Origin of the sequence: Vibrio sp. Vb0598 (genome assembly GCF_033338935.1) — a bacterium.
GTDB classification, from domain to species: Bacteria; Pseudomonadota; Gammaproteobacteria; order Enterobacterales; family Vibrionaceae; genus Vibrio; species Vibrio alginolyticus.
Map to the genome: position 1 here is coordinate 403,700 of NZ_JAWOTP010000001.1, position 176,987 is coordinate 580,686.

General features: G+C 44.4%; 135 protein-coding genes and 1 tRNA gene (1 of these 136 cut by a window edge). 97 read left to right on the plus strand and 39 right to left on the minus strand.

Annotated features, from left to right (window positions below; genetic code table 11):
* On the plus strand, positions 1 to 8,291 hold the 3' portion of the coding sequence (locus tag R7Q38_RS01875; RefSeq protein WP_411913397.1) for an Ig-like domain-containing protein. 1,153 nt of this gene lie to the left of the window's left edge; only the last 8,291 of its 9,444 coding nucleotides appear in the window; its start codon lies beyond the left edge, outside the window; its stop codon occupies positions 8,289 to 8,291.
* 514 nt (positions 8,292 to 8,805) lie between these two features.
* Here the strand turns inward: R7Q38_RS01875 and R7Q38_RS01880 are convergent.
* Complete coding sequence (locus tag R7Q38_RS01880) at positions 8,806 to 10,209, minus strand: PLP-dependent aminotransferase family protein (RefSeq protein WP_017821907.1); 1,404 nt, start codon at positions 10,207 to 10,209, stop codon at positions 8,806 to 8,808.
* A gap of 360 nt (positions 10,210 to 10,569) precedes the next feature.
* Here R7Q38_RS01880 and ampC point away from each other — a divergent pair, with 360 nt between their 5' ends.
* Together ampC and R7Q38_RS01890 are read left to right on the plus strand one after the other, a co-directional pair.
* Entirely contained in the window at positions 10,570 to 11,721 is a 1,152-nt protein-coding gene (ampC, locus tag R7Q38_RS01885) for a class C beta-lactamase (RefSeq protein ID WP_005373435.1), read from the plus strand.
* Positions 11,722 to 11,815: 94 nt separating this feature from the next.
* Positions 11,816 to 12,454 carry a CatB-related O-acetyltransferase gene (locus tag R7Q38_RS01890; RefSeq protein ID WP_005373432.1) on the plus strand — a complete coding sequence of 213 codons (639 nt, stop codon included), beginning with the start codon at positions 11,816 to 11,818 and terminating at the stop codon, positions 12,452 to 12,454.
* Between the two features lie 339 nt (positions 12,455 to 12,793).
* Here R7Q38_RS01890 and R7Q38_RS01895 read toward each other — a convergent pair whose 3' ends face one another.
* Positions 12,794 to 13,768, minus strand: a complete 975-nt coding sequence (locus tag R7Q38_RS01895; protein ID WP_025998710.1) for a peptidoglycan DD-metalloendopeptidase family protein — start codon at positions 13,766 to 13,768, stop codon at positions 12,794 to 12,796.
* A 253-nt stretch (positions 13,769 to 14,021) separates the two neighbouring features.
* Between R7Q38_RS01895 and R7Q38_RS01900 the strand changes: the two genes are divergently transcribed.
* The 4 genes from R7Q38_RS01900 to R7Q38_RS01915 all read left to right on the plus strand — a co-directional run bounded on the left by R7Q38_RS01900 (position 14,022) and on the right by R7Q38_RS01915 (position 32,880).
* On the plus strand, positions 14,022 to 24,563 hold the full coding sequence (locus R7Q38_RS01900; RefSeq protein WP_318113988.1) for a tandem large repeat: 10,542 nt from the start codon (positions 14,022 to 14,024) through the stop codon (positions 24,561 to 24,563).
* A 767-nt stretch (positions 24,564 to 25,330) separates the two neighbouring features.
* Positions 25,331 to 27,043, plus strand: a complete 1,713-nt coding sequence (locus R7Q38_RS01905; RefSeq protein ID WP_239939238.1) for a hypothetical protein — start codon at positions 25,331 to 25,333, stop codon at positions 27,041 to 27,043.
* A gap of 3 nt (positions 27,044 to 27,046) precedes the next feature.
* Positions 27,047 to 28,126, plus strand: coding sequence for a hypothetical protein (locus tag R7Q38_RS01910; RefSeq protein ID WP_033906402.1), 1,080 nt, complete (start codon positions 27,047 to 27,049; stop codon positions 28,124 to 28,126).
* Entirely contained in the window at positions 28,126 to 32,880 is a 4,755-nt protein-coding gene (locus R7Q38_RS01915; protein ID WP_239939237.1) for an OmpA family protein, read from the plus strand. The genes R7Q38_RS01910 and R7Q38_RS01915 overlap by 1 nt, the downstream gene beginning before the upstream one ends.
* 80 nt (positions 32,881 to 32,960) lie before the next feature.
* On the opposite strand, the gene R7Q38_RS01920 is transcribed toward R7Q38_RS01915, so the two are convergent.
* Positions 32,961 to 34,592: a sigma-54-dependent Fis family transcriptional regulator gene (locus R7Q38_RS01920; protein ID WP_033906404.1), complete on the minus strand. Its 1,632-nt coding sequence runs from the start codon at positions 34,590 to 34,592 to the stop codon at positions 32,961 to 32,963.
* Positions 34,579 to 37,257 (minus strand): type VI secretion system ATPase TssH, encoded by a 2,679-nt coding sequence (gene tssH / locus R7Q38_RS01925; protein ID WP_213893499.1) that lies wholly within the window; start codon positions 37,255 to 37,257, stop codon positions 34,579 to 34,581. Before tssH ends, R7Q38_RS01920 begins: the two co-directional genes overlap by 14 nt.
* Before the next feature lie 456 nt (positions 37,258 to 37,713).
* Here tssH and R7Q38_RS01930 point away from each other — a divergent pair, with 456 nt between their 5' ends.
* From R7Q38_RS01930 to tssG, 13 genes are all read left to right on the plus strand, one after another.
* Entirely contained in the window at positions 37,714 to 38,232 is a 519-nt protein-coding gene (locus tag R7Q38_RS01930) for an Hcp family type VI secretion system effector (RefSeq protein ID WP_005373415.1), read from the plus strand.
* 72 nt (positions 38,233 to 38,304) lie between these two features.
* Entirely contained in the window at positions 38,305 to 40,383 is a 2,079-nt protein-coding gene (gene tssI, locus R7Q38_RS01935) for a type VI secretion system tip protein VgrG (RefSeq protein WP_005373412.1), read from the plus strand.
* A gap of 2 nt (positions 40,384 to 40,385) precedes the next feature.
* A complete protein-coding gene (locus R7Q38_RS01940; RefSeq protein WP_025767908.1) occupies positions 40,386 to 40,868 on the plus strand; it encodes a hypothetical protein in 483 nt (160 codons plus the stop codon).
* A 94-nt stretch (positions 40,869 to 40,962) separates the two neighbouring features.
* Positions 40,963 to 42,288 (plus strand): hypothetical protein, encoded by a 1,326-nt coding sequence (locus tag R7Q38_RS01945; RefSeq protein ID WP_318113989.1) that lies wholly within the window; start codon positions 40,963 to 40,965, stop codon positions 42,286 to 42,288.
* Positions 42,269 to 43,261: a DUF2169 domain-containing protein gene (locus tag R7Q38_RS01950; protein ID WP_239939286.1), complete on the plus strand. Its 993-nt coding sequence runs from the start codon at positions 42,269 to 42,271 to the stop codon at positions 43,259 to 43,261. Before R7Q38_RS01945 ends, R7Q38_RS01950 begins: the two co-directional genes overlap by 20 nt.
* Positions 43,254 to 44,198, plus strand: a complete 945-nt coding sequence (locus tag R7Q38_RS01955) for a hypothetical protein (RefSeq protein ID WP_239939285.1) — start codon at positions 43,254 to 43,256, stop codon at positions 44,196 to 44,198. Before R7Q38_RS01950 ends, R7Q38_RS01955 begins: the two co-directional genes overlap by 8 nt.
* Positions 44,199 to 44,435: 237 nt before the next feature.
* Positions 44,436 to 46,436: a serine/threonine protein kinase gene (locus R7Q38_RS01960; protein WP_171345597.1), complete on the plus strand. Its 2,001-nt coding sequence runs from the start codon at positions 44,436 to 44,438 to the stop codon at positions 46,434 to 46,436.
* Positions 46,423 to 47,997 (plus strand): type VI secretion system protein TssA, encoded by a 1,575-nt coding sequence (gene tssA, locus R7Q38_RS01965; RefSeq protein ID WP_149192103.1) that lies wholly within the window; start codon positions 46,423 to 46,425, stop codon positions 47,995 to 47,997. The genes R7Q38_RS01960 and tssA overlap by 14 nt, the downstream gene beginning before the upstream one ends.
* Positions 47,998 to 48,023: 26 nt before the next feature.
* Positions 48,024 to 48,530 (plus strand): type VI secretion system contractile sheath small subunit, encoded by a 507-nt coding sequence (gene tssB, locus R7Q38_RS01970; RefSeq protein ID WP_005373381.1) that lies wholly within the window; start codon positions 48,024 to 48,026, stop codon positions 48,528 to 48,530.
* 8 nt (positions 48,531 to 48,538) lie between these two features.
* Entirely contained in the window at positions 48,539 to 50,014 is a 1,476-nt protein-coding gene (gene tssC, locus R7Q38_RS01975; protein WP_005373378.1) for a type VI secretion system contractile sheath large subunit, read from the plus strand.
* Between the two features lie 61 nt (positions 50,015 to 50,075).
* Positions 50,076 to 50,486 carry a type VI secretion system baseplate subunit TssE gene (gene tssE, locus R7Q38_RS01980; protein WP_005373376.1) on the plus strand — a complete coding sequence of 137 codons (411 nt, stop codon included), beginning with the start codon at positions 50,076 to 50,078 and terminating at the stop codon, positions 50,484 to 50,486.
* Between the two features lie 10 nt (positions 50,487 to 50,496).
* Entirely contained in the window at positions 50,497 to 52,245 is a 1,749-nt protein-coding gene (gene tssF / locus R7Q38_RS01985) for a type VI secretion system baseplate subunit TssF (protein ID WP_042523535.1), read from the plus strand.
* A complete protein-coding gene (gene tssG / locus R7Q38_RS01990; RefSeq protein WP_005373373.1) occupies positions 52,242 to 53,240 on the plus strand; it encodes a type VI secretion system baseplate subunit TssG in 999 nt (332 codons plus the stop codon). Before tssF ends, tssG begins: the two co-directional genes overlap by 4 nt.
* A 54-nt stretch (positions 53,241 to 53,294) precedes the next feature.
* Here the strand turns inward: tssG and R7Q38_RS01995 are convergent, their stop codons facing one another.
* Genes R7Q38_RS01995 through R7Q38_RS02005 form a run of 3 tightly spaced genes read right to left on the minus strand, consistent with a single transcriptional unit; the run spans position 53,295 to position 58,509 of the window.
* On the minus strand, positions 53,295 to 53,747 hold the full coding sequence (locus R7Q38_RS01995) for an Lrp/AsnC family transcriptional regulator (protein ID WP_005373369.1): 453 nt from the start codon (positions 53,745 to 53,747) through the stop codon (positions 53,295 to 53,297).
* Between the two features lie 31 nt (positions 53,748 to 53,778).
* Positions 53,779 to 57,168 carry a type VI secretion system membrane subunit TssM gene (tssM, locus tag R7Q38_RS02000; RefSeq protein ID WP_239939235.1) on the minus strand — a complete coding sequence of 1,130 codons (3,390 nt, stop codon included), beginning with the start codon at positions 57,166 to 57,168 and terminating at the stop codon, positions 53,779 to 53,781.
* A 27-nt stretch (positions 57,169 to 57,195) separates the two neighbouring features.
* On the minus strand, positions 57,196 to 58,509 hold the full coding sequence (locus R7Q38_RS02005; protein WP_053304695.1) for a type VI secretion system ImpA family N-terminal domain-containing protein: 1,314 nt from the start codon (positions 58,507 to 58,509) through the stop codon (positions 57,196 to 57,198).
* A 503-nt stretch (positions 58,510 to 59,012) separates the two neighbouring features.
* On the opposite strand from R7Q38_RS02005, the gene R7Q38_RS02010 reads away from it, so the two are divergent.
* From R7Q38_RS02010 to R7Q38_RS02055, 10 genes are all read left to right on the plus strand, one after another.
* Positions 59,013 to 59,612 carry a hypothetical protein gene (locus R7Q38_RS02010; RefSeq protein ID WP_005386114.1) on the plus strand — a complete coding sequence of 200 codons (600 nt, stop codon included), beginning with the start codon at positions 59,013 to 59,015 and terminating at the stop codon, positions 59,610 to 59,612.
* 9 nt (positions 59,613 to 59,621) lie between these two features.
* On the plus strand, positions 59,622 to 61,115 hold the full coding sequence (locus R7Q38_RS02015) for a type VI secretion system-associated FHA domain protein (protein WP_047101282.1): 1,494 nt from the start codon (positions 59,622 to 59,624) through the stop codon (positions 61,113 to 61,115).
* On the plus strand, positions 61,108 to 61,608 hold the full coding sequence (gene tssJ, locus R7Q38_RS02020) for a type VI secretion system lipoprotein TssJ (protein WP_005386118.1): 501 nt from the start codon (positions 61,108 to 61,110) through the stop codon (positions 61,606 to 61,608). Before R7Q38_RS02015 ends, tssJ begins: the two co-directional genes overlap by 8 nt.
* Positions 61,609 to 61,619: 11 nt before the next feature.
* A complete protein-coding gene (tssK, locus tag R7Q38_RS02025) occupies positions 61,620 to 62,945 on the plus strand; it encodes a type VI secretion system baseplate subunit TssK (protein WP_239939268.1) in 1,326 nt (441 codons plus the stop codon).
* Positions 62,942 to 63,733: a type IVB secretion system protein IcmH/DotU gene (icmH, locus tag R7Q38_RS02030; RefSeq protein ID WP_005386120.1), complete on the plus strand. Its 792-nt coding sequence runs from the start codon at positions 62,942 to 62,944 to the stop codon at positions 63,731 to 63,733. The genes tssK and icmH overlap by 4 nt, the downstream gene beginning before the upstream one ends.
* Positions 63,734 to 63,880: 147 nt before the next feature.
* Entirely contained in the window at positions 63,881 to 65,398 is a 1,518-nt protein-coding gene (locus tag R7Q38_RS02035; RefSeq protein ID WP_136976744.1) for a PAAR-like domain-containing protein, read from the plus strand.
* A gap of 2 nt (positions 65,399 to 65,400) precedes the next feature.
* Positions 65,401 to 66,147 carry an AHH domain-containing protein gene (locus R7Q38_RS02040; RefSeq protein WP_226083226.1) on the plus strand — a complete coding sequence of 249 codons (747 nt, stop codon included), beginning with the start codon at positions 65,401 to 65,403 and terminating at the stop codon, positions 66,145 to 66,147.
* Positions 66,148 to 66,154: 7 nt separating this feature from the next.
* On the plus strand, positions 66,155 to 66,721 hold the full coding sequence (locus R7Q38_RS02045; RefSeq protein ID WP_047008198.1) for an imm11 family protein: 567 nt from the start codon (positions 66,155 to 66,157) through the stop codon (positions 66,719 to 66,721).
* Between the two features lie 21 nt (positions 66,722 to 66,742).
* Positions 66,743 to 67,231 (plus strand): hypothetical protein, encoded by a 489-nt coding sequence (locus R7Q38_RS02050; protein WP_318113993.1) that lies wholly within the window; start codon positions 66,743 to 66,745, stop codon positions 67,229 to 67,231.
* Positions 67,232 to 67,332: 101 nt separating this feature from the next.
* Positions 67,333 to 67,743 carry a hypothetical protein gene (locus tag R7Q38_RS02055; protein ID WP_033906420.1) on the plus strand — a complete coding sequence of 137 codons (411 nt, stop codon included), beginning with the start codon at positions 67,333 to 67,335 and terminating at the stop codon, positions 67,741 to 67,743.
* 114 nt (positions 67,744 to 67,857) lie between these two features.
* On the opposite strand, the gene R7Q38_RS02060 is transcribed toward R7Q38_RS02055, so the two are convergent.
* Positions 67,858 to 68,994: a multidrug effflux MFS transporter gene (locus tag R7Q38_RS02060; protein WP_213895760.1), complete on the minus strand. Its 1,137-nt coding sequence runs from the start codon at positions 68,992 to 68,994 to the stop codon at positions 67,858 to 67,860.
* 99 nt (positions 68,995 to 69,093) lie between these two features.
* Between R7Q38_RS02060 and R7Q38_RS02065 the strand changes: the two genes are divergently transcribed.
* A complete protein-coding gene (locus tag R7Q38_RS02065; RefSeq protein ID WP_213895759.1) occupies positions 69,094 to 69,867 on the plus strand; it encodes an AraC family transcriptional regulator in 774 nt (257 codons plus the stop codon).
* Positions 69,868 to 69,957: 90 nt separating this feature from the next.
* Here the strand turns inward: R7Q38_RS02065 and R7Q38_RS02070 are convergent, their stop codons facing one another.
* Entirely contained in the window at positions 69,958 to 70,866 is a 909-nt protein-coding gene (locus R7Q38_RS02070; RefSeq protein WP_239938564.1) for a LysR family transcriptional regulator, read from the minus strand.
* A gap of 135 nt (positions 70,867 to 71,001) precedes the next feature.
* Between R7Q38_RS02070 and R7Q38_RS02075 the strand changes: the two genes are divergently transcribed.
* The 9 genes from R7Q38_RS02075 to mnhG all read left to right on the plus strand — a co-directional run bounded on the left by R7Q38_RS02075 (position 71,002) and on the right by mnhG (position 79,068).
* Positions 71,002 to 71,721 (plus strand): SDR family oxidoreductase, encoded by a 720-nt coding sequence (locus tag R7Q38_RS02075; protein WP_053307575.1) that lies wholly within the window; start codon positions 71,002 to 71,004, stop codon positions 71,719 to 71,721.
* 393 nt (positions 71,722 to 72,114) lie between these two features.
* Entirely contained in the window at positions 72,115 to 73,050 is a 936-nt protein-coding gene (locus R7Q38_RS02080; RefSeq protein WP_005373330.1) for a universal stress protein, read from the plus strand.
* Between the two features lie 109 nt (positions 73,051 to 73,159).
* Positions 73,160 to 73,351 (plus strand): hypothetical protein, encoded by a 192-nt coding sequence (locus R7Q38_RS02085; protein ID WP_167416120.1) that lies wholly within the window; start codon positions 73,160 to 73,162, stop codon positions 73,349 to 73,351.
* Positions 73,352 to 73,515: 164 nt separating this feature from the next.
* Positions 73,516 to 76,185 carry a hydrogen gas-evolving membrane-bound hydrogenase subunit E gene (gene mbhE / locus R7Q38_RS02090; protein ID WP_170896931.1) on the plus strand — a complete coding sequence of 890 codons (2,670 nt, stop codon included), beginning with the start codon at positions 73,516 to 73,518 and terminating at the stop codon, positions 76,183 to 76,185.
* A complete protein-coding gene (locus R7Q38_RS02095; RefSeq protein WP_017633704.1) occupies positions 76,185 to 76,538 on the plus strand; it encodes a Na+/H+ antiporter subunit C in 354 nt (117 codons plus the stop codon). Before mbhE ends, R7Q38_RS02095 begins: the two co-directional genes overlap by 1 nt.
* Positions 76,535 to 78,031, plus strand: coding sequence for a Na+/H+ antiporter subunit D (locus R7Q38_RS02100; protein ID WP_167416119.1), 1,497 nt, complete (start codon positions 76,535 to 76,537; stop codon positions 78,029 to 78,031). Before R7Q38_RS02095 ends, R7Q38_RS02100 begins: the two co-directional genes overlap by 4 nt.
* Positions 78,028 to 78,504, plus strand: a complete 477-nt coding sequence (locus R7Q38_RS02105) for a Na+/H+ antiporter subunit E (protein WP_104976188.1) — start codon at positions 78,028 to 78,030, stop codon at positions 78,502 to 78,504. Before R7Q38_RS02100 ends, R7Q38_RS02105 begins: the two co-directional genes overlap by 4 nt.
* Positions 78,497 to 78,775 (plus strand): cation:proton antiporter, encoded by a 279-nt coding sequence (locus tag R7Q38_RS02110; RefSeq protein ID WP_005373317.1) that lies wholly within the window; start codon positions 78,497 to 78,499, stop codon positions 78,773 to 78,775. The genes R7Q38_RS02105 and R7Q38_RS02110 overlap by 8 nt, the downstream gene beginning before the upstream one ends.
* Positions 78,775 to 79,068, plus strand: coding sequence for a monovalent cation/H(+) antiporter subunit G (gene mnhG, locus R7Q38_RS02115; RefSeq protein ID WP_005373314.1), 294 nt, complete (start codon positions 78,775 to 78,777; stop codon positions 79,066 to 79,068). The genes R7Q38_RS02110 and mnhG overlap by 1 nt, the downstream gene beginning before the upstream one ends.
* Before the next feature lie 19 nt (positions 79,069 to 79,087).
* Here the strand turns inward: mnhG and R7Q38_RS02120 are convergent, their stop codons facing one another.
* The gene (locus tag R7Q38_RS02120; protein ID WP_054730587.1) at positions 79,088 to 79,795 is read right to left on the minus strand and encodes a GntR family transcriptional regulator; all 708 of its coding nucleotides are present in this window, start codon (positions 79,793 to 79,795) and stop codon (positions 79,088 to 79,090) included.
* A gap of 180 nt (positions 79,796 to 79,975) precedes the next feature.
* Here R7Q38_RS02120 and R7Q38_RS02125 point away from each other — a divergent pair, with 180 nt between their 5' ends.
* Positions 79,976 to 81,304, plus strand: a complete 1,329-nt coding sequence (locus tag R7Q38_RS02125) for a 6-phospho-alpha-glucosidase (RefSeq protein ID WP_005373308.1) — start codon at positions 79,976 to 79,978, stop codon at positions 81,302 to 81,304.
* 55 nt (positions 81,305 to 81,359) lie between these two features.
* A complete protein-coding gene (locus tag R7Q38_RS02130; protein ID WP_238844330.1) occupies positions 81,360 to 82,910 on the plus strand; it encodes an alpha-glucoside-specific PTS transporter subunit IIBC in 1,551 nt (516 codons plus the stop codon).
* A 176-nt stretch (positions 82,911 to 83,086) separates the two neighbouring features.
* Here R7Q38_RS02130 and R7Q38_RS02135 read toward each other — a convergent pair whose 3' ends face one another.
* The 3 genes from R7Q38_RS02135 to R7Q38_RS02145 form a co-directional block, all read right to left on the minus strand.
* The gene (locus R7Q38_RS02135) at positions 83,087 to 85,114 is read right to left on the minus strand and encodes an acetoacetate--CoA ligase (protein WP_137282727.1); all 2,028 of its coding nucleotides are present in this window, start codon (positions 85,112 to 85,114) and stop codon (positions 83,087 to 83,089) included.
* Positions 85,115 to 85,200: 86 nt separating this feature from the next.
* Positions 85,201 to 86,127, minus strand: a complete 927-nt coding sequence (locus R7Q38_RS02140; RefSeq protein ID WP_137282726.1) for an electron transfer flavoprotein subunit alpha/FixB family protein — start codon at positions 86,125 to 86,127, stop codon at positions 85,201 to 85,203.
* Positions 86,124 to 86,876, minus strand: a complete 753-nt coding sequence (locus R7Q38_RS02145) for an electron transfer flavoprotein subunit beta/FixA family protein (protein WP_005386149.1) — start codon at positions 86,874 to 86,876, stop codon at positions 86,124 to 86,126. Before R7Q38_RS02145 ends, R7Q38_RS02140 begins: the two co-directional genes overlap by 4 nt.
* A 155-nt stretch (positions 86,877 to 87,031) precedes the next feature.
* On the opposite strand from R7Q38_RS02145, the gene R7Q38_RS02150 reads away from it, so the two are divergent.
* From R7Q38_RS02150 to R7Q38_RS02190, 9 genes are all read left to right on the plus strand, one after another.
* Positions 87,032 to 88,669: an electron transfer flavoprotein-ubiquinone oxidoreductase gene (locus R7Q38_RS02150; protein WP_239938565.1), complete on the plus strand. Its 1,638-nt coding sequence runs from the start codon at positions 87,032 to 87,034 to the stop codon at positions 88,667 to 88,669.
* Positions 88,670 to 88,911: 242 nt separating this feature from the next.
* Positions 88,912 to 89,712, plus strand: a complete 801-nt coding sequence (locus tag R7Q38_RS02155; RefSeq protein ID WP_005373297.1) for an ABC transporter ATP-binding protein — start codon at positions 88,912 to 88,914, stop codon at positions 89,710 to 89,712.
* Positions 89,712 to 91,664 (plus strand): long-chain fatty acid--CoA ligase, encoded by a 1,953-nt coding sequence (locus R7Q38_RS02160; RefSeq protein WP_005373296.1) that lies wholly within the window; start codon positions 89,712 to 89,714, stop codon positions 91,662 to 91,664. Before R7Q38_RS02155 ends, R7Q38_RS02160 begins: the two co-directional genes overlap by 1 nt.
* Positions 91,664 to 92,557, plus strand: a complete 894-nt coding sequence (locus R7Q38_RS02165; protein WP_005373295.1) for a branched-chain amino acid ABC transporter permease — start codon at positions 91,664 to 91,666, stop codon at positions 92,555 to 92,557. Before R7Q38_RS02160 ends, R7Q38_RS02165 begins: the two co-directional genes overlap by 1 nt.
* Positions 92,558 to 92,568: 11 nt before the next feature.
* On the plus strand, positions 92,569 to 93,636 hold the full coding sequence (locus tag R7Q38_RS02170; RefSeq protein WP_239938566.1) for a branched-chain amino acid ABC transporter permease: 1,068 nt from the start codon (positions 92,569 to 92,571) through the stop codon (positions 93,634 to 93,636).
* 45 nt (positions 93,637 to 93,681) lie between these two features.
* On the plus strand, positions 93,682 to 94,926 hold the full coding sequence (locus R7Q38_RS02175) for an ABC transporter substrate-binding protein (RefSeq protein WP_005373285.1): 1,245 nt from the start codon (positions 93,682 to 93,684) through the stop codon (positions 94,924 to 94,926).
* 80 nt (positions 94,927 to 95,006) lie between these two features.
* Entirely contained in the window at positions 95,007 to 95,828 is an 822-nt protein-coding gene (locus R7Q38_RS02180) for an ABC transporter ATP-binding protein (RefSeq protein ID WP_054574668.1), read from the plus strand.
* Between the two features lie 9 nt (positions 95,829 to 95,837).
* A complete protein-coding gene (locus R7Q38_RS02185; protein WP_170890151.1) occupies positions 95,838 to 97,040 on the plus strand; it encodes a phenylacetate--CoA ligase family protein in 1,203 nt (400 codons plus the stop codon).
* A 136-nt stretch (positions 97,041 to 97,176) separates the two neighbouring features.
* Positions 97,177 to 97,773: a methyltransferase domain-containing protein gene (locus R7Q38_RS02190; RefSeq protein ID WP_005382731.1), complete on the plus strand. Its 597-nt coding sequence runs from the start codon at positions 97,177 to 97,179 to the stop codon at positions 97,771 to 97,773.
* 288 nt (positions 97,774 to 98,061) lie between these two features.
* Here R7Q38_RS02190 and R7Q38_RS02195 read toward each other — a convergent pair whose 3' ends face one another.
* The 3 genes from R7Q38_RS02195 to budA are packed head-to-tail and all read right to left on the minus strand — an operon-like array spanning position 98,062 to position 101,335.
* A complete protein-coding gene (locus R7Q38_RS02195; protein ID WP_017820351.1) occupies positions 98,062 to 98,820 on the minus strand; it encodes an SDR family NAD(P)-dependent oxidoreductase in 759 nt (252 codons plus the stop codon).
* Positions 98,817 to 100,520, minus strand: coding sequence for an acetolactate synthase AlsS (gene alsS / locus R7Q38_RS02200; RefSeq protein WP_239938567.1), 1,704 nt, complete (start codon positions 100,518 to 100,520; stop codon positions 98,817 to 98,819). Before alsS ends, R7Q38_RS02195 begins: the two co-directional genes overlap by 4 nt.
* Before the next feature lie 29 nt (positions 100,521 to 100,549).
* On the minus strand, positions 100,550 to 101,335 hold the full coding sequence (gene budA / locus R7Q38_RS02205; protein ID WP_017633685.1) for an acetolactate decarboxylase: 786 nt from the start codon (positions 101,333 to 101,335) through the stop codon (positions 100,550 to 100,552).
* Positions 101,336 to 101,432: 97 nt separating this feature from the next.
* On the opposite strand from budA, the gene R7Q38_RS02210 reads away from it, so the two are divergent.
* The 4 genes from R7Q38_RS02210 to R7Q38_RS02225 all read left to right on the plus strand — a co-directional run bounded on the left by R7Q38_RS02210 (position 101,433) and on the right by R7Q38_RS02225 (position 104,280).
* Positions 101,433 to 102,314, plus strand: a complete 882-nt coding sequence (locus R7Q38_RS02210; RefSeq protein WP_213869871.1) for a LysR family transcriptional regulator — start codon at positions 101,433 to 101,435, stop codon at positions 102,312 to 102,314.
* A gap of 129 nt (positions 102,315 to 102,443) precedes the next feature.
* Positions 102,444 to 103,100: a hexitol phosphatase HxpB gene (gene hxpB / locus R7Q38_RS02215; RefSeq protein WP_042523570.1), complete on the plus strand. Its 657-nt coding sequence runs from the start codon at positions 102,444 to 102,446 to the stop codon at positions 103,098 to 103,100.
* 185 nt (positions 103,101 to 103,285) lie between these two features.
* A complete protein-coding gene (locus tag R7Q38_RS02220; protein WP_309474410.1) occupies positions 103,286 to 103,390 on the plus strand; it encodes a DUF6119 family protein in 105 nt (34 codons plus the stop codon).
* 134 nt (positions 103,391 to 103,524) lie between these two features.
* Positions 103,525 to 104,280, plus strand: a complete 756-nt coding sequence (locus R7Q38_RS02225) for a PhzF family phenazine biosynthesis protein (protein ID WP_005382695.1) — start codon at positions 103,525 to 103,527, stop codon at positions 104,278 to 104,280.
* Between the two features lie 70 nt (positions 104,281 to 104,350).
* On the opposite strand, the gene R7Q38_RS02230 is transcribed toward R7Q38_RS02225, so the two are convergent.
* The 3 genes from R7Q38_RS02230 to R7Q38_RS02240 are packed head-to-tail and all read right to left on the minus strand — an operon-like array spanning position 104,351 to position 106,900.
* Complete coding sequence (locus R7Q38_RS02230) at positions 104,351 to 104,479, minus strand: DUF2474 domain-containing protein (RefSeq protein ID WP_074190543.1); 129 nt, start codon at positions 104,477 to 104,479, stop codon at positions 104,351 to 104,353.
* Positions 104,480 to 104,499: 20 nt separating this feature from the next.
* Positions 104,500 to 105,507, minus strand: coding sequence for a cytochrome d ubiquinol oxidase subunit II (gene cydB / locus R7Q38_RS02235; RefSeq protein WP_005382693.1), 1,008 nt, complete (start codon positions 105,505 to 105,507; stop codon positions 104,500 to 104,502).
* A 28-nt stretch (positions 105,508 to 105,535) separates the two neighbouring features.
* On the minus strand, positions 105,536 to 106,900 hold the full coding sequence (locus tag R7Q38_RS02240) for a cytochrome ubiquinol oxidase subunit I (RefSeq protein ID WP_005382691.1): 1,365 nt from the start codon (positions 106,898 to 106,900) through the stop codon (positions 105,536 to 105,538).
* A 136-nt stretch (positions 106,901 to 107,036) separates the two neighbouring features.
* On the opposite strand from R7Q38_RS02240, the gene R7Q38_RS02245 reads away from it, so the two are divergent.
* Entirely contained in the window at positions 107,037 to 108,470 is a 1,434-nt protein-coding gene (locus tag R7Q38_RS02245) for a PLP-dependent aminotransferase family protein (RefSeq protein WP_275667445.1), read from the plus strand.
* A 9-nt stretch (positions 108,471 to 108,479) separates the two neighbouring features.
* Here R7Q38_RS02245 and R7Q38_RS02250 read toward each other — a convergent pair whose 3' ends face one another.
* The gene (locus tag R7Q38_RS02250) at positions 108,480 to 109,028 is read right to left on the minus strand and encodes a sugar O-acetyltransferase (RefSeq protein WP_031780775.1); all 549 of its coding nucleotides are present in this window, start codon (positions 109,026 to 109,028) and stop codon (positions 108,480 to 108,482) included.
* 334 nt (positions 109,029 to 109,362) lie between these two features.
* Between R7Q38_RS02250 and R7Q38_RS02255 the strand changes: the two genes are divergently transcribed.
* Positions 109,363 to 110,229: a mechanosensitive ion channel family protein gene (locus R7Q38_RS02255; protein WP_005373258.1), complete on the plus strand. Its 867-nt coding sequence runs from the start codon at positions 109,363 to 109,365 to the stop codon at positions 110,227 to 110,229.
* Positions 110,230 to 110,327: 98 nt separating this feature from the next.
* On the opposite strand, the gene R7Q38_RS02260 is transcribed toward R7Q38_RS02255, so the two are convergent.
* The 7 genes from R7Q38_RS02260 to R7Q38_RS02290 form a co-directional block, all read right to left on the minus strand.
* Positions 110,328 to 110,648: a DUF1840 domain-containing protein gene (locus R7Q38_RS02260; protein WP_005373256.1), complete on the minus strand. Its 321-nt coding sequence runs from the start codon at positions 110,646 to 110,648 to the stop codon at positions 110,328 to 110,330.
* 173 nt (positions 110,649 to 110,821) lie between these two features.
* Positions 110,822 to 111,724 carry a hydroxymethylglutaryl-CoA lyase gene (locus tag R7Q38_RS02265; protein ID WP_005382683.1) on the minus strand — a complete coding sequence of 301 codons (903 nt, stop codon included), beginning with the start codon at positions 111,722 to 111,724 and terminating at the stop codon, positions 110,822 to 110,824.
* The gene (locus R7Q38_RS02270) at positions 111,705 to 113,753 is read right to left on the minus strand and encodes an acetyl/propionyl/methylcrotonyl-CoA carboxylase subunit alpha (RefSeq protein WP_239938569.1); all 2,049 of its coding nucleotides are present in this window, start codon (positions 113,751 to 113,753) and stop codon (positions 111,705 to 111,707) included. The genes R7Q38_RS02265 and R7Q38_RS02270 overlap by 20 nt, the downstream gene beginning before the upstream one ends.
* Positions 113,746 to 114,528 carry an enoyl-CoA hydratase-related protein gene (locus R7Q38_RS02275; RefSeq protein WP_005382677.1) on the minus strand — a complete coding sequence of 261 codons (783 nt, stop codon included), beginning with the start codon at positions 114,526 to 114,528 and terminating at the stop codon, positions 113,746 to 113,748. Before R7Q38_RS02275 ends, R7Q38_RS02270 begins: the two co-directional genes overlap by 8 nt.
* 104 nt (positions 114,529 to 114,632) lie before the next feature.
* Positions 114,633 to 116,240 carry a carboxyl transferase domain-containing protein gene (locus R7Q38_RS02280; protein WP_005382675.1) on the minus strand — a complete coding sequence of 536 codons (1,608 nt, stop codon included), beginning with the start codon at positions 116,238 to 116,240 and terminating at the stop codon, positions 114,633 to 114,635.
* A 115-nt stretch (positions 116,241 to 116,355) separates the two neighbouring features.
* The gene (locus R7Q38_RS02285; RefSeq protein WP_239938570.1) at positions 116,356 to 117,525 is read right to left on the minus strand and encodes an isovaleryl-CoA dehydrogenase; all 1,170 of its coding nucleotides are present in this window, start codon (positions 117,523 to 117,525) and stop codon (positions 116,356 to 116,358) included.
* Between the two features lie 45 nt (positions 117,526 to 117,570).
* Entirely contained in the window at positions 117,571 to 117,957 is a 387-nt protein-coding gene (locus R7Q38_RS02290; protein ID WP_005373242.1) for a MerR family transcriptional regulator, read from the minus strand.
* A 209-nt stretch (positions 117,958 to 118,166) separates the two neighbouring features.
* Here R7Q38_RS02290 and R7Q38_RS02295 point away from each other — a divergent pair, with 209 nt between their 5' ends.
* The 14 genes from R7Q38_RS02295 to choV all read left to right on the plus strand — a co-directional run bounded on the left by R7Q38_RS02295 (position 118,167) and on the right by choV (position 135,947).
* Positions 118,167 to 119,345 carry a thiolase family protein gene (locus tag R7Q38_RS02295; protein ID WP_005382666.1) on the plus strand — a complete coding sequence of 393 codons (1,179 nt, stop codon included), beginning with the start codon at positions 118,167 to 118,169 and terminating at the stop codon, positions 119,343 to 119,345.
* Between the two features lie 70 nt (positions 119,346 to 119,415).
* On the plus strand, positions 119,416 to 120,909 hold the full coding sequence (locus tag R7Q38_RS02300; protein ID WP_213969771.1) for a CoA-acylating methylmalonate-semialdehyde dehydrogenase: 1,494 nt from the start codon (positions 119,416 to 119,418) through the stop codon (positions 120,907 to 120,909).
* A 93-nt stretch (positions 120,910 to 121,002) separates the two neighbouring features.
* Entirely contained in the window at positions 121,003 to 122,157 is a 1,155-nt protein-coding gene (locus R7Q38_RS02305; RefSeq protein WP_005373226.1) for an acyl-CoA dehydrogenase family protein, read from the plus strand.
* A 49-nt stretch (positions 122,158 to 122,206) separates the two neighbouring features.
* A complete protein-coding gene (locus R7Q38_RS02310; RefSeq protein ID WP_005382662.1) occupies positions 122,207 to 122,983 on the plus strand; it encodes an enoyl-CoA hydratase in 777 nt (258 codons plus the stop codon).
* A 10-nt stretch (positions 122,984 to 122,993) separates the two neighbouring features.
* Positions 122,994 to 124,124, plus strand: a complete 1,131-nt coding sequence (locus R7Q38_RS02315) for an enoyl-CoA hydratase/isomerase family protein (protein WP_239938571.1) — start codon at positions 122,994 to 122,996, stop codon at positions 124,122 to 124,124.
* Between the two features lie 19 nt (positions 124,125 to 124,143).
* Positions 124,144 to 125,040, plus strand: a complete 897-nt coding sequence (gene mmsB, locus R7Q38_RS02320) for a 3-hydroxyisobutyrate dehydrogenase (RefSeq protein ID WP_053349198.1) — start codon at positions 124,144 to 124,146, stop codon at positions 125,038 to 125,040.
* Positions 125,041 to 125,049: 9 nt separating this feature from the next.
* Positions 125,050 to 125,808: an SDR family oxidoreductase gene (locus tag R7Q38_RS02325; protein WP_151515661.1), complete on the plus strand. Its 759-nt coding sequence runs from the start codon at positions 125,050 to 125,052 to the stop codon at positions 125,806 to 125,808.
* Between the two features lie 462 nt (positions 125,809 to 126,270).
* Positions 126,271 to 128,292, plus strand: coding sequence for a tetratricopeptide repeat-containing diguanylate cyclase (locus R7Q38_RS02330; RefSeq protein ID WP_081008327.1), 2,022 nt, complete (start codon positions 126,271 to 126,273; stop codon positions 128,290 to 128,292).
* Positions 128,293 to 128,896: 604 nt separating this feature from the next.
* Positions 128,897 to 129,496 (plus strand): transcriptional regulator BetI, encoded by a 600-nt coding sequence (gene betI / locus R7Q38_RS02335; RefSeq protein WP_017820329.1) that lies wholly within the window; start codon positions 128,897 to 128,899, stop codon positions 129,494 to 129,496.
* A gap of 18 nt (positions 129,497 to 129,514) precedes the next feature.
* Positions 129,515 to 130,975 carry a betaine-aldehyde dehydrogenase gene (gene betB, locus R7Q38_RS02340; protein WP_047101361.1) on the plus strand — a complete coding sequence of 487 codons (1,461 nt, stop codon included), beginning with the start codon at positions 129,515 to 129,517 and terminating at the stop codon, positions 130,973 to 130,975.
* Positions 130,976 to 131,155: 180 nt separating this feature from the next.
* Complete coding sequence (betA, locus tag R7Q38_RS02345) at positions 131,156 to 132,871, plus strand: choline dehydrogenase (RefSeq protein WP_005373209.1); 1,716 nt, start codon at positions 131,156 to 131,158, stop codon at positions 132,869 to 132,871.
* A 36-nt stretch (positions 132,872 to 132,907) separates the two neighbouring features.
* Positions 132,908 to 133,846, plus strand: coding sequence for a choline ABC transporter substrate-binding protein (locus tag R7Q38_RS02350; protein WP_239939124.1), 939 nt, complete (start codon positions 132,908 to 132,910; stop codon positions 133,844 to 133,846).
* A 77-nt stretch (positions 133,847 to 133,923) separates the two neighbouring features.
* Positions 133,924 to 134,766 carry a choline ABC transporter permease subunit gene (gene choW / locus R7Q38_RS02355; RefSeq protein ID WP_005392552.1) on the plus strand — a complete coding sequence of 281 codons (843 nt, stop codon included), beginning with the start codon at positions 133,924 to 133,926 and terminating at the stop codon, positions 134,764 to 134,766.
* Positions 134,767 to 134,768: 2 nt separating this feature from the next.
* Positions 134,769 to 135,947, plus strand: coding sequence for a choline ABC transporter ATP-binding protein (choV, locus tag R7Q38_RS02360; protein WP_042523602.1), 1,179 nt, complete (start codon positions 134,769 to 134,771; stop codon positions 135,945 to 135,947).
* Between the two features lie 96 nt (positions 135,948 to 136,043).
* Here the strand turns inward: choV and R7Q38_RS02365 are convergent, their stop codons facing one another.
* Complete coding sequence (locus R7Q38_RS02365; protein WP_239939125.1) at positions 136,044 to 136,700, minus strand: NAD(P)H-dependent oxidoreductase; 657 nt, start codon at positions 136,698 to 136,700, stop codon at positions 136,044 to 136,046.
* 243 nt (positions 136,701 to 136,943) lie between these two features.
* Between R7Q38_RS02365 and R7Q38_RS02370 the strand changes: the two genes are divergently transcribed.
* The gene (locus R7Q38_RS02370) at positions 136,944 to 137,378 is read left to right on the plus strand and encodes a globin (protein ID WP_031780773.1); all 435 of its coding nucleotides are present in this window, start codon (positions 136,944 to 136,946) and stop codon (positions 137,376 to 137,378) included.
* A 41-nt stretch (positions 137,379 to 137,419) separates the two neighbouring features.
* Here the strand turns inward: R7Q38_RS02370 and R7Q38_RS02375 are convergent, their stop codons facing one another.
* Positions 137,420 to 138,202 (minus strand): slipin family protein, encoded by a 783-nt coding sequence (locus R7Q38_RS02375; protein WP_005373196.1) that lies wholly within the window; start codon positions 138,200 to 138,202, stop codon positions 137,420 to 137,422.
* A gap of 10 nt (positions 138,203 to 138,212) precedes the next feature.
* Positions 138,213 to 139,589 (minus strand): NfeD family protein, encoded by a 1,377-nt coding sequence (locus tag R7Q38_RS02380; RefSeq protein ID WP_042523608.1) that lies wholly within the window; start codon positions 139,587 to 139,589, stop codon positions 138,213 to 138,215.
* Between the two features lie 498 nt (positions 139,590 to 140,087).
* On the opposite strand from R7Q38_RS02380, the gene R7Q38_RS02385 reads away from it, so the two are divergent.
* The 3 genes from R7Q38_RS02385 to R7Q38_RS02395 all read left to right on the plus strand — a co-directional run bounded on the left by R7Q38_RS02385 (position 140,088) and on the right by R7Q38_RS02395 (position 143,973).
* The gene (locus R7Q38_RS02385) at positions 140,088 to 141,056 is read left to right on the plus strand and encodes a cytochrome-c peroxidase (RefSeq protein ID WP_017820324.1); all 969 of its coding nucleotides are present in this window, start codon (positions 140,088 to 140,090) and stop codon (positions 141,054 to 141,056) included.
* Positions 141,049 to 143,406, plus strand: a complete 2,358-nt coding sequence (locus R7Q38_RS02390; RefSeq protein ID WP_318114005.1) for an ATP-binding protein — start codon at positions 141,049 to 141,051, stop codon at positions 143,404 to 143,406. The genes R7Q38_RS02385 and R7Q38_RS02390 overlap by 8 nt, the downstream gene beginning before the upstream one ends.
* Positions 143,407 to 143,505: 99 nt before the next feature.
* Entirely contained in the window at positions 143,506 to 143,973 is a 468-nt protein-coding gene (locus tag R7Q38_RS02395) for an OsmC family protein (protein WP_206954255.1), read from the plus strand.
* Positions 143,974 to 144,049: 76 nt separating this feature from the next.
* Here R7Q38_RS02395 and gdhA read toward each other — a convergent pair whose 3' ends face one another.
* On the minus strand, positions 144,050 to 145,402 hold the full coding sequence (gene gdhA / locus R7Q38_RS02400) for an NADP-specific glutamate dehydrogenase (protein ID WP_005373174.1): 1,353 nt from the start codon (positions 145,400 to 145,402) through the stop codon (positions 144,050 to 144,052).
* A 305-nt stretch (positions 145,403 to 145,707) separates the two neighbouring features.
* Between gdhA and R7Q38_RS02405 the strand changes: the two genes are divergently transcribed.
* Together R7Q38_RS02405 and R7Q38_RS02410 are read left to right on the plus strand one after the other, a co-directional pair.
* Complete coding sequence (locus R7Q38_RS02405; protein ID WP_033906458.1) at positions 145,708 to 146,718, plus strand: DUF2804 domain-containing protein; 1,011 nt, start codon at positions 145,708 to 145,710, stop codon at positions 146,716 to 146,718.
* Positions 146,719 to 146,725: 7 nt separating this feature from the next.
* The gene (locus R7Q38_RS02410; RefSeq protein WP_005373167.1) at positions 146,726 to 147,583 is read left to right on the plus strand and encodes a sterol desaturase family protein; all 858 of its coding nucleotides are present in this window, start codon (positions 146,726 to 146,728) and stop codon (positions 147,581 to 147,583) included.
* A 16-nt stretch (positions 147,584 to 147,599) separates the two neighbouring features.
* Here the strand turns inward: R7Q38_RS02410 and R7Q38_RS02415 are convergent.
* A tRNA-Gly gene (locus R7Q38_RS02415) sits at positions 147,600 to 147,674 on the minus strand.
* Between the two features lie 371 nt (positions 147,675 to 148,045).
* Here R7Q38_RS02415 and R7Q38_RS02420 point away from each other — a divergent pair.
* The 3 genes from R7Q38_RS02420 to R7Q38_RS02430 all read left to right on the plus strand — a co-directional run bounded on the left by R7Q38_RS02420 (position 148,046) and on the right by R7Q38_RS02430 (position 149,820).
* Positions 148,046 to 148,564, plus strand: coding sequence for a DUF4136 domain-containing protein (locus tag R7Q38_RS02420; protein ID WP_053304498.1), 519 nt, complete (start codon positions 148,046 to 148,048; stop codon positions 148,562 to 148,564).
* Positions 148,565 to 148,708: 144 nt separating this feature from the next.
* On the plus strand, positions 148,709 to 149,089 hold the full coding sequence (locus R7Q38_RS02425; protein ID WP_239939126.1) for a hypothetical protein: 381 nt from the start codon (positions 148,709 to 148,711) through the stop codon (positions 149,087 to 149,089).
* Positions 149,090 to 149,139: 50 nt separating this feature from the next.
* The gene (locus tag R7Q38_RS02430) at positions 149,140 to 149,820 is read left to right on the plus strand and encodes a DedA family protein (protein ID WP_138940149.1); all 681 of its coding nucleotides are present in this window, start codon (positions 149,140 to 149,142) and stop codon (positions 149,818 to 149,820) included.
* A 125-nt stretch (positions 149,821 to 149,945) separates the two neighbouring features.
* On the opposite strand, the gene R7Q38_RS02435 is transcribed toward R7Q38_RS02430, so the two are convergent.
* From R7Q38_RS02435 to R7Q38_RS02445, 3 genes are all read right to left on the minus strand, one after another.
* A complete protein-coding gene (locus R7Q38_RS02435; RefSeq protein ID WP_005373158.1) occupies positions 149,946 to 150,269 on the minus strand; it encodes a hypothetical protein in 324 nt (107 codons plus the stop codon).
* Positions 150,270 to 150,355: 86 nt separating this feature from the next.
* Positions 150,356 to 150,814: a hypothetical protein gene (locus R7Q38_RS02440; RefSeq protein WP_239939127.1), complete on the minus strand. Its 459-nt coding sequence runs from the start codon at positions 150,812 to 150,814 to the stop codon at positions 150,356 to 150,358.
* Between the two features lie 328 nt (positions 150,815 to 151,142).
* A complete protein-coding gene (locus R7Q38_RS02445) occupies positions 151,143 to 151,784 on the minus strand; it encodes a murein L,D-transpeptidase catalytic domain family protein (RefSeq protein WP_005373154.1) in 642 nt (213 codons plus the stop codon).
* 847 nt (positions 151,785 to 152,631) lie between these two features.
* Between R7Q38_RS02445 and R7Q38_RS02450 the strand changes: the two genes are divergently transcribed.
* Positions 152,632 to 153,207, plus strand: a complete 576-nt coding sequence (locus R7Q38_RS02450; protein WP_239938729.1) for an imm11 family protein — start codon at positions 152,632 to 152,634, stop codon at positions 153,205 to 153,207.
* 139 nt (positions 153,208 to 153,346) lie between these two features.
* Here the strand turns inward: R7Q38_RS02450 and R7Q38_RS02455 are convergent, their stop codons facing one another.
* Entirely contained in the window at positions 153,347 to 155,707 is a 2,361-nt protein-coding gene (locus R7Q38_RS02455) for an EAL domain-containing protein (RefSeq protein WP_213904448.1), read from the minus strand.
* Positions 155,708 to 156,180: 473 nt separating this feature from the next.
* On the opposite strand from R7Q38_RS02455, the gene rbsD reads away from it, so the two are divergent.
* The 13 genes from rbsD to vctC all read left to right on the plus strand — a co-directional run bounded on the left by rbsD (position 156,181) and on the right by vctC (position 168,793).
* Positions 156,181 to 156,600, plus strand: coding sequence for a D-ribose pyranase (rbsD, locus tag R7Q38_RS02460; RefSeq protein ID WP_005382620.1), 420 nt, complete (start codon positions 156,181 to 156,183; stop codon positions 156,598 to 156,600).
* A 23-nt stretch (positions 156,601 to 156,623) separates the two neighbouring features.
* Complete coding sequence (rbsA, locus tag R7Q38_RS02465; protein ID WP_005373147.1) at positions 156,624 to 158,129, plus strand: ribose ABC transporter ATP-binding protein RbsA; 1,506 nt, start codon at positions 156,624 to 156,626, stop codon at positions 158,127 to 158,129.
* Positions 158,126 to 159,109, plus strand: coding sequence for a ribose ABC transporter permease (gene rbsC, locus R7Q38_RS02470; RefSeq protein ID WP_005382618.1), 984 nt, complete (start codon positions 158,126 to 158,128; stop codon positions 159,107 to 159,109). The genes rbsA and rbsC overlap by 4 nt, the downstream gene beginning before the upstream one ends.
* Positions 159,110 to 159,196: 87 nt before the next feature.
* Entirely contained in the window at positions 159,197 to 160,075 is an 879-nt protein-coding gene (gene rbsB / locus R7Q38_RS02475) for a ribose ABC transporter substrate-binding protein RbsB (protein ID WP_005373143.1), read from the plus strand.
* A gap of 223 nt (positions 160,076 to 160,298) precedes the next feature.
* Entirely contained in the window at positions 160,299 to 161,216 is a 918-nt protein-coding gene (rbsK, locus tag R7Q38_RS02480) for a ribokinase (RefSeq protein WP_017820311.1), read from the plus strand.
* 35 nt (positions 161,217 to 161,251) lie between these two features.
* Entirely contained in the window at positions 161,252 to 162,274 is a 1,023-nt protein-coding gene (locus R7Q38_RS02485; protein ID WP_239938727.1) for a substrate-binding domain-containing protein, read from the plus strand.
* 499 nt (positions 162,275 to 162,773) lie between these two features.
* Positions 162,774 to 163,505: a nicotinamide riboside transporter PnuC gene (gene pnuC, locus R7Q38_RS02490; RefSeq protein ID WP_239938725.1), complete on the plus strand. Its 732-nt coding sequence runs from the start codon at positions 162,774 to 162,776 to the stop codon at positions 163,503 to 163,505.
* Between the two features lie 10 nt (positions 163,506 to 163,515).
* The gene (locus tag R7Q38_RS02495) at positions 163,516 to 164,247 is read left to right on the plus strand and encodes a nucleoside phosphorylase (protein WP_017635382.1); all 732 of its coding nucleotides are present in this window, start codon (positions 163,516 to 163,518) and stop codon (positions 164,245 to 164,247) included.
* Between the two features lie 134 nt (positions 164,248 to 164,381).
* Entirely contained in the window at positions 164,382 to 165,062 is a 681-nt protein-coding gene (locus R7Q38_RS02500; RefSeq protein WP_239938723.1) for a Crp/Fnr family transcriptional regulator, read from the plus strand.
* Between the two features lie 163 nt (positions 165,063 to 165,225).
* On the plus strand, positions 165,226 to 166,134 hold the full coding sequence (locus R7Q38_RS02505) for a siderophore ABC transporter substrate-binding protein (RefSeq protein ID WP_005376635.1): 909 nt from the start codon (positions 165,226 to 165,228) through the stop codon (positions 166,132 to 166,134).
* 22 nt (positions 166,135 to 166,156) lie between these two features.
* Positions 166,157 to 167,092, plus strand: coding sequence for an iron chelate uptake ABC transporter permease subunit VctD (gene vctD, locus R7Q38_RS02510; RefSeq protein WP_017820306.1), 936 nt, complete (start codon positions 166,157 to 166,159; stop codon positions 167,090 to 167,092).
* Entirely contained in the window at positions 167,085 to 168,035 is a 951-nt protein-coding gene (vctG, locus tag R7Q38_RS02515) for an iron chelate uptake ABC transporter permease subunit VctG (RefSeq protein WP_005376631.1), read from the plus strand. The genes vctD and vctG overlap by 8 nt, the downstream gene beginning before the upstream one ends.
* Positions 168,036 to 168,037: 2 nt before the next feature.
* Positions 168,038 to 168,793, plus strand: coding sequence for an iron chelate ABC transporter ATP-binding protein VctC (gene vctC, locus R7Q38_RS02520; protein ID WP_025767868.1), 756 nt, complete (start codon positions 168,038 to 168,040; stop codon positions 168,791 to 168,793).
* 42 nt (positions 168,794 to 168,835) lie between these two features.
* Here the strand turns inward: vctC and cueR are convergent, their stop codons facing one another.
* Both cueR and R7Q38_RS02530 read right to left on the minus strand, forming a co-directional pair.
* A complete protein-coding gene (gene cueR, locus R7Q38_RS02525) occupies positions 168,836 to 169,222 on the minus strand; it encodes a Cu(I)-responsive transcriptional regulator (RefSeq protein WP_005376627.1) in 387 nt (128 codons plus the stop codon).
* Between the two features lie 87 nt (positions 169,223 to 169,309).
* Positions 169,310 to 170,278, minus strand: coding sequence for a helix-turn-helix domain-containing protein (locus R7Q38_RS02530; RefSeq protein WP_213866754.1), 969 nt, complete (start codon positions 170,276 to 170,278; stop codon positions 169,310 to 169,312).
* A 116-nt stretch (positions 170,279 to 170,394) separates the two neighbouring features.
* Here R7Q38_RS02530 and R7Q38_RS02535 point away from each other — a divergent pair, with 116 nt between their 5' ends.
* Both R7Q38_RS02535 and R7Q38_RS02540 read left to right on the plus strand, forming a co-directional pair.
* Positions 170,395 to 172,401, plus strand: coding sequence for a TonB-dependent siderophore receptor (locus tag R7Q38_RS02535; RefSeq protein WP_005382608.1), 2,007 nt, complete (start codon positions 170,395 to 170,397; stop codon positions 172,399 to 172,401).
* Positions 172,402 to 172,442: 41 nt separating this feature from the next.
* The gene (locus R7Q38_RS02540; protein ID WP_005376622.1) at positions 172,443 to 172,724 is read left to right on the plus strand and encodes a DUF2218 domain-containing protein; all 282 of its coding nucleotides are present in this window, start codon (positions 172,443 to 172,445) and stop codon (positions 172,722 to 172,724) included.
* A gap of 88 nt (positions 172,725 to 172,812) precedes the next feature.
* On the opposite strand, the gene R7Q38_RS02545 is transcribed toward R7Q38_RS02540, so the two are convergent.
* Entirely contained in the window at positions 172,813 to 173,064 is a 252-nt protein-coding gene (locus tag R7Q38_RS02545) for a YgjV family protein (RefSeq protein WP_005376619.1), read from the minus strand.
* 861 nt (positions 173,065 to 173,925) lie between these two features.
* Between R7Q38_RS02545 and R7Q38_RS02550 the strand changes: the two genes are divergently transcribed.
* The coding region (locus R7Q38_RS02550; RefSeq protein ID WP_318114008.1) for a retention module-containing protein at positions 173,926 to 176,987 on the plus strand (3,062 nt) is incomplete at its 3' end.

A 176,987-nucleotide genomic window follows, 5' to 3' on the forward strand; every position in this document is an offset into this window, starting at 1 on the left:
CACCATCCGTAGTGAGCATTACCACGCCGATTGAGGCTGACAGTATCGTCAACGCTGCAGAAGACAACGATGTGTTGATCGCTGGCTCCGGCGCGGAAGCAGGCAACAGCGTGACCGTGACTATCACAGACAATAACAGCTCTGTCAGTCGTACGGTGACGGCCGACAACTCAGGCAACTGGACGCTGAGCGGCAGCGAGCTGGATGTCAGTGGCCTGAACAATGGCACCCTGACGGTGTCTGCAACCCAAGCAGATATAGCAGGTAATATCTCCACCGCAGCTAGCCAGAGTGTTACCCTAGACAATGCAGCCCCATCAGCAGTGACCATCACCACGCCGATTGAAACCGATGGTATTGTCAATGCGGCAGAAGACAACGACGTACTGATTGCTGGCTCCGGCGCGGAAGTAGGCAACAGCGTGACCGTGACTATCACGGACAATAACAGTTCTGTCAGTCGTACGGTGACGGCCGATAACTCAGGCAACTGGACGTTGAGCGGCAGTGAGCTTGATGTAAGTGCGTTTAACAACGGCACCCTGACTGTGTCTGCAACCCAAGCAGATATAGCAGGTAATACTTCTACCGCAGCCACCCAGAGTATTACTCTGGACAATGCAGACCCATCTGCTGTAATCATCAATACGCCGATTGAAACTGATGGGGTCGTCAATGCGGCAGAAGACAACGACGTACTGATCGCTGGCTTCAGTGCGGAAGCAGGCAATAGCGTGACCGTGACTATCACGGACAATAACAGCTCTGTCAGCCGTACGGTGACGGCCGACAACTCAGGCAGCTGGACGTTGAGCGGCAGTGAGCTTGATGTCAGTGGCCTGAACAACGGCACACTCATAGTTGCTGTGACGCAATCGGATACGGCGGGTAATACCTCCAGAGTGACCACCCAGAGCATTACCTTAGATAACGCCGCACCATCAGCTGTGACCATCACTACACCGATTGAAACCGATGGTATTGTTAATGCAGTGGAAGATAACGATGTGTTGATTGCTGGCTCCGGCGCGGAAGCAGGCAACAGCGTGACCGTGACTATCACGGATAACAACAGCTCTGTCAGTCGTACGGTGACGACCGACAACTCAGGCAACTGGACGTTGAGCGGCAGCGAGCTGGATATCAGTGGCTTGAGCAATGGCACCCTGACGGTGTCTGCAACCCAAGCTGATATAGCAGGTAATATCTCCACCGTAGCCACCCAGAGCGTAACCCTAGATAACGCAGCGCCATCCGCTGTTACCATTTCCACGCCGATTGCAATCGACGGTATCGTCAATGCGGCAGAAGACAATGATGTGCTGATTGCTGGCTCCGGCGCGGAGGCTGGCAATAGTGTGACCGTGACCATCACGGACAATAACAACTCAGTCAGTCGTACGGTGACGGCCGGCAATACCGGGGCTTGGACGACTATTGGCAGTGAGTTTGATGTAAGTGCGTTTAACAACGGCACCCTGACGGTCGCGGCGAGCCAGAGCGATGCGGCGGGCAACACCTCCAGTATAGATAGCACAACAATTACGTTAGATAACGTGAGGCCAACTGTTTCTTTGAGCAGCTCAGACCTTGATTTGATCTCTGGCGAAACGGCGAGTATCACGTTCACCTTAAGTGAGTCCTCAAGTGACTTTACTGAGTCAGATGTCACCGTCACTGGCGGCAGTTTGTCTAACTTTGCGGGCAGCGGTGACAATTACACGGCCACCTTTACGCCGGATAGAGACAGTACAAGTACAGCGACGATTAACGTGGCGGCAGATTTCTTTACCGATGCTGCCGGGAATAGCAACACTGCTGCGTCTCAACTGTCTATAACCGTTGATAGTTTAGTGCCGAGTGTGACTATCTCCAGTGATAAATTGGCGCTGAAAGCGGACGAAACGGCGACCATTACCTTTACCTTAAGTGAAGCGTCGAGCGATTTTACCGAGGCGGATATCACGGTTAGTGGCGGTACTTTGTCTGGTTTTGCTGGCAGTGGTAGCAGCTACACTGCGACCTTTACACCAACGGAAGAGAGTGCGACGAGCGGTACTATTGAAGTTGCCACAGGTACATTTACCGATGCCTCTGGTAACACCAATAGTGCAGCTACACCACTTTCCATCAGCGTCGATACTGTGCTTCCAACCGTTAGTATCACTAGCTCCAGCGCTGCGTTGAAAGCGGGTGAAACGGCAACACTCACGTTTACCTTGAGTGAAGCCGCAACTGATTTTTCCGAAGCCGATGTGACCGTGGCTGGAGGAACTCTTTCTAACTTTGCGGGCAGTAGCGCCAGTTACACGGCTACCTTTACACCTGCAGAAGAAAGCACTGAGGATGCAACTATTGATGTTGCAGCCGAGAAATTTAGCGACGCAGCTGGCAACCTCAATACAGCAGCGACTCAGTTGTTGATCTCAGTGGATACGGGGATCCCGACTGGACATAGCATCAGCATTGATCAGGAGAGCATTAACAAAACCAACGAACAGGCGATGAGCTTTACCTTCGCAGCAGCTGAAGTGAACGCGATGTTCACTTATAGCGTGACCGACGGTACCACGACCATTGACGGCGCTAGTCAAACAATTTCTTCGGAGACCATGCAAGTAACGGGCATTGACGTCACTATTTTGCAAGAGGGGACGTTGACAGTAAGCGTGGTGGTAACCGATGCCGCAGGCAACGCATCTGATGCAGTGACGGATACTGTGACCAAACGCTACGATGTCGCGCCAACGGTAGTTGATGATAGCTTCTCGACTGAGGAAGATACGGCGAAACAATTTAGTCTGTTAGCCAACGATTCCGATGTTAATGATGACATGGTCGCTTCTTCTACAACGATTAAAACGCAACCAATTAAAGGTCAGGTGTCGATCAGCAACGGCGTTGTTACCTATACGCCAAATAATAATGAGACAGGCACAGATAGCTTTACCTATACCGTGAAAGATGCCCTGCTGCAGGAGTCGCAAGAGGCGACAGTGACCGTCACTATCATGGCTATAAATGATGCGCCAGTCGCTAAAGCGCTGACCATCAACACCGACGAAGATACCGCAAGCGCAGCAGTCAGCGCGCGTAGTCAAGCGGAGGATGTTGAAGATGGCATCCCAACGGGTGATTTATCGTTAGTTAGTTTGCCTCAAAAAGGACAAGTAGCCATTGATCAAACTGTAGGCACTTTTGTATATACGCCGAATCCGAATGAAAATGGTAGCGATAGCTTTACTTACACGATCGCAGACAGTGAAGGCGGCGTTTCTCTTGCGGCCACGGTCAGCGTCAATATCGGTTCCGTCAATGACTCACCAGTAGCGGAGGAAGACAGTTTTACTTTTGATGAAGATATCACATCGACACTCGATATTTTAAGTAACGACAGTGATATTGAAGATGGGTCATTCACCCCGAGTAGTATTACCCTGCAAGATCTTGGTCAAGGAGAGGGGGTATACAGTTTTGCCACGGTCAGTGTCAATGTCGATGGGACCTTAAAGATTGTGCCAACAGCGAACGTTAATGGTCAACATAGCTTTACCTACATGCTAACCGATAGTGGTCAAGCAGTCTCAGTGCCTGCAACCGTCACGCTCAATATTACGCCAGTGAATGATGCCCCCGTTGCTGTTGATAACAGTGCACAACTACTAGAGGGAGGCTCCTTCGAGGTCAATGTATTAGGCAATGATAGTGATGCCGATGTTGGAGACAGTTTTGAACTCACTAGTGTCACAGTCGTCGATACGCCAGCACATGGCAGTGTGAACGTGACGGCGTCAGGAGCGATTGTTTACAACCCCAATGAGAACTACTTCGGTGAAGATAGCTTCACCTATACGGTGGCAGACTTAGCAGGTGCTGTATCTAACGCCGCAACAGTGACCATGACAGTAACACCAGTCAACGACGCACCAATGGCGCAAGCACAGTCACAAACGCTTGATGAAGACAATAGTTTGGTGATCACGCTGGTTGGTTCAGATATTGATAACGATGATGACACTCTGCAGTATCTTATCACTGAGCAAGTCAGTCATGGCGTGCTAGAGCAGTTGACCAATAATAGTTGGCGCTATACACCAGAAGCGGACTTCAATGGCTCCGACTTCTTCTTGTTCAAGGTCAACGACGGTGATCTCGACTCGACAGAGGTTCGTGTCGATTTGACGGTTAATGCAGTCAACGATACACCAACCGCGACCGATATCAGTGCTACGGGAGAGGAAGAAATACCGCTGACCATTACTTTAAATGGTAACGATGCAGAAGGCTCATCTTTGAGCTATCAAATTGTAAAATCGCCAGTCAACGGTAATGTTACCGTCACAGGCAATCACGCGGTTTATACGGGTAACAGTAACTTCTTTGGTCAGGACAGTTTCACTTACAGCGTAAGTGACGGAGAACTTACCTCTGGAGTGGCGTTAGTGACCATCACGGTGAATAACGTTAATGACGCGCCAGTGATTACGGGTACCCCATCGGCGCAAGTTGATGAAGATAGTGTGTATCAGTTTGTGCCCGCGGCATTGGACAATGACCCAGCGGATACTCTGACCTACTTGATAGCTAACAAGCCACCTTGGGCTACATTTGACAAGACAACAGGAGCGCTTTCTGGCACGCCAAGTAACCGTTATGTGGGGACTTATCCAGGTATCGTGATTAGCGTATCCGATGGCTCTATTTCTTCCTCATTGTCAGCTTTTTCGATTACTGTGAATAACGTTAACGATGCACCCGTTATCTCTGGTTCACCAGCAACACAAGTGAATGAAGACAGCACCTATCTGTTCACGCCACAAGTGTCAGATGTTGACAGCCAAGCCTTCACCTTCAGTATCGTGAACAAGCCATCTTGGGCTAGCTTTGATGCATCAACAGGCACGCTTAGTGGTACACCAGATAATGGTGATGTTGGCAAATATCAGGGCATTGTTATCTCGGTTTCTGATGGTCTCACGACCACAATGCTCAATAGATTCAGTATTGTGGTTAACAATGTCAATGACGCGCCAGTGATCAGTGGCACTCCTGCTCTTACCGTCAACGAAGGCAGTACGTACCGCTTTGCGCTGCAGGCATCGGATGTTGATAGTAGTAGCTTGAGCTTTTCAATCCGCAATAAACCATCATGGGCAACCTTTGATAGAGCAACTGGGTTGCTAAGTGGTACGCCGGAAAATGAGCATGTTGGCAGCACCAATAATATTGTTATTAGTGTCTCAGACGGTGAGCTAAGCACATCTTTAGCAGCGTTTAGCATCACGGTAATCAACGTTAATGATGAGCCAGTGGCGGTTAATGATACCTATGTCTTTACCGAGAGTAACGATGGTAGCTACTTATTGGATGTACTCAGCAACGACAGCGATGTTGATCTAGATACATTACAACTGGAATGGGTTAAACCTACATCTGGAACGGCAACGATTGTGGGCAGTCAAATCCAATTGGTAACGACCTCAATTGGTACAGTGGCAGTGCAATACAGTGTGAAAGATGGTAACGGTGGAAAGGCCACCGCGAAAGTAATCGTGACAATTAAAAGTGCGAAATTGGACGCACCAACAATAGCCGCACCTTCAGATATCGAAGTGAACGCAACTTCGCTCTTTACTAAAGTTGCATTAGGCTCTGCTGTGGCACGAGATAGTACAGGCAAGCTATTACCTGTTTCATTGGTCGACAGCACGACCTTTTTCCGACCTGGAACTAATACGGTCTATTGGCGCACTCAAGACTCTGATGGAAACGTCGCTGAAGCTAGTCAAACGGTAACAGTGTATCCACTGATAAGTATCTCCAAAGATGCGCAAACCACGGAAGGCACCAATCATAGCGTATCGATACACCTTAACGGTCCTTCGCCGAGCTACCCAGTAATCATACCTTATACGGTTTCAGGAAGCACGGACAGTGATGACCACACGCTCACCTCTGGTGAAGTGGTGATACCTAGTGGTACCGAAGGCAAACTTTCGTTCGAACTACTTAATGATGGACAAAATGAGGGCGTTGAAACCTTAGTGATTGATCTGGACAGCACCCTTAATCTAGGTAGTAAGCGTCGTTACACCTTGACAATCTTTGAAGAGAATGTGGCTCCGAAGGTCACGGTAAGTGTATCTCAGGCGGGGGAGCAGCGGAGCCAAATTGAAAATGGTGTTGAACCGGTCACAATCACGAGCAGTGTTAGTGATGCCAATATGTCCGATATACACAGTTTCAGATGGAGTAGTGATAGCGATGTACTTAACCAAGCGATTGCGGGGCAGATGTACAGCGAAACATTGACTTTCTCTCCGCAATTACTGAGTTCAGCGATTTACAATTTGCAATTGACAGTTACTGACAATGGCACTCCACCATTATCAGTGACACGGAATGTCTATTTAGAAGTGGTACAAACATTGGCGGAGCTCGGGAGTGAAGACAGTGATGGCGACTTAATCCCGGATGATCAAGAAGGTCATAATGATAGTGATGGTGATGGTATCCCTGATTATCTTGATGCAATTTCTGACTGTAACGTAATTCAACAGGTTGTGTCAGAAAAAGATCGCTTCCTCATTGAGGGGCAGCCAGGTGTCTGTTTACGCAAAGGAATAACCATTCTGACTAACGCAACAGGAGGAGCTTTATTGCTGGATGAGGAGCTTCCTAAAGATATCAACATGAAGAGCATAGGGGGAATCTTTGATTTTGTAGTAACTAATTTGCCGCTGCCCGGCCAAAGCTATCAATTAGTTTTGCCTCAGCGTTTACCTGTTCCAGCAAATGCAGTGTACCGAAAGTATAACGCTGAACAGGGGTGGATAGACTTTATTGAGGATGCTCAAAACACGGTTTCTTCTAGTGCTGGCGAGGCTGGTTATTGTCCGCCACCAGGGCACAGTTCATGGTCACAGGGTCTGACTGAAGGTGACTGGTGTGTACAACTTACCATTGAAGACGGTGGTCCGAACGATGATGACGGATTGGCTAATGGCAGTGTCGTTGACCCTGGCGTCGTTGCCGCTCGTGTAAGCAATAATACACTCCCTCAAGCGATTGACGACAATGCGTTTGTTAGTCTCAATGGTACGGTGACGATCGATGTATTGAGCAATGATGCTGATGCTGATGGTGATGGTGATGGGCTGAAGGTAAGTCGCGCTTCTGTAGATATTGGTAGTGTTAGTGTGGTTGATAACAAACTAAGTTATGTCACTCAACCACAGTACTACGGGGAGGCTTTGATCACTTATAGCGTAACGGATGGTAATGGTGGAACGGGATCGGCGAAGGTGACGGTAAATGTGGTAAACAGTCAGAATCCGAATGCGGTGGACGATAATATTACCACCGATGATCGTACCCCTGTCACGGTTTATGTCCTTGCTAACGATACCGATCCGGATAACGACACATTGAAGTTGGTTTCAGTCCAAGCGCAGTATGGGCAGGCGGTCATGAATGCAGATCAGAGCGTGACCTATACCCCTACCTCAGGGGTTGAAGGCAATGATGTGTTGACATATATCATTCAGGATAGCCAAGGCCTGCAAGACGCGGGGAAAGTTATAGTGACCGTTAAGTTGGTAAGAGATGTAAAGGTTGAAAATACTTCAGCAGGATCATTGGGTGGCATGGTGTTGATGCTTTTGATTTTGTTAGGAGCCATGCAACGTTATGGAAGAAACAGTGCTCTAGCACTAATTGCTGTGTTTAGTTTTAGTAGTCAAGCGGGCTGGTATGTTGATGTTCAAATGGGGTTAAGCCATGCAGATGAGCGTGATGCTGTTAAAGGTGATAACGTAATCTCTACTGACAACACCGGGTTCTATCGCTCTGTCGGGTTGGGATATACTTTTTCTGATCAATGGTCTGGAACTATTCGTTATATTGATATGGGTGAAGGTAGTGCTACATTGCGTAGTGCTACTACTTCACCAGAAGACTATCACGCCAATGTCGCATCTATAGCCCCACTCCTTGTTAAGGGCATGGGCTTCGACATCGGTTATAAGTTCTGGCAATACAATTCATGGTCCGCAAAACTGAGTTTGGGGGGCTTGTTCTGGGATACCGATATTGAAAGTACGTATCAAGGCAGCAAGATAACGACGGAAGTGGATGGTTTTGATGGATATATTGGTGCAGAAGTTGGCTACAACCTCTCAGATAATTGGGAGATCGGTGTCCAAGGCGCTCGTTATTTTTTACATGAAAATGATGTTGATATAATTGCGCTACAACTTCGTTATTTTTTTGAGCCGTTAGCAGCGTATTAACTTATGGTTTGGTATTTTTCGATAATTTATATCCCAATTGCTCATGAAGCGGTATGGTAAATCACTGGAGATTAATGTCGTGATTGTGCTCTTTATTATGTAGGTCAATAGTCTATAACAAATCCTTAATTACCTTGAAGTCTTTTCTTCTTTAACATCTAGCGAAAGATAGTGTTTTGATAGAGTGTTAAACAGAACTTACGGTTCGATATTAGAAAAATAAGGTTCATTGAATGCTCGATGTGAACTTAACTTAAAAGAAGATGATTTACGCAATAGGGTTGTTGGTAGTGCTGCAAATGTCAGCGTGATACGTCGCTTTACTTTGAACCTAGTACGTTTACAGTCGAAGAAATATAGTGTTGGGGCTGAAGCCAAACCAAGCGTGTCAGAGCGACACAGTTCGTATTGAACCCTTATTGGGTTGAAAAGCGTTCCACGCTGGCTGTCGCCCTGATGCTGATAACTGCGACGATAAATTGATACCGAGCAAAACGATAATTTTATATCTGTTTTAATCCAATATTGATTGAATAATATCAAATGCTTTTTCTATTTTTTGGGTAGGAATAATGCCAAATCCAAATAAGAGGGCATTAGAATGATTGTTGATAGAAAAATGCGATGATGGGTAAACCGCTACATTTGATGAAGCAAATTTATTCATCATTTGTGTCGCGCATCCCGATACTTCAGCTGCTATATGCAATCCACCTTGGCTTGGAATACGTTGTAAGCAATCTATGTTGTCAATTAATTGAGTTAGCTTATTATACCTTTCGCTGTAGATTTTATTCATATTGAGTAAATGGTGAGAGAAATGACCGTCACGCATGAATTCGTCAAGTAGGATTTGAGACACTACAGATGTACTTCTTCCCAAGTGCCATAACATATTTGAAATTGGCTCTATTAAAGACTTTGGCGGAATCATATAGCCAATGCGTATGCCGGGAAATAGTATTTTAGAGAAACTGCCTATCATAACGACGCAGTCATTTTTGTCTTGTGACTTGAGAGCTTTCTTACTGGTATTGAGATAGTGATATTCCGAATCATAATCATCTTCGATAATGATTGCGTTATTAACTTCTGCCCATCTCAGCAGTTCTAACTTCCTGTCAGCTGAGTAGCTAAAGCCTAAAGGGAACTGATGACTAGGCGTTGTATAAATAATTTTGGCATTAGAAGCGATTGATTCAACGACAACACCTTGGTCGTCCATCGGCACGGAGCCTATTTGCGCGCCAAGTAATCGAGCTTGATTTCGAAAAACAGGATATCCTGGATCTTCCGTCGACACGAGATCCCCGGGAGAGAGTAATGTAAGGAGAGTCGTCATTATTGCCTGCTGGCACCCTTGAGTAATGATGATGTCTTCAGGGTCACAGATTACGCCTCTCGAGTGTCTCACATACTCGCAGATAGACTCTCGTAAACAAGCTAACCCTTGTAAATCACCGCCATGTGCAAACTCTGGAGTTAATGCATTGAGCCTACTCAGTCTTGAGTGTCGCCAAATATGCTTTGCTATTCTCTGATGATCAGGAACGCCTAAAGTGAAGTCATAGTCTAGATTCTTTGGTGCGATGATCTCTGGCTTCTTCGATGCGTTAGTGCCAAACACCCCTAGTTGGTAGTGTTTTATTGGTCTCTTATCTTGATTCACCGTTTGTTCTAGAGCATTACTTACGTACGTGCCAGATCCTGCCTTTTTTACTATCCACCCCTCGAACTGAAGTCGCTCATACACCGAAATGACAGTGTTTCTTGCTATGCCTAACTTTTTCGACAGCATGCGGGTTGACGGTAATCTCTCATTTGATCGTAATCTGCCTTCTAATATCCCTTGGTATATCTCGGAGTAAAGTTGTTGGCTGGTGACTTTTCCAGTTTCGAAGTGTAGTGAAAATGGCATCGTTTTCTCTGTAGACGTTGAAAAGTGGTTCTAAAGCGTTGTGAGGATGTGGATCTGTATATACCAAGTATATCTACCTAGTATACCGTTATCGTGATATGGAGAAAGCGTAATTGAGTACACTATTTCCCCATTTTGGAAACGGATGTTACTTACATTCGTATCTAACCGGCCTACCTATCAACGGTGATCAGGTTTAGACCTGTTTATATCGCACTAAAAATTTGAAGACACAGTGTTATTCATCGAGGGTTAACGATTGGAGTTCTTCAAGTCAGGATTACTTTTATATAAAAAGTTAAAAGCCTTGGAATAAACTAGAAATTAATTATAAGTTAAAATTAAAAAATTGAGGGTTCAATGAAGTTAAACAATGCCTTGCTGGCCATTTTATCGCTCACTTCTTTCGTCACGTTTGCGAAAACGGAGTTAACGGTTAGCAGTCAATTAAAGAGCGTAGTTGATGAATGCGCTAAAGGATTAATCAACGAATACGACATTCCGGGGTTGGCTGTTGCAGTAACGATTGATGGTAAACGTTATTTTTATAATTACGGTTTGGCTGACGTAAGTAAGGGGAGTTTAGTCACCAACGACACAATTTTTGAACTCGGCTCTATCAGTAAAACTTTTGCTGCTACTTTGACTGGGTACGCCCAAGAAAAAGGTAAGCTAGACATGGATGACAAGGTCAAAGATTATATTCCAGAATTAGAGAATAGTGCTCTGGGTAATACCAAGCTAGTTAATGTCGCCACCTACACTGCAGGTGGTCTACCATTGCAATTCCCTAGCGAAGTAACGAACGACGCTGAAATGATGCAGTACTACAAAACGTGGAAACCGGAGTACGAAGCCGGTACTAAGAGGAAGTACTCAAACCCTAGTATTGGTCTATTTGGCTACATCGGTGCCTTGAGTATGAAGTCAGACTATACGGAAATGATGGAAACCGTCATCCTGCCTGAGCTCGGTATGACCAATACCTTTGTCGATGTACCAAAGGATAAGCTTAACAACTATGCTTTTGGTTATAGTTCTGAGGGAAAACCCGTTAGAGTTAATCCAGGTATTCTTGATGCACAAGCCTATGGTATTAAATCAACAAGCTTAGATATGCTTCAATATATCGAAGCAAATATGGGTCAAGCGCAACTTAATACTGATATAGAAAATGCGCTAGAGAGAACTCATACTAAGTATTTTGATACCGACACGTTTACACAAGCCGTAGGATGGGAGGGTTATGATTACCCCGTTTCACTTTCGCAATTATTGAAGGGTAACTCCAGCGATGTAATTCTCAAAGCTAAACCGGTTCAAGCAAGTGTATCTGGTACTCTCGGTCGTGACGTTTGGTATAACAAAACGGGCTCAACAGGTGGCTTTGGGGCATATGTCGCGTATGTACCCTCTGAAAAAATAGGCATAGTGATTCTGGCGAATAAAAACTACCCTAATGCAGAAAGAGTAGAGGCTGCTTACCATATTATTAGCTCAGTGGTGAAGTAAATTTTAGTGGTAATAGGCACTACGTAATTATTAGAGCTTATTTAGATACATACTATCTACAGTGTTTTATTAGATAGTATTTATAGGAGTATTCATGAAAACTAAGCATTGGTCTAAGGTGACTTTGCTACATGAAGTTGTTACGAACCCAAATATAACGATTAAAGGTAAACATAGTTATTACAGTGATTGTTGGGACGCCGGTTTTGAAGAGTCTGTTGTAAGATATCTACAAGGCGATGAGTTCAGCCGAGATTGGGAACCAAAATGGAAGATTGATAAGTTACATATAGGTGACTTTGTCTGTATTGCAGCGGAAGTTGTCATTGTTATGGGGGGAAACAGTACACATAGAGCTGATTGGTTCTCCTTGTACCCATTTATGGACTTTATTGAAGAAGCGTACGTCGGGAAAGGAGATACTCATATTGGCGATGGCGCCTGGCTCGGTATGCGATCCATGATAATGCCGGGTGTGACTATCGGAGAAGGAGCAATCGTTGCGGCAAACAGTGTTGTGACGAAAGATGTTGAGCCTTACAGCATGGTTGCGGGGTCACCAGCTAAGCATGTCAAATATCGCTTTTCTCGAGAGACGATAGACGAACTGCTTGCTCTTAGGATATATGATTGGCCTGATAAGAAAATCGACAGCCTGAAGAGATTTTTATGTTCAGACGATTTAGAAGGGCTGAGAAAGGCAAGCGCTGAATATGATAGAAACCACTCATAATCGTGACAGCGTCACTGTTTAGAAAGTAAGAAAGAGGTATTGTTGGGCCTCTTTGTATTAGATATCTAGCCAATACAATGAGTAATCATTTTATTCTTTTATTGATCTTTTACGTGAACATGATAGGGCGCGTACCATTTGCGTTCAAGAACAAGAGGACAACGTGTTTGGTAAAGGGGAAACCGATGGAATATCGGGAAATTATAATCATTAAGAGCCGCATGTAGCGGCTCTTTTTGATCCTGAAATTGGTTAGTGGCGACAGACTACGAAGCGCTCAGAGGGTTACGAGGACTCGCTTCAGATAAATGAAGAAAGAGCGAATCGAAGTGGCTGTTGTTACCTATTTGACTGCTCATACCGTTGCCATTCCGCTGTTAACTCTGCTTTTTCTTTTCTCGCTGCAATCAGCATTTCTATATTTACGTCAGTGTTTGGGTGCCTTTGAATGTATCGCTCGTAATCAACCGGAACACCATTGATGTGCAGTTCAAGATGTAAATGCGGCCCTGTTGTTCTTCCTGTGTTACCCGTTTTCCCTATCACTTGTCCTCGGCTGATCTTCTCACCAACATGGACGTTGCGCTGAGATAAGTGTAGGTAGCGTGATACAGAGCCATTTGTGTGGCGGATATTAATATAGTTGCCCGCAAAACGGTTGTAGCGGGACTTTAAAACGATGCCATCAGCAATACTACGAATCGGTGTACCTACAGGTGTGGCATAATCAGTGCCTAAGTGCGGAGTCGTTATATTGGTCACTGGATGTGTTCGCTTTAAGTCATAGTCAGAGCTCACTCTGTAGTTTTTATCAAAGGGTGAAGAAAACATGAACTGATTATTTATCGACACACCATGCTCATCAAATACGTTACCGTGACCATCATTGATAATAAATAAATCAGTTTTACTGCCTAAATAGTAAAAAGAACTAATGTAAGTTTCATTTTTACTATTTAATTTAGTTCTTAATATAAAGTTATCACCTCTTTTAATAGAGTCAATAATATTAAACTTGCTTTTGATAAGTGCTAATAGCAAGTTGATCTCTTTTTGACTCACTCCTGATTTTAATAATGAAGCGACAAAAGAGTATTCAACAACACCGATAGTGATTTTTTGCCTACGAGTCTTCTTTTTAATTGATGGCTGCACATTCTCACTTTCGAATTCTAAAGGCTTGATGGTAGGTAGCCTATCCACAGGAGTGAGGAAGTAGTGAGAAAGCGATACGCTAATCAATATGATTAACGCAGTAGTGATAAGGGCTACGGTAGGAGCTTGCACACTCCTTTTTATTATTAAAATAGTCATTAGTTTTGTTGGTTTATCAATACTGACAGTTGTGCGTAGAGTATAATATTTTAAATAAAAACTAGCATTAAAGCATGAGTAATTCCTCTGTTTTAACTAAGTTAATAATTATAGGATGTAAAAATAATTTTAATAATTCAGTCAAAGTGACGGTTGGCTTGGTGTTTATGCCTATTTTGTTGGTGTTAATGTCACGTTGAGAAAATATTTTTCAATAATATAATCTCGGGAAAATATATTTTGCCAAATTACTATGTTCGCTAAAAATACGCTGAAATTAACATTAGGTCTTACGCTTACATCTCTTTTATTGAGTGCATGTGGTGGTGGTGATGGAGGAGACAACACACCTCCAGCTAGAAGCAAAGGAAGCATTTCCGGTATGGTGTTTGACGCCCCAGTCAATGGCGCCAAGATTGAGGTTTTCGAGTTCAAAAATGGAAACTTAGGTCGGAAGTTGGCTAACACGACGTCTGATGCCTTCGGAAACTATCTGCTAGAGTTTGAATCGTCGTCAATGCCTCTTTTTGTTGTTGCAAAAGAGGGGAGTTATACCGATCCGTTTACAAATGAAACGGTATCTGTGAGTAATGCGAAGACACTTAAATTTGAAGGTGTTGTGAACTTTAAAGAGGGGAGTGAGCAAAAGTTAATGCTTACTCCGCTGTCGAACTTGGCAGCAGGCTTGGCAAAGTACAAAATTTCTCAGGGGGCCACAGATGAAAGTGCCTTTTCAACTGCTTTGGATAGTATCAATAGCATGTATGGCTTTGACGTAAATGAGACCAAACCTATTGATATTACCAAAGGTGGGCAAAGCAGTTTTGCTAGTGCTGGGCATCAATACGGTGCTTTATTAACAGCATACTCGTCTTACTCTTACGATCTTATAAAAAAATACGGCAACAGCGATAACGTCTACACTTCGATGCACTTCGCTGACATCCAATATCGGGATGTTATTGCAGATGGTGTTCTTGATGGTCTTGAAGTGAGCAAGACTTCAGGAGCAGTGACTCCCCTCAGCTTTGGACAGAAAAAGATAAACAGCGACGTTTACACACGTGACTTATCTCAGCACGTTTTGATCGTGGTAAACGACCCAAGTATCAATATTTCTGGTACTGATGCTGCCGACTATGTCGACTTTAGTAAGAAGCTTAATGACTTAGGTACATATGGCAGTACAGATGGCGTCATTCCACCGCGAGATGGGACGGAGATTGATACCACAGCGCCTATCGTGACACGCATTGACCGTGATGTACTTGCAGGCACCGATAAAGTTGACCTAAAAATTGTTGATGATATCGGTGTAGAAGACGTATCCGCCTTTATTCAGTATCAGATTAATGGCTCGTGGTCTGGTGAATTTCAATGTAACGACATACAAGATTTTGGAAGCACATTCTGTTCGGTTGAATTTGATGATTTTGAAGTTGGCCTTCGAGAGACCAACGTTAAAGTTAACATTAATACCAAAGAGATCGATAGTGTAGATATGAACTCTGCCACAGGGCTCTCAAACGTAACAGCAGCACGGTTAGTCTTGTATACAGCGGATGTGCTGGGTAATGAGTTAATTCCAGGCAGCCATTCGGGTCTTCATATCAACTTTGAATGGGATAACGATGCGCCTGTTATCGATATTACATCGGCGAGTGCAATTAATAACCAACTTAAAGAATACGTTCTGAAAGGAGTTGTAAAAGAAAGCTCGCAAGAGATTAGTTCGGTCAGTATTTCATTTAAAGATGGCTTACATGAGGGCGTCACATGTTCTCCTGTCACTGTAGAGTCTGGAAATGCTTGTGAGTTTAGTAAGGCTTACCCAACTGATGAATTCCTATCTACGACGGTCTTTGAGGTTCGAGCGAAGGATAGCAAAGGGAATACGGGCGCTGCGCAGCATGCAGTAAGTCGTGACGATCAAGCGCCAGCACAGACGATAACCTATCCTGAAGGTACGTCAATGACGTACGTAAATGTGGGTTTAGATGGTGAACGAACCACTTACGATGGTATCTACTCTCAAGATACGTACACCCCAGACAATGTTCAAGCAAGCCGCGATTTCCTGAAGATTGACTATGCGTACGCAAGTTTAGGGATTCAGAACTCATTAAAAGGGATAGATTTTAGTAACTTCAACGCTAATTTATTGAAAGAGAATAAAATCCCTTATGTTCGTGTGAAAGTTTCAGACGTAAACACCGATACGGTTTTAGGCTCCAACGCTAATAAGCTTAAGCTCGTCGTCAAGTACTACGTAAGCCAAAACAACGATAACAACTACTCACTTCAGCAAGTTATTGACACAACCGCATCCGATGACGATTACATCGCAAAAATTCCGCACGAAACGCTGTTAGATAGCAATGGGCGAGTAGAGGATGTCATCTATTACATTCCTTTTGTAAGAGATATTTTGGGTGACAGCTTTAAATCGGTATCAGAAAACAGTAGTCAAAAGTTAGTCATTCAAACCGTCGATGAGTCTGATAACGAAAGCACTCCAAGAGAAGTATATTTTAGAAGTAGCTTTGACCTACCAACCATAAAAGTGGTGACACCATTTATTGGTGCGCGAGCTCAACTTGAAGGGTTGAGCCCAAGTGGTGAATTCACTTCACTTGCAAGTTGTACCACTATCCAGCAACTGGAAAGTGACCAGTCCATGGCTCTTGACGTAGCGAGCTGTGAAACCACAACTGACGTAGTGAATTATGATTTCATGCGTGTTCGTTTAATTGGTATCGAAGGCAGTGAGCCATACTATTACCAATGGAAAAGAGATCCAGGGACCAAGAAAGTAACGGTTGACTTAAACAAGGCCAATATTGGTGTGTATTTTAAGCTCAAAGGTTCTCAAACTTACTATATTACTGAACTATCGACATATCAGACTGGTTTGTTTGATTTCCAGTGGGATCAAGTGACAGCGGGAGAGAAAACTTCAGAACGTGCGATTCAAATTCTTGATGAGGTGCGCTACGCGTTATCAGGTACGAATAACAACTCATTCTTTGGGTTTGACCCAACGGTTGTGTCTTATGCAACCAATGAAATGCTTACGACTAAAGCGATTCCAGACAAGCCATCAAATGACTATCTACACCGATTCCTTGTTGAAGCAATTGATAGTATTGCCGAGAGAATGCCAAGAAATAACTCATTAGATTTTGCATCTGCTATTTACGATGATTTTAGCTACGATGGAAAAGCAAATGGTGTAGGGGCAGGAGGAAGTCAAGTTACGCTCGATTCTTACACGTTTGGCGCCGAAACTTACCGAAAAGATCTGGCGCAATCCTATTATGAAATCATGGCGAGCAAATACGGTATTGAGACCAATATCGCGCAGCTCTATGCTGATGATATTTCGATGGCTAATCCTGACTTAAATGGTAAGAACATTTTTGATACAGAGGGTAGCAGTATCGATACCTTGCCTCCGCAGCCAAAATTAACCATTGAAAGCGGTAGAGAGACGATGGTTGGTAATAGGCTTTATATCGCTGGCGAGGTTGTTTCTAAAATTGTCCTAGACGATCCTTCTGGTATTGTAGGAACCGACGCTCACGGCCCGAAGTTTAGCACGATGTGGTATCAAGCCAATGAGCCAAATATTGAAATACCACTGGACATCAACATCGTAGAAAACTCAGACAGCAGCAATGCTTATCGAAAAGAGTACTTCTTCACCCTTAACTCCCAGTCTAGTGAACTAAAAGATATTATAGAGTTTGCCGTGGAGACCAGTGCTATGGACCCACATGGCAATGCGTATGGTTACAATGGTAAATCTCCGTTTATAGAATCGGTGTTTATTGATAACGACTTCCCTAAGGCCAGTTACCTTCCACCCAATGATGTCGATGGTAAACCTGTAGAAAACGGTATTTATTTAAATGCGAACAATACTCATGAATTAACCTTCAACGTTGAGGATATTGTTGGTGATAAGCTTGCCTCGAGGGGCCTTGTTTTCTACCAGCAAACCGGTGAAAAAGTAACATACACACCAGAAAACTTTGCAAGTAACTCGAAAGACGCGTTTAAAGTCAAACTATGTACGGGCGAGATTTGTTCAAATCAAGGCTCTACGATTTATCCTGGTGATGGAGATTGGTTAGTTGTTGCAGCAGCAGAGGACAACTTAGGTAACTCCGTTTCAGAGTTAACTAGCACCGCTCCGAGATTCAATATTCGTATCGACTCTGAAGCTCCTATTGTAAAAAGTGAGCAGGTTCAAAGCCGTTTAGGTGGTAATAACCAATGGACACCTGTCATTGATTGGGGGACGTTAAGCTCTGGCAATAACGTAAAAATAGATTTGCGCCGCGGATCTGGTCAGGCTCTGACATTAGAAAGCTGTGACCCTCTAACAGAGGAGTGTGACGTACCATACCTAGTTGGTGAACAGCCTGACGTCAAAGTCCAACTGGTTTCAAAAGCATTTGATTACGATGAATGGAATGAGTTTTACGTCACTGCGACGGACAACGCTTACCCTGCCAATGTTAGTACAACAGGGAAATTTACCTTCCAAGTCGATAACAAAGGCCCTGAAATCATCCTAAACACGCCTTGGGTTGAAGACACATTGTCTAAAGAGAACTATGTCATAGGGCGTGAGTTCAATGTGCGATTTAAATCCGTAATAGACGATTCAGACCTTGAGCAAGTCTCGCTGTATCAAAGTGGTAAAGATTCGCCAATTAAGACAATTGTGCCAACGGATTCATCTAAAGAGTTTGTCATGTCTCTTATCAAGAGTGACACAGATAAAATAGACATTTCTGAAGATGAAAAAACAACGTCATTGTATGTAAAAGCAACCGATATTTATGGTTTTGAGTCTAGTTCTAACACGCACAAGGTTATTCTTGATCGTGATGGGCCAACATTAGGCTTAAGTGGTTTCAATGCGAATGACTACTACTTAGGTAACTATGTCTTTGACCTAACGGCGCTAGACCTAAATGCAAACGGTGATGTTTCAATTAATGGCGTAAATCGAGAAAGCCTAGAGTATTGGACGTTTAGCGATCTGGAACCATTACCTGGCTCTCCCGGTACAAAAATCAATGAGGATCTCAAAGTGAGCCTTGGTGATTTAGGTACGGGTACACACAAGGTTCGTTTAAAAGGGTCTGATGTTCGTGGCAACACAACCTTAACCAGTGATGAGCAAGATTTTACCGTCAAAGTGTACAACTCAATCCCGCAGGTGACGCTGGCGATGAGTTACACGGATGGAACGCCAATTACAAACAACACCATCTATCAAGATGGAAATATCGTACTGACGCTTGATATTGTTGATGATAGTGGCGTTGATCGAATTGACTCAACTTATAGATTCTCTGGAGAGCAAAACGGGACTAACTTTACGTTCTCAGAAACCGCAGATGGCACTTGGACTGCAACGTTGCTTTCTACACAAATTGCCAAAGATGGTAATTATGAACTTGATATCAAAGTTTATAACAAAGTTCGTTACCTTGATGAAAAAGACCGAAAGGTTGGAAAAGTAAACCAAACCTTTAGCGTACAGCGTGAAGGCGTGGTTCTAACAGTTGAAAGCCCGCTGGACTTCCAAAATTACTTATCTGATGGTGTTCTTGATGTCACCTTTACTACATTGAGTGCGGTCAAAGCCAAAACGTTAGAGTGTTGGGTTCGTGAAGAATACAACTCTCTAGATGCGCCACCAACTAATGAGCAACCAACTTCTGGTGTTATCAACGTATCGCAAGAACCTTACAGTTGTAGTGTCAATGTTGGGCAAAACATGACCAAAGCACCTGTTACTTTGATCACTAAAACCTTGGGTACAAATGGGCGTGAAACGATCAACAAGTTCAATTTCTCGATGGTGGATATTGATGCACCGACAGTCGTAGATGGTAACTCATACAGTTTTAAAGGAAGTGATGTTTGGTTTGATGAAGCTTTGAAGAAGAAGATGCTCACATTTGAGCTCTCTTTCAATGATGCTTTATCAGGCGTGAATACCGAAAGTTCAGATGAATATCCAAAGTTGGTTCGTAATCTTGGCAACAAAGCTTATACACCAACGACTTGTGCCAAAGGTGTTGGAAATATCAAGTGTACGTATTCTGAATCCTATGCCGATATTATTGATGGCCTGAGTACAACTCAAGAATACAAAATCAAGAACTTATCTGATTTAGCAGGAAACTTGACGCCAGAGCACGATCTACTGCTTGAATTACCTAAAGGTTCGGTAGTCGTTGAAATTACTGATCCGGTTGGAAACACAACCATTAATGGTCAGCAGCTTGTCGCCAAATTCAGAATTAAGCTGTATGAAAACTCTAGACTAGACAATGTGATGGCCAGGTTTGGAACGGAATCCTACAACTATAAAGATAATCCGGAGAAGTTTGCACAATTAGAGGTGTGTGCAGATGATCCAACCTACAAGTGTTCAACATTTACAAGTGAACTTCCTAGCGATGCGGATGGAAAAACGATCAGGACAACGATTACCGCAACGGATGTGTGGTCGAGAGTCGGTGAAGCGACCGTTGATATTAAAGTTGACAACACACCTCCAAGTGTTGGCGATGAGATTATCGTAACCGAATCGCCAACAAATCCTGATAATGTTCGTTTTCGTTTTGACATAACGGACACTGGTAGCAGCCTGGCAACAGTAAACTACTCGGTTTTAAACCCGAGTTATCAAGAAGAAAGAGTAGAGGATGGGAATGGTTCATCTACGTACTTTGAACTACCGAAATCTCAGTTAGAGGGGCGTGGTTCAATCACAGTAGACATCAAAGCGACAGATAGCGTCGGACTGTATTCTGATATCAGAAAAGTCATTGATATTAGTGTTCCTAAAGTCACAGTTGATTTCGATGGAATTACGAGTTTGCAGGGTGGGAAACTGTTTTTAACCAAGGCAAGCCAGCCGTTTACGGTATCTACGGTGGAAGGAGAAAGAGTGAAAGCTTCACAATATTCTGTGGAGCTTATTCCAAGCCTCGGTGATTCCTTGCGTTACTCAGGTGATGTTATCTCATCTAGTGGTAATGGAATGATGAACTTTGCCGTCGATAACCAAGGGTCATATACCCTTAAGGTGACGGTGACGGACTCAGTTGGAAGAGAGAATACAAGCTTTGAATTACTAGGCAAAAGTTATGATGGAAAGGTTATCGAATCTATTGTTGATTATGACGCTCCAAGTATTTCGGGCTTAAGTGCTAATCAAACCTCTAAGGTGCCGACAAACGATAAGTATCAACTAGAAATTAGTGCATACATTACAGATAAAAATTTAAATCTCGTCACGTCAAAAGCGGTGAGTGGTGGTAGCACAGTGGCTCCTCAAGCGATTACTGAGCCGACAACCGAAGCGGGGCCTTATGTCATAAGCTATTTGTTACCGAAAGGCGATCATACGATCACGTTGGCAGCAACAGACAAGGTGGAAAACAAGAGTGAAAGTTCTATTGACGCGCATGTGGAAGCGGCAACCGTTCCCGGGCTAAGTATCTCTACCGCCTCAAGCGCCCCTCTTTTTGGAGGCGAAGAGATTACGCTTGCGTTTAACTTTACAGAAGAAGTTACGAACTTTGATATCTCAGATGTCCATCTTGTCGCTAGTGATAGCGGTGCAACAGGAACGTTAAAACAAGATACGTGGTCCACTTCAGACAACGTTACCTGGACGGTTAATTACATCAGTCCAGAAAAGCAAGATAAAAACATAACAATACAGGTAGAGGATGATAGCTATCAAAGTACCAACACAATTCCTGGAAAAGGAAGCAGCTTAAGTATCGCGGTTGAAGGAACCTTACCAAAACTGACCAATGTGACATTTAACCCCGAGCATCAGAGCGTGGGGCAAAGCGTGAGTGTCTCGCTTGAGTTTGATAAAGAGCTCCAAGAGGCGACCGCTACGCTTGGCGGCAATCGCATTAGTTCTCTGTCAGCAACGGCAGATAAAAAGGTTTGGGTTGGTGATGTACAAGTTCCGAGCACCGCGCTGTTAAGTGTCGACTTGGTTGTTAGTCAGTTTAAAGATTTGACTGGCAACATAGGTGAGGATAACACCGCTCACGAATTGCCAATCACGCCAACCTTAGCTATTAAGCCAGTGGGCAGTGTGGATGAAACGCATGCCGCCACGCTACAATTCGAAGGCACGTCGACACGTTTTGATGGTCAGTCCCTGCGTCTTGAAGTGAAAGCACAAGGCAGCGTGACGGTACTAAAAAGCGGCAGTGCAACAGTACAAGCCGGTGGCACTTGGACCAGTGACGCGATGGATATGAGTCACCAAACCAATGGCACTTATACCGTTATGGTGACGGGGACGAACTCAGCGGGCATTGAAGTAAGTGAAAGTCAGAGCTTTACACTGGCGCAGTCTCTGCCAACGCTGACTAACGTGACGTTTACGCCTGAGCACCAAGCCATCGGCCAAAGCGTGACGGTAACGCTGGAATTCGATAAAGATCTGCAATCCGCCGCAGCGGAGTTGGGTGGCACGACGATCACCTCATTAATGGCAACCGCGGACCCAAGTGTTTGGACTGGTGATGTAGTGGTACCAAGCACGTCAGAGCTGAATGTGGGGTTGCTTGTTCGTGACTACCAAGACTTATCAGGGAATACCGGTAGTCAGAACACGGCTTACTCCATGCCGATCACGCCAACCTTAGCTATTACGCCAGTGGGCAGTGTGGATGAAACGCATGCCGCCACGCTACAATTCGAAGGTACGTCAACACGTTTTGATGGTCAGTCCTTGCGTCTTGACGTGAAAGCCCAAGGCAGCGCGACGGTATTGAAAAGCAGCAGTGCGACGGTACAAGCCGGTGGCACTTGGACCAGTGACGCGATGGATATGAGTCACCAAACCAACGGCACTTATACCGTGATTGTGACAGGGACGAACTCAGCGGGCATTGAAGTAAGTGAAAGTCAGAGCTTTACTCTCGCGCAGTCTCTGCCAACGCTGACTAACGTGACGTTTACGCCTGAGCACCAAGCCATCGGCCAAAGCGTGACGGTAACGCTGGAATTCGATAAAGATCTGCAATCCGCCGCAGCGGAGTTAGGTGGCACGACGATCACCTCGTTAGTGGCAACCGCGAACCCAAGTGTTTGGACTGGTGATGTGGTGGTACCAAGCACGTCAGAGCTCAATGTGGCGTTGCGGGTTAGTGACTACCAAGACTTATCAGGAAACACCGGTAGCCAGAACACGGCTTACTCCATGGCGATCACACCAACCTTAGCCATCACGCCGGTGGGCAGTGTGGATGAAACGCATGCCGCCACGCTACAATTCGAAGGTACGTCGACACGTTTTGACGGTCAGTCCCTGCGTCTTGAAGTGAAAGCCCAAGGCAGCGCGACGGTACTAAAAAGCGGCAGCGCGACAGTACAAGCCGGTGGCACTTGGACCAGTGACGCGATTGATATGAGTCACCAAACCAATGGCACTTATACCGCGATGGTGACGGGGACGAACTCAGCGGGCATTGAAGTGAGTGAAAGCCAGAGCTTTACACTGGCGCAGTCTCTGCCAACGCTGACTAACGTGACGTTTACGCCTGAGCACCAAGCCATCGGCCAAAGCGTGACGGTGACGCTGGAATTCGATAAAGATCTGCAATCCGCCGCAGCGGAGTTAGGTGGTACCACGATCACTTCATTAGTGGCAACCGCGGACCCAAGTGTTTGGACTGGTGATGTAGTGGTACCAGACTCGTCAGAGCTGAATGTGGCGTTACTAGTTCGTGACTACCAAGACTTATCAGGGAATACCGGTAGCCAGAACACGGCTTACTCCATGCCGATCACGCCGACCTTAGCTATTACGCCAGTGGGCAATGTGGATGAAACGCATGCCGCCACGCTACAATTCGAAGGCACGTCGACACGCTTTGACGGTCAGTCCCTGCGTCTTGAAGTGAAAGCACAAGGCAGCGTGACGGTACTAAAAAGCGGCAGTGCAACAGTACAAGCCGGTGGCACTTGGACCAGTGACGCGATTGATATGAGTCATCAAACCAATGGCACTTATACCGTGATTGTGACGGGGACGAACTCAGCGGGCATTGAAGTGAGTGAAAGCCAGAGCTTTACACTCGTGCAACCTCTGCCAACGCTGACTAACGTGACGTTTACGCCTGAGCACCAAGCCATCGGCCAAAGCGTGAAGGTAACGCTAGAATTCGATAAAGATCTGCAGTCCGCAGCGGCGGAGTTAGGTGGTACAACGATCACTTCATTAATGGCAACCGCGGACCCAAGTGTTTGGACTGGTGATGTGGTGGTACCAAGCACGTCAGAGCTCAATGTGGCGTTGCTTGTTCGTGACTACCAAGACTTATCAGGAAATACCGGTGGCCAGAGCACGGCTTACTCCATGCCAATTACACCGACAATACACCTAGACGTTATCAACGATGTTACTGGAGTGGAAAGCGTGACAGTAAGTGGTAGCAGTGAACGGTTTGAAGATGGTGAGTTCATAGATATTAAAGCAGTCGACGCTGATGGTACAGAAGCCACAGGCATGGCTACCGTGCTTTCAGACTCATGGACAACTGATTTAGATCTCTCAGGACTCAAGGAGGGTGTAGTGACGATTTATGTAAATGGTACCAACAAGCTTTCCGCCTCTGCGGAAGAGGCTCAAGCAACATTTAACTATGATCGTTTCGCAAGTACAGCCTCCTTAGGTGCTGTTTACAACCGATATTTTAGTGATAACAAAACTTTAAAAAATGCGGCATAAATAAAGCGAGCGTTTAGCTCGCTTTATTTCTTTGGGACTTTTTGTGATATTTATCAAAATAATTGCCTTTATTGATAAGTTACTCGAATTAATGAATCGTCTTAATACAAGGCTGAATAACTATAATAACTAGGCCAATGTTGCTTTTAGGTGTGTATGAAGTGATTGTGATGGTCGCTCGGCAGGTGCTGTGGTGAATGTGTCGCGTTGAAAATCTTTTTAAATATTATATATTTACGCTCGTTTCTATACTCTGAGTATAGTGTTCTGCATGAGGTCGATGGGTCATACCTCGCCTCTTTAACTCGCGATGAAGCAAATTTAATCCTAGCAAGCTTCAGAGCAGTTACTTTTGTGAGTGCGTAATGCGCTCACCTTTTTATTTAAACTTCCTCAGTAACAGTCAATTTGTTGTTTGTTGCTGAGGAGGGCACCTCATAAACTTCTGAATTTCCTCGTGCTTACCTGAAGCGCACGTTACTACGATTTTTGTTAACTTCAGTCCATAAATTAAATTTTTTTAGATAGTAAGATTTTACCATTTTGACAGAGTGGGTGATGTTACTGGCTTTTATTGTGGTTAAATCGCATGTTTTAATAGTAAAAATCACCATTTTTTTGGTGTTTTTGATTTCGGGCGATTTTTCTATCTCGTTGAAAATAAATGGCTAAGTAAGTAGGATACGCAGACCAAATCGTACTTGTAAGCCTTATCAGCTTAATTGTCACCGCAGCCATATTTACGATGTTGGTTGTGGAGAATTCAAATGCATTTAGTTTGCAAATTTATACCTAGCTCGAAGCTATCCTCCAACGAGCTATCTTATGTTCTTACACCGGACGAGTGTATAGGACAGCTTTCGCGTTTGCGAAATTCAGATGACATCCTTAGAAACCTCCCTAAAGAATTGGCGCAAAAGATTTCCATCTCTGCCAAAAAAACGACCAGCGCATTGCTAGCTGCTATAAGAATCGAATTGGGAAAAGGCAATTGGGTGTCATTATCTACCGTTGCACGTCGGTCGCTATTGACGGACTCTCAGCTGCAAAGCTTCCCTAGACTTAAATCACTCGTTGACTCTGTATCAGCTTCGAATGAAAGCAAAGCTTTTAAAGCAGGATACAAGCAGGTTACCGACGATGTTGCTTTAGTTCGTAGTTACACGCATGTCCCCTCTGAGCCAAGTCCAGATCAAAAAATTGTTGTCGAGTTTGCAGGACAGTGGTCTAGTAATGCGGCATGTTTGATGTTGGGAAAAACCGACGCTCAAAAAGAAAAAGTCACTATAGGCAAAGCTGATACAGAAAACAAACACCGCAGCCTCGCGACATTTAAAGATCTCGAAGCTGAGGGCAAAACGCTCTATATCAAAATCCCTTGTTCTGACCAGCCTCAGCCAATCTTGCTTAAACTCGCCGAAGACCTGCAACCCGTTGATAAAGAAACTCAAATGGATGAGTGGGATAACGTGTTGGTGCCTGTACTACCTATGCTAGAGGGCCCAAATGGACATGAGTTGGTTGCAGAAGGTTATTTCTATGTAATCTGGAATAACAAAGTTTGGCGAGAGGTTGAAGTTACACCAAAAGGCTACTTTGCTGATGTCGATTTAGAGTACTACAGAAATAATGATCCTGAATCCTCGATGAAAACACGACATGTCAACATTGATGGGGCCAACCTTGTACCAGACTACTATATTGGCGAAGAAGCATTTGAGATTTATCAATCCGGTCAGAAAGTGTATTCGGGACATCTAAGCCTTGATCAAGGTGCTAGGGTATTCCGCTTTGTAGATGAGGAAGTAGATGTTGTTTTTCCAGAATTAGATATTGATCCTATCACTGTTAAAACGGTGCTAAGCCCTTATAAAGCTGGCAAAGATGGTTTGCGTATTGCGCAAGGCGTTCCTCTACCGCATATTTGGGTGCCATATAAAGTCGCGGGAAAAGCACAAGAATGTTATATCCATTACTCCGAGTTGGCTTTGACAAACACGGAACTGTCTGAGCTAGAGAGTGATCCTGCTTCAATTGCTAAGTCTCTTTCAGAGTTGCAAATATACTCCTCATCCCAAAGCTTTAATAATGCGGGCGAGAATATTATTCCAGTTTCCGGTACCGCATCGACAGGCATCGGCAGTGGAGTCATCAACGAACACAAAGAGAGCAATATCGCGGGGCTTAAGTTGGCTCCAAGAGGCGCATTGCCTTCTATACGTTACCTTCACGAGCCTTTGACAGATCAGCCGGACGATTTCTTTGGGCTTCGTAACATAGAACAGGATTGGATTCACAAATCGTACTTTCGTTCAGCAATGAAAGATGACGATGGTTATATGACGCTTCGGTTCGCATTCCCGCCGGAAGAGGTCAAGAGCGTCGATATTGTTCGAGGTGTTCATTCGAGCCTCTCCACCGGTAGCCAACGTCTTGTCGTTGTAGAAGAAAATGTACCCATTTCAGAATTGCTAGGTTAAACCATGAAGAAAATACTATTACTGTTGCTTGCTGCTTTATCGATAGCGGGTTGTAAAGATGACGGCCGCACTTACATTGGTGAACACAACTATTACACCATGGAGCCAAGTGAGATCTTTAAATCTGACTCTGCGACATACCAACAACGTGACTTTCCTCGTTACTTTATCCATCGCGCCAAAGAATGGCCAAGGGAAGACTTAAATGACGCGAGCTCTTACGATTTGCCACGCGTTCAGTTTACTTGGGCCAACTTATCAAACGACTCAGGCTATGAGCCAGACCCTATGTATAATGAATACGAAGGACGAACCAAAATTTGGAGTATGAAGACTGATGGCACCGATTTACGTTTGGTGACCGATTTGCCATGGCTTGGCGATGGTGACATAACTGTTGATAAAACCAGTCGCTCGCCAAACAATCGTTACGTTGCAGTCGGTTTTGGTTTGACTAACTACCTTTTTGATATCAAAAACCAGAAGCTGATTAAGCTGCCACATGATATTGAAGGCCCTTCCGGATTTTTATGGGCGGAAGATAGCAGCTACGTTTATTACCGCACTGGTAAGGTTGGTCGTGTGGTTTATAAGTGGGATATTGCTAAAGGTGAGGCGGAAAAGACCGATCTTTACATCAGTGATACTGGCTTCATAAAGGACGGGAAAAGATATCAGGTAAATGATTTTGCTGCGCTTATTTACGATGCAAATACAAATCAAAAAGCAAAAGCAGTTTTTTGGGATAAGGACTTAGCGACGAATAAATCAAAAGCGGATTATAAAGCCATAAGTCCAGAAGGGGACATTGTCTGGGCGGCTAATCGCAACTATCACAATGTGTTTGTCGTCGACCTAGCGAAAGGTAAACAGATTAAGCGTGATGGGGCAATGCAATATGCCATCGGTTTAAATAATCGTTTTTCGCTAACAAATTACAACGCGATGCTGATGTCGGTGCAGAAAAACCATACTAAACAAGCGTGGAGCTGGTCTCCATTGGGTTATGGGCGCACGTTAGATCCTGCAATTGTGTATAACCTCTCCGCAAATCAAGGAAATTGGTTTAAGGAGGCGAACTAATGGCTTTTACGTTTGATAATGAAGTCTATCTGTTTGGAGCTTTCTTTAGTGCCGTAAAGAACGATGATGGTGTGGAAGTGTGGCCGGACTGGCATTCCCAGCCAGATCTCACTCAAGTAAATGAGCTAGAGGGTAAGATTCGTCCCATACCTTTGACTCCAGTGATGGTCAATGCCTTGTCGGGAGGTGAACCCGCACTGTGGGGCACCACCAGAGAGGGAAAATTGGTCGAGTTAGGTTTAGGCGAGCCACCACAAGCAACGGGTAAGCAACCTTTATCGGGAGAAAAGGTCGACTCTGAAAGTTCTGTACCGAGTGATGTCAACAATTACGAAGTACTCAAGTTGGGCAACCGACCGGAAGGGATCTGCAAAGGGAAAAGCTATGAATTAAGCTTTCCACCATTGCGTTTGTTGGCGCAGATGATTGCGCCGCTGAATGATCCAGAAAGTACTGGGGGCGCAAAAAATCTAGTAAGTCTTGCAGAAAACATTAAGCATTTTGCCCAGTACATTGATGATGGGACCAACAAAACAAACCAAACGGGTGTGAAGTTCCAACTTACTGAAATTGCAGTAAGCCAACTTGCTCCTGCCTATGCTGGTGGTGACCTTTCGCCAGAACAACAAAGTTACAATGATTGGTTAGAGCGTCAGAAAAAAAGAAACAAACCCCTGAAAGGTTTCGTTGTGCCAAGAACGCACAGTTGTGCAGTGTTGTTCACTGATAATCTTTATCGTGGCGCAGAAGTTTCGCTAGTTAGACCGGTTAAGCAGCTCAAAGCGGGCGATTTAGAGAGCGCCGCAGAAGAAGTGATTAATGTGAAGGTAGTCGATACCAACGTTGCAAGATGGGCAATTGAAGTTGGTGAAAAAAACGTTTTACCAAGTGCATTGTTTAACCTTGACCCTAGCCAAGTTGAAGATGGTTTTTATTTGTTGCGCATCCAATTTTGGGAAACTGAATGGAAAGCACTCGATGAAACACGTAAAAAGTTACCTGAAAGTGTGTTGAAGGCCAATGCCACAAAGCAGTTTATGAAACACCCTAAAACTGATGTGGAGCAGAATGTATATACTTATGAGCTGCATGAAAAGCTGACGTTTATCGAGACAGCGGGCATTGGCAAAATGGCGTGCGTGTGTGGTGACATGATCACCTTAGAGGAAGCGCTCATCCAACAATTTCCTAATCAGTTGCCATCTTATTCAGACTACGCGACAAAGGGGTTAACCTATCAAACTAAGCAAAAGCCGGGCGTCGCACCGTTATCTTTGCATGCTGCGATCAACAAAACCTACGAATCGTTGAGCAGTGATTTTCTCTCCATTGACGGTGCTAAGCTTTTTGGCCCACCTGCGGATATGGCGAAAACCATCGGGCAGGCGCTATGGGAAAACAGTGAATCAGGGGCTTTACCTCCATTTCTGATGAGTGGTATCGCGTTACATTCGGCACTTGCCGCCACCAGTGGTGTTAAAAAGAGCGTCAGCCTTGCAAAGGTTTTTGCGCGTAAAGAGCTAACGCTGAAACAAGCACAAGCGTTAGTGTTTAGAAAGCATGTAATCGATATTCCTTATATCAAACGTGCTTTTAAAGCGGCAGGCCCAGAGTCAAAAATCATGCGTGGCGTTGGACGTTTAAGCAGTGATTTTTTGAGCGGAACAAATCGCGCGCTACCAGCAATTGGAGTTATCGCAAGTGGCAAGGAAGCGTTAGAGCAATATTCGGCGTTCTCTGAACAAATTAAAAATGCGAAAGAAGCGCAAGAAACTTTAAGCAAATATGCTGAAAACTATCTTTCTTCTTTAACGTTTGTTCGTCGCTTTGATAATCCAGAACATTGGCAAAAAAAGGCAGAAGCGGTGCAGGAAGCGCTTGGTAAAGAAGGGAATGCTCAGATCTTTGTTGATGGTCAAGGGGTCGTTGTTCGAATGAACTTCAAGTTTAACTCTGCTGAGTTTGAGAACGAAGTTCAAGTACTGCATATCGACTATATAGAAGTATGTAAAAAATTATGCCAGCTTTTATCCAAAAACCCTGATTACCAAGTTGCCATTATTGGCCATGCAGGGCCAATAGGAACGCATGAAAATAACTTAAAAATTTCCAGATTGCGTGCGGATGTCGTTAAAGAGGCCATCCTTGCCAAAGCAAGCGAAAAAGAACGAGCGAATCTAGAATCAAGGTTGTGGATTGAATTTAAGGGTAAGTCACAACTGATTGATGATATCGAAGGTTATGCCGACGTTAACGACCGATCAGATACTGCTGATATCGCTGTGAACCGACGTGTAGAGGTTAGGTTGATCATCCCTGACTTTGCGGTTTCCCTACCACCGAGCCGCTCGGGAACGATGGCATTAAATCGCGCGCATCAAATTTGGGAAGGGCATCAGCTTGCGGCAAAGGAAGCTCAAGATAAGTTGATTATTGCTGCCGTTGATGCAATGGCAAGTGTCGCAATCTGGACGCCTGCCGCACCAGTGGCTGCCTATTATTTTGCCGGTAAAGTGGGTGCAGATCTTTTGGGCGCTGCAACTGATTTCTATGGCGACCTTTTTGGTGATGCGACGTTTAAGGAGATCAAAGCTCAGTACAACAACAAAAGCATGCTAAAGACACTCAGTAGCATCAACAAAGAGCTTATCTCTCTGTACAAAGGGATAAGTCAAGACCTTCAACCTCAGGTCATTGATGCTGTTGGCTTAGCTGACTTTCTCAAAAAACAGGCGAATCATGATGAATTGTTGAAGCGCTTTTTGTTGCGCTCTTATGCTTTGAATTCATTGATTGAGTTACTAACGCTTCTCCGCGCTAAGTGGAGCCTGACGGGTGACTTTGATGATTTCATTGAGGATTATCGAGTTGACGAGTTTATTCAGCTGTATGTCATGAGTGATAACTGGGAAATTCCAGTCGATGATGGTAATACACTGGCCCTGAACTGGGTAAACCGATTTAAAAAATCTGGTTTGTTCTCTAACTCAGATGCCAATAGCTCGTTACAATGGAGTTACGGTGAAAAAATAGGTGGTGCATTTAATACAGGATTCCCTGTACAGACACGTCTATTCTTGGACCGAAAATCAGATGAGTCCTTGCAAGAAAGTGCTTCTATCCGAGAAGGCCTAAAAGCATTTTGTCACGACTTCAACTTAGCTAAAGAAGAACTTGGCCGTGATGATATAGAGTTCAGCCGCTTGCTGGTTCAAGACGGTGAGAAATGGACGCCATATGTAGAGTGGGCATTTGCGCAGAATGGACGAAAGCTACGCCCACAAACTCGCGTGAAACTACAGGTGGTTTTAAAAGACAATGTCTCATCTAAGGCACTGTTTTTACAGGAGGTCGCTTATCGCGCAGCCGTTGTTGGCTTGGTTGGCTTGGACTCTCATGGGCCAACCTTTGATGTGTTGTTTACAAAAATGGATGCTTCTCAATTCGAAGACCCTGATAAAGCGATTCAAAAACACTTTGAGAGTAAAGGTGTCGAGGAGTTGTATGGTCTTGAATTTGAGCCAACATATGGCTTTGGTGAGTTTTTAATCCATGGAATCAAGCCGCTATGCCCAAATGTTAAAGTCATAGATGAGGTGAAAGCCTTCTTTACAGGTCAAAGCGTGTTTGAATATGTTCGAGACACTGGTGCTTTTGAACAGATGAAATATGTCTTCTCACTGGGAGGGCATGATTTACTAGCGGGTAAGTTAGAGGGCTTGGGTACATATAAAAACTACACTCTAGATATTACTGAAGTTAACTTTGGTATCGATGGTCAAAGCCCTGCACAAGAAGCGAAAAACTTTAACGGTCGAACATTGGAAAAGACGAAACTCACAGACACTGACTTTTTGATCGAAGAGTTTGTCATGAGTGAGTCTGCATCATCTCGAGACAGTACACCGAAGGTGATCGATGGCAACCTTATTATTTTGCCTGGTGTTGAAATTGACGGTGACCTTGCTTGGGGTGAAGGCAATGCGAATAAACTGATAAGCAACAAGTTTGATTGGTCGAAAGAGCAACGGTTCTCACTTTGTTTTGCGGTGTTGGGGGATGATCGTGCGAGTGACGACTACGATACAATGTTACTCAACGCCATTGAGTGTGGGGTGAAACTGCAGATCAAAGATGGTCCAGTTAAACATGATGTGATGCATTATGCCGGGGTAGTCAACATTCATTCTCGTCTTGTTACCGAGAAGTCAAATACTGGGTATAATGGAATAGAAACAAGAACCGTTTTTGATCTAGAGCTTGACGATAGCGGCGCGACTAAGCGTACAGGTCTGGAGCAAAGCGCCGTTCAATTTATTGATCAGAATGACGCGAATTTCTCCCGTTTATTAACTTCAAGCGAGAAAAAGTACCTTTATATCATTCGCTTTGAGTACTCTTATGTGTCGCCTACAGGCAAACTAGTTAATGGTTTAAGACCTTTTGGTGATGTTTTAGATGGTAATGATCTAAAACCTATCAAACTTGAGCTGGCTTCATTTGAACAAATGGATGTAAGTGAAGGTTATGAACTACCGAAGTTTGAGCTTCAAGTTCCTGCGGTGAAAGACTTCATGACGGGTAAGCCATGGATAGAAACGGTTGAAAAGGAAAATGCGACAAGTGAGGCGAATCACTTACACTGGAAAAACCTAGGGGTACAGAACGAGCAGAAAGGATATGTTGAGAATTGGATAACGAAACAAGCGTCTTCGCTCAATGCTCCGGAAATCGCTCTTTTACAGGCAAAGTAACATACAAAAAAACCGCCTTCGGGCGGTTTTTCTTTTCTTATGACTTCATGCTGAATTTAGAATTTTCTTTTTAAGCCCCATCAACCCGCTGCAGAAATGTCGTATTTCTTCATCTTATGGTTGAGAGTGCTCATTGGCAGCGCCAATTGCTCAGCGGCCTTCTTGGTGTGCCAATTACAGGCATTTAAGCAATCGATGATTACTGTACGCTCGTATTGGCTGACAACGTCCTTAAGGCTCTTTGAAACGTCTTCTAAATCCGCTTGTGCTTGCTGCTCGTAAGCAGGTTGCTCTGGGGTAGGTGAAGCTGCTTTCATGTCAATACTTGGTACATCTTCTGGGATTTGTTCGCCAAACTCAATGTGAGTAATGGTTTCAAAATCGGACAGTAGCACCGAGCGCTCAATGATGTTCTTAAGCTCACGCACGTTCCCTGGGTATTGGTAGGCAAGGAGCTGTTTACGTACGTTGGCACTTAACCCTGGCGCTTGCGGCAGACCTAGCGTGTTGGTTGTGTGTTGCACGAAATGTTCGGCAAGGGGAATAATGTCTGACTTGCGAGCTCTCAATGGTGGTAATGTAATAGGGAACACATTCAAACGATAGAACAAATCGGCACGGAATCCGCCATCTTTGATTTGCTGCATAAGATTACAGTGGGTTGCGGCGATAACGCGAACGTCCACCTCAATCTCTTTGCTGGTACCGATAGGGCGAACTTTGCGTTCTTGTAGTACACGCAGTAACTTTGCCTGCAGTAGCATTGGCATATCGCCAATTTCATCTAGGAAAAGCGTGCCGCCGTTGGCTGCTTCAAACAAACCGACTTTGTCTTTGTCTGCGCCCGTAAATGAACCTTTCTTATGCCCAAAAAGCTCAGATTCCAATAACTGCTCTGGAATAGCCGCACAGTTCTGAACGATCAAAGGCTGTTCTGAACGATTAGAGTTTTCGTGAATGTATTTCGCGATCACTTCTTTACCAGCGCCCGTTTCACCACGCAACAGAACGTCGACAGGAAGAGATAGCACCTTATCAAGACGATTCAAGACATTGAGCATTTCTTCGCTCTCTGCAATAGGACCTTGATAGGCTTTCTGGGTACGTTTTTTGAGCTGAGTGTTCTCGCGCACTAGGGCTTGATTGTCGGCATTGAGATTTTTTATTACTTGCCCGTATTGCTCTAACCACACAGCTTGGCGAATATTACTCGCGGCCATACGACAAAACTCAGTCAATGCAGCTTCATTGTCGATAACACTTAAATCGAGTAAGACTAACAGTCCAATGGTTTTGCTTTCGCTATCAATCAAAGGCCAAGCCAATAAGTTCTCGCTTTTTAATCCCAGTGTCTGCTCAGTTTGATAGATGCTTTCGCAGTCATAGCCGTTGTACTTATACAACTCGTTAATCAACACCACTTCACCATTACGAATGGCAAAGTTAAATGGGTCGTTCTCACTGGCTGAGTCTAACTGTAATGCTTCCCAAGGGTGGGAAACGATAGTTTTATCGTTATGGTGAGCGGTACTTGGAATCAACGCCTGCCCAGTCTGGTCCAAAACGTAAATGATGCCGTGCTTTGCGAGGGTCATTTGTCTCGCAGCGGTCAACACAGCATCCAACGTTTGGGTAAGCTGGCTGCGATCAGCCAAAGACTGACTGATCGCAAGTAGGGCGTTACTAAGTTCGCTATGGTTAGCTGAACGCATAGGTTAGTGTTCCTTGCTCATCGACAGACACTTCGATTTGCGTATGTGAATCATCCTTGTCATGCACTAATAGCTGAGTCGATAGTTGCGGCAGCAACTGACGGTTGATGACCGCGTCGATGTTACGCGCGCCCGTTTCAGCAAGGCGACAGTTACCTAGTACGAACTCAACCAAGCTTTCTTCGTAGCTCAGAGACAACTTGTGATGGCTCTGTAGACGCTGAGAAACTTTGTTCAGCTTGTGGTGAATAATTTCTGTCATTGCTTCATCAGACAGCGGAACAAATGGTAGTACTGACATACGTGCCAACAGCGCCGGCTTGAAGTGTTGGTTCAAAGTAGGGCGAATAGCTTCTGCGATGATGTTTGCATCGATGTCTTTGGATTGATGAACCAAAGATTCGATCTCATGCGTCGCAAGGTTACTGGTCATGATGATCAGCGTGTTCTTGAAGTCGATTGTGCGGCCTTCGCCGTCGTTCAGCGTGCCTTTGTCGAACACTTGGTAGAACAGGTTCAACACTTCAGGGTCGGCTTTTTCCACTTCATCAAGAAGAACAACAGAATATGGACGTTGACGAACCGCTTCTGTCAGCATGCCGCCTTCACCGTAACCTACGTAACCCGGAGGTGAACCGATTAGGCGAGATACCGTGTGCTTCTCTTGGAACTCAGACATGTTAATGGTCGTCATAAAGCGCTCACCACCAAACATTTGATCAGCGATCGCACGAGCCGTTTCGGTTTTACCCACGCCACTTGGGCCAACCAGCAGGAATACGCCTGTTGGTGCGTCTGGGTTACCTAGACCAGCTTTCGCAGTTTGAATGCCTTCAGACAGTGCATCGATAGCGTATTCTTGGCCTTTGATGCTTTGTGTTAGGCTTTCTTTCAGTTTTAGCGTGGTTTCTGCTTCGTCTTGAAGCATCTTACCCATTGGAATACCAGTCCAGTCCGAGATCACATGGCTGACTTCATCTGGGCCCACTTCAAAGTGAACCAGTGGGTTGCCATTGCGGATTACATCTAGCTGCTCTTGGCAGGCCGAAATTGCAATGCGAACGGCTTCTTCGTCCATTTCTGTATATGGAGAAACGTCTTGCTCTTGTTCTGAATCTTCGTCTGCAACAAGCTCTTCTTCATTTGTTTCGCCAAAGACCAGTTCATGTAAGCGAGAGCGTAGAGCAATCATCTCTTGGATCTGCTCTTTTTCTTTGTGCCATTGCGCTTCTTGTTCTGCTAGCTCTTCTTTCGTTGTTTCCATTGCCAGTTTTAGGTCTGGAATGTTAGCAAGGCTGTGCTTGTCGCCAGTTTGCTGCAGAGCATCACGCTCAAGTGCTTCAAGCTCGCGCTGTTGAGCTGCAAGTTCTTGTTGCAGAGTCTCAACAGAAGCAGGAATGGCATTAAGGCTGATGTTCACTCGAGCACACGCCGTATCTAGTACATCGATCGCTTTGTCTGGCAGTTGACGACCAGAGATGTAACGAGCAGAAAGTGCTGCCGCAGCAGTGATAGCATCGTCACGCACGTAAACGTTGTGTGACTTCTCGTATGCTGGGCGCAGACCACGAATGATCAATGCTGCTTGCTCAGGAGACGGTTCGTCGAGTTTCACCAATTGGAAACGACGTGCAAGGGCAGGATCTTTCTCGAAGTACTTCTTGTATTCCGACCATGTTGTTGCGGCGATGGTTTTCACTTCACCACGCGCTAGGGCTGGTTTTAGCAAGTTTGCCGCGTCGCTGCCGCCCGCTTGGTTACCACCGCCAACAAGGGTGTGTGCTTCATCGATGAAAAGAATGATAGGGGTTGGCGAGTTTTTCACTTCATCCAATACCGCGTTTAGGCGTTTTTCGAATTCACCTTTTACGCTTGCACCAGCTTGCAGAAGACCCATATCTAGCCCGTAAAGCTCAACACCTTTGAGGTTGTCTGGTACGTCACCTTGTACAATCTTAAGTGCCAAGCCTTCTACTACTGCGGTTTTACCAACGCCCGGTTCACCAACAGCAATAGGGTTGTTTTTACGGCGACGAGCAAGAATGTCCACGATTTGGCGGATTTCTTGGTCGCGGCAGAAAACAGGATCGATTTCGCCTTTGCGTGCTTTACCAGTGAAGTCTGTTGTGAACTTGCTCAGTGCTGAGCCATCCTCACGAGCTTGTGTTTTCTCTGAAGTAGCAACTTGCGCCTCAATAGATTGGCTTGTTAGCTCTGCAAAGTTACGCTTAAGGCTGTCAGGGTTTACCGATTCAAGGATAGAGGCGTAACCATGTTGGCCGTAACGGAGAGGGTTGCTAACAAGAGTAAGGAGTAGGGCACCAGAGCGGATTTGTGTTTCGGATAGATCTAAAGAAGAAACCAGCCAGCTTTCTTGTAACCATTCGATTAATAACGCAGAAAAAACAGGTTTGCTGCCATTTCCTTTGGCGTTGGTGTCGAGTGTGGATCGAACCGATTGTCTTAATAAGTTCTCAGAACAATCAAAATGACTTAATAAGACGTCAAAATCACTATTTGGCCTTTCTAATAGACTCAGTAAATAATGCTCAATTTGAACTTCGTTTGCTTTTTCAGAGACTGCAAGTGCAGCGGCGTCTTCTAATGCTACTTTTGCAATCGGGTGTAGACGCTGAATTAATGAAGAAAGGTTTATATTTATCATAGCCATTTTATTCTTTAGAGGAAAAGAGGTAGCGGCTATTATACTAAAAGTGATTGCGTTCTTTTTTTATCAAGATATTTTGACTATCGTTTGTTGGTTATTTTTAATGATTATTGTGACATTAATGTTTGTGGTTATTTTAATGGCGTTGTTATTCTAAATTAATTGATAGTAAAAGTGTCGGATTTATTAGTTTTAATGACTTTATTTACACAGTTTTATATGGTTATTTTCACTTTTTAAAGTTAGAACAATTTATTATTATCTTAATCCAACTTTTTGGTTTTTTATCCAATAAATTGTACTCAAGATATTAGTGAATAATGTCTTAATTTGTGTAAATTGTTGTTTTTATTGTATTTTTAAAGTTGGCACGGACTTTGATTATACCAAGTAGTCGCGGTGATAAGCGATTTGGTGATTTAAACAAAACAGATTTTAGAAAAGGAAATAGCGATGCCAACTCCAGCATATATGTCTATCCAAGGTGAGACTCAAGGCCATATTACTAAAGATACTTACTCTGCAGATTCAGTAGGTAACACATGGCAAGAAGCTCACGTTGATGAGTTCCTAGTACAAGAACTTGATCACGTGCTAACAGTTCCACGTGATCCACAAAGTGGTCAGCCAACTGGTCAACGTGTACACCGTCCACTTGTTGTAACTAAAGTTCAAGATCGCTCATCTCCACTACTATTCAACGCACTAGTATCTGGCGAAAAACTTCCTGAGTGTGTGATCCGCTTCTACCGCACTTCAGTTCAAGGTAAACAAGAGCACTACTACTCAATCAAATTGATTGATGCGCTACTTGTCGATATCCAAACTCGTATGAACCACTGTCAAGACGCAGCAACAGCTGACCGCGTGACAGAAGAAGTGCTTAAGTTCACTTACCGTGCGATCGAAGTAACTCACGAAAACTGTGGTACTGCGGGTAACGACGACTGGCGTGCTCCACGCGAAGCTTAATTGCTCGTCGCGTAAAGATTCAGGGCCAACGATTGTTGGCCCTAATTCGATTATTTGTATCAGGTAAAAGATATGGTGAATGACGTAGAATTTAAATTTGAAGTGCCTGGATGTGGGCATGAATTTCGGGTTGAGAGCTTTCATGTTCATGAAGAGTTATCTAAGCCTTTCCACATCAATCTCTCATTACTTTCACTTGATCCAGATATCTCGTTCGATGAGTTAATACGTAAAGCAGGAACATTGACACTTTACGGACAAGGTGTTGGGGCTGCGCGTGTGTTCAACGGCGTGGTGAATGAAGTTCGTTACTTAGGGACTGGGCGTCGTTTTTCTCGTTATCAATTAGTCTTGGTTCCTCAAGCTTGGTTCTTATCTCAGCGCCAAGATTGTCGTATTTTCCAGCAAAAGTCAGCGCAAGACATCATCACAGAAGTACTCGATGATGGGGCAGTCACCGATTACCGATTTGAAGTGTCGGGTACTTATCCTCCAAAAGAATACGTTCTGCAATACCGTGAGTCTGACTTGCACTTCGTGCAGCGTATGATGGCTGAACACGGTATGTGGTATTACTTTGACCATAGCGATTCAAATCATACGATGGTCATTGTCGACAGTAATGACGCGATTGCACCTTTGATAAGCTCGCCACTAAATGCTTCTTACATTGGGCCGATTGTTTATCATGCCGATGGTGGCGGTGTTGCCGATCGCGAACATATCTCTGATCTCGAGTTAGTTAACCGCGTTAGAACGGGACAGGTTACGTACACAGATTACAACTACGAACACCCTAAAATTCCACAAGAGATGACACAGGCTGGCGAGCTAGACCAAGATCTCAAGCAGTTTGATTATCCTGGACGATACGTCGACCCGCTGATGGGGCAGGTGAGAACCACGGAGTGGATGTCGGAACACATAGTCGATAATCAACAAGTGGAAGCAACGAGTGACGTAATGCGCTTAGCATCTGGTTACAGCTTTAACGTCAGTGACCACCCGCGTTCTGAGATTAACCGCGATTACCTCATGTTGTCTGTAATGCACACAGGTCAAGATCCGCAAGTGCATGAAGATGAAGCGAGTGGTATGCCAACCACTTACTACAACCAGTTCTCGTGTATTCCACGTGATGTGGTGTTTAAAGCGCCTAAACTAGCGGCACCAGTAGTGGATGGCCCTCAAACGGCGGTCGTTGTAGGACCAGAAGGTGAAGAGATTTACACCGACAAGCTTGGTCGAGTGAAAGTACAGTTCCATTGGGATCGCTACGGTGATAACAACGAGCATTCAAGCTGTTGGATTCGTGTAAGCCAATCCATGGCTGCGCCAACATGGGGCGCAGTTTATTTGCCGCGTATTGGCCACGAAGTCGTAGTAACTTTCCTTGAGGGGGATCCAGATCGTCCGTTAGTTACGGGCGCAGTTTACAACGGTTTGCATTTCCCACCGTACTCTTTGCCAGAAAACAAAACTCGTACCACGTTCCGCACGCAAACGCACAAAGGAACAGGTTACAACGAGTTGAGTTTTGAAGACGAAGCGAACCAAGAAGAAGTCTATATTCACGCTCAAAAAGACATGTCGACCAAGGTGCTCAACAACCGTTACCGTGATATCGGTCAAGATGAATTCTTGAAGGTTGCACGTCACCAAACGAATGAAGTTCATGGTGACCATAAAGAAACCATTCATGGGCATAAAACGACACAGGTAAACAGTACGTTTACCGAGACAGTCGAGCAAGACGTTACCGTTACATACAACGCGAACGAAGCCCAGTATGTGAAAAACAATTCTGACTTAGAAATTGGTGATAACCGTACGACTAAGATCGGTAAAAATGATGACTTAGATATTGGCGAAAACAGTAACCTTACTATCGGTGCGTCTAAGAGTTCAGATATTGGTGCGGATGATAACCAGACGGTTGGTGGCAACTTAACGGTATCAGTGAAAGGGAACACCGCTTATAAAGCTGATGGTGCAACGCAAATTATCAGTGGCGACAAGATTGTATTGAAAACGGGTGGTTCCTCTTTAGTGATGAACAGTGATGGTTCAATAAAGTTATCAGGCTCGGCTATTACGATCGAAGGCAGTGACAAAGTCGTCGTGAAAGGTGGCAACGTAGTGGTTAACTAACAATGGAAAAACAACCTCTTACAACAGAAGTAATATCAGAGCAGCAAGCCGAATCAACGGCTTGCTTTTCGCGTTTTGGAAGAATAGTGGCTATCAATGAGTCTACGGGCAGTGTGCGAGTTGATTTTGATGGTAACCCATTTAAGCAGCCACTCACTGCGAGACTAGGACGTGGCTTTCGTCGTTCTGAGCTGCAAATGGCTATCGATAATCGATTAAGTTGTCGAGTTGAATTTTTGAACGACGACTTAAGCTTGCCTCTTGTGACGGACATTTTCTTCTCCATTCTGGATGACTCTGACGAGTTTGTATTGCGAGCGAAGAAGATGGTTATCGAGACAGAACAAGAGTTGGTAGTCAAAAGTGGTGAGACAGAAACTCGCTATAGCGGGCGCGATGGACGAATTACCACTAAAGCGAAGTACGTCACTTCTCAAGCAGAAAAAGCACAAAAAATTCAAGGCGGAACGATCGCAATTAACTAATTACCTAGCATTAGCTAATTTACGTCGAGTTAGCTAATTACTTTGTATTAACTAATTGCAATCGCGTTATGGCACGCTAATAACGGATAACTAGATGCGACAAAGAATCGGTGTCGAGCACCTAAAGGCACCCATAACCAATCAAGAAGTCGAAGGCGCGTTAGCAAAAGCTGATCGCGCTGTGAATGACCTTTCCCAATTGCCAGTAACATGGCTGGATTTCTGTAATGAAAAGCTGTCCATTGCTTCTGAAAGTATCGGTTTTTTAATCAGGCAGCGAGTTCAAATTCACAAAAGGGGTTATCCAAGTCGTGAGTTGGCGTATCTCAAGCTGATTGAACGCCAAATTGAAGAACTGAAGCAGGTGTACTTGTCGTTTTATCGGTTAGCACCGGGGTTGATTCATCAATTAAGAAGCAAAGAGCCAGAAATCTACAGCTGGCTGATGCTACAAGGCGAGTTGGGCTCAGCGTTGGACAACCTTTTGTGCGGCTTGAGTTTACTCGAAGATATTGACGCTAAAACCGCAATGGTCATTGCCGTACAATCTCCGGTTGAATCTATGGATAGCACGCTTTCGGAGCTTATTGAGGGTAATGCGACATCCAGTGCGTTTTACTTTGAATGCTTACGTGTACGTCAAACATTAAGTGTTTCTCTCATCAAGCGCTGGCACAAAGCCAGCATCATTAGCTCTCATGTTGCTTTGCCACTGCTCGCTTTACAAGACGTGAAAGAGGGGATTGATTGGCTCAATGACAATGCAGGCAGCGAACAATATCTATTTGAACGTTTGATTACCAAACGTGACAGAGGCACTTGGTTCCGTCAGTGCTTTGGCATCGAACCAAATGGATTACCATCAGCGCAAGTGCTCACTTATGCCAAGTTACTTGAGTTAAAAGAGTTTGAGGCGTTTGATATCTCTTCTTCATTAGCACCTGTTGATTTTGCGCTGGGTGGTGATTGGAAACTGGTACCCCAAATCATCGAGCACTTGGAAAGTCTGGAGGAAGGTGAAGCTGAGGGTGAAATTTGGCTTCAAGCCTTGTATGTCGTCTACGGAAAGCTTCTTCCTCTGAATCCGCAAGATGTTGGTGTCGAGTATGAATGGGAAGAGATCGTCGATCTGCTCAATGAGTGGGTGGAAGATGAAAAATATATCCAAAATCTACCAAGCCGCTTGGGTTACGCATTGAGCTTCGAGTCTACGTTAGCTGCGATGCAAGATTCTAACGTTGATGTGCTGTTCCGCGACTGGCTATGGTGCCAAATCTGTATTCAATCCAGAGCCTACGTGCCTTGGGATATGGCAATGCCGATTCATCAACAAGACTGGAACTTTAACAATTTAAAGGCCGCACCTTCTGCGAGCGAACGATTCAACTTAAGGAATAGCAATGCAGTTATGGGATATTGAGGCGCACCCTGAGCTATCACTTAAAGGTCGTTTTCAACGTGACGAAAACGGCGATGAAGTGTGGGTTGTGGTCGCCAAACGCACATGGCAATTCGATGGTGTGGTTTGGCACGAATTAGGTGAAAGTGAAATCTTCGATGATCCCCAATATTTGGGCGAAGAAGGCTTCTCTGCGATGAAAGTTGACCACGAATTCGCGTATACCAAAGACAATACAGATGTACTTGTTTACGGTAAAGCGCGCAGTTACGCGAAAAAGCCAGTGACATACCAAGAGTGTCGCGTGTTGATTGATGGTCATATCGATAAGACTCTCGCTATTCACGGGGAACGCGTATGGGTTGAGCATGCTGGCAGTATCACGCTGAGCAATCCAGTCCCATTTATTGAAAAAGACATTGATTACACTTGCGCGGTAGGCGGTGATTTACGTAACCGAATAGGTGGTGGGGTTGCCGACTCCAACAAAGAATTGCTTGAACAGAAAGTACCCTCGATTTTTTATCCCCGAGAGGACTGGAGTGCCGCCGCGAAAAAACTACGCGTTGCGGGGTTCGGGCCAGTGCCTCCGTTCTTTGAGTCGCGCCAGAAGCTGGCCGGCACGTTCGATGACGATTGGATTGAGAATCGCAAGCCAATGTTGCCACTCGATTTTGATAAGCGGTTCTTCCAAAGCGCGCCTATTGATCAACAGTGCAAAGGCTTTCTTCGTGGGGGGGAGCGTTTGATGATGAGTGGTTTTTGTCATGATGACACGCTTTCATTTCGAATTCCTAAAGAAAAATACCGTGCGATCGCGACGTTCAAAGATCAAAGCTATCAAGCTGATATGGCGATCTACACCTTATTCGTTGATGCGGAAAAGAAGACTATATCAATCAGTTACACCGCTGCGTTTCCTTGTCAGGGCAAGGAGCATTTGTTGGTGTCGACATCCATCACTAAGTTGGAAGAGGTAAGCGAGCATGCATAATTCAACAGGCCGTTACGTGCTAGGGATGGAAGTGATGACGCCAACCGGTATGAATTTAGATATTGCTAGTGCAGTTTCGTATGCTGATTTAGGAAGATTCGACCAATGTGTAGGGGATGATGGTATCGAGCGTTTTACTTACGCCAAAATCGAATACACCAAAGAAAGTGAGCAGTTTGAGAAAACGTGTGAGTTAATCACCCACTTGCTTGATTCATTGTTAGCACAGTTACCACGTTCATTGAGACCAATACCTTTGCTTATAGCGGTGCCTGCGTCTGTTTCACTAGTAAAGGTGCAAGAATGGCTTGGTGAAAGTAACTATGCTGAATTTCTCTCTGTGGTGAATGCTGTTTATGCCAGTGGGCCCAGTTTCGTTCTCCAGGCCATGAAATCATTGGATAAATATGATGCTATGATGTGTATCAGTGTCGATTCCTTGGTGAGTTCGATGCAAACACTCATCGACGATGCGATGGTAATGAGTACCAATAATCCATGGGGCGTTATTCCGAGCGAGGGTGGGGCGGGTTTAATTCTTTGTCGAAAAAACACCGTAGAAACATTGAAACTTAAGCCTCAAGCGCAGCTTGGCTACATTGATACGGAATTAAACACTTCAGACCGAAGAGGCATGTTTCGACTTGTTCAACGTGCGAGTAAAAAGCTCGATTCATTTGGTGAAGTGTATTCCGATATGACGAACCTGCGCATGCATTCGGAAGATTACGGCTTTGCTCTGGGGGCGAAAGCAGAACGATTCACGAACCCAGAACAACCGCAGCTTATCAATGAGTTGTGGGGCACAATGGGTAGTTGTTCTTCTCTCGCTTTAATTGCCTTTGCGGTCAGAGAGCAGCACTTTAAGCAACCAACTACATTGTTAATGTTCGACTTTCATGGTGACAAAGGAGTTCTCCAATTACTGCAATGTTAGTGGGCACTCATCGATCAAATGGCAATGAAAATATACTCATATTATTAGGTTGAAGTTTGTAACACGAAAAAGCGTATAACTCATGCAGTGAAAGCGTAAGTAAAAAGGTCTAATAAGTTAGTAATAATAACTAAAATAATAGGCTTACTGTTTGTTTTAAATACCAACCTTGATACAAGTACGTTCAAGAAAATATTATTCAACTCTAATAATATTTATTCTATGAAAGAGTACTAAGTGTCTAATAATCAGAGTACAGCCAAAGGATATATCGATCAGTTGGTTGTTAAAGCTATTGAGAAAAAGAAACTGAATGAGCAAAGGCTAGCAGAAAAAAATAAGCCGAAGCTTGAGTACGTGCTTTTTTCACAGTTTGATGTATTAGACAAGCTTCCTTCTAAAAATGGTAAGACAACGGTTTACCATCTTGCAAAAAAAGGGCAGCCAGAGAAGCAAATCTGTTGCAAAGTTATCAATGATGACTCGCCAGAATTTGCGAGCAAAATGTTGATTAACGAAGCGAGCAGGCTGGAGCTTTCTCAACACCCTAGCGTGGCTAACTTTGTAAAAATCGGCAACGAATTCGAACGCCCATATTTGATGTACGAGTGGATCCAAGGTGAATCACTGGCAGAAAAAATGGAGCGTCATTCTTCTAAAGGCTTTCGCCACGACCACATCGCTTGGTTGGTGTATCAACTCGCTGGCGCTCTAGAGTTTATGCATACAAGAGGTATCTGCCATCTTGATATTAAACCATCTAACGTATTAGTGAGTGAAGGCGATTACGTTAAGCTCATTGATTTCGGCGCTGCTCGTTACATTGGAGAGACAGAACCTTACGCAGAAGCAAGCTTGAGCTACGCTTCCCCTCTTTATATAGAAACTGGCATCGCGGAACCGCAAGATGATGTTTACTCTCTCGCTTTGCTCGCTGGACACCTATTTTTAGGATCAATATTTGGTGATGCATGGAATAAGCAGTTAAAAGATCGAAAGCGTCCGGCTTTGATCCCGGCTCATATTTGGAAATTGCTGAAAGAAGTCATCAACAAACCAAGAGGGCATGGCTATACCGCTATTTCTTTTGCTCAACAGTTAGCGCGAATCGATACGCAATCAATTAGCTCAAATTCTAACGCACCAATTTTCAGTAGCTTGCGTAACGCGGACTTGCTGCTTACACACTGTAAGCCAAATGATAAAACGGCGTATGGTCGCTTTAAAATATTAGAGGCGAGCTTAGTGTTGAGTGTGCTGGCAACAGCAGGAAGTTATTTATATCAACAGAATAAAGATCAATTGGATGCCATTTTTTCCCGAGGTGTCACTACTGTAACTCACGTTATTACGCCCTCTGAAACGGCTTCTTTTTTGGCTCAGCCTCCATGGAAAATCAAAGAAGAACTGTCTCAAGCTACTCAGAGTATTGATATGACAGAAGCTTATCGAACAGCATATCAAGCTCAGCAGTTAAGCCTCTCGAGTTTATATGAAGAAAAACAGGCTCAGTTAACGTCGTATCAATCGTTAGCGGATGGCTTACCAATGGCATTAGTCGAATTACGTAAGGAGCTTGTCACCTTGCGAGAAACCCTTGTTCGTGACGGTGCCCTGTTTCCATATGCGGATGAGGCGTTGACTAAAGTGATGTCTGGGTTAAATGTCGCGTCTATCGATTCCATGAAAGTATCTTCCATAGCTGGCAGTCGAGATAAGCAGATTGCTCGCTTAATTTTAGATGGTGAAGCTAAGCTCGCAGAAAATGAAATGAAAGAGGCATGGCTGTTAAACCAGTCACAAGCCTATTTCTACAACCAAATCTTACCAAAGACTGTGATGGAAAATATTAATGACTCCATCGATAAACATGCAGAGGCCCACTTTTACACCAAAGCAATTGAAGAAGCTGAATTAGCCAAAGCCTACTTCGGTAATACGCCAGAACTAGACAAAAAAATAAAGGATTTAATCGTCGCAAGAAGCGAATTTATTTTGTTTAGCACCGTGATGGAGCAATCCGTTTACGACAAACAAAAGCTACATGAATCCCTTGCCGATTTAGAACGGAATGCACCAAGTAAATTTACAGAAATCACGAAAATTCTAGATAGCATGGCGTCGGATGCGATAGAGCAGAGCCATCGATTATCTAAGCCAGCAAATGGCGCAATTGCGGTAGCGCGTGCGTTGAGAGATTACTTGACTGAAGGAGACGTGAATTTTGTCCAACATTGATATCGATCGTCTGCTTAATCCTATTTCTGATGAATCTCCAGTGGGTAACGATGCCCGTTACGAGTTTTGCTATGAAATGATGGAATCCGAAGTGAAGAAATTCGGTTCCTTGTTTGGCGAAACAGTAGATTGGAGCGTAGTAAAAACGCACGCGACTGAAGTTCTAGAGCACCACAGTAAAGACTTAAAAGCCATTTGTTACCTCGTTCGCGCGCTAACAGAAGAGTTTGGTCTGCAAGGCTTTGAACAAGGTCTAAAGCTGCTTAGTGAGGCGTTAAGTCGCTTTGGCGTTGAATTGTATCCTTCCCGAAAGCGGGGTCGAGATGGCGCGGTCGAATGGTTGAACCATCAGTTTAAACTGGTCAGCAGCAAGTTAGCGGAAAGCGCTCAGTCATGGGATTTGGTATCAAACTGCATTTCGACTATTGAAGAAGTGCAGCGTCAATACGACGAGGTTTATCAAGACTCAGAAGCGGATTTCTTTGAGATTCGCACTCAACTCAATGTTTTATCTCAACAAGCGGCGGCTGATGAGCAGAGCGATGATGCAGTCGTTAACGTCGAACAAGCGGCGCCTGCACCAGCTACGCAGCCTGCTGCCGCAGAAACGCCAGCGCAGAGTGAAGTGCAAACCGCACCGGTGAAGGCGGTTCCGCCGGCCCCTAAACCTGCGCCAGTTAAGAAAGCGGTAGCAAAAGAAGTCGATGTCGATACGGACTTCTCTTCGCCGACGGCTTCTAAGCGCACCTTGAAGAAGGTTGCGGAAGTCATGCTTCATGCGAACCCAAGTGATCCGCTGGCTTACCGGATTTATCGTCATCTGACTTGGGATGACATTGATGGTCTACCCGACCACCAAAATAATCAAACGCCTTTGAGCTTGGCAGTGTCGTCCGATCAACAAGCAGAATACCGAGATAAAGCTGACCAAGAAAGCGACATCGACACCATTAAGCGTTTGGAGCGCACATTAACGGATGCGCCATTTTGGCTGACGGGCCATTACTTCGTGTATTCGATGCTTAATAACTTGGGCTTTGATGATGCAGCACTTGCTGTGAAACAAGAAGTGACGCGTTTTGTTGAATCGCTAGAGGGCATCGAGCACCTCTCATTTAAGAATTCTATACCATTTGCAGATGAAGCGACCTTGAGCTGGTTATCGACTCAAGATACTACTTCTTCGACTTCTCAACCCGTTGTTCAAACGGTTGTGATTTCGCAGGAAGACTCGCTGCCAATGGAGGATATCACTCTAGAAAATCTAGGGGAATGTGCCGCAGAGCTTGCCCGCAAACTTGAGCTGGATAGCTCGGGACGTGGGCAGTTCATGCTGTATTTACAATTGATAGCAGCTTACCAGTCTGTTGGATTATACCCGTTGTGTTTGCCGTATCTTGAGAAGGGGTGGGAAGTACAAAAAGCGTTTAATCTCGCGAGCTGGGAACCCCACTTATCGTCACAGTTAGAAGACCTAATTCGAAAAACACTCCATCGGTTATTTGGAAGCAAGGATCTTCTACCTGAGAAGTATGAAGAGTGGAAAGCAATTTACGACTAATTAAAGAGTTAGATAAGGAACGAATTATGTCACGTGACGGCTCGGTGGCTCCTAAAGAGCGAATTAATATCCGTTATGTTCCAGCAACTGGCGATACGCAAGAAGACGTAGAGCTGCCGCTAAGCATGATGGTAGTTGGCGACTTTACTGCGCGTGCAGATGAGACACCAATTGAAGAACGTACTCCAATTAACATTGACAAAGACAACTTTAACGAAGTGCTAGAGGGCATGTCTCCAAACGTTAAAGTCAACGTTGAAAACCGTCTTTCTGATGAAGAAGGCGGCCAGATTGGTGTTGATCTGACGTTCCAAAACATGAAGGACTTCTCTCCTGAAGCGATCGCGAAAAGTGTACCTGAACTAAACAGCCTACTTGAGCTTCGCGAAGCCTTGGTTGCACTTAAAGGTCCTCTAGGAAATGTTCCTGCGTTCCGTAAGAAGATCGCATCGGTTCTTCAAGATGAAGAAGCGAGAAAGAAACTGTTGGATGAACTAAGCATTGGCAACGACCAAGACGCGAAAGAAGAGTAAGGGATATCATGTCTGCAGAAGCACAAGCGCCAGAACAAGAAGCAGCCTTAGTTGAATCAGGCTCACTTCTGGATAGCATTCTTAACGAAACACGTTTAAAGCCAAGTGATGAAGGTTTTGACGTTGCAAAACGCGGCGTAGAAGCATTCATCAGTGAGCTACTAAGCAGTTCGAACACAGAGAAAGTCGACCAATCTCTGGTTGATCTGATGATCTCTGAAATCGACCAAAAATTGTCTAAGCAAGTTGATGCAATTCTTCACAACGAAGAAGTTCAAGCGATTGAATCAACGTGGCGTGGCCTTAAGTACCTGGTTGATCACACTGACTTCCGCGAGAACATTCAAATTGAACTGATCTCTGCGAAGAAAGACGAAGTTCTTGATGACTTCGAAGACGCTCCAGAGGTGGTGAAGTCTGGCCTGTACAAGCAAATCTACACACGTGAATACGGCCAGTTCGGTGGTAAACCTGTTGGCGCCGTCATTTGTGATTACGCTATGTCAGCTTCGTCGCCTGACATCAAATTGATGGAATACATGGCTAACGTAGGTGCAATGTCTCACGCACCATTCATCACGTCGGCATCGGCTAAATTCTTTGGTCTAGACAGCTACGAAGAGCTGCCAAACCTAAAAGATCTGAAGTCTGTATTCGAAGGTCCACAGTACGCGAAATGGCGTGGTCTGCGTGAGCACGAAGATGCGCGCTACCTAGGTCTATGTACGTCTCGCTTTATGCTACGTACACCTTACTCTGTTGAAGATAACCCAATCAAGGCGTTTGACTACGATGAGCAAGTAACAGACAGCCATGATAACTACCTATGGGGCAACTCAGCGTACGCGATGGCGTCTAAGATCAGTGAATCATTTGCTAAGTACCGTTGGTGTCCGAACATTATTGGTCCTCAAAGCGGTGGTACTGTACAAGATCTACCGGTTTACAACTTTGAAGCTATGGGTCAAATCGAGACTAAGATCCCAACCGAGATCCTGGTTTCTGACCGTCGTGAGTACGAGCTAGCGGAAGAAGGCTTCATTGCGCTAACCATGCGTAAAGGTTCTGACAATGCGGCGTTCTTCTCTGCAAACTCTGTTCAAAAACCAAAAGTGTTTGCGAACACGCCTGAAGGCAAACAAGCCGAGATGAACTACAAGCTAGGTACTCAGCTTCCTTACATGTTCATTATCAACCGTTTAGCGCACTACATAAAAGTGCTACAGCGTGAGCAAATTGGTTCTTGGAAAGAGCGTTCTGACCTAGAAATCGAATTGAACAAGTGGATTCGTCAATACGTTTCTGACCAAGAGAACCCGCCAGCGGAAGTTCGTGGTCGCCGCCCACTTCGCGCTGCGAAGGTTGAAGTATCAGACGTAGAAGGCGATCCAGGCTGGTACAAAGTATCGATGTCTGTACGTCCTCACTTCAAGTACATGGGCGCAAGCTTCGACTTGTCTCTAGTTGGTAAGCTAGACCAATAACCCATTACTGAAACCATCAAGCAGCCAGTGAAGACTGGCTGCTTTTTTCGTAGGATCGCATATGGAAAAAGGTTACCGTCTTTTAGAGCGGATCGAGCTAGGAGAACCAAAAAACTGCTACGAGAAAGTGGTGTCTCATAAGCATTTGATTGAATCCATTCACTCGCATCTCGCTGACTTGTTGAATACGCATTCCGGCAACGCAATGATCGACAATGAGTATGGTCTGCCAGATTTTAACGACGTACTTTCTAACAACACAAACCTCGTTCGCCATATTCAAAAAAACATCACGTCAACCATAGAACGCTTTGAGCCCCGACTGCTGAATGTCGAGGTTCATTACCGTGAAGACCACCATAATCCATTACAACTCGGCTTTGGTATTCGCGGCGAAGTTTCCCATAACGGCGGTAAAGTCCCAATGTCGATCGATGTCTACATGGGAACCGACGGCCAATTTAACGTTTAGTAGGTGCCACTTGAGTAACAGTAAATACTTTCAAGATGAACTCACGTATTTACGCGAGTCGGGTAGTGAGTTTGCCAAATATCATCCGAAGTTAACTCATTTTCTCTCTGAAGGAACTTTTGATCCAGATGTCGAACGATTGCTGGAGGGTTTTGCTTTTTTGACCGGACGCATCCGCGAAAAGATTGACGATGAACTTCCTGAGCTTACGCAATCTCTGATGACTTTGCTGTGGCCACATTACATGCGTTCGATCCCGTCTTTGTGCATTAGCGAACTAAAACCGCATACCGGAAGTGTTACTGAGAAAACCGTGGTGAAACGTGGTGCGGAAATGGCCAGCGAACAGGTAGAAGGCACGCAGTGTTTGTTCCGTACTTGTTATGACGTCAATCTATACCCAGTTACGATTACTAACATCGAACAAACTAACAGCCGCACCAGCTCGATGATTGATGTGACGTTATCGACGGAGCATGGCCTTGAGCTGTCTCGTATCGGTTTAGATACGTTGCGTTTGCACCTGCATGGTGAGATTCATATTACTCGCACTGTCTTCTTATGGCTGTTCCGTTATCTAGATTACGTCGAGTTGGATGTTGGTGGTGGCTACAAACATCGTTTAGGGCCAGAGTACGTTAAGCCAGTCGGGCATGAAGAGGACGAGGCGCTGCTGCCTTACAGCAAAAACTCCTTTGCAGGTTACCGCTTGCTACAAGAATTCTTCTCTTTGCCAGATAAGTTCATGTTCTTCGACATCAAGGGCTTAGAGTGGCTAAAAGGCATTCCGCAACGCAGCACGGTCAAAATCAAATTCCACTTTAAGCGTGCTTTGCCTTCAGAAGTGGTACTTAAAGATAAACACTTAAGGTTGCACTGCACACCTGCGGTTAACTTGTTTGAAAAAGACGGCGACCCAATCCGTTTAGAGCATCGACGAAACGAGTACAAGGTGCGTCCACAAAGTAACACTCAGGAGCATTACGAGGTTTATTCCATTGAGCAAGTGGAGAGCTGGAGTAAAGACGAGCGTCGCCGAAAACCACTGATTGAATTTGAATCGTTTGAGCACCAAATCAACCAGCGTGATAAGCGAGAGTTCTACAAATCCAAAGTGGGCGAGCGAGTAAGCGGAAGAGGGTTAGAGCGCTATATCTCATTCCATACTCACAATGGCGACATCGCGGATTTAGGGACTGAAACAGTATTGATGAAACTGCAATGCAGTAACGCGGACTTAGCGGAGCGCCTGTCAGTAGGAGACATCACGTACGCGACGCACAAATCGCCAACGTATGCGACGTTTAAAAACATTACTAAGCCAACACAGTCAGTAAGTCCTCAGGTTAATGGTGAGCTTCAATGGCAGTTGATTGCCAACATGTCGCTCAACTACTTGTCTTTGGCCAATATCGATGTGTTGAAAGTGTTGCTCTCGACTTATGATTTCCACTCTCGAGTCGATAGACAAGCCCACCGCGCGTCGATTCATCGACTTGATGGCATTATTTCTTCAGAGATGAAACCAATCGATCGCGTATTTCGTGGTGTATCTGTGCGTGGTAACCAATTCAAGCTCGTGACGGACTCTAAGTTCTTCGTAAATGAAGGCGATATGTTCCTTATGGCCACGGTATTGAATGAATTTATCCGTTTGTATTCGAGTGTGAACTCCTTTACCGAACTAGAGGTGTTCGATGAAGCGACGGGCGAGGTTTACAACTGGGCAAGCCTAATCGGGCAGCAGACGATACTATGATTAACACACTTTCTGATAAGTCGAATGAGTTTAGTTTCTACCAAGCAGTGTTGCTGTTAGAGAAACACTACCAGCTGGAGCCAAACTCAAACTTTGTTGCCGTGGGCGAGAACAAATACTTCCATCAAGAGCGAATTGAGTTCAGCGTGTCGCCAAACCTGTGCTTTCCAAAGAGTGATATGGATTTTATTACTCATATGGAAAGAAACGGACAGCAATATTCACGTATTGAGACGAACTTTCTTGGCTTGCATGGTTCAAGCTCGCCCCTACCTGCGTCTTACACTGAGAAACTCGTCGGTCGTGATCCCGATGATAACCCAGTGAAGGACTTCTTCGACTTTTTCCACAACCGCTATACAAGCTTACTGTATCGTGTTTGGAAGAAATACCGATATCACGTGCAGTACAAAAGCGGGGCGAGCGATGCGTTTTCTGGGCGCATACTGCATTTGGCTGGTCTGTCAAGCGTTATGCAAGATTGTGAAGTAGCGGAGTTAGATCGAGCGAAAGTTCTGTCTTACGTGAACCAGTTATCTACGCGTACACGCTCACCCAAGCTTATTTCCGGTATTGTTTCGCACTACTTTTCACTGCCGAATGTGCGAATCGAAGAATGGGTTTATAGACGCGTAGAAATCGCTGAAAGCCAGCGTAACAAACTCAACCGCTCCAATTGTGTATTGGGGCAAAGCTTACACTTGGGGCAAAGCATTGCGGATTTGAACGGCAAGTTTAACTTGTGTATCGACAACATTGATTTTGAAACGTTTAAGCAGTTTTCCTACGATGGTGAGTTACATAAGACGCTGGTGGGCTTGATGCGCTTTATTCTGCGTGACCCAATGTCGTGGGACCTAAAGTTGACAGTTAACCTAGACAGTATTCCAGAAAACAAACTGGGTAATGGAGAAGGGAACCAACTAGGTCAAACGTTCTGGCTAGGAAACCCAGGTGATAAAGACGCCAAAATTCGACTTATCGGAAGCATATAAGAAAGCCGCTCAACGAGCGGCCCTTTATGTTTTCCTCAAAGAGGTCAGAAAAGCTTAACGACTGATCGGCTGATGCAGTACAACGGTAGTATCAAGCCTTTGAATGCCGTTAAATGATTCAATTTCATTACAAAGATGATGAATAGACTGCAGGTCGGGCGCTTCAATTAGGGCAATAATATCAAAGTTGCCACCAACAACGCTCGTTAAGCGAACCTCAGGGATTTCTTTAAGTGCATTCGTTACATCATTCTTCTTACCCTTTTCACAAGAGATCAGTAGATAACTAGCGGCTTTTCGCCCTTCATTTTCTACACGAATCTGTGCGGTATAGCCTTTGATAATACCGGTCTTTTCTAAACGATTAATTCTTTCTGCTACTGCTGTTCGAGACAAACCAATGTTTCGGGATAGATTCGCAATCGACTCTCGCCCATTCGACAATAGACTTGAAAGTATTTTTCGATCTAATTTATCTAAACCTTGTAAAGTCATGTTTGAAATCATGTGTTCTGCCTATTTTGTTTTTATATTGTTATTAAATCGACTCTGGGAGCGTAAAGTTATACAGCTCAGCAAGAGTGAATGGGTTTTTCTGTGTCAACGGAGTGATGCGTAAGCTCAAGTCCCTCCCTGACACTTTTATGTCACTGACAAAGCTGCCGTTATGAGTGTTTGTCAAGGTCGAGTCACCTAGCAATCTGTATATCGCCCATTGACCACTCTTATTTAAAACGTGCTGTCTGCCTTCATCGGTTACATCCTGGAGTGTGATACTAATATTGAAGTCACCATTTTGCGGTGGCCATGCCATTTCACGAATGCGGCTTGGACCGTGGTAGTAACTTATATTGGTATCTGCAATTTTTAAGCTCGCTCTAATCGCACTAGAATCAAGATCGAGTACTCTTGCACTAAACGGAATATGAACGCGGTTAGTGCTTTTATTAATTAATGTGTCTCGAATAACGTTATAGTTACGCAGTTGCACTAACAGAGCCGGAGAGATTGGCATCGTCTCGCCATCCACCTGTTTTGGCGTCCATAAATTGGTATCGTAGAACGGTGCAAAATTTTTCTGAATAAATGTGTCTAACAAGCCACCTGAAGCAAACAGTAATTCAAAATCTTCAATTGAGATTTCCTCGGTCGCTGTTAGATCAAATGGGTATCGTCCTAGCCCTATCTCTTTAAACTTGGTGTAAATCTCGCTGTACCATTGGGTTTGAATGCCTTTAGCGGACTCTTTAATCATGACTGACCAGCTTTGTTGAACCACATCTAACAACCAGCTACGAACGGGTTCCGGTGATTTTTGGGCAATCTGTTTAAGTTTGATTAATGGGTCAGCTTCACTGCTGTTCATTCGATGCTGAGCTGCCGCTAGCGCCGCCATTTGCGGGTCAGGTGCATCAGCGATGTCTTTCATATATGTGCGAACACGGCTTAACGCTGTTACGGTCTCATCCCAAGGAGTAGGGGAGTTTGGTGTTTCACTGACCTGAAGTTGGTTTAATAAGTGAAAAGCTTGTTCAACACGTTTCATCAACAAGTAATCAGGCTTAACTACTTCCTCTACTGCGTCTGATGCGGAGTCTGCCGCTGCCACGAGTTTCGGGTCTAGCTTTGAAATCAGAGCATTTTTTTCACCAACGGGTGAAAATTGTGTGTTGGCATAGACCTGCTTCAGTACGGTTGTCATTGGTGAAGAAGGACCCGAGATTAAGTCTATCGCGTTCGTTAGATCGCCGACATTGTCATAGTTTTGGACTTTTAGTTCACTCAGCGCATTGCGCCAATTACTGATGTAGTCGTCAGTATATTTTTTACGTACTTCCTCTTTGAAGGCTTCTTGTTCATCACTAGTAGGAATAACGTGTTGTGACAGACCTAAAACCCAGTTGTCACTGATGACTTGTTGTGACATTAGGTCCACGCGTGGTCGATAAAAAGTACTAAAACCAGTGGAGGTATAGATCTTATCTACGATCAAGCGTTCACTATCGATTGGTGTGTTGAATACATTGCTAAACTCAAAACCCACAGCTCGTTGCAGATCTAGGGTTCCTAAATCAATCGAATTTGCTTCGTTTAAAATGCCTGCATAAACGAGATCAACATTCGAATTTGCTAGCAATGAGCGACGTGTTGCGCGAACAAGATCCATATTGATATCAATTGGATCAAACTGTGTGCGAAAGTAAGCGTCCAAATAGCGCATCGCCTGATTGACGACGTCACTTTGGTTGCTCAAATCGTTCATCATTTGGAGAGTTTGATGACGCAAAAAACGGATATCACGCTTTGTTGGATCGTTTAGCATTAGATACCCCTTCAATAGAGGTAAAGCGCGTGTAAAAGTGTTTTGATTTTGTGTCAGTTGTAGACGGTAACCTTTCTCAATGAGAGGTATCAACTGTTGAGCAACGTCCTTAAGTAATGCTTCGTAAGCGATGCGAGTGCTTTGATCCAAACGGCTAATGTTGAGTGGTAATATCTCTTCATCCAAAGCCTTAGAACCTTTAAGCCACGCCCCATAAGAAGGCTCTATTGCTTTCGTCGCCTTCGCTAAAAGCTCATCGAATCTTGCATCTTGCTCCACTTGTGATTTGTCATCGATACTCAAGAGTTGATTCATCACATGTAAGTTACTGTCTAATGTCGTGAAAAAGAAGTAACTGCCCCCAGTAAGCAGGATAATAGAGCCGAGTATTGCCAAACGGCTTTGTCTCTGAATTAGACGAAGATACGTCTTGTTTTCGCCCGCAAAGTCGCTTTCCGGCAATATTTGTGAATCAATCAGAAAGCGAGAGAAATAAGGCGTTTCTGTTAACTGAGTATGCTCTGACGCGATAATAGGTAAGTTGAAGTAATTACTACAACTTTTTGCAAGTAAATTGTACTTGCGACCGCCTTGCAGACTCGAACTAAAGAAAATCTCACGGATGTCTAGTGAATAGACACCGTTGTTAACATCACATAGACGCTCAAGCACATAGCTGACTTCAGACTGACATAGCTCAAACTGCTTAGGGAAAGCGAGTATTGCTTGTTTCTCATCAATGTCCGTTGAATTAGCGGATGCATCTAGCGCATTACTTTCAAGCACTCTCACTAGATTTCGATAGCTATCGCGGTAGTACTCTGCAAATACACCTTTGGCTTCTTTTAGTGGGATAGAGAGGAACTCAACACGTGTCTTGAGAGAGCTAAAGTGCATGTATTCTTTAAAGCCATCTAACTTGTCTAGCTTTGACATAATCAAATAGATTGGCAATGCTGAAGACGTTTTAGAGTTGATGGTACTCAAGCGCGCCAATAACGACGAAATGGTGTACTCTTTTTGCTCTGGCTCAGAGACGATCATGAACTCGAAATCGGTGAAGAATAGACACCCAGAAAATGGCTTTCTAGGTCGATGATGAATAACTTCTTCAATGAACGTATTCCATAAAGAAGCATCACTGCTTGATACTTCCTGGAACACTAAGCGTTGGTCTGGTTTGATGTATACAGCGCTGTCAGATTCGTACCATTCAAAAAAGTCATTCTTAGCGGTTCTAGTGCGATCCATCGGTTTAATTGCACTAGAATTAAATAAAAATTGACGTCGCCCTGACCCTTTATTACCAAGCATCAGGTAAATTGGTTTCTTGCCTGAGTTAGCAAGAAGAGGCTGGATAACCATAGAAAGTGCTTCTTCCTCGGTTTCCAAATGTTGAGCTTTAGCGTTGTTCTTTTTCTTCAACCATAATGTGAATTGAAAAATGACGTAAACAATGGCGATAGCACCAAGGGTCAGCCAAAGATAAAGTTGATCGATTTCGTCAAGAAAAAGCAGATAAATAGTGGTGATAATTGCAGCCACTAAAAACATCAATATAGTAGAAATCACCACTGGATTTCTAAACAGTTTTTGTTTGAACATAAGCCTAAAACTTCTTTAATTGTATTGTTATTTATTGTCAGTTTTTTCAGCTTGTAGCTGACTCAATTTATATAGGTAGATGTTCAGTAAAAGGGTTGCGCGGTCAATTTCCTTTTGCTGTGAATACTTTTCAGCGTATTCAATACGACCTAAAAGCGGGAATAACGAGTTACTGTATTCGTACGCCTTTTCAGAGTTCTTATCTACATTCTGTCTAGCTACGTTGGCAAACACCGTTCTTGCGTCTGAGAATCGCTTATAAACATCCATAAACTGGTCTTCTAAATGGGCGCTCTGTGTCAAAAAGTTTTGACGTAGCTGCTGTGCAGAAGACGAATCCGGATAGATCGCGATTAATTCATTGGTCAAGCTATCGAGCTCGCTGACGTTACTTACTTTTGCCGAGTCTAAAAACCAGTTATTCATCATAATATCGACACGATTAATCGCCTGCGTTTTCAATGACTGAGCATATTTTTTATTTTCGTAATCTAACGAGGCGACCAAATTTACAAGTTCATTAAGTGAAGCTTGATTAATTTTTTGTTCCAATGTTCGATAACGTTGTTGCTCGTACATGAAATGTGAACATATCGCAGTAACAATCAAACCAATAACGAAGTAGATCATAAATCGACCAGACTTTGCCGGTGATGCTTTCTCTTGGCTATTTAGGTTGGGTGATGACACCGGTACCGGAGAGGGAGACACATTCACTTTAATTTCAGGTGCCTTCTGCGTTGCTGCAGGAGCGCTAGTGTTGGCTTGTTTTTTCTCGCGTAACTCAGCCGCAATTTGTTGTTCTTTTATCTGCTCAATCCATTGATTCAAAATACGGCGAATGCGACCTAATGACGGCGCTTCAATACCGTAATGAAGACGAAGCTCTTCCTCAATCCTCAAGCATAATTGATGTGCTGCCTCTATCAATGGAAGCTCTTCTGGTAACGCCCGATGCTTATTAATTCGTTTTTCAGTATGCTCTACCATCCATTCAATAGCGCTCATTCGTGCCTTTGACTTTGAATGCTCTGGATACGCGTTGAACCAATATACGACGCATACATCAAGTATTGAGTTTAACCCTTCAACAAGGCCTCTTAAGCCGTCGTTATAGGTTGACGCAACGGTAAAGTAACAGCAACAACGTAGGTCTTTCGCTTGGGTACTCAAGATCTTTTTTGAGAGTGTTTGAACCGTTTTCCACGAGACTCTCCCTGTGACTTTATTCAGGTTGTTTATTTGACGTTTAATTTCGTCAAAATCCTCAGAACCATTAGGATTAGAGCCGCTTGGGTTATTTTCATCGATTGGTCTTCGAGCGAAGTCGGTAAAAAACATAAAGAAAGTTCCAACTGATCATATAGAAGTATTAAGTTATATAGGATTTCACTACTGTTATATTAAATTATAAGCAGTGCACATCTGCCGCAATTCTATAGACAAAATAAGCGGATTAGATAATAAAAATTCATTAAAAGAAATTAAATTACTTTTAGTGTGATCTTTGTTCATAATATTAATATCAATAGTTAAGTCTATTTATAAGAAGAAACTTATATATGAAGATGAGAACGTTGATTAAAAAGTAACTAAATTGTTATCGGAGATTACGGTTTGTTCAATTAGCAATCAAATTCTGTGACTTCTATTTAAATAGAAAGATTTACTGTCTCGTCACTTAATCTGTAGTCGGTTCTTTAGTTTTTGTTTGTAGGTAAAACAACCAACCTGATAGTTGAAATGTATTAAATTATAGGTGTTTTTTTAGGCTTATTGAAAAAGAGAATATAATTGATATCTTTCGCCTCTAAGTAGAATATCGGTTTTCCTAGAGGGACGAAATGCTAAAACCAAGTCAAATTGGGCTGATTTCAGCCATGTGTCTATTTTCTTCTGTTGCAATGGCAAAAGGGGAGCGATATGGACTCTCTACCAGTATCTTGACTATCGATAGCATTAAATACGATGAAGGTAAAAGTGGTGAGCAGGATACGCTTAGGTTCGGCTTGGTTCATACTCGTCCTATTGATGAAAACAATAACCGTTGGCGTTGGTGGTTAGGGCTAAACTATCTAGCAGAAGATATTGAAGCGCCAGCAAACGGCTTATATCAAGAAGCGACGAACTATGAACTTCGTGTTGTTCCTCAATATGCGTTGACTTCTTGGAGGGTTTTCACGCCATATGTTGGTGCGGGCTTGTCTGTCGGTTACTCGCAATATTCTAATCGCTGGCAAGTAGACCAAGAGGGCTATCGTTATGAGAGTGTTGAAGACATCGACCAGTTTGAGTTAGGTGCGGTTGTGACCCTTGGTACTGCTATAAAGTTAGGCAGTAATCCTGACGCCCATATACAAATTATCCCGCAGGCCTCTTATATCCTTCCGGTTGTAAATGATGGAATTGGTGGGCTTGAACTATCAGTTTCTTTGCTCTTTTGAGGTTCGTAAATGTACTCAAATCAGCTAGTTTTATTTATCTCAAAGTGTCCAGAGGAATACACCGGTGCAAAGCATATTGAAATGCCTGAAAGTGGTGGTTCGATAGGTCGTTCCCCAAGCTGTAGCGTGTCTTTAGCCGATCACAACCGCTTTATATCGGGCACTCATTGTTTGCTCAGCGTGTATGGAGATACCTACTATATAAGTGACGTATCAACTAACGGCACAATGGTAAATGGGAATAAAATACTAAAAAATCAACCCGTTGCGATAGTTGATGGCGACATCATTTCTTTAGGGCAATATGAGATTGGTGTTTCTCTTGAGCACGTTACCTCAACACTAGACATCGCCGCTGATATTGCTCCTGAGCGAGTATCTAGCGATCCTCTGGTTAGTCTAGGAGATGCGGTTGTCGAAGAGGAAGAAAAAGTCGGTGCCTTAGAAGATTTGTTTATGGAGACTAAACAGGATGACATTGATTGTCATGATCCTGTTGCTCACCTTAACTTTTCGATGCAGCGAGATGACGATTACTTAATTCGTGATAATGAGCGTACAGAATCTGAACAACCTAGAACCGTGGAAAGCACGCGTCAGGTGGTCGATGACAGTTTCAGTATATATTCCGAATTCGATCAGCCAAGCCTAATCCCTGAAGATTGGATGGCTGCGGAAACCAAGAGTAACGCATCGGTCAATGATGCATTAGCGCCAGAAAGCGGTAAGGCACATAGAGCCGATATTGCCTCAGCTGAGGTGATGCAACCTGGCACGGTAGCCCCAGATAGCACGATTCAAAGACAACATCGTACGCCTAATGTTACTGAGATGGTCGTAGAGCAGGCTAACACAGGGTCAAAATGGGAAGAGATGACCCAATCTTTTACGCCTTCTCCTAACACTAATCAGCAACTTCAAATACCTACGGCAGAGCACGCGATAAACAGTACGACGAAAGCACAAGTCGATACTGATGCGGCCGTTTGCTCTCAAGATATAGCGCAAGCGTTTTTTGATGGTTTGGGTATTCGAAACCCAGAGTTGATGACAAACGAGGCGCAGTTATTCAAGCAAATGGGCACTTGCTTGCGTTTATGTATTGATAACCTACAGAAAGAGTTGCACGAAGTGGAATCGTTAAAAGATGAGCAGAGTGCGAGTGAGGCTAACTCGAACATTGCAGAGCTAATGCTTACTTTGAATAGTCAGCAATTACTGGCTCCAAATGAACTGGTTGAACAAATGCTCGATGAGCTGAACGACCACCAAGTTATGTTTAACAAAGCACTGAATGAGCTCGTTTTAGAACAGTCAGAAACGAACGATCCCGTAGCATTTGCTAACAGGGTCGCTAGCCAGTCTTTGTTCTCAACTAAGTCAAAGCTGTGGGCCGAATACCTAGATTTCTACACTAATAATCGTCGCCTGCTTAATGAAACATCCTTAAAAGGGCTGATTAAGAAAAACTATAACAAAGTGATTAAGGGAAACCATGCGTAGTATCGCCGTATTACTCGGATTTGCCATGTTGTCCGGTTGTTCCATGTGGGATCAATTTAAAGAGTCCACTGGTATCACACCAGAAACTTCGTCGATTGAATTGGTTATTGAGGCATCACCTGTACTCAATGTGAGAAATGGGGGCCAGTCATCTCCAGTTATTCTTCGTCTTCACGAATTAAGTTCGCCAGTATTGTTCCGAAGCTTAGATTTCTTTGCCTTGTTTGAGAGCGATAAAGCGTCGTTGGGTGATGAGTACATCAAACGTTACGAATATCAAATACAGCCAGGTGGAAAAGTTCATGAAATGCTAACGCTAGACCCTGACACTCGTGCCGTCGGTTTTTCAGTGGCTTTTCGTGATATTGATGGTTCGTCTTGGCGAAAAGTGGAAGTTATTGAAGAGAAGAGCGAGTACTACATCAAGCTCAAGTTAGAGGGCAGTGAGTTAATTTCTGATAACACTCGCGGCATTGAACAGGTTTACTTTTAAGGGATAGAAACATGTCTTTATACAATCCAGTTGTTTGGCAAGATGGAATGTTCATGAAGCCGCAGCATTTTCAACAACTCGATCGTTCGCAAAGTAAACTATCGAGCCTACTGAGTGCCAATGCATCGCCTTTGCATTGGGGAATTAAACGTTTAGAAATCAACTCTCAGTTACTAGCACTGGGTAAAATCGGTATTACTCGTGCTGAAGGTATTTTACAAGACCGGACACCATTTGAGCTTCCGTTGCTTGCTGAGCTGCCTGAAGTGAAAGATGTAGATCCTTCGATTGCCGATAAAGTCGTTTATTTGTGCTGTCCGTTACCATCGGAACGTTCTGAGTTATTTGGTACCAAAAAAGACGGTGCGCGCTATACGATGGAATCTCAAGAAGCGGTTGACGCTTGTTATGATTCGGAAGACATGGCAAATATCGTCGTCGGTAAGCTTAACTTTCGCTTAATGTACGATCATGAAGATAAGAGTGCTTACACGTCTATTCCGATCTTAAAGATCTCAGAAGTGAAGCCTGATGGCAGCGTGATCTTAGATGATAGTTTCATTCCTACCTGCATCGATATTCATGCGTCGACAGTACTGAGTAAATTTGCGACCGAGTTTGCTTCTATGTTGAAGCATCGCGCGGAATCGATAGTCCAGCGATTAGGGGTGGTGGATCAACAAGGCGTATCATCGGTTTCTGACTTTATGCTATTGCAAGCGCTCAACCGATACGAACCCTTGTTTTGGCATTTCGCAAGCACAGAAGCTGTGCATCCTGAGTCTTTGTATCGAATTCTTCTTCAGGCAGAGGGTGAGCTTTCGACGCTGTGCTCAACGACACGCCGACCTATTGAGTTTACGAAGTACAATCATGGTGATCTTACTAGCTGTCTTTCTCGCGTCCTAGACAGTGCGAAAATGACATTGAGCGTGATGTCTGAACAAAGAGCAATTCCACTGACCTTAAAAGATCAGAACTATGGCATCAGAACGGCAGCAATCCCTGACAATAAGATCATTGATACGACAACCTTTATCCTCGCAGTTAAAGCCGACGTGACCTTGGATGTTCTGCATACCCAGTTTGTCAGCCAAACGAAGATCGGTTCTATCGATAACATACGTGACTTGATTAACCTTCAACTGCCTGGGATTGAGATCAAACCAATGCCAGTTGTGCCACGCGCGCTGCCGTATCATGCTGGCTACACCTATTTCGAGCTCGATAAAACGGGCGAAGAGTGGATGGCGTTGAAGAACACTGCTGCGATTGCGATTCACGTTGCGGGCGATTTCGCTAACTTATCATTGCAACTTTGGGCCGTTCGTCTATGAGTTACGCAGAAACCGACGTCACCGTAGTCTTATTCCAACCAGAGCCTGGCAAACCAATGGAGGTAATGCCAGCGCCTGACTTGTCGAGGAACATCGCAGTACAAGATCTATCTATCGATAACATGGGTATTAACCCGTTGGTGGACCAGTTCTCATGGTTGATCGCCAGTCTGTCTTGTATGTCTTCGATCCCTTGGCTTGATGACCCGATGCCATTTCGTGAACAAGTGGCACGTGAGATTCGAAAAGGCGAACGAAAACTTAATGAAATGGAGCTCGATCGTGCTTCGGTTCTTGTTATTCGTTACTGCTTGTGTGCGGCGATTGATGAGTCTGTTTGTCGACAAGAATGGGGGGCAAATAGTCACTGGAGCCAGAACAGCTTACTGTCTGAATTCCACAACGAAACGTCTGGTGGTGATAAGTTCTTCGTTATTCTCGATCGCTTAAAAGCCGACCCTCGTAAATACCGTCACGTTATAGAGTTTCTCTATTTACTGCTTCAACTTGGTTTCCAAGGCAAGTATGGCCGTGAAGAGCGTGGTAACGAAAAGTTAGCGGAAATTGGCAGCACCATTTATCGATTAGTGCGAGATGACCGCCTAGCAGAACAAGAAAAAGTTTCTTTAATCAACCTTAAAGCTAAATACCTAAAGAAGCCGTTAAAAAGGGTAATTTCACCCAAGCTGACCTTGAGTCTTAGTGCGATGACGTTTGCGCTTATGTATGCGGCAACCTACATCGTCATAGACTTAAAATTTCAGCAACTGCTTGAAATGTATAGATAAACAAAGGTCTAAAATGAGATCTTCTGCCAGTTTTAGGGCTTATTGTGAATATCACTGGTCTTTTAGTGAAATTCACTAGTTATTTAGAGAGATTGCAGCTTGCGATCTCTTTTATCATTCAATCAATAAAATTCAAATGGATTGGTTATGGGCGTAACAGTTGGTGCGAATGGACTTTCGATAGTTCATAAAGGCTCAGGTGGTGAAGCGAATGCAACGCTCCCAGATGTTTGTTTAACTAAGGTCGGCAAGCCAGTCGTTCCTATCCCTTATGGCAACAATGCTAAATCAGCAGACCTTGCAGGTGGGACTACGACGGTCTCTATGGATGGCGGTAACAGTGTCGCTATCAAGGGCAGTACGTTCTCAAAAAGTACTGGCGATGCGGGCGGTGACAGAAAAGGCGTTGCCTCAGGCACGATAGAAGCCGAAGCAAAATTCATTTCAGCTTCACCAACGGTTAAGTTTGAAGGTAAGGGCGTATGTCGCCTGTCCGATCAAATGACCATGAACAAAGCCAACACTGTGTGTCTTGGCGGCGCACAAAACCCATCGGTTTCTGTGAGTGAAGAGCAGGAAGGGACGTATACGGTTGATTTGTATCTCTCATACTCAGACGGTGAACCCGTTCAAGGCGCAACATACACTCTCACAGATCAATCTGGCGCGGTGTTTGAAGGAACTCTCGACGACAACGGTAAAGCATCTGTTGGTGGCGTTGCTCCGGGGGAGTTTGCTATAGAGTACGGCGAGGACAGCCGTGATTTTATGCCAAATGTCCCAACCAAGACCAACCCGAACTTTGATCCAAGTGCAAACGCGCAGCTAATTATTGAAGAAGCTAAGCGTGGAGAAGTCGGTTTCTGGGAGAATGCGTGGAAGAGAATGTCTGGTGCTGCAAGCTGGGTTTGGGGCGTCATTCTTGGTGACTTTAACGATGATGCCTCCGTAGAACAGATTATTGCCAATACGGCCCTGACCATGATCCCTGTTGTCGATCAAGCAGCAGATGTCCGCGATTTATCAGCGAACATTATGACGTTGTTGAATGAGGAAGAACGTGAAAAGTCGGAAAACTGGCTAGCTCTTTCATTAACGCTTATCGGTTGTGTCCCGACATTTGGTAGTGCAGTCAAAGGCACTTGTAAAGTTGCGTTAAAAGGCGGTAAAGGAACATCAAAAGATACTTTGCTTGCTGTTTTAAGAGGCATGGGTAAAGGCGATCCAGAAAAATTCCTACGCACGTTAGATTGGATGGATTATGCAAAACAGACCAGCCAGATTGTTAGCGATGTTCTAAAACCTTGCATTGAAGTGGCAACTGAGTTGGCTTCACACGCAAACAGAATGGGTGCAGATGAGCTCGGTACGTATTTCTTGAAGTTAGCGGATGAGGTAAAAATCATCGATAAGATGGTACCGGATAAGCTTAAAGAAGCGATGGGCGAGTTTGATGACCTTTTTGCTCGAATTTTAGGTAAGAGTGAGAAAACTTACCCAGCAAAAGTAAAACATAATACTGGCGAGTCTGCACAGTCAGGAAAGAGTTCTGCGAAGGCAAATGAGGATAAAGGGACTAAAACAGTTCGTTGTAGAGTGTGTAAGCGGGCAATCGCCGATAAACGACATAAGAAAAAATGTGTCCTTCCAGGAAGGAAAAAATGAGTATGAGCAATAACGGTTTTTCTCGACATGTTTCTGGTGAAGCATTACTAAAGGCCAATCATATATTAGCTGAAAAATGTGATTGTCCTCTTACTGGACATCATCTGATTAGCTTTAATTTGTTCGAAAAGCTATCAACTCAGCGAACAGAACAGATGCGAAACAAAGAATACAGTTGGAACAGTTTAGACAATATAGTAATACTTCCCAGCAGTGACAAAGGTACGGCTAAAAAGGTTGCGTGCAAGTATCGATTGCCTTGGCATTCTAGCGGTCATACGGGTAGAAATACAGTAAGTAAACTTAATCTTAAGAGTGATGAACAAGTGTACTCTAATGCAGAGCCTACCTCGATGTTAAATGGAGGGAATCCAATGAAGAGGGCTAGTATGCTGAACAAAGACAAAAATAAGATTAAAGCATATCCTTCTAAAGCCTATCATAAGTTTGTAAAGCAAGAATTGCTAGAGACGTTGGAAAAGCTACACTGTGAAATGCCACCTCCTGTATATCGAAAAGAACTGAATGATCTTTCGGAAAGAATTTGTGACATGATAAGTGAATTTACGATATTGCTTCACAATACAGGAGGTGACTTTTCTCCAAAAGGAAATGGTTGTAGAAGCTCAGATTGTCAGCAAAGAACACACAAAAATACAACTTGGCCGGAGATAGAAGAAATATGGAGTGGACTTTTTTATAAGAAAGCCCTTAAGTTCAATTATCTAAAGGTTGCTAGTAAATTATAGGTTTGAGATGGAAATAGCATACATAAATGAAGACTTTAACGAGGGTGAATCATTATTTACAGCCGTTGATAGTCGGTCGTCTTTCTATGATGATAATGATTTCACTCCCACTTCTTGTATAAGTGAGATTGTGTGGAAAGATGATGATATCTATGAAATGGAAGCGTTAGATTTAATCAGAGGCGGTGCTTTTAATGTCACTAAGCCTATTGCTGAACTAATTATGAGTTTCGACCCATACGGTGTTGAAGTTTATCCCGCAAAATTAACCTGTTCCGGAGACGGAGTGTTAACTGAGCGCTACATAATAGCAGTAGATAACTTAGTAGATGTCGTTGATTATGATAAAAGCATAAAAGTGACTGACGTAACTACTCGTTTTTACTTATCTGATGAAAAGATCAAGGAACTTCCGGATAGCAAGAGGCATGTTTTTAAACCTGTCGGAATGACAAAAACGTTCTTCTCAATCGAGTTGTTTGAAGCGCTTGTCCGTTTAGATGAGGAGGGTAAAATAAACACTAGTATCGTTGCCTTTTCATTTGATACATCCGAAGAGACGCCCCGAGTCTAGTGTAAGTAGGTAAATATAATAATGACTAACTACATAGTTTTATCTAAACAATCTTTGACTGACTTCCCATTCCAGCAAAGCCCTAAGCCAATAGTGCCAATTGAGCCTGATTTACTGCTTGAAATGACCTTTTCTCCAAAGTTATTTATCATCAGCGATATTGCGTCAAAAGTGGAGAAACTGGTCGTACACGGAGTAGAGTGGTTAGACGCTCGTGTCGATTGTTCTCCAAGCCAACCAACAGATGATCAAATTAAAGTTTACGAAGATTATCGAATGCCTTACATCCATCAAACTTATAAATTGACGGACAAAGAAAAACAATACGGCAAGTTAAACTGGTTAGACATCGAGTCAACGGAGTTTGATTTCTCTAAATTAGAAAATATTCCCTTAGAAGAACGATTAATATTTAAACTAGAAGAAGACTTTGGATTAGTTTTTATTCACCAGAGTGTGATTGACCTTCTTAAGAAAGACGTCAAAGACGTTTGGGTAAGGGGTGTATAATTAATAGCGCCGAAAGGCGCTTTTTATTTTCTTTAAAATAAAGTATGGTCTCCCTCCTTTTAAAGTGGTAAGTGTTGAATAATTCAACAGTGGTTAGGTAAATGAATAAAATAACTAAACTCGCTTTGGCTTTGTCCGTATTGACATCTATTGTTGGGTGTCAACTGGTGTCAAATACGCCGATGCAATCGACAGCAACGAAGGAAATAATTGAAAAAGCAAAGGCAGAGTTTGATGGACAACGTTTTTATAAGTTGAATGAATATGATGAAGAAATCAACGTTTCAGATGACGGGGTCATTACCTTCAAGTCTTACTTACCACGCAGCGGCGGCTATGAATGGGTACCAATTGTGATACGCGATACTAGTTTTCGTGTTTCTTGCGATTATTTCAGTGAATATGTTGAAGCTGGAATGGTTGTTCAGGTTCAGTTTGTAGGTAAACGCGGGCGCATTGAAAATTACGACAAGCAACGTTGTGAAGAGTTTGGCGAGCCAACATGGCAATAAGATCTATGGATAATTAAAGCGCCGACAGGCGCTTTTTATTTACGTTTTAGTTAACCGTTAGAAAAGATGTAGACCAATCTTCGGAAGATTAGGCAAGCAATGCGTAGTATCTGGTCACAAGTTGGTATGAACTTGCCTTTTAGAAAACGCTAATAAAATCGCTAAACAGCTACATGATAATAGAACGACACCTAAGTTTTGTACTGTTCCAGCCATCGCTAATCCCGTCCCGATCATGATGTAGTACATGAGCCCAAATAAAGCGCCTGCGCTGCCAACCTGTTGTTTATAATTAACGAGTGCATCACTGAGTATGTTGGGTATCGCAATCCCATAAGACATGACGACTAACACCATTGGAGCAACAAACCAGATTGATTGGTTCAGAATCAACACACCGACTGATCCAACGCTAATCAATATTGCTGAGAACCAAAGTAGCTGGCTTTTTCGAACATTTTTGGACACTAGGGATTTGTTTAAATAACTTCCAAGCAGAGTGCCTAACCCCAGTACCATGCCACTGTATCCAAATTGTTCGGAGTTATACCCAAGTGCTGAGAAAGTAAATGCGCCAAGCTGGTAATAAGAAAATAGAGCAATGTTATACAAAGCAACCAGTAATCCTGAGCGCCAAATTCGAGTGTCTCTTAGCATTTTCAAGCTAAGTTGATGCAACCGTACTGGTGTCTGTTCCTTCTGTGTTTCAGGAAGCTTAATAACGTTGTAAGCGAGCAATACTAACGCGATTAAAAACAAGGCAAAAAACACATAACGGTATCCACCAAGCGCTGTAAGCTGCCCGCCTAATAGCATGCCAACTACCGGGCTGATTGATATACCCATCCCCATTAAGCTGAAGACTTTACTCAGTTCTTGACCGTCAAACGCGTCACGAAGCATGGTCTGTGTGACAACGGATCCTACCGCGATACCAAATGCGCTTAGGGCTCGCGCGGCCATGACAACAGCAAAGCTTTCAGTTTGAGTTGCGAGTAAAGATGCGCAACCATAGATAAAGAGCCCAATAAGCATGGTGGGCCTTCTTCCCAGTTTATCTGCGAGAACTCCCCAAACTACAACGCCAATGGCAAAAGCTAGGAAGTAAATCGACAATGTTTGGGCTGCTTGTGCGTGGTTTACATCAAATGAAAGAGCGATTGAGCTCAACGCTGGGCTATAGATGGTTTCTACAATTTGCGGAAACATCAACATAACCAGCATGAGCCATAAAGAGGGCTTAGTATTCATATTGTTACCCATCGTTAATGAAGTTGGCGGGCAGTATAAATGAGGCTATGATTGATCTAATAACAACATAAAAACCAAATACAGCAACATTCGGACAAAATGGCGCTTATTAACGAAAAAACACAATTTGATGCAGACAAAATTTCTACTTGTGTAGTGGGAATTGCTGCGGATATTGGCAAGCACGACTCAGGTATGCATAAGCACAAGAAAGGGCAGTTATTGTACGCACCTCAAGGTTGTATGAGTTTTGCTCTGGAAGACTCGATTTGTATTTTGCCACCGACAAAGGCGGTTTGGATCCCACCTAATACGCCGCATCGCGCACTAATGACGAATGTGGTGGCGTACCGATCTTTGTATTTTGATTGTGAGGAGTTTGCCTGTCCGAGTAAGATCACGATGATAGAAGTGAATAATTTACTCCAAGCTCTTATTGATAAAATGTCATTTTGGGAGTGGGATAAGCCTAGCAGCGAGATGGTAAATACGACGGCGCTTTTTTGGGAGGAGTTTTATGCTGCGAAACGTTATTCGTTTCAGTTGCCTTTGCCATCGCATCGGCGCTTAACAACGTTTCGTCGAGAGTTGGTTGAACCTTCATTTCTAGCTCCTTCGCTTACTACTCTTGCAAACAAAGTAGGGGCGAGCACCAAGACGGTAACACGATTATTTAAGTCGGAAACGGGCATGAATTATCAAGATTGGCGGCAACAGTGGAGGCTTTTAAAAGCAGTTGAATTGTTATCAACGGGCATGCCAGTCAGCGCAGTTGCCGATTGGCTGGAGTTTTCGTCAGACAGTGCTTTTATTGCATTTTTCAAAAAGCAAACTGGACAAACACCTCTGACGTTTATGAAAACCAAGCCTTAAGCGTCAAAATGCTCACACTCTTTCTAAAACAAACCCCAGGTTCACAGGCTCAGCCTATAAAGCATACGTAGACAGGTACCAACGTGCAGGTTACTTGTCTTTACTCTGCAGTTTGCGAAAGTATTGCGTAGTAAAATCAACAAAGGCTCGGATGCGTTTTGGTTGATGTCGGTCGTGATGATAAAGGAGTGAAAATTCCACACTCGGAATGCTCCAATTGGTAAACACTTCTTTTAGCTTGCCTGTCTGGAGTTCTTGTTGGCAATAAAGTGTTGGCACACGGATGATGCCATTTCCCGCCAAGGCTGCTTTTATCATTACTCTGCCGCTCTTACATCGTAACTGTCCACGTATCTGGTGTTCAGTTGACTGCTTTGTATTCGTGTTCTCAAATGCCCACCGTGTCACACTACCTGTCAAACAAACGTGTTTTTCTAAGTCCTTTGGATGTGAAGGATAGCCATATGTTTCTAAATAGTTTGGGCTTGCGTATGTCCCCATTTCCACATCGATCAGTTTGCGAGCGATAAAGTTGGAGTCGTCTAACTTTCCCATTCGAAAAGCGATATCGAATTCATCCGCGATTAAATCGACACGATGGCTGCTAAAATCTAAGTTAATGCTCACTTGTGGGTGTTGGATTAGAAACTGAGCAACGATATCTGCGACAACGTCTTCTCCTAAATAGCCCCCCACACAGTTGATACGAATGTCACCTCTTAAGTCTTCTACATCATCAACCACTGCCATAACAGCTTGATCAATATTGTGAAGGGCAGTTTCACACTGTTTATACAGAACCTTGCCTGCTTCGGTGAGGTTCAGTGTTCGAGTGGTCCTTTGTAGCAAAGTGACACCAATCTGTTGCTCCAGATTTGTTATTTGACGTGAAACGTGTGAGCGAGAAACGCCAAGTTGCTCTGCTGCTTTCGTGAAGTTTCCTAGTTGAGCGATTAGGACGAAAGAGCGAATATCCGCAAGGTTGATGTGTGTTTGCATGATGACTTCTTCATAATTCAAAAAAGTATTGTTGCAATATAACAACAGTGTTTCAACTAGGTCGGTATATATCAACAAACAAAGTTTTCTTAAACTTACCGCCACTGATGTAAACCGTTCTATTAAGGATTCAAAATGAAAAAGTTAATTGTTATTACAGGCGCTAGTTCAGGCATTGGTGAAGCGATTGCACGTCACTTCAGTGACCAGGGCCATGCTCTTCTTTTGTTAGCAAGACGTGTAGAACGTTTGGAAGCATTAAACTTACCAAATACGCTTTGTGAAAAGGTAGATGTGACCGACAAAGCTTCTTTTGAGGCTGCAATTGAGAAAGCTGAAGCGTTGTATGGTCCGGTAGATGCACTTGTAAATAACGCAGGCGTTATGCTTCTAGGTCAGATAGATACTCAGGAAGCATCGGAGTGGAAGCGCATGTTTGATGTGAACGTAATTGGCTTGCTCAATGGCATGCAGTCCGTCCTAGCACCTATGAAAGCACGTAACAGTGGTACGATCATTAACATCAGCTCTATTGCGGGCAAGAAAACATTCCCTGATCATGCTGCTTATTGCGGTACCAAATTTGCGGTTCATGCTATTTCTGAAAACGTACGTGAAGAAGTTGCGTCATCGAATGTTCGCGTTACGACGATTGCACCTGGTGCAGTGGAAACGGAATTACTTTCACATACAACGTCTCAAGATATTAAAGATGGTTATGACGCCTGGAAGGTGGATATGGGCGGTGTGTTGGCCGCAGATGACATCGCACGCGCAGTGCTGTTTGCTTATCAGCAACCGCAAGGTGTATGTGTTCGTGAAATTGCTTTGGCACCGACAAAACAACAACCTTAACATTGAGTTACGGCGATTTTAGGTCACTAAAGCCGTAAAACTTTGCATATCGATTCGTGATTGAGATGGCATCTTTAAACTAAGTTGCGTGAAAATTTAGGTCATCCATTTAAATCCGGACACTAAGTGTGTTATTGCTTATACCCAAGTTACTCAAGGTGAGAAAAAACTTTGAGTAATTTGGGTTTTTATTTGGTCTCAACTTTAGGTAGCGGAATTTATTTAGGTCGAAGGCGATAGTTGTGAAGAAAGGAGAGTGTGACGTAAAACAAAATGAAGCAATATCCGTCTCTTAATGAGAATTGATTTCATCAACGTCACAAGCCGTTACAATTATCCGTTAGGTATTATACTTTGTGGGTGGTTAATATTTAACCAAACAAGGAGGTGTGTATGAAACGATTCGCAAACATACTTTTTGCAACACAAGGATTGCCAGGCCATAGTGACGCCCTCGAACAAGCGATGAGGATTGCATCTAGCAACAAAGTGCCTGTCTCAGGGCTAATAGCGTGTCCTGATTTCCCAACAGACATGATCCAGTATCAGCAAAGTTATGAGCAATCGCTGCAAGACTCCCTCAAACAAAGTATTCACGAATATAGACAGAAGCTGGGACTCTCTGAAGAGGATCTCGCATTTCCTCTTACTGTGAAAAGCAGTGAAAAGCCCGCTGTCTGTATTATTCAAGAAGCATTAGCTGATAACAAAGATCTCATCATCAAAGAAGCTGAACCGCTCGGTGAAGGTGCTGAGGGTTTCAAAGCTATTGATATGACTCTGTTACGAAAATGCCCTTGTCCGCTTTGGTTGCACCGACCAATTGATAAGCCAAGAGATAAACGCCGTGTTGCTGTGGCTATCGACCCATTAACGGCAAGCGATGAACAGCACTCATTAGCCGTGCGTTTACTCGAATTATCGCGTTCGATAGCCGACACCTGCGATAGTCGTTTACACGTGATTTCTTGCTGGGAGTATTACTTAGAAAACTACCTTAATGGTAACGCTTGGATTCAAGTCGATGATGCTGAGTTGAAACATGAACTCGATAAGGCAAAAGCCGATCATAAACAAGCTCTGCAACAGCTGTTGGAGGAGTCTGGGATTACAGGTGAAATTGTGATTCACCACCTGCATGGAAAACCCGACGAAAAGATTCCAGATTACGTAGAAAGTATTGAGGTAGACGTGTTGGTCATGGGTACCTTAGCGAGGACTGGTATATCTGGTTATGTCATTGGTAATACGGCTGAAAATATTTTGCAATCGATTAACTGTAGTTTGGTCGCTCTTAAGCCCGATGGTTTTGTCTCACCGATTCAGTAATTGGGGTGTAACAAAGTTGGGTTTAAGTGATGTTTTAGGTAAAGGAGGGAGATGGATCTCTAGAACATAGAATTATCAATGTATCAATAAGTTATCAGAGGAGAGTGACATGAAAAACCTATGCCCGAAATGCCACACAGAAATGATAGAACGTTCGAATGTTTATGTTTGTCCGAGAAATGATATCGGTGACTGCACCTACGATGCATTCGAGTTATCTGATGACGATAATCCATATACATTCAGCCAAGAATATGTAAGTAGTGACCTACGTTCTTATGCCGTAGCAGACAGCAAATAGCGGTTTGTATCGGCGTTCCTCTAAGTAGCACTCAGTGATTACTGTTTGCTACTTTTCCCTTGGTTTCATGATCGTTTTTGAAGCGCTTGGGCTAAAACAATACAGTGGAGTTTGTCATTTGCGCCGAATAGCGCGTACCTTCTTATAATAACGAATGGGCTGCGATGTTGAATAACATAACGGGTAAAGAAAACCTGCCGAAAAACCTAGATAATCAGTTGGTCTTACTGATTTTCCCTGCGCTGCCAGTTTTAATCTTCTCTTTTCTCTTCTATATCTATACTCCTGCAGGCGTGAGCTGGAATGCGGAATGGATACCAAGCCTCGATATCAACCTTAGCTTTAGACTAGATGGCCTTTCATTTCTTTTTGCGGGACTGATCAGTGGGATTGGTGCACTGATTCAAATCTACGCTTTGGCTTATTTACGAGAAAGTGATAGCCGGTTTTCCTTTCATTTGTATCTAACCCTATTCATGCTTGCCATGCTAGGGATTGTGATGAGCGATAACATTCTGTTGTTATTTGTTTTCTGGGAACTCACCACCATCACTTCTTACTTACTGATCGGGTTTAATCACGAAAATAAAACGTCTCGGAAAAACGCCTTGCAGTCGCTGATTGTTACCGGTGCTGGTGGACTAGCGTTGCTAGCTGGTCTTATCTTGCTGGGAGCAATGGCAGGGAGTTATGAGCTAAATACCATTATCGAGCAGGCAGACACTATTGCGCAGCATGAATGGTTTATCCCATCTCTAGTGCTCATACTACTCGGTGCATTTACTAAATCTGCGCAATTCCCGTTTCATTTTTGGCTACCTAACGCGATGGCAGCTCCCACTCCGGTCAGTGCGTATTTACACTCGGCAACAATGGTAAAGGCAGGCATTTACCTATTAGCACGTTTATCGCCAGTTTATGCCCACAGCGAGATCTGGTTTTATGCTTTAGTCATCACTGGGAGTATCACGGCCATTTGGTGCACATTTGTCGCATTAAAACAAACTGACTTGAAGCTGATGCTAGCCTACAGCACGAATGTTGCTTTGGGTAAATTAACATTATTACTAGGTATGGGCACAGATTTGGCTGTTAGTGCAGTATTGATGTTTATTCTCGCTCACTCTTTCTATAAAGCTGCGCTGTTTATGGTGGTGGGTAATATCGACAAAGCGACAGGAACACGAGATATTGATCAATTGTACGGTCTGAAGTCAGTGCTCGTCATCAGCATGGTTGCGGGGAGTTTGGCCGCATTGTCTAAAGCGGGGTTCCCGCCGTTGTTAGGCTTTTTGAGCAAAGAATACATGTACAAGTCCGCAGTAGAGCTCAATAACTGGATCGCCTTTGTACTTTTAATCGTGAATATACTGATGGTCGCGCTAACCATTATGCTTATTGCGAGACCATTCTTTGCTCGCCGTGATCTCGTGCCGATTGAAACTAAGCCAGTTGAGACAAAAAAAGCCATGTGGATCTCGCCTTTGCTCCTGGCTCTTGGCAGTCTCCTAGTCCCGTTATTCGGTTTAAATTGGTTAGATCGCAATATTATTTTTCCGGGCTCTGCTGACATTCTGCCCACAGTAGCTCTTAAAGCGACATCATTATGGCATGGCGTGAATGTACCGTTAGTGTTAAGCGTTATTACGCTAGCGTTGGGGTATGTGGTGTACCGTGTTTATCCTACTGTGTCTGCATTTTTTCAGCGGTTACATCTATTCGTCCCCAAAGCGGAGAATATTTTTGAACGACTATTAGATGGCATGATGACAGTGGCGAAGTGGCAAACGGCGCGGTTACAGCAAAAGAAATTGAGTCGCTATGTCCTATTATTTTTCACGGTACTTGCCGTTGCGTTACTGAGTCAGGTAGCGCTTATTCCTCTGCCTTTGGTTGGCGAACTTTCAAGTGTCACTTTCTATGAGATTGGTATTGCCTTATTGTTGATTGGTGCTGCGCTCGTATGTACGTTGTCCCACGCAAGACTTCTTGCGATTTCTGCGCTTGGTATGATTGGCTTCATGACCACGCTTGTTTTTATGATTTATAGCGCCCCGGACGTTGCGAAGACTTTACTGTTAGTGGAAACATTAATGGTGGTCTTTCTTGCATTGTTAATGCGTCATATGCCACGTCTAACCACCGTGCCCAAGCATTCAATAAAACGTAAAGTAGCGAATATTTGCATAGCAGGTGTGATAGGTGTTTCGGTTACTTTACTTTTGTTAGGAATCACGTCTCAGCCGATGGACTCTTCGGTGTCAGATTTCTTTGCAGAAAACAGTGTCCCGGGTGGACATGGGCGAAACATTGTTAACGTTATTCTGGTCGACTTTCGCGCATTTGATACATTGGGAGAAGTTGTCGTCGTTGTTATTGCTGGGATTGCGGCAGTGAGTTTGCTTAAGACAAGAGCGAAAAAGCAAAATCGTATCCAATCATTAATTTTTGCAACCACGGCACACATCGTTTCGGCACTCATGCTCGTATTTTCAGTGTATCTGTTGTTACGTGGTCATAACGAACCGGGTGGTGGCTTTATTGGTGCGTTGATTGCCGTTATTGGTTTATCACTTCTCATGTTCGCGGAATCACCGAAATACGTTCGTTCTAGGTTGTATTTCAAACCGTTTCTCATTGCGTTATCTGGCATCGCATTGAGCTTAGTTTCTGGTGCTTTGAGCTTTGCGTTTGATAAACCGTTTTTGACCGGACTGTGGTGGAAAGACGTGATACCACTAGGGACGCCATTGGTTTTTGATGTTGGTGTTTACCTTGCCGTTATAGGTGGCGTGATGGGTATGCTGCTTCGTATTAATGAGGAGCTAGAGTGATGGAAATAGTCTGGAGTGTTGTCGTTGGAGTATTTGTCGCAGCAGGTGTTTATTTAATGCTTGAAAAGCATATCTTGCGCCTTTTGTTCGGCATCATGTTACTCAGTAGTGCGGTTAACCTCGCTATTTTTACCGCTGGAAGGCTGACGCCTGGAGAGCCGCCATTGATTGGCGATAATGCTCTTTTACCACCAGATAGCGCGGCAAATCCTTTACCTCAAGCGCTTATCTTAACTGCGATAGTCATCGGTTTTGGACTACTTATTTTTGCTTTAATGCTGTTCTATCGAGCTTATAAAGACACTGGAACTGCAAACGTCGATGAAATGCAACGTTCTGAGGAGGGTCAATGAGTTCGATTTTGCTTACGTTACCGGTTGTTCTCTCGCTGAGTACGGCGTTGACTATCTTCTTCGTCCGTCGCTCAACAAAAAGTGTTGAGTGGTTGAGCGGTGTAAGTGCGATTTCGAACCTTTTCGTTGCGGGCTTTCTCACAGAAAACATCATAAATAATGGTATTCAAGCCGTTGCTTTTGGTCAGTGGAGTGCGCCATTTGGTATCGTGTTTGTCGCAGATTACCTCAGCGTTGCTATGGTGATGATAACGGCGGTGATTGGTGCGATATGTGTTTTCTACGCGATGGCGGACCTTCACCGAAAGCCCTCCTATAGCAATTACCATGCGTTAATGCACATGTTGCTTGCTGGCGTTTATGGCGCTTTCCTGACTGGAGATATTTTTAATCTGTACGTTTGGTTTGAGGTCATGCTCATTTCATCATTTGGTTTAATGGTGTTAGATGCAACGAAAACTCAAGTTGATGGTGCAGTAAAGTACGTGATGTTGAACCTGATTTCGACGCTGGTATTTTTGCTTGCTATCGGCTTGTTGTATGGCGCAACGGGCACCTTGAACCTGGCCGATCTCTACACCAAAGTAGGGGAAAATGAATTGAGCATCAACATGATGCTGTCCGCGCTGTTTTTGTTTGCCTTCTCTATTAAAGCGGCACTCTTTCCTTTATTTGCTTGGTTGCCCGCTTCTTATCACACGTTGCCAAGCGGTGTGGTGGCACTGTTTGCCGCGTTGCTTACTAAAGTCGGTGTATACGCGTTGATAAGAGTCTTCACCTTAGTATTTCCGCTCGCCGAGAGTGGCTGGCAACCGACGTTAATTTGGGTCGCAGGGCTAACCATGTTAACGGGCGTTTTAGGAGCGGCTAGCCAATTCGACATTAAGAAAATTCTTTCTTTTCATATTATTAGCCAAATAGGCTATATGCTCATGGGGTTGGCTATTTACACTCCCTTAGCTTTAGCCGGTGCCATTTTCTACATTGTTCATCACATCATTGTAAAAGCGAATTTGTTCTTAATAGGTGGATTCATCGAGCGCAAATATGGCTCTAGTCAACTTGAACATTTGGGTGGGGTATACAAAGCTATGCCTTGGTTGGCGTTCTTGTTTCTTGTCCCTGCGTTTTCTCTGGCCGGTTTTCCACCGCTATCGGGTTTCTGGGGAAAGCTATTGGTCATCAAGTCGAGCATACAGGCTGAATATTACTGGTTAGCAGGTACCGCGTTATTGGTGGGGTTGCTTACCGTCTACTCGATGACGAAAATTTGGAGTGAGGCATTTTGGAAAAAGCCATTTAGAGAGAAGCCAGAACAGACTCTGCAGGCCAAAGTACATTGGTTGTACTGCGTTCCAATTATTGTATTGACGACGTTGACGCTAATCATTGGCTTAGTGGCGGAGCCTTTTTATCAATTTTCCGTTCAAGCTGCAGAACAACTGTTAAATCCGACTGAATACATCAGAGTGGTGTTAGGAGGAAATGCATGATCTATCTATTCCTCAATTTTTTCTTAGCGTTAGCGTGGATGATGCTTAACGGCAGCTATTCGAGTCTGAATTTTGTTGTCGGATTTACGGTCGGTTTTTTTGCTTTAAGGTTGAGTCAACCATTTGGATTGAAAACGAGCTATTTTCAACGTTTTGCATCTGCATTGAAGTTATTGATGTACTTCGCTTATGAAATGGTTATATCGGTTGCGAAAGTGGTGTGGGACGTTGTGACACCTACTCATTTGAGTCAGCCTGATATCGTTTATGTCCCTCTGGAGGTCGATTCTGATCTAGAAATCACATTACTGGCGAACATGGTTTCTTTAACACCGGGCACTCTTAGTTTGGATGTTACGGCTGATAAAAAGTATCTTATCGTTCATGCCATGTTTGCACCTGAACATGAAGAGGTTATTCGCGGAATTAAAGATGGGTTAGAGCATCGAATTTTGGAGGTGACGCGTGGATAGTTGGCTGCAAATAACGGTCACTTTTGCCTATTCTGGGCTACTACTCAGCTTTGTTATGGCTTTTGCTCGTTTAATTCTAGGACCAACGCTAGCTGATCGAGTTGTGGCGTTAGATCTGATTTCATTTATCACTATCGGATTTATTACGGTTTACACCTTAGACAGCGGTGAGGACGCTCTGTTAGATATCGCCATTACATTAGGTTTGGTTGCATTTCTCGGCACGATCGCATTTGCACGTTTGATCGTTAAAAGAAAGGAGAAAGAATAATGGACGTGTTGATTGGACTATTTTTATGCTTAGGAACATTGTTGACCTTGGTTGCAAGTCTAGGTGTCCTGAGGCTTCCTGATTTGTATACCCGAATGCATGCAGCGACCAAAGCTGGAACTGTCGGAGTGAGCTGCTTGTTATTAGCGGTCGCTTTCTCACTCCCTGAAGTTACAGTGATCTCTCGGGTTATCGGTACGATGTTGTTTATCGTTCTCACAGCGCCAGTCGCCTCCCACCTGCTCGGCAGAGCAATGCGAGAGGTCGGATATAAGATTTGGCGTAATGATTAACCATTAGCGTCGAATAGTACTACGCCCTAGTTGAAATAAACTCGAAGCTGTATTGATGAAGTCGGAAGTAATTGACGGTATATTCAAATGCACGACCATCTTCTAGGTAACCAGTGGACTCAACTTTTAGAATAGGGGAAGCTTCTGATTCATTCAGGTATGAGGCCGTCTCTGCATCTAACAAATACGGTTTGACAGACTGACTGCTTTTCGCAATTTTCAATCCTTTGCTATTTTCAATGTACTCATATTTAGAACCATTCATTATGGCTATGCTCAAGTCTGGAAATAACATTGCTGGCATATGAGTGACTTCGTAAATTTCAGGCTCATCATTAATACATCTGAGTCTATGTATTTCATATGTATCATCATTGGGCGAGAGATTTAACTGCTTAGCAACCTGCTCATTCGGCTTTTTAAGTTCGAACTTTATGACTTGAGAGCTAGGCGTTTTCCCCTGTTTACTGACTTCCTCGATAAAACCCAGCAAATGTAAGGCATCATGTTGGGCTTTTAGATCGTTTACATAAGTTCCACTACCTCTTGTCCGACTAATTAAATTATTGTCGACCAGAATTTGTAAGCTTTTTCTGATGGTTACGCGGCTTACGGAAAACTCTTCTTGCAAATCACTCTCTTTTGGAAGCATCGATTTAGGTTGTAGTTCCCCATCTTTGATCTTTTTTTCTAATCGTTCCGCAATGTCTATGTATTTAGGTTTCATAATACCTCGCTAAGTCTTGGATCATGATAGCAAGAATGTGATCTGAGATGTAGTTAATACTTTTCCTTAGGATCTTTGTGTGATTTTTATCTCGTATCTTTGTGCTTACACTTTAAATGTATCATAAAAGTATTAATACTTATTTTATACATTTTCAGGGTAAACATTTGAGGTAGCGAAATGAAACGTCAAAAATTAACGATTGTTGGTGCTGGCAGTACATACACTCTTGGTATGATGAACAGCCTGATTGCCGAAAAAGATAACTTTCCACTCGCAAAAGTCGTGTTTTACGACATAGATGAGAAACGCCAAGAGTCGAATGCATTAGCTACTGAAATTCTATTGCGAGAACACTATCCAGAAGTTGAAGAGTTTGTTTATACAACGGATAAATCTGTCGCATTCGCAGATTCGGACTTTTTCTTTATCCAGATCCGCACTGGTGGGTTGGCCATGCGCGAGCGCGATGAACAAATCCCGCTATCCAACTCTTGTGTTGGGCAAGAGACATGTGGCGCGGGAGGAATGGCATATGGACTTCGCTCTATCGGCGATATGATCCAGCTAGTGAACGAGATCCGACAAACGTGTCCAGATGCGTGGATTCTTAATTACACCAACCCAGCGGCAATTGTCGCTGAAGCTTTAAATCGTGAATTTCCGCATGATAAGCGAATTCTAAATATCTGTGATATGCCAGCAGCGATTATGGTCAGCTATGCGCAATTGTTAGGATGTGAAATTTGGGACTTCGTTCCTGAATATTTTGGGCTTAATCACTATGGCTGGTTTACCAAAATTCGTAACAAACAGGGTGAAGACTTAACGGACAAAATTAAAAATATCATCCTAAAAGAAGGGATCAGTGCGGTTGATGCGGAAATAGCGGATGACCCATCGTGGCAAGCCACATTCAAAAACATGAGAACAATGCTTGCTGATAATCCAGAGTTTTTGCCGAATACGTATCTTCAATACTATTTGTACCCTGAAAAAATGGTGGCGAAAGAGGATATCAATAATACTCGCGCAAGGCAGGTAATTAACGGCCGTGAGAAACGAGTGTTCGAATTGAACGCAAGAATAATTGAAGCGGGCACCACGAAGCACGAAACACTGCATGCCGATATCCATGGTCGATACATGGTGAGAGTCGCGGCTTCGCTTGCCTACAACTTGAGCGATGTGTATCTCGTCATCGTACCGAATAATGGTGCTATTACAAATTTACAAAATGACGCCATGGTAGAAGTTCCAGCTGCGCTAACTAGTGATGGACCGAAAGCTTTTACTGTAGGAAAAATCCCAACCTTCCAAAAAGCCATGATTGAGAGCCAACTTGGTTACGAGAAATTAGTCGTGGATGCTTGGTACGAAGGAAGTCAGCAAAAGCTGATTAATGCACTCACACTTAACCGTACCGTGGTTAATGTGCCAAAAGCTAAAGAAATAACAAAACAATTACTAGAAGAAAATAAAGCCTACCTTCCTCAATTTTTTCAATAACAACTGGACGTTCGGGGCCTACTTGTAGGCTCCGTGAATGAAACAAGAGGTTTATATGAAAGACATTATTCAAAGGTTCGGGGCCGCGATGTTTGTTCCCGTTCTATTATTTCCAGCAGCGGGCATGTTATTGGGTTTCTCTGTTGTGCTGTTAAATCAAGAAGTGTTTCCTTGGGCACTAGAGGGGAGTGCTTGGGTTAAAGTCTCGACGATCATTTTACAGGCATCACTCGCTGTATTTAAAAATATGGCACTTATTTTTGCCGTTGGGTTACCTATCGCTTTAGCTAAAAAAGCATCTGGTCGCGCTGTACTTGCAACACTTGTTTCCTACATTACGTATAACTACGTTATTGGTGGAATCCTTCAATTTTGGGGGCCAGAACTGGGCGTTAACTATACGGAAGGTGAGCGAGGTTTGACTGAAGTTGGTGGCATTCTAACGCTTGATACCAACTTGCTAGGTGCGATTTTAATTGCAAGTCTCTCTGTTTGGGTTCACAACCGATTCTTTGATAAAACGCTACCGGATTGGGCGGCTGTATTTGGCGGAACGCCATTGGTTGTGATCATTAGCTTCCCAATTATGGTCGTGATGGCAATTCTAACTTGTTTGACTTGGCCAAGTATTCAGCATGGTATTAATAATCTGCAATCATTTTTGGTTTCTGCTGGATCGTTAGGGGTATGGCTATTTACGTTTTTAGAGCGAATCATGATACCAACGGGGTTGCATCATTTCGTATATGGTCCCGTTTTTTATGGGCCAGTTGCAGTCGATGGCGGAACGGTTGCCTATTGGATTCAAAATATACAGACATTCGCCCAGAGCTCGGAAAGTTTAACGACACAATTTCCTCAGGGTGGTTTGATGTTGACGGGAATGGGTAAAGTGTTTGGTTGTACGGGTATCGCACTAGCACTCTATTCAGTTGCGAAAAAAGAAAATAAAAAGATGGTGATGGGGTTAGTGCTCGGAGCCGCAATCACAGCAATTCTTACAGGGATCACCGAACCAATAGAGTTTACATTCTTATTTATCGCACCTGCGCTGTTTGCTTTGCATGCGTTGTTATCTGCGACAATGGCAACGATCGCCTTTATGTTTGGTGTTTCCGGTAACTTTCAGACTGGCTTGATAGACTTCATTTTCCAAAACTGGTTGCCTTTGGCTGGTAACCATGCGGGAACATACGTGATTCAGATTATTATTGGTCTCATGTTTACTGGTGTTTACTTTGTTACGTTTCGCGCGCTTATTTTAAAATACAACATACTTACTCCGGGACGTGAAGGTGCAGATAGTAAGTTGTATTCAAAAGCTGACTACAAAGAAGCGAAAGAGGTCCATAACAGTAGCGCAAGTCCGTCACAAGCTAGTGCCTTTATTGAAGGTTTGGGTGGAAAAGAAAACATTGAATTGTTAACTAATTGCGCGACGCGTCTGCGTGTTAAAGTTAAAGATGTCTCTCTTGTAAAGGAGAACGCATTTTTCACACAGCACGGAGCGGTGAATATTGTTAGAAATCAAGAGAGCCTTCAAATCATCGTTGGTTTAACGGTGCCACAAGTTCGCGAAGATATGAGCCAACTGATAAAAGCTTAACCCCCAACTAATGCTCCCGCTCATATGGCTCAAAGGTGAGATAGAATTATCTCACCTTTTTTGTGTACATGAAGCATATTTCGCTCAGTTTCCACGAAAGTGGGGAGGAGTTACCGAGCGAGCTAAAATATAGTTAGGTTATACCCGTCTGTATTGTTGGAAGACTTGTTGAGTCTCTAAGTGACTGTGGCGCCTTCTATGTTGAAAAGCGTTTTAATTTCTTCCAGCACTTCTGGGTTAGCAATAGCACCAATGTTTTTTACAACTTGTCCGTTTACCAATTGTTTCACTGCTAGCTCAACCAATTTGCCTGAGCGCGTTTTAGGAATATCACTGATAGCAAAAATTTGTCGTGGGACATGGCGCGGTGAACATTTTGTTTTCAATGTTTGGCGAATTGAATCGGTGAGTTGTTGGGTTAACTCGACGTTGTGAGCGAGTTTTACTAATAACCAGATTTCTTCAGACTGCTGGTTTAACTTGCCGACAGCGATGGAGTCTTCAACCTCGGGTAACGCGTTCACTTGTTGGTAGATTTCAGCGGTACCGATTCGTACGCCGCCTGGATTTAAGGTTGCGTCACTACGGCCATAAAAAATAAAGCCGCCATGTTCGGTTTGCATCACATCGTCGCCATGGTGCCAGATATCGGTAAACTTGCTCCAATAAGCGTTGTGATAACGTTCGCCGTTGTCGTTCCAGAAGCCAATAGGGAAGTTAGGTAGCGAGTTATTACAAGTCAGTTCGCCGCGTTTTTGCGTAATAGTATGTCCACCATCCTCTAGAACACGTGCGTCGATTCCTAGCCCTGCGCCTTGGCATTCACCTTTGTAAACTGGTGAAATAGGGTTTCCAAGTACAAAGCATCCGCAAATATCTGTGCCGCCAGCGATAGAAGCGAGATGCAAGTCCTGCTTGATGTGCTGATAGACATAATTAAATTGTTCTGGGTAAAGCACCGAACCAGTTGAGCACAGAGTTTTGAGTGACTTCAGGTTATGTTCTAGTTTTGGAGAGCAGTTTGCCTGCTCCAGTGCCTCTAAGTATTTCGCTGAAGTACCAAACAGCGACACGTTATGTTCTTCAGCTAATCGCCATAAGACGGAGTGATCAGGGTAAACCGGACTACCGTCGTAAATCACTAAGGCTGCACCACTCGCAAGAGCGGAAACATGCCAGTTCCACATCATCCAACCACATGTTGTGTAGTAGAAAACCTTGTCTTGCGATTTGATGTCGCAATGCAGTTGATGTTCTTTGAGGTGATTGAGCAAGGTACCGCCTGCGGAATGGACAATACACTTAGGTTGACCTGTTGTACCAGAAGAATACAAAATGAATAACGGGTCATTAAACAGCGTTGGTTGATATTGAATTGATTGTGGAGAAAAGTGGTGAGTAATATCGGACCAAGAAACAAACTCAGAAGTGCTAGCACTCTCAGCGTTTTGTAAATATTCGATTTGGCATACGCTAATAGTAGTCTCTTCGGAGGCACTGCTTAACTTACTACTAAGAGTGGTGTTCTTGTCCGTCATATCGAAAGCTTTGCCTCCGAACTGGTAGCCATCACAGCAAAAAAGAACTTTCGGCTTGACCTGACCAAAACGCTCTACGACGCTATCGATACCAAAATCAGGAGAGGTTGAAGTCCAAATGGCACCAAGACTGGTGGTGGCCAGCATGGCAATAACGGTTTCAGGAAGGTAGGGCAAATAACCCGCAACGACATCGCCTTTACCGACACCACAATTGAGTAGCCATTGTTGAATGGCGGAAACTTGTTCAAGCAACTGTTTACCGGTGAGTTGTCGGTGTTCACCGCTTTCATTGCTAAAAACAATAAACTCACGCTCTGGTGATTGTTCAGCCTGAGATAGGAGGTTCTCTGCGTAGTTCAGCGTGGCGTCAGCAAACCATACTGTGTCTCTATTTACATGGTGATGATTAGAACCTGTTTGTGTCCATTTGGGACTGCCAAGGCTCTTGATTTGCGAACCCATATCTCCGATTACGTTGCAAAACTGCCAAGTATGTCGCCAAAATTCATCATTGTGCTCAATGGACCACTGGTGTAGAGACGTGTAATTGTTGATTACGGTACCTTCGGCTTTGTCTTTATTAACCTTTTCGATGAACCGTAATAAGTTGCTATTGCTGACGCGCTCAGCAGATGGTGACCAAATAGGTGCAGATTTTGGCATAGGTCCCTCTAATTTCAATTCTTTTGAATATGACCAAAACAAAATAAAGGGGCGAACATAGCAGTGTTCGCCCCTTATCTGATCGTTTAAAGTTGTTCGGCAAGCTGAGGTAGTACCTCGAATAAATCACCAACCAATCCATAGTCGGCAACTTCAAAGATAGGAGATTCTGGATCTTTGTTGATCGCGACAATCACTTTGGATTCCTTCATTCCTGCAAGATGCTGGATGGCACCGGAAATCCCAACCGCTATATAAAGCTTAGGTGCAACGATTTTACCGGTTTGACCCACTTGTAAGTCGTTGGCAACAAACCCGGCATCAACCGCCGCGCGAGAAGCGCCAATGGCAGCACCTAGTTTATCGGCAACTTGTTCGATCAACGCGAAGTTCTCTTTGCTACCGACCCCGCGTCCACCTGACACAACCACCTCTGCCGCGCTTAATTCAGGACGTTCTGACACGGTTTTATCGACAGAAACCAATTCAATCATTGGAGCTGAGATAGTGACCTGCTGATGCTTAATATCAGCTTGGTTGTGACAAGTAACCGGCTCAAACGCAGACGCGCGCACGGTGATGACGCGAACCTTGTCGCTGGTGGTCACTTTGGCAAATGCGTTTCCTGCGTAAATAGGGCGGATAAAAGTGTTTTCATCGATAACTTGGACAATATCGGAAATTTGCCCAACGCCGAACTTCGCTGCTACTCGCGGTGCAAGATCTTTCCCTTTTGATGATGAGCTAGCCCAGATTGCGTCAAAACCTTCAGCAATACTCACTACAGTAGGTGCGATACTCTCGGCAAATTGATGCTTAAGTTGCTCATCATCGACACAAATTACGTTTGATATACCATCAACGCGACAAGCTTGCTGAGCGACTTCTTCACACTGGTGGCCCACTACGATCAAAACATTGTCTTGGCTGACTTGTTTTGCTGCATTAACCACTTTGAGTGTGTCCGCATGCAATTGGTTATTGTCATGCTCTGCTATGATTAAGTTCTTCATGAAATCACCTTCGCTTCGTTACGCAGCTTATCGAGAAGCTCTGAGACAGATTCAACCTTGATGCCACCTTTTCTTTGCGCTGGCGGTGTGACTTCTTGAATGGTTTGGCTAAATACCACTTCAACACCCAGACTGTCAGGTGTGATGGTATCTAACGGCTTGCGCTTAGCTTTCATGATATTAGGCAAAGAGGCAAAACGCGGTTCATTCAGGCGTAAGTCAGTACTGATCACCGCAGGTAAGTTCATCGCGACCGTCATCAAGCCGCCGTCCACTTCTCTCACGACCTGAACTTTTTGATCTTCAATCTTCACGTCGGAAGCGAAAGTTGCTTGAGGCCAGTCAAGTAGGGCGGCCAGCATCTGAGCCACTTGGTTGTTGTCAGTATCAATGGATTGTTTACCCGTAATCACAAGCTGTGCTTGTTCTTGCTCAACTAGAGCTTTGAGCAGCTTAGCGACGACCAATGGCTCTATTTTGTCTTCAGTATCGACATGAATAGCGCGATCGGCGCCTAATGCAAGCGCGGTACGTAGTTGCTCCTGACACTGGCTACCGCCGGCACTGACAACGATGACTTCATCTGCAATACCTTGCTCCTTTAGTCGTACGGCTTCTTCAACGGCTATTTCGCAAAATGGATTAATCGTCATCTTGACGTTATTGGTTTCAACATCGCTATGGTCCGCTTTCACGCGAACTTTAACGTAGGGATCAATGACCCTTTTGATTGGCACTAGTATTTTCACGTTAGATTCCTTTTACAGTGAAGACTATGTGTTAACAGTGAAGACGATGTGATGACGTCTTTAAAATGATGTTAATTTACCTTTACGTTTGCGTCAACTTTAAATATATTGTTGATTAACAAGTTGGCAACATGCAAAGAAAAAGGAATGCAATCATGGAAAGAGACTGCATGGAATTTGATGTTCTGATTGTAGGCGCAGGTCCCGCAGGCTTGTCTGCGGCATGCCGAATCAAACAATTAGCAGCAGAAAAAGAACAAGACCTCTCTGTTTGCGTGGTAGAAAAAGGCTCTGAAGTTGGAGCGCATATTTTATCGGGCGCGGTATTTGAAACGCGAAGTTTGGATGAGCTTTTTCCCGACTGGGAAGAGAAAGACGCTCCGCTCAATACCAAAGTAAACCAAGATAAAACCTACTATCTAGGCAATGAAATCAATGGTCATGAACTGCCTTCTTGGGCGATGCCTAATACGTTACATAACAAAGGTAATTACATCATAAGTTTGGGCAGTCTATGCCGATGGATGGCGTTGCAGGCTGAGAACTTGGGGGTGGAGGTCTACCCAGGTTTTACCGCCAGTCAAGCGATCATCGATGAAGATAGTCGTGTTTGTGGCGTGATCACGGGCGATATGGGATTAGATAAAAATGGTGAACAAAAAGGAAATTTCGAACCTGGTATTGAACTGCGAGCGAAGTTTACTTTATTTGCTGAAGGCGCACGGGGGCATATTGGTAAGCAGTTGATTAACCGATTTAATCTTGCTGAAGAGAAAACTCCTCAACATTACGCTATCGGTTTTAAAGAGCTGTGGGAAATCCCATCAGAGCAGCATCAGCAAGGTTTAGTAGTGCACGGATTAGGCTGGCCGTTATCAAACGAAGCCACAGGTGGCAGTTATCTCTACCATTTAGAGGGAAACCAAGTTGCCGTCGGGTTGATTGTTGACTTGAATTATAAGAATCCGCACTTGAGTCCATTTGATGAGTTTCAACGTTTTAAACACCACCCGTTGATTGAGCAATACCTCAAAAATGGGAAGCGTATTAGCTATGGCGCGAGAGCGATCACCAAGGGCGGCTTTCATTCGCTTCCCACGCAGCAGTTTGCTGGTGGCTTGTTAATTGGCTGTGATGCAGGAACACTTAACGGCGCTAAAATCAAAGGCACACACACCGCAATGAAATCTGGCATGCTTGCCGCTGAAGCAGTATGTGAAGCCCTTGAGAGTCAGTCAGTTACTGCTGATTATCAAAAGCATTTCAAACAGTCTTGGCTGTATGAAGAGCTTTATCAAGCACGTAACTTCTCAAGTGGTATTCACCGCTTTGGATCGTGGCTGGGCGGTGGTTTAGCGCTGCTGGAACATAACGTATTAAAAGGCAAAGCTAAGTGGCATATCCGCTGTGATAAGCCTGATCATCAGTCTCTGTTATTGGCGGAAAACAGCAATGAAATTGTCTATCCGAAGCCTGATGGCGTGTTAAGTTTCGATCGCCTCTCTTCTGTTTATCTATCCAATATCTTCCATGAGGAAGATCAACCATGCCACTTACGACTGGAGAACCAGCGGATTCCTATTGAGCAGAACCTTGAATTATATGCAGAGCCAGCACAGCGCTATTGTCCGGCTGGCGTGTATGAAATCGTACAGGGGGAGCAGCAGCCAGAGCTTCAAATAAATGCGGCCAACTGTATCCACTGTAAGACCTGCGACATCAAAGATCCAAGTCAAAATATTACCTGGACTCCACCAGAAGGTGGTGGTGGTCCGAACTATCCAAATATGTAAGCGTTTGAGAATAATTTTTATTAACAATTTATTTACTTAAAGTTTGCGTTAGTTCAAATCTTTCTCGATGAACTCGATTGCAACTTAATCTTTCAGGCACTATTCTGATTTTAAATTGACGTTTACGTAAACTGAATACAAAGTTGATGCATAGGTGTAAAAGCGGTTACCAGTATCAAAGTTAGGTTTGATCAAATAGTGCTCAATGGAACGCACTTAAAATAACGAAAGGGAGATCAACTATGGTATCGGAATCGCCTCTGTTGCAGGTAAACGATATTTCATTGGCTTTTGGTGGGGTGAAAGCTTTAACTGACGTGAGCTTCCATGTGAATGAAAAGGAAATTTTTTCAATCATTGGCCCAAACGGTGCAGGTAAAACCTCAATGCTCAATTGCATCTCTGGTCGATACACACCAAACAAAGGCTCTGTAATCTTCGCTGGAGATGATGTAACTAAACGGACACCTAGCCAACGAGCTGAGTTAGGGTTGGGAAGAACCTTCCAAAACTTAGCGCTCTTTTCTCACATGTCGGTACTGGACAACATCATGGTTGGCCGACACCACCTACTAAAAAACAACTTCGTCACGGGGCCACTCTATTGGTTCTCTAATGCGCAGAAAGAAGAGATGGCGCACCGCAAATATGTGGAAGACGTGATCGATTTTCTAGAAATCCAGCACATCCGAAAAGCGACTGCAGGCACGCTATCTTACGGATTACGTAAACGTGTAGAGCTTGCTCGTGCCATTGCCTTAAAACCTAAGTTATTGCTGCTTGATGAACCAATGGCAGGAATGAACTTGGAAGAAAAGGAAGACATGGCACGTTACATCATGGATCTGAATGAAGAATTAGATATCACGATCATCATGATTGAGCACGACATGGGCGTGGTCATGGACATCTCTAATCGCGTTTTGGTTTTGGATTTCGGTAAACACATTGCTACGGGTGAGCCTGAAGAAGTGATGGCCAACCCACATGTGAAACAAGCGTACTTAGGCGAAGAGTTACCGACATTAGAGGAGAGTGCATAATGGCACAGCAACATAATGATTGGGCAGATATAACCCGCTTAGATACCTTTCCAAAAGTGTTGCAACACAATGCCAAGAACTGGCCCGAACAAGTCGCAATGCGTGAAAAGGAGTTTGGTATATGGCGAGAGTTCACTTGGAAGGATTATGAAAACCGCGTCAAGTGGATGGCACTGGCACTACGAGATTTGGGTATTGGTGAGCAAGATGTCGTTGGTTTGCTAGGTGATAACCGCCCTGAATGGGTATGGGGCGAGTTAGCGGCACATGCGATCAAAGGTTTCTCGCTGGGCATCTATCAAGATTCTATGCACGAAGAGGTGGCGTACCTTATCAACTATGCAAAAGCAAAAGTCGTGATTGCCGAAGATGAAGAGCAATGCGACAAGCTGCTTGAGCTTGGTGATGAAATTCCTAGCGTTGAATACATTATTTACTGCGATCCTCGTGGAATGCGTAAATACGATGATCCAAGATTAATTGATGTTGAACAGGTCTACAAAAAAGGTCAGCTGATTGATAAAGCGGACCCAGACAAATATCTCAATATGGTTGTTGAAACCAAAGGCAGCGATCTTTCAATTCTTTGTACTACGTCGGGTACGACTTCTAAACCAAAATTGGCTCAGCTACACAGTGGCACGTTCTTGGATCACTGTGCGGCTTACTTGCGTGCAGACCCTCGTTCCCCAGGCGACAACTATGTTTCTGTTCTGCCTTTGCCTTGGATTATGGAGCAGGTTTACGTGGTTGGTCAGGCGTTGATTTCTCGTCAAATCGTTAACTTTGTGGAAGAACAAGAAACCATGATGTCCGACTTGCGTGAAATCGGTCCAAACTTTGTGCTGTTAGCGCCACGTGTGTGGGAAAACATTGTGGCAGACGTGTCTGCACGAATGATGGATTCGACACCGTTTAAGCAAAAGATGTACAAACTGGGCATGAGCTTAGCCAACAAAGCGCTGGAGCAGGGCAAACGCTCTAAGTTGGCTGAATGGATTCTTCTGCGTGCTCTGCGTGACCGTTTAGGGTTTTCGAACCTGACATCTGCGGCAACCGGCGGTGCGGCGATGGGACCGGATACTTTCCGTTACCTACAAGCTATTGGTGTGCCACTTAAGCAGCTTTATGGTCAGACCGAAATGTGTGGCGCATACACCGTGCACCAAGCGGATGATGTGGATTACGATTCCGTTGGTGTTGCGTTTGATAATGCAGAAGTGAAAGTCATCAACCCGGACAGCAATGGCGTTGGTGAAATCATCGCGAAAAGTACAGGCATGTTTACTGGCTACTTAAACAACCAAGCAGCATATGATGAAGATGTTCAAGATGGTTGGATGCACACAGGCGATGCGGGCTATTTTAAAGATTCCGGTCACTTGGTGGTGATTGATCGTCTGAAAGATATGTCGGAAACCAGCCATGGCGACCGTTATTCGCCACAGTTTATCGAAAACAAACTCAAGTTCTCGCCGTTTATTGCAGAAGCCGTGGTGGTAGGTAAAGGTCGACCTTGGCTGTCTGCCATCATCTGTATTCGCTATGCGATCGTCGCGAAGTGGGCAGAGCAACGCGGCTTGGCATTTACCAACTACACCAACTTATCTGCTCAACCAGAAGTGTACCAAGCGATTCGTGAAGAAGTTCAAAAAGTGAACGAATCCCTACCGGATGCACAGAAGATCAGCAAATTCATTCTACTTTACAAAGAGCTGGATGCCGACGATGGAGAGCTAACTCGCACACGTAAAGTACGCCGTGGTGTGGTTGCAGAGAAATACGGAGACATCATCGAAACCATCTACAGCGACGATCCAAAAGTCGATGTCGATACAGTGATCACTTATCAAGATGGCACCAAAACACGCATTCAAACGTCGCTAGTTATTGAAACGCTTATTGAGCATGAGCCAACACTAGTGGATAGCGAACAACGGAGGATCGCATAGTGAATACGGATTTATTACTGCAACTCGTCATTAATGGCGTGATCGTTGGCATGTTGTATGGCGTTGTCGCCATGTGCTTTGTATTGATTTACAAATCGACCCAGGTGGTCAACTTTGCTCAGGGTGAGTTCCTGTTGATTGGCGCATGGGTATGTTGGGCGGCATTGGTGCACCTACAGTTACCGTTTTTTATTGGCTTTTTACTCACGCTCGCGTTCATGATGATTTTTGGTATCGCCGTGCAAACCATTGTGCTCAGACCGTTGATTGGTGAACCGATTATCTCTGTGATCATGGTGACCATTGGTCTATCGATGTTTTTCCAAGCGCTGATGAAGTGGATATTCGGTGTCTCGGCTGTGTCGTACCCGCAAGTGTTCGAAACCAACGTGGTGAATATCGGAGGTTTGAATGTTGAGTTTGCTTACATTCTGAGCTTGATCTTCTCAATGCTCATCATGGGCGCGTTCTACTGGTTCTTCAAATTCAGCAAAATGGGTCTGGCAATGCGCGCAACGGCATTCAACCAGCAAGTAGCCCAGAGTCTTGGCATTTCCATCAAGAAAGTGTTCGCCATCAGTTGGGCCATTTCGGCAATGGTATCTGCAACAGCAGGGATTGTTATCGGTATCGTTAACGGCGTATCTGACGCGCTATCCATTATTGGTATCAAAGTTTTCCCAGCCGTTATTTTAGGTGGCTTAGATTCGGTGGTCGGCGCAATTGTCGGTGGTATTACCATCGGGGTGCTAGAAAACTTGGCTGAGTTTTTTGATAGCCAATACCTGCAAGTGGGTAACCTGTACAACATCGCACCATTCTATGTGCTGTTAATCATTCTTGCCTTCAAGCCATATGGCCTGTTTGGTACCAAAGATATTGAGCGTATTTAAGGAGAAATAACATGGCTCAACTTAGCATGCGCCCATGTGGGGATTTTCGAACCACATACAAAAGCGATACGCCAATTTTTGAAACCAAAACCATCAGAAGCCTTGCGATTGTAGGTGTCATCGCCATGCTGGCAGCACCGCTGGTCTTGGATATTTACTTCCTAAACCTGTTTATTCAGATTGCATACCTCGGTATCGCGGCATTGGGCTTAAACATTCTGGTTGGTTTTACCGGACAAATTTCGCTAGGTCACGGTGCGTTCTTTGGCTTTGGCGCCTTTGCATCGGCTTGGCTAAATAACCAGTTTAACATTCCAGTCGTGTTTGCGATTCCGCTCGCGGGTTACTTAACCATGATTGTGGGGATGCTGTTTGGTCTGCCAGCGGCTCGAATTAAAGGTTTATACCTAGCTATCGCAACGTTGGCGGCGCAGTTTATTCTAGAGGACTTCTTTGCTCGCGCAGATTGGTTCAGTGGCGGCTCATACGGTGCAAGCGCGAACCCAATTAATTTGTTTGGCTTTGAGTTTACGACTGACGAAAGCTTCTTCTACATCGCTCTGTTTGCGCTGATCTTCATGTATATGTGGGCATCAAACTTAATCCGTTCTCGTGACGGTCGCGCGTTTGTCTCAGTACGAGATCACTATCTGTCAGCAGAGATCATGGGCATCAACCTAACCAAGTATCGTCTGCTCTCATTTGGAGTGTGTGCATTCTATGCGGGCATCGGGGGTGCACTCTACGGACATTATCTAGGGTTTGTATCAGCAGAAGGTTTCACCATCATGATGTCTATCCAGTTCTTGGCAATGATCATCATTGGTGGCTTAGGCTCAGTCAAAGGCACATTGATGGGGACGATATTTATCGTACTTCTGCCTGAAGTTTTAGAGTTTGGTGTAACGGGGCTTTCAGCGTTTGGTGATACCACCGCTTTCACTGATGGTCTGGCTTACTTCAAAGAGATGGCGATTGGTTTAGTCATCATGCTGTTCCTCATTTTCGAACCTCAAGGATTATCGCATCGCTGGCAACAGATTCGAGCATATTGGAAACACTATCCGTTCTCATATTAACGTGGAATTAAGTGGAATATACCTCAATAACAAGGACAACGAGTTATGAACAAAGGACATTTAGCGACAACGTTGGTGCTGTCATCTGCACTGTTTACTACCGCAACTTGGGCAAAAGATTCTGTGTTTGTCGGGCAATTAGTCGACTTTTCTGGACCAACTGCCTATGTAAGCAAGCCTTATGGTTCTGGCGTGCGAGACGCATTGCGTTGGATTAACCAAAACGGTGGCATTAACGGTACCGAGCTCGAATTTGAAACAGTAGACATGGCGTACAAAGTACCAGTGGCGATTTCCAACTATAAACGTTGGGTGGCGCGTAAAGACATGGTTGCGCTGCAAGGTTGGGGTACGGCGGATACCGAAGCACTTATTTCGTTTGTTACCAAAGACAAAGTGCCGGTGTTCTCTGCTTCTTACTCTGGTCACTTAACTGACCCAACTGGCAAAAACCCAAAAACCGCGAAACCAGCGCCTTATAATTTCTTTTATGGTGCGTCGTACTCAGATGCGTGCCGTGCGCTAGTTAAGTGGGCGAAAGAAGATTGGGAATCTAAGGGCAATCAAGGTGCGCCGAAATTTACGCACATTGGCGATAACCATCCATTCCCGAATGCGCCAAAAGAAGCGTGTGCAGAGTACGCCAAAGAGCTTGGTTTTGATGTGCAAAACCCAGTCGTTGTGTCACTAAAACCAGGGGACTTCAAAGCGCAATGTTTGTCGCTGAAAGAGTCAGGCACCAACTACGGTTACATTGCTAATATCGGTAGCTCGGTTATCTCACTAGTGAAGTCTTGTAACACGGTTGGGACAGAGTTCCAGTACATGGCAAACATTTGGGGCGGCGATAAGCCAGTGCTTGAAGCAGCAGGCGATGGCCTTAAAGATTACGTTTTCCCAGGTATGACAGCGTTTTGGGGAGATGATAATGAAGGCATGAAACTGGTCCGTGAGATTTCTAAGCAGTCTGAATCAGAGCCGGGCGAATTCAGAACTCACCATTACATTCGCGGTATTTGTTCTGCGTTCTATATGAAAGAAGCAATGGAGTGGGCGAAAGACAACGGTGGCATCACAGGTGAAAACATCAAGAAGGGCATGTATGTCCATGACAACTGGGTACCACAAGGCTTAGAAGGTGTTTGTGTCCCTGCGAACTGGAAACCGGAAGATCACCGAGGCACAACAACCGTGAACGTCTTTATGGGCAACAACGATGGCGGCGCAGTTGATATTAAGAAAGTATCTCAGGTGACATTGTCACGTCGTGACGATTGGCTAGGTTACTAATCTACGACTTATTAATAACAAAGCTTACTGAAAATAAGGATGGGTGAGAGAACACTCTCACCCTAGCAAGGAGTAGTTTGATGGCTGAATTAGCAACGAATATCGAACCGGCAGAAATACTGCTTTCAGTGAACAACATTGAAGTCGTCTACGACGAAGTAATACTAGTACTTCGCGGTGTGAGTTTAGAAGTTCCAAAAGGGCAGATTGTGACCTTACTGGGCGCCAACGGTGCGGGTAAATCCACAACGTTGAAAGCCATTTCTGGTTTATTGAAAACCGAAGATGGTGAAGTGACGCGCGGCGAAATCAACTTCATGGGCGAGCGTATAGACAACAAAAACCCGGAAGAGATCGTCCGTTCGGGCATCTTCCAAGTTATGGAAGGGCGCCGAATTGTTGAAGATATGACGGTAATAGAAAATCTTCGCTTAGGCGCTTATACACGCACTGACAACGAAGTTGAACAAGACATCGAAATGGTGTTTGACTATTTCCCGCGACTCAAAGAGCGCACTGGCCTGGCGGGCTATTTGTCTGGCGGTGAGCAACAAATGTTAGCGATTGGCCGAGCATTAATGGCTCGACCGAAGATGATTTTGTTGGACGAACCGTCTATGGGGCTTTCTCCACTGCTAGTTAAAGAAGTATTCAGCATTATTAACAAGATCAACAAAGAGCAAGGTATTACCATGCTTTTGGTTGAGCAGAATGCCAACTTCGCTCTTCAAGCGGCCGATTACGGTTACATCATGGAATCAGGCAAAATCGTACTAGATGGCAGCAAGCACGAATTGCTAAACAATGAAGACGTAAAAGAATTCTACCTTGGCGGCGGCGATGAAGATCGCAAGAGCTTTAAGAATCTGAAATCTTACAAACGTCGTAAGCGTTGGTTGTAAGGAGCAAGGATGAACGAACTATTTGATGCGAAAGAATCGTTGTCTCTACAGGCGCGAGAAGAGTCGCTGTTTCAACGTTTGCCAGCACTGATTGAGAATTCGAAAGCCAATAGCGAACATTACGCAGCGCATTTTTCTGAGTTAGATCCTACATTGGCAAACAATCGTGAAGGGCTTGCTCAGCTCCCGATTACACGTAAGTTCAATGTACCTAATCAGCAGCAACTTAAACCGCCGTTTGGTGGCTTAAATAGCGTTGCCATTGGTCAAATGGCGCGCGTATTCCAATCTCCTGGGCCGTTATATGAGGCTCAAACGGATGAGGCCGATTTCTGGCGTATGGGGCGCGCGTTTCACGCTGCTGGGTTCTGTGCGGGTGATTTAGTGCATAACACGCTCTCTTACCATTTCTCTCCTGGCGGATTTATTATGGATGGTGGCGCAAGGGCTTGTGGCTGTGCGGTATTTCCGGCTGGAGTAGGCAATACCGAAGCGCAAATAGAGGCAATTAAACAGCTTCAACCTAATGGTTACACTGGCACACCTTCTTATTTGCTGACGTTGCTACAAAAGTACCAAGAGAAATACAATGAGCTGCCTAGCTTTGAGAAAGCTCTGGTCTCTGGTGAAGCGGTTACAGCAGACATGCAACAGATGTTTGAGGAAAAAGGCATTGCAGTCTTTCAAGCCTACGCAAGTGCAGAGCTTGGTTTGATTGCTTATCAAGTGTCTGGTGAACAAGGATTAGTGATTGCCGAAGATATTATTGTTGAAATCGTTGATCCTGATGGTGTTCCTGTACAACCGGGAGAAGTCGGTGAAGTCGTTGTAACGTCGCTCGATGAGAAGTTCCCGCTGATTCGCTACGCAACGGGAGATTTATCGGCATACCTAGAGACAAGTTCTGATTCTTCACGCACGAATGCACGAATTAAGGGCTGGATGGGACGAGCAGACTCCGCGGTGAAAGTAAAAGGGCTGTTTGTTTATCCGCATCAGATCCAAGAAGTCTGTCGTCGCCACGATATTAAAGGCTCCTTGAAAATTGAGCGCGATGGCTTCAACGATGCCATTACTTTCTGTTGTCATGATGTGCATGTATCAGCAGAGGACATTCAAGCAACACTCCAGTCTGTCACTAAACTGAAAGGCAATGTCCAGTTTGTACCGAACCAAGCGGAGCAGCCGTTAATCAATGATCTTCGCAGTTAACTCATTGGTGGCATAAGTGCAGTAGAAAGTGGTTGTCATAAAAAACTAACAACGTCAGACAAAAGGCTAGAAAAGGGATACCACATTGCGCTGCGTATCCCTTTATTTTTTACTACCGCAATCAGGGAGCGGGTAAATGAAACAGGCACCAATGATTAACACACAATTCTGGGATGATTTGTTTATCCGAGGCACTATGCCTTGGGATGCCCAATCGACACCTCAAGAACTCAAGGACTATCTCGACAATTCACTTCATGTAGGCCAGTCAGTGTTTATTCCTGGGTGTGGTGCCGCTTATGAACTGAGCACTTTTATTCAATATGGGCATGACGTGATCGCGATGGATTACAGCCAAGAAGCGGTAAAAATGGCGCAATCAACGTTAGGTAACTACAAAGATAAAGTCGTATTGGGTGATGTATTTAATGCCGATTTTTCTCACTCGTTTGATGTCATTTACGAGCGGGCCTTTCTCGCAGCACTACCGAGAGATATGTGGTCAGAATACTTTTCGATGGTGGATAAATTATTGCCAAGCGGAGGTTTTCTAATTGGTTTTTTCGTCATTGATGATAATTACCTATCACGCTTTCCTCCATTTTGTTTGCGAAGTGGGGAGTTGGCATCTTTTCTAGAGCCCACGTTTGAACTTGTGAAGTCCTCAGTGGTGGCAAACAGTGTTGAGGTTTTTAAAGGCAGAGAGCAATGGATGGTGTGGCAGAAACGTTAGTCGTCACTGAGACTTCTTTAGAAAGTATTCGCGGAAACTGTCTGGTTCTTTGTGAATCGCTGATACATAAGTCTTCACTCTATGCCTGATGGAATGCTCACATAGTTTGTCGGTTTGTGTGAAACATTAATTTCTCGTTGCTGGTTTAAGTTGTTGAGATATCTCTAACAGCGGTCGAGTGGTTGAGTTTATTGCCGGCACGGGTTGTGTGCTCAGAGCGTAAAGCGACAGATCAGCATCGATCCGAAAGGTAGTAGAACGTCTCTCACTGATCTGTCTATTTCATGCTTATACTATTTTAGGTTGACCATCTGATGCGGTGGCACCGCCGTCTACAGGTAGGTTTACGCCATTAATGAAAGATGCGTCATCACTTGCCAAGAAAGTCACGACAGACGCAATTTCTTCAGGTTCGGCTGCTCGGCCAAGCGCAATGCGCTCATTGAATTTATCGCGGATGTCCTGCGGCCAGCCGTTTGTCATGTTGGTTTTTACTAAACTTGGGCATACGGCGTTAATTCTTACCCCATCCGCACCATGGTCCAATGCCATCGCTCGGGTAAGGTTCACCACTGCGCCTTTACTCGCGCAATAGAATGCGGCACCCCAGTCACCACCCAAACCGGAAACGGACGCGGTATTTACCATACAACCTTTCGTTTTTAAGAGTTCAGGCAAAGCAAACTTCGCGCAATAAACAACACCATCAATGTTTACACCAGAGATCTTCTTCCAGTCTTCCACACTACCTTCAATCACGGAACCAGGGACATGTACGCCAGCATTGTTTACTAAAATATCCAGTTTACCGAAACGGGTAACAACATCAGAAATCAGTGCTGCGACTTTTTCTGGGTCAGAAACATCAATAGAATGCGCAGACACACGCTGTTTATCAAAGCCCTCAACGGCGTTTGCCAATTGCTCTTCATTCCAATCGGCAAGAGCGACGTTTGCGCCTTCTTCATACAAACGTTTTGCGATGGCCAAACCAATACCATTGGCAGAACCAGTGACGAGTGCGACTTTATTTTTTAATCCTCTCATGCGATTTCTCCTTCGAAACTTACAAAAACGGGATCTTGATTTTTCTCTGTGCGCGGCAACATCAGTTTGTCGTTGTCGCTGTAATCTACGGGGATAGCCACCACTGCTGGTCCTTCAACGTCCATGGCTTTATTCAATGTCGGTAGCAATTCGTGTTGACTAGTCACTGCGAAGCCTTTCGCGCCAAATGATTCGGCGTACGCCTTGAAATCAATTGGTCCAAATTTCACACCAGAGCAGCGCTGATATTTGTTGATCTCTTGCATTTCTACCATGTTGTAGGCGTTATCAACCCACACAATATGGACGATATTACAGTTCAGTCTAACCGCGGTTTCTAACTCCATGCTCGATTGCATAAAACCGCCGTCTCCTGATATCGATACCACTTTGCTACCAGGTTTTAGTAGGCTGGCACCAATGGCCCATGGTAGTGCAACGCCCATTGTTTGTTGGCCGTTAGACACCAGCATTTGGCGAGCTCGAAAACAACTTAAGTAACGAGCGATCCAGATGTGGAAGCTCCCCATATCAAGACATAGCGTGGTATCTGGTGTGATGATAGATTGCATGGCTTTAATCAGTGCCAGTGGATGAAATCCTTGCTTGTGATAGACATTGGGATAGGTTTTGATCACTTGCCGTTGCAGTGCTACCTCTTCCAGTACTGAAAGTGCCGTTGGGGAAAGGCGGGCATATTCAGAGATATAGCTGCCCATCCTGTCTAATGACTGCGCAATGTTTCCGACGATTTCAACACAAGGCTGATAATTAAGTTGGTATTCTGCCGGTTCAATATCGAGGTGAATCACTGGGTTGCGGTGGCTGTTCCAAAGCTCAGGGTCATACTCTATTGGGCTAAAGCCGATGGTGAGAATTAAATCGGCGTCCCGCAGTAAAACATCGCCAGGTTGGTTATTAAACAAACCGACACGCCCAGCAAAGTGATGATAGTAATTGATGTCTACCGTGCCGGCGGCTTGGTAAGTGCCGACAACGGGTAGCTGCGTATTTTGAAGAAATCGGGCGATAGCAGCAGCGTTTTTACTGCGGCTCGCGTGAAGGCCAAGTAAAACCACACAGCGCTTTGCTTTACTGATTCGACTGACCGCTTCTTCGATTGCTGCGATGTCTGCGCAACCAGGCTGTGTGTAAGGCGAGGGGACAATAATGTCCGTTTGGGTTTGCTCGGATAAAACATCTTGGGGGAGACTCAAAAAGCAAGCCCCAGGACGACCTGACTCTGCGATACGAAATGCGTTCGCCATGATCTCGCTTGCGGCGTCCACATGCTGCACTTCAGCACTGAACTTAGTTATAGAGCGAAAAATACTGACGGTATCCATGCTCTGGTGTGTTTGTTTTTGCTGGTCAGTTCGTTTCACCGCACCACCGATAGCAATCAGCGGATCGCCTTCGGAGTTTGCTGTTGCCACTCCCGTAACTAGATTTCCACAGCCAGGGCCTGACGTAACCATGGTGACGCCTGCTTTGCCGGTTAGTCTTCCCATAACGCCCGCCATAAATGCGCCGTTAGCTTCGTGGCGTACCGGAATCATTTGGATGTTAGTGTCTTCAATCGCATCGAACAGTCGATCGATTTTTGCACCGGGAATACCGAAAATGTACTTAATGCCGAGAGACTCTAGCTGTTGAGCGATCAACTGAGATCCATTTTTATTTGAAGGTTTGGATTGCATTTGTTGTCCTTATTATTTGCCTGACTTTGTTACTTTTCCGCCTTTTCTATGGCGGTATTTATATCTTCCGGAGCCAAATTGGCGTTGAGGAAGTCTGTCGATACCGGGGTATCAATCACTAGCCGCGAGACTTTGCCAATCTGGAGGAACCCTGACGAAATGCTGTAATCCTGAATATGACCACCTCCTTGGCGGTCATCGGTAATAAAGTGTTCGTGATAGCCGGGCACATTGATGCCAGTCGTATATTTAGGACTGCGAAAGCCGGCGACCACGCCTTGCTTATGCGTGAAGCGGAACGTTGGTTGTTCTTTGACCACTTCAAGCATTGGCCGATAAGGGCGTGTTTGTTTAGGTACGGTGCGAGTACGAACTGAATCGAAAACGCCATCAATGCGCACTGCGCAAAATAGGTTATCGCTTGGAACCATCTCGTCTATGATGCTATGGACTTCATGACGTGACATGCGCGATGTCAGTGGCAGCTCGATATCAGGCTTAAAAAAAGTCATGACAGCAAAGGGCGTTTTTTGCGCCAGGTCTGCCGGGTTTGCGGAGCCATCCGACTTGAGTTGAAAAACTTCCTTATCAAACGCAATCAACTCACCATCCAATTCATTGAACGTACCTAAACCAAAATCCCCATGTTTCAGCAGTTCTTCTATGGTTGTTGAGCCTTCGTAAACACCAGCGATCAAAGCACTCATTAACGAAGTCTGATAAATCTCACCATCTCCGGTAACGTGATGGTATTCAGAAAATTCTTTCGCTACTTCAAGCGAACAAGCACATAGAGGGTTATAAAATCCACGCATGAGTAAGACCAGTTATGCAATGAAGAGTATATTTAGATTGACTTCTACACGGTGCTAAATCCAATATAAAAAAGATTTATTTTGATATGGAAAATATATGGAATTTCGCTACCTGAAGTATTTTGTCGCGGTCGCCGAGACTCGTCACTTTACCCGAGCAGCTGAACAGTTAGGGATTGCGCAACCTCCTTTGAGTCAACAAATCAAAAAGCTAGAGCACGAGCTTGGCGTGGACTTATTTAAGCGCTTGTCTAGAGGAGTAGAACTGACCCATGCAGGGCAAGTCTTTTATACGGATGCGGTAAATATTCTTGCTGATGTGGAACGCGCTAAAGCAAAAGCCCGACAGATTGCCCGTGGTGAAAATACGCAGGTTAAAATTGGGTTCGCGACGTCAACATCAACCTGCATTAAGGTATTGGAGAGGATTGGGCGTATTCAAGAGAATGGGGTTCATTTACAGACGGCGGAACTATCAATGCCAGAGCTTGCCACTCAGTTAAAAAGCAAACAACTTGATCTCGCAATCATGCGGCTACCCTGTTACGCCAGTGAGCCTTTTGAGCACAAGGTGTTGTTTAACGACCCGTTTGTCGCGGTGATTCCGGCGGGGCACGAACTGGCAAAATATCCCTGTATCCAGATGAAACAGTTGAGAGGCCATAAAATTTTACTGTTTCCACGAGAGACGGGCCCCGCATTGTTTGATGGCATGAGCACACTTTTTGCCGACGCAGGAGTAAGGCTCGAACCACAGTTCGCAGCACCGCAACTTCGTACGACGATTGCCATGGCGCAGGCTGGGTTAGGTATCGCTCTCGTTCCGCGCTCACTGGCTGAACATCTCGATGATTCCGCGACAGTCGCCGAGATTGATGATATCCCCCTAACCAGTCGTGTTGTCGTTGCTTGGGAGGCGTCTAATCTCAATAAACAAGCGTTAAAAGTAGCCACGAACATCGGTCATGTTGAGGCTTAAAGATGAGTCATCGAACTGGCTCTGATAGCCACAGGCAAATGTGATACTCTCACTCGTTATATGCAAAGCTATGCTTTGGTTGAATAGACAAATCTTACTCCACGAATAGAACTTACTGAGGATGTACCAATGATATACGCTGCGGTCTTTGATATGGACGGGTTGCTGATTGATTCAGAACCTTTGTGGAAGGAAGCGGAAAAGCTGGTGTTTTCATCAGTTGGTGTCCAAGTGACCGAAGTGCTGTCAAAGCAGACTGCAACTATGACGACAGGTGAAGTAACAAGGTTTTGGTATGAACGTAATCCTTGGCAAGAAAAGAGCCTAGAGGAAGTAGAGAATGCTGTTGTGGATAAAGTGGAGGCATTAATAATTGAAAAAGGATGCGAATTAGAGGGTGTTACAGAAACACTCAAATTGCTTAAGGAAAAAGGGCTTAAGATAGGGTTGTCTACTAATTCACCTTATCAACTCATTCCCATCATTTTGAACAAACTCGGTATTGCCAGTTACTTTGACGCGATATCATCGTCAGACGATGTAGAGCAGGGTAAGCCAGAGCCAGATGTCTACCTTTCAACAATCAATAAACTAGGTGTAGATTCAAGTAACTGTATTGCCTTTGAAGACTCTTATTCGGGCATGCTTGCGGCAACACGAGCAAACATAAAAACAGTCGTGATACCTCAACCTGATAAGTTCTACCAAGAGTTTAATGAAGCCAGTCTAAAGCTGCAAAAGCTATCAGAGTTTAATGAAAGCCATTTAGTGGATTTAATAGGATAAAGCTATTCATTACGATTAGTAATATTTATGACAGATGTCATACCATATAGAGAGCTTTGATGAGATGTTAGTTGCTTATGTGTAGGAGTGGTGAGGGATGAAATGAAGCTTAATGTCGTTGCATATTTGATCAAAGAAGGCTACGAAGAGGCCGATATAATCAACCCTAAGAAACAAGAAGAAAGGTGAAGTGCACTTGCCATTTTTTTTCAAAAGTAAACCTGCGTCATCACAGTAGACGGTTACAAAACATGGGTTTTACGGTTGAACTAGCCAAGATAGATGCATAAAAAGACTAACAAAGCATTTAAGAGGAACTCCCGAGGCTTGTCATTTTTAGGTTTCGTTTTTGCAGTGTAGTGGTTTCGGGTTAGTGATAGCGTTGTTTACAACTTAATGCGGCGTTAAACAGCAAGGATGATGGATGATTAAAGCGCAAATATATGATGTATTTTGTGATGAATTGGCTAAAGGTAACCCTTGTGGCGTTGTCGAACTAAATCACTGGCTGAGTGATTCTGAATTACTTCAAATCACTCATCAGGTCGCTCAACCTGTCACATCATTTATGGTTCAGTCTGGCAGTGACTACCACATTCGCTGGTTTAGCCTAGAAGGAGAGATCAACCTATGTGGACACGGAAGTTTGGGCGCAGGCGCTGCAATCATTTCCAACTATCATCAGAATGAGATCATTCTAAAAAGCCAGTATGGCCATATTACCGTTACTGGACTGGATGGAATGTACAGGATCGTGATGCCAAGTTGGCAAGCCAAGCCTCATGCCATCCCCTTGGGTATTTCAGGCTTTTCCAATGACCCCGTAGATGCTTTTACAACGCGTGATTTGGTTGTTGTTCTCGAATCCGAAGATGATGTTGTTCGCTATCAACCTAACTTTGATGAGCTGATTAAAATTGATGAGTTTCATGCGGTCATCGTGACGGCTCAAAGCTCTGATAGTGGCTATGTGCTGCGTTACTTTGCACCTAAAATCGGTATTTCAGAAGATCTTGCCACAGGCTCGGCTCAGTGCTCATTAGCGCCTTATTGGTTTGAAAAGCTGGGCAAAGAAAAATTGACGGCTCGTCAGCTATCTCGTGCTGGTGGTTATTTTGAAGTGGCTCGTGGTTCAGAATCTACGATCGTATTGTCTGCACACGTGAAAAGTCGGACTTGAATGTAAACGCCTCTAGCTCCTAACGCAAGAGCTAGAGGTCCCCATTTTTTATTGACTTAAAAGTGCCGAGCTAAGATTTTAACCCTGCAGCGGTCATCATGACGCGAAATAACATAGACACTAACCCTAATGCAGCGACGCTAACGACCCATATTCCAATCATCCAAGCCCATTGGCGGCACCAATTTTTGATTTTCATACTCACTCCTTATCAACTCGTTAATGGTACGCTTCGCCTTCTTTTACTTTTCCGGAGAAGACGTAGTAACTCCAAAAGGTGTAAGCCAGAATGATCGGGATGATGATCACTGCTCCAACGAGCATAAAGCGCTGACTGCTTGCAGGAGCCGCTGCTTCCCATATTGATATGCTAGGAGGAATGATATTTGGCCAGATACTGATGCCAAGCCCTGCGAACCCGAGAATCACGATCACTAGCGCCATCACGAAAGGGCTGCGCTCTTTACGCTTTTTAACGGAGTCAGCAATCTTCAAACATACCAGTCCAGTAATGACTGGTACGGGCAGTAAGTAGAACAAATTCGGCAGAGAAAACCATCTTTCCGCAATGGTAGGGTAAGCAAGTGGAGTCCAAGCGCTCACAATGACTAATGCGGAGATCATCGCCAGTAGTGTTTTGTTAGTGAAGCGGTGCATCGTGTTTTGCAGTTCACCTTCCGTCTTCATGATGAGCCATGTGCTACCAAGCAGCGCGTACGTTGCGACTAAACCCAAACCACAAAAGATGGGAAAAGGGCTGAGCCAGTCGAGTTGGCTACCTACGAAGACGCGGTTTTCCACCGCAAAGCCTTGAATTACCGCGCCAACAACGATGCCTTGGAAAAACGTGGTTAAAATCGAGCCGACCATAAAAGAGCGATCCCAGAACTTTAAGTGGTTTTCCAATGCTTTAAAGCGAAACTCAAACGCTACGCCACGAAAGATCAAAGCAATCAACATCAACGTTAAAGGGATGGTTAGCGCTTCAATAATCACCGCGTAAGCCATCGGAAAAGCGCCAAATAGAGATGCGCCTCCAAGCACAATCCAAGTTTCGTTGCCATCCCAAACTGGCGCGACACTGTTGACCATGACGTCTTTTTGTTTTTCATCCTTGATGAAGGGCATCAGTATTCCAATACCCAAATCGAAGCCATCCATGATGATGTACATCAAAGTGGCAAAAACGATGATCGCGAACCAAATCACGGATAAATCAAAATGCATATTTTCTACCTTCACTTTGTGACAAATTCTAAATGCGACCTGAAACGGTCGTCATGTCGTGCTCATCGTGTTCGATTGCATCGGGGCCTTTCTTGATTTGGTGGATCATGTAGTAATAACCAAAACCAAATACCAAGCTGTATACAACAAGGAAACACAGCAGGCTGATGCTCATTTGTAGGTCTCCGTGTGCAGAAACCGCATCACGCGTTTTTTGTACGCCATAAACGACCCAAGGTTGCCGACCAACCTCTGTCGTAAACCAGCCAGCGAGTATTGCGATAAGACCAGATGGCCCCATAAACAATGAAAACTTGAGGAACCAACGCGAGGTATAAAGCGTGTTCTTTTTTCGTAACCATATGCTGTAGAAGCTCTGTAAAATCATCAGAAGTCCTAGCCCGACCATGATTCGAAATGACCAAAAGACGATAGGTGAGTTCGGTCGTTCCTCTTTCGGGAAGTCTTTCAGCGCCGGGATTGGCTCAGTTAAACTGTGGCGTAGGATCAAACTTCCTAGAACAGGAATTTCTAAGGCATAGTCTGTGCGTTCTTGTTCCATGTTTGGCATGCCGAACAATATCAATGGGGTTGGTTTGCCATCACTGTTATCCCAATGTCCTTCGATGGCAGCGATTTTGGCGGGCTGGTGTTCCAGAGTGTTTAGCCCGTGCACATCGCCAATCACGGCTTGGAGTGGCGCAAGGAACACTAAGATCCCGAGCGACATCGAAAACATGGTTTTTACCGCAGTCGATTGATTGCCTCTCAATAAATGCCAAGCGGCTGACGCGCCTACAAAGAGTGCCGAACTGACGAAAGCCGCGACGCTCATGTGCGCCAAACGATAAGGAAATGAAGGATTGAAAACGATAGCAAACCAGTCGGTTGGCACCACACGTCCGTCGACAATTTCATAGCCTTGTGGCGTTTGCATCCAACTGTTGGAGGCGAGAATCCAGAACGTCGAAATGATCGTTCCTAACGCCACCATCGAGGTTGCAAAAAAGTGCAGCTTTTCGCCGACGCGACGCCACCCAAACAGCATTACGCCAAGAAATCCGGCTTCGAGAAAGAAAGCCGTTAACACTTCATAAGTCAGTAATGGGCCTGTGATAGAACCAGCGAAGTCGGAGAAACCACTCCAGTTGGTGCCGAATTGATAGGCCATGACAAGACCAGATACAACACCCATTCCAAAGTTAACCGCAAAAATTTTCGACCAGAAGTGATAGAGCTTTTGGTAATCGGGATTACGTGTTTTTAGCCATAAGCCTTCCAGCACGGCGAGATAGGTGGCCAAACCTATGGTGATAGCGGGGAAAATAATATGAAAGGATACCGTAAAGGCGAACTGTATCCGTGCAAGCATAAATGCGTCGAGGCCAAACATTAAACTTCCTTTGATCTTTTAAGTTTTATGAGAGAGCTATTTTAAAAGGAGCGGAATGAGGGAAGTAGGTACAGACAGTGACTATAAACCTATAACAGATTAAATATTGAAGTGTTATTATTTTGAATTCGGCTTTATGGAAGGGGATTTGCGTTTGGCGAAGTATCAAGAGTTAGTGGAACAGCTTAAAAGGCAGATAAAATCGGGGATATGGCATCCGGGTGACAAGCTGCCTTCGCTGCGTCGCCAATCTGAACACTCGGGTTTGAGCTTGATGACGGTGTTGCACGCGTATCAAATTCTGGAATCTCAAGGCTGGGTGACGTCACAGCCGCGCTCTGGTTATCGAGTCGCGCCCAATATTAAGAGTTCAAATGAACCCCAAGCGCCAGCCGCGGTTTCGTGGACAGAGCAGGTAGACATCAATGAGTTTATCTTTGATGTTCTGCAGGCGAGTAAAAATCCATCCATGATCAATTTTGGCTTTGCCTATCCAGACCCAAGTTTGTACCCAAGATATCACGTGAATCGGGCGATGAGCGCAGCCGCTCGCAATATGCCGATTTCCACCACCTTTGATAACTTACCGCCGGGAAACGAACAATTACGCACCATCATCGCGAAGCGTTATGCTGCGAAAGGCATTGAAATTTCACCCGATGAAATTGTCATTACGGCAGGCGCGCTGGAGGCGTTAACGCTCAGTTTGCAAGCTTGTACAAGACCGGGAGATTGGGTGGTTGTGGAGTTGCCTGCATTCTATGGCGCTTTGCAATCCTTAGAGCGGTTAGGTTTGAAAGCGCTCTCAGTAAGAACAGACCCAGTCACGGGCATTGACCTAGACTCATTGGAGCGAGCGCTGCAAACGCATGATGTGAAAGCGTGCTGGCTTATGTCGAACTTCCAGAATCCTCTGGGTTTTACGCTCTCCAACGAGAAAAAACAAAAGCTGATTGAACTGACACAGCGATATAACGTGCCAGTAATTGAAGATGATGTGTACAGCGAACTGCATGCCGAGAATGACTCGGTTTACCCACTAAGAATGTTTGATGACACGGGCAATACCATGTTGTGCTCCTCGTTTTCAAAATCATTAATCGCAGGGCTACGTATTGGTTGGGTTGCGGCAGGAAAGCGGGCGCTAGAGGTACAAAAGTTACAGTTAATGAGTACATTAGCGACGAGTGCACCAGTGCAAATGACATTGGTGCACTATTTAACAAGCCGCAATTATGAATCGCATTTGAAGCAGTTACGGAAAAAGCTGTTTGAACGTAAAAGTAAGATGACGGATCTGCTTAGTGAGCTGTTACCTGAAGCAGTCAACGTGTTAAGCCAAAGCGGCGGGTACTTTATTTGGCTAGAGCTTCCTAAGCATATTGATGCCTTGCCGATATATCGAGAAGCACTAAAAGGTAATATCAGCATCGCACCGGGAAAGATGTTCAGCCTGACAGAACAATACGATCACTGTATTCGTCTTAACGCTTCTTTTGAGCTCAATGACAAATACGTTCATGCTCTCAATCTGCTTGCCAATATTATTCGCGATCATTTGGCGAAATAGCCACTTTCTTCAGTTTTTGGGTTTAATGGAGCGCGCCGGATTTCCAACGACTCGATCGCCCGGCGCAACGTCTTTGGTTACGACAGAGCCAGCGCCAACGACGGCCTGATCGCCAATGGTCACGCCTGGCAGTATGATAGCGCCCCCACCAATCCAAACGTTATTGCCGATTTTTACCGGTTTGGCGATCTCGTCTCCGGATAAGCGTCTTTGTGTATCGAGTGAATGAGCGGCTGTGTAAATTTGCACTCTAGGCCCAATCATGACGTTCGCGCCAACCTCAACCTGCCCATTGTCCAGAATAATGGCATCCCAGTTGATGTAGGTGTTTTCTCCGATGGACAGGTGACAACCGTAGGTAAGTTGAAGCGGTGGCTCTATACAGGCGCTGTTTTCTAATTGGACGCCCATTTCTGCCAATAGTTGTCTACGTATATCTGGGTTTGGCTCGTGGTTAAATTGGAAGACAAGCTGCGCGGTTTTGGCGCGCATTAGCTTTAGTTCTTCATCCAGACAATTATAGGTTTCTCCAGAGCGCATCCGAGTCAGTTCTGACATGACAATCATTCCATCAATGTTATTTGCAATAAGGTGCATAATAAGTGAGAGTGATTCGAAGTGAAAATTTGATGCTTAAAAATCAGAAAGTTATCACTGATTTTCCTTGCGTCTCAAGTTGGTTGATTGGCTCGTTTAGTTCACAAAGACGTACTCCCTAAATGGCTTAATCGGTTGAAGCCAAAGTGGGAAACCACTCGAAGCGTTTTACGTAGATTACTATATAGTTAATAAGAAGAACTTAATTGAGCCGCTTGCGCTATCGATTGGGCTAAAAATATAAGACTTATGCGCTCTGGCTTGCTGGCAACGATGAATCAAGAGTGAGCACTTTATGTTCGAACGGGTCATTTCATTTTTAGAAACAACACTGTTTACCTTTAACGAACAACCTATCACGTTGTGGGCGATATTGATGGTGCCGACATGGGTCATTGTCGCTTTATGGTTATCCAAAATTTTGATCAAAACCGTTACGTCAAGAATGTCTTCATCGGGGAAAGACCCAAACGTGATTCATTTGGTTAAACGGATATTATTTGTCATCGCTCTCGCCATTATTTTTATGACCACACTTTCGATGATCAATGTGCCAATCACCGCGTTCGCCTTTCTGTCTGGTGCCATCGCTATCGGCTTCGGTTTTGGTGCGCAAAACATCATTAACAACTTCATAAGTGGCTGGATTTTGATTGGTGAAAAGCCAATCCGAATTGGGGACTTTTTAGAGGTTGAGGGCGCCAAAGGCACTGTCGAGCAAATAAATACACGTTCAACGAGAATCAGACGAACCGATGGTGTTCATATGCTCATACCCAACAGTCAGTTGATTGAGAACGTGGTGATCAACTGGACGTTATGCGACAGATTAGTTCGTGGCTCGGTCGTCGTCGGCGTCGCGTATGGGAGCGATGTCAAACAGGTTGCTGCCTTAATGGCGGAAGTGACTTCGCAGCAAGCGCAAGTTCTGAGTTCGCCAGCGCCAGATGTGTTTTTTCAAGACTTTGGTGACAATGCTTTGATCTTCGAATCTTATTTTTGGATTAACTCAACGGTTGAGGGCGGTATTCGCTCGGTCGCAAGTGCCATGCGTTTTGAAATCTACGAAGCTTTCGAAAAGCACGGCATTGAAATCGCGTTTCCACAACGAGATGTGCACATTGATGGGCAAATTAAGTTGTCTAGGGAGAGAAACGGATAGGGCGATAAGCGGTATTGGTGTTCTTATCTTGGTGTCGAGTAACCATAGCGAGGCGGTCACAACACGGATTCACCTCGCTAGAAACCAGTTTGAAGGCGTTATTGGTTGTCCCACATGACTTCGCATTCTTCTTTGATTGCTGATTTTAGCAACTCAATCAGTGGAAACGCTCTGCGTCCTAGGCTTACCGCGGGCTCTGCTTGTTCTTCCTCTTCGTCTACATCAGTAGGGAGGTTTTCTTCAGCTGCATTTTTCGCAGATAGAGCAGAAGTTAATCTTGATAGCGCGTCAGGAACATCTTGAGCGGAAATTGATCCCGGCACCGTGCCGCTGTGACCCATCATTTTGAGCATATCTAATGCAATATCACCAAACATTGTGACGTTTGAGTGGCTTCGACAACGAAATGTTATGAGCATTTACCTGATCCTGTTTTATATGTTCGGTTTGAAACTAAATTGTAGCTGAAATCAGACACTAATTAATGTGATGAAGACCGTTGAGCGTTAAGGTTTTTATGAGTAACAACAAAAAACGGGCACGTACGTCTGCATGCCCGTTGAAATACATTACCTGATTGGTTGTTGATGATTTACAAGCTATACGGATCGCCCAGAGCTAATGCGACCCTAGAAGCAGGAGACTTTCCTAACGCACGGCAAATTTGCCAACCCGCTTCATTGATGACGCTAAGGTCAACGCCCGTTTCAATCCCAAGTTGCTCACACAGATAAAGTACATCTTCCGTTGCAACATTACCACTGGCTCCTTTCGCGTAAGGGCAGCCGCCGAGCCCCGCTACTGCGCTATCAATGGTGTTGATGCCCATTAACAAGGCTTGATAGATATTGGCTAATGCTTGCCCATAAGTGTCATGAAAATGTACTGCGAGCGCGTCTTTTGGTAGTAGCGTTAACAACGAATCCAGCATGGCGATAACGCGATTAGGCGTTGCTTTACCGACAGTATCACCGAGCGAAATCTCATAACATCCCATATCAAACAACGTATTGGCGACCTTGGTAGTTTGCTCTGGCTTGATTACTCCCTCATATGGGCACACCATGGTACAAGACAAGTACCCGCGTACAGGAATGTTATGCTGGTTCGCCAACTCGATAACGGGCTCAAATCGAGCGAGACTTTCGGTAATGCTGCAGTTGATGTTCTTCTGGCTGAACGTTTCTGAAGCGGAGCCAAACACCGCAATTCGCTTTACACCGCTTTCCAGCGCACGTTCTAACCCTGCGAGATTTGGTGTGAGAGCGCTATAAACCACGTCAGGCTTTTTTGAGATACCAGCAAACACCTGATCGGAATCGGCCATTTGAGGCACCCACCTTGGAGAGACGAAAGATCCCGCCTCAATATGCTTTAAGCCACTGCTGCTTAGTTGGTTAATCAAACGGATTTTATCAACCAGCGTCACTGCCGTTTCATTTTGCAGACCATCACGAGCGCCGACTTCGACGATATTAACCTTCGCTGGTAGCATATTCGCGCTCCTTATCTTCACTGACGTTATCCGATATCAAAGCCAAATTCAGCAGGATGGAACCGTGCTGTACTTGATCCCCGTGCTGATAAAACAATTCGTCGACTTTTGCTGCTACCGGAGCCGTGATGGTGTATTCCATTTTCATTGCTTCGAGTACCAAAAGCGGATCGCCCGCCGCCACTTCGTCACCTTTAGCCACCATAACTGCTGAAATTATGCCGTTGAGTGGTGCGGTTGGACTTAGTTCATCATCAACATCTTTTGCAGAGTCAAAGTTAGGTTGATGAGCGAACGTGCGCTGCTGACCAAGATAAAATAGTGTTGTTCTTTGTTCATCGCTAAGTGCATTAAAGGTGTAACGCACATTATCAATATCGACGATAAACTGGTTGTCACTTTCAAGCAGGATGACCTGATGCAGCTCCTCACCACATCGGACAGTGAAGTGAGATCCTGTATCTTGCGATGATTGTTGCAAACGTGCCTGATGGTTGGCTTTGGCATCCGTGAAGTTAAATCGGTAAACGTTGTCAACTGACAGTCTAAAACCTCGTTTGGTTGGCGCGGGTAACGTTGAGCTGTCTGATTTTGAAATGAGATCATTCCAACGAGCAACCGCCGCCAATGTAAGCCAGATTGAATCCGACACGTCTTGCTGCTCATTTATGCCTTGTTGATGTGTTACGAGGAAACCTGTATCGAGCTCAATCTCGGCAAAGGTTGGCTGCGAAATAATGCTGTGCAGATAACCAATGTTTGTCGTTACTCCACGTACGTGATATTGAGTTAAGGCCTGCTTAAGCTGCTTTAGCGCGATATCACGAGTTTGCCCCCAGACGATCAGTTTGCTGATCATTGGATCGTAATATTCGCTGATGCTATCGCCTTGGGTAACACCACTATCAACGCGTACGCACGCTAGGCGCACATTACTGTCTGATACGGGTTCTTTTAAGTAGTCAATGCGGCCAGTCGACGGCATAAAGTCATTGTCTGTATCTTCTGCGTAAATTCGCAGCTCAATTGAATGACCGTTGTGGGTGATTTCAGATTGCGAAATAGGTAAATGCTCGCCAGCTGCGACTTTTAATTGCCACTCCACCAAATCAACACCGGTGATCAATTCAGTAACAGGGTGTTCAACTTGCAGACGAGTATTCATTTCCATGAAGTAAAACTCACCGCGGCTATCGAGCAAGAACTCCACCGTGCCAGCGCCAACATAGTCGATCGCTTGAGCGGCCTGAACCGCAGCTTCACCCATTTGTTTACGCAGTTCATCACTAAGACCGGGAGCTGGTGCTTCTTCGACTACTTTTTGGTGACGGCGTTGAATGGAGCAATCGCGATCAGAAAGATAGACACAGTTGCCATGTTGGTCAGCAAATACCTGAACTTCAACGTGGCGAGGCTGCAATATGCATTTTTCGATTAGAAGCTGCTTATCGCCAAAGCTTGAAAGTGCTTCACGCTGCGCTCCGTCGATAGCCAGCGGCATTTCGGCTGCGCTGTTGACCACTCGCATGCCTTTGCCGCCGCCACCTTGTGTTGCTTTAAGCATCACTGGGTAACCGATTTTTTCAGCTTCCGCTAATAAGTGCTCTACGCTGTTGTCTGTGCCGTGATAGCCGGGAACCAAGGGCACGTTCGCCTCAGACATGATGGCTTTGGCTTGCGACTTCGAACCCATTGCTTCAATTGCACTGGTGGAAGGGCCAATAAAAACAATGCCAATTTCGCTGCACGCTTTCGCCAGTTTCGGGTTCTCGGAAAGAAAACCATACCCAGGGTGGATAGCATCGGCTTGCCATTTTTTCGCAGCGCCGATAATTGCATCGATATCGAGATACGATTCACTCGCAGGAGCGGGGCCAATGAATTCAGCGAAATCCGCTTGTTTAACATGTAAGCTGCTGCGATCCGCTTCGGAATAGACGGCAACCGTCTCTATAGCCATGCTTTTTGCGGTTTTAATGATTCGGCAGGCAATTTCACCGCGGTTTGCGATCAGTATTCTTTTAAACATGATTCCTCCAATTGGCGGCGCGCTTTTCAAAAAATGCAGCTAGTCCTTCTTGTCCTTCACTGGACACGCGAGCGGTTGCAATAGCTTGGCTGGTGTATTCAATTAATGAATGATCGATAGGTTGGTTATCACAACGTAAACAAAGTGCTTTTGCAGCCTGCATGGCTTGTGGACCGTTGTTGAGCAGGTGATCAATGGTGCGATTGACGGCTTCACGTGGTTGAGCGTCTATCTGATGAAGAATACTCATCGATAGCGCGGTTTCGGCATCAATCAGTTCCGCGGTTAAAAAGTAGCGTCGGCTTTGTCGTTGTCCAATCGCTCGGATTACGTAAGGTCCGATGGTGGCGGGTAACAAACCGAGCTTCACTTCACTCAAACAGAAGCGGCTTTCAGGTGTACCAATAGCGATATCGCAGCAGCAGATAAGCCCAAGTGCGCCGCCAAATGCAGCGCCATGCACCATAGCAATGGTTGGTTTGCTAAAGGTATCCAGTTTGTGCAAGAGCAACGCTAACTGCTGTGCATCTTGCAGATTTTCCCCCTCGGTTTTGGTGGCCATTGACTGCATCCAGCCAAGATCCGCACCCGCAGAAAAGTGTTTACCTTGCGCCGTTAGTACCAATGCACGTAGAGAGTTGTCTCTCTCAAGTTTTTCCAAGGTTTCGATAAGTGAAGCAATTAATTCATCATTAAACGCGTTGTGTTTCTCTGGTCGATTGAGGCTCAACCAAGCAACGCCATTGCTGTCTTTTTCAAGCAGTAGTCCGGTCATGTGACTTCCTTTGTCTGACATTTCAGTCTGTATTTCAATGCTCGCTAACCATTAGTTTTTAAACATCGGTATTCGCGAGGAGTTAAGGTTTGCCTTGCATCCGGCTACATGCGGAAGATGCCAAATTTACTGTTTGGTATTGGCGCATTAAGCGCAGCAGACAGAGCAATGCCGACAACATCACGGGTTTTCGCAGGGTCAATAATGCCGTCGTCCCACAGGCGTGCACTGGCGTAGTATGCATGGCTTTGAGTCTGATATTGCTCCGCAATTGGACGTTTGAACGCTTCTTCTTCCTCTACGCTCCAGCTTTCACCTTTGCGAGTTTTGATATCGCGGGTCACTTGCGCCATCACGCCAGCCGCTTGCTCTCCACCCATGACGGAGATGCGCGCGTTTGGCCACATCCACATCATGGTTGGATCATAAGCGCGGCCACACATGCCGTAGTTCCCAGCGCCATACGAGCCACCAATAACCACGGTAAACTTCGGCACGTCTGCACACGCAACAGCAGTTACCATTTTCGCACCATGTTTGGCGATGCCTTCGGCTTCGTACTTCTGACCGACCATAAAGCCCGTGATGTTCTGTAAGAAGAGCAGAGGAATTTTGCGTTGTGCGCACAGCTCAATAAAATGCGCGCCTTTTTGTGCTGATTCCGAAAATAGAATGCCGTTGTTAGCGACAATGCCAATCGGCATGCCGTGAATATGGGCAAAGCCACAGACCAATGTTTCGCCGAACAAGGCTTTAAATTCATCAAATTGTGAGTCATCAACAATTCGGGCAATGACCTCTTTAACATCAAACGGCTTTTTAAGATCGGTACCGACGATGCCGTACAGCTCTTGCGCAGGAAAGCGTGGTTCCTGTGGTGCTTTTTGCTTGAGTTGAACGGGTTTCAAGTGGTTAATTTGAGAAACGGCTTGTCTTGCCAACTCTAACGCGTGGTGATCATTTTCTGCGTAATAGTCCGCCACACCAGAGGTACGGCAGTGAACGTCTGCGCCACCAAGATCTTCCGCGCTGACTTCTTCACCTGTCGCTGCTTTTACAAGAGGTGGACCTGCCAAAAAAATCGTGCCTTGTTCTTTGACTATGATGGATACGTCGCACATGGCAGGAACATAAGCGCCGCCAGCGGTACATAGCCCCATGACCACCGCAATTTGTGGAATGCCTTTGGCCGACATACGGGCTTGGTTGTAGAAAATACGGCCAAAATGGTCTTTATCTGGGAAGACTTCATCTTGGCGGGGTAGGTTAGCGCCGCCAGAGTCGACTAAGTAAACACACGGCAGTTGGCATTTTTCTGCAATTTCTTGTGCTCTTAAGTGCTTTTTCACGGTGAGTGGGTAGTAACTGCCGCCTTTTACCGTCACGTCGTTGGCAACGATCATACACTCGGTGCCGTCAATTACACCCACACCGGCAACCACTCCAGCACATGGAACGTAATCTGGATACACATCCCAGCCAGCAAATTGACCAATTTCTAGAAAGGACGAACCAGGGTCGAGTAGGGCAAGAATGCGCTCACGTACCGGAAGTTTGCCTTTCTTCTGCTGATGCTCGCGGGCTTTCTCACCGCCACCATCTTCGATTTGCGCAGTCACGGTATAAAGTTGATCTACAAGTGACGCCATAGAGCGGTAGTTTTCCTGATACTGCTCTGAATGGGTATTAATATTGGTCGTCAAACAAGCCATAAATAGCCGATCTCCATTCGGTAGACGGGTGTCACCACCCGTCTTTATTTAGGTTGAATAAGATTTAGATTGAATAAGGAAGTTGTTTCGAGTTCGAACCGCCTAGGTATGATGATTAGGCGCTTTCGTTAAACAATTCGCGACCAATAAGCATGCGGCGAATTTCTGACGTGCCCGCACCGATTTCATACAGCTTGGCATCTCGCAACAAACGGCCCGTATCAAACTCGTTGATGTAGCCGTTACCGCCAAGTAGTTGAATCGCATCCAGTGCCATCTTGGTTGCCAGCTCTGCGCCGTAGAGGATCGCGCCAGCAGAATCTTTACGTGTGGTTTCACCGCGATCACAAGCGGCAGCGACGGCGTAAACATACGCTTTAGCGGCATTCATTTGTGTGTACATATCCGCGATTTTTGCTTGAACTAGCTGGAATTCACCGATGGATTTACCGAACTGTTTACGGTCGTGAATGTAAGGCACAACGATATCCATACACGCCTGCATGATGCCAAGTGGGCCGCCTGCAAGCACCACACGTTCGTAGTCGAGGCCGCTCATCAATACTTTCACGCCTTGGTTTTCTTCGCCGAGAATATTCTCCGCAGGGACTTCGCAGTTTTGGAAGACCAGCTCACACGTATTCGAGCCGCGCATGCCCAACTTGTCGAGTTTTTGTGCTTGAGTAAATCCAGGGAATCCGCGTTCCACAATAAACGCCGTGATGCCTTTGGAGTGCTGGCTTGGGTCGGTTTTTGCGTAGACAACATAGGTGTGTGCATCAGGGCCGTTGGTGATCCACATTTTGTTGCCGTTTAGCAGGAAAATATCGCCTTTACGTTCGGCTTTAAGCTGCATAGAGACCACATCAGAGCCGGCGCCGGGTTCACTCATAGCAAGGGCGCCGATATGTTCACCGGAGATGAGCTTAGGTAGGTATTTCTCTTTTTGCGCTTGTGAGCCGTTACGGTGGATTTGGTTGACGCAAAGGTTGGAGTGAGCGCCGTAACTTAACGCAACCGAAGCGGATGCTCGGCTGATTTCTTCCATAGCGATAACGTGGGCGAGATAGCCCATGCCTGCACCACCAAACTCTTCGCTGGTGGTTACACCTAAAAGACCCATGTCACCTAATTTGGACCAAAGATGGTTTGGAAAGTCGTTAGTTTGGTCGATAGATTGCGCTAGCGGCGCAATTTCTCTTGCAGCAAAACTATTGATTTGCTCGCGAAGCAAATCGGTATTTTCGTCATAAACAAAGTTCAGGGAAGAGTAGGTAGATTTCATTGCGTGTCCTTGCCTTTACGTCACCTACATCCCAGAGTTGAGGTGTTAGGTGACTTTTTCGCCTTTCATGGATCTCAGTGTGTTTTGGCATCGCAACTGCGCAGCATTTAACTCCATCATTACCGCTTGAATGTCGTTTGCTTGCTGTTGCAATGCTGCCTTCTTCTCTTCGATCAACCGAATCATATAGTTCAACTGCTCAGTACTTTGATCGGTATCGTAGAGTTCAAATAACTCTTTGATATCTGCAAGAGAAAAGCCCAATCGCTTACCTCGCAAAATCAGTTTTAGTCGAATTCGATCACGACCATTGTAGATTCGAGTGTTGCCTTTACGTTCTGGAGTTAGGAGACCTAAATCTTCGTAGAAGCGAATGCTTCGAGTAGTAATGTCGAACTCTTTCGCGAGCTCGCTGATCTTAAATGTGTTCATTCCTTAACCTTACGACTTTCGTATAACATTTACATGAATATACAATTCGTTAACGTTAAAGTAAACAAACAACATCCACTCTTGAGCCTTGATATCACTCGCATTTACTCGAAATCAAAGAATCACTCGAACAAACAATAACCTCAAACTTGACGTTAACGTAAATGTTAGTATAGTTATGACGTAAACGTCAACAAAAGGTTAATGGAATGAAAAATGAAACATGGATTGTTGCCGCTAAGCGAACGCCTATCGGCTCTTTTCAAGGTGCATTAGCTTCAACAGATGTCACGGAACTCGGTGCGAGAGCCATTCAAGGGGCGCTAGCCGAAAGCCAACTCGATGTGCACAAAATAGACGAAGTGTTGATGGGGTGCGTTTTACCCGCCGGTGTGGGGCAAGCGCCTGCAAGACAAGCAAGTCTTAAAGCTGAAATGCCACAATCGATTGGTTGTACGACACTGAACAAAGTTTGTGGATCGGGTATGAAAACCGTCATGCTGGCATATGACCTTATTCAATCTGGCAATGCGCATGCTGTCATCGCTGGTGGCATGGAAAACATGTCGTCTTCTCCTTATCTATTAAAGAAAGCGCGTGATGGTTTCCGTTTAGGTCACGAGCAAGTGCTTGATCACATGTTTTATGACGGTTTGCAGGATGCCTACCAAGGCGAGCTGATGGGTGTCTTTGCAGAACAGACGGCGCAAAAGTATCAGTTCAGCCGTGAAAGTATGGATGCCTGGGCGCAGCAGTCGGTGACTCGTGCGCAGCAAGCAATCGAGCAAGGTTTGTTCAAAGAAGAGATCGTGCCTGTTAACGTAAAAAGTCGGCGCGGCGAAACCTTGGTTGTAGATGATGAGCAACCGAGCAAACTCGACGTCACTAAAATTCCTACCTTACGCCCTGCGTTTGCCAAAGATGGCGGCGTAACCGCAGCAAACTCTAGTTCCATTTCGGATGGTGCGTCGGCAATGATCTTAGTCGATAGTGAGTTTGGTCGTCAGGAAAACCTTCAGCCTCTAGCCAAAATTGTCGCGTACAGCTCGCATGCAAGACAGCCTGATGAGTTCACCATCGCACCAGTCTTCGCGATTGAATCGCTGCTGGAAAAAACGGGCTGGGACAAATCGGACGTGGACCTTTGGGAAATCAATGAAGCTTTTGCTGTTGTGACTCAATACGCGGTGAAAGCACTCGAACTGGACGAGAGCAAAGTGAACCCTCGCGGAGGGGCTTGTGCGCTGGGGCATCCAATAGGCGCAAGTGGCAATCGAATCCTTGTCACTTTGATTCATGCGCTAAAACAAACTGGTGGTAAGCGTGGCGTTGCATCGCTTTGTATTGGCGGCGGCGAAGCTACCGCTATCGCGATTGAAATCTGCTAAATCACTCTCAACAAAGTTTCACTTACATAACAGTAGTCAGTAACAAGCTGAAAAATACAAGGATGTCATCATGACAGAACAAGTAAAGCAGTATATCGGTGGTGAATTTGCCATCTCCGATTCAAAACAATGGCTAGATGTAACCAACCCGGCAACCAACGAAGTGATTGCACAAGTACCTTGTGCCACGGAATCGGAAATGAATGCGGCGATTGCCAGCGCAACAGAAACGTTCAAACGTTGGAAAGAAGTTGCAGCGCCGGAGCGTGCTAGATTGATGTTGCGTTACCAACATTTGCTAAAAGAGCAACACGATGAGTTGGCGATACTGCTTTCAAGTGAGACAGGCAAAACCCTCGCGGATGCAAAGGGTGACATTTGGCGTGGGATTGAAGTCGTAGAACAAGCGGCGAACATTTGTAGCTCAATGATGGGCGAAACGGTGGAAAACGTCGCGACCAATATTGATGGTTACTCTTACATTCAACCGCTCGGTGTTTGTGCTGGCATCACACCCTTTAACTTTCCTGCGATGATCCCATTGTGGATGTTCCCGATGGCGATCGCTTGTGGCAACACCTTTATTCTAAAACCTTCGGAACAAGTTCCGCTGACTGCAATGAAATTGGCAGAGCTATTTGAACAAGCTGGTGCACCAAAAGGCGTATTGCAAGTTGTTCACGGGACCAAAGAGCAAGTCGACCGCATTCTGACTGATCCAGTTGTTCGTGCGATCTCTTTTGTTGGCTCTGTGCCCGTTGGTGAGTACATCTACAAAACAGGTACAGACAACCTGAAACGCGTGCAGTCATTTGCAGGTGCTAAGAACCACATGGTCATCATGCCGGATGCAAACAAACAGCAAGTCATCAATAACCTAGTTGGCGCGTCAGTTGGTGCTGCAGGCCAACGCTGTATGGCGATTTCGGTTGCCGTATTTGTCGGCGAAACCAAAGAATGGATTCCAGAGCTTAAAGAGGCGTTAGCTCAGGTTCAGCCTGGCGCGTGGGATGATGAAACCGCCGGTTATGGTCCACTGATTAGCCCTCAAGCGAAGCAGCGAGTGGTGAATTTGATTAATGAAGGCAAAGCGTCAGGCGCGAATTGTGTTCTGGACGGGACAGAGTGCCAAGTACCTGGCTTCCCGAACGGTAACTGGGTGGGGCCAACACTGTTTACCAACGTGACCACAGACATGTCGATTTATCAGGAAGAAATTTTCGGGCCTGTACTGTTAACTATGGAAGTGGATGACCTAGATGAAGCGATTGAACTGATCAATGCAAACCGCTTTGGTAATGGTACGTCTATTTTCACGGCGAACGGCGCTGCCGCGAGAAAGTATCAACACAATATCGAAGTAGGTAACGTAGGCATCAACGTGCCGATTCCGGTGCCATTGCCATTTTTCTCATTTACTGGGTGGAAAGGCAGCTTCTACGGCGACCTGCATGCTTACGGTAAACAAGCGGTTCGCTTCTACACCGAGACGAAAACTGTCACCGCGCGTTGGTTTGAAGATGACATTCCAAGCGGTCCAAACATGACCATTCAACTTAGCTAATTACTGGATTAGCGACACCTCTAGCCAAGCGCCACCGTTTAAGTGGGCTTGGCTCGGATACAAATGCAACGAATTAGACCTTAGGACTTCAAGATGGATTTTGAATTAAACGAAGATCAACTCGCGTTTGCCGAAGTAGCAAAGCAGTTTGCAGACCAAATGTTAGCGCCTCATGCGGCCGAGTGGGATGAAAACCATCATTTCCCTAAAGACGTACTGCGTCAAGCAGGTGAACTTGGTTTTCTGAGCATCTATACGCCGCCAGAGCATGGTGGCTTAGGGTTATCTCGTTTGGATGCGGCGATCATTTTCGAGCAGTTGGCTATGGGTTGTACCGCGACTACTGCGTTTATGACCATTCACAACATGGCGACGTGGATGATCACCAGCTTTGCCAAAGCCGAAGTGGCGCAGCAATTTAGCGCGGATCTAATTTCGGGTGAAAAGCTCGCTTCCTACTGTTTAACCGAACCTAATGCCGGCTCTGACGCCGCTTCTCTAACGACTAGCGCAGTGCGTGATGGCGATGAGTTTGTCCTCAATGGCGCAAAAGTGTTTATCTCGGGTGCGGGTGATACAGATGTTCTCGTCGTGATGGCGCGTTCGTGTGGTGAAGGAGCGGGTGGTGTTTCTGCATTCGTTGTTCCTGCTGATTGCGAAGGCATTAGCTACGGTAAAAAAGAAGCCAAAATGGGTTGGAACTGCCAGCCAACTCGCATGATTACCTTCGAAAATGTCCGCATTCCGGCTGACTATCTGTTGGGTGAAGAGGGAGAAGGCTTTAAGTTCGCCATGCTTGGCCTTGATGGTGGTCGAATCAACATCGCTACTTGTTCCGTCGGTACTGCGCAACAAGCACTGAACGAAGCCAAGCAATATATGAACGAACGCAAACAGTTCGGCCGTTCACTGGCGCAATTTCAAGCGTTGCAGTTCAAGCTTGCTGATATGGCGACTGAGCTGGTCGCTGCGCGTCAAATGGTGCGACTCGCTGCCGCTAAACTCGATGCCCAGCACGCAGAAAAAAGTGCGTACTGTGCCATGGCAAAACGCTTTGCTACTGATGTGGGCTTTAAAGTCTGCGATCAGGCGCTGCAAATTCACGGTGGCTATGGCTACATCAAAGAATATCCAGTCGAGCGCCATTTCCGAGACGTTCGTGTTCACCAAATTCTTGAAGGTACCAACGAAATCATGCGTCTGATCGTCGCAAGACGATTACTAACGGAAGGCGTTGAGCTGCTTTAATCAGCGAGACACAGCCTTACCCAAAGAAATTAAAAAGGACTGAAAGATTATGACGGCACAAATCAAATTAGAGCGCGAAGCGCATATTGCCAAGCTCACGATTAGTAACCCGCCAGCAAACACCTGGACGCTTGAATCTTTGAATCAGCTAAAAGAGTTGGCGATTGAACTTAGCAATGATCGCTCTATTTATGCGTTGGTTTTAACAGGCGAAGGCGAGAAGTTCTTTTCTGCTGGAGCAGATCTTAATAACTTTGCATCGGGTGATAAATCACAAGCAGCAGACATGGCGTTCGCATTTGGTGAAGCGTTTGAAGCGCTGTCTGCATTCGATGGGGTTTCTATCGCAGCGATTAATGGCTATGCGATGGGCGGCGGTCTGGAAGTGGCGATGGCGTGTGACATTCGTATCGCAGAAGAACAAGTACAAATGGCACTTCCTGAAGCATCGGTAGGTTTGTTGCCGTGTGCGGGAGGGACACAAAACCTGACCGCGTTGGTAGGTGAAGGTTGGGCGAAGCGTATGATTCTATGTGGCGAGCGTGTGACGGCCGAGCGAGCGGAAAAAATTGGGTTAGTCGAAGAGGTGGTGGCGAAAGGTCAAGCACTAGAAGCGGCTATGGAACTAGCGCAGCGTGTTGCAGGTCAATCACCGAAATCTGTGTCAGCGTGCAAAACGCTCATTCAAGGTCGACGCAGCCAAACTCACGCGGCTGGATTGGTTTTGGAGCGTGAACTGTTTTTACAGCTGTTCAATACACAAGATCAGACTGAGGGTGTGAATGCGTTTTTGCAAAAGCGCAAGCCACAATGGACAAACAGCTAGCGGAGGCCAAATGACAGGTACAGTAAATGTTTCAAAGCTTAAGTGCGCTGATGGCTCTGTTATTGGTGTGCTGGAGCTTGATAATCCAGCTGCTCTCAACGCGTTGAGTTACGTGATGATTGAGAAGTTGTACAAACAGCTTAATGAATGGCAAACGGACGACAGCGTCGTCGCGGTATTCTTGCATGCTCAAGGTGAAAAAGCGTTTTGTGCTGGTGGCGATATTCAAGCGATCTACCGTGCACTTGAAAACAAAGAGCAAGATTTTGATTCTGCGTTTTCAGCGATGGAAACCTTCTTTGACCTCGAATATCGCTGTGATCATCTTATTCATACTTATCCAAAACCGATCATCGCGTGGGGACATGGTTATTTGATGGGCGGCGGTGTGGGATTATTTATGGGTGCTAGCCATCGCGTTGCAGAAACGACCACACGCTTTGCAATGCCAGAGATTAAAATTGGCCTTTACCCAGATGTAGGTGCGACGTACTTCCTAAACCAGTTGCCAAAACATTTGGCACTGTTCTTAAGTTTGACTGCTTGTCAAATTAACGCAACAGATATGAAAGCGTTGGGGTTAAGCCAATGGATTGCACAGCCAGAAAACAAGCAAGTGCTGCTGGATCTGCTTGCATCGGTAAGTTGGAAAGGTGAAGCGAACATCAACGAAAAAATCGCCACTACGCTGCGTTCGGTACACGTGGACGAGCCAACCGAAGGGATGTTGATGCCCTATGCGGAATTGATTGAGCAGTTATGTTCGGGTGACTTAGCGTCAATTGTTGATGCAATCAGCCGTGCTAACGTTGATAACAAGTGGTTCGTCAATGCGCAGAAGTCACTGAACTATGGCAGTCCGTTGTCGCTCAGTATCACTTATCAGCAGTTAACGCAGTATCAAAACCTCTCTTTGAAAGCGTGTTTTGATATGGAATTTAACCTAACACTACGTTGTGGCTTAGAAGGTGATTTTAGAGAAGGGGTTCGTGCGCTGATTATTGATAAAACCAATCAACCGACTTGGCAACATCGCACGGTTTCTGACGTAACGCCACAAGTTTTGGAGCGCTTCTTCTCGCCAATTGACTCAGCAGAATACCCACTGACCGCATCGTCGGTAGCTATAGTGGCACTTTAGTACAAGGAAGAAATACGATATGGACAAAATTGCATTTATTGGCCTTGGTAACATGGGGGCGCCTATGGCTAAGAATCTACTCAAAGCGGGCTTGAATGTCGAAGTATTTGATTTGAACCCAAGCGCAGTTGAGGAGTTGACCGCATTGGGCGCTTCAAGTGCCGATTCCGTTCAGCAGGCAGTACAAGGTGTGGAGGTGGTTGTCACTATGCTGCCAGCGAGCCAACACGTTCAAAGCGTTTATCTTGGTCAAGATGGCATCTTAGATAGCGTCGAATCAGGCACCTTGCTGATTGATTCATCCACCATCGATCCGGCGACTGCTCGTTTGGTTGGCGAAAAAGCATCGCAACTTGGTATCAGTTTTGTTGATGCACCAGTATCTGGTGGCGTTGCGGGCGCAGCAGCAGGTACGTTAACTTTCATTGTTGGCGGCTCACAAGAGAACTTTGTTCAAGCCAAAGCGGTGCTTAGCCACATGGGTAAAAACATCTTCCATGCGGGCGATGTTGGAGCTGGTCAGGTCGCGAAGATCTGCAATAACATGATGTTGGGCATTTTGATGAGCGGCACCTGTGAAGCACTCAATTTAGGGATGGAAAACGGACTCGATCCCAAAGTGCTTTCCGACATCATGTTGCAAAGTTCAGGGCGTAACTGGGCGCTAGAGCTTTATAACCCTTGTCCAGGTGTGATGGAAAATACGCCTGCAAGCAATGGTTATCAAGGCGGCTTTATGAGCCAGTTAATGGCTAAAGATCTGGGTCTTGCGATGGAAGCGGCGGTTGCCAGTCAAACATCAACGCCAATGGGCAGCTTGGCTCGTAATCTGTTTAATTTTCACAACGGTCAGGGCAACGGGCAAAAAGATTTCTCAAGCTTGTTTGAGTTCTACCAAAAGCAAAATCAGGCCTAAGGAGTGCGTATGGATCTAGCAAATAAGGTTATTGCGATCACGGGGGCAGGGCAGGGGCTGGGTAAACAAATGGCACTGTCACTGGCGGAAAATGGCGTTCATCTTGCGCTTATCGACCTCAATTCAGAGCAACTGGCTGAAACGAAAGCGGAATGTGAATCTCTCGGTGTTACCGCTCGTTTTTATGTGACGAACGTGACTGACGAACAGCAGGTATGCACTGCTTTTGAGCAAATTGAGGTAGATTTCAAGCAGCTCAATGGCGTTATCAATAACGCAGGTATTATGCGTGATGGTATGTTCATTAAAGTCAAAGATGGTCAGGTTAACACGATGTCGCTGGAACAATTTCAGTCTGTTCTAGATGTGAATGTAACAGGCACTTTCCTGTGTGGCCGTGAAGCGAGCAAGGTAATGCTGAACACCGATAGCAAAGGGGTTCTGATCAACATATCCAGCGTTGCGCGTGCCGGGAATATTGGTCAAACCAACTATTCAGCATCTAAAGCGGCGGTAGCCACCATGGCAACGGTGTGGGCGAAAGAGTTAGGGCGTTTCGGAATTCGCTCAGTGGCGATTGCTCCGGGTGTCATCAAAACTGCCATGACAGACCAAATAAAACCTGAAGCGATGGAACGTTTAATCGGAATGATTCCAGTTGGACGTTTAGGTTTGGCGGATGAAATTTCATCGACCATAAAATACGTGTTAACCAACGAATTCGTGACCGGACGAGTGTTCGAAGTCGATGGCGGAATGCGAATGTAACCCCCTCTGCAACATAAAAAAGGGGAGCGAGTTTGATTGTCCGCTTCCTTCCACTTTCTCCTTTCTTTTATTGCTTCTATCTGAAAAATGTATTGGATGCATGGTCGACTGCTATCTCATCGAACGGTATAAAAATTGATTCTATTTCTAATGTGAATGGCTAGTTCTATATTGCTTGTCATGTAAATGCATTAACTCACAACTAAGACGATCTTTTGTCTCACTAACGAGATCATTATTCTTGGTGTGTAAAAAACACTCTTATTGGTCATATTGCAACCGAAAACTATTTCGGCATCTAAAGATGGTGATTTATTATTCAGCGCAAAATACATGGGAATATGAGGCTGACTGAATAACCTTCAGTTGTCTTAATAATAAATAATCAGAATTCTCAATTACACTGAAGTAACTACCCATTAGGGAAGAGCAATAATGTCACTATTTCATTCGCTTAGGACGATGCCGCTATTATTGGGGTGTCTGTGTTTTTCTGTTCAGGCCTCCACAGAAAAGGTGGAACAGGAAGGTAAGTTTTTACAGTCGTTAGAAGGCATCGAAAATCAAATTTACGCATTACCTCAGAGTTCTTTAGCTTTGATTGAAGCGTTAGAAGAAGAGTCTTTGCTACAAAACCAACCAACAGCGCTGTTGGTGCGTTACTGGCTTGCCAAGGCCACGGTTTTAGAGCTGCTAGGGCGCGTAGAAGAGAGTCAGAGTGTCGTTCAAAAAGGATTGGAGCTTGTGCGTCCACAGAGCCATGAGTATCTCCTGTTTAAGTTGATTCAGATGCGAACTATGGTTGGAAAGAGCGATATCGATACCGCGCTTTCTGCGTTGGATAGCTTGTTGGAAACATCGCGTGAGAATGGTGATAAGCAACTTGAATCAGAAATCCTGTTGCTAAAAGGACGCTATTACGATGAGCAAGGTGAGTTTAAAAAATCCTATGCTGCACTTATGTCGTCCATGGATGCGGCTGAATCTTCAGGTGTTCACGGGCTGGTAGAACGTGCAGCACTAGAGCTAGGTGACGTACTTGTCAAAATTCAGGGTTACGACCGATCTGAGGCGCTTTTGGAACAAGCATATCGCTATTTTAGGGATAGGCGTATGTCGTTCAATGAGTTGTTGAGCGTTTTGACGATAGCGAAACTTCATAAAGCACAGTTCCAATACGAAGAGGCGATAGCGTCATATCAGCGAGCGTTAAAGCTGGCTCAAATTATCGGTGATGGACGCTTTAGATTTCGAGTTAACCTTGAACTTGCAGCTTTATATCGCGAGACGAATCAAGAAAAGAAGATGGTTAACCACTTGAAGCTGGCGGAGAATTTACAGTACAGAGAAACGTCTAGCGCGTATTTGGCAACATTTAAGTTGTTACAAGCCGAATATATGTTAGAGCAGCAGCAATTTGAAATACTTTTAGCGATGATCGCGCCAATGCTGCCGGAGATTATAGAGAGTCGATACGTCAAGCAACAGCAAATGGAGCTACTAAAAGTCGCCGCTATGGCCTATGCGGGGAGCAATGACTTTAAACTAGCATTCGAAACTTACGGTAACTATCACGATAAATTTATCCAATTTAGCAATCAAAGAGAAGTTGAAAATCTTGAGCGCCAGCAGACGTTATTTGAATTGGAACGACTTGAATATGAGAACGAAGATCTCAACTGGAACAATGTGTTGCAGCGTATGGAGCTAGAAAATAACCGTCGTACTTTTTACTTATTGGGTGAAGCGCTACTTGCGCTCATCGGTGTTCTATTTTTGATGGCGGTAGTATTTCTCGTCGTCAATCGCTCGCGTTTGAGAATGCGTCGCCTCGCAAAGACAGACACATTGACAGGGTTGTTCAATCGCCGTTTTTTAGAGGACTGGTTCACTAAGCCAGTAGAAGTGAGGCGTGAGCGAAAAGAGAAACCGGTACCTCAATCTAAGCAAGAAAAGATACAACACTTTGTTTTTGAGCAAGTCGAGCAAGTTAAGTACGGTTATCTAGCTTTAAATAAATGGGTAGATAGCAAACTCGATAAACAGAAAATGGTGCCAAATAAACCACAATCGGGGCCAGTAACTTTAGCGTTAATCGATGTGGATTATTTCAAGCAGGTAAATGATACCTATGGGCATGTGTTTGGAGATACCGTACTAACGGGCGTTGCCAAAGTGTTGGAGGAAACTGTACGTGAGAACGACATTGTTGCTCGCTTTGGTGGGGAAGAGTTTGTTGTTGTTATGCCCAATACAGACCATAAAAACGCCCTTATTACTGCAGAACGTTTACGTAGCGCTTTATCCCTACATGGCTTTGTTACGGAACAGAAAGAAGAAGTGAGAGTGACCTGTAGTTTTGGAGTCGTTACCACTGAAGATAATGAGATGAGTTTTAAATCACTTTGCGATCAGGCCGATAAATTGCTTTATCAAGCGAAAGCGAACGGACGCAACTGCGTGAAAGGTCGCTCGCTAGCGTAACAGAAATCAAGAGTTCAGGCTCATCGCACGATGAATCTGAACTTATCCCTCCCATTTACTTTGATAGCCAAGTGACTTTGAGATCCTTGCTTCGAATATAAAACGCTGAATCTAACATCTTAAAGTCACTTGGCGATATTACTTAAAAATGGCTTAAGGATATCGAATCGCATATTCATGGCGTTCAATATAACCTCTCTCTTTGCCTTCTTCACCTTCAAAGTGCGAATGCCACTTGTGTCTACAAAACTATAACAAACTAGTGTGTCTATTCTTTGTACAAATAAACCGTGTACAGGTGAAATGATTAGTGGTCGATATAAATTTTTTGTGGCACAGATTTTTGTTGTTCAAAAATCAACTCGTTCATCATCGTTTTAAAAATAGATTAATAGTTAAATATTTGATTTTGTTTATCTTATTTTTTGTTCTTAAACTGAAATCTAGTTGTCCCGACAAGTTCTTGCCGAGCAATTTTTCGTACACCCTCAACTTTTCATCCTTTTTTACTAACATTTTTCTTTAAAAATAATTTGAGTTCGAATTAATTTTCAGGCATTTTATATTTAACTAACCGTTCAATTAAAAATAACAGGGACGCAAAATGCCAAAGGTGGGGATGCCTGAAATCAGAAAACCGCAGCTTGTGAAAGCGACAATGTCAGTGATTGATAGAGTCGGTTTACACGCGGCGAGTATTTCGTTAATCAGCAAAGAAGCCGGTGTATCAACGGGGATTATCAACCACTATTTCGGTGGTAAGCACGGATTGCTGGAGGAAACGATGCGAGAAATCTTGCGTCAGCTTTCGTCCACTATCACACAGAAGTTACGTGAGCTGCCAAGTGATGCTCATCACCAAAGAATTAACGCCATCATTGATGGTAACTTTGTCGGCTATCAGGCAGAAAACCAAGTTGCTAAGACTTGGCTGGCGTTTTGGTCGTACTCAATGCATGACGAGCAGCTCAAGCGTTTGCAGCGTGTCAACGAACGACGTCTATTGTCCCACCTAAGAAAAGAACTCAAAGCATTATTAAATGCAGAGCAGGCTGAATTGGTTGCTCATGGTATTGCATCACTTATTGATGGAATTTGGCTGCGCGGAACGCTCAACCCGCAAGGCATTGATGCAGAAAGAGCGAGAATCATCATCAACGATTATCTCGAAAAACAACTTACGTTTTATTCTGAAAAAATATAAAAGTTACAGGTCTTCAAAATGGAAATGAAAGCACACTATATCAATGGTGCGATGTACGACGGGTGTTCAGATGAACACTTCACCACTTACAATCCGGCGAATGGTGAGCCATTGGCCAACATTAAACAAGCGAACCAAGACGATCTTCAAGCAGCGATTGAATCGGCAAAGAAAGGTTTTGCTGCATGGTCGGCGATGACTGCGATTGAGCGCAGCCGTATTTTACACAAAGCCGTTGCCATTTTACGTGAGCGTAATGACGAGCTGGCTGCATTGGAAGTGGCAGATACTGGTAAGCCCATTCAAGAAGCTATCGCAGTTGATATAACAACAGGTGCCGATGTTCTTGAGTACTACGCTGGCCTTGCTCCAAGTCTACAAGGTGAACAGCAGCCACTCAGCGACGATCAGTTTTTCTATACACGTCGTGAGCCATTGGGCATTTGCGCGGGTATTGGCGCTTGGAATTATCCAATTCAAATTGCGATGTGGAAATCGGCGCCAGCACTGGCTGCGGGCAACGCAATGATCTTCAAGCCATCAGAAGAAACACCATTAACGGCGCTTAAGCTCGCCGAAATTTATTCAGAAGCGGGCATGCCAGATGGCGTATTTAATGTCGTGCAAGGGGATTACCGAGTAGGACAGATGCTAACGGCGCATCCTGATATCGCAAAAGTGTCATTCACGGGTGAGTCAGGCACCGGTAAAGTCGTCATGAGTGACAGCGCTAAGACACTAAAACAAGTAACGATGGAGCTTGGTGGTAAGTCTCCACTGATTATTTTTGATGATGCGAAGTTAAACGATGCCGTTTCTGCGGCCATGGTGGCGAACTTCTACACCCAAGGTGAGGTTTGTACGCACGGTACACGTGTATTTGTCCATGAAGGTATTTATGACGACTTTATCGCACAGCTTAAAGCCCGAACCGAGCTGTTAGTCGTCGGCGATCCGCTTGATGAGAACACGCAAATTGGCGCGCTAATCTCTAAAGATCATGAATCGAAAGTTCTAGGAGCGATTGAAGCCGCGAAAGCGAGTGGCGCGACGTTACTGACTGGCGGCTACAAAGTAACAGACAATGGCCTAGCCAATGGTAACTTTGTTGCTCCAACCGTATTTGTCGATTGCGATGATGACATGAGCCACGTTCAACAAGAAATCTTTGGCCCGGTAATGTCAGTTCTGAAATTCCGCGATGAGTCGGAAGTGATTGCGCGTGCAAATGGCACCGATTATGGCTTAGCGGCAGGTGTATTTACTCAAAACCTATCTCGTGCGCACCGTGTGATCCATCAAATTCAAGCGGGTATTTGTTGGGTGAACACATGGGGTGACTCACCTGCGGAAATGCCAGTTGGCGGCTACAAGCAATCAGGTGTTGGCCGTGAAAACGGAGTCGAAACCCTTAAACATTACACACAAACGAAGAGTGTTCTGGTTCAGCTAAGCGACTTCGAAAGCCCTTACAAATGATACTACTCATAGTAGATAACTGACCACTTTAGCTTGTTAAAATGCTCGATAACTACGTTGTCAATTTTGATTGTAGGTTAACTACTTATCAAAATTTCCGCCTTGTTCTCAAGCATTTTTCCTACGCTAATTTCGTTCACTTATCTAGGGTGATTAGTATTAACTCCTAGGAGAATAAAAATGCAACAACACTACGATTACATCATCGTCGGTGCGGGTTCGGCCGGCTGTGTGTTAGCGGATCGCTTAAGTGAAAGTGGTCAAAATTCGGTCCTATTACTCGAAGCGGGTGGGTCGGATAAAAGTATTTTTATCCAAATGCCAACAGCGCTTTCTTACCCGATGAACACTGAAAAATACGCGTGGCAGTTTGAGACGGTTGAAGAGCAAGGGTTGGATGGTCGCCAACTTCATTGCCCTCGCGGAAAAGTTCTGGGCGGTAGCTCATCTATCAACGGCATGGTTTACGTTCGCGGACACGCTTGTGACTTTGACCAGTGGGAAGAGGAAGGCGCGAAAGGCTGGAATTATCAGTCGTGTTTGCCTTATTTCCGTAAAGCAGAGTCTTGGATTGGTGGTGCTGATGAATATCGGGGCGATCACGGTCCAGTCGGCACATGTAACGGCAACGATATGAAGCTCAATCCACTGTACCAAGCTTTTATTGATGCAGGCAAAGAAGCGGGCTACCCAGAAACAAAAGATTACAACGGTTATCAGCAAGAGGGCTTTGGCCCAATGCATATGACCGTCGACAAAGGCGTACGCGCTTCGACCTCTAATGCATACTTAAGCCGCGCTAAAAAACGCAAAAACTTCACCCTAATGAAGAGGGTGACGGTTCATCGAGTTTTATTAGAAGAAACTGGTGCAGAAGGTAAGAAAGCGGTAGGCGTTGAATTTGAAAAGTCAGGTTCAATTCAGCAATGTTTTGCGAATAATGAAGTGATTTCGAGTGCGGGTTCGGTTGGCTCCGTTCAGCTGTTGCAGCTTTCAGGCATTGGCCCTAAGGCAGTATTAGAAAAAGCGGGCATTGAGGTGAAACACTCGTTGGAAGGGGTAGGTAAAAACCTGCAAGATCACTTAGAAGTGTACTTCCAATATCACTGTAAGCAACCTATCACGCTCAACAGCAAATTAGGCTTGGTGAGCAAGGGCTTGATTGGCACTGAGTGGATATTAACTCGCAAAGGCCTTGGTGCTACTAACCACTTTGAATCGTGTGCGTTTATCCGCTCTCGTGAAGGACTAAAGTGGCCAAATATTCAATATCACTTCTTGCCAGCGGCAATGCGCTATGACGGGCAAGCTGCTTTTGATGGTCATGGTTTCCAAGTGCACGTCGGACCTAACAAGCCAGAAAGTCGCGGGTCGGTCGAAGTTGTCTCTGCGAATCCGAATGATAAGCCGAAGATTGAGTTTAACTACATTTCCACTGAACAAGATAAGCAGGATTGGCGTGATTGTATTCGCCTTACTCGCGAGATCCTCAATCAGCCAGCCATGGATGAGTTTCGTGGGGATGAGATCCAACCCGGTCTGAACATCACAACGGATGAACAGATTGATGAATGGGTGAAGCAAAACGTCGAGAGTGCTTACCATCCATCTTGTACCTGCAAAATGGGCGCAGATAATGACCCATTAGCCGTCTTAAATGAGCGATGCCAAGTACGCGGTATTCAAGGCTTGCGTGTGGTGGACTCTTCTATTTTCCCAACCATTCCGAACGGTAATTTAAATGCGCCAACGATTATGGTGGCAGAACGCGCCGCGGATATGATTTTGGATAACGCCCTAGAAACGTCGAACAACGTACCAGTTTGGATTGCACCGGACTGGCAAGAGATGCAACGAATGCATCCGCCAAAAAGAGATCTCGATTCGATCTCATAAAATGAAAAAGTCAGTAATCATTACAAGGAATTCAACATGTCTAAGATGACAAAAATCTTCTCAACAATTGCACTAAGTACTTTAGCAACAGGCGCTTACGCCAACCAATGTGAAACGGTTCGTTTCGCAGATGTAGGTTGGACTGACATCACTGCGACCACTGCCGTTACATCAGAGTTACTTAAAGGGTTGGGGTACAAAACGAAGACTGATCTTCTGTCTGTGCCTGTAACTTACTCCTCTATGGCTAATGGCAATATCGACATTTTCTTAGGTAACTGGATGCCAACGATGGAAGGTGATATCGCGAAATACCGTGATGCAGGTACCGTTGAAACCGTACGCGCGAACCTCGTTGGCGCAAAATACACGCTAGCGGTTCCAAAATACGTTTATGACGCAGGCGTGACCAACTTCGCTGACCTAGTAAAACATGCCGACAAATTTAAAGACCGCATTTACGGCATTGAACCTGGAAACGATGGCAACCGCTTAATTCAGTCAATGATTGATAGTAACGCATTCGGCCTAAAAGATTTCAGCCTAGTTGAGTCCAGTGAAGCTGGCATGGTGTCTCAAGTATCACGTGCCGCACGCCGCAATCAATGGATTGTGTACCTAGGTTGGGCGCCGCACCCAATGAATAGTAACGTTGAAATGGAATATCTAGCGGGTGGTGATGACTTCTTCGGTCCTAACTACGGCGGCGCGAACGTCTACACAAACGTACGTAAAAATTACCTCGCTGAGTGTCCAAATGTAGGTCAGCTAGTGAAAAATCTAGAGTTTAACCTAGAAATGGAAAATGAACTGATGGAAGCGATTCTTAACCAGAAACAGAAGCCATCAAAAGCAGCGCAAGCATGGTTGAATGCAAACCAAGAGCAAATTGAAGCGTGGCTAGAGGGCGTGAAAACGGTGGATGGCCAAGATGCTCTAACAGCTATTACAAACTACTTAAAAACAAATGCTTAATAAGCAGTATTTGAGCTCGTTTTTTTAAAAGAAAGTGGGCAGAGTTTTGCCCGCTTCATTAACACAAAGGTTTTATTTTGAATTTTATTACGGACAACAAACTACCGTTGGGCCAATGGATGGAAACTGGCGTCGATTGGTTAACCATCAATGCATCGGGTTTTTTCGATGCAATCTCTATTACACTTGAAACGATCATTCTTTTCGTGGTGGACATTTTTAAATGGATGCCACCTGCAGCGCCAATCATTATGACGGCGGCAATTGCTTGGTTCTTACATCGCAGCATTCCTCTTGTCGTATTTATCGTGTTGGCCTTACTCGCAATTCTCAACCTTGGTTACTGGCAAGAAATGCTGGAAACCTTTGTCCTTGTGTTTGCAGCGACAACGATTTCCGTATTAATTGGCGTGCCGTTGGGCATTATGGCGGCGCACCGTCCTTGGTTATACACCTTGTTGCGGCCAATACTCGATTTGATGCAGACCGTACCGACATTCGTTTACCTAATTCCAACCTTGGTTCTGTTTGGCTTAGGTATTGTCCCTGGCCTAATCTCGACCATCATTTTCGCTATCGCTGCGCCAATTCGATTGACGTACCTCGGCATTATTAAAGTACCAGAGGAGCTATTGGAAGCGGGTAAAGCATTTGGTGCCAGCCGCATGAAGCTACTGTTTAAGGTGGAGTTACCTGCGGCATTGCCAAGTATTATGGCTGGCGTTACACAGTGCATTATGTTGTCTCTTTCTATGGTGGTCATTGCGGCGCTTGTTGGTGCTGATGGGCTTGGTAAGCCAGTCGTACGTGCACTGAATACGGTAAACATTTCACAAGGTTTTGAAGCTGGTTTAGCGATTGTACTCGTTGCCATCATTCTTGACCGCTTGTGTAAAGCACCAAACCAGAAGGAGGCATAATCATGGACGCTATTACTATTAAAAATCTTGATGTCGTTTTTGGTCAGCAACAAGCACAGGCGCTAGCACTACTAGATCAAGGGAAATCTCGACAAGAAATCATTGATGAAACTGGCCAAGTGGTTGGGGTTGATAATGTTTCGCTGAACGTGAAACAGGGTGAGATCTGTGTCTTGATGGGGCTTTCAGGCTCGGGTAAATCAAGTTTGCTGCGAACGGTTAACGGATTGAACGATATTTCTCGTGGCTCTCTGAAAATCAAAGATGGCGACGATATGGTTGAGCTCTCTAACTGTGACGAACAGAAACTGCGCCACCTTCGTACGCACCGCGTGTCCATGGTGTTTCAGAAGTTTGCATTGATGCCATGGTTAACGGTGTTAGACAATGTAGCGTTTGGTCTAGAGATGCAAGGCATTGGTAAAGCAGAGCGTCGTAAAAAGGCGCGTGAACAGCTCGAAATGGTCGGTTTATCTGAGTGGGAAACCAAATTCCCGCACGAGCTTTCTGGTGGTATGCAGCAGCGTGTTGGCCTAGCGCGAGCGTTCGCGATGGACACAGATATCTTGTTAATGGATGAACCGTTTTCAGCACTTGATCCATTGATTCGTGCTCAGCTTCAAGATGAATTGATTCTGCTTCAAGAAAAGCTAAACAAAACCATTCTTTTTGTGAGTCACGACTTGGATGAAGCACTTAAAATCGGTAACAACATCGCCATTATGGAATCAGGAAAGCTGATTCAACATGGCAAGCCAGAACAGATCATTCTTGCTCCAGAAAACGATTATGTGGCGGACTTTGTTGCTCACACTAATCCATTAAATGTGCTGAAGGGACGTTCCTTAATGCGTGACGATTTGGTTCGCGAAGATACGCGTGTTCTAATTTGCCCTGACAAAGATATTTGGGTGATACAAGAGAGCAAGGGGTTAAGTTTAGCGGATAAAGATAAATCGTTGATTCAATGGAAGAGCGACTCTTCGAACCTTGACGAAGTTAATGAAAACTCTCTGGTTCAGGTTAGTCCAGAAATCAGTATGCGAGAAGCGATTGAACTTAAACAGCGTAGCAATCAGCCTCTGCTTATGGTTGAAGATAATAAGTTGGTTGGTGTGTTAAGCGACAATGAGCTTTACGATGCATTGCTTGGTAATTTTAAGTCAGAGCAAGTTGCGTAAAGTTGACGCAGAACCAAGTAAAAAAGAGCCGCACATTAATGCGGCTCTTTTTAGTTTAAACAATGAGTTAAGTCGCTAAGCTAAGACAATGGTCGACTATAGAGTCGTAATTACGTCATCCATTGCAAGGCGTGCTTTTGGAAGACCATGATTATAATCTTCCCCATCTTTATGGTAGCCAATCGCCAGCGCAACTTCACAAATATGGCCCTCGAGCTCTTCTTTAAACTCTTCTCCAATCAGAGCCGGATCGACACCTTCCATCGGTGTTGAATCAATGCCTAGTCGTGCCAATGTGTGTAGTAGGTTGCCTAGTGCCAAATAGACTTGTGCTTTTGTCCAGTTTCCGTTGAAGCCATTTTCTTCCGTATTTGCATCGGCAAAAGCGTAAGCACCCATAAAGTTGTTGTACATCTCCGCTGGCAAGTGGCCAGATGTTACTTCTGCATCCACACGCTTCGCAAATTTCTCTTTAGTAAATTTAGGATCGTAAGCAAACAGAATCGTATGTGATGCGGCTTTCGCGTGTGGTTGGTTAAACTGATGCATATTTGCAAACGTATTGTGGAAACGTTGCTTCGCTTCATCACTTTCAATAACGATGAATTTCCATGGTTGTGAGTTGATAGAAGACGCCGACAAACGCAGTGCTTCTTTGATTATCGCCATGTCTTCTTGAGAAACGCGCTTGGTTTCATCATATTTTTTTGCAGTGTAACGGCTATTTAGATCGGTAATGATTTGATGGGACACGTTTATATCCTCTTTATGTGATGACAGATGAGGATGCACTAGCATCGACAACCATGCGTACCTCGAATATGGGTTCATGATAATGGATATTTTTTCATTGATAAGAGGGTGTTTATTTAAATCACTTTTTACTTTTTGTTGAAAATCGATGTGAGTTGATCGATTTGAAACTTAAAAGTCCTTATTTGGAAGCTTTTATTTGATATTAAATTAAACTCATATTGAGGCGTAGGGGAAAGCAACATGAACGTGATTGAAGTTTTTAATGATAGCTATGAACGTTGTACTTCAGATCAGGAGTTTTTCGACTTGTTCTACAAAAATTTATGGTCGAAAAGTGCCAACTTTAGACAGAAGTTTGACGGTATAGACATGCACCAACAAGTGAGAATGCTTAGAGGGTCTATTGTATTTTTTATGATGGCAGATACCTCGACCGAAGCGCACAAAATGGTGGAAAAGTATGGGAAAAAGCATGCAAGTGCCGAAATTGGTATAGAGCCGCAGGATTTTGATGTTTGGCTTGAGAGTTTGTTAGAAACGGTTCGACAGTGTGATTCTGGGTACGATGCCGATGTTGAAACCGCTTGGCGAACATGCTTTAAAACGGGCTTAGAAGTAATGAAACAAGAATGTGATAAAGAAGATGGGCACATCCTTAAAGCGAGTACCAAATAAGGAAGTAACGTGAGCGGTCGTTACTTCCTAGGGGCAAAATCTTACTTATCTTGTGTCTCTTTATTCTTTTTCACCGCTTCGGCGATATCACTGACAGCTTCGACAAGATTGATCGGCATTGGAAAAATAATAGTGGATGTTTTGTCTGTAGTGATTTCAGTGAGTGTCTGCATGTAACGTAATTGCAGTGCATTCGGTGCTTCGTTGAGCATTTGCGCTGCTTCTTTTAATTTATTTGAAGCCTCTAACTCACCAGTAGCGTGAATGATCTTCGCCCTACGGTTACGTTCTGCTTCTGCCTGACGGGCTAGGGCTCTGACCATGCTGTCATTTAAATCAACATGTTTGACTTCAACCGTAGCAATCTTGATTCCCCAGTCATCAGTCTGTTGATCGAGAATGGATTGTAAATCCTTATTGAGGCGTTCTCGCTCTGATAGCAATTCATCGAGTTCATGCTGACCCAATACCGAGCGCAGCGTGGTTTGTGCTAGCTGGCTGGTAGCATCGCTGTAGCTTTCAATATTGTTAATCGCCATTTGAGGATCGACTACGCGAAAATAAACGACCGCGTTGACGCGCACAGAAACGTTATCTTTGGTAATTAAATCTTGTGTCGGCACATCCAAAACGACAGTACGTAAATCAACCCTCACCATTTGCTGAATAAATGGGATAAGGATGATCAAACCAGGTCCTTTGACTTCTTGAAATCGACCAAGAAAGAACACAACCCCACGTTCGTATTCTCTCAAAACCTTGAACATTTGGGTCGCTAGTGCGAACAGCAGCACCACGATCACCGCAACGGTATAGAGCATCATAAAGCGCCTCCTATTTATTTTGGCGGTCATCAGGCATCACAGTTAAGGTCAGCCCTTTAACATTAACAATGGTGACGTGATCACCTTGTTTGAATTGTTGATGGTCTTTGGCTTTAGCTCGCCATAACGCACCGTTGAGTTGAACGCGTCCTTCGCCATCGATAAAGTCATCGCTTACCACAGCGACCTTCCCAGGGTAAGTCTCTAAACCCGTCGTTACACGCCGGCGGCGAATTTTGAGCAGCAGGCCGACGGTCAGCACGATTAGAGCTACGGAAAATATGGCAATACCAAAAATCAAAGGAAGGGCGATCTGGAACCCTGGTAACTCACTGTCCATGAGAAATATCGAACCGAGTACAAAGGCGACAACGCCGCCTAACCCCAAAATACCAAAGCTCGGACTGAATGCTTCCGCTATCATTAGTGCAATACCGAGTAACAGCAGACCAAGACCTGCGTAGTTGACAGGCATCATTTGTAGTGCGTACATGGCAAGAAGCAGACAAATCCCACCTAGCACACCGGGTAAGCCAATTCCTGGGTTGTAAAATTCAAGAAGTAAACCGTAGATGCCGATGAGCATTAGAATGTAGGCAACGTTTGGATTGGTGATAACGGCTAACATTTCTGCTCGCCAATCTGGCGTTCTTTCAACCCATGTTGGATTTTCAAGTGACAATGTCACAGTGCGATTGTTTACTTTAACAGTTTGCCCATCTATGGCTTTGACTAAGTCCTCTGGCGAATTGGCGATGTAATCGATCACGTTTAATTCTAATGCTTCTGTTGCATCCAAGCTCGCCGCCTCGCTTACTGCTTTCTCTGCCCATTCTGCATTTCGTCCATGAAGTTTTGCTAAGCCTTTAATGTAGGCTTTGGCGTCGTTAATTACCTTTTTCTCCATTGCGGTTTTAGCGGGAACTTTTTCTGAGCTTTCGTTGGTTCCTTCTGGCGTTTCTTCCGCGTTTTGATCTTTGCCATCATCAGATGAAGGAGGTTGAGGCGCACCACCTAACGCGACGGGCGTTGCAGCTCCGAGGTTTGTCGCTTCAGCCATGGCGGCTACGTGACTAGCGAGCAAGATGTATGTTCCGGCACTGGCGGCTCTAGAACCAGATGGGCCGACCCAAGTCGCAATGGGAGTCGAGGAGGTGGTAATCGCGTGAATAATATCTCGCATTGCGCTATCTAAGCCGCCTGGTGTGTCCATCTCTAAGATCACTAAACTGACACCGTTTAGTTGAGCTTCTTCTATTTCACGAGATAAATAGTCGCTAGTAGCAGGCCCTATAGCGCCTTTGACAGGAACAATCCAAACGGTATTCGCCAGTGCTTGACTGGCAATCAAGAGTAAAGGTAAGAACCATATCCATAGTCGTTTCATGCAGTCCTCCTTGTGTGGTCACAGGGACTTTTTGAAATCCTAATTCAAGTATATCCAAATAACTTAGAGATGCTTGAGTATAGGTTCTAATGAATAAGTTGCCGAGGCTAATTAGGAGACTACTTTTTTATATATAAACGCTGTGTGAGATAGTAAACTAAAGCAAATTATTGGTAATTGTGATGTTTATGTTTATTGTTCAGCGTTTGATTAAGTTGGCCGTTATCTGTGCCGTTTTCTTTACTATTTTCGATCTGATCTCCTATGGAGAGGTGACTTGGTTTCAACGGTTTTTGGCTTTTCTACACTAAACTCAGATTTCAATACGTTAGCTACTTATAAGGCGATCGATTTCTTCCTATTCGCCTTATTACTCCCTCTTCAACCAAAGCCTTAAACAAAGCAATACTTAACTCGTTTTTTCAACTTCCTGTCGGTGGAAAAAACGCCAAAATGCAACTAAATTCATATCAATGACAAGTTTAAGGTATGTAGTTGATGAGGCAATTCAGCGCAATCGCACTAGCTGTTGTAACACTCATTTTGAGCCAAACAACAACTGCAAGAAACGCGAAGATGTTAGGTGATATCTCCCTAGTTCAGCCCATACAGGGTGATCCTAATGTGGATATTAAGCTAGCGAGAATTGGCTGGCATCTCTTCCGCGATCCTCAATTATCGTCAAATGGTAATGTCAGCTGTGCGACATGCCACAATCTGCAAACCAATGGCGCTGAAAATACACCTGTCTCTACGGGGGTGAAAGGTGATGGAATTAGAAATTCTATAACAGTGTTTAATGCAGCGTTAAATTATCGTTTTTTATGGGATGGTACGGAAAACACCTTGATGGCTCAGATTGATGGTCCAATCCATAATCCAATGGAAATGGACTCAAACTGGCAAACAATAGAGCAATATGTAAAAGAGAGTGAACATTATCAAGCTCTATTTAATCGTGACGGTGAATTGCCGATTAACGTTCATAATATCAAGTCCGCTATTGTGGAGTTTGTTGAAGGGCTGCAGACGCCTGGCGCACCATTCGATGCTTACTTATTGGGTTACACGCATGTACTGAGTGAACAGCAAATCAGAGGTTGGAAAACATTTCAGACTTCAGGTTGTGTGCAGTGTCATCAGGGCAAAAATATCGGCGGAGCGATGATCCAAAGGTTCGCCTATTTCAAGGATAAGCCAGTAGTAGAGGACTCGGGCAGGCAACTCGTTACGATAGAAGATGAAGAGCGATTCTATTTTAGAGTAGCCAGTTTACGCAATGTCGCGCTAACGAGTCCTTATTTTCATAATGGGCAAGTCGATAAGTTATCCGACGCGATACAAATCATGGCTAAAACCCAGCTCGGTATAACGATGAACGATGAGAATGTCGCGGACATTGAAGCATTCTTGCAGTCGTTGACAGCACCTAGACCCATAATTTTAGAGGTGTTGGAAAATGAATAAATTCAAACTGATCAACTTTTGCTTTTTTATTGGGATACTGACGTGCTGCACACTGGCGTATATGTCGTATATGAATTCAAAAAACGCTCAAGAATTTCATGCAGAGCTAATGAATATCGGACATGAATTGATTGAAGAGCGTGATGTTATCGTGAACCGATATGCCGTTGAAGATAGGAAAAACTATGAGTTAACAACATCTTTAGTAGAGATAGAAATCGCAGCACAGGCACTGTTGGAATCATCAAAGGCATCAGTTTGGTTTCCCGTGACACCCAATCGTATAAAAGTTAGGGATACGCTTGAACAGTTTAAGGAGCGAGTGCTTCAAACAACGTTGAAGCTTGATATGTTAATTGGTGTTCAGGTAGAAAATCGGTATGCATTACTCATGTTGTTCAATTTATATCAGCAAGATGTTTCTACCGAGCGCGGCCAATCATTGGGTGGCAGTCGTTATTTTGAATTTCTCAACCAGTTGCTTCTAACACAAACTGAAGTTGAGAGTGAAAAGGAAGCGAACTTCCTTAAACGGCTTCAAACGAGTGATAAAAGAATTGAATTGCTGACGAATGAACTGCTTGATCACACTTATATTGAGTTTGTCGAAAGCTCAGAGCATCGGTTACTCAATATTGCTCAAAGTGAGGCGCGTTTTACGTGGTTGTTTGTATTTATTGCGGTGATGTTTCTAGTTAGCGCGTTTGTTTATCAGTCACATCACCGAATACATAACTTAAAACAGTTGAATCTTGAAATTGAAGAGGCGAGAAACAAAGCCGAGCGAGCGGCAAAAGCGAAATCAAATTTTCTCGCTGCAATGAGTCACGAACTAAGAACGCCGATGAATGGCGTACTAGGGCTTTCTCAAATGATTGCAGAAGAGACCAAAGAGCCGACGACGAAAGAGCACATTAGGGTTATTCTTGACTCTGGCCAGCATCTGATGACTATCCTCAACGATATTTTGGATTTTTCTAAAGTTGAAGAAAACAAACTGGAATTTGAGCAAGCTAAGTTTAAGCTCGATCAAGTGCTTTCTCCGGTGTGTAGCGCAATAAAACCACTTGTTGATGAAAAAAATATCGAGTTAATCTTGGAAAACGAGATTTCTGAATATACTGAATTTACTGGGGATTGTGCGCGTTTACGACAGATCTTGTTTAATCTCGCCGGTAACGCGGTGAAGTTTACTAATGAAGGGCATGTGCTGGTTAGAACTGAGTTAGATGAATCGAATCAGTTGTTGGTCATGCGCGTGAGCGACACCGGTATTGGTATTGCGCCAGACAAGCACGAGCATATTTTTAACTCGTTTGAGCAAGCAGACTCATCAACGACTCGAAGGTTCGGCGGAACAGGGCTTGGGTTAGCCATCGTCAAAAAACTAACCGATTTGATGGGGGGCCATATTACTCTGAAGAGTATAGAAGGCGTTGGAAGTCAATTTATCGTTGAGTTGCCGATTCCTTGGGTAGAATCTGCTCCGAAAAAGCAGCAAGAAGCACCGAAACCTCGCGCAAAATCACACCATTTAAAGATACTACTTGCTGATGATAACCGTGTGAATGCCATTGTGGCAAAAGGGTTTTGCGAAAAGCTTGGGCATGAAGTGGAAGTTGCAGAAAATGGATTAATCGCGGTTAAAAAGGCGAAAGAGAACGAGTACGACCTGATCTTGATGGACAACCATATGCCCGAGATGAATGGCGTTGAGGCGACACGCGTTATCCGACAAGAGTTAGGTATCAAGACATTACTCTTTGCGTACACGGCAGACGTATTTCGTGAAGCTCACGATAGCTTTATTGAAGCAGGAGCAGACCATGTGCTTACGAAACCGCTACAGCATGAGAGCTTTTCAGACGCTCTCAAACAGTTTGCCGCCAGACTCGAACCGAAACAGAATCCGCCACTAACGAGTGACAGCAATGTGCTTCAATTGCAACGTAAGCCAATCGAGAACTTAAGGTTAACAGAGGAAGAACTCTCCCGTTCAGGCATGTTTACTTCTTTACGAGATGAGCCAGAAGCGCTCGACGAGTTGCTAAAAAGCATTATTGTCGATTTTGAGACTTCTGTTGATGAACTTATTGAATACTTTATGGCTGAAGACTTTGCTTCATTAGAGCTGACGTTGCACAAAACGAAAGGGATGGCACTGAACCTAAGTTTACCTATTTTGGCGAGCCAAACGGAGGCCCTGGAAACTCAACTTAAAGCCAACCAAAGTCCCGAGATTGAGCAGTTGCAGATGCTGATCAATCGGCTACAGGTCAACATCCATCAGTCTCATAGACTTTTGGATGATATCCAGAAGAACAATGCCGATCCTCAACAGATTTTATAGTCCCTGTGAGTGCGATGCTTTCCTTAACTCATTTTGTTGTGGTTTACTGTGGCAAGGACGGATAGTGTTGATTCGTCGTCGGAAAATCAGGGAGTTAGAATGAGTAAGCATTCCGCTTTAATCAAATGGCATCGTAAAGCTGGCGAAGAGTTTAGTGATAATAAGTATAGTCGGGCACACATTTGGCAATTTGATGGAGGGTTGCAAGTCCCAGCATCTCCATCTCCCCACGTAGTACCATTACCACTATCCGTAGAAGAAAACGTTGATCCAGAAGAAGCGTTTGTCGCGGCACTTTCTAGTTGTCATATGCTCGTTTTCCTGTCTATTGCAGCAAAGCGACGTTATGTTGTGGACAGTTACTTCGATGAAGCGGTAGGGGAGCTTGAAAAAGGCGAAAACGGAAAAGAGTGGGTATCAAAGGTAAGGTTAAACCCTAAGATAACATTTTCAGGTGAAAAACAACCGACACCATCTCAATTAGAAAAACTGCACCACATGGCCCATGAGAATTGCTTTATCGCCAACTCCGTTAAAACAGAAGTGACAACGCTTATTGCGAATTAAGTGGAGCTCTTTATCAAAAAGCGCGGCCTATTGCGGAGTTATATTAAGCCAGCAGTCATCCTGCTGGCTCGTTCATCTAGACGACACCTTGCTCAATCATTGCATCAGCGACTTTTCTAAAGCCTGCAATGTTGGCGCCTAAAACTAAATTTCCAGGTTGGCCAAACTCTTTACTGGTTTCGTTTGCATTGATGAAAATATTTTTCATGATGGTTTGCAACTGACTATCCACTTGTTCAAACGTCCAGTTTTGCATGCTGGCGTTTTGCGCCATTTCAAGTTGACTGGTTGCAACGCCGCCTGCATTGGCTGCTTTTGCAGGCCCATAAGCTATGTCCGAGTCCACGATAATATTGGCAGCATCACGGGTGGTTGGCATGTTCGCCCCTTCACTAATCAAAATACATCCGTTTTCGATAAGAGCCAGTGCGTCGTCTGACGTTAATTCATTTTGAGTCGCACAAGGGAAGGCAGCATCAGCCTGATATCGCCAAACAGCATGTCCTTCATTAGGATAGTCGCCCTCTGGTGTGTATTCTGCTTCAGGGTAAGTTTCTAAATATTCTTCTAAGCTTGCTCTTTTCACTTCTTTCAGTTGTTTTAGGAGCTTAAGATCAATACCGTGCTCATGATAGATCGTACCTCGAGAGTCGCTGCATGTAACTGGCGTTGCTCCCATATGGTACAGTTTTTCAATGGCGTAGATAGCCACGTTGCCAGCACCAGAAACGAGACAAGTTTTCCCTTTCAATGAATCGTTGCGGTCGTTGAGCATGCACTCTGCAAAATAGACGGCGCCATATCCTGTCGCTTCTTTTCTGGCGAGTGAGCCACCCCAAAGCAGACTCTTGCCTGTAAGCACACCTTCGTAGCGGCCCGTCAATCGTTTGTATTGACCAAACATATAGCCAATTTCGCGCGCCCCGACACCGATATCGCCTGCGGGCACATCGGTGGTAGGACCGATGTGACGGTACAACTCGTTCATAAATGATTGGCAAAATCGCATGATCTCGCCGTCGGATTTTCCTTTAGGATCGAAGTTTGAACCGCCTTTGCCGCCACCGATAGGAAGGCCAGTCAGTGCGTTTTTAAAAATTTGCTCAAAGCCGAGAAATTTTATGATGCTCGCATTGACTGAGTGATGGAATCTCAATCCTCCTTTGTACGGCCCCAAAGCAGAGTTGAATTCAACTCGATAACCTTTGTTTACTTGTACATTTCCAGCATCATCAACCCAAGGAACTCGAAACATGATTTGACGTTCTGGCTCGACGATCCTCTGGATAATCGCTTGTTCCTTATATTTATTATTGCCTTCTATTACCGGCGCGAGAGAAGTTAATACTTCTTCTACCGCTTGGTAAAATTCTTTTTGCGCAGGGCTACTGTGTTGCAACGCAACAATAGTATCGTGTATGTATGACATAGATTTCTTCCTTGATGTGAATAAGCAATCAGTTTATATGAATGTATTTCCATTAAATAGTGATTTTGACCAAGATTCAATGGTTGTAGTGGTCTTTCCTGCGGATGAGAATGTGCAGCTTCTAACCCAGGCTGTGTTGGTTGAGATAGGTAGGGCTAGCTAAGTAAGCGGGTGGTTGAGTGATCAGTTTCACATATAACAAGCAGAAATCACTTTAGTCGATGTTGTTGTGCAGTTACGCAAATTGTTTATGTTAACGTCATGTTAAAGTTTGTGTGTGTAATAACTTGTGAAAAGACAACTATATGGATGAGCTTAAGGTTCTGAACTCGTTTATTCAGCAGAATGGCCTACCAGCGTTTGGCCACCTTGATGGAATTCCAACATCGTTACAGCTAGATAAATTTACCTACCTCGATGAGATGGATAAGCCGGTATCTAAGTGGCGCCGTTACCGCGATTATAAGCAGTTTCAGTTCGTCAATTTGGTCACACCTAATTACGTCATTGGAGTAGCGATTGCTGATATACGGTATTTAGCATCCGGCTTTTGCTACCTGTTTGATATTAAAAAGAATAAGTTGATTGAGCAACAATGGTTGAAACCTTTTAATATAGGTTATCAAACTCAGCCTTCCAGTTGGTGCAGTCTTGCCCATCTTGCTAACAAAAGAGTTCAGTTTTCTATTAAGGATGGTATTTGGCACGTCCACTTTGTGACAGAGTCAGTCAATGCGGATCTCTATTTACGTCCAGAAAATATGAGTTTGCCATTAATGTTGTGTACGCCAACAGGTTATGCGGGTTGGACATATACTCAGAAGCACAATGCGTTAGCAGTAGACGGTAACTTGTTCATATTAGGAAAAGAGCAAGATCTTTCAGAGGTGGCTGCTGGTTACGATTTTTCCGCTGGGTACATGCGGCGAGAAACAAGTTGGCGCTGGGCGAGTATCAATTGCTTTGAGGATGACAGGCGTCTGGGGTTGAACTTGGCAGCTGGCGTTAATGAAACTGGCTATTGCGAAAATGTATTGTGGATTAATGGTCAGCGTCACTTTTTGCAACCTGTGCAGTTTCAGTTTTCACGAAGTGATGAAGGGCAAAAGTGGCATATTACGTCGGAAGATAAACGAGTTAACTTACAGTTCACGCCTTTGAATCGACGCTCAGAGAAGAAAAATTTTTGGCTTCTCAAAAGTAACTTTCGTCAGTACATCGGTTATTTCTCTGGCTATATTATCGATGGAAATGGCATCAAACATCAGTTAGAAGAAGTTATGGGTCTTACTGAAGATCACTATGCAAAATGGTAGAAACACAATGGATTGGACGCAGTTGATGGACCGCCCAGAATTACTTCTGATGATTCTGGCTCCAGTTTTCTTTTTCTGCATGCTTGCCGAATATTGGTTCGGACAAAGAAGGGGACGCTTGCCTGAAAGCGCGACGTATTACTTCCCTGAAGTAGCGTGTAATTTTGTTCTTGCGGGCTTACACCAAGCGACAGACATACTCACGGGTTTACTGATTGCTCAGTTGTATTTGTGGTGGTTTGATTGGCGTTTGTTTGATATCGAAATGAGCGTCTCAGCTTTTCTTTTACTTGTTGTCCTGCAAGATTTTTTCTATTACTGGTTTCATCGGGCTAGCCATCGTATTCGTTGGATGTGGGCCGCGCACGTTGTTCATCACAGTTCGGAAAGAATGAACTTCAGTACCGCCTTTCGTCAAAGTTTAATGTATCCGCTAGCGGGGATGTGGATTTTTTGGTTGCCCTTGGTGATTATTGGTTTTGAGCCAAAATGGGTTGTCTTCGTTGTGTTGTTTAATCTGGGCTTACAGTTTTTTGTTCACACCCAATCAATTCGTTCGCTCGGGCCACTAGAGTGGGTATTTAACACGCCGTCTCATCATCGCGTTCATCATGGTGTGAACCGTCAGTACATCGACAAAAATTATGCGGGTGTATTAATTATTTGGGATCGAATGTTCGGAACGTTTGAACCAGAGGTGGAAACGGTTCGGTATGGGGTTTCTAAACCTGTAAACAGCTTTAATCCCATCCGCGTGACGTTTGCAGAATGGAAAGACATGTTTTATGACGTAACTCGACCAAACTTATCATGGAAACAACGCTGCCGCCGTTTGTTCGCTCCGCCATCGGATTTTTATGAGTAAATTGAGATAAAGAGATTGGAGCGGGCAGCGGGAATCGAACCCGCATCATCAGCTTGGAAGGCTGAGGTAATAGCCATTATACGATGCCCGCGCATCGATAGGACTCAGTTAATATGCCACACTGGACGAAAAAGAAAAGTCTTTTCTCATCAAATGTTTGTCAGTTGCCTAAAAAAGTAGCGGACTGATGTTAAAGTGTTCATTGTCTCTGGTTTTTTGTGGCACTCGCGATTCCGCTACTAAGCCTAGGGGCTTCCAATTAGGTCGTAAACACCGAATTCTTAGGTGTTTAGATGTTGATGATATTCAAGATTTTCTGTGTAAAGGTTAATCTCGTTTATTGAACAGTCACGTTTCATGGTCAAGACTAGATATTGAAATGATTACTTTTTACTGTTGATGCGTATGTATAACACAGGGTAATTCTGCTGAAACAGTCAGCTTAACCAAAGGAGATTTAACATGATGAGAGGTTTGATATTAGGGCTGGTGGTGATGCTGGTATCTGCTTGTACTACCGTTACAACCGATGTAGATAAACAAGCCGACTTTTCAGCTTACAGAACGTTTGACTTCGGTGCTCAGGCGGAAGCTCCTACTAGTATTGATGGTCGACGTATTGAGCAAGGGCTTGCTGAACAGCTTGAGGGTAAGGGTTTAAACAAGGTAAATAGCGGCGGTGACCTTTACGTACATCATGATATCGTAGAAGAATCCGAGCTTGTTTCTTCAGGATCGTCGGTGAGCTTTGGCTATGGCTGGAATAGCTTTGGTGTGATCACTTCAAGCCCGGAAAGATATAAAGAACGTAAGTATGGGAAGTTGGTGGTTGAACTGGTTGATGCAAAGGCTAATCAAGTCGTTTGGAAAGGCGTTTCAAGTCGTAAACTGTCTGAGTCAATGAGCTCTGAGAAAAGAGAATCTCTCATCCAAGAAGAAATCGCGAAGATGTTTGAAAGCTACCCTTACGGTGAAAAATAATTAGTATTCTTAACGATTAAGAATACTAATTGCCAATAGTTACGCACAGGGTTAAAAGAACTTATTATTTTGGTTTTGGTTACCTTTGTGCGTACGACTCTGATTGCTTTACTCGGACTACTTTTCTGCTTGTTGGCTCCGAGCATGAGCCTGGCGCACTCACACCCAAATTTTCTTTCCTTTCATAACCAGAATATTGCTGTTGACGCTAAGTCGAAGCGCTTTTCAGAACATCCTATCTCTCCAATACAACAAGACTATCCGAGTTTAAACAGCCAGAATGTATTGAGGGTTAGCCATGCTAAGGAAATGAGCTCGAACGACGATGTAGAACCCGAATGGTTTGAAATGCTTGATGTAGCATGGTGGGCGCATCGTTCGGCAATTTACTCGATGAAGCGGCTAAAACGCATCGGCAATGAGGCTTTAGGTTGTTGTATTGAAAGTATTTTTACTCACTTTAAATACAGAATCGGAGTGAGAAAAGAATCGAATTTCATATACCGCTTTATACATGCTCGCTAACACACTCCATGTTTTTGCAACTTTTGGTTAATTATGCTTAGGAGCGGTTTATGTTTGATTCGATAATTCAGGTCTTGAGTGCCTTTTGGCATCAAGATTTCACGGCGTTAATGGCGCCAGGCAGTGCAGGTTTAGTTTATTTTGTTGTTGCTGTGATTATTTTTTTGGAAAGTGGTTTTATTCCTGCTGCACCTTTCCCATGCGACAGTGTCGTCGTATTATCCGGTACGCTGGCGGCGGTTGGCGTCCTTGACCCAATTATGATCATGTTGGTGATAGCTGTTAGTGCGGGATTGGGAAGTTGGGCGGCTTATTTACAAGGCAAGTGGCTAAATCGCTTACCTAAGGTCCAAGGTTGGGTGAGCGCGGTTCCTCAAAAGCGTTTGGAACAAGTCGACGTATTACTCAGTAAACATGGATTGATTGCGCTTTTTTGTGCGCGGTTTATTCCGGTTGTTCGCTCCCTATTGCCATTAATGATGGGGTTGCGAGTGAAACGTATTAGTAAATTCCATTACTTTGCGTGGTTGAGTGCGATTTTATGGACGCTGGTATTATGCGGTTTTGGTTCATTACTTCCTTTGCTACCAGAAAATATGAGCAAAGCAATCACAATGCTATTAATGGCGGCACCAATAATTACTCTTGTGATTGGAGTGCTTAGTTTCTTGTTTGTTAAAGCACGTCGAGCGACCTGTAAACCCAAGGATGTGTCAGAGTTTTCCCAATAAGTTTACTTTGATTTGCACTTTTAAGCTTGTATGCAGATTAGACCTCTAATCGACAGGTTTTTGTCAGTAAAAAGAAAGGCGCATACATTGCGCCTTTCTTTTTGAGTGTCGTTAGAGTTTCGAATTTAATAGCCAATGCTATATAGGTATTCGCCAACTTCTTTACACTGAGACTTGTAGATGTTCTCTACTTCAGACTCATTCTTATCTGCTGCTTTAAATTCGAGTTCGGCAGACGATAGCTGGTCAAAGCTGTAGTCTCTCTCAGACATTAAGTAGTGTCTGAACATCGCTCTGTGTTCCGGAACTGCAATACGTGCGTTAGAAACGTTGGCACACTCTAACAGAGTGTCGTTACTCATTTCTTCTGGCTTAGTTTCTGTGTTTGCTAAGGTTGAGCCCGCTGCAAATAGTAATGCTAGTGCGATGGTTGTAGCGATTCTTGTCATTATATGGACCTCAAATTGGTTCTAGTAACAATGAGCATATTGGTTCTTATCGTTACATTTTCGTGTTCTCTGTATGTCATAAAAAGTTAAACAACAGAGAAGGAGTTGCGACCATGAGTAAAGACGTACATTAAGTTCGCTTCCTTTCTTCCTGAGAGGCGATAAAGAGAGCGTTGACTCATGAGTCCGCCATAACTGTCTAGAGGTAAGCGAGATGCTTGTTTTGCCAACTCCAGTAGTGGTGGAGAAGAGAAAGCAATAAGTAAAAAATAATCAGGAGTAAAATCTGATGATAAAACGCCATCAGTAGCTGATGTTCGGCGACAGGAGACAAGCCCGAACAACTCGCGCTTTATATGTAGGTAGTAACTTTCTGAACCCCAAGAGCTCAGAGAAGCTGAGGCATGAAAATCAGTGTGTGCTAGCTCAAAATCGTCTTGTTGAGAGAGTTTAAGTAGGCGCTCGGAAGTGTAATGTTTGGTGTGGTGCCACTCATGCGCATATGAAGCTGTGATGAGCCCTGAGAGCAGGGAAAAAGAAAGCATCAATAATATACGGTGTAGATAACGCAAGAAGTAACCCTAAACATATAAAGCCACAGTTACCCACCATGATTAAGGAATCTTAGTGGAACTATGATAACGATGAAAGCCAGTGTCTGATGAACTCAGCGTATACTAACGAGATGGAAGGGGGATGAACAGAGTTTTCTGATCGCACTTAGGTATATCAGCGAATAACACAATAGTTTTCGCTTTCGAGTAAGCGAAAATGGAAAGAGAGTCGTTGCACAAGGACGATTAAGCTAACAGGATTATTACTGGGGAAGAAATAGAATCTTCTTTTTTCTTCCCCATATGTGTCGCATCGATATTATGCGCTTGCGTAAATAACGCTGCCGCCTTTTATAGTGTCAATGATCTCGCGAGACAACTTCTCTGGCAAAGCAGGGCAACCCCAACTGCGTCCGAGGTATCCATTCTTCTTGATGAAGGAAGGGTTTGCGTAATCGGCACCGTGCACGACAATGTAACGCTCGCGAGCTTTGTCGTTTAATCCAGAGCTTAGCCCATCTAATCGAAGTGAATAGCCATTTGAGCCGTAGTAAGTGGTATCAGTCAAAAAAGTGCCCAATGATGTTTTTCGCGAGTTTACGACATTTGAAAACTGTGTCGCTGTTTTCTTTCCGCTGTTCACGCCGTGAGAAACATACGTATTGTAGATTAGCTTCTTTTTATCTAAATCAACCACATAAAAACGCTTTTCAGTTGATGGTTTACTATAGTCGATGATCGTTAGTACCGACTTCTTTCTATCGGGTGTCTTCTGATAAGCGATGTAAGCGTCACTGAACAACTTAAAGTCTACTATGCCATCTAGCTTGGCTTGTTTAAACACATGTTCAACTTGCTTTGGTCGTAAATGATCCCTGGGTTCGTTATCTGATTGTTTTGCAAAAGCAAAAGGTGAGACAGACAACAGCGCACATGTAAATAATAAAATTAACTTTTTCATCTTGGCTAAATAAAACTCTATGGTGTTACAAATTTACCGATTGCTTCATGCATTCGTTAAAACAACATGCACATCAATATAATTCTATTCCCAATGTTTCTTATTGCACGCTTAGGTGCTTGATATTGGGTTGACGATAAGTTTTCGAGTTAAAAACTAACTAATTGAAACTTATATAAAATATGAAGTTTAACGATGGTTTCTATAAACTTCGGCGTAAATAATATCTGATATATGTAATTAATAAAACTGTGTTTAAGGATATTTGTGAAGTTGCTAATTTATAAAAACGGCGTTTTATTTTTCGTACTTTAGAAACTCTTTTTATTTCAATGTGTTTTCTTTTTCTACGCTTTATCCAATAACTCAAAAGTTTGTGATTTAACTCGTAACAAATCGTAACGCCGAATCGTTATGTGTATAAGTGCATTTATAATGTATGATTAAACAACAGGGTAGTAAGAAAAGGCAGTAAAACAGCGGTGAATCGGTTTTTTTTATTCACGATTGACAAAGCCAAGTCTAAGTCGTACAAAAATTGAACTTGTGAATGTATCGTTTAAGTGAGAGTGATGAGCTCGACAAAAGTGAAGTGATGCGTGCTATTGTTTATTCTCTAATTTATTCGATTACATAAGGAAGGGTACATAGTAAAAATTGAAAAAATAATTCTATCGTGTGGATTAAAATATATGAATAATAAAACTTCGAAATTAAAAGAGAAGAACGCCAGATCTGAATGCATTAAATTTTTGAACATGAAAGTAAACTCTATCTATTATGTTTGGTTTGGTGGGAGAGTGCTCATCTCATTAAGAAAAGCGCTCAAATTTATTTAAGGACGGTTATGACAGCATTTAATAAAGTGTTTATTGTCTCTCCCAATGTTAATGATTTTGCAATGTTGCAAGAGTCGTCATTGGAAATGTCTCTTCAAGTAACGGCAAGCAAACCTATCCAACTCTATGGAGAGCCTGTTAAAGCCAGTTGGAAAAGTATTGATATTGAATGGTTAGACGTTAAGGGTGAAAAGCCATTACCCAGGCCTGATATTGCAGCATGGGGATCTTTTACTCTTGCTGTATCCGCTTCTATTGCGGATAAGCTCGATGTGTTGAGCGAGAATGTCGAATTTTTACCATTAAATCTACAAGGAAAGCCTTGGCGAGCATTAAACATTGTCACTCAAATTGATGCCATTGATACCTCTGCTACCGAGTATAATCTTCGTCATGGTAAGCTAAGTCGTGCTAGACCGTCTAAGAAACTCGTTTTGAATAGAGAAGCCGTTAATGAATCTGACTTGTTCAGAGTAAAAGGTGCTGGGCTCAGAACGTTTTGCACGGACAAAAAAGGTGGCTTGTACGATAGCGTCAAAGCGCTGAATTTGACCGGTTTGGATTTCAAGGAAGTGCTGGTTTAAAAACGAATAAATAGTGATTTACTCGACTAAAGTCATAGATATAGGTATGGGGGAACAAAAGCTGAGCATCTATCAATGAAGCTCATATACAGCTAAATACAGCCGCCACAGTTGTGACAGCTGTACGTCTCCCCTTAACTTATGTTCTTGAAACCCTAATTGAGCTGACCATGGACGCATCAAATCGACTGTCGTCATTTGCCGATTGCCACCACAAGCTCAATTGTTCTTTAGTCATTGGTTTGCCAAATAAATAGCCTTGCATATAGTCGCAGCGGTATGCCGATAGCCATTCATGCATCATATTGTGTTCAATACCTTCTGCTGTAACCGTTTTATTCTGGGCATGGCATAGCTCAATAATAGGTTTGATCACATGGCCGTTGTTGGTCTTCATCAATGTAACGAGGAACTCTCGATCAAATTTGATTTTTTGAACCGGATACTGAACGAGCTGAGTTAACGATGTGTAACCAGAACCAAAGTCATCAATTGCAAGACGGTAGCCACGTTTTGATAGCTCATCAAGTAGAGCCGTTCCTTGTTGTTCTGCGGCAAAGGTTTCGGTTATTTCTATCTCAATACATTCTGGTTTAACACTGTGCAGTGTCGCTTGTTCATGGATGTAGTTTGCCATTTCTATCGAGTTTAGCTCTGCTGATGAAAGATTGACCGAAAGAACAATATCCTTACCGAAAATATTCCTTAATTGATGGTATTCCGCCGTTGCATTGGCGAAAACCCAGCGGTCAATTTTATCAAATAATCCGGCTTGCTCTGCAATTGGAATAAACTCCTTTGGAGGGATAGGGCCGATACCTTCGGCTTCCCAGCGCAACAAGACTTCTAACCCCTCAATTTCGTTGCTTCGATTGTTCATATAGGGTTGAAAAACAAGGTGAAATTCTTCCTCTACATTGCTTTTTCGGAGCGCACGTTCAAGTTGACTTCGTCTTTGAGACTCAATATTGAGAGCGGCTGAATAATAGGCGTATTGATTTTTCCCTGCCCGTTTTGCTTGATACATAGCCGCATCGGCACTGGAGAGTAACTTCGCGATGTCAGTACCGTCTTGAGGATATTGTGCAATACCTACGCTTGCCGTAACGGGAAATGAATTACTCCAAGATGAACTGAGGTTACTAATCGGTTTTAGCAGCTCTGATGCAAGCAAATCAGGCAAGCGTTTTACCTCTTGATTTGAGCTCAGCAAAATTGCAAATTCGTCACCAGATAATCTGGCGGCAAAGCAGGGACTGTTGTAATCGTGCGAGAACTTTTGACAGGCATTCTTGATGTGTGATGAGAACACTTTTAATAAGTTATCTCCCAATTCATGCCCGTATTTATCATTCACGTATTTAAAGTTATCAAGATCGACGTAAACAACCCACAAAAACTGCGAAGGGGAGATAAGTTCACGAGTGGCAAGCTCATGAAAACGATGGCGATTGGCGAGTTGCGTCAGGTGATCCGTTTCAGCTAGGCGTTTTGTCTTTTTATAGATGACATTAAGTTCCTCATACATATCAAAAAAGCGTGCAGAGAGGCGTCCTATTTCATCGTTTGTTTCTAGCTTTTCAATATTGTCACGTTGATTAGATTCAAGTTCGTTCAGCTGCTTATCAAGGCGAGAAACAGGGCGCAACACATAGCGATACAACACCAAAATGATTAATGTGATGGTGAAAAACGCCGCTACGCCAAAGGAGAAAGCAAGTTCTAGCCACACTTTATCGACTTTGTTCCACATTAAATATTCGGCAGGAGAAAGCACGGCATAAAAGTGCGGCAGCAGCTCAATGGTTTGAGCGAGAGGAATATCAAGATAAATGGGTTTGTCGGCGAAAGTAATCACGCTGTGTGTGTCAAACTCGATTTCATGCTTAATCTCGTTAAAGGCTTCAAGTGATACGGAAACTACCACAAAAAACACATTTTTCGAGTCAAAGCTCAAAGGGTGAGTCCCCGTTCTTTTGTCGACGACCTCATATTGAAGAAGAATGCTTTGTCCACTGGAGTTATAAATAAAGCCAGTGTGACTGAAAGCCTCTCTCTCATTGAAACTTCGTGATATGTACTCTAACACCTTTGGATCGACCACACCTGATGATTCGTAATATTTGTTTTCTGTGTAGTAGAGAAGGTTTTGTTTGCCGTCGAGGATCGCCATGCTCGCATCGCCTTTGTAACCATGGCTTAATACTTCAGCGGTCTCGTCTAATCGATTAAACAAGACTCGCTCACGATAGGGGTTGTTATGATTAACCAAATAGTCTTGTAATACATCACTTTTACTGAGCGTATAGGCATAGCTATTAAGAAAAATATTCGCTTGTCGAAACTGCCCGGCGAGCTTTTCCATCTGCAACTGAATATAGCTGTCTTCCCGCTTGATGAGCGTCACTTTTTGAATGCTATAAATAATATAGCTAGATACTAATGCGCTTAATAAGATCACTGGCGCGACAAGCAAAATGACTCTATTGCTTAACTTCATTATGGTTCTTAGTTTCCGTTTGTGTCCCTACAAACGTCGCGTACCAGGTAAGGTACTGAACGGATGATGTGTTTTGGCAAATTGTAACCAGATTGTAAGGTGAGCGTTCTCCAAAATCAGGCAGCTATCTAAGAATTGTGATGACGTGAAAGGTTTCGAGCTTATTAACTAGAGGTTTTCTCAGTAGTTGGACGTCTCTTTTCCTTCCTCCCTGTATAAAACCTAACCGTAATGACAGGGAAATACCATCATCGAAACGTTTCGATGGTAAAGTGTGACTCAAGTGCACTTTTCCTATTCAATGACAATTGAATTACAGATCATTCTCACACCTTATCGATCTCACACTGGTCAAATTGCGATGACGAATTATTATTTCATCGAAACGTTTCGATGAGTTTTCTGTTAATAACGAAAACACTTTAAAACAGGCGCTCATGGTTGTATGAACGTGTAACCGAAAGGTCGATGAGATGAAAAAAAGTACCCTAATTAACTCAGATATTTCTTACTTGGTGGCGACGCTAGGCCACACTGACGAGATCACGATATGTGATGCTGGTCTACCAATCCCAGAGCATGTTCAGCGAATCGATTTGGCGCTAACGCATGGGGTACCAAGTTTTCTTGATACTGTTCGCGTAATTCTATCTGAGTCCCAAATCGAAGGGGTCATCATTGCGGAAGAGTTCTCTGATGCAAGCCCAGTTTTGCATGAAGCGTTGCTCAACGAACTGAGCAAAGAGAGTGAAGAAACGGGCAAATCTATTGAAGTGAGCTACGTGTCACATGAAGCGTTTAAAGCACGCACGGCGCAAAGTCGCGCTATCGTAAGAACTGGCGAATGCTCGCCATATGCGAACGTTATTTTCCAAGCGGGCGTGGTTTTTTAAGCCAGAGATATTGAGGACAGATTATGACTCAAGCCATTCTACAACTAAGCGAAATTGAGAAGGCGTTTCCGGGCGTAAAAGCACTCGACAAAGCAAGCCTGAATGTTTATCCAGGCCGTGTTATGGCGCTGATGGGTGAAAATGGAGCAGGCAAGTCAACGTTAATGAAGGTGTTGACAGGCATTTACCACATGGATGCGGGGAGCATTCAATATCAAGGTCAGCCGGCGGCCTTTAAAGGGCCACGCGATTCACAGGAAGCTGGTATTAGCATTATTCACCAAGAGCTGAACCTGATTCCTGAACTGACGATTGCCGAAAATATTTACTTGGGACGAGAGTTCACCGGCTCCTTAGGGCGTATCCAGTGGGGCAAAATGTATGACGAAGCTGACAAGCTTTTAAAACGTCTCAATGTAAAGCATTCATCAAAAACATTGCTTGGCGATTTAAGCCTTGGTGAACAACAAATGGTGGAAATAGCAAAGGCACTTTCGTTTGAGTCGAAAGTCATCATTATGGATGAGCCAACGGACGCATTGACCGATACCGAAACGGAATCACTGTTTAAAGTGATTAATGAGCTCCGCGAGCAAGGATGCGGCATCGTATACATTTCGCATCGTCTTAAAGAAATCTTTGAAATCTGTGACGACATTACCGTGCTTCGTGATGGTAAGTTTATCGGTGAGTGCAAGGTGTCCGACACTGATGAAGATGGCCTAATTGAAATGATGGTTGGCCGAAAATTAGAAGAGCAATATCCACGTATTGATGTCCAACATGGCGAAACTTGTCTTGAAGTCATTGGTTTGACTGGGTCTGGCGTTCAGGATGTGAGCTTTACTCTCAAGCGTGGTGAGATTCTTGGAATTTCTGGCTTGATGGGCGCAGGCCGCACTGAACTCATGAAAGTCATTTACGGCGCATTACCTAGTGAGCATGGTGTTATCAATCTTGATAACAAAACTATTAACCCGGTTAGCCCGCAAGATGGCTTGGCAAATGGTATCGCTTACATCTCTGAAGATCGCAAAGGCGATGGTTTGGTTTTAGGTCTTTCGGTTAAGGAGAACATGTCACTTTGTTCGCTAAACCAGCTGACCAAAGGCTTCCAGATTCAACACAGCGACGAAGTGATTGCTGTGGAAGATTTTATTAAGTTATTCAACATTAAAACCCCAACGCGAGATCAAATCATCGGCAACTTATCTGGTGGTAACCAGCAAAAAGTTGCGATAGCGAAAGGGTTAATGACGAAACCTAAAGTTCTGATTCTGGATGAGCCGACACGTGGTGTTGATGTCGGAGCAAAAAAAGAGATTTATCAGCTCATCAACAAGTTTAAGGCCGAAGGCATGAGCATCATCTTGGTTTCTTCCGAGATGCCTGAAGTGCTCGGCATGAGCGACCGTATTTTAGTGATGCATGAAGGTCGTATCACTGGCGAATTTGATGCGAAAGACGCCGATCAAGAAAAATTACTCGCCTGTGCCGTAGGCAAAGAGATCAATGAGGAAGCAGCATGAGTACGAATACCATGAGCAAACCAACCGAAACTGGCAACAAGAAGTTGTTCACAAAAGAGTGGCTGATTGAGCAAAAATCACTGATAGCTTTGATCTTTCTGATCGTTGTTGTGTCATTTTTGAACCCGAACTTTTTTACGGTCGACAACATTCTCAACATTCTTCGTCAAACCTCCGTGAATGCCATTATCGCAGTGGGTATGACATTAGTTATTTTAACCGCAGGTATCGACTTAAGTGTTGGTTCGGTATTGGCATTGTGTGGTGCCTTTGCGGCAAGCATGATTGCGCTTGAGGTTCCGGTGCTGGTGGCGGTTCCAACTGCTTTAGTCGCAGGTGCAGCGTTAGGTGCGATCAGCGGTATCATTATTGCAAAGGGTAAGGTGCAGGCATTTATCGCTACGCTGGTTACAATGACGTTACTACGCGGTGTGACCATGGTGTACACCGAAGGTCGTCCAATCTCGACAGGCTTTACTGACACCGCAGATGCGTTCGCATGGTTTGGTACTGGCTACGCGCTAGGCATTCCAGTTCCTGTTTGGTTAATGGTGGTTGTGTTCGCTGCGGCTTGGTATTTACTTAACCACACGCGCTTTGGTCGCTATGTTTACGCACTAGGCGGCAATGAGTCTGCGACTCGCCTATCAGGTATCAATGTAGACCGAGTGAAGATTGGTGTCTACGCCATCTGCGGTATGTTAGCAGCGCTTGCAGGCATTATTGTAACGTCTCGTCTTTCTTCGGCGCAGCCAACAGCAGGTATGGGCTACGAGCTAGACGCTATCGCAGCGGTTGTTCTTGGCGGTACCAGCTTGATGGGCGGTAAAGGCCGTATCATGGGTACCTTGATTGGTGCGCTGATCATCGGTTTCTTGAACAATGCACTTAACCTACTTGATGTTTCTTCCTACTACCAAATGATTGCAAAAGCAGTGGTTATCTTGCTGGCGGTATTGGTAGACAACAAAAACAAGTAATTCATAACAATCTGTATATATAAAACAGTGAATACAAACCGAGTCAGGGGACGTGTACTGGCTCACCCTACACAAAGGACTAGAACGATGAAAAAACTTGCAACTCTTATCTCTGCTGCACTTCTTTCTTCAACCGTATCGGTAGCGGCGCAAGCTCAAGATACCATGGCGATTGTGGTTTCGACGCTAAACAACCCGTTCTTCGTAACGATGAAAGACGGTGCGGAAGCAAAAGCGAAAGAATTGGGGTACGACTTAATTGTACTGGACTCGCAAAATGACCCGAGTAAAGAACTGTCGAACATCGAGGATTTAAGTATTCGCGGCGTAAAAGCAATTCTTATCAACCCAACGGATTCTGATGCAGTGTCTAATGCAATTCGTATGGCGAACCGTTCTAAGATCCCTGTGTTGACATTAGACCGTGGTGCAAGCCGTGGTGAAGTTGTGAGTCACATCGCTTCGGACAACGTAATTGGTGGTGAAATGGCAGGCCACTACATCATGGAAAAAGTCGGCGAAAAAGCAAAAGTCATTCAACTTGAAGGTATTGCGGGCACATCGGCAGCGCGTGAGCGCGGTGAAGGCTTTATGAATGCCGTGAAGGGCAGCGATATGGATCTTCTTGCTAGCCAACCAGCTGACTTTGACCGCACGAAAGGTCTAAACGTAATGGAAAACCTGCTAGCGGCTAACCCGGATGTACAAGCGGTATTTGCACAGAATGATGAAATGGCGCTAGGTGCACTTCGCGCAGTTCAAGCTTCTGGCAAAGATGTCGTTATCGTTGGTTTTGATGGTACGGAAGACGGCATTGCAGCAGTTAACCGTGGCAAACTAGCGGCAACTATTGCTCAGCAACCAGACCTTATCGGTGCTTTAGGTGTTGAAACGGCTGACAAAGTTTTGAAAGGTGAAGAAGTAGAAGAGTACATCCCGGTACCACTAAAAGTAGTCACTAAGTAAGTTTTTAGTTCCAATAAATCATCCTAATTTTTGCTCTCTCCTCCGTTTATATCTGTCGTTTAGGAGGTGAGGGCAAACTTACCCAAAATACTGCAAAGTGTGGGGTATAGATGCCTTTGGCTTTTTGTCGAGACTCCTTTATCAGGAAGAGAAGTTAAAGTCATCTAATGTATTTTCCTAAACAGTTTTTAAAAAGGGTTCATTCAGAACCGAGGATAACCGTATGAATAAGTTAGTGGTGTTAGGTAGTGTAAACGCTGACCATGTTCTTCAAGTGCCTTCTTTCCCTCGCCCAGGCGAGACGCTGCATGGTCGCAACTATCAAGTTATCCCAGGTGGCAAAGGTGCCAACCAAGCCGTCGCGGCGGCGCGATTAAATGCAGACATCGGTTTTATCGCTTGTGTGGGCGACGACTCATTCGGCATTAACATTCGCGAAAACTTCAAAATGGACGGCATCGATATCACTGGTGTGAAGATGCAGCCAAATTGCCCGACAGGTATCGCGATGATTCAAGTGTCGGACAGTGGTGAGAACAGCATTTGCATTTCAGCTGAAGCGAACGCCAAACTGACAGCAGAAGCGATTGAGCCAGATTTAGAGCGTATTCGCCAAGCAGATTACTTGCTAATGCAATTGGAAACGCCGATGTGCGGCATTGAGAAAGCTGCGCGTGTAGCGAAAGATGCCAAAACCAACGTAATTTTGAATCCTGCGCCAGCTCGTGAATTGTCAGATGAATTACTGTCTTACATTGACGTGATTACGCCAAATGAAACGGAAGCTGAAGTTCTGACAGGTATTACTGTAACAGACAACGAAAGCGCGCAAGAAGCGGCGAATGTGCTACATGGTAAAGGTATAGAAATTGTCATGATCACACTCGGTGCAAAAGGCGTTTGGTTAAGCCAAAACGGTCGAGGCGAAATCATCTCGGGTTTCCGCGTTGAAGCGACGGATACTACCGCTGCGGGCGATACATTTAATGGGGCATTCGTCACTGGTCTCCTAGAAGGTTTACCTTTAGAATCAGCGATTAAGTTTGCACATGCGGCGGCTGCAATTTCTGTGACCCGCTTTGGCGCGCAAACGTCGATTCCAACCCGCGAAGAGGTGGACGCGTTTCTCGCTGAACAATAAGGCGCACAACGCCTCATTAAAATAGGAGTAGTAACATGGCGACGATGAAAGACATCGCAAAACTGGCAGGGGTTTCCACTTCAACAGTGAGCCATGTTATTAACAAGACGCGTTTTGTGAGCGAAGAGATCTCTGAACGCGTTAACAATGCCGCAAAAGAGCTTAACTACTACGCGCCCTCTGCGTTGGCGCGTAGCCTCAAAGTCAATCGTACCAAAACCATTGGTATGCTCGTGACAACCTCAACCAACCCATTCTTTGGCGAAGTCGTAAAAGGCGTAGAGCGTAGCTGTTACCAAAAAGGCTACAGCCTCATTTTATGTAACACCGAGGGTGATAACGAACGTATGCGTCAATCCATTAATACGCTATTGCAAAAGCGTGTCGATGGTTTGATCTTGATGTGCTCGTCGCTAGAAGGAGAGCGTATCGATGTATTTGAGCGTTACCCAGATATCCCAGTTGTGGTAATGGACTGGGGGCCGATGCTATTTACAAGCGATAAAATCCAAGACAACTCACTTCGTGGCGGTTACTTAGCGGCGAAATACTTAATTGATTGCGGCCATACCGAAATTGGGTGCATCACTGGCCCTTTGATTAAACACCAAGCGCAAATGCGATACGAAGGTTACAAGCGAGCAATGAACGAAGCTGGCTTGGAATTTAATGCCAATTGGATCATTGAATCGGACTTCGAGTGTGAGGGTGGGTATCAAGCGTTCAAAAAAATGGCTCAGCGTGGCGCATTACCTAGCTCGATTTTCGTCTGTAACGATATGATGGCGATGGGGGTGATTAACGCCGCAAATGAGCTCGATATTAAAGTGCCGGACGACCTGTCCATTATTGGTTACGATGACATCCATATCGCGAAATTTATGTCGCCATCGCTAACTACCATTCATCAGCCTAAGTACCGTTTGGGGCAGGCTGCCGTTGAGACTCTTGTCCGAAAGTTGGATGAAAAGTCAACAGAGGCACAGGTCGTACAATTAGAACCGGCTCTAGTGGAACGAAAAAGCGTCAAGAGGTTAAAGTCAAACGTCACTGAATGACGTGTGATGTTGAGCTAAAAAATTAAAAAAGTCGTTTCTCTTTATACGATAAAGCCTTACTATCGTCGTTGATTATAAATAAAACTATTAATTGTTGTCTGGCGGATTAGTTAAATGTTATCAAAAGGTTACGCTAAGTTATCTGTAAAACACCCTTGGTTTCACCGAGTTAATGTTATTACAGTTGTATTGATTTTTTTTGTGAGCTGCTATCAGCTACTGGTTAATGAAGCATTTGAGTACGCAATTGGCTTTATTATTACACTTTTGGCGTCAGCTTTATTTGCATCAGCTTCTGCATTCAAAAAACGCTATCTAGGCTTGGATTCATAGGCAGGTCTATTTCCAACATCGTTCAATAGCATCATTTATTGCTTTCAAGTAAACATTGAACTGAATTATGATCGAGTGCATCAAGAGGAGGACAAATGTCCTCCTTTTTGTTGGGGATCACGCTCTAATATAAGCGTATTCCAAACAAAATAATAAAGGACATGTTATGGACCTCTTTGCCTTACTCGATATTAATAATACTCTCGTTAACATTCCGATCGGCGACGGCTACGCAATGAGTTGGATCGAAGCTTTCGGTACGGTTTTTGGATTGCTTTGCATTTGGTTTGCCAGCCAAGAAAAAACCATCAACTACTTATTCGGTTTGCTGAATGTCACGCTTTTTGCCGTTATCTTTTTTCAAATTCAGTTATACGGATTATTGCTTCTTCAATTGTTTTTCTTCTGTGCGAATATTTACGGCTGGTATGCGTGGACCCGTCCAAACGCACAAGGTGAAACGCTGGAAGTTCGCTGGTTAAATAAACAGAAACTTATTACTACTGCCTCTATTAGCGTTGCATGTATCGCATTATTAACGATCTATATCGACCCATTTTTCTTTGCGCTAGCAAACATTGCTGTTGATAGCTTGAATCTCTTTGGTGCTGGCTTGGCTGAACCGGTGCTTGAACCTGACTCGTTTCCGTTCTGGGATGCAACCATGACAGTACTTTCTGTTGTTGCACAAATTCTGATGACACGTAAATACGTCGAAAACTGGATTCTATGGGTCGTGATTAACATTATCAGTGTGGGTATCTACGCGACGCAAGGTGTTTACGCAATGTCTGTTCAGTACGCGATTCTTATGTTCATCGCTGCCAATGGCACGCGTGAGTGGGCTCGTAGCGCTAAGCGCAATGGCGATAAAACCTTAGCGCACGCTACTGCGTAAGGAACGAAAAATGGCCAAACAACCTCATATCGGAGTGGATGAAACACAAATCGCTCCCCTCGTTATTGTATGCGGCGAGCCAGATCGAGCGAATCGTATCGCGGCATTATTTGATGATGCAGAAATGGTGTCGGAAAACCGCGAGTACCGTGTGTTTACCGGCAACTACAAAGGCAAGCCTGTTTCAGTGTGTAGTACAGGTATAGGTGCGCCATCGATGATCATCGCAGTGGAAGAGCTAAAACAGTGCGGTGTGACTCATGTGGTACGCGTTGGATCGGCGGGGGCAATGCAATCAGGCATTCACCTTGGCGAGTTGATCATTGCCGAAGGCGCGGTAAGAGATGAGGGCGGCTCTAAAGCGTATGTCGATTCGTCTTATCCAGCCTACGCAAGCTTTTCACTGTTAAAGGAAGTTGAGCGTTACTTGTCGATGCAAAAAGTGCATTATCATTTTGGTGTGGTGCGTTCTCACGACAGTTTCTATACCGATGACGAAGATGCAATATGCCAACATTGGAACAAGAAAGGCATCTTAGGTGCCGATATGGAAACCTCTGCGCTGTTTACGGTCGGTCGACTACGAGGCCTTCATGTGGCTTCGATATTAAACAACGTGGTGCTGTATCAACAAGATGTGAAAGAAGGGGTTGGTCAGTACGTTGATGAAGCCAAAGTAATGATGCAAGGTGAGAAGAGTGCCGCGATTACGGCATTAGAAGCCTTGGTTGCTCAGCGTTAGCCAGTCTCTATCTCAGTAAGTCACATAAACAGAATAGATGTAAAGCGACAGGTCACTGTCGCTTTTTTATTTGGAGTTACGGGGTACAATCCACCTTAAATAGTTGTCCGTAACTTTTTCTGAGAGAGCAGAAAATGAAAATCAGCCCTTATCCGACTGGTCGCTTCAAAACATACCTTGAAGAAAAGAGTGCCACCTTTCGCGATTTGATTTATCAATGCCAAATAAATTCGCGTTTCTTTGATGCTGGGGAAGCAATTCTCCGCCAAGGTGAGCAACTTCAGTACTTGTATGTTGTGCCAGTAGGTCGAGTCTCGATGAACATATTGGCCGCAAATGGACGACGTTTTCAATTAGGGGAAGCTAACTGCGACTATCATATTTATGGTGAAATGGAGTTCTTCACTCAGACTCCTTGTCAATGGAATGTGATAGCAGATGAACATATGCAGGTTGATGTTATCTGTATCCAAAAACTAACCGAAGCACTGCAAAATCATCCCCAAATGATGGTGTTCTTCGCTTCAGCATTGGCTGAGGATTATCAAGACTCCATGGATATCTACACTAATCGTTTGTTGCATCCCATTACTTACAACATTGCCTATGATCTTCTCGTCCGTAATCAGACGGATAAGCTGCTTGGTGGTTTTGATAAAGTGAACCAAGAGGCTGAGCGGTTTGGCACCTCAGGCCGAGTCTATCGACGTGCAGTTAAGGACTTGATTGAAAAGGGATTGATTACCAAAACAGACAACGGTTTGGAGATTATTGATGAGCTGGCACTCAAAGCGTTTATTGAAGCGCATGAATGATACGCCCAGGTATTGAAACTGATGGGTTTTATAAGTCTTTGATATATCTAAGTCTTGAGTAAACGTAACTAATGTAAAGTACCTTAAATTTTGTTGAATGCATTAAAGAGTAGCGTTATATTGCGAACGCGTATGATAATAGATCTCATTAAGGCTTAACAAAATGAAAAAATTCGTCGGTGCGGCTATGCTGTCGTTATTTACTGTTTCTCCTTCTTTCGCTGCTAAAGTTGTGATTGACCACTACATGGGTCAAACAGAGCTAGAACAATCCCCAGAGCGTGTGGTTGTGATTGGCTTTGGCCCGCTAGATGCGCTGGACAACTTTGGTATCGATCCTGTTGCAGTATCTAACTCGTCTAATCTTCCTAGTTACCTTTCAAAATACAGCAAAGATAACTACACCTCTGCGGGTAGTTTGTTTGAACCTGATTTTGAAACCATCTACATGCAAAAACCGGATTTGATTTTGGTTGGTCCGCGAGCGTCTGCGAAATATGAAGAGCTGAGTGAAATTGCCCCTACAGTTGTTTTTGCGGCGAAAGAGAACCAAGGCTATTGGGAAGGCACGCAAGCGCAATGGCGCAATATTGGTAAGATCTTCAATATCGAAGAAAAAGTAGAGCAGAAAATTGAAGCGCTAGATGCTCAATTCAAAGCAATCCGTGACTACAACCAATCGAACAAAAATGATGCACTAACGATTTTGAGCATGGGTGACAACATCAGCGCGTTTGGTGCCCAATCGCGATTTGGCGTCATTTATAACGACTTTGGCTTCTTGGAAACGGTTGAGCACGTGAAAACGGGCACTCACGGAGATGTCATTTCTTATGAGTTTATTCGTGAAGCTAACCCGAAAAATATTCTCGTGGTTGACCGAAATTCTCTGACAGGTACGCCGGATAACGATATTCGTAAATCCATGGATAACGACTTAGTCAAAGCGACTGCGGCATATAAAAATCATAAAATCACTTATTTAGATGTGGACGCGTGGTACTTGTCGATGTCTGGTGTGACAGCAACAGAAAAAATGGTCAGTGAGATAAAGCAAACCGTTGAACTGTAATCCAAGATAGCAGAGGTTAACTTTGAAGAAGTTATTGCTAACCCTTGTGGTTTTAAGCACGGTTTCGTTATTTGTTGGGGTGGCAAACATGACGCCCCAACAACTCTTTTCAGGTGATGAGAAAGCATTAGAACTTTTCTTTACCAGCCGTATACCACGTTTATTTGCCATATTGCTTGCTGGTGCTGGCTTGAGTATTGCGGGTCTTGTCATGCAGCAAATCAGCCAGAACCGATTTGCGGCACCTTCTACAACTGGTACGATCGAATGTGCCATGCTGGGCTACGTACTGAGCGTGGTTTTCTTTGGTAATGATAATCACCTTTGGCTCGTGTTCGGCATCTCGGTATTTGGGACGCTGGCGTTTGTTTTCTTTATTCAGCGCATTCAATTTAAGAGCGTGGTTTTTGTGCCACTTGTCGGGATTATTTTCGGCAATGTCATCCAATCCATGACTACGTTTATCGCTTACAAATATGATGCACTTCAAAGTCTGAATGCTTGGACAGTCGCAAACTTCGCCAACATCTTGCGTGGTGATTTTGAACTGCTGTACATCGCGGTACCAATGGTTATCCTCAGCTATCTTTTTGCCGCAAGGATCTCTGCCGTAGGTATCGGAAAAGATTTCGCGATTAACTTGGGTTTGAATTATCAGCAGGTTGTGACGATTGGCGTGCTATTGGTGTCCATCATGTCAGCAAGTGTCGTGATGATTGTTGGCCAGTTGCCATTCTTAGGGCTGATTGTACCGAATCTCGTGAGTCACTTTTATGGCGATAACCTCAAAAAGAACATTCCGCTTACGGCCATGTATGGGGCCATTTTAGTGTTGTGTTGCGATTTGGTGAGTCGTTTAATTATTTTCCCTCATGAAATGCCAATCTCTATCGTGATCAGCATATTGGGTGGAGTGGTATTCATCGCTATGTTGTTGCGAGGTAAGCAACATGCGTGATTCAACGAAAATCCTGCTGCTAGGTGGCATTGCGATTCTTTTCGCGTGTCTGTTTATTGGTATTGGGCTAACGGCTGACAACTACCAATATTTTTTGTCTCGTAGAGTTCCTAAAGTATTGGCGATAGTGCTAGCGGGTGTGGCCATTGCTCAGTCTTCACTTGTATTTCAAACCATTACGCACAACCGAATTTTAACGCCAAGTATCATGGGTTTTGATGCGCTGTATGTGTTAACCCAAATTTTGATCGTGTTGATTTTTGGTGGGTTGAGTACCTTAGTTCTTAACTTGTACGTCAATTTCGCGATTGCAGTAATTGTAATGGTGTCGTTTTCGCTACTGCTGTTTGGGTTTTACTTTTCAAAAGGCAGCAAGAACTTGATTACGTTGCTATTGGTCGGCTTGATCTTTGGTCAGCTATTTTCCAATGCGGCGTCATTCTTTTCTTTGCTGATGGACCCAAACACATATGCAATTGTTCAGTCGAAACTGTACGCCAGTTTCAATAATGTCAAAGTGAACTTGGTTTACTTTAGTGCTCCGGCTTTAATGTTTGCATGTTGGTTGTTGTTTAGGATGCATCGCACTTTAGATGTGTTTTGGCTCGACCAAGACAATGCGAAAAGCTTGGGTGTTGATGTACCTAAAGTGACGAGAAATGTGTTTATTATCTCGGCGGTTTTGATTGCTATTTCTACGGCTTTGGTAGGGCCAATCATGTTCTTTGGTTTACTAGTGACCAACTTAAGCCGGGAAATGTTCCGAAGTTACCAACATAAAACGCTATTGGTCGGATGTTCGTTTCTATCCATCAGTTCACTACTTGCTGGGCAATGGATAATCGAAAACGTGTTCAGTTTTGAGACGACGTTGAGTGTCGTAATTAACTTTATCGGCGGTGCATATTTCTTATACCTGCTGCTGAAAAACAAAGTTGTATAAATATGATAGTAATAGACAAATTAACGAAGGCTTTCGGTTCAAACAAAGTCGTAGACGAGGCCAATACTCAGTTTGAAAAGGGCAAGGTAACATCGATTATCGGTCCAAATGGCGCGGGAAAGAGCACGCTGTTATCTATGGCCTCACGCTTAACGGAGCGAGATGGCGGTAGTGTTATCATTGATTGCAAGGAAATCGCGGAATGGGACACAAAAGAGCTAGCGAAAAAACTGGCAGTACTTCGCCAAGCTAACTCGATTACAATGCGGTTTACCGTAAAAGAGTTAGTCTCTTTTGGTCGTTTCCCATACTCTAAAGGAAATCTGACTAAAGAAGATCATGAGGTCATAGAACAAGCGATCGACTACTTAGATTTGCAAGATATTCAAGACAAATACTTGGATGAATTAAGTGGTGGTCAGCGACAGCTTGCATTTATTGCTATGGTGATTGCACAAGATACAGATTATGTCTTTCTTGATGAACCTCTTAATAACTTAGATATCAAACACTCTCTTCAGATCATGAAAGTTGTGCAGCAGTTAGCCCATGACATGAATAAAGCCATGGTGGTCGTGATTCATGATATTAATTTCGCGGCGTGTTACTCAGATGTCATATTGGCGCTTAAGAAAGGTAAAGTTGTGGCGAGTGGTGCGGTTGAAGATGTTATTCAAGCGTCTACGCTAGAGGACATCTATGAAACGCCATTTAACATCATAGAGTTAAACGGTAAGCGCATGTGTACTTATCATTAAGCGAGCTAGTTCGTTTTTAACGAGATCAATAGATAGGCGGGCTTACTTGGTGAGCTCGTCTATGATTGGGCATCGGCTCTCTGCATCTCCAGGACAAGAAGAAACCCAACCTTCAAGTTGCGTTTTGATCTCCATGAGGTGTGCAATTTTTTCTTCAACCTCTCTCAGTTTGTCCATGGTTCTTGCTTTTACTTCGCTACTTTTGCGATTGGGGTTATGAGCAAGTTGTACGAACTCTTTGCATTCTTGCAACGAAAAGCCTGCGCTTTTTGCGCGTGATACCAAGTTAAGCTCTTGAATATGATTATCTGAATATTCGCGATAGCCAGAGTCGCTACGCGCTGGTGGAGATATGATCCCTTTGTCTTCATATAATCGAATCGACTTAGATGAAAGCCCAGTGAGCTTCGCGACGGCACCAATATTCATGTTTAACCTCCATAACGTTTAAGGCGAGTATATACCGATGTTGTGGATAAGACACTCCTAAATAACAGTCTGTTACCTAGAGTCCCCTTACTCTTTAATCACTTCATGTGGTGGCACACCAAATGCCTTTTTAAAGGCATAAGTGAAGTTAGAAGGGTGGTGGTATCCGGCTTCATAGGCGGCTTCTGTTATCGTCACTAGGCCACGTTCCAAATGTTGCCTAGCAATCTCAAGACGTCGAAAACGAATGTAGCCGTTTATGGTCATATTAAGTGATTGTTTAAATCGGCGCTGCAGGTTTGAAACACTCATTGAGAATTGGCTCGCCAACTTTTCCAAGCGTAGTTCTTGATCAAGGTGAGTTTCAATATAGCTGACAATATCCTCAATCCGACCATCAATGTGTCGTTCAATACTGCTGTTTTTAGCACTGAAATTCTTAGGAATTTGCTTGGTGGCTTGATGTAATATTTGATAGATCAAGCTTTCGACCTCTAGCTTCTCTTGAAACTCTTGCGGTGTTTCTATATTTGTTAACGTTTCAGCCAGTTCGCATAGCGTCTGGGTAAGCTCCAACTGTTGAAACGCCTGATGAGAGTTAAAAAAGGCTCGATGACTACAATTTTGCTCAAGGCGGGCCTCTAGCCATTGGGGCTTAACCAATATGTTGATCTTATTAATGAGGTTATCTTTGAGCAGTGAACGACGAAAATTTGCAGGTTTGAGTAAGTTCACCACTACACCCTTAGGGCCGTCGCTCGCGTCTAAATCAAATTGCAAATCGTCGTAGCCAAACGAGAGTCTACCTTCTAAAAGAATAGTGACCAGCAGTGAGGCGTGTGCAGTAGAAACAATATTCGAATCAATAAGTTCTAGACAACGCCCGCCATGAACAAAAATTTGATCATTGTACTGATATGATAGGAACTTACCTTCGGCCAGTTGAGTTTGACAAGGTTGGCCTTGCGTGACAATCCATTGTTTCTCTGTCGCCTCTAGTCTTTGGGTTAAAGCTATCTTGGCAATTTTTGTTCGTTTTGTTGTGACTTCCTGCATTTGACACTTCCTCATAACACTTGTGCGATTTCGCATAACCAAATCGCCTTTGTATTTATAAAACTCATGCTTATTATACCTGAGAATTATTATCATTAATATTTAGGAATTAAGTTATGGAAAGCCCTGCTTGTTCACCTATCAAGCTTTCAAGCCTTTGCCTTGCAGTGGGAATGGCGCTATCAACCCCTGTTTTAGCTCAAGATACTGAGTCACATTTTGAAGAGGTCGTTGTATGGGGAACGAAAGTTTCCAGCAACACTGAGTCGATGTTTGCGGACGACATGTCACTGAAGCAGGCCGATCATATGTCTGATTTACTGCGCGATATTCCCGGTGTGGATGTTGGTGGAACACACTCTGTGAATCAACGTATTACGATTCGTGGTTTGAGCGAAACCGATTTGGACATTCGTCTTGACGGTGCTTCTCAGCATGCGAGCATGTTCCATCATATTGGTAACTTGACGTTGAACCCTGACATTCTCAAATCTGCGGACATTCAGGTAGGTAATAACTCTGTGACTCAAAACGGGTTAGGCGGTTCGGTCTACTTTGAAACGAAAGACGCTCGTGACTTACTTCGTTACGATGAAAAGTTTGGTGCGCGTGTTTATGGCGGCTATGCATCCAACGACAACCAACAAGGTTCGTTGACACTGTACGGACTTTTGTCCGAAAACATTGATGCGATGGTCTATGGCCATTACGTTACGCGTGATGATTTTGAAGATGGTGATGGCAATAAAACCTATGGTGCTGCAGGTGATGTTTACAACATTCTGGCTAAGCTGGGGTATGAACTAAATGACATCCATCGTTTTGAGCTCTCTTATGACATGTACCGAGACAGTGGAGATTACAGTCCGCGTCCTGATATGTCTGGTAGTGCAAATAATAGCCTGTCGAGCAAGTTACTTATCCCTACGGATTATGACCGCGATACCGTTACTTTGAGTTACGAGTTGCGAGGCGAACAACACCAAGGAAACGTCACTCTTTATAATACCGAGACAGAAATTAAACGTGACGAAACGGTGATGGCCCCTCGTTGGCCCTCGAACCGTTTATCAAAGAACACCGCCAAAAACCAAAACTTTGGTTTGAATGGCAAATTCCAGTCAGATGTTATGTTAGGTGAGTTTGATAATCGAGTCACTTATGGCTTCGACTACATGGATAAAACGTCTTCGAGTTACTACGGTAGTCGTAAGTTTATGGACGAATCGGCGATTTCAACCGCACTGTTTGTAGAAGATCAGTTCTTCTTCTCTGATGCCTTCTTTATTACCGCAGGTATGCGCTTTGATGATTACAAACGCAAAGCTGAGACAGGAACCAGTAATTATGATGATGTGACTTGGGCTCTAGCTGCAGAGTGGGCGGTGACTCAAGATTGGACGTTGTTTGCGAGTGCACGTTCTCTATTTAAAGGTCCAGAGCTAATGGAAACCTTTATTGCTTACCAAGACGTTGCATTTTTAGAGGATGGGCTAAAGCCAGAAACGGGATTGAACACGCAGGGTGGTGTTCGTTTTGATAAAACCTTTGATAAGCATTTCTTTGGGGCGAATATTACGGTATTCCAAACGGAAATTGATGATTACATTGCAGACCAGTACCAAAACGCGACTCAAACTTACCTGATTTACAACTTAGGTGATGTTGAGATTAAAGGCTTTGAGGCAAGTGCTTCTTATGGTTACGACAAGTTTAACAGCAAACTTTCTTACTCTAAGTCGGACACCAAAAACAAGAATACTGGTGGTCCTGTTGCTGGGGGCAATGGGCGTAGCATTGATATGGGTGATAGCATTGCTCTAACTTTGGATTACCAGTCAGACGCTTTAGAAACGATCTTCGGGTGGAACTCAATGTTTGTTCTAGAGGAAGACAACGTCTTTGATGGTCAGCCAAAGAAAGCAAGTTATGATGTGCATAATCTATACGCTCAATGGGTGCCGTCTGATATTGATGGACTGTCGGTGACCTTTGGTATTGATAATGTATTTGACGAGTTGTACAGCTCTCATGCGTCTCGTTCGGGTACTGCACGTGGCTTCACGCTTGATGACTACGAGCCGGGTCGCAACTTCAAGCTCTCTGCAGCTTATCAATTCTAACAAGGTTCTTCATAGGACGTTTCAAAGTAACGAGTAAGTTCATGATTAAAGAAAGCACCCGAATAGATAGTGAACACGCTGACAAATACTTAGTGACGCTTTGTCGGCATTTTGGACGAAAGGTTCCTGCTACTTGGAATGAAAATAGCGGTTTGGTGACATTTCCGACGGGAAAAGCGGAGTTTAACCTTTGTGCATCTAGCCTAACTATAACCTGTGAGGCGGATTCAGAAGAGAAACTGAATACGGTTAAGGCGATCATTTCATCGCATGTGGACATGTTTTCTCGTCGAGAAACATTAGCACTTAGCTGGGTTCGTTAGCGCTCGTTTAGGGATGCTGTGATAGAAATGGAATATTAAAAGCAAAAGCCCGCAATCTTATGATTTGCGGGCTTTTATTGTTTGAATGCTATTGCGCTTTCTCAGGCTCTAGGCTTTTTTTTTCCTGCTGCATTTTTGCTAGGAAGTAGATGTTAACGCAAGCAATAAAACCGTTAGTTAATACTACAGGCCAAGAATCAATCATTAGTCCGTAAGCGGTAAATAGCGCACAACCAATAAAGTTAAGGATACGAAGCTTAACAATATCTTTCATAGTTAGCGAAATAGCGACCATGATTGAAGCTGCATAACCTAAAATCTCAACCATATTCATGTCCATTTTTTGACCCTCTTAAAATCTGCCGAATTTTGTCGGTACCAATTCTTCTCATCTTGAGATTAATGAGGAAGCTCCATGCCTCGAATGGTCTTTTTTTGTTGTATGGACGCACTATATCAATGGAAAAACCGTGATAAAAGCCTCAAATCAAGGTTAAGAGAAGGTTAGCGATTACGCAAACGTTTAGGACTGGAATTACTGATAATTTTACTTATTGTGTTGATTGATAATAACGATGACATTAATAGCTCAAACACCATTGAAAGTAAGGGAATATTTACATATGATTGAAAATGATAATTATTTTCAAGTGCTGTGTTTATGTATTTTATTATTAGCTTGGTCGTGTTTTTTTTGCTGTATATCAGAACAAAACCGAACTCGTGGTGTGCGGGGATTCATATCGTAAGCCACATTTTTATCGTTGCATTTTGTCCTGCAATTTATGTTGTTCAATATTTAATCGTTACGTTTTTTTCGTCACCGATATTGATTAAGCTGTCATCACGCTCCGGTGTATACAACATTCTCATTGCTTTTCTTCCATTATTGATCGCAACCGGCAGTCTGGCGTTTAGCTGAATGATTTCATCTCTCTTCTTTTCTTAAAACAACTACACTTAATTAGAATAAGGTATCAATTTCATATAATTATTCGATATCTACGCGTCAGCACATGTGTCACATTTCTGTGACTACGAGTAAGTTTTACTTATGTTGCTCGGTAGTAGGGTATTTATCGATTGTTTAATGATTCAATACTTAGTTTAATCGCATAAAGGTGTGCAGTATGCCGCACTAAATTAATAAGAAATTATCTAAAAAGGTTAATGGGAAACGTAAGCCATTAGCGGAGGTCAGATGAGTACGCACACGGTACCGCAGAGCGCGATTGTAAATGCTGTCAAAGGTGAAGTTTTGGTTTTGGGCCTGGATGGAAACGTTAAGGTCATAAAAGCGGGGGATGAGTTAAGACCTAGCGAGATTATTATCACAGAAAATAATGCTTCTCTCGACGTACAGATAAATAATGAGCTTTATCTGGTCGATGCAAATTGTGTTGCTTGTCTTCCTGTGCCTTCTTCTGAATCACTAGAACCAGTATTGGTACAATCTCCAGTTAATGGCTTGGTGACTTTTGACCCAACGGCTATAGGAAGTGCTGACTTCGACGCCAACGATATTGCCGCTATCCAGCAAGCTATTTTAGACGGAGCTGACCCTACCGCTATCTTAGAAGCAACAGCTGCTGGCGCAGGTGCTGAAGGCTCGGCTAATGCTGGCTACGTGACGGTTGAATATAATAACCCGGAAGTACTCGCGTCTACTTTTTTTGAAACGTCTGCGACTCGCAGCGGAGAAGATGATCGCGACGAAGATGACGGTTTGAATGTCACGATTTTTGCTGATGGTGGGCAGTCACTGCAATCTAGCGTAACAGAAGGCTCAATTTCTCTATCTAGCTACCCGCAAACCATTTCTTCTAGTGTGCTGGTTGAAGCAGGGGATCTCGCACTTGATACTGCTTCATTTGTACCTGAAACGTCCTCATTAGAGTCTTTGTTAATCGAGTTAAATAGTGACATTACCTCTGGTGGTCAGCCAGTGGCGTTCGTTTACGACGAAGCGCAAAATGCCATTATCGGCACTCAAGGTGGTAACGAAGTGCTTCGTATCGAGATCGAAGCGACATCTTTAGGCCGTGATTTAGAGTTAGAGGTCGTTACCACGATTAGCCAGGGTATTGACCATGTTGCGTCTGTTGCTGATGGCCAAGTATCGATCGTCGGTGATCAAATCAATATTGCTTTTGATATTACTGGCGCAGATATTGGTGGGAACAGCATTCAAGCGCCTATCGATTTTACGACAACCGTTATTGATGGCGATGATCCTGCGCCGCAGAACGTTACTTTTGAAAACGTTGAATCTTCTTCTACACCAATTACTGGCACTTTTGTTGATATTGGTAGTGATCAATTGGCAACGGTCACGTTTAATCAAGAAGGACTTAGTCAGTTCGATGGCCTACTGAGTGATAATCAGGCGACAGAAGCGGTACTCTCTGAAGACGGCAGTACTATCACCTTGTCCATTGCGGGCTCGAATGAAACCGTCTTAACCATCAGTTTGAATACTGATGGTACCTACCAATTTGAGCAATTTAAGCCGTTAGAACAAACAAACGGTGAAGATACGATTGAGCTCTCTTTGCCAACCACAATCGTCGATTTCGACCAAGATACGGCAAGCAACACCTTTACGATGACCATCCTCGATGGCGATAACCCAGTGATTGAGAACGTGACGGGCTTGTCTTTAGATGAGGCGGGGGTTGACCAAGGTTCACAGGAAGGCGCGGCAGTAACAAGTGGTACTGGGTCGATCACGACAGCGGTCGGAAGTGACATCATTGATCACTATGAGTTGGAACCTACAGAGTTCAATGTTGGTGGAGAACTCCAATCTCAAGGGCAGGTTGTTCAACTAGAACTAGCGTCCGAGAGTAACGGCGTACGTACTTACGAAGGCTTCATCGAGCTGGATGGTGTGCGTATTACCATATTTGATGTGGCGATTGATGCACCTGCATTGGGCGAATACCAATTCAACTTGTATGAACAACTTGACCATACGGGTGCTAACGATGACTCGCTCACTTTCTCACTGCCAGTTTACGCGGTAGATGCGGATGGTGACCGCTCCTCTATTACCGAAGGTTCGAACACACCAGAAGCTGCGCAAATTGTCATTCAAGTTCAAGATGACGTTCCTTCGATTGATGGCGTTGATGCGCTAGCCGTCGATGAAGACGATTTATCAAGCATTGGCTCCGATCAAAGCGACTCTGTGTTCGCGCAAGGTAGCTTCACGACGACTCAGGGCTCAGACCGTGTTGTAAGTTATCAATTAGAGAGCGGCACTGATCCACTCAATGGGTTGGAATCGCAGGGGCGATCTATCTCTCTGACGGAAACAACCAATTCAGATGGCAGCTTTACCTATTCTGCAACGGCAGAAGGGGACGCTATCTTCACCTTACAAGTGAACCCTGACGGTTCTTATTCATTTACCCTTGAAGGTCCAATCGATCATGCTGTGGGTAGCGATAGCTTAACTCTAGACTTCACTATTGTCGCAACGGACTTTGACGGTGACACCAGCTCACTTGTTCTACCGGTTACCATTACTGATGATGTGCCAACTATTAATGACGTTGTCGCTCTTAACGTCGATGAAGATGACTTAAGTTCGGTAGGCTCAGACCAATCACAGCCAACATTGGTTGAAGGTCAGTTCACGACGACTCAAGGTTCTGATGGCGTCGTACAGTATCAGTTGGATGTAAACGCTGATTCTTTAAATGGCCTGCAATCTCAAGGTCAAACCGTTTCCATTGCCGAAACGCAAAATGCAGATGGCAGTTACACCTACAGCGCAACGGCAAATGGCAGTGCAGTTTTCACATTAATTTTGAATACCGACGGCTCGTACAGTTTTGAGCTGCAAGGTCCAATTGACCATGCGGCAAATAGCGACAGCTTAACCCTTGATTTTAGCGTTATTGCTACAGACTTTGATGGTGACACAAGTCAAATCGTATTGCCTGTTACCATCGTGGATGATAAGCCAACTATTACCGATGTTGATGCGATTACTGTTGATGAAGATGATTTAGGCACGATTGGTTCGGACCAGACTGACCCGATTTCTATTGATGGTAACTTCACCACCACACAAGGCTCTGACCGAGTGGTGAGCTATCAGCTTGACGCGTCTGCAACACCAGTAGCTGGCCTTACATCACAAGGCGTGGCAGTTACGCTGACTGAAACCGCAAACGCTGATGGCAGCTTTACTTACGAGGCGACAGCGGGTAGTGAAGCGGTCTTTACGCTGACGGTGAATACTGATGGTAGCTA

Bases quoted from the DNA above. Each gene is read 5' to 3' on its own strand.
- R7Q38_RS02180 (WP_054574668.1), top strand. From the start codon at position 95,007: ATGGCTGAATTAGCAACGAATATCGAACCGGCAGAAATACTGCTTTCA.
- R7Q38_RS02500 (WP_239938723.1), top strand. From the start codon at position 164,382: ATGAAAATCAGCCCTTATCCGACTGGTCGCTTCAAAACATACCTTGAA.
- R7Q38_RS02330 (WP_081008327.1), top strand. From the start codon at position 126,271: ATGCCGCTATTATTGGGGTGTCTGTGTTTTTCTGTTCAGGCCTCCACA.
- R7Q38_RS01930 (WP_005373415.1), top strand. From the start codon at position 37,714: ATGCCAACTCCAGCATATATGTCTATCCAAGGTGAGACTCAAGGCCAT.
- R7Q38_RS02190 (WP_005382731.1), top strand. From the start codon at position 97,177: ATGAAACAGGCACCAATGATTAACACACAATTCTGGGATGATTTGTTT.
- R7Q38_RS01920 (WP_033906404.1), bottom strand. From the start codon at position 34,592: ATGCGTTCAGCTAACCATAGCGAACTTAGTAACGCCCTACTTGCGATC.
- R7Q38_RS02410 (WP_005373167.1), top strand. From the start codon at position 146,726: ATGGATTGGACGCAGTTGATGGACCGCCCAGAATTACTTCTGATGATT.
- R7Q38_RS02390 (WP_318114005.1), top strand. From the start codon at position 141,049: ATGAATAAATTCAAACTGATCAACTTTTGCTTTTTTATTGGGATACTG.
- R7Q38_RS02195 (WP_017820351.1), bottom strand. From the start codon at position 98,820: ATGAGAGGATTAAAAAATAAAGTCGCACTCGTCACTGGTTCTGCCAAT.
- R7Q38_RS02210 (WP_213869871.1), top strand. From the start codon at position 101,433: ATGGAATTTCGCTACCTGAAGTATTTTGTCGCGGTCGCCGAGACTCGT.
- betI (WP_017820329.1), top strand. From the start codon at position 128,897: ATGCCAAAGGTGGGGATGCCTGAAATCAGAAAACCGCAGCTTGTGAAA.
- R7Q38_RS02370 (WP_031780773.1), top strand. From the start codon at position 136,944: ATGAACGTGATTGAAGTTTTTAATGATAGCTATGAACGTTGTACTTCA.
- R7Q38_RS02405 (WP_033906458.1), top strand. From the start codon at position 145,708: ATGGATGAGCTTAAGGTTCTGAACTCGTTTATTCAGCAGAATGGCCTA.
- tssK (WP_239939268.1), top strand. From the start codon at position 61,620: ATGTCTTTATACAATCCAGTTGTTTGGCAAGATGGAATGTTCATGAAG.
- R7Q38_RS02060 (WP_213895760.1), bottom strand. From the start codon at position 68,994: ATGAATACTAAGCCCTCTTTATGGCTCATGCTGGTTATGTTGATGTTT.
- R7Q38_RS02290 (WP_005373242.1), bottom strand. From the start codon at position 117,957: ATGAACACATTTAAGATCAGCGAGCTCGCGAAAGAGTTCGACATTACT.
- R7Q38_RS02100 (WP_167416119.1), top strand. From the start codon at position 76,535: ATGAGTTCGATTTTGCTTACGTTACCGGTTGTTCTCTCGCTGAGTACG.
- vctC (WP_025767868.1), top strand. From the start codon at position 168,038: ATGATAGTAATAGACAAATTAACGAAGGCTTTCGGTTCAAACAAAGTC.
- R7Q38_RS02445 (WP_005373154.1), bottom strand. From the start codon at position 151,784: ATGAAAAAGTTAATTTTATTATTTACATGTGCGCTGTTGTCTGTCTCA.
- tssH (WP_213893499.1), bottom strand. From the start codon at position 37,257: ATGATAAATATAAACCTTTCTTCATTAATTCAGCGTCTACACCCGATT.
- R7Q38_RS02005 (WP_053304695.1), bottom strand. From the start codon at position 58,509: ATGTTTTTTACCGACTTCGCTCGAAGACCAATCGATGAAAATAACCCA.
- R7Q38_RS02250 (WP_031780775.1), bottom strand. From the start codon at position 109,028: ATGTCAGAACTGACTCGGATGCGCTCTGGAGAAACCTATAATTGTCTG.
- R7Q38_RS02135 (WP_137282727.1), bottom strand. From the start codon at position 85,114: ATGCCAAAATCTGCACCTATTTGGTCACCATCTGCTGAGCGCGTCAGC.
- R7Q38_RS02285 (WP_239938570.1), bottom strand. From the start codon at position 117,525: ATGAAATCTACCTACTCTTCCCTGAACTTTGTTTATGACGAAAATACC.
- R7Q38_RS02245 (WP_275667445.1), top strand. From the start codon at position 107,037: ATGGAAGGGGATTTGCGTTTGGCGAAGTATCAAGAGTTAGTGGAACAG.
- R7Q38_RS02050 (WP_318113993.1), top strand. From the start codon at position 66,743: ATGACTAACTACATAGTTTTATCTAAACAATCTTTGACTGACTTCCCA.
- icmH (WP_005386120.1), top strand. From the start codon at position 62,942: ATGAGTTACGCAGAAACCGACGTCACCGTAGTCTTATTCCAACCAGAG.
- mnhG (WP_005373314.1), top strand. From the start codon at position 78,775: ATGGACGTGTTGATTGGACTATTTTTATGCTTAGGAACATTGTTGACC.
- R7Q38_RS02325 (WP_151515661.1), top strand. From the start codon at position 125,050: ATGGATCTAGCAAATAAGGTTATTGCGATCACGGGGGCAGGGCAGGGG.
- ampC (WP_005373435.1), top strand. From the start codon at position 10,570: ATGAAGTTAAACAATGCCTTGCTGGCCATTTTATCGCTCACTTCTTTC.
- R7Q38_RS02380 (WP_042523608.1), bottom strand. From the start codon at position 139,589: ATGAAACGACTATGGATATGGTTCTTACCTTTACTCTTGATTGCCAGT.
- R7Q38_RS02070 (WP_239938564.1), bottom strand. From the start codon at position 70,866: ATGCAAACACACATCAACCTTGCGGATATTCGCTCTTTCGTCCTAATC.
- R7Q38_RS02295 (WP_005382666.1), top strand. From the start codon at position 118,167: ATGAAAAATGAAACATGGATTGTTGCCGCTAAGCGAACGCCTATCGGC.
- R7Q38_RS02255 (WP_005373258.1), top strand. From the start codon at position 109,363: ATGTTCGAACGGGTCATTTCATTTTTAGAAACAACACTGTTTACCTTT.
- rbsK (WP_017820311.1), top strand. From the start codon at position 160,299: ATGAATAAGTTAGTGGTGTTAGGTAGTGTAAACGCTGACCATGTTCTT.
- R7Q38_RS02085 (WP_167416120.1), top strand. From the start codon at position 73,160: ATGAAAAACCTATGCCCGAAATGCCACACAGAAATGATAGAACGTTCG.
- R7Q38_RS02065 (WP_213895759.1), top strand. From the start codon at position 69,094: ATGGCGCTTATTAACGAAAAAACACAATTTGATGCAGACAAAATTTCT.
- R7Q38_RS01890 (WP_005373432.1), top strand. From the start codon at position 11,816: ATGAAAACTAAGCATTGGTCTAAGGTGACTTTGCTACATGAAGTTGTT.
- R7Q38_RS01950 (WP_239939286.1), top strand. From the start codon at position 42,269: ATGCAGTTATGGGATATTGAGGCGCACCCTGAGCTATCACTTAAAGGT.
- R7Q38_RS02120 (WP_054730587.1), bottom strand. From the start codon at position 79,795: ATGAAACCTAAATACATAGACATTGCGGAACGATTAGAAAAAAAGATC.
- R7Q38_RS02055 (WP_033906420.1), top strand. From the start codon at position 67,333: ATGAATAAAATAACTAAACTCGCTTTGGCTTTGTCCGTATTGACATCT.
- R7Q38_RS02485 (WP_239938727.1), top strand. From the start codon at position 161,252: ATGGCGACGATGAAAGACATCGCAAAACTGGCAGGGGTTTCCACTTCA.
- R7Q38_RS02305 (WP_005373226.1), top strand. From the start codon at position 121,003: ATGGATTTTGAATTAAACGAAGATCAACTCGCGTTTGCCGAAGTAGCA.
- mmsB (WP_053349198.1), top strand. From the start codon at position 124,144: ATGGACAAAATTGCATTTATTGGCCTTGGTAACATGGGGGCGCCTATG.
- R7Q38_RS02015 (WP_047101282.1), top strand. From the start codon at position 59,622: ATGTACTCAAATCAGCTAGTTTTATTTATCTCAAAGTGTCCAGAGGAA.
- R7Q38_RS01915 (WP_239939237.1), top strand. From the start codon at position 28,126: ATGGCTTTTACGTTTGATAATGAAGTCTATCTGTTTGGAGCTTTCTTT.
- R7Q38_RS02535 (WP_005382608.1), top strand. From the start codon at position 170,395: ATGGAAAGCCCTGCTTGTTCACCTATCAAGCTTTCAAGCCTTTGCCTT.
- R7Q38_RS02350 (WP_239939124.1), top strand. From the start codon at position 132,908: ATGTCTAAGATGACAAAAATCTTCTCAACAATTGCACTAAGTACTTTA.
- R7Q38_RS02395 (WP_206954255.1), top strand. From the start codon at position 143,506: ATGAGTAAGCATTCCGCTTTAATCAAATGGCATCGTAAAGCTGGCGAA.
- R7Q38_RS02040 (WP_226083226.1), top strand. From the start codon at position 65,401: ATGAGCAATAACGGTTTTTCTCGACATGTTTCTGGTGAAGCATTACTA.
- tssM (WP_239939235.1), bottom strand. From the start codon at position 57,168: ATGTTCAAACAAAAACTGTTTAGAAATCCAGTGGTGATTTCTACTATA.
- R7Q38_RS02175 (WP_005373285.1), top strand. From the start codon at position 93,682: ATGAACAAAGGACATTTAGCGACAACGTTGGTGCTGTCATCTGCACTG.
- tssI (WP_005373412.1), top strand. From the start codon at position 38,305: ATGGTGAATGACGTAGAATTTAAATTTGAAGTGCCTGGATGTGGGCAT.
- alsS (WP_239938567.1), bottom strand. From the start codon at position 100,520: ATGCAATCCAAACCTTCAAATAAAAATGGATCTCAGTTGATCGCTCAA.
- R7Q38_RS01995 (WP_005373369.1), bottom strand. From the start codon at position 53,747: ATGATTTCAAACATGACTTTACAAGGTTTAGATAAATTAGATCGAAAA.
- R7Q38_RS02035 (WP_136976744.1), top strand. From the start codon at position 63,881: ATGGGCGTAACAGTTGGTGCGAATGGACTTTCGATAGTTCATAAAGGC.
- R7Q38_RS02160 (WP_005373296.1), top strand. From the start codon at position 89,712: ATGGCACAGCAACATAATGATTGGGCAGATATAACCCGCTTAGATACC.
- R7Q38_RS02225 (WP_005382695.1), top strand. From the start codon at position 103,525: ATGATTAAAGCGCAAATATATGATGTATTTTGTGATGAATTGGCTAAA.
- betA (WP_005373209.1), top strand. From the start codon at position 131,156: ATGCAACAACACTACGATTACATCATCGTCGGTGCGGGTTCGGCCGGC.
- R7Q38_RS01945 (WP_318113989.1), top strand. From the start codon at position 40,963: ATGCGACAAAGAATCGGTGTCGAGCACCTAAAGGCACCCATAACCAAT.
- cydB (WP_005382693.1), bottom strand. From the start codon at position 105,507: ATGCATTTTGATTTATCCGTGATTTGGTTCGCGATCATCGTTTTTGCC.
- R7Q38_RS02010 (WP_005386114.1), top strand. From the start codon at position 59,013: ATGCTAAAACCAAGTCAAATTGGGCTGATTTCAGCCATGTGTCTATTT.
- R7Q38_RS01905 (WP_239939238.1), top strand. From the start codon at position 25,331: ATGCATTTAGTTTGCAAATTTATACCTAGCTCGAAGCTATCCTCCAAC.
- R7Q38_RS02275 (WP_005382677.1), bottom strand. From the start codon at position 114,528: ATGACCGGACTACTGCTTGAAAAAGACAGCAATGGCGTTGCTTGGTTG.
- R7Q38_RS02185 (WP_170890151.1), top strand. From the start codon at position 95,838: ATGAACGAACTATTTGATGCGAAAGAATCGTTGTCTCTACAGGCGCGA.
- R7Q38_RS02300 (WP_213969771.1), top strand. From the start codon at position 119,416: ATGACAGAACAAGTAAAGCAGTATATCGGTGGTGAATTTGCCATCTCC.
- R7Q38_RS02440 (WP_239939127.1), bottom strand. From the start codon at position 150,814: ATGCTTTCTTTTTCCCTGCTCTCAGGGCTCATCACAGCTTCATATGCG.
- rbsB (WP_005373143.1), top strand. From the start codon at position 159,197: ATGAAAAAACTTGCAACTCTTATCTCTGCTGCACTTCTTTCTTCAACC.
- vctG (WP_005376631.1), top strand. From the start codon at position 167,085: ATGCGTGATTCAACGAAAATCCTGCTGCTAGGTGGCATTGCGATTCTT.
- R7Q38_RS02140 (WP_137282726.1), bottom strand. From the start codon at position 86,127: ATGAAGAACTTAATCATAGCAGAGCATGACAATAACCAATTGCATGCG.
- R7Q38_RS01880 (WP_017821907.1), bottom strand. From the start codon at position 10,209: ATGCCATTTTCACTACACTTCGAAACTGGAAAAGTCACCAGCCAACAA.
- R7Q38_RS02270 (WP_239938569.1), bottom strand. From the start codon at position 113,753: ATGTTTAAAAGAATACTGATCGCAAACCGCGGTGAAATTGCCTGCCGA.
- R7Q38_RS02130 (WP_238844330.1), top strand. From the start codon at position 81,360: ATGAAAGACATTATTCAAAGGTTCGGGGCCGCGATGTTTGTTCCCGTT.
- R7Q38_RS02495 (WP_017635382.1), top strand. From the start codon at position 163,516: ATGGCCAAACAACCTCATATCGGAGTGGATGAAACACAAATCGCTCCC.
- R7Q38_RS02230 (WP_074190543.1), bottom strand. From the start codon at position 104,479: ATGAAAATCAAAAATTGGTGCCGCCAATGGGCTTGGATGATTGGAATA.
- R7Q38_RS01895 (WP_025998710.1), bottom strand. From the start codon at position 13,768: ATGACTATTTTAATAATAAAAAGGAGTGTGCAAGCTCCTACCGTAGCC.
- R7Q38_RS02240 (WP_005382691.1), bottom strand. From the start codon at position 106,900: ATGTTTGGCCTCGACGCATTTATGCTTGCACGGATACAGTTCGCCTTT.
- R7Q38_RS02125 (WP_005373308.1), top strand. From the start codon at position 79,976: ATGAAACGTCAAAAATTAACGATTGTTGGTGCTGGCAGTACATACACT.
- R7Q38_RS01910 (WP_033906402.1), top strand. From the start codon at position 27,047: ATGAAGAAAATACTATTACTGTTGCTTGCTGCTTTATCGATAGCGGGT.
- R7Q38_RS02435 (WP_005373158.1), bottom strand. From the start codon at position 150,269: ATGACAAGAATCGCTACAACCATCGCACTAGCATTACTATTTGCAGCG.
- R7Q38_RS01955 (WP_239939285.1), top strand. From the start codon at position 43,254: ATGCATAATTCAACAGGCCGTTACGTGCTAGGGATGGAAGTGATGACG.
- mbhE (WP_170896931.1), top strand. From the start codon at position 73,516: ATGTTGAATAACATAACGGGTAAAGAAAACCTGCCGAAAAACCTAGAT.
- R7Q38_RS01940 (WP_025767908.1), top strand. From the start codon at position 40,386: ATGGAAAAACAACCTCTTACAACAGAAGTAATATCAGAGCAGCAAGCC.
- R7Q38_RS02310 (WP_005382662.1), top strand. From the start codon at position 122,207: ATGACGGCACAAATCAAATTAGAGCGCGAAGCGCATATTGCCAAGCTC.
- R7Q38_RS02450 (WP_239938729.1), top strand. From the start codon at position 152,632: ATGACAGCATTTAATAAAGTGTTTATTGTCTCTCCCAATGTTAATGAT.
- R7Q38_RS02095 (WP_017633704.1), top strand. From the start codon at position 76,185: ATGGAAATAGTCTGGAGTGTTGTCGTTGGAGTATTTGTCGCAGCAGGT.
- cueR (WP_005376627.1), bottom strand. From the start codon at position 169,222: ATGAATATTGGTGCCGTCGCGAAGCTCACTGGGCTTTCATCTAAGTCG.
- R7Q38_RS02105 (WP_104976188.1), top strand. From the start codon at position 78,028: ATGATCTATCTATTCCTCAATTTTTTCTTAGCGTTAGCGTGGATGATG.
- R7Q38_RS02540 (WP_005376622.1), top strand. From the start codon at position 172,443: ATGATTAAAGAAAGCACCCGAATAGATAGTGAACACGCTGACAAATAC.
- pnuC (WP_239938725.1), top strand. From the start codon at position 162,774: ATGGACCTCTTTGCCTTACTCGATATTAATAATACTCTCGTTAACATT.
- R7Q38_RS02045 (WP_047008198.1), top strand. From the start codon at position 66,155: ATGGAAATAGCATACATAAATGAAGACTTTAACGAGGGTGAATCATTA.
- R7Q38_RS02150 (WP_239938565.1), top strand. From the start codon at position 87,032: ATGGAAAGAGACTGCATGGAATTTGATGTTCTGATTGTAGGCGCAGGT.
- R7Q38_RS02280 (WP_005382675.1), bottom strand. From the start codon at position 116,240: ATGGCTTGTTTGACGACCAATATTAATACCCATTCAGAGCAGTATCAG.
- R7Q38_RS02155 (WP_005373297.1), top strand. From the start codon at position 88,912: ATGGTATCGGAATCGCCTCTGTTGCAGGTAAACGATATTTCATTGGCT.
- R7Q38_RS02530 (WP_213866754.1), bottom strand. From the start codon at position 170,278: ATGCAGGAAGTCACAACAAAACGAACAAAAATTGCCAAGATAGCTTTA.
- budA (WP_017633685.1), bottom strand. From the start codon at position 101,335: ATGCGTGGATTTTATAACCCTCTATGTGCTTGTTCGCTTGAAGTAGCG.
- rbsA (WP_005373147.1), top strand. From the start codon at position 156,624: ATGACTCAAGCCATTCTACAACTAAGCGAAATTGAGAAGGCGTTTCCG.
- rbsC (WP_005382618.1), top strand. From the start codon at position 158,126: ATGAGTACGAATACCATGAGCAAACCAACCGAAACTGGCAACAAGAAG.
- rbsD (WP_005382620.1), top strand. From the start codon at position 156,181: ATGAAAAAAAGTACCCTAATTAACTCAGATATTTCTTACTTGGTGGCG.
- R7Q38_RS02375 (WP_005373196.1), bottom strand. From the start codon at position 138,202: ATGATGCTCTATACCGTTGCGGTGATCGTGGTGCTGCTGTTCGCACTA.
- gdhA (WP_005373174.1), bottom strand. From the start codon at position 145,402: ATGTCATACATACACGATACTATTGTTGCGTTGCAACACAGTAGCCCT.
- R7Q38_RS02385 (WP_017820324.1), top strand. From the start codon at position 140,088: ATGAGGCAATTCAGCGCAATCGCACTAGCTGTTGTAACACTCATTTTG.
- R7Q38_RS02430 (WP_138940149.1), top strand. From the start codon at position 149,140: ATGTTTGATTCGATAATTCAGGTCTTGAGTGCCTTTTGGCATCAAGAT.
- R7Q38_RS02265 (WP_005382683.1), bottom strand. From the start codon at position 111,724: ATGCTACCAGCGAAGGTTAATATCGTCGAAGTCGGCGCTCGTGATGGT.
- R7Q38_RS02455 (WP_213904448.1), bottom strand. From the start codon at position 155,707: ATGAAGTTAAGCAATAGAGTCATTTTGCTTGTCGCGCCAGTGATCTTA.
- tssJ (WP_005386118.1), top strand. From the start codon at position 61,108: ATGCGTAGTATCGCCGTATTACTCGGATTTGCCATGTTGTCCGGTTGT.
- R7Q38_RS02315 (WP_239938571.1), top strand. From the start codon at position 122,994: ATGACAGGTACAGTAAATGTTTCAAAGCTTAAGTGCGCTGATGGCTCT.
- R7Q38_RS02425 (WP_239939126.1), top strand. From the start codon at position 148,709: ATGAGCCTGGCGCACTCACACCCAAATTTTCTTTCCTTTCATAACCAG.
- R7Q38_RS02545 (WP_005376619.1), bottom strand. From the start codon at position 173,064: ATGGACATGAATATGGTTGAGATTTTAGGTTATGCAGCTTCAATCATG.
- tssG (WP_005373373.1), top strand. From the start codon at position 52,242: ATGATTAACACACTTTCTGATAAGTCGAATGAGTTTAGTTTCTACCAA.
- hxpB (WP_042523570.1), top strand. From the start codon at position 102,444: ATGATATACGCTGCGGTCTTTGATATGGACGGGTTGCTGATTGATTCA.
- R7Q38_RS02075 (WP_053307575.1), top strand. From the start codon at position 71,002: ATGAAAAAGTTAATTGTTATTACAGGCGCTAGTTCAGGCATTGGTGAA.
- R7Q38_RS02170 (WP_239938566.1), top strand. From the start codon at position 92,569: ATGGCTCAACTTAGCATGCGCCCATGTGGGGATTTTCGAACCACATAC.
- tssB (WP_005373381.1), top strand. From the start codon at position 48,024: ATGTCACGTGACGGCTCGGTGGCTCCTAAAGAGCGAATTAATATCCGT.
- R7Q38_RS01900 (WP_318113988.1), top strand. From the start codon at position 14,022: ATGTTCGCTAAAAATACGCTGAAATTAACATTAGGTCTTACGCTTACA.
- R7Q38_RS02080 (WP_005373330.1), top strand. From the start codon at position 72,115: ATGAAACGATTCGCAAACATACTTTTTGCAACACAAGGATTGCCAGGC.
- R7Q38_RS02505 (WP_005376635.1), top strand. From the start codon at position 165,226: ATGAAAAAATTCGTCGGTGCGGCTATGCTGTCGTTATTTACTGTTTCT.
- tssC (WP_005373378.1), top strand. From the start codon at position 48,539: ATGTCTGCAGAAGCACAAGCGCCAGAACAAGAAGCAGCCTTAGTTGAA.
- choV (WP_042523602.1), top strand. From the start codon at position 134,769: ATGGACGCTATTACTATTAAAAATCTTGATGTCGTTTTTGGTCAGCAA.
- R7Q38_RS02260 (WP_005373256.1), bottom strand. From the start codon at position 110,648: ATGCTCATAACATTTCGTTGTCGAAGCCACTCAAACGTCACAATGTTT.
- R7Q38_RS02420 (WP_053304498.1), top strand. From the start codon at position 148,046: ATGATGAGAGGTTTGATATTAGGGCTGGTGGTGATGCTGGTATCTGCT.
- betB (WP_047101361.1), top strand. From the start codon at position 129,515: ATGGAAATGAAAGCACACTATATCAATGGTGCGATGTACGACGGGTGT.
- tssE (WP_005373376.1), top strand. From the start codon at position 50,076: ATGGAAAAAGGTTACCGTCTTTTAGAGCGGATCGAGCTAGGAGAACCA.